Below are 230,686 nucleotides of genomic sequence, written 5' to 3' on the forward strand. Positions count from 1 at the left end.
TTCTACGGAGTTAGGATCTCTCTTTGACTTCCCCATCAAAATCACTCCTTTAGCTTTATATTTATTCTACCAAATAAAAAGACTGTGCAAGTAAGAAACCGTACGCATTTCTTACTTACACAGTTCATATTACACTCCCTACTCCGCAGCAAATTGAATAGCTACCAGTTCAGCTCCATACGTATGTCTTATAACATGAGGACTAAAATCGTCTTGCAAACCTGCTTTTTTAGCTATTATTCCAATTTTCCTTTAAATTCCTCATTTAGATAACCTTCTATAAGGTTTTCTCTATGTACTTACTTGTGTTATCCTTCTTAAATTCAAACGATAACATAATATGAAAAGGTATCTAAAAGGTGATTCCCGTAAGTCATTAATAATGACTTACGGGACAGTCCCCTCCTAAAGGAGTCTTTACTATTTCCATACCATACCTGTTCTTCTTATGTTTATCTCATAATTAACCTGTATGTCCATATCTTTATATATTTCAGACCATTGTTCGTCCGTTTTTACTTTTTCGTCCCAATACTTTGCGTATTTCGCCCTTATTCTTGCCCCCAACCCAAGCACATCAGAACCATCTTCTTTAAGTTTCTTAATAAATTCTTCACCTATGTTTTTTGCTTTTTTAGATAATTCTTCTTCTAGTTTGTTTACAGTTTCTTTGTCTAAATGATTAGCATTAACTTCTTCCACAATATCAGAATCTACCTTGACCTCGATGGTGGCACTTGGTTTTCCATTCTCGACTTTTGTGCGGATCTTGGACTTACGCTCTGTAGCTTTCACAATATAAACACCTTTTTCATTAGAAAGAGATAATGGATTACCATACCCTCCTGGATTTTTCTCTTTTATAGACATATAAACTCCTATTTCGATAGGTGGAAATTTATCTACCATCTTTTCTCCTTTAAAATATGCCATACCATCAAGCAAGATACGGTCATTGTTTTGTACTTTCACCGTCGGGAGGATAGCATCCACTCCTGGGTCGGACAAGTCAATCCAATACTTGCCCAAATACTCTCTTGGTAATTTCCCAAACCTTACCGAATTATCTAATGTTTCTGATAAGTATAGGGACGGGACAGTTTCAACAGGTGGAGATGCTTCTAATACCTTACTTGCATCTTTTTCGTTTACTACCATCCAGGCGGTTCTTCGTACTTCAGGGTTTCGTCTGAAGTAATCATTGATTTCCGTGACACCCCTTTTCGCCAAGTCTTCCGAGATGACAATGATTTGTAAATGTCCCATATAGAGTTTTTCGGCTAGCTGTTGCTGCAAGTTCGCCATGGCATCTTTCACGGTATGACCTACAGTTTCGAGTACCCAAGCATTTTTTTCTGAACCTTCTCCGCCACCCCCTTCAGGACCTAATTTAATTTTTCCCGGTAGAGAGATTTGGGCGGTGACTTTCACATAATCCCCTTTTTCTTCTTCAGGAAACTTTCCCTCTCGATGAGTAACTTCAGGCTCTTCTTTCATGTCCTCTTCTTCTGCTATGTCTATCGCTAATCCTAATATATTGGCTCGCTCTTCTAATTCGTATCGGTCCCAACATCCTGTTATAAAAAGGAGCATCGATAACAATATAGGTATCTTCCTCATACTGCCTCCCCCTTCTTATGTCGAATGGCAGCCAAGATAAGAAGAAGGAAGGGATAGCCCAATAAAGGCAAAAGTCCATACCGAACAACTACTAAAATATAATCGTACATGGTATAGATGTCATTTGGAGCCATAGCAACCAAGAAGACAACTGGTGCCCCACAAATGGAAATCACCCGATAATGATGGAAGCGAAAGAGTTCACAGATTCCTCTCACAACGATAAAATAATAGGATAGCAACGTAGTAAACACCCCATATATCCAAGAAATCAAAAGGACCGCATCAATACGTGAGAATATCTCAGCAGGAATTTGAATCATTCTACCGAGTATAAGGATTGGCCAAAACATTTGAAGAATCTCTTCTTCACCAAATACAGCAACGGTGATAGTGACAATGAAAACAACAATAGCTCCCGTAATCCAATAACCCCAAACAGCCCCTTTCATACTCTTCTTTGGGTCTTTCATAAAAGGAATAACCATTGCAATCACCGTAAAATTACCAACAGCTTGCATTGTGGTCATAGCACCTAACATAAAATCCTTAAATGACGGTTCATGCCCCAGAAATGGAGTTAAATGGTAAATTTCTACATCCTTAAAAACTGGAAAAAAGATTACCACAACCGGAATAAGGATAAGTGGTATATAGAAAAAATGTATGTACGCAAACGTAGAGACATTTTGAAAACTTGTTGTAGCACAAAGCGAAATCATCACTATTATCGCCACCTGTATCGGTGTATTGGGAAGAATTGAACCCTGAATGGCTTCAGCGTAATGCCTTGTTTCTAAACCCATCAAAACTGCAAATATTAAGATAATAAGTAAACTGAAGACCTTTCCGATACCCTTTCCGAGGATAATTTCGTTATAACCAATGATAGTCTTCTTTGGGAATCTCTTTCCAATGAAAACAAGTCCTAATAACCCAATAAACCCCAAAAGTATTCCAACCAAACTTGCTAATGGTGCTCCCAGTCCTGCATATTTGACTACAAAACGAATGAAAGACAAAATGGAAACCCCAAACATCGTGCTTAATATAATAAAAGCCAGTTGTAAATTCGTTACTTGATCTCTTTGTTTATTCATTAGAATCCCCTCTCTTCTCATCCGCAAGCGGGTTTGTCGGTCCTTCTTTCACACCGCTTTCTACTCGTACTGAATCTTTCGGATGAAGTTCCGCTGGTCTTTCTGTTAGCCAACGAAGAGGTGCACGAATCAAGGCATCCTTAAATCCTTGCTTATTCCATGGAGAAACAGGAGTGAAATAAGGAACCCCAAAAGAACGTAAAGAAATCATATGGTTAATAATAAACATCAACCCTGTAGCAAGTCCAAGTAACCCAATGAATCCCGATAGGATAATCAACGGGTACTTTAATAACCGAAAAGCTATTGCTGCATTGTAAGAAGGTGTGGCAAAAGACCCAATCGTGGATAGGGCAATAATCACCACAGTAATTGGACTAACAAATCCTGCTGATACGGCTGCTTCTCCAATCACAAGCACTCCAACAATAGATAATGCCCCACCAACTTGTTGAGGCATTCGAACGGTGGCTTCTCGTAGTATTTCCATCGCAACTTCCATCAATAATACTTCAATCACCACAGGAAAGGGGACACCCGACCTCCCACTTGATGCGGCAACCACGAATTGTGCAGGGATCATTTCTGGGTGAAACGATAAAACCGTAATATAAAGCGATGAAAAAGTAAGAGAAAAGATAAGTGCCATAAAGCGAACTACACGAATAATACTCGTAATCATATATCTCTCAATATAATCTTCACTCGTTTGATAGAACTGATTGAAAATAGCAGGAACAATGAGAGCAAACGGGGAGCCATCGACTAAAATGGCAACTCTTCCCTCTAAAACATTTCCAACTGCTTTATCAGGACGTTCCGTGTTCTGCACTTGTGGAAATGGAGAGCGTGGATTATCTTGTATAAACTGCTCGATATATCCAGCATCCAGAATACGGTCAATCTCTATATCTTGAATTCTCTTTTTGACTTCATCTATCAATTCTTGACTAGCTATATTATCTAAATAGCAGACAGATACTTTTGTCTTTGTTTTCTTACCCACTTCCATCGGATCAACTCGGAATTCAGGCACAGGAAGACGATAGCGAAGAAGCGAAATGTTTGTCTGCATCTGTTCAATAAATCCGTCCCGCGGACCTCGAACCACACGCTCGGTTTCAGGTTGGGAAATCCCTCTTTTTTCTGGTTTAAATGTATCTAGAAATAGGGCTTCTTTTTCACAATCGATAAAAATGACGGTTTTCCCGTGTAACAAAGCATCGATTACCGCCTTCATATCACTTCCCATCTCTCCATCACAGTAGTATAATACTTCATTTAAAATGGAGGACGTGGAAGGGCTTTTGGAAGACTCTTTCTTACTCTTTTCTTCCTTTTGTAGTGGTTTGATAATATCCCGATTGATTTTTTCTTTATCCACTAAACTACTGATAAAAAAGGCGACAGCAGACGTATTTCCAAATAACTGAAACTCTCGGAATGAAAAGTCGCTATCGTTTTGAAATATCTCCTTCAAGTTAGAACTATTCTTTTGTATCCTTTTCTCTAGTTTTTGGTTTTTCATTTGCTCCATTTGTTGACTATAAGGCTTGGGTTTCTCCTTTTTCTTCTTCCCAAACAACCTGAAAAGCATGGTCCACCCTCCTTTGTTGAAAAATTCCCTAATAGCATATTTTACCTTTTCAGTATGCTCGTAATCCCTTAAAACATTCTAAAAACGATCAAATCTAATTTAGATTTGATCATTTTACACCTGATCTGTATTTCTGTTTTTTGATCCCTTAATTTAATACATATTTTCGGTTTAGTTTGTAAATCTACAAATCACACTCACTCATATTTATACGCTATTTATGAACTACTGAAATTTTGATATTGTTTTCACTGTTTCTAAAATCGCGGTTTTAATACACTGAATTTTCTATAGTGTTTTAGGTTTTCAATAATTTCGCTACTTATATATACCTAATTCCTCTGGTCTCTTTAGAGTCTGCCTCCTTTTTTTATCCATTTTTAATACCCCTAATCAAAGAATAGATGATCCTATAAAGGACAACATCAAACATGTTTGCTCTTGTTATTAATTAGCCGTATCTTATTCTGTTGACTAAACGAAAGGATAGACTCCTTAATACTATTAATTCTACCCACTCTACTAAAATGAATTATGATTAAAGGATGAATTGATCCATAACTCAGCCCAAAACATTATTAAAGGCGTACTACCTAATATGGAAATGCACCCGATTGTTGAACATCCTTTTTCTATTGAATAGTATCTTTGAACTACGCAGTTATTTGTTGCGATTCAAAATAAATATCTTTTAGGAAATTAATAGTTGAAATAACCTTGGCAAGGTACTGTATGACTTTAACAGCGTGTCTTGTACTAATTCATCCCCATCCCAAGATAAATGGTGATCATGTTACAGTATTTCCATAAGGTAGCCCTATTAGGCTTAATCAGTTGATCAAATTCTATTTTAGGTCACGCATTTCATCAGATACATAATCAAGTTTTTTCAGTTACAACACTTCCTCCTTAAATACTAATTATTATATAAACACTGTAAATTTCAATACTATAGCGATTAATAATCACTAATATTCCTTGACAGGAATATTCCTATTATGGAATAATTAAATTAGCAACGAGGTACGACATATTCAAAATGTTAAAAATTAGAAGGTGGTAATCTCTAAATAGTTTTAGAAAACACACAAGTGGGAGAGGATTCAACATGAACGTGCAAACCTTCAGTGCCCTGGCTGAACCCAATCGACTTGATATCGTCGAACTTCTTCTAAATGGATCGCTTCCAGTAGGAGAGATTGCGAAGCAGCTAGAGTTAAACCAGCCCCAAACCTCGAAACATCTTCGCGTATTAAGCGAAGCTGGTATAGTCGAAGTTCAGCAAGTAGCTAACCGTCGTATTTATAGACTAAGACCAGAACCGCTTCAAGAGTTAGATAAGTGGCTCGAGTCCTACCGTCGATTGTGGGAGTCCCGGATGGATCAGTTGAACGATTATCTTAACGTATTGCAGGGGAAAAAACCACTCAATTGATGTGTTGGTTTGTTATCGTAACAAAATCAAATATTAGTAAAGTCATGTTACAAATCGCTAATAAAAAAAGTTATTTAATTGAATGGAGGAGTTTAGATGTCAATCAACGAAATAAGCTCAAGAGTAGAGAACGATCGCGTATTAATATTGGAACGCATATTTGATGCACCACGCGATCTCGTATTCAACATGTTTAAAGATCCAGAACACCTCAAGCATTGGTGGGGACCTAATGGTTGGGAACTTCCGGTTTGCCACATTGATTTCCGACCGGGTGGTATATGGCACTTTTGTATGAAGTGCATGGACAAAAATCAAGGTGAATTTTATGGTATGGAATCTTGGGGCAAAGTCGTTTACAAGGACATAATCGAGCCAGAAACGATCGTTTACACCGATTATTTCTCGGATGCTGAAGGCAATATCAACCAGGATATGCCTTCAACCGAGGTCACGTTGGAATTCATTGATACAGATGGGAAAACGAAGCTTGTTAACCGCGCTGAATATGTGTCTGCAGAAGCTCTCAAATCAGTCATGGACATGGGAATGTTACAAGGCATTACCGAAACTTGGAACCGTCTGGAAGACCGTATGAACGAGATCAAATAAAGGAATTTTCTTCTGAAAGCCGTCTTTTCAAAAATAGAAGAAATCATAATCCATAATTAAGAGGGAAGGAATATCAATGATAAATCAAAAAATAGTCCCCCATCTGTGGTTCAATCAGGAAGCAAAAGAAGCTGCTCAATTTTATACATCCATTTTTCCTAATTCTAAAGTCACCAATATCACAACATTTCGCAACACACCATCTGGGGATAGCGATGTCGTATCATTTAATATCGATGGATATTCATTCATGGCCATAAATGGTGGCCCACATTTTCAGTTCAATCCTTCGATTTCTTTTTTTGTCAATTTTGATCCTTCAAGAGATAAGAACGCAAGGGAAAATTTAGATCAGCTGTGGGAACGTCTGTCTCAAGGCGGAACACCACTTATGCCACTTCAAGAATATCCGTTCAGTAAACGCTACGGATGGATACAGGATAAGTATGGACTGACATGGCAACTAATCCTCACGAACCCTGAAGGTAAGGAACGCCCATTTATCTTACCTTCAATGATTTATGTTCAAGATGTGTGCGGTAAGGCAGAAGAAGCAAGTGACTTTTATCTTTCTGTTTTCAATGATTCAAAACGAGGGGAAATCGCTCGCTATCCTGCTGGCATGGAACCAGACCAGGAAGGGACTTTGATGTTTACAGATTTTATGATTGAGAATCAATGGTTTGCCGCAATGGACAGCGCTCATACACACGCCTTCCATTTTAATGAAGCCATTTCACTTTTGGTTCGGTGTGAAAATCAAGAAGAGATAGATTACTATTGGGAAAAGCTTTCCTCAGATCCAAATGCTGAGCAATGTGGTTGGTTGAATGATAAGTACGGTGTCTCTTGGCAAGTCTGGCCAGAGATTATGGGAGAAATGATGGCAAACGGGTCGAACGAACAAATGGATCGATTAACAAAAGCATTTCTTCAAATGAAAAAGTTTGACATAGAAAAATTAACAGAAGCATATCAAGATAATTAACCACTGTGTACTGTGTTGGTTCGGATTAAAAAGTAATTGATATTAAAGCTGGTAAATGCCAGCTTTTTTATTGCGCAGTATGTGTCTACTATGAAGTTGCTCCATAATCTTGCCTGACTTCTTAAGAAAAAATTTTTGCAGCAAAAAAACTGCATACAATTTATGTTTTTTTGGGAAATAATATATTTTTGAGTTCATATTAAATAAGCGCTATTTTTGACTAAAAAAACATATATCACACATCAAAATAAAGCATATCATTTCCTGAAATAAAATAAAGCATAAGCTTTCCAAACGGAAAACTTATGCTTTACGTCACAAAAAAGTCCATAAAAAAACCACCATATTATGTATGGTGGAGACGGTGGGACATGTGATTCCATGCTTTCGACATGGCACTGACTATATCTTGAACCTGATTGACCAGGTCCCCCGGCGTCTTATGCAAAATGTAGATTTACCTTTAAAAGGCATGATTTCGCATCCTAGTACTACCCAAAAAAACTTGGCAGCCTATAAGTCGATACACAGCTGTTGGATTACTCCACATACTGCTCGGTATTGCCTTATCACTATATGAAGTGACTTAGGTTTCACCGATAAAGCCGGATTTTCACTTATGTGTTACCACATAAGGCGACTATTTACTAATCGAACCCACGTCCAGAGATATCGTCACTCGAGTCTCTACGGGCGTAGTCGCTATATTATCTTTCACCAGCTCTTCAGCCTAACGACAGGCTTCCAAGTGGCTAGTCTGATTAAGTTCTTCTGTCAGCCTCAGACGGCGACTAACAGCATAGCCCACTAAGTTTGAGACCCTTCAATCTACCACATGGGCGATGGCAGGAAGGATCCTTTAGAGCTACTTACGCAGCTGCTAAAGAGTAATTGTTTTCTTTGCCAGTTATATTTAACTGAGTAACGTTTTACGAGTCGTAACCTCGGCACGCAACCCGAGCTCGATCTACCCCTGTCGAATCCGTAACGTCCCCGGATTATAAGTGTAAATCGCTCGGTGTCGTCTTCAGCGACATAATTAATTATAACACATCAGCAGTTAATTTCAAGTTGATGCAGCTGTAAAATACTGTTAATACCTATCTTTTAACGCTCTTTCCACATCTCGTTTGGCTTGCTTTCGTTTTAAATCCTCACGCTTATCATATTTCTTTTTCCCTTTACCGAGACCAATCAATACTTTGGCTACACCGTTTTTAATGTACATTTTCAAAGGAACTAAGGAATACCCTTGTTGCTGAGTTAAACCAATAAGCTTATCGATTTCTTTACGGTGCATTAAAAGCTTTCTTGTACGTAATGGGTCGTGGTTAAAACGATTTCCTTGTTCATACGGAGAAATGTGCATATTGTGAACAAATACTTCTCCTTTATCAATACGGGCAAACGCATCCTTTAAATTCACACGTCCTGCTCGGATCGATTTAATTTCAGTACCCTTTAATGCAATACCTGCTTCATATGTTTCTTCTATAAAATAATCATGATTTGCTTTTCTGTTCTGGGCAATGACTTTCCCTTGACCTTTTGGCATAGAACTTCCTCCTATAACTACGTACAAGATATTTTAACAGAATCAACGGCTCTTTAAAAGCAAAACCCGTATCAAAGGGATCTTAATCACTTATGCCGACCGGTTTTGGCTCTTTGGCCATTTTCCGGGCTTCATGAACCCCTCTTGACACCCGTTATTAGCTTCATGACGATTTTTCAAGCATCATGAACCCAAAATAAACATTTATCCATAGACTTTTTTTCTGTCCATGTGAGAATATTAAAATAAGAAATTCAACATAGGAGGTCCTTAACCACATGACAAATAGTTTATTACAAATCCGTAAACTTAATGATGAAGATTTACATACCTTAGCACAAATGGAAACAGGAATTGAAGATGATTATGTGGTGCGTATTTTTCCAAGACTTGTGAATAGTCCAGAGCATGAGTTATATGGTTTGTTTGAACAGAACAGAATGCTTTCAGTTGCTGGCTACTCAATATTCGCCCACCACTATGCAATGCTTGGACGTTTGCGAAGTGATCGCCGTTATTTAGGGAAAGGAAATGCAACAGAGCTGTTAACAAAAATCATCGATGAATTGAAGGCTAATCCACAAATTCATTGGATAGGCGCCAACACTGAGGAACATAACAAACCAGCACTTAAAGTGTTACAAAAGCTTGGTTTTCCGTCTTACACTCCACTTTATCCCGTTAAGCTTTATGAAGGAGAGACTGTAGAAGGGAAATCTGGTGCACTATGGAATAAGCTTACGACAAAAGAAGAGAAACGCAATATTTTAAAATTATTTGGTAAAAGTGAATTTGAAGTTTTCCCATATCAATGCTACTATCCATTTCCATATGCGGATTATTTATTAAGTGATGATGGTTTGGAGCAATCCGTGTTTTACGTGAATGATGACCAGTCAAGATTCTTCATCGTAAAAGAAGATCAAAAGAAGGAAATCTACGCGATGGTGATGTATCCATGGAATGACCATTTTCAACAGCCAGGTTTCTGGAACACCATTATGTACAGTCTGGAGAATCATTTTACTGAACATAGACTATGGATTGATATGACCAAGGAAGGATTAAATAACGCTGAGCAATTAGACAAATTTGAGGTTCTGAAGCCATGGATTTTACACGGAGAATGGGTGAAATCATGAGGAATAATAAATGATACGTCCATTAAATTTACAGGATGACCAGGTTGCTTTAGATATTCTGGATATACAAAAGTTTGCTTATCAGATAGAGGCGAAAAGAATTGGCTATCCAAACCTTCCTCCCCTTTTAGAATGGATAGACGATATCCAACAGGTGCATGAACACTTTTACGGCTTTTATGCGGAAGAGACTTTAGCTGGTTTTATCTCTATTGAATTTGACAGAAACGTCATGACGATTTGCCGATTAGCTGTCCATCCTAACTTTTTCAGACGAGGCATTGCTCAAAAACTTCTTCGATATGTTCTAAAAAACACCTCGGCGAAAACATGTTTAGTTTCAACGGCAGCTAAAAACAAACCTGCAATAAAATTGTACGAAAAGAATGGATTTATTAAACATAGAACAGTATCAAAGGATGAACAGTTGTCGTTGATTGAGCTAGTTAGAAGAACACGTTGATTAGAACACATCCAAACCAAAAAAGGCCTAATACGCAATGTTAGGCCTTTTCTCTTACTTTTTCTTTTTCTTCTTTTTCGGAGCACTTTGATAAAAAGGTTTCTGCTTAGCTTTCTTTCCCGACTTCTTATTACGATTCGGTGCATTTTTGCTCGGAGATTTTTTCTTTTCCTTTTTATCCTTTGCTTTAATCACAGTAGGACGATCCTTAACTGGTCGTTCTTTCCGCGGTTTCATTCCCACAATTTCAAAGTCAATATCCCGCTCATCAAGATTGACATTCACGCATCGTACGGTAATTTCGTCACCAATGCGGAATACATTGCCCGTGCGTTCACCAATCATGGCATAGCTTTGCTGATCAAAATGGTAGTAGTCATCAGTTAGGAAACTGACATGGACAAGCCCCTCAATGGTGTTCGGCAATTCCACAAACATCCCGAAATTCGTAACAGAGCTTATCACCCCATCGAATTCCTCACCAATTTTGCCTTGCATATATTCAGCCTTCTTCAAGTCATCTGTTTCTCGTTCGGCATCAACAGCACGGCGCTCCATTGCGGACGTATGACGCGCGATTTCCGGTAAACTGTCCTTCCAATATTCTCTCGTTTTCGGGTCTAATTTCTTTTCAACTAAATACGTTCGAATTAAACGGTGAACAATTAAATCCGGATAACGTCTAATTGGTGACGTGAAATGGGTATAAAATTCAGTTGATAACCCAAAGTGACCTACACTGTTTGGATCATATTTCGCCTGTTGCATCGAACGAAGCATCAACTTGGAAATAACCATCTCTTCTTGGGTGCCTTTTACCTCTTCTAACACAGCTTGCAGTGCCTTTGGATGGATGTCATTAGCTGTACCACGCACAACATAGCCTAGGTTGGCAATAAATTCAAAGAAATGCTGGAGTTTTTCTTCATTAGGCTCCTCATGTATACGGTGAATAAACGGTACCTGCATCCAGTGAAAATGCTCTGCTATCGTTTCGTTGGCGGCCAGCATAAACTCCTCAATAAGTCTCTCCCCAACGGAACGCTCTCTTAGCACAACGTCTGTCGCTTCCCCGGACTCATTTACTTCAACCTTTGCCTCTTTAAAATCAAAATCAATTGCCCCACGTCCCATACGCTTGGTGCGTAAAATTTGAGCAAGAGTCTCCATATTCTCAAGCATCGGCGTAATGTGTTCATACTTGCTGCGGAGTCCTTCGTCTTCTTCTACTAGAATTTTATTAACATCGGAATAGGTCATCCGTTCCGTCGTTTTGATCACACTTTGGAAGATATCATGATTCACCACTTCTCCCTGGTCTGTGATTTCCATTTCACATCCAAGGGTTAGTCGGTCTACTCGAGGATTTAAAGAGCAGATTCCATTTGATAACCGATGGGGAATCATCGGAATCACTCGGTCTGTTAAATAAACGCTTGTCCCTCTTTCAAACCCCTCTTCATCAATCGGAGAACCCTCTTTGACGTAATAAGATACATCTGCAATATAGACGCCAAGCTTGTAATTCCCATTTTCAAGCCTTTTTACGGTGACGGCATCATCTAAATCCTTTGCATCTGCACCGTCAATGGTAATGATTGTCTCTTCGCGAAGATCACGTCGATTTTCTATTTCTGATGGATCAATGGAATCTGGCACTTGGTTCGCCTGCTCCATCACCTCTGGAGGAAAATCAGACTTAATTCCATGCTTATAAATAATGGACAAAATATCGATTCCGGGATCATTTTTATGACCTAAAATTTCTAATACAGAGCCTTCTGCACTCATTCGGTCTTCTGGATACTTGGTAATTTCCACAATCACTTTATGTCCATCAACTGCGCCATTGGTTTCAGACTTTGGTATAAAAATATCATGAGGTATCCGCTTGTCATCGGCTATCACAAACCCAAATGCACCATTATCCTGGTAGGTTCCCACAATTTTATTATTGTTGCGTTCGAGGATTCGAATAACAGTTCCTTCTGCTCGTTGACCGCCCTCTCCTCCAGACTCAATGCGAACCATGACCCGGTCACCATTCATAGCCGAGTTCAAATCACGGTTGTTGAGAAAAACATCATCTCTTCCCTCTTCATCTGGGATTAGGAACGCAAAACCCTTGGCATGCATTTGAATTGTTCCACGTATGAGATTCATTTTTTCAGGTAATCCGTACCTATTTTTCCGAGTACGAACAAGCTCTCCATCCTGTTCTAAATCATTTAACGTTTTGACTAAGTCTTTAAATTCCTCTGCATCCTCATCTAATTCAAGCACATCCTCAATCTCATGAACCGAAAGAGGTTTGGCGTGTTCATTAAAATAGGTTAAAATTTTCTCCTTTAAACTACTCAACGTTTTTCACCGTCCTTTCTACAGTTGCCCTTTTAAACGACACTATTTCCTTTTAGTATGTCCAATCAAGCGTCTCAAGAAACTCATAAATATCTTCGTGCAATTGATCGCGTTCCTTGTCTAAGGTAATTACATGTCCTGACTCTTCATACCACTTAATATTTTTTTCATCAGCTTCCACATTTTCATAAATATACTCTGCACTATCCGTATTGATCATTTGATCATTTCTTGCTTGTACCACAAAGGTCGGCGTGTAGATGTGGTCAACATGATCGTGAACATCGGTTATAAATTTCCCTAGTTTATTGAATGTATTAGTAGAATTAGCCATTAGCTCCTTGATTTCTTCCTGAATCTGACCCTCATCTTTTTCTTCTAGCTGCTTATATTCCTTGGCGAACTGCTTAAATCCTACTGTCAATTGGCTAGTATTATCAAAGAACATTGGTGCACACATTGGGATGACACCCATCATCGGTTCCGTGTAAGCGAGCTTCAGACTGAGTACTCCTCCTAAAGATAGTCCACAAACAGCAATCTCATCATGGCCTAACACACGCAAATGGTGAAGAGCCTGCTGGACATCCTCCCACCAATCATCGGCCTCATACTTAATCAATTCTTCTGGTGGAGCCCCATGACCTCGATAGATTGGCGCATGTGTTGTGTACCCCTTTTTTTGCAAAAAGCGTCCAAGCATTCTGACATCTGCACTATGGCCTGTAAAACCATGTAGTAATAAAACGGCCCGCTTTCCACCTTCAAACGTAAATGGCTCTGGTGTTTTTATTTTCATGTTCGTCAACTCCTTAAAGATAGCTTATGTATAATTCCTTTTTGGTAAAATGCTATTTCTAGGCAATAAAAAAACAGCAAGTAGATGCTTGCTGTCTAGGCTTGAACAATATATCCGAGCGCAAAGGTAAAAACAAAGAAAAGAATTCCCGTAACAATAGTCGCCCGGTGTAAAACGGCATCAATACCACGAGCTTTCTGTTTCCCAAACAACTGTTCAGCTCCCCCAGAAATGGCTCCTGATAATCCCGCGCTTTTTCCAGATTGCAGTAATACTAATACGATCATAATAAGAGCATCAATCACAAGTAAAGTTATAAATAATCCATACATGTCTGCTGCTACACCTCCTAGTAAAAAGGAAAGTCCTTCGAATTCCTAGCGTTCATTACCTTCATTTAATGTAGCACAAAAATAGTTGTGGGGCAAGATGAAACATTATTTTATCAGACTTTTGAATGAAATATGTAAATGTGAATTTTTTGTGGAATTTGAGCATTTTTGATTGTTTTTGATTGATAATTAGAAAGGGCTTACGATACAATAAATCAGGTATGTTTTTTCGTATAAATATAAGTTAGCGGCTGACACTAAATGTAACCAAATTATATAATTTATTTAAATGCAATACCTATGTTTTGACAACAATCGACACTCATGCTTAACTTATAAATTGAACAGACTAAAACATAACCATTACCATGTTTTTATAGGAGGAAAATTAATATGGCAGAACAAACATTTAAAATAACAGCATCTGAAGGTGTACACGCTCGTCCAGCAACATTGCTTGTACAAAATGCAGGAAAGTTCAATTCAGACATTAATATGGAATACAACGGAAAGTCCGTTAACTTAAAGTCCATCATGGGCATTATGTCTCTTGGAATTCCATCAGGAGCAGAAGTAAAAATTACTGCTGAAGGTAAAGACGAAGACGATGCCATCAAAGCTCTTGCTGATGTAATGAAAAACGAAGGCCTGGGGGAATAGTTTTATGAGTCACATAACAGGTATTGCAGCATCTAATGGTATAGCTATTGCAAAGGCTTACCTGTTAGAAAGTCCAGATCTTACCTTTGAAACGAAAAAAATAGAGAATCCAGAGGAAGAAATTCAACGACTCGAATCTGCAATCGAAAAGTCTAAAGAAGAATTAGAAAAGATTAAAAATCATACAAAAGAAAAATTAGGAGATGAGCATGCAGAAATTTTCTCAGCTCATCTTCTCGTGTTGAGTGACCCTGAGCTCATTCAACCAATGGAAGATAAAATTAAAAATGATTCTGTAAATGCAGAGGCTGCTCTTGATGAAACAGCGAACATGTTTATTACCATGTTCCAAAACATGGACAACGAATACATGCGTGAACGTGCAGCAGACATTCAAGATGTGACCAAGCGTGTGATGGCACATTTATTAGAAGCGCCGTTTCCTAACCCTGCTTTAATTAATGAAGAAGTGATTGTTGTAGCGAAGGATTTAACTCCATCTGATACAGCACAGCTCAACAAGGAATTCGTTAAAGGCTTTACAACTGATATCGGTGGTCGTACATCTCACTCAGCCATTATGGCACGTTCATTAGAAATCCCAGCAATCGTCGGAACTAAAGAGATTACTCAAAGTGTAAAAGACGGAGATATGGTCATTATTGACGGTTTAGAGGGAAAAGTATTAATCAATCCAAGCGATGATGAACGTAAGGAATATGAACAAAAGCAGAGCCAATACGAAGAACAAAAAGCTGAATGGGCTAAATTAAAGGACGAGCCATCTGTAACCTCAGATAATGTTCAAGTCGAACTTGTTGCTAATATTGGTACGCCAGACGATGTAGACGGCGTTCTACGCAATGGAGGCGAGGGTGTCGGCCTATATCGAACAGAGTTTTTATATATGGGCAAAACCAGCCTTCCAACTGAAGAAGAGCAATTTGAGGCTTATAAAGCAGTCCTTGAAGGCCTAGGCAAAGAAAAGCCTGTTGTTGTTCGCACACTTGATATTGGCGGCGACAAGGAACTAGATTACTTAGATCTACCAAAAGAATTAAACCCATTCTTAGGCTTTCGTGCCATTCGTTTTTGCTTAGAGCGTGATGACATTTTCCGTACACAGCTAAGAGCCTTATTACGTGCAAGTGTTTATGGAAATCTTAAAATCATGTTCCCAATGGTCGCAACCGTTGATGAATTTAGACAAGCTAAAGAGTTACTTCTTGAAGAAAAGGATAATTTGAAGCAAGAAGGCGTGGAAGTTTCCGACGATATCGAAGTTGGTATTATGGTCGAAATCCCATCAACAGCAGTCATTGCACGTCAATTTGCTAAGGAAGTAGATTTCTTCAGTATCGGTACAAATGATTTAATTCAGTACACAATGGCAGCAGACCGCATGAACGAAAAAGTATCATACTTATATCAACCATATCACCCAGCCATTTTAAATCTCGTACACAACGTGATTGAAGCTGCACACGCAGAGGGCAAATGGTCCGGTATGTGTGGAGAAATGGCAGGCGACCCAATCGCCATCCCAATCTTACTTGGCTTAGGACTAGACGAATTCAGCATGAGCGCAACATCTATCCTTCCAGCACGCTCACAGCTACGTAAGCTGTCTAAGGAACAAATCGCAGCACGTAAGGATGAATTGTTGAGCAAGTCTACTACTGAGGAAGTTGTGGAATTGGTGAAGGAGATTACTGAATAATAGTTTTGAAGGAGTCGATAGGCATAGGTCTATCGGCTTTTTTTGCTATAAAATATATTGGATTAACTCAGATTAGCCGGACTAAAAAGCTTTCCAAGGAAGTAACTCTTTGGAAAGCTTTTTAATTGAGGAAATTTTAGCTACTTAGTTGATTAAATTTGAAACTTTTACAAATCCACTTTTCTCAAACACTTTTCACACTCGTTAAAAAAAGGTAATCCTCTTTCCTCAATTACTTCTCCACATTCGGTACAGTACTTCTCCTGACCATTCGTTTTCATCATTACACTCTCCTACACATTTTTAATGAATGAGGTTTACGACCCCTGTATTAATACAGTTAATTTATTTATTAATTACTATATAACAGTGTGTAATTCAATACAACACCTTTTCTCATTTTAGTTAAAATTATCTATAAATCAGTCTATTGATGCATGAAAAAACGGCATCCTTTAGGATGCCGTTTCCGCAAATTACTTATTCAAATTATAAAACGCCTCAACACCTGCATAAACTGCTGGAGCTCCTACGATATCCTCGATACGAAGCAATTGGTTATACTTCGCAACGCGGTCAGTACGGGATGGTGCACCAGTCTTGATTTGGCCTGCATTTGTTGCAACAGCGATGTCAGCAATGGTTGCGTCTTCGGTTTCACCAGAACGGTGAGAGATGACTGCAGTGTAGCCAGCTGTTTTCGCCATTTCGATTGCTTCAAAAGTTTCAGTTAGTGTACCGATTTGGTTCACTTTAACAAGGATGGAGTTGCCCACGCCCTGCTCAATTCCACGGCCAAGACGCTCAGTGTTCGTTACAAACAAGTCGTCTCCAACGAGCTGTACGCGGTCACCAATGCGTTCTGTTAGCATTTTGTGGCCATCCCAGTCGTTTTCATCTAGACCGTCTTCAATTGAAATGATTGGGTATTTACTAACTAAGTCTTCATACCATTGAACCATTTCCTCAGAAGTACGAACAACGCCTTCACCTTTTAAGTTGTACTTGCCATCTTCATAAATTTCAGAGGAAGCCACATCCATCGCAAGCTTCACTTCTTCATCAGGCTTATAACCAGCCTCTTTGATTGCTTCTACGATGGTTTCAAGCGCTTCTTCGTTAGACTTCAGGTTAGGAGCGAATCCACCCTCGTCCCCAACACCAGTATTGTAGCCTTTTGACTTTAAAACTTTTTTCAAGCTATGGAAAATCTCTGCACCCATGCGTAGTGCTTCTTTAAAGCTTGGCGCGCCAACAGGCATAACCATAAATTCTTGGATGTCAACGTTATTGTCGGCGTGCTCTCCACCATTTAGAATGTTCATCATTGGTGTAGGTAGCACTTTTGCGTTGAATCCGCCTAAGTATTGATATAGTGGTAGTCCCACAAAGTCAGCTGCAGCATGTGCAACGGCCATGGAAACACCTAGAATTGCATTAGCCCCAAGGTTACCTTTGTTGTCTGTTCCGTCTAACTCAATCATTAACTCATCAATATCTACTTGCCGTGTTGCATCATAGCCGATTAATTCTGGAGCGATAATTTCGTTAACGTTGGCTACCGCATTTTGAACACCTTTTCCTAGGTAACGGTCCTTGTCGCCGTCACGCATTTCAACAGCTTCGTATTCACCTGTGGATGCACCACTTGGTACAAGCGCTGAACCATAAGCACCTGATTCTGTATAAACTTCGACTTCGACTGTAGGGTTACCGCGTGAATCTAGTACTTCGCGTGCATAAACATCAGTAATGTAAGGCATTTTGATTCTCTCCTTTAAATTTAATTTAATAAGTATGTGAACTTCTTAGCTTTTAATTAATGATTTCCCTGTCATTTCGATTGGCTTTTCAACATCTAAAAGATCAAGCAAGGTAGGGGACAAGTCACCCAAAATACCCTCATCATGTAGCTCAACGCCTTCCTTTGTTACAATAACAGGAACAGGGTTGGTCGTATGAGCTGTCATTGGTTTTCCTTCTAAGGTCACGACCTCGTCGGAATTCCCGTGGTCGGCAGTAATAATCGCATGTCCACCCTTTTCGAGAATCTTATCAACCACTCGACCTAGACATTCATCAACAGCCTCAATCGCCTTGATTGTTGGCTCCAATTTTCCTGAGTGGCCAACCATATCAGGGTTAGCAAAATTCAAGAGGATTAAATTATGATTTCCTTCATCTAAGTCCTTCACAAGTGCATCTGTTACTTCGTAGGCACTCATTTCAGGTTTCAAGTCATAAGTTGCAACCTTTGGCGAGTTAATCAAAATACGATCCTCACTTTTAAACTTTTGCTCACGCCCCCCACTCATAAAGTAGGTAACATGCGGGAACTTTTCCGTCTCAGCAATTCGCAGTTGCGTTAGTCCCTGATCAGCAACGACTTCACCAATCGTATTTTTCAAGTGGTTCGGACCAAAGGCAACGTTCGCTTGGATATCATCACTATATTGGGTTAGCATGACAAATTGCACGTTTTTTGGGGCCTTATCACCTAAATCAAAGCCTTCGAAATCAGGATTTGTAAAGGTTTTGGTCATTTGTACAGCACGGTCTGGTCTGAAGTTATAAAAGATAACCGCATCCTCATCCTGAACTGTTGCAACAGGCTCACCCTGGTCATCTACCATAACGGCTGGAATGACAAATTCATCAAATACCTCTTCATCATAGGAATCCTCTAACACTTGGTGAGGGTTATCGAACTTTGGTCCCTCTCCATATACCATGGCACGATAGGCAAGCTTCGTACGTTCCCAACGTTGATCACGGTCCATGGCGTAATAACGCCCAGAGATCGTGGCAAATTGTCCAACACCGTATTCCTTCATTTTTTCTTCAGTTTGATTGATATATGTAGATCCGGATTTCGGTCCTACATCACGTCCATCTAAAAAGGCATGAACATAAACTTTTTCTAGTCCTTTATCAGCAGCCATTTTCAAAATCGCAAATAGATGCTCAATATGGCTGTGGACGCCTCCATCTGATAAAAGGCCGAATATGTGAAGAGCTTTGTCTTTATTCTTCACATGCTCTACAACATCATTAAATTGTTCGTTTTCGAAAAAGCTTTGATTTTCAATAGATAGGTTGATGCGGCTCAGACTTTGATAGACTACACGACCTGCTCCAATATTTAAGTGGCCAACCTCTGAGTTCCCCATTTGTCCTTCTGGAAGTCCTACTGCTTTCCCGCTTGCTTGCAATTGAGTATGGGGAAATTGGTTCCAGTAGCGGTCAAAGTTTGGCGTATTGGCTTGTGCAACCGCATTTCCTTTTTCCTCATCCCTTAACGCAAAACCATCTAATATAATTAAAGCTGCTAATTTATCATTACTCATGTTTACCTGCCTCCACTAGCTTAAGGAAGGATTCAGGCTCAAGGCTTGCCCCTCCTACAAGAGCGCCATCAATATCAGATTGCGCTAATAATTCATCAACGTTGGCAGGCTTCACACTTCCACCATATTGAATACGAACCTCATTGGCTACATCCTCAGAAACAGTCGTTTTCACAACTTCACGGATGTGAGCACAAACTTCATTGGCATCTTCAGAAGACGCTGTTTTTCCAGTACCAATTGCCCAAATTGGCTCATAAGCGATAACTGTTTCTTTTACCTGTTGCTCACTTAGGCCCTCAAGTGCAGCTTTTACTTGTTTTTCAACATGTGGTTTGGTTTCATTTGCATCACGCTGGGTTAAAGTCTCGCCTACACAAACAATTGGCGTGATGTTATGGTCAAATGCTGCCTTCACTTTTTTGTTTACAGATTCATCTGTTTCATTAAACATCTCACGGCGCTCTGAATGTCCTAGTACAACATAGTCGACACCTAAATCTTGTAGCATGACAGGACTTACTTCGCCTGTGAATGCTCCATTTTCTTCATAGTGCATGTTTTGAGCTGCAATTTTAACATCTGTTCCCTTTGCTTGTTCTACAAGTGCAGGAAGAGATAAAAACGGAGCACAAACAACACTATCCACTTGGTCGGATGATGGAATGCTTGTTTTTACTTCGTTTAGAAATTGTTCAGCTTCAGAGATTACTTTATTCATTTTCCAGTTGCCTGCAATAATTTTTTTACGCATATTCTGTCACCTCTTCGCAAAATTACTCTTTATCATTCAACGCTGCAACACCTGGTAGTACTTTACCTTCCATAAATTCGAGCGATGCGCCGCCACCTGTAGAGATATGGTCCATTTTGTCGGCATAGCCAAATTTTTCAACAGCCGCGGCTGAATCTCCGCCACCAATTACAGTGTATCCGTCTGTATTAGCTAAAGAATCAGCAACAGATTTAGTTCCATTGGCAAACAATTCAAGCTCAAATACGCCCATTGGACCGTTCCAAATGACGAGTTTTGAATCTTTGATCACTTTGTTATATTCATCTCTAGTTTTTGGACCAATGTCTAGAGCTTCCCAATCGGCTGGGATTTCTTCAATGGAAACCGCTTCTGTATTGGCCTCATTTGAAAAATCATCTGCCACTACAACATCAAGGGGCATAAGGAAATTAACGCCCTTATCCTCTGCCTTTCGAATGAAGTCATTTGCTAGGTTAATTTTATCTTCCTCTAAAAGGGATTTACCAATTTCGTAGCCTTGAGCCTTTAAGAAGGTGTATGCAAGGCCACCACCGATAATTAAGTTATCTACTTTATCTAATAAATGGTCAATAACGCCAATCTTATCCTTAACCTTTGCTCCACCAATAATGGCTGTAAATGGTCGCTCAGGGTTCTCTAAGGCACTGCCTAACACTTCTAGTTCTTTTTCCATTAAAAAGCCAGCTACTGCTGGAAGATGTTGGGCAATCCCCTCCGTTGAAGCGTGAGCACGATGAGCAGCTCCAAAGGCATCATTTACGTATAAGTCCGCTAAATTAGCAAATTGCTGAGCAAGCTCTGGATCATTCTTCTCTTCTCCAGCCTCAAAACGCACATTTTCAAGTAGAAGAACATCGCCATTATTCATATCAGCAATTGCTCTTTTTACTTCATCACCATATACTTCATCTGTTTTGATCACTGACTGATCTAAGAGGTCACTTAAACGTTGAGCAACGGCATCCAAACGTAAATCCTCAACAACTTCACCCTTTGGTCGGCCTAAATGGCTAGCTAAAATGACTTTAGCACCATTTTTGACTAAATGATGAATTGTAGGTAAAGCAGCCTGAATTCTCGTCTCGTCTGTAATGCTTCCATCACTCATTGGAACGTTAAAATCCACACGGCAAAACACTTTTTTTCCGTTTACATCTACGTCACGAATCGATTTCTTTTTCACGAATGCCCCTCCTTCACATAGTCATTATGTATGAAATTCATTGTAATTTCCACTGTAAACACCATAAGGAGGAGGGTCATTCCCTTCCTCCTTATGAGCAGTATACAATTCGTATTATAAACCTTTGTTAGCAATATATGCAGCTAAGTCTACACAACGGTGAGAATATCCAGACTCGTTGTCATACCAAGAAATAACCTTAGCCATATTTCCTTCTAGTACTTGTGTGGATTGACCATCTACAGTAGATGAATGTGGGTTACCATTATAGTCACGAGACACAAGTGGAAGGTCTGAGTAATCTAAAATTCCTTTTAATTCGCCTTCTGCAGCGTTCTTAAGTGCGCCATTAATGTCATCAACAGAAACATCTTTATCCAATTCAACAACAAGGTCAACTAATGATACGTTTGGTGTTGGAACACGCATAGCCATACCGTTTAGCTTGCCATCAAGCTCTGGAAGAACTAGAGAAACAGCCTTAGCAGCACCAGTAGTTGTTGGAATAATGTTTTCCGCTGCAGCACGAGCACGACGATAGTCCTTATGTGGTAAGTCTAGAATTTGTTGGTCATTTGTGTATGAGTGAACAGTTGTCATTAGGCCACGCTTAATTCCAAATTGATCATTTAATACTTTAGCAAATGGTGCTAGACAGTTTGTTGTACAAGAAGCGTTTGAAATAACGTGGTGGCTTCCTGAATCATACTTATCTTCGTTAACACCCATTACAATGGTAATATCTTCATTCTTCGCTGGTGCAGAGATAATAACCTTCTTCGCTCCTGCATCCAAGTGTTTCTTGGCATCGTCACGTTGAGTGAAACGACCAGTTGATTCAATTACGATCTCAACTCCAAGATCACCCCATCCAAGATTTGCTGGGTCTCTTTCAGATAATACTTGAATGGTTTTCCCGCCTACAACTAGGTTATTCCCATCAACAGAAACCTCTTGATCAAGCGTTCCATGTACAGAATCATACTGCAATAAATGTGCTAGCATTTCTGCATCAGTTAGGTCATTAATTGCAACAACCTCAACCTCGTTATTTTTTAAAGCGGCACGAAATACGTTACGACCAATACGACCAAAACCGTTAATACCTACTTTTACTGCCATTTATAATTCCTCCTTAGATATTGTAGACAATTTATATATAGAAAAGGGTAAGTTACCCCTTTACCAACAAAAGCGAAAGCGCCTTGCTCAGCCCCGACAGGCATAAGACAAGCCCTGACGTGGCGGTCTTGGCCCGTGATCAGGATTGACTTATGACCCCGAGGGGCTAGGCGCTGTAGCTAGCCGTTAACAATCTGGCGGCTGCTTCGTCCGTGATGAGCACATTGCTTTGTCCGTTTTTAAAATAGGATTCCATTGCATCAGCCTTTGATGCTCCCCCGGCAACAGCAATTACGTGCTCCATATTTTTCAAGTCCTCCATTTGTAAGCCAACGGTACGGACCTTGTGAACAATTTGTCCCTGCTTATCAAAGTAATATCCAAACGCTTCTCCCACACCATTAGATTCTTTAATTTTTTGAATCTGTTCATCAGGTGTTTTTCTTCTCTTGGCCATAGTCACGGCATCGCCAATGCCATGGAGGACGATATCTGCATTTTGGATGTAATTGGATATTTCCTGGACAGCAGGCTCTTCAATAATGGATTGATACGCTTTTTCGCTAATAGGATCTGGAACATATAATAACCGATATTCGCCATTAGCCTTCTTCGCTATCTCAGCACAAATGGTGTTTGCTTGATTTTCCACTTGCTCGCCAAGTCCACCACGTGACGGGACAAACAAACAATCTTTTTTGTTCAGTGGTGTCATCGTTTCGGCCACAAGTGACATTGTAGACCCACCTGTTACAGCGATTACCATGTGATCCTGAACCACTTTTTTCAGAAAGGAAACACAAGCTTTTCCTAGTTCTTGTTTTACCCTTCTTTCCTCGTCACTATTACCCGGAACCACGATAACTTTTTGCAAATTGAACTTTTCCTTTAGTTGCTGTTCAATTTTCTCAAGTCCAGTTATTTCCTTCATGTATTGCTCTAGCTGCAACACCACTTCTTGTCCTTCTGTTGTCATGTAAATGCCTTTTGTCGTGATGTCAACAAACTGCTGCTTTTGGAAAAACTCAATTTCACTTCGCACTAAGCGTTCAGGCTGCTTCACCTGTTCCGCTAAAGTCCTTCGACCAATCGGCTGCAAGAGCTGTATGGTTTTAAGTAACTGTGTGCGACGTTCGATTATTTCCATTACTTCTGGAAATACTTTTTGTTGTAAAGCAATAAAGTGTTGCATAAGATAGCCCCTTCGAAAAACTGAATATGGGATTATTTTGTCCCACCATGGACTATTTTGTCCCGATGTATGTAAAAAAATACGTGGTGTATATTTATAGTATCAATCCATATACAAGTATGCAATTATTTTAGATTTTTGTCAAAGAGTTTTTGTAAATGAGGGAGGTCCATTTGCGCCCCATCTAGCTCCTCCCCATTCACCTCAACGACCGGAATGGTCAGATGGTATTTTTCAAGCAACTTTTCATCCTCGTATATATCTAATTCGTTCAATTCAAACTCATATTCTCCTTGTAAAACCATCAATAGACTTTTGGCCTCATCGCATAGTAGGCAATTTTGTTTTGTATAAAAATTGACTTGATTTCTCATGGTCTAGGTCTCCTTTTTCGTTTCGTAGAGGAAGGCAGATGTAAAGCTAACCGATATTTGGTTACAGTTCGTCTTGAAATTCCCATATGATATTCCCGTTGTAGCTTTTCACAAATTTGTTGGTCTGATAACGGTTTTGCTTTATCCTCGTGTTCTATTAATTCGCGAATCAATGTCTTGGTAGTATATGCACTTACCGCTCCTGTTTGTGTTGAAACACCTGATTGGAAAAAGAACTTCACAGGAAAAACCCCATGAGGTGTTTGCAAATACTTCTCTTTAACAGCTCGGCTAACGGTAGATGAATGTAAATTCACGTCCGCTGCGATATCCTTAAGCACCATTGGTTTTAACGTTTCAGGTCCACGGTCAAAAAAAGCAAGCTGCCTTTTGACAATGATGCCAAATATTTTTTCTAAGCTTTCATACCTTTGCTGCAAGGCCTTTTGTAGCCATTTCCCTTGTTGTACATATTTTTTTATAAAATTTTCTTCTTTCTTATCTATTTGTTTAACCTCTAAATAATGATCATGAACGGTAACAGTAGGACGATTCCATTTCGTTAAGGAAATCCTCCACATCCCTTGCTCCTGAAATACCTCCGCATCCGGAACGATGTAGGATGACGTCGCCCCAGCAACTGAGGTTCCTGGCTTAGGATCTAGGGATTGCACTTCCTTGATGGCTTGTATAGCTTCAGATTCCGAAATGTCATACTCAGCCATTATTTCATCCAAACGATAATCTGCTATCCACTCTAAATGCTCACGGACTAGATTCATGGTGACCTCATTCGGTTCAGGGTTCCGCTTTAACTGTAGATAAAGACACTCTTGTAAACGTCTAGCCCCAATACCTGCAGGATCTAAGGATTGAATAAGCTGCAAGGCCTCGGCAACTGTTTGCTCATCAGTCCCTACATTATCCTGCCATTCAGAAAGAGTGACAGTCAAATAGCCATTTTCATCTAAAGAATCAATACCAAATTCCACAGCTTCCTTCATTTTCGGGGTCATATGTTTATCAATCAATTGACCTCTTACATAACTAGCTAGGTCTTCACTTTCAGGACTAAAAATCTTTTCATCAAAGCTTAGGTGGCCCTCTAATGTAGGTTCAAATGGGACATCCTTTTCCGTTTCCACTTCAATAAGCGGATTTTCTTTCATTTGATTTTCTAAAAACTGATTCAGCTGATAGCCATTGTATTGCAAAATTTCGATAGCTTGGCCAAGCTGCTGGGTCAGCTTCCACGATAGTCTTTGCTCCTGGGTAAGTTTTGGCTTCATAACAAATGTCCCCCGATGGAAAGAATGAGTTGTGTTTATTTTAACATATGAAAAATACTTTGTTGGGTTGGGTTGATTCTGATTGATTGTGGGAGACGAGGATTACTTAGGAAATTGAGGAATTGCAATGAAAATGAAGGAGTTGACAGATGTCTTTAATAAGTTGGATGTGTAAAAAGAAAATGATTTATTATGTTTTCAATTCCAACCACAATCAAAAATAAAAACACCACCAAACGCTAACGTTTAAGTGGTGTTTTTATTTCTTTCTTTTTTGACTAGGTAGCGCCCTCGAAGGGAATCGAACCCCTATTACGAGAACCGGAATCTCGCGTGCTATCCGTTACACCACGAGGGCATGAGTTTAAATCTAGTTTGTAAAAAACGGCATGTTCTATTATACGTTCCCTTCGCTAAAAAAGCAAGGGGGCCCACTCTTTATAAATCGATTTGACCGTATATTGATCATCAAAGTAGGAGATGATAGTGAGGTATAAAATACATAAGTAACTTTCCGGAAGAATATACAGGAATATCAGTCGTAAGAAAGAATATAGTGAATGTACATCTATTTAAAGTTTTTTGTTTGACCTTTACTGACCATTTAGGTATCATAAACTTAACAGCAAAGAATCAATACTTAGACGCTGTCATTCAAAAGAATGTTAGGTGACAGAAAACAATTAATCGTAAGGAGGACTTTTTAATGAACTTAATACCAACTGTTATTGAACAAACAAACCGCGGTGAACGTGCTTATGATATTTACTCTAGATTATTAAAAGACCGAATTATCATGATCGGTAGCGGTATTGATGACAATGTAGCGAATTCTGTTGTTGCCCAAATGCTATTTTTAGCAGCCGAGGATCCAGAAAAGGATATTTCTATTTACATTAATTCACCAGGTGGATCGATTACAGCAGGAATGGCTATTTACGACACTATGCAATTCATTAAGCCAGACGTATCCACTATTTGTATTGGTATGGCGGCTTCCATGGGTGCTTTCCTACTTGCAGCTGGGGAAAAAGGCAAACGTTATGCCCTTCCTAACAGTGAAGTCATGATTCACCAACCATTAGGAGGAACCCAAGGTCAAGCAAGTGATATTAAAATTCACGCAGAACGTATTATTGAAATGCGTCAAAAGCTTAACCAAATTCTTTCAGACCGTACTGGGCAACCACTTGAAGTTGTTGAACGCGACACAGATCGTGATAACTTCATGTCTGCTCAAAAAGCATTGGATTATGGCTTGATTGATCAAGTAATGGAAACCAAATAAATTGTGAATCTAAAAAGGAAAGCCGTCAACTTAATTGTTGGCGGCTTCTTCATTATCATTAATTGTTCAATTCATCACAAAATTATGGATAACCTATTCTTCCTGCGAAATAAACATCGTAAGCTCGTTCATTACGTCTTCTTCATCTTTTCCATCCGCAACTAGTAGAATGTCTTCCCCAGAACCTACCGCTAAACTCATAAGACCCATGATGCTTTTGGCGTTTACTCTTTTCCCCTCTTTTTCGATGAAAATATTAGACGAAAAACGATTCGCTTCCTGTACAAATTTCGCTGCTGGTCGTGCTTGTAATCCCGTGGTCAATTGCACGGTCACTTTCCGCTCTACCACTCTCTATTCTCCTCTCCCAAAATCTATTTTCGCTTTGATTCATGCTTTTATCAGCTTACATTTTATTGATTAGGATAAATGATTTTATATACTCCTATTTTAGTATATAGAAAGAAACGCCCTCTTATGAAAGCGTTTTAATTATTGGTATTATACCATGGAAATATAGGAAATGAAAGAATAAAAGAAAGCAGAAACAAATAAAAAATTAAAAACCAGTGCCTATTTTCCTAGACACTGGTCAACCATTTTTCTTACATTTCTCCACGTCTTACTTTATCAGCAAACTCATCAATCTTTTTCAAGCGATGATTAATCCCTGATTTACTAATTTTACCCGTGGAGACGAGCTCACCTAGTTCTTTCAGAGTAACATCCTGATGATCTAAACGGAGCTGTGCGATTTCACGTAGCTTATCCGGTAAAGATTCTAACCCGACCGTTTGCTGGATATATTTAATATTTTCAACCTGACGAAAGGCTGCACCTATCGTTTTATTTAAGTTTGCCGTTTCACAGTTTACGAGACGATTCACCGAATTACGCATATCCCGCATAATACGGACGTCCTCAAACTTTAGCAAGGCTTGATGGGCACCTAAATTAATTAGGAATTCCGTAATTTTTTCTGCTTCTTTTAAGTACGTTATATATCCCTTTCGACGTTCTAGGGTACGAGCATGTAATTCAAAGCTGTTCATCAACTCGCACAATGAGTCATTATGGTCCTCGTAAAGGGAATAGATTTCTAAATGATAGGAGGATGTTTCCGGATTATTGACTGATCCTCCTGCTAAAAAAGCACCTCGTAAATAAGCACGTCTACAGCAGGTTTTTTCGGTATATTTCTTTGATATTTTTCGATTTATAGAAAATGGCTTTTCTAGAATCCCGAGGGCTTCTAAAAACTGCTGTGTGCCTTCTTTCATTCGTACAATATACACATTATTCTTTTTCAGGCGCATTTTCTTACGTACAAGTAGTTCTAATGGGTAGCCATATAAATTTTTTTCTAGTGTATAAATTCGTCTGGCAATTGCTGCATTTTCTGTTTGTACGTCTAATACGTATTTTTGATTGGAAAACGAAAGCGAACCATTCATTCGGATCAAGGCTGAAAGTTCTGCTTCTTGACAGCATGAATCAGATTCAACATTCGTTAACTCTTTTTTTATATCTGATGCAAATGACATTTCCCTCAACCTTCCCCTAAACCTTTAGAAAAACACGACTTAATGCAAATTTTAGCGTAAGTCGATTTCTGTGAGTAACTCTATTCAATCAATGAATATAACAATTTGGCGATTTTGCCTGTATCATGGCGTAGCATGAGCTTGGAATGATCAATAATATCTCCTTCAATAATTTCAAGCCCCATTTGAAGCAATCGTTCCGTATCATAAACAACCGGCTTCGATTTCTCCTCTTCGTACATTTTTTGTACGTCATCTTCAATCGGTGCATTGTGGACGACAATAGAATCTACACAATCTGGGCCAACGTGTTCATGAATAGCCTGAACATGGTCCGCTGCCGTATAGCCCTCTGTCTCTCCATATTGAGTCATCACGTTACACACGTAAACAACCTTCCCCGTTCTTTCCTTTAGTGCCTTACCAATCTCAGGAACAATGATGTTAGGGAGAATGCTGGTATAGAGGCTACCAGGTGCGATTGCGATTAAATCAGCTTCTTTAATCGCATCAATGGCTTCAGGAAGGGGTTCAATATGGTCTGGACTTAAAAATACTCGTTTAATTTTCTTATTGACTAAGGGAATTTTAGACTCACCTGTAATGATGGTCCCATCCTCCATTTCAGCGTGCAAAAACATATTTTGATTGGCGATTGGGTAGATACGCCCTTTTACATTTAACACACGAGAAATTTCCTTTATCCCTTGATAAAAGTCTCCTGTGATGGAGGACATAGCTGCTAAAAGCAGGTTCCCTAAGGAATGTCCTGAAAGGCTATTTCCATTTTCAAACCGGTGCTGAAACATATCTAAAATCATTGGCTCTGCATCTGACATAGCCGCAATGACATTTCTGATGTCACCTGGGGCCGGGATGGCCATTTCATGACGTAAGCGTCCCGAGCTTCCGCCGTCATCAGCCACGGTAACAATTGCTGACATTGAAATCGGATAGCTTTTTAACCCACGAATTAAGACTGGCATCCCAGTTCCCCCACCGATGACAACTACTTTAGGATTACGATCTATCAACATAACAAGCGTTTATCCTTTCTTTTTGTCAATATCTCGGTGTTTGACATATGTGTTGTAATCACTAGCAAAATACGATGCAATTTTTTCAGCAATGGCCACCGAACGATGCTGTCCACCCGTACATCCAATGGCAACGACAAGCTGACTTTTTCCTTCTTTTTTATACTGAGGTAGCATGAAAGCGAGCATGTCTAACAGTTTGTTCATAAATTTTTCTGTTTCGGACCATTTAAAAACATAGGTTGATACCTCTTCATCTTTCCCTGTCAACGGGCGCATCGCCTCAACATAATGCGGGTTAGGTAAAAAGCGCACATCAAACACTAAATCGGCATCAATCGGAATCCCATGCTTAAAGCCAAAGGATACGACATTGACTGTAAAGACCTGCTGGGATTGCTCCTTAAAGGTTTGTATAATCTTTTCTCGTAGCTCACGTGGCTTGCGTCCAGAAGAATTAATGATGAAGTGTGCCCGTCCTCGCAATTCATCAAGCAATTCACGTTCCTTATGGATACCTTCTAAAGGAAGTCCCTCAGGAGCAAGCGGATGGGATCTTCTTGTTTCCTTATAACGCGTAACAAGAACTTCATCCTCGGCGTCTAAGAATAAAATTTGCTCATTAATCCAGTCTTCTCTCCCTAGTTGGCTAAGGGTATCAAACAGCGAGTCAAAAAATTCTCGTCCTCTTAGGTCCATAACGACAGCCACTTTTTGTGTTCGTTGATTGTTTTCTTTCATTAACTCTAAAAACTTGGAAAGTAAGGCTGGTGGAAGATTATCGACACAGAAATACCCTAAGTCCTCAAGGCTTTGTACTGCCACCGTTTTCCCTGCACCTGACATTCCTGTAATGATTACGAGATCAATTTTTTGGCCCTTTTCAACCATAAACGCTACCCCTTTCTCATCACTTACTGTTTAATCAAGCTGCAATGATAGCAGCTGATAGTCTGATGTGTATGTAAACGTTCCGTACAGAACTTCATCACGATTCATGCAATGATCAAAAATCGTTTTGTCTCCTTCTGCCATATCCTTCGTTAAGACGTCCTGGAAGGGAACCCATTCAAGTTCTCCTTCTCTACAGTAATCCGTTAGCTTTCCTTCATACTTTTTACAGGCAAAAGTAAACATCATCCATTCTTTAACAGTTTCGCCATCCTCTTGAATGACAAACGTAAATACACCTTTTAACTCCGGATCTACTAAGGTTAGATCCGTCTCTTCTTTAAACTCTCTTTTAACAGCTTGTTTAATATTCTCACCTGGCTCCATTTTACCACCAGGAGCTGCATACCAATTTCTACGTGGTTTTTTTAGCATTAAAATTTGATTATCGGATTGCAAAACACAGTTCGTTACCCGTTGCAAATCAATCACCTCTGTTATGAAAGCAACCATTTCTTTATCTAAGGTCTTTTGTGATATCTTCATATGTTTACCCTTTTATTATACTACGATTACAGGTGAAAACCAATGAAGGAACTTTTACCAGGTAGCTTGTCGAAATTTAGACAAAAATAAAACACAGGCAAAAGTTACAGCCTGTGCGTCAAATTAAAATATATCTTTTAAAAGGGGGTCAATTTTAATTAATTCTATTGTACCTCATGAATATTTCATGCGTATTACAACAGCATTAAAAGGACATTACGTTTATTTTAATACACCTTTACAATGTTGGGAAAATCTGTGTTACTGTTTCACCTTTAATTCTTCTAACAGATTTTCAATATAAACCTGTGCAGATTGAGCAGCAATACTTCCATCTCCTGTAGCTGTCACAATTTGTCGTAGGTCTTTTTCTCTAATATCCCCGGCAGCAAATACACCCGGGATGTTCGTTTCCATATTCTCATTTGTTTCAATATAACCTTCATTGTTGGTAATACCAAGGTTTTGGAACGGCTTGCTTAATGGTACCAATCCAATGTAAATAAAGACTCCATCGATGTCTTTATCATAGGTTTCATCAGTCTTTTTATTGTGTAGCGTTACACTGCCCACTTTACCATCTTGGTCATTGATGGACTTTACCACAGTGTCCCAAATAAAATCGACCTTCTCATTGTCAAAGGCTCTTTGTTGTAGGATCTTTTGCGCACGTAATTCGTCGCGACGGTGAACAATCGTTACCTTGTTCGCAAAACGAGTTAAATAAACACCTTCCTCGACAGCGGAGTCTCCTCCACCGACGACAACAAGCTCTTTATCTCTAAAGAAAGCACCGTCACAGACAGCACAATAAGAAACGCCACGGCCACCAAGTTCCTCTTCACCAGGTACACCGATTTTTTTGTACTCTGCGCCTGTTGCTATGATTACTGCGCGTGCCTTATATTCTTTGCCCCCAGCAACAACGGTTTTATATTCTTTTCCGTCCTTAATCTCTTTTATATCACCATAGGCATACTCAGCACCAAACTTTTGAGCATGCTCGAACATTTTATTAGAAAGGTCAGGACCTAATATACTTTCAAATCCAGGATAGTTTTCGACATCCTCTGTATTCGCCATTTGTCCTCCTGGCATTCCTCGTTCTAGCATTAATGTGTCTAGGTCAGCACGAGAAGTATATACAGCTGCTGTTAAACCAGCGGGACCTGCACCTGCAATAATTACATCATAAATTTGATCTGTCATAACTGTCATTCCCTTCGTTACTTCTTTCTTTACCCTTTAGTTTTATCGTATTAGACTAGAATGAAAAGAGCAAGCACCTTGCTCAATCCGTGTCAAAACTGGGCTTAGACGGGTTAGAAAGGGATTTATCGACGCTTTATCGATCGTTTTTTGCATGCTCAAATTGCTTAAGAAATGGATGTCTTCTGCATCCTTCCTTCCAAAGCTCTTTTGCTTTTGTTTCCAAACCAATTTGATATGCAGTTCGACTATACCATCTAAAGTACGACATATGATTTTTTAGTTTTGCTTTTGACAATTGCTCAAAGCGTTCATATGCCCATTCAAAATGCTCGGTATGAGCGAGAGCAGATGCAATTTTTAAACTTTGCTGTTCATGAATAGGATACACGTTTTGTAACTGTTCTATGTATCCCTCAGAACGCTCGAATTCACCCATTTCATAATAAAAAGTAGCTAAATTCACAATACTGTGGATGGAATTAGGATTTTGTTTATGCCACTCTATTTCAAGCTCCACGGCTTCTTCTTCATCACCAGAGAAAAAGAGTGCCCACGCATAGTCATGCTTGGCAGCGATATAGTCTGGATAAAGGGTCATCATTTCCTCTAAAACAGGAAGTGCCTTTTCCCACTCCTGGTGTTCAAGATAATAAAAAGCAGATTCCTGGTAGACGAGTAATTCATCCTCCTCGTCAAATAACCATTCATCATCTTCGTCTTCTTCGTCTAGTTCTTCATTGTATAACTTAAGTAATTCCAGTAGTTGATTTGCTTCATTTTTAAAGTCACCTTCAGGTTCTTTTTCTAAATACAATTCAATGTTTTTTTGTGCATCCTGAAATAAACCTAGATGGGCATAATTATTGGCAATTAAATAATAGCAATCCACATAGGAGTCACCAAATTCCTGCAGAACCTTTGTCAGCAGTTGATTTGCTTTATGAAAAGATTTCGTTTCTGTATATAAAATCGATAATTGACATGGATATAGTGGGTCATCTGGGGCTAATTCCATTGCACGAGTTAGCCACCTTTCCGCTTTCTCAAATTCACGTTTCCGAAAGGCTTTCACACCCAATGTAAAATAAAATTCCCCTTCTTCAGCTAAGAACGGGATCACATTGACATGTTCCTCCAAGAACGGGATATCATCAGTATAAGTCATGAAGTGCCTCCTAACAGCGGTAACAATCCATCAAAGTATAACACATCAGCCTAAGGAATAAAACACTTTAACACTGTAAAGGATGTGGGGACTGTCCCCCATTCCTTTACAGTGCTAAAGGAAATCTTCTTTGCTGAAAGGAATGGTTTGATTTGGTAATATATATAATAGTATGGAGTTTAAAAAAGAGGTGTTGTTGCGAATGAAAAAATTCACGATTACTTTGTTCATTATTATAGCCATGTTGCTGTTGAGTAGCTGTAATAATGAGGAAGTGCAGCCTGATGACCGGCTTGAGGAATACATAAAGCTCTGGAATGATCAGAAGTTTGATGCCATGTATGACGATTATTTATCAACCTCCTCAAAGGAAGCCTATTCTAAAGAAGATATGGCCGAACGGTACAAAAAGTTATTTAATGACTTAGAAATCAGTTCAGTCCAAGTAGAGTATGAAAAGCCTTCTGAGGAAGAGGAGCCGTCCTATGAGGATGTAGAAGAGGCTTCATTTCCAATTCATGTCGAAATGGAATCCATAGCCGGAACCATTTCCTTTGACCATGAAGCAACTCTTGTAAAAGAAACACGAAATGAAGAGGAAAATTGGTATGTCAATTGGGACACAACCTATATCTTTAAACAGCTTGAGGATGGGGATGAAGTCGGAATTGACATCACCAGCGGACCAAGAGGAGAAATTTTTGACCGAGATGGAAACGGACTTGCCATCAATGATACGATCACGATGATTGGAATTAAGCCAGAGGATATGGAAGGGCATGAAAAAGAAACGAAGGAATCCTTGTCCGAGCTCCTCCATTTAGACGTTGAGTACATTGATCAACAATTAAACCAAAGTTGGGTGGAGCCTCATTTATTCGTTCCACTCCGAACCATTAATCCAAACGACAAAAAGCTATTTGATCAACTAATGGCTATTCCAGGAGTATGGCCAAAAGACCAAGTTGGCCGATACTATCCTTTAGGCGCAGCGGCAACCCATTTAGTAGGATATACTGGTGAAATTACAGCGGAAGAACTTGAAGAACGTGAAGGAGAAGGATATTCCACACACGATAAGATTGGTAAACGGGGGCTTGAGTTATTATTTGAAGAAGAGTTAAGAGGAGAACCAGGAGCAGAAATTTATATCAACAAATCCGATGGTGAAACGGTGACTCTTGCCTCTAAAAAAGCTAAAAAAGGCCAGGATATTCACGTTACGATTGACGCGAACATCCAGAAGACCATTTATGAAAAAATGAATGGACGAAAAGGAACGGCATCCGCGATCAATCCGAAAACAGGGGAGACATTGGCACTAGTAAGCTCTCCTTCCTTTGATGCGAATGGGCTAACATCTAATTACTACACGAAGCTTATGGAGGATGAAGAAAATCCATTGCTTAATCGATTCTCTGCTTTGTATGCACCGGGATCAGCCTTTAAACCGGTCACAGCATCAATTGGACTTTCAACAGGGGCGATTACACCTGACCAAACCCGAAACATTACTGGTGAAACTTGGAGGAAAGATGAATCATGGGGGAATTATAAAATTACCCGTGTGACAGATCCTGGTCATCCGGTAAATCTGGAGGATGCACTGGTATATTCCGATAACATCTACTTTGCCCAAACAGCTTTAGATATTGGTGCTGAAGATATGATTGCGGGGTTAGAAGGCTTTGGCTTTAATGAGGATATTCCGTTTGCCTATGGAATACCACAATCGACCATTTCTAGTAATGGTGAACTGAGTGAAGAGGTTTTACTCGCCGATACTGGATATGGGCAAGGCCAGTTACAGGTGAGCATCCTACATTTAGCCTCGATGTTCACGCCGATTCTAAACGAAGGAAATTTGTTAGAGCCAAAACTATTGCGCGATGAAGAAGGTGGCGTTTGGAAGGAAAATGTAGTGTCAGCCGAACATGCAGACTTAATTCATCAGGCATTACGTAAGGTCGTTTCAAGTCCAGACGGAACAGCTAGAGCGGCTGATATTGATGAGGTTGCTTTAGCAGGAAAAACCGGAACAGCTGAGTTAAAAAAGAGCCAGGATGAAACAGGCGATGAAAATGGAGTGTTTGTTGGATATACAGCAGAACAGCAGGATTTACTCGTTGCCATGCTGATTGAGGATGTGCAGGACGACGGTGGTAGTGGTTATGTCGTGGAGCGAGTTGCTGAGGTTTTTAAAGAATTGTATTAAAAATATACGGGCGGGCATTTCCTTTTTGGAGATGCCCGCTTTGTTTTTGGGGAGAGCTTTTGGGGTAACGCGTCGTGCTTCTTCATAATCACATCTAGTCTGGATTTTATCGTCACCTCAGTTGTGAATCACGTCAACATGATCACTGTTCACGTCACATTATAAGACTGGCTTTATGCAACAAGACTAGGCACAACGTAATTGCGTCAAATCTACTGTTAATCACGTCTCCATCGATAGTAATCGCGTCTACTCACATATCTTCCAAATCATCTTTACTTGTAATCCAGTCTAAAAGGTAGTATCATGTCAAGTTCTTCAGTTTTCACGTCAAACCTTCCAATAATCGTGTCTCCTCCACAATATATCACGTCAACACATTCACTGGAGCGTCCCAGCCTCAACTGGATGTTGCGCCTCATAAATCAGTTGATTAAGCTCTGCAGTATATTGCTGCAATTGCTCCTCTGACCAGCTCAATACTTTGGCCATATATGAAATGACGGCCTCTTTATGCTGCTCCACCCAATGAATATCAAAAAAGAGTGCTCCAGTGCGGCGAATAAAGAAGTCCACAGGTTTATAAGCTAATTCAAATTTCATCGCATAACGTAGCATCGCGTAAACAACCGGTTCTAGCCGCTCAACATTCGCCATTTCCTTCTTTTTCGCGAAAATTTCAAATATATATTCTACATTTGACCCGTAACGCTTCACGAGTTTTTCAGCTACTCCCTTATCAAGACCTAACCCTTTGCCTTCAAGAACTTTGTTGGATAAAAAACTCTGGAATCCTTCAGAGCCACCTACTTCTCCACCCGATATTGGTAGATGCTCTGTCTGCGATCTAGGATAGGTTTTACCTGCTTCCTTCTTCAGCTGCTTAGCAACTAAATCCACAATGCTCTCAGCCATTTTACGATAACCGGTAAGCTTGCCACCAGCTATAGAAATTAACCCTGAATCGGAAACGAAAATTTCATCCTTACGCGATATTTCGGACGGATCCTTACCCTCCTCATGAATAAGTGGTCGTAAACCTGCCCAGCTGGACTCTACATCCTCAGGCGAAATGTTAACCTTAGGAAACATATAGTCAATAGCTTTTAATACATAGTCACGGTCCTCTACTGTCATTTTGGGATGGGCAATATCGCCTTTATATACGGTATCCGTTGTCCCAACATAGGTTTTTCCTTCTCGGGGAATGGCAAACACCATGCGACCATCAGGGGTATTAAAGTAAATAGCCTGCTTTAATGGAAAACGCGAACGATCGAACACTAAATGAATGCCCTTTGTTAATTGGAGTGTTTTTCCTTTTTTTGAATGATTTTTTTCACGTAACGTATCAACCCATGGTCCTGCTGCATTTACGATTTTCTTTGCTCTTATTTCCTGTGAAGTACCATCAATTTGGTCCTCGACCTCTACTCCGACGATTTGATGATTTTCATACACTAAATTAGTCACCTGCAAGTAGTTAAGAGCCAAAGCACCCTTTTCCACAGCCTGTTTCAACACCTCAATGGTCAAACGCGCATCATCTGTCTTGTATTCCACATAATAGCCCGCGCCTTTTAAGCCTTTTTGATTTAGTAAAGGCTCTCTCTCAATAGCTTCAGCTGGTTTAAACATTTTTCTACGTTCACTCTTCTTCACACCAGCGAGAAAATCATAAACACGTAAGCCAATATTAGTTGTAAATGGGCCAAATGTGCCGCCTTTATAAAACGGTAGCATCATCCACTCAGGTGTGGTGACATGGGGGCCATTTTCGTAAACAATCGCGCGCTCTTTCCCAACCTCAGCCACGACCCCAATTTCAAATTGTTTTAAATACCGCAAGCCCCCATGAACTAATTTCGTTGATCGACTAGACGTTCCAGCTGCAAAATCCTGCATTTCCACTACGGCTACCTTCATTCCCCTCGTAGCCGCGTCTAACGCAATACCTGCTCCTGTTATGCCTCCACCGATAACGAGTAAATCAAGCGATTCTTGATTCATCTTATGTTTGATTTCTGTGCGTTTTTGGCTAGAAAATTCCGTCATCAATAGCACATCCTTTATACACTAATCATGTTCCGTCCGAACGTTGGCGTACAAAAAGACCACAAATCGCCCTGAAGGTATCCTTATGAGAAGATTTGTGGTCCCATGTTTCCAGTCTATTGATTATCTCGTATATTTATTTAAAAACACGTGCTGCCTGGACCGCCTTTTTCCAACCTGCATAAAGTTCATCGCTTATTTCACGATTCAACTCATTAGTAAACGTACGATCCATTTTCCACTGACTAGCAATCTCTTCTTTATCCTTCCAAAAGCCCACTGCAAGACCGGCCAAATAGGCGGCACCTAATGCTGTCGTTTCATTAATGACAGGACGTTCCACAGGCACACCTAAAATATCACTTTGGAATTGCATTAAGAAGTTATTCTTCACAGCTCCACCATCAACTCGTAATGTTTTTAAATGAATCTTAGAATCGGCAATCATGGCATCTAAAACATCTTTTGTCTGATAAGCCAGCGATTCTAATGTAGCCCGGACGAAATGCTCCTTCCTTGTTCCACGCGTTAAACCAAAAACAGCCCCACGCGCATCACTATCCCAGTATGGTGTGCCTAATCCAACGAAGGCTGGCACGACATATACCCCATCAGTTGAATCTACACGAATAGCCAGCTGTTCACTCTCTGGCGCACTGTCAATTAAATTTAATCCATCACGTAGCCACTGAATTGCGGAGCCTGCAACAAAAATGCTTCCTTCTAACGCATATTCCACTTTGCCATCTACACCCCATGCAAGTGTAGTCAATAAACCGTGATTGGACTTGACACCCTCATTCCCTGTATTCATAAGCATAAAACATCCAGTTCCATAGGTGTTTTTAGCCATTCCTTTTTCAAAGCATGCCTGCCCAAAGAGAGCGGCCTGTTGATCACCAGCCATCCCTGCAATCGGTACTTCATGTCCGAAAAAATGATAGTCCACCGTATGGGCATAAACCTCAGAGGATTGACGAACCTCTGGAAGCATAATCTTAGGAACCGTAAGAATCTCGAGTAACTCATCATCCCATTTTAGATCATAAATGTTAAACATAAGCGTGCGGGACGCATTGGAATAGTCCGTGACATGGGCTCTTCCGCCTGATAAACAATAGACAAGCCACGTATCAATCGTACCGAACAGTAAATCTCCATAGTCCGCCTTTTCCCTTGCCCCATCAACATGATCTAATATCCATTTCACCTTTGTTCCTGAAAAGTATGGATCGAGTAATAATCCTGTTTTTTTATTGAATAATTCATTATAGCCTTGTTCACGTAAATCCTTCACAATTTCTTCTGTTTGTCGAGATTGCCAAACTATTGCCTTGTAAATCGGCTTGCCTGTATGTTTATCCCATACAACAGTGGTCTCACGTTGATTGGTAATGCCAATCCCAGCAATCTGTTCTGGTTCCACCTCCGCTTTACGAAGTACCTCGGCAATACAAGCTAGAATTGATGTCCAAATCTCATTGGCATCATGCTCCACCCACCCTGGCTTTGCAAAGAACTGTTCAAATTCCTGCTGAGCAACTTCGACTAGTTCCCCTTGATGATTGAATAAAATAGCTCGTGAACTGGTTGTTCCTTGGTCTAAGGATAAAATAAACTTTTCCATTTCCATCTCCCCCTTACATGTTTATTGGCTAAATTGGACTTGCCTTCCGATATGTCATCTATTCCTATACTAATCTATGTTGTAATCGTTTTCCAATTAACTAGAAAAAAACCACACGAAAAGAGCTCTCCGCGTGGTTCTCTAACTTTCTTTATTTTTCAGCCTCTAGGATTGAAAAAACTCATCCTGTTCATTCCGCTTATCCATTTCTTCCTTCGTATATATAACCTGCATCGGATTTCCTCCGACAAAGCATCCAGCAGGCACATCTTTATGAACGACCGTTCCGGCAGAAACAATTGCCCCGTCACCGATTTCGACCCCAGGGAGAATGGTTGAGTTGGCCCCAATCATCACTTCATCACCAATTTCAACCTTTCCCAGCCGATATTCTTTGATTAAATACTCATGGGCCAAAATAGTCGTATTGTAGCCAATGACCGTATTCCGCCCTACCGATATTTTTTCCGGAAACATGACATCCAGCATTACCATTAAGGCGAAGGAGGTTTGATTCCCAACCTGCATCTTTAGTAATTTTCGGTACATCCAATTTTTCAAGGATAAAAAAGGAGTATATCTGGCTGCTTGGATTACGACAAAATTTTTCACGACCTTAAAAAATGGGACGGTTTTATAGACGTGCCACAGGGAATTACCCCCGTGGACACGATATCTTTTCGTCCGCCTCACATCATCACTTCCCTACAATCTTCAATAAATCCCGCATGTTTTCAAGCATATAGTCAGGCTCTAGTTTCTCTAACGTTTCGCGGCCTTTGATTGTCCATGCGACACCTGCTGTTGTCACGCCTGCATTTTTTCCCGCCAAAATATCGTGGGTATTGTCGCCTACCATAATCGCTTCGCTTGCGTTTGCATTTAGTTCCTTTAAAGCTTTATAAATCGGCTCTGGATGTGGCTTTTCGTGGTCTACATCATCTAAGCCAATCACCACGTCAAAGTAGCCAGTAAGTTCGGTTACCTTTAGACCTCTTTTCGCCGTATCACCAACTTTTGTTGTCACAATCCCAAGCTGGTACCCGTCTTCCTTCAGCTGTTGAATCGTTTCAAGGACTCCCTCATAAGCCTCCACATAAGAATCGTGATGCTTGAGGTTGTGTTCGCGATAGGTTTCGACCATTTCATCTACCTGGTCAGGTGCAACTGTTCCAAAGCTTTCCCAAAGAGAGGGACCAATAAAGGATAGGACATCCTCTCTTTTATATTGACCTGGTGCATACTGTTCCAACGTGTGTAAAAACGAAGATATAATCAATTCATTTGTGTCAATTAATGTTCCATCTAAATCAAAGAGAAGTGTACGAATGCTCATGTGCTGTCGATTCCTTTCGTTTGTTGATTTCTACTCGTTTCCATATAAAACCGATTGTAGCTGTTAAAATAATAGCAGTGACTAGTCGGATGACTAATAGCGGCCATAATGGAATGCCTAATGGTGCAAATACTAAGGTGTCCTCCACGACCGCATGACAGGACACAAGAAAAATAAGCACGAGGGTCATATCCTTTTTCGATATTCCATCCTCTTTAACTGCTTGAATCATCAATCCGGCTCCATAGGCAAGACCAATGGTTAATCCTGTTACAAGAGTCATCGACGCATTACGCTCTACGCCAATTATCTTTGTGAAAGGAGCAAGCCATCTTGACATTCTATCAAAGTGCCCACTTTCACGTAGCCATTGCATAACAATCATTAATGGTATGACAATTAATGCTAGCTGTAAAATGGCGATAAAGGCTGTTTCTAAGCCTAAATACGTAATCTCCCACCATGTTTGAGGGTCTGGCCCGCTACTAGAAATCATGCCATATTGCGCCATTTCGCCTCCACCCTGCCAAAATAAATTAATAATAATGGCAGAGAAGATGGCTAAGCCTGCTCTAACCCCAACAATGATCCACCACTTCACACCCACTTTGGCTGCTATGGAGGATTCTACTAATAGGTTGTGACAAAAAGAAAGCATAATAGCCATAATAAAGACTTCTTTTACTGTAAAATCAAAGGTAATGATGGCTCCAATTCCCGCATATAGGTTTGAAAAATTCCCAAGTACTATAGGAACGGCCGCTTCTCCTGGGAGACCAAGGAGTTTCATAAAGGGCTCAAACCAACCAATGATAACGGGAAAAAACGGTGTATGACTTACGATTGTGATAATGAGCGTAACAGGAAAAATAATTTTCCCTAGTGTCCACGCTAGCATTAATCCACTTTGTAATCCTCTTTTCAAAACTCCTGACATTGGTCAACCTCCTATCATGATATTACTTTTTTACCATTATAGCGTTTATCGGCATAGCCTTTTTTGCGTCGATAAGTCATAATGATAATACTTACTACAATAATCAAAATGGAAATCAATTGAGCAACTCGAACCTCTGTGCCAGGTACATACAGGCTATCGGTACGTAAGCCCTCCACAAAAAATCGCCCAACTGAGTAAGATATTAGATAGCTAAAGAAAATTTCCCCTCGACGTGGGTTTACCCTGCGCAGATAAAGTAGGAATACCAACACAAGAATATTCCAAAGCGATTCATATAGGAATGTCGGATGGTAGTAGGCACCATCAATATACATTTGATTCACAATGAAATCAGGAATCATTAAATTTTCAAGAAACTGGCGGGTTACTTCACCACCGTGGGCTTCCTGGTTCATAAAGTTTCCCCAACGACCTATTGCCTGACCTAAAATCAAACTAGGTGCCGCAATATCAGCAAGCTGCCAAAAGGAAACCTTTTGATATTTTGCGAAAAGGTATGCCGTTAGCACACTCCCAATGAGAGCACCGTGAATGGCGATGCCACCCTCCCAAACGGCAAATACCTTCCACCACGGACCTCCCGCATAACGGTCCCATTCGAAAATGACATAATAAATGCGGGCAAACAAAATCGCAGCCGGAATCGCAAACACAAGTAAATCAACAAAAAGATCCTTTTTTAATCCTAAGCGATTCGACTCCCGAGTCGCTAACCAAAGCGCTAAAGCAGCACCGGTTGCGATGATGACCCCATACCAATAAATCGGCCAGTCACCAATCCAAATAAACACTCTGTCATAAGGCTGAATATTGAACAACAATGTTTTTCCCTCTCCTTATACGTTTACTTTTATATTGAAAATGATTATTCATCAAATCTTTCTTGGTCTGTCTCAATCATTTGTGTTAGGCGATTAGAAAACTCTTTGGCTGCGTTGATTCCCATTCGTTTCAGACGGAAATTCATTGCCGCTACCTCGATAATTACCGCCAAGTTCCGTCCCGGTCTTACCGGAATGGTTGCCTGTGGTAGCTCTACATCCATGATTTTCATCGTATCTTCATCTAATCCTAAGCGATCATACTGTTTATCCTTATCCCACAGTTCAAGGTTAATCACAAGGGTAATTCGCTTATAATTTCGGACCGCCCCCGCTCCAAATAAGGTCATCACATCAATAATGCCAAGCCCACGAATTTCAAGCAGATGCTCAATAAGCGGCGGTGAGTTTCCGATTAAGGTGTCAAAATCCTCCTGGCGAATTTCCACACTATCATCGGCAACAAGTCGGTGTCCCCGTTTAACGAGTTCTAAAGCTGTTTCACTTTTCCCGACTCCACTTTGACCTGTAATCAGGACGCCAACTCCATATATATCAACCAATACTCCGTGAATGGCTGTGAACGGTGCAAATTTGGTTTCCAAAAAGTTGGTCATGCGGCTAATGATGCTTGTCGTTTTCAACGGGGATCGCATAATTGGGACACCCGCGTCATTTCCGGCATTCAATAATTCCTCAGGGACATCCATCCCACGCGAAACCACAATACCTGGTGTAACATCTGTACAAAGCCGTTCCACACGGTCCCTTTTCATATCATCCGAAAGCTCATAAAAAAAAGATAGCTCCGTTTTACCTAATAATTGAATTCGATCAGCTGCATAATGCTTAAAATATCCTGCCAATTCCATACCTGGTCGAGACAAATCACTTTTAATTACTTCTCGGTGAATGCCGTTTTCGCCTGCAAGTAATTCTAAATCGAATCGTTTAATCAAATCCTTAGTGCGTACCTTTGCCATATCTATGTATGCCTCCTAATACGTCTCATTCACTTCTACTTATTTTAGCACGTTTTATGGTTATTTTAACAACTTTGGTGTTGAAATTATTAGGAAATGAGTAGAATGGGGTGGAATTGGTGGGTGCGGGGTGGTGAAATTGCTCCTGTGCTAGTGCGCTAGTGCGCTGACGTCGAATGCTGAAGTTTAACTTGGATTTGCTGAAAATTTATCTGGTAATGCTGAAGTTGGCGTGGTTTGCTGAAGGCAGGAGAACTTTTGCTAATGTTCGCGGTGATTATGCTAATGAACTTGTGTGGTTTGCTAAAGTTGATGGCGCTTTTGCTGAAGTTCGACTCCTCTTCTAGTGCACTAGCGCCTTATGCTGAAGTTTAACCCGGATTTGCTGATGATTGATCTGAAAATGCTGAAGATGGCGTGGTTTGCTGAACAGGACTCCTATAAAACTAAAGAACTTATAAAGTTTACTAAAATACAATTAAATTATGCTAAAGGCGCACCCCCAAATGCTGAAGCACCACACACACGGCATACAAACCTAGCCATTAGACATTAAAAAAAGCAGGCTCATCACCTGCTTTACACTTCTTTATTATTTCTTTTTAAACGTATCCGCCACAAGCTTCTGCAATAGTAAATTCAATACCGAAATCACAATAGCTGCTAGAATGGCAACACCAAATCCATCGATAATGAAGGCATCACCAATAATCGACTGTGTAATCATTAGGGTGATCGCATTAATGACGAATAGGAACAGACCCAATGAGAAAACGGTAATGGGCAACGTAAATAAGACGAGAATAGGTTTGACAATGACATTTAAAATGGACAAAATTAAGCTTGCTAAAACAGCAGTGACAAAGCCATCAATTTCAAAGCCATCAAATAGTTCCGCTACGGCGATTAAAGCAACAGCATTTAAAATAATCGATAGTGCCCAGTTTTTCAGCATACAAATCGTCCTTTCCTAACACCTTTCTGTTTATTTTAAAGGATTTACTCTAACACTACCAGTTTTCGATTCCGCCTCTAAATAAAGGAAAGGGGTGCTCTCGACATTCGATTGGAAGTGTACTTGCTTTTTCAGCACTTCACTTTCACTTTTCATTACTTTGTGGTTTGGTAAATGGCACTTCACATTCCCAATACTGGATTTTAATTCTCCATCGATGGCTAGGTCAGCTGGGACATGTAAATGAATAGAGCCTGTAGTAGTTTTAAAGTAACCACTATGGGTAGCCATGCCACGTAAATACCCTTGTATATTCCCATTCATCAGTTGGGAATCAATTTTCTTAAATTCTCCATCCACTTTAACAGAACCGTTCATCGTCTCGATTTCACACTTCCCACTTTTGACCCGTTCTAAACAGATGTTACTGTTCATGGACTCGATCTCCCAGTCCTCACCTTCAACCTGTTGCAAATGAATCTTCCCATTTGATGTTTTCACCTTTAGAGATGGAATTTGTAAATCCTTTAATGAGACAGGCCCATTAAACATTTTTATGGCCGAAGATTGATAGATATGATTTGGGAGAAAAATTTTAAAATCTGCCTTTATTTTTTTGGTGCCTAGCACGATATTTAGTCGATCATTATCCATCTGTACCTTTAGTCGCTTTAGCAATTCGGCACGAGCTAGATCATAATTTTCAATTTTATATACCTTCGCCTGACATTCGATGCGAATTTCATTTTCATTCCAGGTCTGAACATCGACACTACCGTTATCTATTTCAATTTGAAACGAGGAAATAGGGGTCTCTTGATATTGAAATATGTGTGACACTTCCTTATAAGAGCCAAAATTGAAATCAAAATCAGCGTTTTTGATTTTCTTTACGGTGGAATCAATGAAATCAAATATCTTATCCTTTGTTGAATGTTTATGGGCGTCGTTTTGATCTTTTTGGTGCTGTTCCCCATTTTTCCAATCTACCTTGGTAGAAGGAAGATCACTTTGAATTTTTTTACCATTGGTCTGGGCTTTTTCCGCGTCATCTAAAGCATCAAGTAACTCGCTTGCCTCATCAGCTGAAAGCATTCCTTCCTCAATCATCTTCAATATTCGCTTCCGTTCCTCTTCCATTGCCAGTCTCCTTTCAAACTCTTCTACCCCATATACGATTCACACCAGTACCAGGTTTCACTTTAATGCTTTAAAGCATCTGGGGTCTGTCCCCCGCTCTTTTACAGTGGTAAAGTGTGAAAGTATAAAAAATCAGCGTGGTTAGACGCTGATTAGTTGTTGAATTGCCATTGGTAGAATTCCTCGTGTTTGAATCTTTCCATGACATCCTCATATTGGCCCTTAAAATCGGGGCTTTGTCTCATTTTTTGGAACATGCCTTCAAATTGGGAACGGTGTGCTTGGATGGCGGCTACTTTGACATCAAATTCCGCCTCAACGTTGTTCACAATATCTGGTTTACCTAACGTTTCATAGCGGTCATTGGTAATCGCCTGTGCCCACACCTCTGGTCGGTCTTCCGGGTCCATCTTGCGGACTGCCTCCACTGCAGCTGCTCCCATCGCATCGTGGTCTGGGTGAACGGCATGACCAGGGTAATGTGTAATGACAAGAGTAGGCTTTATGTCCTCTAAATACCCCTTCAAATGCTCGGCTATTTCATCACGGGATTCAAATTCTATCGTTTTATCGCGATAGCCTAGCATCTCCACATTCACATCTAAAATCTTACAAGCATCAAGCAGTTCTTTTTTTCTTATATCTGGAAGGGTTTCCCGATTGGCGAAAAACGGGTTACCCATATTGCGTCCCATTTCACCTAGTGTTCCACATAAATACGTCACAGGGACACCTTGGTTACGAAACTGTGTCATCGTTCCTGAGCTCCCAAATGACTCGTCATCTGGATGTGGGTAAATTACAATAACATGTTTGTGCACTGCTATTCTCCTCTCTTTCCAGCCTTGTTAATAACGAAAAGGATTTTCACTAATTTGTAAAGCAACCATCACTCTGCCTTCAGAATCATGCCCAGCCATCAGGAGCTGTCCGTCTTCGTTTAACTCCCAATCTGTAACCCCTTCCGCATAGATCCATCCCTTATCCATTTTTAAACCGACACGAAATGCATCACCAGCATCAACCAGCTTAGCCCGTGTATAACGCACTTCTGCATTGCGAATAAACGCTCCCACATTGTAGGCATTACGGTCAAAATGCTTGGCATATGCCCCATTTGTCGTTTCCAAATGTATGTAAACATCGCGATTTGAATATTGATCTAAGGCCTTTTGTACCTCATCTAGCTCAATAGCCTTCATTGTAAAATCTCCTCTCAAAAAAGGTCTTCATTCATAGCTTAGCGAACCCGCTCAAAAGATTCAATTCATCAATCTTAAGTGGTTACCTTTTCCTTTAAACGTTCTTCCATTCGCTCACGATCTCGTTCCAATACAGGCTTTAAATATTTACCTGTATAGGATGATGTATGCTCAGCAATTTCCTCTGGTGTTCCTGTAGCGACAATCGTGCCACCACCGTCTCCACCCTCTGGGCCAAGGTCAACAATATAATCGGCCGTTTTAATGACATCTAGGTTATGCTCAATAATTAAAACTGTATCCCCATTATCCACTAATCGTTGAAGGACACTTAGTAGTCTTGCAATATCATCCACATGTAAGCCTGTTGTCGGTTCGTCTAAAATATAAAGAGACTTTCCATTCGAACGTCGGTGAAGCTCACTAGCCAGTTTTACACGCTGTGCTTCCCCACCGGATAAGGTTGTTGCCGGCTGACCAAGCTTGACATACCCAAGTCCTACATCATAAATGGTCTGTAGCTTGCGCTTAATTTTAGGGATGTTCTCAAAAAATTCTAATGCCTCTTCTATGCGCATTTCTAGTACATCAGCAATGTTTTTGCCTTTATACTTCACCTCAAGAGTCTCTCGATTATAGCGCTTGCCATGACAAACCTCACATGGCACATAGACATCAGGCAAGAAGTGCATCTCAATTTTAATGATTCCATCACCACGACAGGCCTCACAACGACCGCCTTTTACGTTAAAACTAAAGCGCCCTTTCTTATATCCTCTAATCTTCGCCTCATTTGTTTGAGCAAATACATCACGAATATTATCAAACACACCCGTATAGGTAGCTGGATTGGATCTTGGTGTACGTCCAATTGGTGATTGGTCAATATCGATAACTTTTTCTAAATGCTCAATCCCCTTTACCTGTTTGTGCTTACCAGGCTTAGCCTTACTTTTGTAAAGCCTTTGTGCGACCGCTTTATATAATATTTCATTAATTAGCGAGCTCTTACCTGAACCGGACACACCTGTTATCACATTCATAACACCTAGTGGAATCTTAGCATCTACATTTTTTAAGTTGTTTTCCTCAGCGCCAATCACCTCTAAAAAGCGCTTCTCCTCCACGCGACGTTCACGAGGTAATGAAATAAACTTTTTACCGGATAAATATTGTCCTGTTAATGACTTTCTATTTTTCATAACCTGCTTAGGGGTTCCACTAGCGACGACTTCACCACCATGAGCACCAGCACCTGGACCAATATCAATTAAATAATCAGCCGCAAGCATCGTATCCTCATCATGTTCCACAACGATTAACGTATTATCTAAATCGCGCATTTGTTGCAGTGTAGAAATTAACCGATCATTATCCCGTTGATGCAGCCCAATAGAAGGCTCATCCAATACGTATAAAACTCCTGTTAAGGCTGCCCCAATTTGTGTAGCCAACCGAATCCGTTGAGCCTCCCCACCGGATAGCGTACCCGCCGAACGGGAAAGGGTTAAATAATCTAAACCTACATTTGTTAAAAAAGCTAAACGAGAAGAAATTTCCTTTAAAATCATATGGGCAATCTGCTTTTCTTTTTCTGTTAAGGTAAGTCCTTGGAAAAATCCACGTGCCTCTGTTACCGAAAAGTCCGTCACATGACTAATATGCTTATCGTTAACCTTTACAGCCAAAGCTTCCTCACTTAATCGATATCCTTCACAGGTTGGACAAGGCTTTTGCGTCATGTACTTTTCCATTTGCTCCCGAATCCAATCAGAAGTGGTTTCCCTGTAGCGGCGAGCCACGTTATTTAACACACCTTCAAAATAAATCTCATTTTCACGGATTTGTCCACGATCATTTTCATACCGAAAATGAATTCGTTCTACCCCGCTTCCATAGAGGACCTTATCAAGCTTTTCTCGAGGAATATCTTTGACTGGCACATCCATGGAAATATCATAATGGAAACACACACTTTTCAATAGCTGCGGATAATATTGTGAGCTTGTCGGTTCCCAGGGAGCAATGGCATGCTCTCGTAATGTTCGATCCCAATCAGGAATCACTAAATCAACATCAACCTCAAGATTTGTCCCTAAACCGTCACAGGTTGGACAGGCACCAAATGGACTGTTAAAGGAAAACATCCGTGGCTCCAACTCATCAATCGAAAAGCCACATACAGGACAGGCATGCTTTTCACTAAATAACAGCTCTTCTTCGCCAATCACATCTACTACAACTTTACCATCACCAAGCTTCAGAGCCGTTTCCATCGAGTCACTTAGTCTTGAAACGACACTATCCTTCACGATGATTCGATCGATGACCACTTCAATCGAATGCTTTTTGTTCTTATCAAGCTTGATTTCATCGGTAACCTCATGCATCTCACCGTCAACACGGATGCGTACATACCCTTCCTTTTTCAGGTCCTCAAACACCTTAACGTGCTCACCCTTACGTCCTGAAATGACTGGAGCCAAAATTTGCAGCTTTGTCCGTTCAGGGTATTCCATAATGCGATCTACCATCTGTTCAACGGTTTGAGAGCTGATTTCAATGCCGTGCTTTGGACAATATGGACGTCCAATACGCGCATACAGTAATCGTAAATAATCATATATCTCCGTTACCGTTCCCACAGTGGAACGTGGATTACGACTTGTCGTCTTTTGGTCAATCGAAATGGCAGGAGATAATCCTTCAATGGCATCGACATCAGGCTTATCCATCTGTCCTAAAAATTGTCTCGCATAGGCTGAAAGTGATTCTACATAACGTCGTTGTCCCTCTGCATAAATCGTGTCAAATGCCAAAGAGGACTTCCCAGAGCCTGAAAGTCCTGTCATCACAACCAGTTTATTTTTCGGAATCTTTACGTCTATATCCTTCAAATTATGGGCTCTTGCCCCTTGCACTGTAATTGATTTCATTTCAATCTATCCTTCCGCCTTGAGCTCCAAAATAATATCTCTTAATTCAGCTGCCCGTTCGAAGTCTAAATCCTTCGCAGCCTGTTTCATTTCGGTTTCCATTTGCTCGATGGTTTTTTCCTTTTCCTTCTTCGTCAGTTTCGCAAACGATTGTGTTTTTTCATATGCCTCGCCTTCTTCAGCTGCTTGAGTAGCACGGATGACATCATGAACTTCTTTACGAATGGTTTGTGGGGTGATTCCGTGCTCTTTATTATAGGCAATTTGTTTTTCACGACGACGATACGTTTCATCAATGGCAATTTGCATGGAATCTGTTATTTTATCAGCATACATAATGACCTTCCCTTTTTCATTACGCGCAGCTCGTCCAGTTGTCTGAATAAGGGAGCGCTGTGAACGCAAAAACCCCTCCTTATCAGCATCTAAAATAGCAACGAGGGACACTTCCGGAATGTCCAAGCCCTCTCTCAACAAGTTAATCCCTACAAGGACATCATATTTTCCAAGTCGTAAATCTCGGATAATTTCAATTCGCTCTAAGGTTTTAATTTCTGAATGTAAATAAGCAACCTTAAAACCGACATCCTTTAAGTAGTCCGTCAAGTCCTCAGCCATTTTAATGGTTAATGTAGTAACGAGAACGCGCTCATTGTTCTCTGCCCGCTCCTTCACCTCACCAATTAAGTTATCAATTTGCCCTTTAATCGGCCGAACTTCAATTTCAGGGTCAAGTAAACCTGTAGGACGAATAATCTGTTCAGTCATTTTTGGTGTATGCTCCAGCTCATATGGACCTGGTGTTGCGGATACATAAACGATTTGGTTGATCTTTTTTTCAAATTCATTAAATTTAAGTGGGCGGTTGTCCAATGCTGATGGAAGTCTAAAACCGTGATCCACCAGCGTCATCTTTCGTGCTCGGTCGCCGTTGTACATCCCTCTAACCTGAGGAAGTGTCACGTGAGATTCATCGACAACCATTAAAAAGTCATCGGGAAAATAATCTAACAATGTATAAGGTGTGGATCCTTCATCACGAAAAGTCAGATGGCGTGAATAGTTTTCAATCCCTGAACAAAAACCCATCTCCCGCATCATTTCTAAATCATAATTCGTCCGTTGTTCAAGTCGCTGTGCTTCTAATAATTTATTATTTGCACGTAATTCTGTTAACCGTTCTTCCAATTCCTTTTCAATATTGGCAATCGCCCGTTTCATTTTCTCTTCACGGGTTACGAAGTGGGAGGCTGGGAAAATCGCAACATGTTCCCGGTCTCCAATAATTTCACCTGTCAGTGCGTCCACCTCTCGAATACGGTCTATTTCATCTCCAAAAAACTCAATCCGTAAACAATGCTCCTCACGCGACGCAGGAATGATTTCCACCGAATCCCCGCGGACACGAAAGGTTCCCCGTTGAAAGTCAATATCATTACGGGCATATTGGATGTCCACCAGGTTGCGCAATAGTTCATCACGATCTTTTTCCATTCCTAGGCGTAGCGAAAGTACCAAATCACGGTATTCCTCTGGTGAACCGAGACCGTAAATACAGGATACACTAGCGACAATAATAACATCGCGTCGTTCAAACAATGATGATGTAGCGGAGTGGCGAAGCTTGTCAATTTCATCATTGATGCTAGCATCCTTTTCGATAAAGGTATCGGTTGATGGTACATAGGCTTCTGGCTGATAATAATCGTAATAACTAACGAAATACTCCACCGCATTATTCGGGAAATATTCCTTAAACTCACTATATAATTGCCCAGCGAGCGTCTTGTTATGAGCAATAACCAATGTCGGTTTATTTACCTCTTTAATAACATTCGATATCGTAAAGGTTTTCCCCGTACCTGTTGCCCCAAGTAATGTTTGATCTTTCTTCCCTTTTTCTATGCCGTCCACAAGCTCGGCAATCGCTTTCGGCTGATCACCTTGAGGACTATATTTTGATTGTAACTTAAACTGATTTTCCAAAGCAGCCCCTCCATTTCTCCGACAATTCCTTTAATCAGTATAACACAAATGCGAACAAACATTCTATCGTAAAGTACTCTCTATAATAAGAATATTGATTTTTGGATTTGAATGCAAAAAAAGTCCCTGGCTGCATGGATCTACCAGAGACTCTAACAACCTATTTGGTGTACTGCATGGGCAATTTCAAAGTGTCCTCTTTTATTCGGGTGAAAACCATCTATTGATATTAATTTACGTTCCATTCCTCTAAAACGATGATATACATCCACTATTTTCACACCTGACTCTATCTCCTCAAGGCGAGTCAACTGTTCATTAAACCTTTGAGCCACTTCATCTGCCAACGGATGTTGTACCGGATTATACACATTTACAATTCGTAGCAAGCAAGTTTTCCCTACCTGATTCTGAGTCCATAAAATATGTTTGACAATATCGGCTATATTTTGAACTGCAATAGATAAGGTATACCACAGTACATGTTCATCTCTCATGCGCAAAAACATTTTCCATGCCAGTCGTAGATCGTTTCCACCCAGGGTTATCGTGATGATATCCGCCTGTTCAATATCTAACATAATGTCATGGCGGTTCATCCACCATTTAAACTCCTCAGATGTTGCCCCATTTTTGGCCAGCTTCTTCGGGAACACAGGACGTGCTACCGTCTGTTCGGTTAAACGGCTATAAAGTTGAGTAAAGTCTATCGAGTACCAAGAGCCTTTTCCAATCGTTATGGAGTCTCCCAATGCAAGATAAAACAAAGGAATCCTATTCATATTGAACACCTCTGAATAGGATATGCATCGTCTAACGATTAGTTCTTAATTCGAATTCTTCACATAATCCAACAACCGACGAATCAGCAAAGCGCGATTTTTTACTTCCATTTTTTTTAATAGATTACTAACATGCTTCTTTACGGTTATTTGACTAACAGACAACGTCGAGGCAATTTCGTCATTGGTATACCCCTCCATAATCAATTCGGCCACCTCAAACTCCCGCGGCGAAAAGGGTAGACTTTTTCTTGGCAACTCAAGCCCACTCCCTTGTTCCAGCTGAGCAGCCAATTGATCCAAATAAGCCACCAGCTTAGGTCCTCTTACATCAAGCATATACGTTGGTGAGGGAACATTTGGACCATAATCAAAATGAGTAGCCCCCTTCACTTGTTCAAAGCCAAATCGTTTCAAAATATCCTGATACATTTTAAGCGGTGTAGACGTAATGATCCGACCACCTGAAAGAAGCAAAGGCATAAGACTATATAATAAATATGACCGTCTTGACGGGTCCTTTGGGTCGACTACATCGATCATGCGAATAAAGTAACCAGCTGTTTCCCTCTCATCAACCATCATTTCTGACATTTCTGCCTTTGCTAACCGATTAAAATAACTTCTGGTAACTGGCATTTCCTTTAAATAAGGAATGGTTTTTCTATTAATCGGAATCACAATCGATAGGCCCGTCATTTGTCCATTGTGATCCTTTGCAATTCGAAAAACATCGTACCCAAGCTGCTTCAAATATGAAACATCAATTAACTGGTTTTCTCGCTGGTTATGTTCCTTGGAAACTTTGAAAGAATACTTTTCCTCACTATTTAACTGATAGTAATCCACCTCATAGTGTAAGGCCTGTTTTTTACGGTCTTCAAAATATTGTTCCACCTCATCAAAATTACTCTCATCAATGGATTGCAGGGAATAATGAACAGGAGACGATTGATCATATAAAGATGCTGTGATCATATTGTCTCCTAAATGATAAATAAACTCTGAAATATAGAGTATGAGGTATTCCTGATCAGGCTTGGAAAAAATCTTATGCCGATAATAGGCTGCACACCGTTTCGAGATATCCTTAAAACGTCGTGGATTTCGGTGCTTAAAATACTGATTTAACAACTGCCGAATAAAGTTATCAACAAACCAACCATTTTTACCTTGCTTAACAAACGAGGTTTCCAGCACCTGATCAAACATTGTCTCTGAAACTGGCTGTTGATATATATAACTTAGGTTATCCTCATTGAAAAAGTGAAGAATGGTGCAAATCTCAATCAAAGCACGTAGGTCCCGGTCATGCTTCACCTCTTCTATGAAAAACTCAACCATATACTGAATTAAATCAAATTGCTCCTGCAAATTGATATTCTTCTCTTCTATTAATCTAGAGGTAAACAGCGAAAGGGCAAGAGGATGACCCTTGGTTGCATTCCATAGCTTATAGGAAACGGAGGTCTCTAAGAATCCTCGTTTATTCACATACTGGTTTACATCTAGGAAGGATAGTTTTTGGAGTTCTATTTTTTTCGTAACCTGTTGCCAGGCAGGGGAATTCAGCCACGGTCCACGGAGTGGCGTTTGACCCGCAACCATGATCATCACTTGTTCAGGTACCTCATGGGCAACACTTTCCCGAATCCACTCCTCAGCCTCATGATGTTCATCGACATGATCAATCACCAGAATGCGTTTTCGATCTGATTTCGTAATAAAATCGATAAATTGATTGACTTTGTCATCCCGATATAATTTTTTCACTACATCTAATACACTTCGGGATGATAGATTAGCAATTCTAGAGGTCTTTCTACAATCAATCGTGAAAAATTCACCGCTACCGAGCTGAAGTCGTTCCTGTAACTTATGAATCAATAGGGTTTTCCCAACACCTGCGATTCCGTGTAATTGGATTAACCGGTATGGAAAGGGCTCTAATGCAAATAGTTCTCCTAATTGATGTAGTTCATCATCCCGTCCCACAAATAATTCAAGCTCAGTACGATGGACTTGCTCCGTTAGTAAGACCTTCTCCTTGTTCCAATTCTCATTCCCCATACCAACGAACCACCTTAATTGAATATTTTGAACATTTTGCTGATTATTATACCATACTATACTCTCTCTTTAATACTATATTCGAAATATTGAAAAACACCACTTCGAATATGAAGTGGTTAATGGGCAATGCAGTTGATCTCGGACGTTTCTAGCTGCTATTTACTATGAAACGGCCATGATGAAGCCACTGTTAGACCTTTCTCTCTTCAAAAAAGGCTGAATTGTCCCTGAGACAAGCTCTGAGGGACATACCATCCCTCCGTTTAAGAAGGAATGGCCTTGATACAATCCCTAACGGACATTACGTTAGCCCAATATTAAATAATGTCCATGAGTCCATTTGCTACTATAAAGGGCAGACCTGTGAGATTAACTTCCTTTATAAACACGTGCCTCATAAGGTTTCATTGTAAAAGATGAGCAGTCCTCTACTCCATCTACATCATAATTACTTATTAACAACCCCTTAGCCTGGAAGCTTTCTTCCTCTGGCAATTTGAATGGTACTGACTCATCGCTAAAGTTGGTCACTACCAATAATTTTTCATCGCTAAGTGTGCGCATATAGGCATATATCTGATCATCCTCAGGGAGAATTAAACGATAATCTCCATAAACAATAATCTCATGTGTTTTCCGTAATTGAATGAGCTGTCGGTAATAATGGTATACGGAATTTTCATCGTTAACCGCCTGCTCGGCATTAATGGTTGGATAATTTGAATTAATCTTCATCCAAGGCTCACCAGTTGTAAAGCCTGCATGCTCTTGGTCATTCCATTGAAATGGTGTCCGAGCATTGTCACGTCCTTTGACATAAATGGACTCCATCACCTTGTCATGGGCCTCACCGCCATCAATGACTTTTTCTTTATACATGTTTAAAATCTCAATATCCTTATACTCTTCAATTGACTCATATTGAACATTGGTCATGCCGATTTCTTCCCCTTGATAAATATAAGGGGTTCCTTGCAGCATGTGCAGAAATGTGGCCAGCATTTTTGCCGACTCTACTCGATATTCTTTATCGTTTCCAAATCGAGATACGACACGAGGCTGATCATGATTATTTAAATATAGACTGTTCCAACCAGTTCCGTGTAGCCCTTCTTGCCAGCGGGAGATGCTATCCTTTAAGTCCTTTAAATCTAACGGCTTATAATCCCATTTATCGGAATCATGGTCGAGATCCATATGTTCAAATTGAAACACCATTTGGAGCTCGTTACGTTCCAAATTGGTATATTTCTTCGCTTCTTCCACATCTACACCAGGCATTTCACCCACTGTCATCACATCATATTTGGATAAGACTTCACGATTCATTTCCTGTAAATATTCATGTACCCGCGGCCCGTTTTTAAAGAAACGACTGCCTGACACATATTTTTGTCCTTTTGGATTCGGCGCGTCTGGCAATTCAGGAACCTTGGAAATAAAGTTAATGACGTCCATCCGAAACCCATCAATCCCTTTATCCAGCCACCATTTCATCATGTCATAAACCTCTTGACGAAGCTTTGGATTTTCCCAGTTTAGATCAGGCTGTTTTTTACTAAAGATGTGAAGGTAATATTCATCCGTCTTTTCGTCGTATTCCCAGGCTGAACCACTAAAGGTTGACTTCCAGTTATTTGGCTCCTTGCCATCCTTGCCTGGACGCCATATGTAGTAGTCTCGATATGGATTGTCCTTTGATTTTTTCGCTTCTTGGAACCACTGGTGTTCATCTGAGGAGTGATTCACAACCAAATCCATGATTAACTTCATGTCTCGAGCGTGCATTTCGTCTAATAGCTCTTCCCAATCCTCCATCGTCCCGAAATCGTCCATAATGCGATAGTAATCCGCAATATCATAGCCATTGTCGTCGTTTGGGGATTCGTATACAGGTGAGAGCCATATCACATCTACTCCTAAATTCTTTATGTAATCAAGCTTCTCAATAATTCCTTGTATATCACCAATACCATCCCCATTGCTATCCTTAAAGCTACGAGGATAAATTTGGTAAACCACACTTTCCTTCCACCAAGTTCGTTTCATGATGTATGCCTCCGTTTTTAAAAAAGCCACCTTGATAAGGTGGCTTTAGTTTTTTACTCTTCTCGCAAAGTCAACGAATCGAAATTTATCAGGGCGGTGTCTGGACTCCGAATACTGAAATAGACTCGTATCCTCTAAATACACATGACTTTTGATGACCACAACATTAGAATGCCCTTCTAAATCTAGGCACTCTCGATCCTCTTGTGTAGGTTCCTCGACTACAATTTCTTTTTCCGCATATGCTATCGTTAGTCCGAGATCATTTTCAATATACTCATATATCGAGTTTTGACATGTTTCCTTAGAAAGAATAGGCACATAATCCGCGTTGAAAAAATCCTTATCCAAAATTATTTTTTCCCCAGAAATCTCTCTTATCCGCACTACTTTCCAGATTTGGCTTTGTTCAGAGGGTTGCAGCTTATCGGTCACAGCCTTATCCTCTATAACACTAATTTCCTCGACAATGGTTTCACTTGTTTGGTTCATCTGCTGGGCCAATTCCTTAAAGCTAACAATTCCTGACACTGGAAAAGAGAACTTGTTTATATCTAGCACAACAGAGCCCTTTCCACGAATTTTATGGATATAACCATTTTGCGCCAGCAGATTAAGAGCCTTTCGAATCGTTTCTCTGGATGTATCATATTCAGTCGTTAACTCATTTTCAGACGGCAGCAAAGTGGATGCTGGCCAAACATCCGATTGAATTTTTTTCACTAAATCATCGTAAATGGTCAGATATTTCTTCTTCATTGTCCTACCCCATTTGTCTTGTCATTCACTTATATAATAAATCAAAGATTCGTATGGACGTAAGCTAAGCTGTTGAGATAAGGGCTCTGAATCTGAATAATTCGAAAGCAAGAGCCGTGATTGGTCTATATTTTCGATTGGTAGATTTACCTTTATTTCTTCATCATAAAAATTACTTACCACGACTAACTTTTCGCCTTGTCCATTTCGTGTATAAGCAAAAACATTTGGGTCATCCTCCAGAAGGATCTGGAAGTCTCCATTTGTAATGATATCATAGTTTTTCCTTAGATTAATGAGCCGTTGATAATGTTTAAAAATGGACTGGTTATCCTGAGTAGCTCGTTCTGCATTGATCTCTGGATAATGACTGGCTACTTCAATCCAGGGTGTTCCTGATGTAAAACCAGCGTGCTGTTCATCTGACCATTGCATCGGCGTTCTAGCATTATCCCGAGACTTTTGCTGTAATATTTCGATGATTTCTTGTTCTGTTTTGCCCTCAGCCTTTAATATGTTAAAGGCATTTATAGACTCCACATCGCGATACTGCTCTAGGGAAGTAAAATGAGGATTCATCATGCCAAACTCTTCCCCCTGATAAATGTAAGGCGTTCCCTGCATCATATGAAGGGTTGTGGCTAACATTTTAGCAGATTCTCGGTGATACTCCCCTTCATCACCAAACCGTGATACTGCACGTGGTTGGTCGTGGTTGCACCAGAATAAAGCATTCCAGCCATTGCCCTCATGCATTCCCTTTTGCCAGCGGGATAAAATCTTTTTCAACTCGATAAAGTCAAATGGAGCCTTCGTCCACTTATCTCCGTTCGGGTAATCGACCTTTAAATGATGGAATTGGAACGTCATATCTAGTTCCTCACGCTCTGGATTCGTGTATAGCACACAGTTTTCTAGATTTGTAGATGACATTTCACCGACCGTCATCATGTTATAAGGCTTGAACACAGCTTGGGTTAGTTCATGTAAAAATTCGTGAATTCGTGGGCCATCGGTATAAAACTTTCGACCATCCCCACTGTCATCACTAGGAAACTGTTGATTTTTCGAAATCAAATTAATGACGTCGAGGCGGAATCCATCGATGCCTTTTTCTGCCCAAAAGCGAATCATCTCATAAAGCTTTTTTCTAACCTGTTTATTTTCCCAGTTTAAATCCGCTTGGGTTTTATCAAATAGGTGTAAATAATACTGGCCTGACTTTTTATCATATTCCCAAGCAGACCCACCAAATTTCGATTGCCAGTTGTTTGGTTCAGCCCCATTAACAGGATTCTTCCAAATGTAGAAGTCTCGGAATTCATTGTCCTTCGAGGAAATCGCCTGCTGGAACCACTCATGCTCTGTGGATGTATGATTAATGACTAAATCCATAATCAGCTTCATGCCACGTTTATGGGTTTCAGCAAGTAATTCCTCAAAGTCTTCCATTGTTCCATAAGTCGGCTCAATCGAATAATAATCGCTAATGTCATAGCCATTATCCTTTTGCGGAGATTGGTAAATAGGTGTCAACCAAATGACGTCGACACCTAATGTATTTAAATAATCTAGCTTTTCGATGATTCCTTGAATATCGCCTATCCCATTTCCTGTAGTATCGTTAAAGCTTTTTGGGTAAATTTGATAGACGGTTGCGTTTTGCCACCATGCTGAACTCACTACGTAAAAACTCCTTCCCTTTCGTCCTACTTAAACTTTCGCTTCCCGATCAAGTACGTAAAAATAAACGGTACAATAATAACAATAATCATTCCGATAATAAAGGATAGCCAGCTGCCGGATACAATAGAAAGTGGCGCTGGAATTCCTCCGACCCCAATGGAACTAGCTTTTACGTGCTGGAACGTAATGAACGCACCGCCGATTGCTGTACCTAAAACAGCAGCATAGAATGGGTATTTATAGCGTAAGTTCACCCCGAACATCGCAGGCTCAGTAATACCTAACCACGCTGAAATCCCTGAAGTACCTGCAAGACCTTTAAGCTTTTCATCTTTAGCAAGTAACATCATCGCAAATACGGCTGAACCTTGCGCGATATTGGATAATGCCAAAATTGGCCATAGGAATGTAGTACCTGTGCTACCAATCAACTGTAAGTCCACTGCCAAGAATGTATGGTGCATACCCGTAATAACTAATGGAGCGTAAAGAGCACCATATAAGAATCCACCAATCATTGGGAAGGCTTCAAATACGGACACAACCGCGTTGGTAATTCCATTTCCGATTGTAAATGTGATTGGTCCAATAATAATAAATGCTAAGAAACCTGTTACTAATAAAGCAATTGGCGCTACGACTAATAGCTGTAATGAATCAATGACACGCTTTTTAAGGAAAATTTCAATTTTAGACATCACCCATGATGCTAAGAGGACAGGTAATACTTGTCCTTGATAACCTACTTTTTCAACCTCAAATCCAAACAAGTTCCAGGTTGGAATTGTTCCTTCTTTTAACGCTGCACCATAGCCCCAAGCATTCATGAGGTCTGGATGTACGAGAATTAAACCTAAAACAACACCTAATAGTTCATTTCCACCAAACCGTTTCACAGCCGACCAACCAATTAATGCTGGTAGGAACGTAAAGGCGGTGTTCGCAATGATATTAATCATGTCGGCAATTCCAGCCCACTGTGGGTATGCCTCAATAATAGATTGATCGCCAAAAATTGGATTAACTAGAATGTTGTTAATCCCCATAAGTAAACCAGCTGTAACAATTGCCGGTAGAATCGGAATAAAAATATCTGCTAGTGTTTTAATTCCGCGCTGTAATGCGTTTTGTTTTTTCCCGCCAAGAGCTTTGACATCATCCTTAGATGCTTCCTGAATGCCTGTTGCATCCACCATTGCTCGATAAACCTTATCCACGGTACCTTGTCCAATTACAACTTGGAATTGACCATTCGTTGAGAATGACCCTTTCACAACATCAAGGTTTTCTAACGCTTCTTGGTCAACCTTTTCATCGTCTGCTAAAGCAAAACGAAGACGTGTAACACAGTGAGTAGCTGCGTCGATATTCTCCACACCACCAACGGCAGCTACTATTTCCTCAGCTTCATTTCCGTATGGGTTATTGTTGTTTTTATTATTCGCTGTTGCTTGAGGATTGTTTCCGTTTACATTTGCTTGGAATAAAGATGAATTTCCAGCTTGTACGCTTGATTCAGATGTCTTCTCAAATGTTGAAAGCACATCACCATTCGTAATAATAATTGGTGTAATTAAACTTTTTGCATTCTTCTTTACATAATCCATATCAAACGTTACAAGCGAATCGCCAACCTTCACCTTATCTCCTTGATTGACATGTGCTTCAAAGCCCTTCCCTTCTAAGGAAACGGTTTCCAAGCCAATATGAATTAAGACCTCCACACCGTCTTGACTGCGTAATCCCACAGCATGCTTGGTTGGGAAAATTTGTACAACCTCTCCATCCACTGGAGATACGACCTTCCCTTCACTTGGCTCAATCGCCAATCCATCGCCCATCATTTTTTGAGCAAATGTCGGATCCGGAACCTGCCCAAGCTGTTTAACCTCTCCACTTAGGGGAGCGAATATATTTCCATTGAAAACTCCTTGTTGTTTATTCACCAGGATGTCCTCCCTTTGTTCACATTTATAAAAAGTTGTATATACAAGTTACGAATTTATTATATCTTGTATATACAAGTTGTGCAAGGGCTTTCAATTATTTTCATAATTTAATATTTTTTGAGTGTATAGGCCGGTTTTACAGCTTATCAATCTAAGTGTGATAGAGGGATCCCATCATTTTTGCACAGGATTAAGCCAGATTCTTCGACTTTCCCGTCAGTTAATAGAGGAATTCGGTCACAGTATGACGGAATCCAGTCTGCTCAAATTGGCACAATTGGCATCCCGTCTACGTGCAGCTTATTCCAGTCAGATGTTCTAAGAATCACTTTAGTTCAAACCTGATTCATGTCAACTAATGCCACATTCCTGCCACTTCTCCGCTAATTCCGTCTACACGTTTTATTCACGTCAACATGGGCAATATTCATGTCACATCACCTCCTATTTCGATCAGAAGTGCACCCATTCACGCCCGAGACCTTTCACCTTATAAACTATGTAAATAATAAAACCCAAGCAAGGTCTAATAACAACCTCACTTGGGTTAAAATACGCCAAATTATTGAGCAACCGGAACGAGTGTCGTGCCCATCAATCCAGATTCTTCCTCATATAAATTCACATTAAATCCACCATTACCATTTTCATCTCCTGCGCTAAGCATATACATTCCATCCATCTTCATTTCACTTGCTATTGTGTAGCCTTTTTCTTCGGCAAAAGATTTATAGGTTTCAAAGGTTGCCTCGATATCGCCTTGGAATTGAAAGGTAACACTATGAGCCTTTTTACCATCCTCTGTCATCGTTTGAATTGATATAATCTTGGCTCCGTCTGGCAGAGGAAAATCGGAAGGAAAATCATCTGGTAATGAAAGATTTTCACCAGTTTGACTATCAAGGGTACTATTGCCATCAGAAGCAGAAAAGTTAGCCGTTTCTCCGTCAGAGCTAATGTTAAAGCTTTCTTGTTCGCCTTGTTCATTCTCCATGGTAATATCTAAGTTCCCATCCTCGACATCCTTGAAATCAATGGTCACATCCTCCCCATTTTCACCACCTGGTAAAGTAATGCTACTACATCCAGCCAAGAACAATCCAAATAACAACAACCCCATGAGTGTGAGTCGAAGTTTCACTTTCTCCATTCCCTTCCTGTAATTTATTGAAATGCAACAGAATTCACATACGATTTCATTCTCGTAATCCACTAGTATGTTTTCTGAAACTTTACCACAGGGAGGAAATATTGGAAATTATACTTTAGTATAAAATTATAGGTAGACAATGGGCATTTAGAATAGAGAGTGAGAGCAAAAGTAAATCCCAAACACGGAAGCCACCATGTTTGGGATTTTGAACACTTTAATTCACTTGTTGTTCTTCCTGGACAACGACTGAGGTTGGGATGTCCTGGTACAATCGAAATCTTGGCTTTTCCTTTACAAAAATCAGCCCAAGCTCATGATGATCTCCTTCAAACATAGGACCCTGCACAAAGCGAAGCTCACCTTCGTGGTTACGAACCTCTAGCTTACAGAAGGTTCTGCTTTCCTGTAACGCATCATAAAATTCCTGTTCGTTTGATACCTGAATTTGATGTACTCTTTCGACATGCTCCCCAGCTTGAAGGCCCATTTTATCAGCTGGTGAATCCTGAATCACAGATAGAATCACCAAGCTGTCGGGTTGTGGTCTGAAAATACTTGGCTTTTCTAAATCAACAAAACGAATGGAAAGTTGAATGAGAACTCGGCCTAATAGAGTAACAGCAGCGCCTATATAAACGAAAATAGGATCATAAAATCCTCCTGCAGCAAAAAGGGCTGTCACAGAGGCTAGTCCTAACATCCATTTGCCAAAAAGCTTGGAGCCATGCTCTGAATAGAGTCCTTGGAAGGATTGCTGAATACCAATGAGCAATGGGACGAGCATGAACCCATAGCCTTGTTCGCCAATTGGAAGCACCGGCCACCATGGCGCTAAACTTGCAATGGCTCCTCCTGGGATTGGGATGAGTAATGGAACGACGCTAAGCCGTTTTACTACATGAAGTCCAATATATTTTCCACGCTTCCCTTTGATCAATTCCGGAAAGGCATATTCCTTTTTAGCGGTAAACCATAATAATGCTTCGATTACCAATAGTACAGCAGCTAAACTTAGAAGTAATGGAAAGCTAATAGAATTTAATTCCACCTGCCATTGGCTCGGAATCTGCTCAATCGGATATTGACGTAGCAACCAAATGATAAAAATGGCACCTGTTATAAAATAACCTGAAGAAAGGAAGAAAAGTCTTCCTGTAATGGACCCTAAAATTGCCAGAATGGATAGAACCAATACTACTGGATAGGTCATAGTACCTCCGATCGTAATCAACCCAGCCGAGATTATGATTCCTGATAGCAGGCTTAACAGCCATGTTCTTCCCCATTCTGCACCAAAAGAGTACACACTGGAGCTAAATTCATGTCGTTCATTTTTTCTCCGATAGTAGGATGTAATTATCGTTAATAATAGAGCCCAGTAGAATAAGGGTTGAAGGAAGAGCCAAAGCATACCCCTTCCGATTTCAACTAGCCAAATATTTATCACATTGTACCCTCCGATACGAAAAGCTTAGTTACTATAAATTCTACAAGACTATTGCATTTCCTGCTAGTATATTACATTAATTCTGTTCAGATGGAATAAATTTCCAAAAAAATCGAGCAAAAAAAGCACCGCAGTGTTACGACCTACACTACGGTGCTTTTGTATTAATATAATTCATTTAAAGCCTCTTGAAGCTGTTTATCATTTTTTTGATTTCTGACCGCATCAATCACTTTTTGTTGCAATTTTTGGCCAGTTTCTTCGTTGATAACTCCAGTAGCATTTAAATCGTTTTCCTGTTGAAAGGCTTGAACAGCCTCTTCGGTTTGCTTACTGAAATAGCCATCGGTACGACCAGGATCATAGCCGATTCCTTCCAGCATTTTTTGCACGTTGGCGATTTTTTCATCGTTCATATTGTATTCAAATGGCTCTTCCACTTCAACCGGACTCGTGTAGAAGAACTCTGGTTGTTCAACTTCCATCGTCGGTTTTACTCCTTTTTCATTAATCCATTTTCCATCCGGAGTTAACCAACGATAAATAGTGATCTTAATGTTACTTCCATCCCCCATTTGAATGGTTTTTTGCACTGTACCTTTGCCATATGTTGTCTGCCCGATAACCGGATAACCTGCTTCCTTCATTGCTGCTGCTAAAATTTCAGATGCAGAAGCACTTCCCTGATTGGTTAAGACAGCAATTGGATATTCCTTCTTCTCTTTTGTTCCGGAATAATAGCGAATCTTTTCACCATTTTTCTCTTGAATCATGACATATGGCTGATCCTCTGGAATAAAGTTCTCCAAAATTTTTTCCACTGATGTAAATAATCCACCAGGGTTTCCACGAACATCAATAATTAATCCTTCAATCCCTTGCTCTTCCAAATCGGCTAAAGCTTCATTAAATTCATCTGCTGTATTTTGAGAGAAGGACGTAATTTGGATAATTCCTGTTTTCTTTCCATCCACCGTCTTCACTTCTGGATAAATGGTTTCTACAGGAATTTCGTCTCGCACAACAGGGACAGTAACAGGATCTGATGAGCCCGCACGTAGAATGGTTAGCTCAACTTCTGTTCCCTTTTCCCCACGTATTTTGGAAACTGCAGTATTAAGGTCTAGTCCCTCAAGACTTTCACCATCAACCTCTAAAATTTTATCTTTAGGTCGTAAGCCAGCATCTTCCGCGGGAGAACCCTTAATTGGGGCAACGATGGTTACCTGGCCATCCTCCATACTGACTTCAGCACCTATTCCTTCAAACGAAGATTCAATGCTTTGGTTAAACTGTTCGACCATTTCTTTGTTCATATACACACTGTGAGGGTCTTCCAATGTATCTAACATACCTTGAATAGCACCCTCGACGAGCTTGGACTGCTCAACATCTTCAAAATAATTTTTCTCAATAATGTTGTAGGCTTGCACAACCTTAGCGAAGCCATTAAACTCATTTTGTTCCTCAAGTACTTTCTGTTTGTCTTCATCCGTACTTATCAGACTTTGTTCTTCGTCGTTGTTACTTGCCTGGCCAATGTTGAAAACCTCCACACCAACGTACGTTAGGATGGAGCCAAACACCATGGCCAAAATCACCATCACAACTAAATACCGCTTCTTTACATCCATTGTTTTCACCTCTTAACATCTCACTGGCTGTCGGTTCTTACAATTTGACGTTCATATGTTTCCCAATACGTAAAAGGCATCACACCGTATGTGCGATGCCTTTTATATTACTATATGAAGGCTGATGAGTAAACATGTCCGTTTTAGAAGTTAACGTAGCTATATGGATTAACAGAATTCGATTTGGCGTAATTCCAAGAACCGACATGAAGTTCAAAATGTAAATGCGGTCCTGTGGAATCACCAGTATTACCCATTAAGCCAATCTGTTGTCCTTTTTTTACAAGTTGGTTATTTGATACATCACGTCTAGACAGATGAGCATACACGGTTGTGTATTTTTGATTATCGATATAGTGCGTAATGAATACCACATTTCCATAGGAAGTTGAATAATAGGAATTCGATACTATACCGCCAGCCGATGCAACAATTGGCACATCACCACTTCGACCATTTTTCCCGATATCTATTCCAGGGTGTAAACTTCCCCATCTTGGCCCATAACCAGATGTAATTCTTCCCGTTGCCGGTCTCATAAAGTTCCCATTAGTGACGGCAGGAGCTCCATGGCTTTGGCTTTGTGGAGGTGGTGACTTTAATTGTTCTAATTCTTTTTCCTTCTGTGAAATCAATTTGTTGAACGCAGCCTTCTCGTTAGCCAGAATCTGCTGTTGTTCTTTAAGTGATAGCTTGTGCTTATGTAGCTCTTTTTCCTCTGCTTCTAGTGAAGCCATTAAGCTTTCTTTATCTGCACGCTGTTGAGCTAACTCCTGTTTCATTGACTCAAGTTTTTCCTTTTGAGCCACAAGTGTTTCCTTTTTCTTTTCCACCTCGGCTTGGTCATTTTGAAGCTGTTCTTTTTCAGACTTTTGCTTGTCCAAAATTTGGCGGTCAGAATCCATAATCTTGGAAACAGCTGTACTACGATCCAAGAAATCACCGAAGCTCTTTGCTCCAAGCAGAACCTCTAAATAGCTAATCGACCCACCATTTTTTTGCAGGTTTTTAAGGCGATTTTTTAAAAGCTTATCCCGCTCTGCAATACGCTCTTTTAATTTTTTGATTTCTTCTTTCAGCTTATTAATCTCTTCTTCCGTTTGACTGATTTCATTTTTCTTTTCACGAATATCATTTTCGGTATTCGTTACCTTCATGTCAATATCGCGGATTTGAGAATTAATTCGGTCTTGCTCAGCCTGATTTTCGGCAATTTTTTGTTCGGTCTCAGATTTCTGTCCTTCTATTTCTACTTGCTCACTATCTACTTCTTCTTTCTTCTTTTCAATTTCATTAATTTCCTGACGCAATTCACTCTCTGAGGTAGCGTATGTTTTGCTACCATCAGAGAATGTAAAAGTCAGGGAAATCAAAGCAAAAACGGATAAAAGTGCAATGATTCGATTTTTCACGCTCTGCCCCTCCCCATAAACTTTCTTTATCGTAACTAAACCTTCAAGAACTTGCGGACACTCATCACGCTTCCCCAAATTCCGATAAATGCTCCAATTCCAAGTAGAATTAATGAGACTTGCCATACAAATGGATTAAATGGAAGTAATTCGATAAATGGGATTAACGGGCGATCTTTCATATTTTCATATAGATAGTAGTAACCCGTCACCACAATGATAATAGGTAATATGGCACCTAAAATCCCCATGAGCAATCCTTCAATAAAGAATGGCCAACGAATAAATCCATTTGTTGCACCCACTAATTTCATAATCCCAATTTCTTTTCGACGAGCCATGATGGTGATTTTGATTGTGTTTGAAATTAAGAATGCGGCTGTTAACACTAATGCTGCAATCAAGGCCAAACCAACATAGCGAGAATACTCATTAAAGGTAAAGAGCTTTTGAATAACTTCATCGCCATAGTCGACACTATCGACATAATCGAAGGACTTGATTCGGCTCGCTACATCCATCGTATCTAACGGATCCTCTGTCTTAACCACAAAAACGTCGTTGAGTGGATTATCCTGGTTAACCATCTTCCACATCTCACCATCGTCACCCATACTTGCCATTAGACGCTCAAGTTCATTTTCTTTAGATGAAAATTGTAAAAACGATACATCTTGGATGGATTTAATCTTGTTTTCTAGTTGATCAATTTCTTTTTGTTCTGTACCCATCTCAATTAAAACTTTTATTTGAACGTCCTCTTCAACGTTTTCAGCAATCTGGTTGAGGTTCAACATGAGGACGAGAAAAACACCCACTAATATTAATGTCGTCGTAACCGAACCGACTGACGCAAAGGTCATCCAGCCGTTACGGAGTATATTTTTACTACCTTCTCGTAGGTGACGCTTAATTGTTCTAAGCTTCATAACCGTAGTCACCTCGCTGTTCATCACGGACTACTCGTCCATATTCAATCGCGATTACGCGTTTTTTTAATGTATTTACAATGTCCTTGCTATGTGTTGCCATCACGACCGTTGTCCCTCTTGCATTAACCTCTTCAAAAATTTTCATAATTTGCCAAGAGGTCTCAGGGTCTAAGTTACCGGTTGGCTCATCGGCAATCATGACTTTCGGATTGTTCACAATCGCTCTTGCAATGGAAACTCGCTGCTGTTCCCCGCCGGATAGCTCGTCCGGTTTAAAGCGTGCTTTATTTTTCAACTGAACTAAATCGAGTACATCCATTACTTTTCGACGAATTTTTTTCGGTGAATCCTCGATTACCTCTAATGCAAAAGCTATGTTTTCATAGACTGTTAGAGACGGTAAAAGCTTAAAGTCCTGGAACACGACTCCTATGCCTCTTCGTAGCTGAGGAATTAATTTTTCTTTCACTTCACTGATATCATGCCCATTGATTAGAACAGAACCTTGAGTTGGTTTCTCCTCTCGGTACATGAGTTTAATGAAAGTTGATTTCCCCGCGCCACTTGGGCCAACTACATAAACAAATTCACCCTGTTCAATATTAATATCTATCCCTTGAAGAGCCGTAACGCCATTACGATACGTTTTTTGTACTCCCTTCATTTCAATCATACGGATACCACCCATGCCTCTCCAGTTGTAATAAATTCAAAGCTGTCTATGTTCAAATGTTTAAGTCATTTGTCATTTTTACTAGAATTCAAGTTTGACTTGTATATTTATAAATGAATTTATCATATTTTGTATAAATTTCGGTACTACTTATTATAACATCAATCTACAAAATTTTTAGTGGTAATTTTATTACAGTTGTATTTCAATTTAGTTAAAGTGTAGTATAAAATTTTAAAGTGGGTTAAATTGTAGTTTTGTGGGGATAAAAGGGCAGTTAAAAACCTGAAATTGGTTGTACCAAATTCAGGTTTGTGGGAAAAGATTATTTTTTTGTAGCTAACCAAGATGCAACTGTGTTTGCATCTTCTTCACTGATGTTGATTGCCTGCATATTCCCTTTACCATTTTGAATGATATTGACAATTTCGTCCTTAGAGTACCTGCTACCAACAGCAGTTAAATCTGGACCAGCGCCACCAGTAAGATCAGCACCGTGGCACATTGAGCAGTTGTTTTGGAAGATTTCCTCCGCTGCTGCTGTATCTACTGCACCGTCGCCTTCTTCACCAGTGTCTTCACCAGCACCACCTTCAGCGTCGCCGGCATCTCCATCGCCTTCATCCGCTTGTTCCTCTGTACCAGCATCATTATTGCCAGTATCTGTGCCTTCGCCGGCATTATCGTCGCCGCCGCCACATGCTGCTAGTACAAGAGCCAATACAAACAGCAAGGACATTAAGAATTTCTTCATCTTAACTAATCCCCCTTAAGATTAATGTTGAAGTGGTAAGTATACACTTCACTGGATATTATAACCTATTCAGTTTTTTTTAAAACCCTCACCGAGAACCTCAGCGGCAGACATTGCGATGACAAAAGCCGTCGAATCAACCTTACTTACCGTTTTTGTCAATTTCGTGAATTCTTTTTGATCAACGACACACATGACAATGTTACGTTCAGCCCCAGTGAAGCCACCTTCCCCTTGGAGAATTGTGACGCCTCTGTCTATCTCTTCAAAAATAGCTTTCCTCATTTCTTCTGTTTTATCCGAAATGATCATAACATTTTTCGAGTTCGTAAAGCCGACTTGAATAATGTCAATGGTTCGGCTAGTCATAAACAAGCCAATTAATGCATACAAGGCCTGCTCCACACTAAAAACAAAAGCAGATGTCGTGACAATGGTTCCATCAATAAGGGCGATGCACAGACCTAAGGAAATCCCCGTATACTTATTTAAAATAGCTGCAGCTACATCAATCCCTCCTGTAGATGCACGCCCCTTAAACACCACACCAAGACCAGCACCAACTCCCATACCACCGAAAATGGAAGCTAATAGAGGATTCATCGTAGCAGGATTGAAATCACGAGTTAAGTACACAAAGAATGGTAGGGCGAGGGTTCCGAGAAAGGACTTTACTCCGAAGTTCGCACCCAAAACAATGACCCCAGCTAAAAAGAGCGGGACATTTAAAAAGCCCTGAACAAAAGCGGGTTCCCAGCCGAATACTTCTTCAGTTAGTGTACTAATCCCCGCGACTCCTCCTGAAGCGACATCATTAGGGAGTAAAAATAAATTAAATGAAAATGCAATAAAAAAAGAACCTAATATAACCAAAAAATAGTCCAATACTGTTTGTTGTTTATCTGTTAACGGTTTCCGTCGTGCCTTAGCCATGTAGTCGCACCTCTTTACTTCATCGATTTATACCGTTATGGACTATATCACACTTGATATGGGGTGTAAACGCCGTCAGAGTAACGCGTTAGTGCGGTAAAGAGGTTGGGTGCAATTGCGGATTTAGAGATTGAATTAAGTTTTATTTTCTAAGTAATTAACGCAGTAATCTACCAATTGCAGCTTTTCACTTAGATTGACCTCCCAAAGACCACAAAAGCCAGAGGACTCTCACCCTCTGGCTCAATCAACTTACTATATAATCTTTACATCTGCGACCGTAAATATGCGTCAATAAATGGACCTAAATCTCCATCCATCACACCTTGTGTATTCCCGACCTCAACATTCGTCCGATGGTCCTTAACCATGGAATACGGATGGAAAACGTAGGAGCGAATTTGGCTTCCCCAGCCGATTTCCTTTTGTTCGCCGCGGATTTCATCTAATTCCTGTTGCTGACGCTCAAGCTCTAGTTGATAGAGCTTAGCTTTTAACATTTTCATTGCTTGCTCACGGTTCTTAATTTGGGACCGCTCAGATTGACACGTCACTACAGTATTTGTAGGTAGGTGGGTAATTCGGACAGCTGAATCAGTCGTGTTAACGTGCTGACCACCAGCTCCACTCGAACGGTAGGTATCAATTTTTAAATCCTCGTTGTTAATCTCAATATCTACATCATGATCAAACTCTGGCATCACTTCACAGGAGACAAAGGAAGTGTGACGGCGACCCGATGAGTCAAATGGAGAAATTCGCACTAATCGATGAACCCCTTTTTCTGCCTTCAAATACCCATAAGCATTATGACCTTTAATAAGTAGTGTCACACTTTTCACCCCTGCTTCATCACCTGGTAGGTAGTCCAATGTTTCCACCTTGAACCCTTTACCTTCTGCCCAACGCGTATACATCCGGAGTAGCATGCTCGCCCAGTCCTGAGATTCCGTACCACCAGCGCCAGGATGTAATTCTAAAATGGCATTGTTTTTATCATAAGGCTCACTTAATAGCATTTGTAGTTCAAATTCATTAAGTGTTTCGGTTAACTGATGCACCTCATCTTCTAACTCTTCACGAAGCTCTGCATCATCCTCTTCCTTCACTAACTCATAAGTTAACTGAAGATTATCCAGAGCTGCTTCGTTTTTTTCAAAGGATTGCACAAGATCTTTTAATCCATTAACCTCACCAATCACCTTTTGGGCGTTATCTTGATCATCCCAAAATTCTGGTGCGGTCATTTCTTGTTCTAATTCGGCAATGCGAGCTCTATTCTCTTCTAAGTCAAAGAGACCCCCTAAAGTCATCGAGTCGCTTGCTAATTTTATCTATTTCTTGTCTAATTTCTGCTAAGTCCACGTCATCACCTCTAAATATAATCTTTATATTAATCAACAGCACGACAATCCAAGAGACACCCCAGAGGAGTGTCCCTTTTTCATTTATTAATTGGCGCCATGACAATTTTTGTATTTCTTCCCGCTGCCACATGGACAAGGGTCATTACGGCCTATATTTTCCCGCTTAACGTATGGCTTGCGCTTTTTCTTTTCTTCGCCGCCACCGCCACTTACGGCTTTCGTTCCTTTAACAACTTCCTGACGTTGAAGATTATCACGGATTTGAGCCTTCATGATATAACGAGAAACTTCTTCCTCGATGTCTGCCACCATTTGCTCAAACATAGCGAAACCTTCCATTTGGTATTCACGAAGCGGATCGGTTTGACCATAAGCACGTAAATGAATACCCTGACGTAGCTGGTCCATTTGGTCGATATGGTCCATCCACTTCGTATCCACCGTACGAAGGAGAATTACCTTTTCAAACTCACGCATTTGTTCAGGTGAGATTTCGCTTTCTTTTTCATCATATTTCGTCTTGATCATTTCCATGATATATTCGGAAATTTCCTCTGGCTCTTTGCCTTTTAGCATGTCTTCTGAAAGTGCATCAGGCTCAAGCAGATTTCCATTCACGTAAGAAACAAGACCTTCTATGTTCCAGTCCTCTTCTACATCCTCTGCTGTATAGGACTGAACAACACGGCTAACGGTTGATGAAATCATGCCTTCAACAATCTCGCGTAAACTTTCAGAATCAATAACCTCAAAGCGTTGCTGATAAATAATTTCACGCTGCTGACGAAGCACATCATCATATGCAAGCAATGTTTTACGAGCGTCAAAGTTGTTACCCTCAACTCGTTTTTGAGCTGATTCTACAGCACGTGAAACCATCTTACTTTCAATCGGCTGGTCATCATCCATACCGAGACGTTCCATCATCGACTTCATGTTGTCAGAGCCAAAACGTCGCATCAATTCATCTTCTAGAGAAAGGTAGAATTGAGTGACACCTGGGTCTCCCTGACGTCCAGAACGTCCACGGAGCTGGTTATCGATACGACGTGATTCGTGTCGCTCTGTACCGATAACGGCTAAACCACCGAGGTCAACCACGCCATCACCAAGTTTAATATCCGTACCACGACCAGCCATGTTGGTTGCAATCGTAACCGCACCTTTTTGACCAGCGTTAAGGATAATTTCCGCCTCACGGAAGTGGTTCTTCGCGTTCAACACGTTATGCTTCACGCCTGCTTTTTTCAGTAGCTTAGAAATAATTTCAGACGTTTCAACCGCAACGGTACCAACTAATACGGGTTGTCCATTTTCATAGCGCTGACGAATTTCCTCTACAACAGCTTGATACTTTCCTTCAATCGTTTTATAAATCAAGTCTGGACGGTCATCACGAGCCAATGGTTTGTTAGTTGGGATAACAACAACATTCATATTGTAAATGTTTCGGAATTCTTCTTCCTCTGTTTTCGCTGTACCCGTCATACCAGAAATCTTCTCATACATACGGAAAAGGTTCTGGAACGTAATGGTCGCCAAGGTCATGCTTTCCTTTTGAATTTGCATGCCTTCCTTCGCCTCAATCGCCTGGTGAAGACCATCACTATAGCGGCGCCCTTTCATTAGACGACCCGTAAATTGGTCAACGATTACCACTTCACCCTCCTGAACCACATAATCCGTATCGCGGTTCATAATGACATGGGCCTTTAAGGCTTGGCTAATATGATGAGTTAGGGATACATTGGATAAATCATAAAGGTTTTCCACTTTGAAAAAGCTCTCTGCTTTATTGATCCCTTCCTCAGTTAATTGAACATTTTTCGTTTTCTCATCATACGTATAGTCTTCCTCATTTTTCAATGTACGTACGAAGGAATTCGCTTGAACATAAGCACTTTCCGACCGAGATGCAGACCCTGAAATAATTAATGGGGTACGGGCCTCATCAATTAAAATAGAGTCCACTTCATCAATGATGGCATAGTGTAGTGGACGCTGAACCATTTGCTCCTTGTAAAGCACCATGTTGTCACGCAAATAGTCAAAGCCAAATTCATTGTTCGTACCATATGTGATATCTGCCGCATAGGCATCTCGTTTTTCTTCTTTGGATAAACCGTTTGAGTTTAAACCAACTGTTAGTCCGAGGAATTGGAAAAGCTCTCCCATTTCTTTCGCGTCACGATCTGCTAAGTAATCGTTAACCGTTACAATGTGGACACCTTTTCCGGTTAAAGCATTTAAGTAGGCAGGCATAGTGGAGGCCAGTGTTTTACCTTCACCGGTTTTCATTTCTGCAATGTCTCCATCATGAAGGGCGATTGCACCTAGCAACTGTACTTTATATGGGCGCATCTTCAGAACACGATTCGCCCCTTCACGAACAACTGCATATGCTTCCACTAAAATATCGTCTAAAGTCTCACCTTTTTCAAGACGCTGTTTAAACTCCTCTGTCTTCGCAGTTAGTTGCTCGTCCGATAGCTTTTGCATGTCAGGCTCTAATGCTTCAATTTGATCTGCTGTTGCTTCCAGTTTTTTGAGCTGACGTGTATTTCCATCACCAAAAACCTTTTTGAATATTCCTCGCATAACCTTAGCACCTCTATTTTGATAGTAACTATATCGTACATTAATCCACACTTTATCATAACACTAAAAGTGAGCAAAATACAACAAAATCGCGGTTATAGGTGGTTTTGAGGCAAAAAATGAGCAGCATTAGAGCTGCAAAATCAGGCAGGAATTCGTATTCACTTTAACACTTCTATTTGGGAGGGATGGGAGCAAGAGTGGAATGGATGGAACTCTTGCTCCTAAAAACGCTTGGACATGGGGGAATCAAACTTTACAATATGCCGATCTTCCAAATCTATGAGTCTCTGATTCATTTTCGCTAGGATGTCTACCAGCTGTGCTATATATTTTTCGTGCTGCTTGATTCGGTCTTCTATACTGCGGCAATGGGGACACGAATGGTGGATCATGAATACGCCTCCTTTACTTTCAATACATTATTTATACCATGAAAACATTTTGGTGGAAAATCGACGAAAATGAAAAATGGAGGAAGCTTGAGCGAGAAAATGCCGAAATTCAAGACGGTTTTCAAACGAATAGTGTCATTTTAAGTCGAAAAGGATGATTTTCGTAAAATAAGATTAAAAAACAGGATTTTTTTCTTTCATTGTGTATAGGAAGGAAAATTTGGTGGAAGGATAAGTTTTGCTCACTTAAAAAATCCCGCCCACAGAATGGGCAGGTTTTATGTTTCATAAGGATGTTCGTTTTTTGAGCGTTTTAGCTAGGTTCAATTAATCCATAGCGTCCATCGTTACGTCGATACACCACATTGGTATCACCAGTTTCAGCGTTGGTGAAGACAAAAAATGTATGACCAAGCATATCCATTTGCAGGATCGCTTCCTCAGACGCCATTGGCTTTAAGTCAAAACTCTTGGTACGTACTATTTCAAAATCGTCTTCATCTTCTTCATAAGCTCGATCTTGGTTAAAGATTTCTCTTTCCATTTGAGCAAAGACATATTTCGGAGCTCCTTGCTGACGGAACTTCCGATTAATCTTCGTCTTATATTTACGAATTTGACGTTCTAATTTATCAATAACTAGGTCTATTGCGGCATATAAGTCTGCGTGATGCTCTTCTGCACGTAATAGGAGGTCTTGCATCGGAATCGTTACTTCAATTCGTTGTTCACCATTATAAACACTTAAGTTTACATGAACCTCAGAAGTGATTGTGTCGTCAAAATACTTCTCCAACTTCCCAATCTTCTTCTCCACGTAATTCTGAATTGCATTTGTAACTTCGAGATTCTCGCCTCTTATGTTAAATTTCATAAGAAGTCCTCCTTTCATCCTTATGTATTCTTTATTCTACGATTCCCATAAAAATTCCTCTATAAACCCAAAAGATGTTTATGAACGTTCTGTGTCATTTCATGTCGAACCCTGTCACAAACGACATAGAACGGGGTCTTACCCTTAAAAAAATTTTTCAAAAGAAAAGCCCTATATCATGAATTTCCCATAACAAGGGCTTCACACAAATCTAGTTAGGGTCTGACCCCACCCTACTACTCCCCCTCTGCCGTCACACACAAAAACTTCACAGCCTTTTCCGTCTTATTCAACCAATAATGCGGTTTAGAAGAATCAAGAAAAATACTATCAAATCTCCTCAAAATATACCCTTCTTGATCAATCTGTACGGTTAAAGTTCCTTCAATCACATAAAGAAATTCCTGTCCTTTATGGGTAATGTTATTGCCTTGATTTTCACCGGGATTTAAGACTACCAAAAATGGTGTAAAGAGTGGATTATCCATGTTCCCACCCAGGTTCGATAAATGAACGTATTCTTTTCTAAACCAGGCACTTCGGACGTATTTCTTTGGATGGTGGACTGTGCCCCTCTATCATCTTCCGAGAAAAAATAACTAGGATTTACCTCAAGCACATCAGAAATCTTTTTCAGAGATTCAAGGGTAACAGACGACTTGGCATTCTCTAATTGAGAAAGAAAACTTATTGATAGATTCGTTGCATCCGAAATCTGTTTGAGTGTACGCTTTTGGCTTTTTCGTAGCTGTTTTATTTTTTGTCCAATTTCATTCGGCATTATGATTACACCTCATTTATCAACGTTCCTACTATAGTCCTAATTGAATTATACCAACTAAAATAAAATTAACAATTCACAGAATATTTTAATATACTTTTACTATAAATTTAAGTACCACTTAAATTTTACCGAAATACAACTAAATAGATTATAAGTTTTTAACTATAATGAAAGCGATTTCTATTTAGTGAAGTATTTCATAAAACTAACATTTATAGGGGTGAGAAACAATGGAAAAGAAACAAATGACACGTGTACTTGTTGCAAGTATTGTGGGCAGCGCCATCGAGTGGTTTGATTACTTTTTATATGGAACGGTCGCTGCACTAGTTTTTAACCAGCTATTCTTTGTAACAGAAGATCCAGCCTTTGGAACCTTGTTTGCTTTCGCCACATTTGCATTAGCCTTTTTGATTCGTCCTTTTGGTGGAATTATATTTAGTCATATCGGTGACAAGATTGGCCGAAAGAAAACATTGGTTCTCACACTTAGTTTAATGGGAACTTCAACTTTCCTGATGGGGGTTCTCCCTACATACCAAGTGATTGGAATTTGGGCACCTATTCTACTCATTACGTTACGTTTAATCCAAGGAATTGGACTTGGCGGTGAATGGGGCGGAGCTGTACTACTTGCGGTAGAATATGCTCCAAAAGAGAAACGCGGATTGTTTGGTAGTGTCCCTCAAATGGGTGTAACGATAGGGATGTTAATGGGTACCATCGCCCTTTCCATTATGACATTGCTTCCAGATGGCGCCTTTATGACATGGGGCTGGAGAGTTCCATTTATTATTAGTGCATTACTAGTTGTATTTGGCTTATGGATTCGGAAAGGAATTGATGAAACACCTTCCTTCAAAAAGAACCAGGAGCAGGGCACAGTGGCTAAACTTCCAATTGCAGACACTCTACGCTACCACTGGAGAGAAGTTTTGATTGCCATTGGAGCCAAAGTAGTTGAGACCGCACCATTTTACATTTTCAGTACATTTATCGTATCTTATGCCACATCCAACTTAGACTTCACAGAAACCAACGCCTTAAATGCTGTTACTATTGGTACCATCATCACAACCATTTTAATGCCAATTATGGGGGCCTTATCCGATAAAATTGGCCGTAAACCACTCTATATTTGGGGAACAGTGCTAATGGGCCTATTTGCTTTCCCATACTTCTGGCTGATCCAACAAAATTCAGTCGCACTCTTAATGGTTGCAACTATCATTGGACTAGGTGTCATTTGGGCACCCATCACAGCAGTACTCGGTACCATGTTTTCCGAAATCTTCAGTGCCAAGGTACGTTACACAGGAATTTCGCTTGGATATCAAATAGGGGCTGCAGCAGCAGGTGGAACCGCTCCACTCGTCGCAACAGCTTTACTCATTCAATTCAATAATTCCTACGTACCAGTAGCCCTATACATCATTTTAACGTCGGTTATTTCACTGATCGCTGTCATGGCTGTAAAAGATCGTAGTAACCAAGGCTTAGATGAAGAAACTGAAAGTCAATACAGAGAAGCCAACTAAACACCCAGAAGAAAGGAAGTCATTATGCTAATTTTGTCAGAAAAGGAAATTCAGCAACATTACAAAATGAAGGATGCTATTGCAGATGTCAAGAAAGGACTCATCTCAAAACAAGATGGGTCCATCACAAGCCCACACCGAACCGTTCTTGATATTCCAAAATATGAGGGATCGGCTTTATATATGCCAAGTGCCGACTTAGCCCAAGAGATGGCGGCTGTAAAAGTAGTGTCCATTTTCCCGCAAAATCCAAAGCAAGGTAAGCCGACCACACAAGGTGTATTAATGCTAACAGATGCCACAACTGGGGAGCATGTTTGTATGATGAATGCGTCATATTTAACGAGACTTAGAACCGGGGCTCTTAGTGGGATTGCTACGGAAAAGCTAGCCAGACCTAATGCGAGTGTTCTCGGTGTAATTGGGACTGGTGGTATGGCCTTTGAGCAGGTTTTGGGGATGCTTGAGGTTCGGTGGATTGAATCTATTAAGCTATTTAACCGTACTTTGGAGAAGGCGGAGCAGTTTAAGGGTCGGTTGAAGGATTTTGGTGTTACACAGAGCATTGAGGTTGTGGAAAGCTCTGAGGAGGTAGTTCCTGGAGCAGATATTATTTGCTGTGCAACCCGTTCTAAAGAGCCAGTTTTTGATGGTGAATTGGTTAAACCTGGGACACATATTAATGGGGTTGGCTCCTTTTTACCGTCAATGCGTGAGGTTGATCAAACCACTATTGAGCGTGCCGCTAAGATAGTAGTCGATGACCTTTCTGGAGTGAAGGATGAAGCAGGTGAGTTAATCCACGCTGACCAAGAAACAGATTGGAGCTTCTCTGATGTGTATGCTGAACTTAGTGAAATAGGCGGGTATGACCTCATGCTTCGAGATTCTGATGAAGAGATTACCTTTTTCAAGTCAGTCGGAGCTGCTTATTTTGATTTGGTGGTTGCGATTGGTGTTTATCAGAAGTTGAAGGATTCTGGTGTTGGGGTGAGTGCTGAGTTGTAGTCCGTTCTCCAAATACTGAAAAAGCCAATTTCCACGTCTTTATGGAAGTTGGCTTTTTATCATTAATGCAAAATATACGGCTCCACTCGCTGATCCATCTTTCCCTTCCACTCCTTAAAGGTCGGGACAACTTCATCAAGTAGAAGACGCGATTTATCCTCCTCAGGCTCAAACCATTTCGACATCGATTGGACTAGGGAGTCAAACTGTTCCAGGTTGTTCACTTCAATCAAAGATGTCAGCTGATGATGACTCTCATGGAGCTGTTGCATAGCTTTTACTAAATCAGCAAACAGCGTTTCCGCTATATCTGACTGATTCACATCAGGCATCTCTTTCAAATAACCCAACGCCTCGTCCATTCCTTCTAGCAATTGATGATACTTCTGTAAAAATACCACTTGGCTGTCACTTAAATTTTCCATCAAACCACCTAATTTCTCTTATCAAAAAACATACCATCAACCGTCGATACGTTTTGATAAGGGTTCATATATTTTGTGTTGTTGCGCTTTTGGTTTTGTACTTGTTTCATGGATCCTTTTAATTGCGTAAGTATATCTTGTAAGGATGCTTGAATTTGTTCATCCATGCTCACAATTTCTTTCCCAAGCCGTGTTTCCTCATCCGTATATGGAGATTTCACTTTTTTAATAAGCTCCTCACGAGTATCAAGATATTTCATAATATCCCCTAACAATTGATCCCGATCATTCTGTTCTGTTCGCTTGGTTGTCAGTTGAAAAAACTCAGTTGTCATCTCATGTAGCTGTTTCACAGCACTCATCAAGCATTCCCACCTTGACCAAACTGCTGCAGACGACTTTGGCGAATGACTTCCTTCCAAGTATCACGGAATTCAGTTACAAGGTCAAATACTTCATCAAGAGCTAAAATATCATTATGCACATTGGCCTCCATCAGTCTTCGGTTCATAAAATCATAGAGCGGCATCATTTGATCAGAAATTTGATTCTCTGGTTTCAGGGTTAACATTAGTTCTTGAATGATACGCTGTGCCTTTTGGATGTTGATGTTTTTTTGTTCATAACTTTTATCTTCTATATCCTTTTTGGCTAGTTTAATAAACTTCAAACAGCCATTATATAGCATTAAAGTCAACTCACCTGGAGATGCTGTATTAACGGTATTATTTTGATATGCTTGTTGCTGTGTTGCATATGGATTTGCCATTGTTTTGAAACACTCCTTTACTTCTATTACATTCCACCGAACTGGTTCATTAAGAATGCAGATTGTTGGTTCATTTGTTGAATTGCTTTTTCCATGGCGGTGAATTGACGCCAGAAGCGGTCCTCCACTGTTACTAGCTTGTCTTGAAAGCGGTCAATACGATCGTTTAAATCATCCAACTGTCTACCCATGGTATACTGTTGGAGGGTATGAGTCGATTTTCCAGCTCGTTCTTCAATACGTTCCCTCGCAGTTTGTATAGCACCCTCGACCCGTTCAATAATTCCCCCGTCAGCATCTACGTCATTACTAAACAACTTTTTCACAGCACCAGAGTTTTCAGCTAACGCTTCTTTTAATTTTGATTCATTAATGACTAACTTCCCGCCATCTAAATAATTCGATGTCGTTTCAATTCCAATTTCAGATAGATGGGTGAATACGTCACCGGTTTCAATTTGGCTATACCAGCCATTTCTCATCTCTGTCAGTGCGGATGAAAGAATGTTATCTCCTCTAAGAAGACCACTTTTCGATTTTTCTTCCCATAATTCGATTTCACGATCAGACATGTCTCTTTTTTGTTCATCTGTTAAAGGTTTATAATCACGGTATCGTTCTTCCACTAATTTACTATTAATATTACCGATAATTTCATTATATTTTTCAACGAATTCTTTAATATTTTCATAGGACGTTTCGGTATCATCTTCAACACTAATGGTTGAAGTTCCCCCTGCCTTTAATGAATAGGTTACGCCACTGATTGTAAAAGTATTAGAAGTTCTTTGTGTACTAAGACCATCAATCGTGAATTCTGCATTTTCACCACCATTTTCAGTAGCATTACCCATCTTTAATACACTCGTTAAAAATGAGCCTGACATCCCAATTTCAATTCCACCTGTATTCAAGTCACCGGTTTCGGTACGTTGGAAGTTTACTTTATCCGAATAAGAATCATAGAAGGCCGAAATCCCTACATCAGAGTTGCTGATTTTGGTCATCATTTGATTTAAAGATAATGTAGCATCAAAGGTGAAATTGTATTCACCGTCGGGATTTTCCGGATCGTCTTCAATGATTTCTCCATTTTGATCATAGGTTGTAAATGCAAAGGATAAAGTATTATGCGTATACTCTGGTCCTGTAATCGTACTACCTTCTGTTAAAGTTTCACCGAATTTCATTTCTCCAGTATCCGTATTAATATATACTTGGTTCGTGTCAGGGGTGGCGGATGAAACTGAATCTGTGCCTGTTATAATATTATATTCTTTAAGCAGGTTGCCATCACTATCGTTAACGGATATGGTGGTTCCACTAATTGTATCTATAGCACCTTTATCCAATTTGAATGTATCGTTTCCGTCTTTCCCAACGGTAATATCCTTATTTACATGTGTAGCTGTCTGCCAATTAATATCTGCAGAATTTGCAAATTTATCTTGTTGAGACCACAGGCTTTGACTTGCATCAATTTTATTATTGGGATCTGCAGATAGTTCTGTGTTACTAGATATATAAGCTGCATTAGCTACTTTCGTCACTTCAATTGTATGTGAACCATTAGCAGCGCTGGAACTTGCTGTTGCCGTTACAAATGATTCGTTTGAAGAACTTACTGTTTTGGATTGATATGTACTAGACATCTTCATATCAAAACTAAGGGAATCTAGTTCGAATAACTTTGAGTTCATTTCACGGTAAGCATCACGTTGCCATGTCATCCATATTTGATCCTGTTGCATTTTTTGTAAAGGCATTCGTTCTACTTTCATCAGGTCATTTATAATTTTATCGGTGTCCATCCCTGAGGCAAGTCCACCAATTCTCATACCAGTCATCTATATCACCACCATTATATTTTTTTATCAACTATAAACCCCATAAATTCAGCCATAGCGGCATATAAATCAAGCATTTTTTTAGGAGGGATTTCTTTTATAACTTCTTTAGTGCTTGGGTTAACAATGGTTATATAATACTCTTCTAATTTCTCATGAAATTCAAATTTAAGCGAGGTTTCAGTAGGTTCTATAAATTCATTTAATCGCTTTGTCATATCCTTGACCTGCTCACTGCTTAATGGTAATCCGTCATGTTCTTCATTTTGAACATAAATTTGTTCCCCATCTGCATCGGTACTCTTTCTATATGTTGGATTGAACTGGTTGTTTTGTGACCTTTGCAGGAGTTGGGACCCAGATAAAGTTTTACCTACATCCATGTTTTGCAACTCCTTAATTGTCTTTATTATTTTTATCGGTTTAAAGTTCAATAGTTTTAGTGTTTTGGAAAACTTATTGGAAATATAAGACGGAGAAACCCCCTATAACTGGTGTTATCAGGATTTCTCCGTTTTGATAAGGGTGTGTACTATACTTTGACATTAATAAAGCTACCTAAATGAGGCTGAACTGACTGTTGCATTGTTTTTACACCTGAGTCTTCAGGCATTTTGATCATGATTTTACTTTTGTATTCAGCTTGGTTCATTGTTTTGTTCAGTAATTCACCCGATTTTAAATACAATAAAACCTTTTCCTTGTTTAAACGTTTTTAGAAATTCCACCATATTCAAGGTACTGTAATAACGTATTACTTTTCGTAGTAAATTCAAATATCTCTTCTTGATAGGGATAAGCTTTCCACTTACCAATCATAGACTCATTTAGATCATAGGATTGCTCTATAATATCTTCTAATTGGTTATTATCCACTCTTTGATTACTATCTCTTAGAGAGTTAAAAATAAAATTCAAAGTTTTCGAAGGAGTTAAAATCAAGTCTTCATACTTAACCTCAATATAATTATGTGGGTGCTTTCTTCCAAAGGACATACCCAGTAAGACTTGATTCATCCACCAGTCAGCTAATACACTAAAGTCTTTAGGACCTATTCTGTCTCTTACAGAAAGAGCTACGTCACGCCCGTCTCTAATAATGTGGATAAACTTCATATTAGGAAACCATTTTAACAATTGCTCAGAGTAATTAACGTAAGCAGGTGTCTTGTTTACCCAACACAATTTATTATCGTTTTTTGAATGTAATGAAAATAATTCATTTAAGTAAGTGATAACAGATTTATCTATATTTGCTAATGTTAATTCACTTAAAAACTTATCCGTGACATCTCTCATTTCTTGTTTTGAAAAATTTATATAATGAGGGCCATGAACGTACCTTTCGTACGTTTGTTTATTATGTGGTCTTTGGGGTAGTAGCTCAGACCACTGTTCAACATATTTCCTATATTTAAGTTTATTTTCATAAAATTTTTCCTTAGATGACCTATAAAACAAATCTATAATATATGAAACAAAGTCTGTTTCATATATTGGGGATAAATCTTTATGCAATCCTAGCATATCAACTAGAAGTGTAGTTCCAGACCTACCTGAACCTCCAATAAAAATTGGAGGAAAAACATTTTCCATAATTATCACCTATCTTAAATAATTTTCATTTAATTAATTTTAGATTTTCTTTGCAATAACCTCCATAGATCCTTTATAAAATGAAGAAACTTGATAGTCTATTACTTTAAACCCAAGTTTTCTCAATACGTTGTGTAATGATTGGAAAGAAAAATAATTAATATGTTCACAGATTCGCCACATTGCGTCCTCATCACCAATAAAATTTGAATAAGCACTTTCAAAGTTGGGAGTAGAAATCCACACCAAACCATCTATTTTTAGTAACTGGTATACTTTTTCTAAAGATTCAATTGGGTTTGTTAGATGTTCTAAAACGTCTCCCATACATATAACATCATATTGGGCTTCTGTATGAAAGTTTTCAAAACTAGTTGCTTCGATTGGTATGTCAAACTTATTTGATACAGCTTCTGCATACGCAGGGCGAATCTCTATACCTTCAACGTTAAATCCCATTTCTTTTGCTACAGCTATTAAGCCCCCAGCACCTACACCAATTTCAAGCAAATCATTTCCTCGGGTATACTGCTTTATATTTGATATTGTTTTTCCAAAGAGCCATAATTTATTTATTACTTCTTCATTTACGTAATAATCCTTAACATCAGTTTGTAAAATCTTCTCTAACTTTTTTGGAAAGTTAAAGGCAAAGATATGATGGCAGGAATCACACTTCATCCAAATACGTATTGGATTAAAACCTATTGAAAAGCCATTACTATTAATCATATTGAAAACCTTATATGCATATCCTTTTTGATGACATATCGGGCAATTTTTTATAAAGATTTCTTCGTCAAATTTGTATATATATTGAAAATTTGCATGGTTTGATGGAAGTATTTTCTTAGCTAGACTATTATTTCGTTTAAATGCTTGTGTGTGATATTGATAAGATTTCTGAGGGTCTCCCAACCGATTATATACTTCACCTAAACGGAAAGAAGTGATGTCAAATATTTCATCTTCTTTGTTCAATTGCAACAGTATATCTCTTGCCCCGGTATCATTTCCTTCAGCTATTAAACTATCTACTTTGCTTAAATCCTCTTGTAACGAACTGATGATTCTCTCCCCCTTAAAAAGTAGCATATAAATAATAGTTTCTTTATTACCAATTCAGTGAATCTTCATAGCCCATTTGTATTAACAATGACCCAGCTATGTTTTTAAACATTTCCTTGTTTTCATCTGTAAACTCACGTTGCCACCTGTTCATTGATTGAGTATATAATTTCTTTGACACCTGTTTAGTACTTGATTCAACAGGTTCTTCATTTCTCTGTACCTTATTGTAATCTAGAACTGATGGATTCCACTGCTCCTCTAAAAAGTTAAGAACTTTCTTCATTATGTTTTTAGGATTACTCACCAACTCTTCATATTTTACAAATTTTATTTTTCCATTTAATAATGGACTCTTTGCATCTTCTATTCCCTTTGTAATAATTTCCGCCCAATATTTAGTTGCATTTTCAAGATTTTCTACATACCATAATGGTTCTCCGTTGAAGTTAGTCCATTCCATTCTTTTCAAGGAGCAAGCTACATCCCTTCCATCTCGAATTACATGAATAAACTTAGCATTGGGGAAAACTTGTACCAATTCTTTCATAACTAATACATTATGTGGTGACTTCTCTACAACTCTTTGTGCCCTTGAATAATTGCGGATTGGTTCTAAAAAGTTATAAATGAAAGTTGCAAAGATACTTTGAATATATTCGCTACTTAATAAATACGATTCTGCTATTGGCTGGTAACTTGAACTATTGACTTGTTTATATAAATCCATAAATTGAGGAAGCAGTTTAAATTCTGGACCTGAACAAAGATTAGGGTGGCTATTTAGCATAACTCTTAATAAAGTTGTTCCAGACCTCCCTGCTCCCCCAATAAAAATAGGTTGATAATCATCTGGAATCTGTTGAGTATAATTCACAAGTTTTTCCTCCAAGATACTATTTTAGTTATGGCTAACAGTAAAAGGTATTATATTTAAATGTATATCTTTTATCTATAAGCAATCATAATTGAGCATGTCGAAATCGTCTATAAGAATATATCAGATAGTTCATTTTTTGCTTCTTCATTTTTTAACCACTCACTATCAGGATAATACTCCTTTGCAAGCTGTATTAACTCCTTCTTTTCATCCTTAAGGTCTTTGTCCTCAACTATCTCTATACCTGCAACTAAAATTCTAAAGTCAGTATGCCCATGTTCCAATGCTTCAATTACAAAGTTTAATGCTTCTTGTTTATAGTCTTTATTTCTAAATTCCTGTATAATATTCACAAAAGTCTCACTATCATATTCTTTTACTGACTCAATTTCTTGGTAAAAGTCCATGGCAAGATCTTGAATATGATAACTATAGAGCATATGACCTATTTCTAGGTTAATTGATTTATCAAAAAGATTTCTTAAAGGTAATAACTGCTCAAATGTTTTAAACTGATGAAGCATTAGACTTCGTAATAGGATATTCATAAAAATTTTTTTAAATTTATGTTCATTTTCCACATTCAACACTTTAGTAGGTTCAGTAATAAATTTATATATATAATCTTGGTCCTGCATAAAGTTTTTCATCTTTTTTATATATTCAGGATCTGTAATTCTAAGAGTAAGTAAATTCAAATCAATAATATCAAAATACGTTTGATTCTTAAGTACATTAGGGTTTACATCAAGTGTACTTAATGCCTTAATGTAATCACTCTTCATTAAATCTACTTTTAATTGTATAGCTTCAATATTCTCCACTTGAGTATGCATACCTAGGATAAATTCTATCAACTTTGGCTTATTTGTATACATTAATACCTCAATAATACCTGTAAACTCTTGCTTCTTCTCAATAAAACGATTTTCATTTATAAATGATATAAATTGATTCTCAGTTACATATTTTGCTAACAAAGATATAAGGTTTTTAAACACTTGTGTGTTTTTATTGAAACTATATGCTTCTGTATAATGTTTCACAGCCAACTCAATTGATAGTTCTTTTTCATAAATCTTCCCTAGTATTTCTTTAGGATAATACTCTAGGTAGTCTATACTTTTTATAAAGAGTTGATAGTTTTCTTGATTTTTTACAACATTATTAAGTACAGTCTTTGCATCCTCAAATCGGTTTTGATTAAAGTAAATTATCCCTTTGATTGTTTGGAATTCAGGTGAATTGCTCCAAATCTGTTCAGCATCATTTATAACCTCAATTGCATCAGCAAATCTGTTCAAATGCAATAAACATTCAACTAAATGCACAACACAAAGTGGAACCCAACTATACCCTAAATCATCTTTGTTTTGATAAGCCTTTTGAAACATTCCGAGTGCTTTTTCTAAGTTCCCTTCCGACATATATTCATTCCCAAAGTTAAAATAGTCAAATGCATTATTTGTCTTTTCCATTTCTTTTTGTAGAAGTTCACCATTTCTTTTATGCTTGTTCTTTTCCAGAATTGTTCCCTTCAAATATCCTGAGTGGTATATTATCAACTCGGAACTTCCTACTACTAATTGCCGATCTTCCCTAAACAATTGTTCATGTATAGCTCTTTTATATTTAATTTTACCGCTGTTTCTAAAAATTCGTAAATTTTTGTGCTGGACAACTTTCTGTGCATTAACTCCAGTAAAATTATTAATAGTGACAGCGAATGAATCTTTTTCATAGTCATTTTCAGTTAAATCTTGTACAACTTTAATTAAGTTGTCTCTATCCACATACTCATCTGCGTCTAAAACTAAAGTCCATTTTGCCGTTGCTTTAGATAATGCAAAATTTCTAGCTTCGGAAAAGCTGCCTGACCATTCAAAGTCATAAATATTTTGAGTATATTTCGAACATATCGCTTTTGTATTGTCAGTTGACCCAGTATCAACTACAATAATTTCATTCACAATACCATTTATAGAATCAAGACATCGTTTAATTACTTTTTCTTCATTTTTTACAATCATACATAATGATATTACAGAATTAGACAAATAAATCACCTTTTCTTGGAGTTGTTTTTGAAAGATACTAGATTTATCAAAGTATCTTTCAAAAACAACTCTCTTTATTAAAAGAGAGTTGTTTAAATGTATATAACTTATCTCAATAGTTGCAGTACGCCTTGTGGCATTTGATTTGCTTGAGCTAGCATTGCTTGAGAAGCTTGTGCTAAGATACTGTTTTTCGTTTGGTTCATCATTTCTTTAGCCATGTCCACATCTCTAATTCTAGACTCAGCTGCAGTCAAGTTTTCTGCGGAGGTACCTAAATTGTTAATAGTATGTTCTAAACGGTTTTGTAGAGCACCGAATTTAGACCTTTGGCTTGATACACTTTCAATTGCTGTATCTAATGAAGCAATTGCTGCATCTGCTTTCGTTTGGCTTGAAATATCAATTGAAGAGAATAAATTGGCTGCATTCATAGTTCCAATAGTAAAGTTTAAAGCTTGACCCTGATTTGCTCCAATTTGTAAAGTTATCCCCGTTCCAGATAGAGTACCGTCTAATAGCGTTTGCGTATTAAATTCTGTGTTATCAGCAATTCTATCAATCTCACTTGATAGCTGATTGATTTCAGCCTGCAACTGACTTCTATCACTATCAGTATTCGTATCGTTGGCAGATTGTACCGCTAACTCACGCATACGTTGTAAAATAGAATGCGTTTCGTTTAAAGCTCCCTCAGCGGTCTGAATTAAAGAAATACCATCCTGAGAGTTTTTCTCTGCCATTTCCAAACCACGGATTTGTCCACGCATTTTTTCAGAAATTGCTAAACCAGCTGCGTCATCTCCAGCTTTGTTAATTCGAAGACCTGAAGACAATTTCTCCATTGAACTTTGTTGTGCATTGTTTGCTGCACCTAACTGACGATACGTATTAAGCGCCGCGATGTTGTGATTAATTCTCATTATAAAATTCCTCCTTGAAAGGTTATTATTCGCCACGTCCTTGTGGGTTTGTTTAGTTTTACAGACTAAAGTCGGCCGCCTTTAGTGCTGTTTATCACTACACTTATTATATCGACAGCATTTTGTAATTCTTTAGGCTAATTTATAATTTTTTATAATAATTTGTTGAACCAATTTTGCTCACAAAAAATGCTTGATACCCTCAAGTGAAAACCTGTGATACCAAGCATCTATCTATTTCTTAGATAATAATTCAATTGCATTCTTTGTCAACTGACTCGCCGCTTTATTCTCTTCCTGTATCAACTGATAAATTTCTTGTCGATGGATATCTACATTCTTAGGAGCAGAAATCCCAAGCTTAATCTGATCACCATCCACGCCAACAACCTTTACTTCAATATCATCACCAATCACAATCGATTCACCTGTTTTTCGTGTTAGCACTAACATGAGCTTTCTCCTCACTTTCTGGCTGAAGTGGGTGTTTCGTTTTATATCGTTGGTCATTTAATACAATTTGTTTCGCTTGATTATTTTTCACATTCACTACCACAGGAGCTTGAAGATTCATAGTTGATTTTTCTAAAGAATCCTGCAACGTCAAAATGGAATAAACAGAAACATCTTCAGGGTCTTTAATCTCTAGCTGATCAATAGTTCCCTCATCTAAATCAATCTCATAATCCTTATAAAATAAATAAGGAATCGTTAATACCAAAGACAATTCCTTTGTGTGGATAGATTGTAAGATTTGAAATGCATTATTATCTGGCAAATTAAAAATCGCAAACTTTTTCTCATCTTTAAACCCTGGAATACCAGATTCAAAAGTCAAAACACTTTCATCACTTACATACATCTCTCCAAAATACAATGTATCTATTTTCATCATTCACCACTTCTTTTCTCAAAATTATATAGTCGTTTCCTTCCAATTTACATTAACAAAGTCAATTTCTAAATTGGCATACTGCTTCTTTCCAACTTCTACATTACCGGGCTGATAATCGGTAATTGGTTTTCGAGGTTGCACGGAAATTCTAGGCTCATTCCTTTGTACATCAATATTCACCTTAGCAGGCTGATAATCAATCTTCACTGCATTATGAGATGGAATCCACCCTATATTAAATTCCCTCATAGGATCATACGCATTATTCACCGCATGACTAACAATAGGGTTTCCTCCGTTTTCAATTCGCATCAAATCATCACCTTCACTAGCCCGCCTCGATGTACCTTCATCCGCAGATCGATGTCCCTTTTGACCAAAGTTCCTTGCAAACTCCACGGAATTGACCATACCCATATCACGCCACGCCTGGGTTTGATCAATTGTTTGCTTACTTGGCTGCTTATCAATTTGAATATCTGCTTTCGGTTGCTCGATGGTTATCTCAGCCTCTGGTTGCTGGATAGATTGCTTAGCCGGGAATATATTTAGTTCTGTTTTTGCCATCTGAGATTGTAATCGAATTTGTGGAAGCTGCATGTCTTTCCCTCACTTTTAGTTTAGACAATCATGCCAATATGTAAAAAGCTATCTGTTCAAGTCAGATAGCTTATCTTAAGAAATCAATTAAGGATGGTTGAATAATTCGTGCACCTGTTGATAATGCGGCACGATGAATGCTTTCTTGCGTTTTCAAATTCATAATTACTTTTTCTATATCGGCATCTTCATTATCAGACATAATCTGAGTCGCCGTGATTTCCTGTGAACTTAGGCGGTCCTCTACCATGTCCAACCGATTCATACGTGCACCTAAATTAGCCCGTTCATCCACAACATCATTAATAAAACCGTCGATATCCTTTATATAATTATCAAGATCTTTACCTGTTTTTCCAGCCTTTAAATCATCTGCAAAACTTTGAATATTATCAAATAGCTCTTCTGTAAACATATTAGAGGGATTGGTATTAGCTTTAAGTACAATTCCATCTGAAACAGCAATATTTACGGCATCATTATTAGCATTACCTGCTATTAACTCTCCATTCTCATTAAAACGCGGATTGGTTGTATCGGTACCGTTAAAAATATATTTGTTATTTACTTTTGTATTTGAAATATCAATTAAATGATCCCGAAGCTGTTCAACTTCCTGAGCTATATTGGCTCGTTGGTCTCCCTCGTAAGTATCGTTACTCGCTTGTGTAGCCAACTCACGTAAACGTTGCAATGTCTTTGTAGCCTTATCCATCGCATCATCCGAGCTACTCATCCAATTGTGAATTTCCCCTAAGTTACGCTGATACTGCTTAATTTCCGTTAGCTCAGTCCGGTAATTCATCCCTTTCATCGCTACAACCGGGTCATCAGAAGGCCGGCTCACCTTTTTCCCTGTATAAAGCTGTTCCTGATATTTGGCCATTCGTTCATAACTACCGGATAAATTTCTCATAAAATTATTCGATAGCATCGATTGAGTTACACGCATTGTTATTCACCTACCTTCCGACTAACCCCATTTGATTAATAATTCGATCTAGCATCTCATCTACCACCGTCATATTTCTAGCCGCTGCATTATAAGCATGCTGGAATTTAATCATGTTTGTCATTTCCTCATCCAGTGAAACTCCACTAATCGATTGACGTCTCGACTCCACCGCACCCTTTAGGGTATCGGCATTTTGAGACATGCGGTTCGCCTCTTGGGCCTGTACACCTAAATCACCAATAATCCCTTCGTAAAAACTGTCTACGGTCGTATTTTCACCTAGTAAGTTTCCTAAAACCTTGTCCTTTATATCGGCTAATGCTTGAGCATTTTCACCATTACCAAGATAGGATTGCCCTTGCTGCGGCCCCATTGGATCACCGTTTTCATCTAATACTAAAGCTGCTGCAATATTGTCTTCATCATTCTTAATTGTATCCGTCAAATCGATTTCGGACGCATATCCAATATAATTGTCCGCTGAAAATGACTCATCAATTTTAAAGAAGGCCTGGCCTTGTTCATTTTTCAATGTGATTCCTTGTTCATGCTGATTATTGAAGGCCTGTGCAAAAGCAAAAGCCATCTGATCAATGTCTTTTAACATCGAAGTGTAAATACCTTTCACTTTACCATTTCCACTATATCCATGAGACTCCATAAGTCCCTTTAACTTTCCGTTAGCCGTGAATTCTTCAGGTGTTATAGTGCTTCCTCCAACAGTAATCCCGTTAACAACTCGTTGTCCATTTACTTCTTCATAACCAACACTCACTTGGTTGACCTTGTTATTCCCGTCAATTAATTTATCAGCACTTAGAGCCTGTCCTTCACGATCCACAAGCTCGATGGATGCAATTCCTTGAGCGATGTCTTTAGAACTTTTACTACTTTCATTAAATGTGACTTTGATATTGACCATTTCCGAAAGCTCATCAATTAACTGATCACGTTTATCATACAAATCATTCGGTAAATAGCCATGGGGTTCAATCGCTTTTACTTGGTCATTAATCTTGCTTATTTGGCTAACCAAAGAGTTTATATCCTTTGTTGTAACATCAATTTCATCCTTTAAATCTGATTGGATAGCCTTTAAGGAGTCCGAAACATAATTAAAGGTATCCGCAACTGCAATCCCTCGCTGCTGAACAACAGAACGCGCCCCTGAATCTTCCGGGTTTACAGACAAATCATTTAACGACTGCCAAAACTGATTGATTGTGGATGATAAGCCTGTATCACTTGGCTCATTTAAAATTTGCTCCATCTGGCTCAATGCACCGGCTCGTGATTCCCAGTAACCTGATTTGTTATTTTCCGCACGAAACTGCATATCTACAAATTGATCACGCACACGCTGAACTGATCCAGCCTGTACCCCTTGTCCAATTTGTCCAGGAATTTCAGGACGGTTTCTCCCTGGTGTTGGATATGGGGTCTCCTGCACAAAATTGACTCGTTGTCGGGAGTACCCTGGTGTATTGGCATTCGCGATGTTGTGTCCAGTTGTATGTAGAGCACTTTGTTGGGTAAATAGTGCTCGTTTTGCTACTTCTAATCCACTAAATGTTGACAAATTTGGTACCCCCTATGCTTTGGAGTCAAAAACAGACCTCTTCGGTGCTGATGACCCTTTTTTTTGATCGCCGTAGTTTAAATTTTTGATTGATGGTTGAAGTAAATCTAACGAAAGCTCGACAAACTGTAAGGATTGTTGGGTTAGCTCTTGATTGAGCTGTTCCTGTTGCTTGAGCTCTGCCATAAGCATGATAAATTTCTCAAAAATATTCGTTAGCTCTTCTTTTTCATTTTCGTCCTTTATATGTTTCAGCATTTCAGATACTGTATTTTCCTGGCTAGTGACTCCCTGCTGCTGAAACCATTTTTCCGTTAACGTGACACGTTTTTGTTCCAGTTGACTGACAGCTTGTACATGCTTGTTTTCATTCACCAACAGGGATTGAAAAGCATCCATGTCACCGCTTTTTAGTAATTCTGTTTTTTCCTTCGATAGCTTTAGTAAGCTCTCATGTAGTTTCATGAGCTTTGACATGGCTTGGATAATTGCCTGAGTTGACAAGCTGTCGTCCTCCTTTAACCTCGATTAGACCAGAAATTCAGCATTTTCTGTGCCGTTTCTTTGTGGTTGATTTGATAATTTCCGCTCTGCACGTCCTGTTTAATTCGTTGTACTTCCTTTTGGCGTTCCTCCTGAATGGCGTTGCCTTTGAGCATTTCCTGAGCCTTGCTTGATATCTCTAGTTTATCTTCGGTTTGATTGGTTTTGCTAATAGCAGACTGCTTTTGTACCTGCTTTTGATATGGATTCATATGGACATTATTTGTACCATTAACTTTCATACCGATCCCCTCTTTCCGTGATTCCGTTCGATTCTCTACTTTTGTTATCGGTTAGAAAATGAAAATGTTTAATGTTTCCGTCTAAATTTTTGGTTAACCGAGAAATAAGTGTTGGCTTTCTCCTGTTTTTTCTGTTCATCGGCTTCTTGTTTGTTAATCTTTTTTAAATCACTCTCAAGCTGTTGACGACAATTATCACAAATTTTTCCACCTTGTATCGGTTCCCCACAACGTTCACAACCGTATGCTAAGTTTGGCAAGTTTGTGGTTCGAATTCGTCGTTCTTTTACAAACTTAATAATGAGGTTTTCATCGACACCCGTTGAGTCTGAGACTTCTGCAATCGTTGCCTGACGATTTTCTTTTTTGCGTACATATGAAAAGACCTTTTCAAATGCACGCTCTTCTTCTTTATAGCAATTCATACAAACAGAATGAATCCCCTTCACAAATAATTCCCCACAGTTTGGACAATTCGCTAATTCACCCATCATTGTTCCTCCTCAAAAGAAATTGACACGTTTTGATATTACTCTTATTATATCTACTTTTGGTCATTTGACAAAGGCATATTTAACTACGGATGAGGGTGAAACTGTCGATTGTAGTCGCGCCGCCTCTTTTTAATAGGTAGGCAGCCCAGTGTAGAGTGGCACCAGTTGTATACAGGTCATCAATCACCAAGATTGGACCTTGGACTTCATTTTTTAGTTGAAAGGGATTGTTGGATTGGAGACGCTGCTGGCGGGACTTTTTGGCTTGTTTTTCATTGGTTACTCGTGTTAAGGCGTCGTCTATTGGTAAATCTAGCAACTGAGCTATAGCTTCAGCCTGGTTAAAGCCTCTTTCCTGCTGACGAGTAGCGCTTAGAGGTATAGGTACGAGTGTAGGATTGAGTTTTCCGAAATCCTCCTTAAACCGTTTTTGGACACCTGCTTTAAAAAGGTTAACTAATACATAATCTCCGCGATATTTCCACTTATTCATTATTTCTTTCATAAAAGGGGAATAAGAAAATACAGATACGTTTTTGGAAAGCACGCCAGCAAATGTTGGGTGGGTTGACCATTGCTTGCAATCTCCACATAACAGCTCATTTTTGGAGGATCTCGAGCAACGTGGGCAGGCAGGGCCAACAATGCAGGTGAGTTTTTGCTTGCATGAATCACAAATCACTATGTTCTCCCCAAATATATTTAGGAAATTCCGCCAAGTTATTTCAGGGATAATTTCGTTATGGCACCAAAGACAATGCATCTTGATCCCTCCTCGCCAAGCTATTCATCATTTCAATTGATCTTCTGGCCCTAATCATCTGCTCTGTCTTGCCCTGATGAAAGAAGACCACATCACCATAGGGATCTGCTGCATTACGACCTGCTCTCCCCGCTATTTGAACTAAAGCCGCCTCATCAAACACCTGATGCCCTACATCAATGACGGCCACATCAATCGAGGGAAAAGTTACCCCTCGTTCCAAAATTGTAGTGGTGATGAGCGCGTTCATTTTGTTATTCCGATATTTTTCCACTTTTTCTACTCGATCCTCATCGCTCGCATCCACACATTCTATATTTGTTAGATTAGCAATTTTTCTACCCATTTCAATTGAAGGGACAAATAATAGAAATCGCCGGTTTTGGGTAACTTTTTCATCAATCCAGGAAATAATTATTTGGGGTAGTTGATTCTTAGCGAGTGACTTTTTTAATCGATAACTTGATACAAACTGAGGGACAGGCAATGGGTGGCCATGGTAACGGGCTGGGACAAACACTGTGGGAATGAGGTTTAGTTTGGCGCGCCATATTAACCATTTTCTAGGAGTCGCGGTTAAGTAGATGAGACTTGAGGTTGTTTTTCGAGCTCTGTTAGCCGCAAAGGATAGTGAGCGATCAGTATAGTATGGAAACGCATCTACTTCATCAATGATCATCACATCAAACGCCTGCTCATATCTAAGGAGCTGATGGGTTGTGGAGATGGTAAATTGGCTCTCCTTCCCTTTGTCTTCAGAACCACCATATAGCGCAGAAATCGACACTTCCGGAAAAACCTGTTTAAATCGGGGGGCCAATTCCCTTACAACATCAGCTCTAGGCGACGCTATACATACACGATCGCCACGTTCAAAGGCAGCTGTTAGTCCTTTGAACAGCATCTCTGTTTTCCCGGCACCACATACAGCCCATACTAGCAGCGGGGCACGGCATGCCATGGCCGAGTTGATTTGATCAGCGGCACGTTGTTGAAAGGGGGTGAGTTTCCCTTGCCACTTACATGGGTCTACTACGAAAGGCGTTTCTAATCGTGGCCCCCTCCATTTATACAAAGGTTCAAAAGTACTGACTCTGCCCATTTCAATACATTTTCGACAATAGACAGCTTGCTTACGTTCACGAGGAATTCTACCAAATAGGTGACTTTTCCTATTTCCACATCGATTGCACAAATATCCTGTGAGGGTTTCTTCAACGCCTGGTAATTCATTTAAATAATTCCTTTTCATAAGGTCTTGAATTTCATCTTCAGAGAAGGGGATTTCTTGTTTGAGAAGTAGTTTAGATTGACAAGAAAACGCATATTGATGGAGGGGGTTATTTTGGGGAATATTCAATTTTTCAACTCTCCTTATCAGACAAAAAAGCAGACTTAAAAGAATTATTTGTGGGCTCCTAAGTCTGCAGTCTCATCATGTATTATTTTTCATACCAAGTTAAGCCAAGCGCACCTTCACCGAGATGAGTCCCAATTACAGGACCAAAGTAGCTAATCGTCACCGAGACATTTTCATATTTCGATTCTAGCTCTTCCTTCCACTTGATCGCTTCCTCTTCACGCTGGGAATGAATAAAGGTCGCCACAATCTCAATCCCTTTGCTAGCAGATTCGTCAAAAAGCTCTCGAATTCGGTTCAATGCTTTTTTACGTGTCCGAATTTTTTCGTAGGGCTCAATTTTACCATCTACAAAGTGAAGGATTGGTTTTACCTGAAGTAGACTTCCAATCATAGCTTGGGCACTATTCAGTCGACCACCCTTATGCAGATTTGTCAAATCATCTACCATAAAATAAGCACGAGTTGTTTTCTTAATTTCGTCCAGGCGTTCAATGATTTTCTCAGGATTAGCGCCCTCGTTTGCAAGTTTCGCAGCTTCTAAAACGTAAAATCCTTGGGCCATCGCACTAATCTCAGAGTCATAGGCATAAACCTCAATGTTTTCAGCCATTTCGCCAGCTGCGATCGTGCCTTGCAGCGTTCCACTAATCCCACTAGAAAGATGGATAGCTACAACAGCATCATATTCTTCACCGAGCTCCTTTAACTTTTCCGTTACATAGCCTACAGATGGCTGGGATGTTTTCGGAAGCTCTTCCGTCTCCCTCATTTTGGCATAAAACTCATCCGCATCTATGTCGACTTCCTCCTGATATGACTCTGAACCAAAAATGACATTAAGCGGAACCATATGGATTTTCCACTCATCGCGGACAGATTTCGGAATATACGCCGTACTATCCGTCAGAACCGCTGTCTTCATAAAAGTCATCCTTTCTCCCTTATCCAAATTATATTGCTCTATGTCTCTTAATTATATGTACGTGCTATCTTTTTAATATTTTACACATTTTTTCAATAAATTGCTATTAGATTAATTGAGTTGTTTAGCCTGGGACGTGGGGACAGGTCCTAGCTCTACCATCCATGACGACCGTTTCTACCGAATCTCTCCGGAAACCAATAGGGCGCAATGCAGGAGCGCGTCTAGCCACTTTATAATTGCGTCTATATTAGCGTTCTGTGCGTCTTGACCCTGTTTAAATGAGTCTAAAACATTATGTATTGCGTCTCATTTATCGATTAGTGCATCATAACACCTTTATCGCGTCCAAACCATCCGCCATTGCGTCTTTTCACCTTAATTGTGTGTCTAATGATTCAAGCATTGCGTCCCCACCAACTCCTCCCAAGACACAACATCATCCCAAAATGAAAAACAGACCCCAGCTCACACCAGGATCTGCTTTCAATATTCTTTGAATCTACTGAACTTCTACCCAGCCACTCTTAATCGCTTGAATAACGGCTTGGGTACGGTCATTCGCATCCATTTTTTGTAGTATATTGGAAACGTGATTTTTAACTGTTTTTTCACTTATATACAATGCTTCTGCTACTCCTCGGTTGCTCTTGCCATCGGCTAAAAGCTGTAGCACTTCACATTCACGTCGAGTTAATAAGTGAAGTGGCTTACGGTACTCGATGCTTTTAATTGCGTTCGCACCGTTTGAACCATTCGCCAGTCGACGATATTCTTGAACTAAATTATGTGTCACTTTTGGATGTAAGTAGGAGCCGCCATTGTGTACCACTTTAATTGCATCAATGAGCTCATTGGTTTCCATTTCTTTTAATAAGTATCCTTGCGCGCCAGTCTTTAACGCGTGTGTTACGTAAGTTTCATCATCGTGAATGGATAAAATAATCACCTTTACATCAGGAAATTGACCAACTAAATTTTTGGTTGCTTCAACTCCATTGATGGATGGCATATTGATGTCCATTAATACTACGTCGGGATGATGTTGTCTAACTAGGTCGATGGCTTGATTTCCATCGTCTCCTTCTGCCACAACTTCGAAATCTTCTTCAAAGTCTAATATACGCTTGATGCCTTCGCGAAATAGTTTGTGGTCATCTATTAAAACTATTCTTGCCCCATGTCCTCGACCTCCTGAATAAAATTCTCACCATCCGGAAATTTTTTGTGTATAACTAGCTTAATTTACCAAATTTCTCTCTCTATTCTCCATTATACATTACTACTACAAAACTAGCGAGTTTTCCTCCCTACTTTTGTAATGGTACTTCAATCATAATTTTTGTACCTTGATTCGGTTGGGTTTTAAAGCGTATGCTTCCTCCTAAAATATCAACTCGTTCTCTCATTCCAATCAAACCAAATGACGATTTTTCTTTTTCTTCAAAATCAAATCCTTTGCCATTATCAACCACAAGAATATTGATTTTGTCTTTCATTAATTCAAAATGGATTTGAATCATACTGGAATTGGCATGCTTGACCGCATTTTGCACAGCCTCCTGCACCAACCTGAATATGGCCGTTTCATACTTTTGCTCCAACCGATCCTCTTTGCCTCTGGAAGTAAACTTTATATGTATTTGACTATAATCTTCAACTGTACTCAAATATTTTTTCAGTGTTGGAATTAATCCTAGATCATCTAGCGCCATTGGTCGTAGGTCATAAATAATACGGCGTACTTCATATAAAGCAGACCGAACCAATTCTTTGACCTGCTTAATTTCCTTCATTGCCTCGTCTATTCCACGTTCTCGAAACGTTCGCTCAACTAAATCAGAACGCAACATAACATTGGCCAATAGCTGCGCAGGACCATCATGAATTTCACGGGATAACCTTCTTCTTTCCTCTTCTTGAGCATCGATGATTTTCAAGCCAAATATTTCTTTGTCTTTTGCATTTTCGAGGGTATCGGAAACTCCTTGTAAGTCCTCGGTTAAATAGGTTAACACGACAGAAAACTTCCCCAATAAACTTTCTGCACGGTCAACCGTCTCCGCAATACTTAGCAGGCGTTGTTCCAGTTCACTACGTCTATTCTTTAGCTGTTCTTCCTTTTCTCTTAGAACCAAGAGTTCGGATTGCAGTTCGTGAGCAGTATCATAAACATCCTTCACTTCTTCCTCTGAGTACCTTTTGAAATTCTTACTTACCTCAGATAAACGAATGCGGTATTGCTTAACCTTTTTTTCAAGCTGGTCTCCTTTATCAATCACCTGGACCACTTGTTCCTTCACGCCTGCCAGCTCCCGTTCAATCCGCTCATACTCCTGTCGTGACTGCTCGCCAATTTCAAAAATCTCGTCTTTACTATTGTTCACGACCTTAACCATTTCATCTAATATGTGATTCAGCATACCATTCTCAACTTTAGAACTAGACATCAGCATTCCTCCAACTATTATATAATACGAATGACCTATCATTTTATAGGGGTATTGTTAAATTTTTCTTTAAATATAATCTATCTTTATTTATATGTTTATAACGCTGTGCTATCCTTTTGATATAGTTAAATTTAACATAAACTTCAACTCACGTTACTAGGAGGCATTAACCTTGTTTAATCAATATTTTACTATAAAACAGGAAGGCTCGCACGAAATCGTCATACAAAAATCACGATTCATCGGATATGTAAAGCGTACAGAGACCGAATCAGAGGCTCAGGAATTTATCCAGCAAATCAAAAAGAAACATCATGATGCGACACATAACTGCTCAGCATATATGATTGGAGAAAACAATCAAATCCAAAAAGCACATGACGATGGTGAACCTAGTGGTACGGCAGGTGTTCCGATGCTAGAGGTGTTAAAAAAGAAAGACTTAAAAGATACGGTCGTCGTCGTGACCCGATATTTTGGCGGAATTAAATTAGGTGCTGGTGGTCTAATTCGTGCATACTCTAAAGCTACATCTGAAGCGATTAATCATGTTGGTGTCGTAAACCGTCAGCTAGTGAGAGAAATGAAAATAACAGCCGATTATACCCTGTTAGGAAAGCTAGAAAATGAACTTCGCGGGTCAAGCTACATACTAAAGCACATTGATTATTTAGAAAACGTAACGTTACATGTGTATGTCGAAACAGAGCAAATAGAAGAGTTTACAGATTGGATCGTAAATTTAACCAGTAATCAGGCGGAAATTACCGAGGGAATTGAAACCTATATTGAATCAGATGTTTCGTGATAATCCAACACTTTCCTAGAAGGACTGACAACATTTCCCGGGAAATGACAATTTATTATTTTACTGAACTGTAATGAACCTCATTACAGTTTTTATTTTGGAATAATATTACATACATTTAACAGAAAATAACATTTTGAAAATAGTGAACAAAAAAATGGCTGCCCAAACTTCTGGGCAGCCTAATACAGTAGCGTCTAGTTATTCCAAAAAAATGATCGAGGATGTTTATATTGTAATATACAAACCTCAACCTCGCAATAGTTTTGAGGTTGAGAAAATTATTGTATTTTTAGCATTTAAATCACTTATTTTCGAGTAATTTTCTCAACTTTTTCTAGTTTTTAGGTAAATAAGCGAAAAAATAGCTCCAAACAGAGCTCCAACAGTATCAATCACCACATCACCCGCATATGGCGTTCGGTTAGGTGTGAACCCTTGATGAAATTCGTCAAAAGCTGCATAGCAAATCGTAAGAACAATTGAAATAATCAGCATCCGTTTTATAGGCAAACTTGTTGTTTTGTAAAATGCCACCACAAACAGTACAAGAAGGACGAAAAATACACCGAAATGGGGGGGCTTTCCGGATGAAAAACTCTACCAATCCATTAATCCCGAGGGTTTCCACGCTTACCTCACTATGATGATAGGTAAATCGAATATGTTTCGCAATGGGTTCTAAGAAAGAAAAATCAATCCATCGATTTAATGTTGGCTTGAGATCCTGTTGCTCATAGGGCTGAGAGGAAGAATAGAAAATTACTCCCATCCATGCAATAGGTAGCGTCCAGTACCACCACTTTTTCATCGTCTAAAACTCCAATTCTTTGATATCTATTATTGATTTTAGCAGACTATGATTCCGGGTCTACTTTTTTAATACAAAAAAGCGCCCGAGAATTTCCTCAGACGCTCTTTCAATTATTGAATTTGATTCGGTTCATCTTTTAACGATATTGATTTTTTTCCTAAGATTAAATAAACGAGCTCATTTTGGGTTAGGTTCATGAATTCTTGTTTTCTAATCACAAAGAATAGTAGACCTAAAATCACCCATACACCTAATGCGATTAGGGATGGGATCCCCATAAACGCCGGTGACCCCGGAACAAGAAGTAATAGGATAAACACAATACTACTCATCATCCCAACAACAGCAAAAGCCTTCTTCATGGGTGCAACGACAGGCTTCACATCATGTAAAGGCTGACTATTCCCATTTTCAGACCATGTAAATAATTTGTATGCCGTGTATGTCGTATAGAAATAGGCAATAGATACGCCAATCGACGACATATCCACAATCCAGAGCAGCACTTCCCGCCCAAACCACGGAGCAATTGCTGCGATAATGGCGGTGAAAATCACCCCTACGTAAGGTGTTTTAAATTTAGAATGAAGCTTTGAGAATCCGTCGGGTAGTACTTTCGCTCTCGACATAGCAAATAAAACACGACTTGATGAAATATAAAAACCGTTTAAGCCAGTGAATACTCCCATACTTAGAGAAGCAACTAAGATTAGCATTCCAGTTGTTCCTAGTAATTCAAACACCACTGTACCTGTTCCCCACATATAATTTGCATTCACCGTCTCTTGCCAAGGAAATGCGACTGCAGTAGTCAAAATCATCAAGGAATACAAAATGGCTGCAAATAATAAGGCCAAAATAATTAATGAAAATGCCTTTTTAGAGGAAAAATGAAATTCCTCTGCCGCCTGAGGCACATTATCAAACCCTACATAGGCCCAAGGCGCAACCGCCACAATCGCTATAATAGCAGAGAAAGTTGTGATACCTGGTTTAAAGCCTGGATTAATGTTTTGTATACTAGCAACAGGATCTGCAAGCGAAATTCCCGTTAAAGCTAATACGCCAAGTACTAAAATAGTACAAAAAACAAATTGAAGACGTCCCGAAATTCCTGTTCCTTTAATATTAAAGAATGCAAACAACCCTAAAATTAACGTTGCAATCATAATTTCTGTTAAATACACATCCCAGCCTGCGATGGTGTATAATTTAACATTTTGGATGACTTCAGGAAGAATAAATTTCAGCATAAGTGTAAACGCAGACGCATTTAAGGCTACGATACAAATATAACCTAGCGTGAGAAACCAGCCACAAATAAACGCATGAACACGTCCAAGGCTGATAAATGTATAAGCAAATTCACCACCTGAAACAGGAAAATGCTTAATTAAAAATCCATAACTAACGGCAATCAGCATCATCAATGCTGCCCCAATGGCTAACCCCATAATAACCCCAATCGGACCAGCTTGCCCCATCCATGTTGTTGGAAGAACAAAGCAGCCCCAGCCAATGGAGGACCCTAATGCAATCGCCCAAACCCAATGAGGTTTTAGCGTTTTCGTTAGCTGTTTTCTTTTTATTGATTTGTCACTCAAGTAAATTAACCCCTTTGTTTTATTCAAATATGATGTCCTTAACATTTTATCATTGAAGAAATGACAGAAAAAATACCGTATAAATGGACAGTATTTCAAATTCCTCCAAATTTCAGCTTGTGAATGATTTTTTCGAATACAGCTAATAAAATAGCTGTAATTTAGGTTGTTTATTCCCTATATGTCGAAATATGCCTTTGCACCATGACAAAATATTACATTTTTATAACAATTCTTATTATTCGTCATGGTAGAGTATATAACCCTTTTTTGCTGTAAATAATGTTGGTAAAATTCAGCAGGACGGTGGTTAGATGAAGAAATTATTTTTAGTTGGCTTTTTATTTATGTGTGGCGTAACTTTTTATTACATAGATCCCATGCAGTTATTTTCCTTAGCAGATGATCAGTTGAAAGAAATCGTGGATTCTGATTTTGAGGTGGAGAGTCCTGCCGAGCAAGAGGGTAAGACTTTAGCGTCTGACCACAACTCGAATACTACTTTAGATGAACAAGCACCAGAGACTAGTCAGGGTTCAGAGCAAACAGCCGAATCAATTATTGAAAAATATAAAGAGCCCCTGAACCAATTAAAGGATCAAGTAAAGGAAAAACTCGATCAGTTGATGGAACAGGCGTATGAAGAATATCAGCAGGGTGAAGAATCCGCTAATTTACCAATGCTCTATATGAAATACAACACCGCTGTTCAAGAGCTGGAGCAAAATACGGATCAATCGTTTGAAGAACTATATGAGGAGTTACAAACGGAATTGAAGGAGAAAGGGTTTGATCCCAAACAAGCCGAAGAAGTGAAAAAGCAATATGAGGAAATGAAAAAGGAAACGAGAGCTGTGATGATGGATGAAGTGATGGAGAAGTTTGAGGTGTAATAAAAGGGTACTAGGTTCAATGCCTAGTATCCACATGTGTTATTGTTTAGAGCTAAAATCGTCTATCATTTGATGGACTTTTTGTATTTCTTCATCAGCAACCATTAAGTACCAAATATCACCAATATATTGACCTTTCCCTGTGATTTGGTAATTATTCTGATTATGTCTTGCACTACGATAATTTTTGAAAATATCCTTCATTTCATCAAAGGTCATGTTGGTAGTCATGTTCTGCCCCAATACATCGAGGATATCATCAATTCGCGTAACTGAACCAACGCTTGCACCTTTTTCAATGATTCCTTGTATGACTAAACGCTGACGTAGGTTTCGGCCCATATCTCCTTCAGGGTCTTGCTTTCGCATTCGCACATAGTTCATAGCCCTTGGACCATCCAAATGTACCTCACCTTTGGGAAACTGGTCCCCATTTTGCGTAAATTCAATAGGGTTATCAACTGTAATGCCATCGATAGCATCCACTAATTCGGTGAGCCCCTCCATATTCATGCGGACGTAATAATCAAGCTCAACATCAAGAAAATTTTCTACCGTTGCCACCGTCATATCGGTTCCCCCCTTGGTTGTACCTGTTTCCAGTACTCCAAAAGGATAGGAGTGATTGATTTTATCCTTTTTCCCGTAGCCAATAATATCGGTATATGTGTCACGCGGAATGCTAATCATTTGCATGCTTTCAGTACTTGGATTAAGGGAAAGCATGATTAAAGTGTCTGCCCGGCCAATATCGTTTTCCCTTTCGTCCACTCCCATTAGTAGGATGTTTAGGGTTTCCTTCCCGCTTTGAACCTTTTTAGGATTGTATTCAATATTCGTAATCGTTTCATGTAGCTCATCTTCTACTGTCTGTTTGACATCGTGATAAATACTAAAAACATAAGCTCCGATTCCTAAACCAATGATTAGCAGAACAAGAAGGATTTTTTTCAATCTTTTTTTCTTACTTTTTACACGTTCTGTTCGTTTCCCCATAATGAATTTAGACCCCCCATTATTTATATGAATGATGAAAGTCTAAGATGTTAAAAGAAGCCGCTGCAAGGCAACGGCTTCTCCACTATTTTTGTGCATTAAATTCTGTGATCATATTGTGGACTTTCTGACGTTCCTCTTCAGAAATCATGTAGTACCAAATAGGGCCAATATACTGTCCTGTTCCTTGAATCTGATAATTTTTTTGGTTATTACGTGTATTTCGATAATGCTTGTAAATATCCTGCATTTCGTCGAATGACATGTTTGTGCTCATGTTATCTCCAAGCACTTCTAGAATGTCATCAATACGCGTAACTGATCCAACACTTGCACCCTTATCAATAATGGCGTCGATTAAAATACGCTGACGTTCATTTCGGCCTGCATCACCTTTAGGGTCTTGCTTACGCATACGCACAAATCCCATAGCCTCAGGTCCATTCAGTGTGATTTCACCTTTTGGATAATGGAAGCCTGCTTTATAGCCATCATCACCGCTGTCCACCCATTCAATTGGGTTATTTACCGTTACGCCACCGATTGCGTCAACTAAGTCACTTAAGCCACCCATGTTAATTTTGACGAAATAATCAAGTTCAACATCAAGGAATTTTTCAACTGTTGCTACCGTCATGTCGGTTCCACCATAAACATAGGAATGGTTGATTTTATCCTGCTTTCCGTATCCGACAATATCAACATAGGAGTCACGAGGAATACTGATCATTTGCATACTATCGGTATTTGGGTTCAAGGAAAGGAGAATTAATGTATCCGCACGTCCCTTATCTCCTTCACGCTCGTCGACACCCATTAACAAAATGTTTAAGGTTTCTTCACCTTTAGACGCTTTTTCCTTTGAAATGTCATTTGCAATGCTCTCGACATCTTCGTTCATATCTTCACTAACAGTATCTTTTACTGAATTATATACATAAAGTGCAAACACACCTACAGCCAAAATAATTGTAGCAAGAACGGTTAAAAATATCTTCAACCCTTTTTTGCTTTTCTTTTTTTCTCGGATGCGATCCGTTCTTTTACCCATTCAAACACCTCATTTAGTATCAAAAAATATTATTCCACATAATTAGACGAATAACACTATAAAATGTTGCCACTTTTTTTCTAATTAAGCAAGTTAAATTTGTGTAACACTTTAGTGCTTTAAAGCACGCGGGGACTGACCCTCACTGCTTTAAATCGCTAAAGCAATATGCCATTTTTTAATAAAAGAAAGGATTTTGTCAATTTTCGTCGTATCAAATATGTAATTAGAAAAGAGGTGATATGAATTTGTCCAGAAAACTTCGCATTTGGCATCGAGGGGAGATTTATCACATTACAGCACGAGGAAATCGCAAAGGGAAAATATATGAGGAGCCTGGAGATTATCGGAAATATTTACAAATACTTAAGGAAACACAGGCACAACATGCTTATACTTTACATGGATATTGTTTAATGCCTAACCATGTCCATCTCTTGATTGAAATGGTTGAGGCATCACCTAGTCAGATTATGAAAACTGCTCATACCCGTTACGCGATGTATTATAACTTTCGTTATGATTTGGTAGGTCATTTGTTTCAAGGGCGCTTTAAATCCCAGGTCGTGTATTCGAAGGACTATCTATTAACCGTTTCCCGTTATATCCACCAAAACCCAGTAAAAGCTGGCCTTGTTGACCATCCAGAAGGTTATCCATGGAGTAGCTACAATCACTTTATCGACATACCTCAACTCCCTCCTACAACTCCTAAATTAACACCACTTGTATCTACGAATAAGATTCTTTCTTTTTTTCCTGATTCACATGAATATCAGATGTTTGTTGAGAGTAATGATTACGAGAATGACATTGAGAACGGGCCGCTGTTGGTGACATAAGGGGTTGCATAAAAAAGGGTGGTGCCCCAAATAAAGAGCGCCACCCTTTATTGCTTTAAAGCGGTGGGGGACAGTCCCCAACTTCGCTAAAGCGTTAAAGTATTATACCCACCACATTTCGCTTACGGATTCTTTTACCATGACGGGTTTTAGGTTTTCGACTGCTTTGGTAAATCCTTCATCAATGGACATGAGGCCATCCTCATGTTCGATACTTACTACATAATCATAGCCATAAAGACGCAAGGCACTTACCATATCTGCCCACACTTTAGAATCATGACCAAAACCAACTGTTCGGAAATACCACGCGCGGTCCCTCATGTCCGAATATGGTGTCATATCCGTTAATCCATTTCGATTCATGTTTGGCTGATCAATAATTGTATCCTTAGCATGGAAATGATGAATGGCATCTTCACGTCCTAAAATTTTTATAGACTCGACAGGATCAATGCCTTGCCACCACATATGACTTGGATCTAAGTTAGCCCCAATTGCTGGCCCACAATGTTTTCTCAAGTAAAGCAAATTAGCAGGCGTATGTACAGAGAATCCGCCATGCAGCTCTAATCCAATTTTTACATTGTATTTTTCAGCAAGCTCAGCTTTTTCCTTCCAATAAGGAATCACCTTCTCCTCCCACTGCCACTTTAATACCTCTTGATAGTCATTCGGCCAAGGAGAGACTGGCCAATTCGGATACTTGGCTTCCTCATGATCCCCAGGACAACCAGAGAATGTATTTACAACTGGAATACCTAGTTGACTCGCCAATTTAACAGTCTTATCAAACAATTCGTCTGCTTCTTTAGCAATTGGTTTCTGAGGGTGCAGCGGATTTCCATGACAGCTTAAAGCGCTTACAATCAATCCCTTTTCAGCAATCTTATTTGTAAATTCCTTTTGTTTCTCTTCATTATCTAACAAATCATCAACTTTACAATGGGCATCTCCAGGATAACCACCAGTACCGATTTCAACGGCTTCAATACCTTTTGCAGCTACATAATCTAACATATCCTCAAATTTTTTATCAGAAAATAATACTGTAAAAACCCCTAACTTCATCCAAGATCCCTCCCGTATTCTGAATAAAATGTAATCCGTTACATTTAAGCTTAAAAGAAAAATGAGGTAAAATCAATCATAAAAATCGTAATTTTAATTAAAATACGGAAATTAAAACGGTTATTGACAAACAATTCCGTTAAATGTAAAATCAAAAATGTAATCGATTACATCATAAGCTTTATTCCTTACATAAAGAATCGATTCAACTAGGTATTTCACAACCCAGCCCTTCTCACATTACATAAAAACACTTTAACACTGTAAAGGATGTGGGGACTGTCCCCCACCTTATTAACGCGGTAAATCATTAAAGCGGAGAAAGAAGGAAACGTCATGGCAAATATTCAGCAGGTAGCCCAGAAGGCTGGTGTTTCCGTTGCAACGGTTTCCAGAGTGTTGAACAATCATGCAACCGTTACACCAAAGACGAGACTAAAAGTAGAGCAAGCGATAAACGAATTGAATTATGAACCGAGTATGCTAGGGAGAAATTTACGCAACTCAGAAAGCCGTTTACTACTCGTGTTAATTCCGAGCATTTCCAACCCATTCTACACGGAAATTATAGATGGGATTGAGGATACGGCGATTAAAAACAACTATAACATCCTACTCTGTGATACCGACTCCAACCCACAACGAGAAAACATTTACTTTAACCTTGTCAAGAACAAACTAGCTGATGGCATTATTTCTATGGATCCCGCGGTAGATATGCAGAAATTAATTGACCTAGCTGAACATCATCCAATCATTCAGTGCAGTGAGTATGATGAAAATAGCTGCATTCCTTATGTAACAATTGATAACGAATTGGCAGCATACCATGCCGTCAAACATTTGATCAAGCTAGGGCATGAAAAGATAGCTTTAATTAACTCGGATGAAAAGTTTTTGTACGCCAGACAACGCAGACAAGGCTATGAACGAGCATTAAGTGAATTCAACCTTCCGATTAACAAAGAGTGGATCTACAATACCACACAACTCGAGTTTGAATTCGGGCAGCAAGCCATGAAAAAGCTCCTACAGTCAGATGAAAAGCCTTCTGCAGTATTTGCCGTTTCAGACACTTTAGCAATCGGTGCCTTAAAGGAAATCAACAGCCACGGTCTTCTCGTTCCAGATGATATCTCTGTCGTTGGCTTTGACAAAATAAGCTTTTCCAGCATGACCAATCCAACTCTAACAACCGTGTCGCAGCCGATGTATAGAATGGGCTGTACAGCTGCGTCCATGTTAATCGACAGTATTCAAGGGAATAAAGTGGAAAGCATCGTCTTAAATCACGAACTGGTTATACGCGAATCAACCATGGGATAGCTCCTCCCTTCAGCACATTAACGCGGTGTCGCAATGAGGGTCTGTCCCCACACGCTTTAAAGGGCTAAAGGGTTTGGGGCTTGCAAACCGGCATTAAATGCGTTTAGTGTCGGTTAGTTAGCCTCAAAAATGTAAACGATTTCTTGGAGGTTAATCGGAGTTCACTACTTTAAAGGGGGAATATTTTGATGAAACGTTTGTTATCATTACTATTTGTCACGATTTTAGCAGTAGGTATTGTGGGTTGCTCCAGCGAAAGTGCTGGTAGTGACGATGAGGTTGTATTAGGTCTTGCATTACCATCAGCTACACACGGTTGGATGGGTGCGCTGATTCAAAATGCTGAGGATCAAGCTGAAGAACTAGTGGAAAGTGGAGCCATCGATAGCTATGAGTTCACGACAGCTGACAACCCAGCTGACCAAGCAAGTAATGTCGATGATTTAATTGCTCAAGGCGTAGATGCAATCGTTATGCTACCAATTGAATCTGAAGCACTATCTCCTGCAGGTCAAAAGATTGCTGACGAAGGAATTCCATTAGTCATCGTAGACCGCGAGCTTACGAATGATGCAGCAACTGTTGTTGTAAAAGGAGATAATAAAGGAATCGGTATAAACGCTGGAAAATACTTCGTTGATCAATTAGGTGGGGAAGGAAAAGTTGTTGAGATTGCAGGTCCTTCCAACTCTGTAACAGCTCAAAGAAGTGAAGGATTCCGCGAATCAATTGAAGGTTCCGACATTGAAATCATCGCATCGCAATCAGGGGAATTTTCAACAGAAACTTCTTTACAGGTAATGGAAAACATTTTAACTGCTCAACCCGAAATTGATGCCGTTTATACACAAGATGATGGAATGGCTCTAGGTGTTGTGCAAGCCATTAAAGAAGCCAACCGTACTGATATTCAATTCGTTACAGGTGCGGCTGGTGCCAAAGAAGTTTATGAAAGCATTCAAGACGACGGTTTAATCAGTGCAACGTTCCTTTACTCTCCACTTATGGTCCGTGACGGGGTACAAATTGGTGCTGATTTAGCGAACGGCGAAGAGCCTGAAAGTGATGAGGTAATCATTGAAGCTACTCCAGTAACAAAAGAAAACGTTGAAGAGCACTATAATCCAGACTCTGTATTCTAGGATATACTTGTAAACCAATAGTGAAATACGATAGATGGTAACGCATTTATCGTATTTCCTATTTTCATCAAGCTAGCAAAACCTACATATAACAAAGGGGGGAAAGGCGTTGGAACAAGAAACCATTTTAGAAATGAATGGAATTAAAAAATCGTTTAATCAGGTAGAGGTTCTACATGGGGTCGATTTTGCATTACATAAAGGTGAAATTCACGCATTACTTGGGGAAAATGGGGCCGGAAAATCTACGCTCATGAATATCCTAGGTGGTGTGCATCAGCCTGATGATGGTCAAATCATTCTAAATGGACAGACAATCAAAATGGAAAACCCCCGTATTTCTCAGAAACAAGGCATAAGTTTTATTCACCAGGAATTGAATGTCGTTACTGACCTCACTATCTATGAAAATATGTTTCTAGGTTCAGAGCTCCGTAACAAATGGGGCATACTGGATGTCAAGGAAATGTGCCGTCAAACAGAGGAAATATTGTCGAAGTTAGGGGTCCATATTAGCCCGAAAACGTACGTGCGAGACCTCGAAACTTCCTATAAACAGATGATTGAAATTGCAAGATCTCTTTTAAGAGATTCCAAGGTCATTATCATGGATGAACCGACCACCTCGTTAACGGACAATGAAGTGGATCGACTTTTTGAACTAATGCGCTCGTTAAAGTCTTCAGGTGTTTCCATTATTTATATTTCTCATAAACTCAAGGAAATTCAAGCTGTATGCGACCGCTACACCGTTTTACGCGATGGCCATTTTGTTGGCAATGGTTGGATGAAGGACACAGACCTTGGTCAAATTACACAGCTAATGGTAGGAAAGTCCGTCTCAACTGAAGCGTTCCATCACGAGAATAAAGCTGGAGACCCTGTATTAACCGTTAAGCAGCTGACAAGTGAAAGTCTTTTTCAAAATATCAACTTTGAAGTAGCTAAGGGTGAGGTTGTTGGCTTTACAGGCCTTGCTGGTGATGGTCGGACTGAGCTCTTTGAAAGTATTTTTGGATTTCGAAAAAAATATGATGGCGTCATTGAGGTAAATGGACGTCCCGTTAAAATAAATCACCCTAAAAAAGCTGTTCAAGCTGGGATTGGATTGGTACCAAAAAACCGGAAAGAAAATGCGATTATTAAGGATTTAAATGTAATTGAAAACATGAGCTTATCCTCCATGGGACACTTTGAAAAAAATGGACTTATCCATGCAAAACATGAACAGAAGACCTTTTACGACTACAAGAATCAATTAAACATAAAAGTGCACGACCCAAAAGTAACGATTGATTCTCTCAGTGGTGGTAACCAACAAAAGGTTGTCATTGCAAAGTGGCTCGAGGTCAACGCTGATATTATTATTTTTGATAATCCGACTCAAGGAATTGATGTTGGAGCGAAAAATGAAATCTATCAACACATTATGAATCTAGCAGACCAAGGGAAAGCCATTATTGTTTTATCCTCTGAAGCCCCTGAGGTGTTACGTATTTGCGACCGCATCAACATTATGTTCCAAGGGGAAATTACAGGCCGTTTTAATCGAGAGGATGTAACAGAAGAATTGATTATGGAATATGCAACCGGTGCCAAAAAGGAGGCGGAGAACGTTGGCTAATATAAAAACTAATGATAATCAAACTACAACAAATAGAGGACTTAATTTTTCTTGGCTTTGGAGTGAATATAGTGTCGTCATTGCGTTCATCATCATATTTATCGTCGCAGCCTTCATGAATGACCGGTTCCTTTATCTTCAAAACCAACTGAACATTTTAATGCAAGTATCCACGATTGGTATCATCGCATTGGGAATGACAGTCGTCATGCTATCTGGCGGGATTGACTTGTCTGTCGGTTCTGTGTTGGCGATGGCTGGTGTGTTTTCTGTTTTAGCGTTAAACGCATCTGAAAGTATTTTTGTCGGAGTGCTGACTGCTCTAGCCGTTGGGGCGATGGCTGGCCTTTTAAACGGAATATTAGTATCCAAGGGACGAATCGCTTCCTTTATTGCTACGCTCGGAATGATGGCTGGTGCCCGATCAATCGCGTTGTATGTATCTGATGGCGGTAGTAAATCAGCAGAAGTCGATGGATTTATGAATATTTCCAATAGCTCACTTGGAATGGTTGATACGCCGATTATTGTCTTTTTAGGTTTAACTATTTTGATATACATTTTGATGCAGAAAACTCGTTTTGGCCGTTATGTTTATGCTTTGGGAAGCAATGAAAAAGCTGCTCTTTTATCAGCCATTCGCGTTGATCGGATCAAGATTGGCGTCTATACATTATGCGGATTCTTAGTCGGAATTGCCGCTTTAATTGAAACATCTCGCTTAAATTCCATTTCATCTTCAAGCTCTGGAAACCTTTATGAGCTTGATGCCATTGCTGCTGTTATCATCGGTGGTACAAGAATGACAGGCGGAAAAGGAAAAGTAATTGGGACATTATTCGGGGTTCTATTATTAGGGGTCTTAAACAATATGATGAACCTATTGAATATCTCCCCCCACCTGCAAGGTCTTGTCAAAGGGTTAATTATTATCGTTGCAGTACTTTTCCAAAAAAGAGACTAAGGAGGACTTCTCATGGAAACGATCAAAGTTGGCATTATCGGGTGTGGCTCAATTACAAGATTTCGACATGCACCTGAATATTATGCAAACCCATATGTGGAAGAAATAGTGTTTTATGACCGGAACCTCGAAAGGTCACAGGCACTGGCAAAAGAATTCAATGGTTGTGTTGCGGAGACAGTTGATGAGCTATTGAAAGATCCATCAATTGTGGCAATCAGTGATTGTTCATCCAATGAAACGCACCACATCATTACATCTAAAGCATTACTAAGCGGCAAACACGTTCTGTGTGAAAAGCCTCTTGCTGTCAGTGTGGAAAAGGCTGAGCGAATGGTTGAGGCACAGCGTAAGTCAGGGAAAAAATTAATGGTCGACCATAATCAGCGTTTTACGAAGGCCCATCAAAAAGCACGGGAGCTGATTGCTTCCAAGGAGCTTGGCGAGGTCTTAACATTTAAAACCTCCTTTGGCCACCAAGGACCTGAACATTGGGGCGTGAATAAATCGAATTCTACTTGGTTTTTCAAAAAAGAACGCTCTCACTCCGGTGTTGCCGGGGATTTGGGGATCCACAAAATCGATTTAATCCATTATTTATTAGATGACGAGGTTGTCGATGCCCATGCATTTACCGGTGCACTTGATAAAGTTGATGAAAACGGGGAACCGATTGAGGTATGTGATAACGTGGTCAGCGCCTTACGTACGAAAAAAGGCCGGATTGGAACGGCATCATTCTCCTGGACCTACTATGGCGAAGAAGACAATTCGACCACCATCTATTGTCAAAAAGGAATCATTAAAATCTATCATCACCCTGAAGATCAGTTAATTGTAGAAACGAAGGATGGCGAGGTTGTGAGATATCAACTTGAGCCGATCCAAACGAATGACAACCAAACCTCAACAGGAGTCATTGACGCCTTTGTTGAATCTATCATCCAAGACAAAGAACCACTCGTCAGCGGAGCCGACGCCTTAAGCTCCCTACGAGTGATCGAAAAAATACTAGGTGAATGATTGGGAAGAGCCAGCACATTTGGGGAGTGCTGGCTCTTTATCATTTTAAAGCATCGGGGGACAGACCCCCGCTCTGGTAAAGCGTTAATGCGGTGAGGGACTGTCCCCCGCTCTAGTAAAGCGTTAAAGTGCTAAGCCGCAACAAAACCCCGCCCACACTATTTGGGCAGGGGTTTTGTATAAGGAAGCTATCAAATTAACGAATACGCTCTTCCGTTTCTTTATCAAAGAAATGCGCTTTGTTCATATCAAAGGCTACATCAATTTGATCTCCACCATTAACGTCCGTTCGGGAGTCAATACGTGCAACAAAGTCTTGACCTTCTACTTTTGAATAAATGATGGTCTCAGAACCCATTAACTCTGCTACATCAATTGATGCTGTTAACTTGGTTTCTGGCGTAGATTCGATAAATACGGGTTCATCATGAATATCCTCAGGACGAATTCCTAACACGATTTCCTTACCTAAATAATTTTGCTCTTTAAGCTGCTTCAATTTTCCTTCAGGCACCTTCACTTGAACCTCTTCTCCAATTTTCACATGACCATCCTCAGTCAATGTACCATTGATGAAGTTCATGGCTGGTGAACCAATAAATCCACCGACAAAAATATTGTTTGGCACATCGTAGACTTCTTTAGGTGTACCAACCTGCTGGATCACACCATCCTTCATGACAACCAATCTTGTCGCCATTGTCATCGCTTCTGTTTGGTCATGGGTAACGTAAATGGTAGTTGTCTGTAAGCGTTGGTGCAGCTTTTGAATTTCCGCACGCATTTGTACACGTAATTTCGCATCAAGGTTGGATAAAGGCTCATCCATTAAGAATACCTTCGCATCACGAACAATCGCACGACCAAGTGCAACACGCTGACGCTGACCGCCGGAAAGAGCTTTCGGCTTACGCTTTAAATAGTCCTCTAATCCAAGAATTTTCGCCGCTTCATTAACACGACGTTCAATTTCCTTTTTATCAAACTTACGAAGCTTTAGACCGAACGCCATGTTATCGTATACATTCATATGCGGGTAAAGGGCATAGTTTTGGAATACCATCGCAATATCACGGTCTTTAGGAGTTACATCATTCATACGTTTTTCATCAATGATGAGATCCCCATCAGAAATCTCTTCCAAACCAGCAATCATCCGTAGAGTTGTTGATTTACCGCAACCAGACGGTCCAACAAACACGATAAACTCTTTATCTTTAATATCTAAATTAAAATCCTTAACAGCGGTTACATTTCCATCATAAACCTTATATACATGATCTAATTTTACATCAGCCATTTTGAGTTCCCCCTTAAAATGTAAGCGTTTTACTTTCTATCTATTAGTCTACCGAAACTGTAGTAAAAAAGGAATAGACAACCTGCACAAAAATATTAGCACCATTTGTGCACTTTACCCCTTTAAAGGAACGGGGGTCTGTCCCCCGCTCTGATAAAGCGTTAAAGGATGATAGGCATATGTATCTATTTAAGCGGTAGGGGATGACGAGCTTTTTTAAAATAATGTCGAAATAAATCAATTTAAATGGTATAATAGAACTGATTAATTAACAAATTATTCCTCAATAGTATTTCGCGGGCCTTGGTTAGCAACGAAACTGAAGGTCACACCAAGAACTACTTGATGATGTAGTTAAATAGATAGAGTGAGGGGTGTTGATTGTGGGTTTTCGAAACCTATCAGACGAACTGCTTATCCAATCCTTTCAAAAAGCAAAAGAACTAGAGTTAGATGAAGAATTTATCAAACTATTAAAAGAAGAAATTGATTTTCGAGGTATTAGCAAACAATCGATCATCAACGTTATAGATTCCACCATTATGACAAACCACCACCTCCACAACAAAGTACTAAGCCGTCTTACCGAAAAACCACTCAATAAGAAAACTAATGAAATCCCATGAAAAGAACATATAAAAATCCCTTTTCTTCAACCAAAATTTATTGAAGAAAAGGGATTTATTCATTTGCTAAATTTTTATCTACCATTGACCACAACGACCTCCATCCTACTTCACCCGCTACTTGCTACTTCATAAGCCAGGCTAAATTCACTTATTAATAACATTATTATCACCTCTTTTTAAATTAAGAGTTACACACGGCGAGTTTCAACTAATTTTTCCATTTCGTAAATATTCATCTCTGATCGGCCTCCTCTCTTTTTTCTTAACAAATACCTTCACCTTACTTAACACGCTTATCTTTTATCATTTGTTCCATTTCGTAAATGTTCATGTATTCTCACCTCTTTTTCTTTGTTGACTTAAGTATATCCACTTCCACCAACTTTCTTAACGGCAACGAGCACGAACTTTCTTCGGTCTAAAGGCTGAAATTCATTTCAGACCGTTAAAAGCCTAGACATCAATTTAGGCATAAAAAAATACTGGAGATTACTCCAGCATTTTTAATACTAAATAGGTTGTAACAGCACCCTCAAATGACTTAATATCAATCCCAGTTATTTCAATAAATTTATCAATTCGATATTGCAGACTATTACGATGCATATACATTTTCTTAGCAGCCTCCGAAGCGTTCGAATTGGATTCTAAAAAGATACGTATCGTCCGTAACAATTCTTCATCGTTTTTGGCACCCTTAAGCAGTATATTCGATAATCTTACCCTCTCCTCATCTTGAAGTTGCCGCACAAGTAATAAAGGAATCGATTCCTTTAAATGGGAAACCCGCTGAACAGAATGAGTAAATACATAATCAGCTGCATCCTTCAGCCATTGAAACTCAGCGCTAGCCTGATTTAAATCATCCCCTTGTTCTCCCACAAAAAGTTGTATTTTAAGGTACAAATCACTCATTAACACATCAATAACCTCATCAAAATCAACTGGTTCCTGATCCTTTGTTGAAAACTCTTCTATCAGAATGCCAGATTGTGAATCAAACCAAAGAAGCGGGACAGGTGCAGAGAAAATGCCCTTCAACCCTTCCTCTAATAAATGTTCGTCTATTTGATTCGATTCAATTTGAAAAAAAACAAATCGAAAGCTGTCCAAACCATGTGGCTGCGAAACAATTTGATTATTTTCTATTAAAATCTGATACCATAGCTCTTCGCGGTCGGTTAGCTGACGCTTCTCAACGTGAACTCTATGCAAGAATGTCGACAGTATTTCAATATCTTTCTCCGATAATTCGGCCTTCTTGATCCCTATCCTTTGACCTGCCTCTGGCTCCAACCATATGTATTGATCGAAATCCAATTCCAAATGTGGCTCCCACACTACAAGGCTAGGAAATAACCTCTTTAATTTACGCAACACCATAAAACGTCCTCACTTTATCCACTTTTTTCTCATTATAACAAGAAACCCCCATACCGCCTAAAACTTTACCGCTTTAAAGCACTTGGGGACTGTCCCCCGATGCTTTAAAGCGGTAAAGAAATTGATTTGAAATTTTATTTTGGGGTGTGGAAGTTTGATTATAATGTTACTTTCCGTAAGTAAAATACCTTTATTGTGTTAGGTTTATAGTCTAATTTCCATTTTTCGTTTCTGTACTCCTAGGCCTAGCAAGTGATAAAATATAGCCAGCACAAAACGGATCACGATAAAATGGCTCGTCCACCTTTTTAGGAGGTAATCATGTTAAATCAAGCGACCCAAATTTTAAATGAGACTTATGGCTTCTCGACTTTTCGTACCGGACAAAAGGAAATCATTGAACATATACTGAACGGCCAAAATACATTAGGCATTATGCCGACTGGTGGCGGAAAATCTCTTTGCTATCAAATTCCAGCTCTCCTGTTACCTGGAACGGCCATTATTATTTCACCTTTAATTTCACTCATGAAGGATCAGGTGGACGCCCTCCAAGCCAATGGAATAACTGCTACCTTTATTAATAGTAGTCTATCAGCAGAAGATATGAACCAACGGCTTGAGGACATACGTAACCAGCAATACAAAATGGTTTTTGTGGCACCAGAGCGATTCGAGTCAAGTAGCTTTATACGGCTTATTGAGTCTATTGAACTCTCTCTCATCGCCTTTGACGAAGCACACTGTATTTCCCAGTGGGGGCACGATTTCCGACCAAGCTACAGATCCATTATCACGATTATCCAGGAACTTAATCAACGTGCAGTCATTGTTGCCCTTACAGCTACTGCAACAACTGAGGTAGCCACTGACATCGAAAAGTTATTATCAATTAAACCTAACAACACTGTACTTACCACTTTTGCGCGTGAAAACCTATCCTTTCACGTGTTAAAAGGGGAAAACAAGCGTGACTTTATTGTCAATTATATTGAACGTCGACCAAATGAATCGGGCATAATCTACACCTCCACCCGCAAGGAAACCGATTTTCTCTATGAGCATTTAAAAAAGAAAAATATATCGGTTGCTAAATATCATGCTGGCTTATCGGAAAGTGAGCGTCAGGAAGCACAGGAGCAATTTATCATTGATAACACCTCCATTATGGTCGCCACTAATGCCTTTGGAATGGGGATTGATAAATCAAACGTACGATTTGTCATTCATCATAACATGCCGAGAAACATTGAATCCTATTATCAGGAGGCTGGCAGAGCCGGGAGAGATGGAGAAGAAAGTGAATGCTACCTACTTTTCTCTCCCCAGGATGTGCAGATTCATAAGTTTCTAATTGAAGAAAGTAATTTACAGGAAAATCAGCGAAAGAATGAATATGCACGCCTTCAACAAATGGTCCAATATTGCCATACCGAACAGTGCCTGCAAACCTATTTTTTACATTATTTTGGCGAAAAGGATACGAATGATTGCGAACGATGCAGTAACTGTACCGATTCTAGAGAACAAACGGACATTACCACAGAAGCACAAATGGTATTTTCATGCATTAAAAGGATGAATGAAAGCTTTGGAGTTACACTTGTAGCACAGGTATTAAAGGGATCCAAAAACAAGCGTATTCGAGAACTCGGATTTGAACAGCTATCCACATACGGACTAATGAGAAAATACCGAGAAAAGGATATTGTAGGCCTAATCAATTATTTGTTAGCCGAAGAGTATCTAAAATTGACGGAGGGTAAATACCCAGTGGTGCAGTTAACCTCAAAGGTTGTTGCAGTCCTAAAGGGTGAGGCTTCGATATACAAAAAAATGACCATTGTGAAGGAGCAAAAATCCGAGGAGAACAATGAGCTGTTTGAAATCCTAAGATCCATTCGTAAAGAAATTGCCGATGAGGAATCTGTCCCTCCGTATGTTGTATTCTCTGATGTCACCTTAAAGGAGATGGCAACTTATTATCCGATGGACGAGCAGAATATGCTCAACATTAAAGGAGTCGGGAATACTAAGTTTGAAAAATATGGACTGTTATTTATAAAGGCCATACAATCCTATGTTGAAAAAAATGAGATTACGCCTCCAGTAAGAAATCAAAGCAATCAGCCAACCGTAACGACGATCAAAGAAAAGAGTACAATAGATGAACAGTTTGGAGATACACCAAGCTATGTCATTTCCTATAAGTTATATCATGAACAGGGCATGGCCATTAAAGAAATTGCCACTGAACGAAACTATTCACCTATGACAATTCAAAAGCATCTAATTCGTTGTATTCAAGAAGGATATACGCTAAACTGGCATGAAATATATTCTGATGAACAAGAAAAGCTAATTATCGAAACATGTGAACGAGTAGGTACAGATCGACTCAAGCCAATAAAAGAGGCACTACCAGAAGAGATTGATTATTTTATGATTCAGGTTGTTTTGAACAAAAATCAAGTACTTTCAAGCTAGCAAGCAAAAGCAAAAGGGGGCTGACTCTTCATGAGTTAGCCCCCTTTTACTGTTACTTTGCAATTGCTTTTTTGACAACCTTCATATCTGTTTCTAAATCAGAAACCCTTGAAGTTAAGGATGTGAGTTTAGCTATGGATTCTGTATTTTCGGCAACTTGTTTTTTTATGAATTCTTGCCCTTCTTTTAATTCACTTACATCTGTTTTCAGACCGCTTACATCCGACTTCAATTCACTTACGTCTGAATGAATCAAATCAAGTTTCGATGTTACTAGTTTAACAAATTCCTCCACTTTGTTCCCTCCCCCCTATTTATTTTTTATATCACATAAACTTCAAATCTTAGTAGATTGCAATCCATTTAAAAACCCTTTTATCTCCTCATCATTATACCCTGCATTTCAGAAAAAGTTAAACGGCCAAAATAGGGAAATCATGGTCACAAACGAGATCAAAAACTTTAAAGCTATCATGTATATTCCAATTATGCGCCTCAAATATTTTTTAAATTGTAATTTTACCAAGTGCATTAAAAAACCAGCATTCCCCATACTTTCAGGAAATGCTGGCTCCCTATTAAAATACTTTTGACCTCGTCAAAAACCGTTTCCCCTCTGGTCCCTCCAAGGAAAACATACCCCCACGACCGTCCACTACATCAATGATGAGCTGTGTATGTTTCCAATACTCGTACTGATCCTTAGACATATAAAAGGGTGCATCGCCAATATGACCTAGTAATACATCTGAATTTCCTACATGAAATTCATCCCGTGGATAACACATCGGAGAGCTTCCATCGCAACAGCCGCCTGATTGGTGAAACATTAAAGGACCGTGCTTTTCCTTTAACAAATCAATAAGCTCTAAGGCTGCGTCTGTTGCTAACACCTTCTCCTTCTCAGTCAATCTTTCACACCCCTTCGACAAAAATTCGCTCACAGTTAAAAGAACCCTTGAGCATCCTTACTATAGCTTACGAGCAAGTTCTTTGTTTGTTGATAGTGAGATAACATCATTTGATGATTTTCTCGCCCAATTCCGGACTTTTTATAGCCACCAAAGGCAGCATGAGCAGGATAAGCGTGGTAGCAATTCGTCCAAACACGGCCTGCCTCAATTTCTCTCCCAAACCGATAAGCATTATGGAAATCACGCGTCCAGACACCCGCACCTAATCCATATAGAGTATCATTGGCAATCTCAAGTGCTTCCTCATCATCCTTAAAGGTTGTTACGGAAAGCACTGGTCCAAAGATTTCCTCTTGGAAAATACGCATGTTGTTGTTCCCTTTGAAAATAGTCGGCTTTACATAAAAGCCTTTCTCTAGTTCACCACCAAGGGAGTTCCGCTCACCACCAATTAAAACGTCAGCCCCCTCTTGCTTGCCAATATCTAAGTATGACGTAATTTTTTCCATTTGCTCAGTTGAAGCTTGTGCACCCATCATCGTTTCCGTATCCAGCGGATGACCAATTTTAATTGCTTCAACTCGCTTCAACGCTCTTTCCATAAATTCATCATATATGGACTCATGAATAAGCGCACGAGAAGGACACGTACAAACTTCCCCCTGATTCAGCGCAAACATCACCATACCTTCAATGGCTTTATCTAAAAATGCATCGTCCTGGTCCATTACATCTTTGAAGAAAATATTTGGAGACTTACCACCAAGCTCCAATGTAACCGGGATAATATTTTCAGACGCATATTGCATAATCAAACGTCCTGTAGTCGTCTCCCCAGTAAAAGCAATCTTAGCAATTCTACTATTGGATGCTAGTGGTTTACCTGCTTCAAGGCCAAAGCCGTTCACTACATTCACAACCCCAGCTGGAATTAAATCCTGAATTAACTCCAATAAAACATGAATCGAGGCTGGTGTTTGCTCAGCTGGCTTCATGACCACACAGTTACCTGCTGCTAATGCTGGTGCAAGCTTCCAAGTCGCCATCAAAATTGGGAAGTTCCACGGGATAATTTGCCCAACAACCCCTAACGGCTCATGAAAATGGTAGGCAACCGTATCATCATCAATTTGGCTGATGCCACCCTCTTGTGAACGAATGGCACTGGCGAAATAACGGAAATGGTCAACAGCCAGTGGAATATCGGCAGCCATGGTTTCACGAACAGCCTTACCATTATCCCACGTTTCCGCAACGGCTAGCTTTTCCAGATTTTCCTCCATTCGATCCGCAATCTTATTCAGCATATTAGCTCGTTCCGTTGGTGAAGTCTTTGCCCAGCTCGGCGCGGCCTCATGGGCTGCATCCAAGGCTAGCTCCACATCATCAGCTGTCGAGCGTGCCACCTCACAAAATACCTCTCCTGTAACAGGTGTGACATTGTCAAAATATTGCCCGTTTACCGGTGGCTTCCACTCCCCCCCAATAAAATTATCATAACGCTTCCGAAACTCTACGACAGCCCCTGAACGATTAGGTGCTTCAAATTTCATCAAATTCCCCCTCTAATATGTAATCGCTTTCAAATATGGTGTAAAATCTTGTACGAAAAATCCTCAATACAATATATTGAAGGGTGTTTTGAATTATGACTTATTTTTGGAAAACAATGTCATATAGAGGGGCAAAACATTTAAAAAGACGCCGACATGGCGCCTTATGATTTCAATATATATCGTAATGCTGCTTTTTCATGATAGTCTTTCTTTTCCATCAATTCCTTTTTCACTTGGTCGTCTAAACAGTCTGGAATTACCACGTTCAATTCATTGTATTTAAACGTATGCCATTTAGTCTTCAACTGAAAAAATAACCTCTTCACACTCCATTCCTCCTCGATGTCGATCACACGATGGAGATCGTATTCGGTAGCTGGCGAGCATAGTTAACACCGTAGCCCCTCTAGCTTTGCGTCATCATTTTTCAATGATTTTGCCTTTTCGAACGCTTGTTAATCTTATTATCTTATAGAAAAGAAGGAAATGTAATAGGCTTATTTTCTTAAATATCACAACAAATTTGTTAAAAATGGTAATTGTGTAAGTCGATATATGTAGATATCAGAGCAAAAAGCCCCTACCATGAAAAATGGTAAAGGCTCCCAAAAGCTTATTTAATTAACTTATCCACCCGACTCATGACAGCATTTTTCACCATATCTAATCGGTCTTCAGCTGATCTACGGTTATCGCCCCTCACACCAAAATAGAACTTAATTTTTGGCTCGGTACCTGATGGACGAAGACAGCACCAGCAATCATCCTCTAGTAAAAATTTCACCACATTCGATTTTGGCAAATCAATCTCATCTGTTGAACCATCTGCTAAATGTGTACGCTCAGATGATGCATAATCCTCAACAGCTACCACCGATATATCTCCCACCTTTTCTAAAGGCCGTTCCCGAAAATCATTCATAATTCCTTCAATTTGCTCTGTACCAGAAATTCCTTTAAGTGTAAGGGATTTAAGATCCTCTAAATAATACCCTTGTCGTTCATAAATCATTTCAAGTGCATCAAATAACGTCTTTCCTTTTGACTTCCAATAAGCAGCCATTTCACTTGCCATGAGTGCCGATTGCACCGCATCCTTATCACGAGCAAAGTCCCGAATTAAATAACCATAGCTCTCCTCATAACCAAATAAGAACTGATGCTTACCAGACTGCTCAAATTCACGGATTTTTTCACCGATAAATTTAAATCCAGTTAAAGTATCTAGTGTCTCCACGCCATAGTGATCTGCAACCGCTCTTCCCAATTCAGAAGTCACGATAGTCTTAATCATAATGCCATTCTCAGGTAGATAAGGCGTATTAGATAAAATATAATCCAGCATCAATCCACCGAGCTGGTTCCCGGTTAACACCGTATATTCACCATCATCACCTTTTACCGCAACACCTAGCCGGTCAGCATCAGGATCAGTTCCAATTAAAATATCTGCATCTACTTTTTTCCCGTACTCAATTGCCATCGTGAACGCTTGATGCTCTTCAGGGTTGGGCGATGCCACTGTAGAAAATTCTGGATCTGGTTTCGCCTGCTCATCTACGACTGTCACCTGTTTAAAGCCTAATTTTTCAAGGCCATTTACAACTGGGTTTAAAGCCGTTCCATGTAATGGGGTAAAGACTATTTTTAATTTATTAGCCTGTTGCTCAATTACCTCAGGATTTAACGAAATGGTTTGAAGCTTTTCCAAATAGGCCTGATCCACTTCTTCATCAATCCACTTTAATAGCTCTTGCTTCTCCAATTCTTCCTTTTCCAAAACATCAATCGCTAACTCATTTTCAACCGCATTCACCAGTTCAACGATTTCCTCAGCCTGGGCGGGTGGAACCTGTCCCCCATCTTCATTGTAGACCTTAAAACCATTATATTCTGGTGGATTATGACTCGCTGTCACTACAACCCCGGCCGCAGTCCCTAAATGACGAACGGCAAAAGATAATTCAGGCGTTGGTCTAAGGGAAGTAAACAAGTATGTTTTAATTCCGTGAGCTCCCATTACTTTAGCCGTTTCTAATGAAAACTCCGGTGACATATGGCGAGAATCATGCGCTACCACAAGACCATTTTGCTTTGCCTCTTCACCTTGATTTTCTATGTATTTAGCCAAACCCTCAGCCGCTTTCCGAACGGTATAAAGGTTCATACGATTGGTCCCTGGACCGAGCTCTCCCCGCATCCCTCCTGTACCAAAGGATAGGGGCTTATGAAAGGCCTCCTCCAAAGCGTTTTCATTTTCAGCTATTTCATCTAATTGCTTACGTAAATGAGGCTCCAAATCCTCAAATTCATTCCAACGTATATAATCATCTTGCCAACTCATGGTATTCCTCCTGTTCAAGTTCCCATCCAAAATGCCCAGTATCAGGCTTTATTTCCTCAATCATTACCATTATTTTAGCATTTGTCGAGATTTGTTGCTAGTCGCTGGCGGGGGGTTGTAATTTTAAAAATGGATTACACGGTTTAAAACTGGTACCATTACATATATATGGAAATATATAAGAAAAACGGAGGTATGTATCTATGGCAAGTCAAACAGGAGATATTGTCCAAAACTCCTTAGATGCTTTATTAGAGGACAAAACATTTTTACCTAATTTACAAGATCAATCACGAGAACGAGCATTCACTTCCTTAGCGTCTATCCTATCCACACCCAATCATATTCACAAGTCCTTTTTACGCGTAGCATTAGAAAACGGCAGAGTAGCACGTATTCCCGCCTTCCGTGTCCAGCATAATAATACACTAGGTCCTTTCAAAGGAGGAATTCGTTTCCACGAATCCGTTAATGAAGAAGAGGTAACCAATCTAGCTGCCCTAATGACATTAAAAAATGCCTTACATGAGGTACCTTTTGGTGGAGGAAAAGGTGGCGTTGTCATCAATCCACGTGATTATGCTGAAAAAGAACTACACCAAATTGCCGTAAAATATGTTCATTATTTTAGCGATATCCTAGGTCCTGATAAAGATATACCTGCACCTGATGTTGGGACTGGGGATCGTGAAATGGATTGGATGATGTCCGAATATAAGAGCATCAAACCAGGTGAGCCTTATCGAGGTAGCTTTACCGGAAAAAGTGTTGTCAACGGTGGATCATTAGGAAGACGAGAAGCTACAGGTAAAGGCGTTTATTTTACGTTTAAATACATGATGTATGACTTCGTAAACAGTCAGACCAACCTCCTGACGAATACCGACAACGTATTTGCAAAGACTGCCCAGGCTCATGCAGGTAAACCATTAAAGCTAGCTGTTCAAGGGTTCGGGAACGTGGGGTCAGTTGCAGCTCTTGAAGCCTATAACTGCACTCATTTACACAATAAAGTAATCTCTGTGAGTGATGCAAATGTAACCCTTTATAACTCAGAAGGACTGAACATCCCAGCGTTAATCGACTTTGCGAATAAAAACAACGGCGATTTACCAACTACTGAAGACCAATTAGAGCAGGCTGAAGTAAAGGCTGACATCCGTAATCGTGACGATCTCTTATATTTAGATGTCGACGTACTCATCCTAGCCGCTTTAGAGGATCAAATTCACAAGGATAATGTCGATAAAATTAAAGCTGAAATTATTGTAGAAGGTGCCAATGCCCCTATAACAGGTGAGGCTGATAAAGTGTTAAGTGACAACGGGGTCATCATCGTACCGGATATTTTAGCAAACGCAGGCGGGGTCATTGTGTCATACTTTGAGTGGCTACAAGGGCGAGAAACTCAATTTTATAGTGAGGAGGAAGTGTTTAAATCACTTACGGATAAGATGAAGCAAACTATGGATACCATCTTACCACAGTTTTTTGGGGATCCTTTTCCTTTAAGACAGAACTGTTATATTCACGCGGTGATGAAGCTGTCGACGATCTTGTATCGTCAGGGGAAATTGTATTAATACTAGAGCACCAGGGCGAACCTGGTGCTTTTTCATTTTTGCTAACTCATCACCTTAATAATCAGTATCGTCGAATAAATGATGTTTTAATTCCTTCCTAATCCCCTCTGGAATCGGATCTGATTTCTGCATCTGCAAATTAAAATTCACATAAGTCACGGTTCCCTTAGCACAAATTCTATCATTTTGTCGAATTTCTTCATATAATTGCAAACTCGTATTCCCTATTTTCTTTACCCAAGTATGTACAGCCACTTCTCTCCCAAAGTAAATTTGACTCACATAATCGACGCTCATATTTAATATAATCATCTTCCAATTATCGAAGTTATCATCTGGTGTGAAAAGCTTGAAAATTTCATTTCGTCCGGCTTCAAACCAGATGGGGACGGTTGTGTTGTTGATATGACCGACGCCGTCAGTTTCGGAGACGCGGGGGTGGATTTTGGTTAGATACATAGGTTACCTCCTTTATTCCAAGTCTTACTTTATAGATTTTCTTTTTCAGTATAAAAAATCCTCCTTACAACCAAGCAAAAAACAAGGAGCGTATAAAGCACACGCCCCTTAGTTACTAATTATTATTCATCTTCACTTCCATACCATTTCCACAATGCAAACCCACTTATGAGTAAAAATCCAATTGTAGAATATAACCATATGGATAACATAGAATTAATCCACACGTTTTTTCCTCCCTTCACCACGTTCATAACATATTATGAAAGAAAGTACGCCTATTATAATTCAACCTTTACGTCTGGGTCTGGTTCAATTGTTTTAGGTCGTTTTAACACAGAGGCTAGAATCCACATAACACCAATACCAACTAGTGTAGCCCAACCGCCTGCCGCAAGTGGACTTGATTCAAATCCGCCAAAAAAGATGACTAAATAAGATAATAAACCAATGACCATTGATGATTCTGCTGCGCGAGGGGATGCTTTTTTACGACTAAATACCGCATATAGAACTGGTCCCAATGTTCCTGCTGATACTCCTGAAATACCAATCCACATAAAATCTCCTAAAAATTGTGGAGGATTCAACACAATGGTAACAGCGGCAATCCCAACTACTATAACTGCAAAACGACTGATATTAAGCGACACTTTGTTTACTTTATCTTCATCCGCTTTTACAATCCCTCTTTTAACTAACACCTTTCGATAAATATCATTAGCAAATACAGTGGACATAACAACAAATAAACCATCTGTTGTGGATAAGGCTGCTGCTAATATAACAACCCCGACAAAAGCTGCCAGTGCAGCAGGCATGCCCCATGTAACATATTCAAGTAAGGATTGATCGGCTGCTTCTAAGCCTGGTACAGCAACTCTTGCGTATAATCCGCCAAAAAGAACTAGTAAACATAACGTAGCTGCTGTGATATATGTTGCAATCATTTTGCGAAGATCTTTAGGGTTCTTCAAAGATAAGACTTTATTAAATAGTTGAGGCTGAGATGAAAATGCAAATTGAATGATAAATAAACCTAAAACAGCAGTAGCTGCGTAATAATTTGATTCAGGATTAAAGATACTTAAAAGCTTTTCATCTTGAGAGGCTAAATTTTCTGAGATGTTGGTAAAAGCAGTATTGATGTTCCCATCTCCGAAGAAGATAATTCCTGATATAAAAACGACTACACCTGTAATAACCATAAGTACAGCTTGGACAGCATCCGTATATACGTCAGCATAGGAACCACCGACAAACACGTATGCAATAACAATTACTGCAATAATAATGAGACCGGTCATATATTTTAGGCCAAGCATATTCTGAAAAATTTGTGCTCCTGCTGAAAATTGTGCTGCAATATAAAAAATATTAAAGAGCATAATTATTCCAGATCCTAATCGTAAAAAATCACTATTATAATAATCGCCGAGCCAATCAGGTAAGGATAGCGATTTCTGTTTAGTGTTTAACTTTCGGACCATTTTACCTACTGCAATAATACCTAACGGTGCAGCCCCAATTAAAGATAAAAATAACCATAGATTACTAAATCCCCAAGCATAAGAATAACCTGGATACCCCATAAATGTAGCTGCACTGAAAAATGTTGCTGCGAATGACAACCCTAATACATATGGACCTAAATTCGCACCACTAATAGCAAAATCTTGAATCGTTTTCGTTCTTTTTGCTGCATAAATACTTACAAAAACCATGACAAGCATAAATACGCTAAATTCAATCCAAAGTAAAGTACTAACCATGCGGCTACCTCCTCCATTATCAAAATTTGCGGAATTATTAGTCTATTTTATTTGTAAACATAATAGTCTGTCAATTTAACTATGAAAAATAGTTATAAAATACTAGCCTAAGCTGTTTAGATAGGTTATTCGATTTCTACTCTATTCAAATTTAATGACAACTCTTGTTCTATGGCATATCCAAATTGATAAAGCTTAGCTTCTTCAAACTCCATACCAATTAGCTGGACACCAATTGGTAAACCCTCCTTAGAGAAACCACTAGGCAAAGTTAAGCTAGGGAATCCATTTAAGTCAGTTGGTGCAGTTAGCTTAAGAATCTGCCAACGAATGTGCTGACTATCATCATAATCATCTGATAAAAATCTAGCATTAACATCAGGTGGAAGAATTGACATTGTCGGCGTTAATAATACATCCACCGAATCTAGCACATTAGCAAATTCCTGCTTAGCTATTTTTTGGACTCTAAGTGCTTTTGCGAAATCTGAACCACTTACGTTAAGTCCTGTTAGCAGTCGTTCCTTAACTTCTTCATCCCATAATTCTGGGAATTCTTTTAGATTATTCTCATGAACGGCATATGCCTCACTTTTCAAAATAACCTTTTGTGCCTCTGAAATCTCTTCCATACTAGGTATATCCACTTCGACAATACTCGCACCTAACCTTTTGAAGCAATCAATAGCTTGATATATAGACTGTTCAATTTCAGGGTCTAAATTTTCATAGTAATAACTCTTAGGTATACCAATTACCTTCCCTTCTATTCCTAGTCCAATATACCTGCTAAAATCTTCTTGATCAGTTTCTTTCGAATCAGGATCTAATGGGTCATATCCAGAAATAGCATTTAAAACTAAAGCATTGTCCATAATGCTTCTCGTTAAGGGGCCAGCATGGTCTAGCGTCCACGATAATGGATAAATTCCCCTCTTACTTACTCTTCCATAGGTAGGTTTCATCCCAACCACCCCACAAAATGAAGCAGGAATACGTACAGAACCTCCTGTATCTGTTCCTATTGTTCCATAATTTAAACAGGCTGCTACTGATGCAGCTGACCCACTACTCGACCCTCCTGTCATTTTCTTGATATTATATGGATTTCTAACAGGACCAACATGCGACCTATCGCCAGTTGGACCATAAGCAAATTGATGTGTGTTATTTTTGCCAATTATAATAGCTCCCGCTTCTTCTAATCTATTAACCAACTCTGCATTTTCATCCGGAATGTGATTTTCGAAAATAGAAGAGCCACAAGTTGTTTTCAGTCCTTTTGTATTTATAAGATCTTTCAAGCCAATTGGAATTCCATGTAAAGGCCCTCTGTATTTCCCCTCTAAAACTTCTTTTTCTCTCTCTTTTGCAGTTGCAAGAGCTCCTTCTCTATTAACGGTTATATAGGAGTTTAATTTGGAATCAACAGTATCAATTCTGTTTATAAGAGCAGTTACAATGTCCACTGGAGATATCTCTCCCTGTTTAATTTTAGTAGACACTTCTGTAAGGTTTAAGCTTAGAAAAGAATCTAATGCATACATGTTTACACCCCTCATAAATTAGATGATCCAGGGTGAGGTAACTCACCCTGGTTACAGAGTCCATGTTATTTACTCAGCCACTGACCGCAACACCTTAATTAAATTCTCCTTCGCCTCAAAACCAACTCCCGGCACATCAGGCAAACCGACATACCCATCTTCAATTGGAGTATTACCTGCAAAACCACCAAATGGTTCAAACACACCTGGGTAGGATTCATTGCCTCCCATTCCGAGTCCTGCTGCGATATTTAATGACATTTGGTGACCACCATGTGGAATTACATTACGAGCAGACCACCCATTCTCCTTCAGCATGTCAAGAGTTCGTAAATATTCAACAAGACCATAGCTTAAGGCACAATCGAATTGTAGTGTATCCTGCTTTGGATTCATTCCACCGTAGCGGATTAAGTTACGTGCATCCTGCATGGAAAAGAGATTTTCCCCAGTTGCCATTGGATTTTTATAGTTTTTGGACAGCTCAGCTTGAAGTTGGAAATCTAGTGGGTCTCCCGCTTCCTCGTACCAGAATAAGTTATAAGGCTCCATGGCCTCACCGTATGCAAGAGCGGTTTCGAGATCAAAGCGACCATTTGCATCGACAGCAAGATTTCGGCCACTAGGTACAACTTCCAATACTGCTTCTATCCTTTTTAAATCTTCCTCAAGAGAAGCTCCACCAATTTTCATTTTCACAACAGAATAACCTAAATCTAAGTATCCCTTCATTTCTTCTTGCAGCTCTTTCAGCCCCTTATCTGGGCTATAATAGCCTCCAGCAGCATAAACAAAAACCTTATCATCGACTTTACCACTACGATAACGTTCAGCAAGAACTTGATAGAGTGGCTTCTCCTCAATCTTAGCCACGGCATCCCAAACCGCCATATCAATCGTTCCCACTGCAACGGAACGCTCACCATGGCCACCTGGCTTTTCATTAGTCATCAGTACATCCCAGATTTTATGTGGGTCAAAATTGGTTCCCTCTTCATTTAAAATTGCATTTGAATCTGCTTCTAATAATCTTGGAATAAAGCGTTCGTGTAATAATCCACTAGGCGCATAGCGGCCATTTGAGTGAAAGCCATATCCTACCACTCTTCTGCCATTTTTATATACGTCTGTTACAATCGCGACAACGGAACAATTCATTTTGCTGAAATCAATGTACGCGTTAGAAATTTCTGATTTGATCGGTACTGCTTTTTCTTTGATATCTACTATTTTCATAGAAAATCCTCTCCCTTTTACTAAAATGTTTATTTGTAAAATTATTGCTAACTTATTAATACAGGCCAATCCAACGCCACCATGTAAGGGCAACGACTACGGTTACTAAGATCATAATTAGTGTCATATAGATGCCAGGCATCAAGAAATTCCGCTGTAAAATCCTTCCTGTGCTATGAACAAGTACATTCGGCATGGTTTCTACGACTAAAATATATCCGTGCAGGCAAGCAATGGATGCAGTGAAACAGATGAGTAAAGGATCAGCTCCAGCTTCTACAGATAAGCCAATAAAAATTGGAATCAAAGTTACCACTGCTGTCGCTACGTTAGATATAGCAAGGTGAAACAGATGGGTGATTATTAAAATAAAGATAATGGAGACAATCGGTTTTTCCATTAAAGAAATCACCCAAGGCGTACTTAAGCTCTCCCCTAACAGTTCGGTTGCACCTGATTCATTTAGGGAATATCCAACAGAAAGTGTGGCTCCTATCAACAAAACAGTGTCATAATTGATTTTTACGACAGTCGACCATGATGAACATCCAATCCCAGGAAGCGTCATTAAGGCTACCCCAATTAATGCAGGAACACTAGGATGAAAACCGTGTAATGGTTCAAGCACCCATAGTAAAACTGTTAAAATTAAAACAAACAGACAGCGTTTTTCTGCCATACTCATCGGCCCAAATTCTTTTACTCTTTCACTCATTTCCTCTTTCACATGTGGAAACAAGGCTTCCTCTTCCTTCATCGGGAAAATTTTTATCAGTAAAAGATACAGCAACGGAATTAGTAAAATCCATATGGGTAGCGCATAAAGAAACCATTGGAAATAAGTGATTTTAAGATCTAAGAAACTATTCAGTAACTCTACTGTTAGAATATTTCCGATAGCTGCTGTCATCACGGCCGTGCCACTAATGGTTCCGCCATAAGACACGCCAAGTAATATCATTTTATTTAATTTACTCTCTGGCTTAGCCCCAATCATGTCGAGCACATTTTGTACGACAGGTAAAAGAAGAGCTGTGCGGACGGCGGTCGCCGGTATAAAAAAGGCTTGAATTTGCGGAATGATTAAAAAGCTCCCTAATAAGCCATTCGCACTTCCTCCCCATCTCGACAAAATATAATATGTCACTCTTTTGGCTAAAGGAGTTTCATTTACTGCTCTGGCTAGCATCATTCCTCCAATAATAAGGAAGACGGCAGGGGATGCAAAGCCGCTAAACACGACATCAGTTGTGGCTACATTAAATATCATCATTAAGAGTAAAACGATAACAGCCGTTAATCCGAGTGGAATTGGCTCTAATGCCCATAACGCAATGGCCGTAGATACAATCGCAACCATTATTCTTGCTGAGTGATCGAATGTTGCTGGAAGTCCGAAATACATCACCATAAAAAGGATGATTGCGACAGCAAAACCTATTATTTTTTTGTGGTTTTCGGTTAATACCGCACCTTTAGCTAGTTTTTGATTGGTCTGTTGTTCATTTACTTTAGGAATACCCAAATCATTCACCCTTCTCATATGTTTCAATTTCAAAAAGACTTCCTATCCCTCATAGTTTTCCGTTAGTGTACGAGCTTCCTTTGTGTCACTAACCATCATACGAAAAAATATCATCCCTGAAATAAGGGGCAAGATGGCACAAATCACTACGACACCTAGCCACCCGTAATTTGACCAAATGACACCAAGCGTAGTTCCACCTAGTGTCACCCCCATATAGTAGCTAAAAAGATATAAACTCGTCGCACCACTTTTATGGTGAGTAGCTGTATTTCCTACCCATGTGGATGTTAAGGAGTGCATAATAAAGAACCCAAGACAGATAAGAGATAAACCAGAAATCACATAAAACAAATGATTTCCTAATGTCACTAAAGTTCCAGCTGTCATAACGAGTAATCCCATACTCATGATTCTCATCAGCCCAAAGCGATCCGCTAATCTACCCGCAATTGGTGAGCCAACCACACCAAATAAATATGTAAGAAACAATAGTGAAATCGCTTGTACCGATAAAGAAAAAGGCTCCTTTTCAACATGAAATGGAATATAGACCCACACCCCAGAAAACCCCACCTGGATCAATAAACCAAATATAAAGGCAAACAAAAGCTTAGTTTTTTTCAAATGTATAGCCATCCCTAAAATATCCTGCTTGTATGAGCGATGATTTTGTTGGAAAAACTGGGATTTGGGGATGACTAGAAAACATAGCACACTGATCACTAATCCTATAGCACCCAATGTTAAAAAACCTTGTTGCCAACTCAGATGTTCAGCAAAAGCGCCTCCAAGAACTCTTCCTCCCATACCTCCTAACGCATTACTGGCAATGTATAAAGATACAGCAAGACCTCGGCTATTTGGCGCAATTTCTTCACTTATATAAGCAACAGCCACCGCAGGAAGCCCAGCAATCAAAATTCCAGAAATAAGACGTCCAATCAGAAGCCATATATAGGATTCGGTAATGGGTATAAGAAACAAAGGTATTACTGATAGAAATAAGGTCCAATGTATAATTCCAATTCGACCAATTCGATCCGATAAAAAACCAAATATTAGCAGGCTAATGATGAGAGAAAATGTCGTTAGTGAAAGAGCTAAACTAGATGTTGTTGGCGATATGCCAAACTCCCTCGTATAAAGAGGTAATAAGGGCTGAACCATATATAAATTAGCGAAGTTATACAGTGATGCTAAGGTCAGCCCTAATGTAATTTTCCAAAATTGTGGTTCTCTATGGTGGTATTGATGTAATTCCCGATTATTTCCCATCAAATGTAAACTCAACTCTTTCACCATACCTTTAAATCTGTCTGTACTTTTCGACACCTTCACGATACAAGTCATTTCCATGGGCATCATTAATGACTACGACAGGAAAATTTTCAATCTCAAGCTTTCGAATCGCTTCAGTTCCTAAATCATCATAAGCAATTACTTCAACTGACTTGATGGAACGAGAGATTAAGGCCGCTGAGCCTCCAATCGCGCCAAAATAGATAGCTTGATTTTTTACGATTGATTTTTTTACTTCTTCACTTCGATATCCTTTTCCAATCATGCCCCTAAGCCCCATATCTAATAGAGCTGGTGTGAACTTATCCATTCGACTACTCGTTGTTGGCCCGGCTGAACCAATCACTTGCCCAGGCTTAGCCGGGGTTGGTCCGACATAATAAATCACTTGATTTTCTACATCAAATGGTAAAGGGGCTCCTTTTTCAATTTGCTCAGCCATTCGTTTATGTGCAGCATCACGAGCTGTGTAAACCGTACCTGTTAATAGAACGCGATCTCCTGACCTTAAGGCTAAAATGTCTTCTTTTTTGAATGGAACTTGAATGTGTTTTGACATGTGGTATCCCCCTTACAATGTCGCTTCTTTGTGACGACTAGCATGGCAATTTAAATTAACAGCAACTGGAAGAGCAGCAATATGACAGGCCTCAACCTCTATTTTGATATCAAGTGCAGTGGTGGTTCCGCCCATTCCTTGAGGACCAATGCCGAGTCTATTAATCTCCTCCATTAACTCTACCTCAAGATCCGCTACCTCAAGATCTTTATGCCTTTCCCCAATTGGACGGAACAATGACTTTTTGGCTAAATAGGCACACCGTTCAAAATTTCCTCCAATCCCCACTCCTACAACAAGCGGTGGACAAGCATTTGGTCCGGCAACCCGCACAACATCTAAAATATAATCCTTAATTCCTTGAATACCATCCGATGGCTTAAGCATCTTTAAGTCACTCATATTTTCAGCACCTCCGCCTTTCGCGGTCATATGAATGCTTAATTGATCTCCTTCTACCATTTCAATATGGATGATACCTGGCGTGTTATCATCCGTATTTTTACGTTCCAACGGATCCTTGACTATAGAATTTCGTAAATATCCATCCCCATAGCCTTTTCGTATTCCATCATTAATGGCATCGTAAAGACTACCGCCCGTAATATGGCAATCCTGTCCTAGCTCTACAATACAGACAACAGTGCCAGTATCCTGACACATAGGAACACGTTGCTTCGTTGCGATGTCCGCGTTTTCAATTAATTGGCTCAGTACTTCTTTTCCCGTCTCAGATTGTTCCGTTTTTAGAGCAGCTTGAAAGGCATTCATGACATCTTCACCTAGGTCATAATTAGCCTCAATACACATCTCTGCTACTTTTTCTACAATATCCTCATAATGGATTACTTTCATTTATAGTCCTCCCCACTCTCTTGGTTGCGGATTTTTTTCACATAAAATGTTCCAAGTGCCTGGGCTACGACTTCATTGTCCTCGTTGTAAACACTACATTCTGAAACGACAATTCGGCCTCCCCATTGCACAATTTTGGGCTTTGCTATTAGCTTTTCACCCTCGCCCTTTTTAAGGAAATTGACCTTTAATTCTAGGGTATACACCTGTTTATTTTCCGGGAGCCTCTCCTTTATATGAAATCCAATTGCAACATCCGCAAGTGTATACACCGCTCCACCTTGAGCCACTCCATAGATATTTTCATTTTGTGGTCCAAGCTTCATAATCATTTGATTATCAACTTGCTTAATACCTAGGAATCTACCAATCAAGTGCATGGATGATGTTTGCTCTAGAGCGTTAATCGTATGCTCTAAAATGGAGAGTTCCTGTTCTGAACAATGATGAAGCCTTTGCTCTATTTGTTTAATGGATTGTTGGCGGGTTTCACATGTTCTTGTTTGATTGACTCCCATGATGGACCTCCTTAGTTTGTCGTTGCCTGTTCAAATGCCAATAATTCAGCTACGTTGTCCAATGATTCTAGGTTTAATAGACTGTCAGACAATGATCGTCGTGTAGCTTCTGGTAAATCCTTGGCTAGGTCCATAAACTTAGCCACTAAATCCTCAGACGTCACAGGGTTTTCTGGGTCGCCTTTTGGAAAATCGGACAGCTTTTCAATGGTTTGCCCGTTCTTCAAGTGAACCTCAACTTTAGCACCCCACTTTTCTGGGTATGCCGCGTCAATATCAGGATCCACGGCTACATCAACTTTTTTCATGAGACTCCTTATTTCTTCATCCCAAAGGGTGTCATCATTAAAACTATCTAAACCACCGGTACCTTTTAACAAGGCGAGTGCTGTACAAAACTGTAGACTGAACTTGGAAGCATATTGTGTTGTTGGATGATCGTTGTCTGTTATGTTAAGAGCTACTTGATAGGTTTTGACTGAAATTTTATCGATGTCGGTTAACTGAAGTGGTTGTTCTTTTGATAGATCGACCATTAAATCCATGGCATGATGTGTGTGACGACATGAGGCGTGAATTTTAAATGAGTTTTCAACAATTTTAAAGGTGTCACCTAGGCCTTCCGTGATTTTAGATGAATCGTAATCCTCACTCATCGCTTCAAAAAAGCCTCTGTTTCCTTCTAAGATTTTGCTAGCAGCTGTAAATCCCTTTTGTGCTAACAATGCACTAATAACACCATTCATCGCTGCCTTGCCTGGGTGTAATTGTTTCGTATTGGCTCCATCTTCAATAAATTCCCATAGTCCTGCGGCTTGTGTGCCTGCGCTTCCTATGGAGTGAGCGATTTCCTCTTCACTTAGATCTAGTAATTTAGCAACTGCCGCAGCTGAACCAAACGTTCCACAGGTTGCCGTGTTATGCCAATAATAGTAATGAGATGGAGAGACAGCTTCCCCAACTCGATAGCAAACTTCATAACCAACTACAACAGCTGTAATGAAGTCCTTTCCGCTAACTTCCTTCCACTCCGCTATCGCTAGAGCTGCAGGAATGACTACGGTTGCAGCATGAATAATAGAGGCTTTATGGATATCATCAAGTTCTACGATATGACTAGCTGCTCCATTAACAAATGCCGCATTAGCGACTGAGTTTTTGCCACCAGTGACTAGGGTTGCTTGCTCCTCTCCGCCCATTTCCTTAATAAATTCATTAATCATTTGGACAGGTGGTTTTTTCGCACCAGCAAACGCTGAACTAAAGTAATCTAAAATACAAAGCTTCGTAAACGAAACCACATCTTCCGGCAAATCTTCATAGGACGTGCGTTTGACATAGCGAGCTAACTCTTCACTTAACCCCATCAAAATTTCCTCCCCTTTATTTTCGGTGGGACGGAGGGACAGGTACCGTGTCCCTTCCGTCTCTTTAACTAAACTTAGTATACCATTTATTTATGATTATGAATATTCAGACATAGGTTGTAGTCCTTGATGGTGTTTCAAGGACTACATAATTTCTTTAGAAAGAGCGTGGCAAGCCGAGCACATGCTGTCCAACGTAGCTGACAACTAAATTGTTTGTAATTGGTGCAACGATAAATAGACGGGCCTCACGGAATTTACGTTCAATATTATATTCCGTTGCAAATCCATACCCTCCATATGTAGTCATCGCTGCATTAGCTGCTTTCCAGGTTGCTTCAGAAGCTAAATACTTTGCCATATTCGCTTCCGCCCCGCAATTTTCCCCTTCATCAAACATTTCTGCCGCCTTATTACGCATGAGTTTAGCTGCTTCTATATCCATATAAGATTCCGCAATTGGGAATTGTACTCCTTGGTTTTGACCAATAGGACGGTTAAATACTTCACGTTCATTAGCGTACTGAACAGATTTATCCACGAAGTATAGTCCATCTCCAATGCTTTCAGAGGAAATCAAAATACGCTCTGCATTCATCCCACTCAATACTTGCTTAAATCCTTTCCCTTCAACACCCACAAGATTTTCAACTGGGATTTCCACATTCTCAAAAAACACTTCAGTCGTAGCATGATTGATCATTGTATCGATAGGTCGAATGGTGATGTTGTCTTTTTGGTCTTGCATATCGAGAATAAAGAGACTTAGCCCATCAGTTTTCTTTTTCACTTGATCCTTTGGCGTAGTACGAGCCAATAAGAGCATAAGATCAGAGTATTCGGCACGAGAAGTCCAAATCTTTTGCCCATTAACTATGTAACGGTCCCCTTTCAACTCCGCTGTTGTTTCAATACTAGTCGTGTCACTACCTGCTGTAGGCTCGGTGATTCCAAAAGCTTGAAGACGAAGCTCACCACTAGCAATTTTCGGTAAGTAACGTTGCTTTTGATTCTCACTCCCATGACGAAGGATTGCCCCCATCGTATACATTTGAGCGTGACCAGCACCAGCGTTTCCACCAGAACGGTTAATTTCTTCTAAAATGGCACCAGCTTCTACCATGCCTAAGCCTGCCCCACCATATTCTTCAGGAATGAGTACAGATAACCAGCCTTCATCTGTTAGCGCTTGAATAAATTCTTCTGGATACGCCTTATTTTCATCTGTTTCTCTCCAATAACTCTCAGGGAATTTCTCACATAGAGAGCGAACACTGCTTCGGATTAAATCTAATTCTTCACTTGTACTTTTGGCCATTGTAAATTCCTCCCGTTAGTCGATTGAGTTTATCATATAAAAATGACATGTCTGGAAATGGGACAAGGGACCTGTCCCTCCGTCCCTACTTCCCTTGCCACTCAGGCTGACGCTTTTCGTTAAAGGCGCGAATTCCTTCTAAGCGGTCTTCTGAATTTGCACATTTATAATATTGATCTAGCTCGATATTCAGTGCTGTGTTAATGTCGGTTTGTAATCCATTATTAATGGAGTGCTTCAAAGCCTTTAAGGAAAGGGGTGCATTCTTCCCAATATCTCTTGCTACTTCAAGCACTTTTGCTGTTAATTGTTCAGATGGGACGACATAGTTGGCGAGACCAATTTCCTGGGCCCGTTCTGCTGGTACCTGATTACCTCTAAACAATATTTCCTTTGCTAAACCAACAGGTATACTACGTGGTAAAAGTTGGGTTCCTCCAACACCTGGAATAATTCCAATTTTCACCTCCGGAACTCCGACCTTGGCATGCTCAGCAAAAATACGAAGGTCGCAGCTTAACACCATTTCCATACCTCCGCCGAGAGCATATCCATTTACAGCTGCAATAACCGGAAATGGAAAATCTCTTAATAATCCATAAGCTTCTTCAAAAATGTCATGTTGACGGCGCCAATCCTCATTGGTCATCCCGTTACGTTCCTTTAAATCTGCTCCTACACAAAAACTTTTCTCCCCGGATCCTGTCACCACTAAAACTCGTAAATCCTTTTGTTCCTTCAAATCTTTTAAACACGCAACTAATTCCTCTGCCATTCTTGTATTCAACGCATTCATAGATTTAGGACGATTTAAAGTCAGTGTGTAAACCCCTTTGGTTTCCTCATCTTGTTCGAGCTTAAGTGTTTCCCAATTTGCCATGACTTCTCCCCCTTATTTAGCTTACAGGTACTTCATATTTACGATTTGATTTCCCAGCCTTCAACACACTGCTAGGTAATTCATGGCCAACTAAGTCCTGTAATAAAGCTGATGTTTTCAGTAATTGATCTAAATCTATCCCTGTATCAATGCCCATGTTATGTAACATGTGAACCACATCTTCTGTACACACATTACCCGTAGCTCCCGGGGCAAATGGGCAGCCACCCAATCCACCAAGGGCTGCATCAAAGCTACTAACTCCCGCTTGAATTCCTGCTAATATATTGGGTAGTCCCATGTCTCTAGTATTATGAAAGTGAAGATTAAACTTTTGGTCAGGAAATTGAGCCACAACCCCATTGACAAGCTCGTATACTTGCTTCGGGTTGGCCATACCTGTTGTATCAGCTAATGTAATGGTGTCTACCCCAATTTGTGTAATTTGACCGATAATAGAGTGAATTCTTGATTCAGAAATCTCACCTTCAAATGGACAACCAAAGGAAGTTGCGAGTGATACATCTAATTTCATATGGTGTTCATCACAAAATTCTTTAATCTGTTTGTAGTTTTCTATGGAGGTTTGAGTTGTCTGTTTTATATTCTGGAGGTTGTGTGTGTTGCTTGCTGAAAACACGGTGTTGACTTGTTTAATTCCTTTGGATGCTGCATTTTGCGCTCCCTTTAAATTGGGAATTAATGCTATTAGTTTTACATCACCCTGATTCTTAAGTAACTCAAATACTTCCCCACTGTTTGCCATTTGTGGAACTAGCTTTGGATGTACAAAGGAACCAAATTCTATCGTTTTGACATTAGCTTTTATCAATCCATCCGCGATGAGCTTTTTTTGCTCCGCCGTCAGTATTGTAGATTCCAACTGTAAGCCATCTCTTAGTCCCACATCATTAATGGTTACTGTTTCTGGCCAGTACATGTGTCTCCCCCCACTTACTTTTGATTGGCTGTATCTTCAATCCCTAATTCTTTGAGAATCTTATCTGTATGCTCGCCTAATTCTGGTACTGGATCCATACGCGTTTCCAAGCCATCCATTGTAACAGGTGGCTTCAGCGCTTTAATATTCCCCACCGGCGTTTGAACCTCATCCCAGCGGTTGCGAGCTTGTAATTGAGGATGTTCAAAAAAGTCCTTCATGTTATTTAAACGAGCATTCGCGATTTTGGCTTGTTCCAACCTTTCAATAACTTCACTCGAGGTTAAGCTCACAAAGCTCTTTTCAATAATTTCTTTTAGCACTTCACGATTTTCTGACCTTTTGGCGTTTGCATCAAACCGCTCATCTGTGGCAATCTCAGGGTTTAAGAGTACCTTTTCACAAAAAATGACCCATTCCCTTTCATTTTGCAAACCACAAAATACGGTTTTCCCATCTCCACATGCAAAAGGGCCATATGGATAAATGGTGGAGTGACTAGCTCCAGTACGCTTTGGCTCTTGACCGCCGTATGCACTGTAATACATCGGATAGCCCATCCATTCACCGAGTGCTTCAAGCATTGAGATTTCAATAATGTCTCCCCTACCTGTCTTCATACGGTTTAGAATCGCAGTAAGAATTCCGGTATACGCATACATTCCTGCTGCAATATCGGCACTTGAAATACCTGTTTTAGAAGGGGTATCTTCTGTTCCAGTTAGGGATACGAGACCAGCTTCACACTGTACAAGTAAGTCATAGGCCTTCTTATTGGCATATGGACCCGCTTCTCCATATCCACTCAAACTACAAACAATCAATTCAGGATGCTTTTCTAGTAATTTTTGGGGATCAAAACCCATTCTCCTTAAAGCACCCGGCGCAAGGTTTTGAATCAAGACATCAGCCTTTTCTAGTAATCGACTGAGGACCTGCTTCCCCTCTTCTGATTTCAGATCAAGCGTAATGGATTCTTTGGATCGATTACACCACACAAAGTGACTAGACATCCCTCTAACGGTTGTGTCATAATTCCGAGCAAAGTCGCCCACCTCTGGTCGCTCTACCTTGATCACACGAGCTCCTAAGTCAGCTAGTTGCCGTGTTGCAAATGGCACTGCAATTGCCTGCTCGATTGCTACAACTGTAACACCCTCTAAAGGCAACATATATTCCTCTCCTCCTTATCTCTGAATACGTGCAGTATTGAATAAAGACTGATAATCCTCAGTTGCTAGAATCTACATAAGATAGAATCCTCTTTGCACGCTCAGCTACTGGTATATCCACCATTTTGCCATCTACCTCAATTGACCCTAGCCCATGCTGTCTAGCTTGCTCATAGCTAGTAACTATACGTTTGGCTTCATCTAACTCTTCTGGTGTTGGAGCATAAATTTCAGTTACCACTGGAATTTGCTTAGGATGTATCAATAACTTCCCTTGAAATCCTAGTTGTTTTCCCATTTCAACATCTAGCTTGAAGCCTTCTTCATTTTTAAAATCAGGATAAATAGCATCAATTGGTGGTTCAATGTTGGCCGCTCTAGAGTCGGCTACTAGCTTGGACCGAACGTATGTCATACCATTTTTTCTTTCCTCTGTACTTACATTCAAATCGAGCATAAAATCTTCTGCTCCAAACGCCAACTGTTTCACCCGTTCACTTGAAGTGGCAATTTCGAATGCATTTCTAAGCCCTAAAGCGTTTTCAATTATTGGTACAACAGAGATAGTACCTTCCTTTAGTCCTATTTTCCGCTCCACAGCACTTAATAGATAATCTACTATAACAATGTCATTTTTTGCATTTACTTTCGGAAGTACAATTCCTGATAATCCTTCTGTAACGGTTTCGTAAAGATCATCTAAAAAATATTCGGTAGAGATCGCATTAACCCTAATGTAGTTTCTGTTTTGTTTAAAGCTTTGAACCATACGAGAAACTTTTATTCTAGCCATTTTCTTATCCTGATTTGAAACGGAATCCTCTAAATCAAATATGAAAGCGTCGGCATTTACATCCTTGACCTTATTCAAAAACTTATCTTGGCTCCCTGGAATAAACAACCACGATATGATCAATAGCATCATTCCTTTTTCACACATTTAAGCGGGGTTTATACAATCGGATGGGTGGATATTGTAAGATTGGATACAATTTAAGCTTAATACAATCACCCGCTTTTGTAAACTGATATTATAGAATACTTTAAAAATTCATTCTTATTCCTTGTTTACAAAAGGGGCTTACGATTGATTTTTCTTATTTATCTAAAGAGGTGATAAGCTCCTCTCCTGTCCTACTAATATGATGGGCTAGATGATTCCCTGCTTGCTCAATATTTTGATTTAAAATAGATTGTAAGATTTGCTCGTGTTCTTGATTGGATTTTTTAATTTGCCCCGTAATAATTAACGGAGTATCTTGGGCGAACCCCAGGGAAATGGTCTCAATAAATCCTAATAGCCTTGGACTTTGCGTTCGACTAAATAACAGCTTGTGAAACTTAGCATTAAGCTCCGTATAGACTTCATCCGAATCTGTTTCAACCATTTGTTGGTGGTATTTTTTCAGATTTTCGAGGTCCTCTTCTGTAAAGTTTGGGATACCTTTTTTTAACGCCATCGGCTCTAAGATAGCCCGCAATTCATAAATTTCTACAATATCCTCTTTACTAATCGTGCGAACAATCGCACCTTTATGTGGCTCCATCGTTACGAGACCTTCAATTTCTAACGTTCGTAAAGCTTCTCTAACTGGCATGCGACTCACACCAATTTGTTCAGCTAATTCAGTTTGAACGAGACGTTCTCCTGGTTTAAGATCTCCTTTTAAAATCGCTTTTCTTAGTACCGTACACACTTTGTTGTGTAACATTTCTCGGTTACCGATGCGAAGATCTACCGTTTTCGACATAAGAATTTCTCCTATCACACAAAATTAATTTTATATCAATATATTGTAACCGAAATAAAATGCAATAGATAGACAAAACCCTGGTTAAGCAGAGTATAGACTAGAATCATCTAGCTATACTCCTTAGTACTTAACTATTGTGAAAGATCTGCTTTCTGTTCGGAATGTGGAGGATTTGAATTCTTGGCAGCCTTCTGAATGACAATTGCAATGACAACGAGAGCAATGGCAATAATATCTGTCTGGAATCCAGTCCAAATAAACATTAGTGAAGCACCGAGTAAAATAAGTCTACTTAACCAACCAGCCTTATTACCAAAGAACCATGCTTGCACAGCGGCTGCTAGAAGATAGACCCCTATGATAGCGGTAACAGTAGCTAGGATCGTACCCATAATATTTTCACTTTGTAATAATAATTCTGGACTATACACAAATACAAATGGCACGATAAATGCTGCTAAACCAATTTGGAAGGCTTTTACCCCCGTTTTCATCGGATTGGTTCCCGATATACCGGCTGCTGCAAATGCTGCTAGGGCAACTGGTGGAGTAATAGCAGAGATTACAGCATAATAAAAGACAAACATATGAGCGAATAATGGTTCCATACCGATATTAATTAGCCCGGGGGCAACCGTAGATGCTGCGACCGCGTAGGCTGCTGTTGTCGGCATCCCCATTCCTAAAAGTACAGCAAGTGCCATTGCAAATAGTAGAGCTAGGAATATATTGGTATCCGCTATGGATAACAACATCGTACTAAAGCGTTGGCCTACACCAGTTAAGGAAATTACTCCAACGATAATACCTGCACAAGCTACAATAGCTATTAATTGTAAGGAATCTCTCATACCCAATTCAAAAGCACCGATTAAATCTTTTATGCTCATTCGAGTTTCTTTACTTAATAGGCTTAAAATGAAACAAGAAATAATACCAGCTGTTCCAGCGAAAATAACAGAAAAACCACTGACAAGCATCACAATCAGCAATAATACGGGAATAAATAAATAAACCTTTTTAATGATGTATTTAAAACTTGGTAATTGCTTTCGCGGCAGTCCTCTTAGCCCTTCTTTAATGGCTTGAAAATCAACCATAAAGTAGACTGAAATAAAATATAGGACAGCTGGAATAATCGCTGCAATAATGATTTCTGAGTATGGAATACCCGTTACCTCTGCCATCAAGAATGCGCCGGCACCCATAATAGGTGGTAGCAACTGGCCACCAGCTGATGCCGTTGCTTCCGTAGCAGCTGCGAACCGAGAAGGATAACCCGTTTTTTTCATTAAAGGTATCGTTAAGGACCCCGTTGCCACTACGTTTCCAGCTGAGGTTCCATTAATCATCCCCATTAAACCTGAGGAAAATATCGCTACCTTCGCTGGACCTCCTCTTAAACCTCCTGCAATGGAAAACGCTACGTTTATAAAATACTGTCCTACTCCTGATTTTTGTAAGAAAGCACCGAAGATAATAAACAAGATAATGTATTTAGACGATACCGCTAAAGTTACACCAAAAACCCCATTCAAACTGTAAATATAGGTAACAAAACGTTCAACTGAATAGCCTGTATGGTGCAGAATTCCTGGCAAATATGGTCCCGCAAATACATAAACCACAAATACAGATGCAATGATTGGGAGAACCCAACCACTTGTACGTCGAGTAATCTCAAAAACTAACAACAAACCAGCTAATGCAACGTACACATCCATATCAGTTGGTGCCACCCCAACTCTAAAAATCAACTGTTCTAAATTTGCAAAAATATAATACCCAACATAAATGGAAATAATGATCAGAATCCAATCTATGATTGGGACTTTATTCGACTTTGTCCTCCAACCGGGATAGAGCATCAGACCCAAGACCAAACCAAACACAAGGTGGGTGCTTCGAAAAACCCAGGGGTCAATCGGATGAAGGTTTAGTATATATAAGTGGAAAATTGCGCCAATAACAGCGATTATTGTAAAAGTCTTTTTTACCCAACCAGTTAATGTCCTGGTATTAGAGGATTCTAGTTCTTCCTCATTAACTGTTGTGTCAATTTTACCAGTTGTTTCATCAGTTGGGGGGGAAGACATGAACGACTCTTGGCCTTTTTCATTGTCCAATGATTGATGTTTGTTTTGTTCTTTTTCTGACATAAACTCTCCTCCTGGCAAGTAATAAAAGTATGATAGATTCCCTGCTAACCAGCAGGGAATCATCACTGATTCAACCTAGAGAACAAAGCTTCTCTTATTTCTCATATTCTTCTGGATAAACTGCATCAGGTAAGTCAATTCCAACTTCTTCATAGTACTTAATGGCACCTGGGTGCATAGGGAATTCTTTGTTATTTAAAATGGCTTCTTCTGTTGCATTTTTAGCAGATGCATGAGTCTGAACCATTTGATCATTGTTTTCATGGAATGCTTTTACAAGGTCATATACAAAGTCTTCATTTGCATTTTTATTGATAATACCAAAGTTGTATTGCCCGATGGTTTCAATTGGTCCTTCCTGTTGTTCGTAAGTACCTTCAGGGATTGTAAACTCTTGGAAGAATGGTAATTCTTCAATAACCTTTGAACGGTCCTCACCATCAATACCATAAATGTTGATTTCTGCTTGTGTTTCAGCTTCAGTTACAGCTGCGATTGGAATACCAGCTGCGAATCCAACGTGATCTAATTGACCATCCAACAATTGTGTAGTCATGTCACTAGCACCAGCTTGTACTTGTTCACCCGTTTCGATGCCTAATGCTTCGTAAATTTGCGGGTTATAAGTACCTGGTGTTCCTCCTGCTGGACCAACACCTACTCTTTCACCTTCATGATCTCTAATATTCGTTACACCTGTACTAGCATTCGAGTACCAATGGAATGGTGTCACATACATTGGGAAAATAACACGCAAGTCTTTGTATGTGTTGCCTGCAGTCCATTCACCTTCTCCGTTATAACCTTCATAAAACGGACCAACAGTGGCCATACCTAGTTGGATATCCCCTGAATCTAGGAGTTGAATGTTATGAACTGGACCACCAGTAACCTCAACGTTAGCTGTTACATCAAGGTCGCCTAACAAACTAGCTAAACCGCCACCCCAAATGTAATAGGTTCCACCCTGTGAACCTGTTCCAATTGTGACAGAGCTTGGATATTCTTGCTCTTGAACTTCGCCCCCTGAACCTTCAGAATCACCTGAACCTTCTGCGTCACCTGCTTCTTCACTATCACTACAAGCTGCAAGAGCAACTACCAAGAATAGTGTCATCAGAAAAAATAAAAGTGACTTGGTCTTTTTCATCGCTATTCCTCCTTAAGATATATGATTTTGGAAGTTCTATATTTTAGTCCTGACCCTTTAGTTAAACAGTCAAAGAGTAGAACTTCTTCCCGACTAATTTCTTGTGAGTTTATCTAGGTAAGTGTTGTTTAGAGAATGCTAGAAGTATTTTTTGTAGAGTAATAGGTTGGTATATTATTGAATTGGTTGTATCATTTTAGATGGGTCAACAATTTGATCGAATTCTTCTTCTGTTAAAATTGCAAGGTCGATAGCCGACTCTTTTAAAGTTAAGCCTTTCTCATGAGCATTTTTGGCAATCTTAGCAGCATTTTCATATCCGATGTGTGGATTTAATGCAGTAACTAGCATTAAAGAGTTGTTCAGGTTTTCTTCAATAACTTTATGATTAGGCTCAATACCCTTTGCGCAATTCTTATTAAAGGATCTCATTCCGTCCGCTAGCAACCTAGCAGATTGTATGAAATTATATGCAATGACTGGTTTATACACATTGACCTCAAAATTCCCTTGGCTGGCTGCAACTCCAATGGTAGTATCATTCCCCATTACTTGGGCAGATACCATCGTGAGTGCCTCACATTGTGTAGGGTTTACTTTCCCTGGCATCATGGAACTTCCCGGTTCATTAGCCGGTATCGTAATTTCTCCAATTCCACTTCTTGGTCCACTTGCTAACCAACGAATATCATTCGCAATCTTCATTAAATCCGCTGCCAACGCTTTAAAGGCTCCGTGTGTATAGACAACCTCATCATAGCTCGTTAAGGCATGGAATTTATTTTTGGCTGGAACAAAGGATTTTCCTGTAAATGAACTAATCATCTTCACTGCTATTCCCGGGAACTCTTTATAGGTATTTAAACCTGTCCCAACAGCCGTTCCCGCAAAGGCTAATTCTGCCATTTTTTTATAGCTTTCCTGAATCATCTCTTCAGACTTTTCAAGCATACGATGCCACCCACTAATTTCTTGCCCCAATGTAAGGGGAACCGCATCCTGTAAGTGGGTACGTCCAACTTTAATAATGTCTTTATATTCTTGTGATTTCTGATATAAGGTTTCCTTAAATTCAGCTAATGCAGGTAACACTTGATCCTCAACAGCAGTAACAGCAGCTATGTACATGGCTGTCGGATAATTACAATTTGAGCTTTGCGATAAATTCACATCGTCATTCGGATGAATTCGAGTAGAGCTACCGGCTTCCTCTAGCAGCTGGTTTCCTCTATTCGCAATAACCTCATTGATATTCATATGAGATTGGGTTCCGCTACCTGTTTGCCAGACGACCAACGGAAAATGATCTTTTAGCTTATCTTCAATAATTTCATCTGCCACTTTCGCAATGGCTTCAGCTTTTTCTTTATTTAAGTGTCCAATTTCTTGGTTCGCTAAGGCAGCACTTTTTTTCAAAATGGCAAAGGCTTTAATAACTTCCTCCGGCATGCGCTCTGTTCCAATTTTAAAATTTTCACTGCTGCGTTGGGTTTGTGCCCCCCATAGCTTGTCTGACGGAACCCTCATCTCTCCAATAGTATCCCGCTCAATTCTGTACTCCACAGCTTCACCCCTTGTTTCTCTTTTTTGTGGTTGTGTTGTGAGATCTTTAGAGTCGATCGAACTCACCTTTTTCACCCCTTATTATTTACGCCACCTGTAAAGCGCTTACAAATAAATGTTTATGTAATAATTCTTTGATGAAAAATAAGGGTGGCCTCATGTATTGTATTTTGTATCCAAAATATCTTCTTCATTATATTGGCTATTTTCTAAATTGTCAATATATTTTAAATGATTGTTCATTTTAGTGACTTGGGTTTAAGGAGACGCATGTGATTTACCTGAAATCCCTTGATACGTCTCCTTTTTTGAAGTATAAAGATTAATGTGAAGTAGATTTTTCCTTTGTATCTTGATTCGCTTGAATTTTACCTAAATTATCGATGATGGCGTCGGTGATTTCCTCTGTATTATGTGTCCCACCTAAATCTCTTGTCAGATAACCTTGTCGAGTCGTTTCTCGGATTGCTTGATTCAATTGCTCGGCTTCTTCCTGTAACCCTAAATGATCTAACATAAGCGCTGCACTTCCAATAGTTCCAATTGGATTGGCTATTCCTTTTCCTGCGATATCAGGCGCGGAACCATGAACAGATTCAAACATACTTGGCGTCCGACGTTCTGGATTCAAATTTGCACTAGCAGCAATTCCTAAACTTCCAGATAGAGCACTACCTAAGTCAGATAATATGTCTGCAAATAAATTAGAAGCCACGACTACTTCAAGTTCTTCAGGACGTAAAACAAACTGAGCTGCCATAGCATCAACCAGCCACTGATCGGTTTCAACATCTGGATATTCTTTACTGACATGTTCAAACACTTCATCCCATAGGACCATTCCAAATTGCTGTGCGTTACTCTTCGTTACACTTGTAACCTTTTTACGCTTACGTGTGCGAGCAAGGTCAAAGGCATAACGGATGATGCGTTCACATCCATGCTCAGTAAAAAGAGAGGATTGAACTGCAACTTCTTTTCCAGGTCCGCGGCCTGTGAAGTTACGTCCACCTACACCTGAATATTCCCCTTCTGAGTTTTCACGAATTAAAACCCAATTTAGCTTATCAGCCTCAGGATGGTTAAGCCTTCTTGGTACCCCAGGTAAAAATTCAACAGGACGAATGTTTGCCCACTGATCCAGCCCTTGGCAAATCGCAATACGTAGCCCCCATAGACTCACATGGTCTGGAACTCCTGGGAATCCAACAGCTCCAAAATAAATAGCATCATAGTCTCTTAGTTTATCGACACCATCTTCATCCATCATTTTTCCGTGCTCTAAATAATATTCACAACCCCAAGGGAAGAAATCGCTTTCAAAAGAGTATTTACCACCAGAGTTTTGCTCAAAGAAATCAAGCACCCGTAATCCTTCCCGCACGACCTCTTTTCCAATACCGTCTCCTGGAATTACGGCTAAACGAAATTTTTTAGATTCACTCATTTTCAGCACTCTCCCAACTAGTTTAGTAATCTTCTAGTTTAACTATAATTAATGTATACATTAAAGTCAATGATTATTTTAATTATTCTGTAATTTTGTGTATTTACCTGTTGTATATCATTTAATGTATACGTTGATTGGGCTGATTGCATAAAAAACCAGCTACTTCCTCATAAAGCAGCTGGTTTTGATTAATTCTCTTCTTCAGTTCCATTACTCTGATCAATAACTTTCAATATTTCCTTCAATGTACGCTTACGATGAGATTGCATAAGGAGTCTAGAGGCTTTCGGGTCTTTCGCTCTTATACAAGAAATAATAGCCTTGTGCTCCTCAATGGACTGAAAAGGCAGAGGTCGATACCTAATCGTGAATAATCGAGCCCTATAGATTTGATCTGCATGAATATCAATCACGGATCGAAGTCTTTTACTCTGTGAAAAGTCAATAAGCGAGGAGTGAAATCGATCATCCAATTGGGCCCATTTATGTAGATCCTTCTGTTCAAGGGCTTGTTCCTGTTCGGCTACAATTTCATCAAGTATTTTTATTTCTTCCTGCCCCACATTAGAAGTCGCAAGATCCACAGCTAACCCTTCCAAAGATCCAGCAATATCATAAATTTCCACCAAATCCTGCTTCTCAATCGGTTCAACCACAAAACCACGCCTAGGCACAAGTCTAAGTACCCCTTCCGTTTCAAGACGTACTAAAGCCTCTCGAACCGGGGTTCGACTCATCTCGAGTGCCTCGCTCATTTCACGCTCTAGAATCATACTCCCAGGCGGTAGAATCAGGTCCCGAATGGCTAACCTGATAATATGATAGGCGCGTTGGGGTAAGCGGTATTGTTCGAAGTCTTTTAATCCCTCTAAATAAAGTAGGAAGTCTCCTTTAATTTTCTCTTCTCTTTCATCTTCTGAAGTTTTTTTCATACGAACACCCAATCTACTTAACTGTTTTTTCGTTATATATCATAAACTATAATTCCTCAAGATTTTTAACACACACTAGAAAAGGTTATTTTTAAATCTGTTACAAGTTGTTTAGCAGGTTATACTTTTAATGTGTTTCTACTTTAAAAATTAATGTTATTTTAAAGGTAATGTAAAAAGCATATTAAATCAATAGTCATTACTAAATATTACATCAAGACAAACACGGAAGTAGTGAAAAGGTTAATTTTTTCACTACTTCAATAAAAGCAAAACTATATAACCGACTCTTTTCTTAGGGCTTCAATTATATCTGAATCTAAATTTAACAGTTCTCCTAATACTTCATCATTATGCTCACCCATGGCAGGTCCTGCCTGGTATTCAGGTTTATAATTTTTCACTTTTATAGGTGTGCCTAACATCTTTAACAAGCCAAAAGTTGGGTGTTGATATTCAACAATCATATCTCTTTCTTTGATAAATGGGTCCTCTAATGCTTCTTTTACCGTATTAACAGGAGCAATCGGTACTTTCCCCTTTAATTTTTCTAGCCAGTAGTCCGATTCCTTTTCCTCAAATAAGGAAATAAGCTTTGGAATTAAAGTACCCTTATTATCAAAGCGTTGTTTAAAATCTTTATAACGATCATCTTCCGCCAACTCCGGTGCTCCTAAACATTCGCAAAGAATCGGGAAAAACTTTTCCTTATTACACATTACAATGACATTGCCATCTTTAGTTGGAAATAGTTGAGAAGGTACTAATGTTGGATGTGCTGAATAACTAGTTCTTTCAGGTTCAAATCCTTTGTTTAAATGCCAAGCACCTAAATAGTTTAAAACAGATGCCGCCGTATCATATAAACTCACATCAATGTCACTACCAACACCTGTTGATCTCGCTTTAAAAATCCCAACCATCAGACCTAAGGCCGCCATCATTCCAGTTGAAAAATCGATAATGGATAATCCGAATTTAGAGGGAACACCATCTGGTTCACCTGTTAAGGACATGTGCCCTAGTTTAGCCTGAAGTAGATAGTCATATGCCGGTTCTTTTTTCATCGAACCTGTTGTCCCGAATCCAGATAAGGAACAAGTTACTATTTGTGGATTGATGTGCTTGAGTTGATCATAGGTAATGCCTAATTTCTCTGGGACATCCCCCCTAAAATTGTTAAAAACAGCATCGGACTTTTCAACTAAATTATTAAATATTTGTCTACCTTTTTCATTCTTAATATCCAATGTAATACTTTTCTTGTTGCGATTAAATGATTGAAAAAATAAACTATCTCCATTTTCTGCATAAGGAATGACCTGCCTGGATACATCCCCATTTGTACTTTTTTGTTCTATTTTGATTACCTCAGCTCCAAGATCAGCTAACTGTAAAGTTGCAAATGGCCCCGCACCATATTGACCCATGGAGATAATCCTTAACCCTTCTAAAGGTTTTTTCATTTTTTAACCTCCCTGTATCACAGAATCATTTCCTTTTATGTGTAAATGGGCGCGCAGCATATTCACTTTTTGGGATGAGCAATTTCCTTCTATAGCTCATTACATCTTCTTCCCTTTGGTTTGTGATAACAGTTTCAACATAGACAATTCCTCTATCATTCTTACTCTTAGATTCACGTTTATCTAAAATTTTTGTGTGTCCATATAATGTATCTCCGTGAAAAGTAGGTGCTAAATGCTTTACATTTTCATATTCAAGCATTGCAATGGCTGCTCCACTAATATCATTTACAGTCATACCAACTGCAATAGAAAAAACTAGAGTACCATTAACTAAGTTTTCTCCAAATTGTGATTGAGAGGCGTAATGGGCATCTATATGAAGTGGATGCTGATTCAATGCTAATAGACTAAAGATTGTATCATCTGCAGCTGTTATAGTTCTGCCCGGCCAATGTTTAATAACGTCTCCTACTTCAAAATCCTCATAAACTCTTCCAAAAGGTGTGTGTATTTCTGCCATAATAAATTCCTCCCTATTTTTAGTTAAATACTATATTTTTTAACTAAGCCTTTACTGATAATAATTCTTTGCATTTCGTTTGTTCCTTCTCCTATCAGCATTAATGGAGCATCACGGTAGTACCGTTCAATATCAAATTCTTTTGTGTATCCATAACCTCCGTGTATCCTCATCGCTTCAGCAGAAAGCTCAAATCCTGCCTCTGTAGCAAAAAGTTTTGCCATTCCTGCTTCCAAATCACTTCTTTCACCTTTTTGCAATTTAACCGCAGCATTTAATGTCATTAATCTAGCAGCTTCTAACTGGGTCCCCATTTCTCCTAACTTTAATTGTATAGCTTGATGATCACTAATAGGTACACCGAATGTTTTTCTCTCTTGTGCATAACGAATAGAATCTTCAAAAGCTGCTCTAGCAATTCCTAAACCGCGAGCGGCCACATTTACACGACCAAGTTCTAAGCCTCCAAGTACTTGTTTGAACCCTTTTCCCTCTTCACCGCCTATGAGCTGATTGGCAGGTACTTCGAAGTCTTCAAATACCAGCTCACAAGTTTTAACCCCTTTATAGCCCAACTTATCAATATCTCTTTGAACTTGGAAACCTTCATGGCCCTTCTGTATAATAAATAAACTAATTCCTTTATATCTTGGTGTAACTTCCGTGTCCGTTTTAGCTGCCAAAATGAATGTATTCCCATGACGTGCATTGGTAATCCACATTTTACTACCGTTCACAATATACTGATCTCCAGACTTTTTAGCTTTGGTTGACATATTTTGTACATCAGTACCTGCATCTGCTTCAGAAAGTGCTAAACCGCCTCTGAACTCACCTGAAGCTAATTTGGGTAGAAACTTATCTTTTTGTTCATCTGTACCAAATTTTTCAATAATATAACACATAATTAAATGACTATTAATAATTCCTGAAACACTCATCCAATGTCTAGTAATCTCTTCTACAACAAGAGAATAAGTAACATAATCGAGACCAATCCCACCATATTCTTCAGGAACAGTAAACCCGAAAAAGCCCAATTCTTTCATTTTCTCAACAATTTCTGTTGGATACTCATCGCTATGGTCTAACTCCCTCGCTACGGGTTTAATCTCCTTTTCACAAAAATCCCGAACCATATCTAAGACCTGTTGTTGTTCTTCATTAAGCTCGTATAAACTCATCGAAATTCCTCCCTTATGATATCTTTATAGTAGTTTTGTAAACTCATTGATATTGTCAAATCGGTCTAAATTTCTAACTGCATCGATTATGTTTTCTTGTTCAATTACTGAATAAACTGGTTCCGTTACATATTTAAATTTATCGATTAGCTCCTGCCAAGAAAGTTGATTTTCTGGATCGCCCTTCGGATATTCAAGATATTCAGTAAATGTTCCTTTAGATGTTTCAATGACAACCCTTGATGGCCACTTCTTAGGGAATTCTTTGTCTAAATCTGGATCATGGTAGCAATGCACTTTTTTCATCATATTTTTCACATCTGGATTATTAATATTTTTCTGACTGTATTCTTCTAATAGTGTTTTTCGATATAGTGCCGCTACTGCTGCACCAAATGGCATACTAAATTGAATATCCACTGTATTTTTAGGATTTCTTTTTTCTTCTTCTGGCCAACTTACAATCGGCATCCCTGTCTCAACCATATAAACATTAATATTATCAATTTCCTCAGGGCTAATATCATTTTCCGTTACCAGTTTCAATATAATGTCAAGCGGCCCTTGCTTATAACGGCAACAAGCATGTGGTTTAATACTCGTTCTACTCATCTGACTATTTTCAAATATAAAAGGGTCACCTAAAATGGATAAATCAGTGTCAAAAGAATAAGAATGTGCTAATCCCTTATTCCCCTCAATAACAGTATTTGGGCCTACAAAGCCATCTTTAGCAAGTTCTGTTGCAATGATTCCACTATGCGCTGCCCACCCTGGATGTATTCGTTTCGTCCATGCACCACTTTCCAAAAACTCCATAGAGGCAGCAGCTTGGCTCCCTGCTATTCCGAATGCGTTAGAAGTTTGCTCTTCCGATAGATTCATAACTTTGCTAGCCGTAGCAATAGCACCAAATATCCCAAATACCCCTGTCGGATGAAAACCTCTTGTATAAACATTTGAAGGATTTAGAGCTTTACCCAGTCTCCCCATTACTTCATAACCAACAACAGCAGATTCAAGAAAGTTTTTACCTGACCCATCATAATATTCGCTTGTTGATAAAGCAGCTGGAAATACTGCAACTGCCGGATGCAATGATGCTTCGTTAATGACATCATCAAGTTCTAGACTATGAGATGCTGTACCATTTGCCAACGCTGAGTACTGTGGTTGCGCTTTCAAATCTTTTGAACCAATTACAGTTCCTCTTCCATCTCCACCAAACTTTTTTATATAGTTATGAATAGGTTTGGTTGTTGTAAAATGACTTCCACGTGCCGCTAAGCCAACAAAATCCAATGTCAAAAATTTAGCAAGATCAATTAAACTACTCGATAAATTTTCATATTTGGTTTCTTTGGTTAACTTCGAAAGACTATCTGCAGCCTTTAATTGCTGTCCTTGTATCTGCATAATACGCCTCCTTAAGATTATTTAAAAATGAATTTTCACTTTAGATTAGTTGCAATTTCCATGCCAAAAGTCAAAGCTTATTTTAAGAGGCTTTTGACCGAATGTGTTTCGTCATGTTACACACCTTATGAAACGTGTTTGAAACAAAAGAAAAAGCAAGACTTAATTTCATAAAAATTAAGTCTTGCTTTCAAATAAGGTACTTTATTCTAAATTAAACTTATTCATTTTTCTCCATAATGTAGTACGAGAAATGCCTAGTAAATCAGCAGCCTCTGCCTTATTACCTCCAGTTTTATTCAGGGCATTTACAATGTCATTTCTTTCTGAAGTAGATTGTTCCAATTTACGACTTATATTTAACTCTTGGGATAGCATGGTATCTTTATTTCTCTGTTTAGATTTTAAGAACTCCATAAATAGGTCCTTAAAAGAGTTTACTAAATCATAGGTAGTTGTAGATATAGATGTTAAAGCTGTCAATCTAACGACAAAATTTTCAATTTCCCTTATATTTCCTGGCCAATCATAGGATAAAAGACTATCTTTTCCAAATTCCGAAAGATAACTTGCTTGATCTTCAGAAAGTCCATTTTTATGCAATAAATGCTTAAAAATCAATGGAATATCTTCATTTCTTTCTCTTAAAGATGGAATATCAAGTTGCAAAACATTTATTCTGTAGTATAAATCTTCTCTAAAATTTCCCTGTTCAACCTGTCGAACTAATGATTTGTTTGTTGCTGTAATGATACGAACATCCAAAGGTATTATTTTCTTTCCGCCTAATCTTATGACTTCTTTTTCCTGTAAAACTCTGAGTAATTTTGTTTGAATATCAATAGGTATCTCGCTTATTTCATCTAGAAAAATAGTACCCTTTTGTGCCATTTCAAACATTCCAGGCTTTCCACCTTTTTTTGCCCCGGTAAACGCACCTTCATCATAACCAAATAGTTCACTTTCCAAAATGGATTGAGGTATCGCCGCGCAATTAACAGGAAAAAAAGGTTTTTCTGATCTGGTACTATATTTGTGGATACTATGAGCTAACAACTCTTTACCTGTCCCTGATTCACCATAAATTAGTATTGGCGCATTTGACTTTGAGTATTGTTTAGATCTGGTTATTAATTTCTTCATGTTAGTTGACTGATGAATTATACTGTCAAAAGTATATTTAGATTGATTTTTAGAATGCTCACTCACACTATCAATCTCATTCAATTGATTTGGATTTAAATGAGTACTAATCATTAATAAATAGTTATTAAAACTAGAATTAATATACATAGGTAACAATATCTCGTTTTCATTAGGTTCATTTTTAAAAGCTTCTAAAGATTTACCCAAGGCTAATTCAATATTCTTCCCTATTAATTCATGCCTAAATGATTTACTGGAATAGCGGATTGCAGACTCATTAACATCCATCACCATACCGTTTATATCAATCAAAAATACTGGTTCTGACATTTTTTTGAAAATGGTTTCCTTTAATTCTGCATTTTTCACCATTTTATTGTAAGTAGTAGCCAATTGATATGCCTTCATCAATTCTATCCTTATTAACTCAGTTGAATAGATTAAAATATTATTCATACCAATATCTTCGGCTATTTCACAAATGGAACTAGTACCAATCAAAACATCAAACCCTCGTTTTTTGTACTCTTTAATCTGCTCTTTTGCTTGATTTAGATTTTCAAAGGTTAAGTTAACCAATTCAATATTTAATAACTTTTCGTATTCTGTTAGTTCATATTTATTTTCACCATAGTACATCAAAATTATTTTGTTACCATACTTTTTAGCTTTTGCAATAGATTTGACTAAATCAGATTCAGAAAATTGAAATGGATATATGGGTATGGTATAGGTTAATTCGGTAAAATCCCTTTTAATGACTTCTAAATGGGCGCCGCTTGTAATGACTAAATCGTAATTTAACAGATTGTCACTATCAATATGCTGACTGATTTCCCCAAAACCTACTTCTTTTACATCTAGTACTATAGGCAAATTCATAATATCCATAACTTCATAAAACAGGTGGGAAAAATTACGATGAGTTAAAACAAGGATTTTTGTAGGCAAAAAAATAACCCCTTTCAGAAAATTTTCATCTTTTGAAAAATTCTCCAAAAAGAGTTGAAAGTCCTTTTTTATTTAAACACTATTTTACTTGAGCGAATTATTACGATAGTCTGCAGTTGCTACCTCGTCAATAGTTAAATCACTTTTTAGTATAACCCCATAGACATCCTTTACCGTTCTTTTTGCAATAAGACCGTCTTTGAAATCTTCCAACACCTGTTCTGGGTCTCTTTCTAGTGGATTCCCATATCCCCCTGCACTCGGTGTTTTTATAAGTAGAGTATCCCCAGCGTTAATCTTAAAGTTGGTCAATTTAGCATGAAGGTTCTTTTCTTTCTGAGAATTGGAATTAAGGATTAACGAACCAGTTTGTCCATCAGCTCCTCCTAGAACTCCTTTTGGTGCATCGAAATGCCGATCACCTTCACCAGAAAACAATGTATCTGTGAAAAATTCCCATTCCCTAGCGATTCCGATTCCGCCTCTCCATTGTCCAGCAGCAGGTTCTTCCTCTCTTAACTCATATCTATGACATCTCATTGGTGTGCGCATCTCTAATTCTTCTATAGGATTATTCCTCGTATTAGCAACTAAATTATCAACACTATCCATGGCATCTTTCCCGAATCTACCACCATAAGATCCTTCATTTATTTCAATATAAATCCAATAAGCTCCTGTATCAGGGGATACCCCTGCATAGGAATTTGCACTTACATGCGCAGAGTTTCCTGCTGTTGTTTTTTCAGGAAGTACTTCTGCTAATGCTAGGTTGATTTGATCTGCTAGTCGGTTGATTTGATTAAATCTAGCAAAACATGATGCTGGAAACTTAGGGTTAAAAATAGTTCCTAATGGAGCGACTACCTCAATGGGCTTGAATATTCCACTGTTTTGTGGAACAAACACTTCCGAATTGGCTTCATCTAACAAAATTGACCTTACAATTGTATATGTTGCCGGTAAAGTTGAACCTGAATAGGGTACATTATATCCCGTTTCTACCTGTGGTGAACTTCCCGTTAAATCCACTATAATATCGCTTCCTCTAACTTCCACACTTGTTTCTATTTTTAATGGTTCTCCGTAGTTCCTACCATCATCATCCAACCAGCCTGTTGGTGCCTTATATATCCCATCTGGAATTTTCTCTATTTCCTTTCTCAACATTTCTTCCGAATAATCCATCCATCTTTTTTCTGTTGCCTGAACAGTATCTAAACCATATCTATCAATAAGTTCCAAATATCTTCTTTGACCAAGTTTTGCGGAAGCAATCATTGCTTCAATATCACCTTTGTTTTCGTTAGGAGTTCGCACATTCTCCAAAACATGTCGCCACATTGCTTCATCTTTTTTACCCTTATCATATAATTTAACAGCATTGTAATGCTTACCTTCTGCAAAAACATCAACCACATCAACCATTAATCCTGGTGACATACCTCCAACATCTAAAACGTGACCTGTGTTAGCAGCAAAACCTACTAATTTTCCGCCATAAAATATAGGAATTATTATAGCTAAATCTGGGGTATGTGAAGCACCATGATAGGGGTTATTATGTAAAATAATATCCCCCTCATTAATATCATTTCCTAAGAAGTGCTTTACTCCCTTTATATACCCAGGAAGTGAACCTATATGCATTGGGGTTGAATCACTCTCACACAATTCATTTCCATCGGAATCAAACAAACCTGCACCCAAATCTTCTGATTCCCGAATAATACTTGAATAGGCCATTCGATATAACACAAGGGCCATTTCTTTAGCGATAGAATTAAATGAACCAGCTATAACACCTAAAGTAACGGGGTCTATGTTTTCATAGCTCTTCTTATTAGACATATTATTTTACCTCCTTTTCTTTACTAGCCGCTATAAATTTTTCTGTTTTCAAGCTAATCTTTTCTTTCATATCAATTACAATGTTTCCGAACTTATCTAATGTTGATTTACAATACGGAGGGATAACGGTCGTACTATCTTTTTGTTGGATAATTGCAGGACCATTTAACTCAGTATCAACTGGCAAGCTATTTTTTTCATAAATTGGTGTCTTTACTTTTTGAAGTTCATCATTTAACCAGAAATAAACTTCATGGCTTTTCTTAGCACCTTTAAAGACACTTTGCATATTACCATAATTAGATTCAGTATCTTCACTATTTATAATACCGACCCCTATTACTCTAATATTAATAGCCAGTACCTCTTGATCAGGGAATTGACTAGCATATTCTCTTTCATGGGCTTCGTGGAACCGATTGATAACTTCATTCATCCAATTATCATCTATTTCTCCTTCTGGTGCATCTACACGTAATTCATAGCCCTGTCCTTCATAACGACAATCACAAACTCGCTTTAAGACAATATCTTCTAAATCAAACCCATCATTTTTAAGCGTAGTAATCGCTTCATCCTCAAGTCCCTTAAATTTACTTTTAATTTCAGCTGTATCAGGACTACTTAAACTTCCCCATAAAGTAGTAACTTTTTCATAAGTAATGTCAGTTGATAACAGCCCCATTGCAGCAGTGATACCTGGGTATGGAGGTATTACAACATAAGGTATATTTAATTCTTCGGCAATATCGCACGCAAATAATGGTCCTGCCCCACCGGTTGCTACTAATGTGAATTCCCTTGGATCATATCCCTTCCTAACACTATTCATCTCAATAGCATTAACCATATTATGGGTCATGATCTTAAGTGCACCTGCAGCAGCATCACGAACATCCATATTTAATTCTTCAGCTATATGTTTTTTATAAGCCCATTCCGATAACTCAGGCTTAAGTGGCATACTTCCTGCTAGTTTACTATCAGGGTGGAGTCTACCTAATAAAACATTTGCATCAGTTGATGTTGGTAATTCCCCACCACGATCATAGCAGGCAGGACCTGGATCTGCACCTGCACTTTGTGGGCCAACTCTAAATATCCCACCTTTGTCCACATATGCAATTGATCCGCCACCTGCTCCAATAGTATCGATATCAACCATCGGAATCATTGCGTTATATTGACCAATTTGTGTATCTAGTAAATGGCGCATTCTCATTTCCCCACTTGGAGCTACTCCAATATCCGCAGATGTTCCACCAATATCTAATGTAATAACATTCTCAAATCCAGAATTTTTTGCGGCCTTAATGCCACCTATTAAACCAGCTACAGGTCCGGATAATAATAGATTTATGGGTTTCTCAGCAGCCATTTCAGATGTTGCAATCCCTCCATTAGATTGCATTAAATGTAGATTTGATTTTACACCAGCATCTTTTAAATTAGTCTTCAGCTTTTTTATATAATTACTTGTTTTAGGTCCAACAAAAGCATTTAACGCAACAGTACTGAACCTTTCATATTCGCGATACTGTGGTAAAATTTCATTACTTATTGATAGAAATACATCAGGATATTCTTCTTCAATAATTTCTTTTACTCGGTTTTCATGAGTTGAATTTTTAAAGGAGAACAAAAAACAAACAGCAATAGCATCAACTTTTGCTTCTTTCAATTTTTTTATTTGTTCTCTGGTTTTGACCTCGTCTAGAGGCGTAAGAACATCACCATCTGATGTAATTCTTTCTGATACTGTTAATCTATTCCTTCTTTTAACTAATGGATAACTTTGCCAAGGTAAATCCTGATATAATGAGAAGTTATACGGTCTTTTATGCCTAGCGATATGTAAAATATCACGAAAACCATCAGTTGTAATCATTCCCACGTTTGCACCATTGTGCTCAAGAACTATATTAGTAGCTACTGTTGTGCCGTGAAAAAATTGGTCAATTTCGTTTAATTTTGTACTAGCTATTTTAGAAATCTCATAAACCCCTTTGATCACTCCTTCAGATGGGTCTTGTGGGGTTGAAGGAACTTTATGAACATACGAATTACCTTCATCTTCATTAATTAAAATTAAATCAGTAAAGGTGCCACCAACATCTACTCCTAATCTTTTCATTTAATAACCTCCAATATCAAAATATATTTATTGTTAATTCTTAATTATCAGTAAATTTAAGGTATAGATATTCACTTTATTAATTAGTTTAATAGGGCGATAACATCTTCACTTGATAAAACATCACAATAACGGTTTTCAATATCAAATAAATTAGCTTCATGTGGTTTAATATCTTGATCGCCCACACAATCTTTAACAACAATTGTACGGAATCCATATGAAAAAGCATCAATAGTCGTCGCTCTTATACACCCACTAGTTGTACATCCCGTAACAATGACAGTATCTACTCCTTGACTTATTAAGATATTAGTCAAATCAGTATTAAAAAAAGCTGACGGCATTTTTTTCGTTAGAATAACTTCATCTTCTTGTACCTCTAATTCATCATCAACTTCTGCCCAAACAGACCCAAGTTTTACTTCTGAAAGTGCTTTTACCTTTTGCGGCCATAATCCCATATCCTGTTTATCTTCTCTATAAGCTACAACCGTATGAATTATAGGTAAATTCTGTTTACGCACCTTTTGTATTAGTGACTTCGTTTTAATAACAGCATCTGTTATTAATTTGCTACCACCGAGTTGTGATTCTTTACTTGTAAATGCCTTTTGAAAATCAACTACAAGAATGGCGGCTTTTTTTCCAAACCCAATATTACCTGAGCGATATCCTACAGATTGATAAATATTTGAACTACTCATTTTAACACCCCCTTTTAACTTCTATAAATTACAAAATAGGCTGATTCTATTTGTTAAAATATGCCAAAGTTCTCATCGCCTGAGTATAAATAGGGTAATCTACTAACTTACCATCTAACTCTACAGCTCCTGAGTTTTCTCCATTCTCATATAAGTTAACCACTTTCTTACTCCATTCAATCTGTTCTTCTGTGGGTTTATAAACATCATTTACCCATTCTATATGTTTCGGATGTATAACCATTTTGCCATAGAAACCTATTTCTCTTCCTAATCTGGTATCTCGCTGAAAATCTTCTTTATCATTTATAATCGGGAATACTGCATCAATTGGAGGGTCTATCCCTACAGATCTAGAGGCTAAAACTAAATGTTGCATTGCCAATTTTCTTTCTTCTCCAAGCGGCGTCCAATCAACTCCAATATCATATGCAAAATCTACAGATCCAAACGCGACTTTTTGGATCTGCTTACTTGACTTGATAATAGACTTCACATTATCAACACCTCTTGCAGATTCAATCAATGGAATGATTTCTAAGTTTTCATCTACTGATTCTAGCGTTAGTTTTATATCAGATTCTTCCTCACTTTTTGGTAACATAACTCCACTTAAATCTAAATCTTTTACTAACCTTAAATCATCTTTAAACCATGGTGTTTGGCTTGAATTAATTCGTATAAAAACATTTTGATCTTCGGAAACCTTGTTCTTTAAGCTATTATATACAATCTGTCTAACCTCTTCTTTTTTTGCAACTGTTACTGCATCCTCTAAATCAATAATGATTACATCCGCACTACTTTCAATCGACTTTTCAATTTTTTTCTTACTAATACCTGGAACGAATAAGTACGTAAGATTCATGTCCTACCCTCCTACCTTAATTTTTAGTTCTTTAGAGTAGCCAAAGAGACAGAGTTGGAATAAAAGTTATTAATAATAATCCTGCTAACCTAACGAAATAAAATGGTATGACACCCTTAACAACATCTGAAACTTTTAGTTTACTCACGCCACTTACAACATATAGATTTAACCCTACTGGAGGAGTTATCGTTGCAATCTCAATATTCGCAACCATTATAACTGCAAAATGTATAGGATTGATTCCCATCCCTGATGCTACTGGGAATAATAATGGGGCTAGAATAACAATCAATGAAATTCCATCTAAAAACATTCCTAATGCCAATAAAACCACATTAATTAGAAGTAAAAATCCCCATACAGGTAAATCCATGCCCTGAATAAAGGATAAAATTGTATTAGCCACACCTAAACGAGTTAAGATGAAACTAAGCAAAGTCCCACCAATTAGAACTAAATAAATCATTGATGTTGAATAAATAGTATCCTTAATAATCTTGGGGAGTTTAACTAACTTAATGGATTTATAGATAAATACACAAACAAATAAAGCATAAATGGCAGCAACTACAGAAACTTCAGTGGGAGTGAAAATACCTAAATAAATACCACCAAGTATAATGATTGGAAGTAATATTGCCGCACTACTCTTACCGAATGAGGATGAAACTTCTCGCATCTTAACTTTTCTTTTATACCCATATTTATATTTTCTAGATATAAAATACGTCATAAATATTAATAATAATCCCTCTAGAATACCAGGAGTAATACCGGCAACAAATAAATCTCTTACAGGTATACCAATCATGGTCCCTATTAAGATAAACGTAAGACTAGGTGGAATCATTAAGCCCAAAGTTCCTCCAACTGCAACAATTCCAGCAGTAAAATTCTTTGCGTAATTTTCTTTTTGTAATGACTCTGTTATCGTTTTACTTAAAGCCGCAGCAGATGCTACACTCGAACCACTAATTGCTGCAAAAAATACAGAAGCGAGCATGGCACCTACACCTAATCCTCCCCTAATGAACCGCATAAAAGAACCAAAAAAATCCATTAATCGATCTGCTAATCTACCTTCCATCATTAAATTTCCAGCTAGAATAAAAAAGGGAATTGCTAGTAATGTGTAACTATCAACTGCATTTAAAACCTCATGTGATATTACGGATATTGGAATATTGACATGAAATAGCAATAGTAAAATACCTGCAAGACCCATTGCTATTCCTATTTCCATGCCTGAAGCTAATAATAATAAAACGATTACTACTGAAATTCCTATAATCATAACGTCCCCCCTTTTGATAATGTTGTTTATTTACTTATACAGGCACCTTTCTAGTATTCTTGATATGTGTTTAATAATTCACCATTTTTAAGAGAATAGATTAAGGATTCTAAATAATACACAAACAATAAAACCCCCAAAATAATTAAGACACTTGAAAGTATCCATACAGGTATTTGTAAAGTAGATTGAGACATCTGTTGTGTTTTGTAAGCATGAGTAACAGTTAAATAACTAGAATAGGTTAGAATTAAAGAGAATATTAAACTAATTAAATTAACAACCGTAAATAATATACGTTTAAGAGATTTATTTAATTTTGTGTATACCAGTTCAATTCTTATATGTTGACCTTTTTTACCAGCGTGTGCGGTCATCAATAATATGGACCAAATCATGCAATAAATACTTATTTCACTTGCCCATTCAAACGATCTATTTAATATAGACCTTTGCACGGCTTCCACAAACATAAGAAGCCCCGAAACAGAGAAAAGTATTATGGATATTGGAAATAAGACTTTTTGCTCAAATAATCTCGTGATCTTAAACATGGAAACACCCTCTGCAAAGGTTTTATTTATTTAATTCCTGGAATTGACTATATATATCCGGAAACTCACTTTCAAAAGCATCATAAACTGGTTGCATTTCCTCTTTTAAAATTTCGATATTATCTTTAGCTTCAGTATGGATGGTGGCTCCATCTTCCTCTAACTTTTCCATTAAGGCTTTATCCGTATCTATCGACTCTTGCCATTGATTTGCAGAAAGTTCATCTATTAATTTATAAATTTCCTCTTGATAGTCTTGTGGGAGTGATGCCATCCATTCTTTATCAAGTACGATTGAATAAGTTAAAATATTTAACCCTGGTACATAATATCCATAAGGAACAGATGTGCCTAAGATGGTATCCCATCCTGATGGCGACGAATAAACAGCATCAATGGTTCCTTGTGATAATGCTGTTGACATTTCAGATGCAGGTAAGCCAATGGCAGACGCATCAATTTGCTTAGCCATTTCTAACAACCACTTGCCACCTGTCATACGAATTTTCATACCTTTTAAATCTTCTAAGGATTTCATTTCTTCGTTTTGTGAAATAAATAGTGCATCCGTGGTACGTAAAAGTCCAGCTACCTCCATACCATTTGGTTCAACTAGGGGTGTTAATATATTCATTAAATTGGATCTGTATTCGGGATCAAGCATGTTTTCATCTGTTAACCCGAAAGGTAATGATGTGAGGCCATATGCAGAGTTAAAGGATTCTAATTGTACAGATACTGGCCATACACTATGAACAGCTCCGGTTCCGATTGATTGTAAGGCATCGATATCAGAATATAATTGTCCTGCTGGAAAAAATTCAGTTTTTATGCCTCCATCTGTTCTTTTTTCTATTTTTTCAGCGAACTCCTTCATCAATTTACTTTTAAAGTGTGATTCAGGAACTTCACTTGATAGTATCATTTCAAATGTTTCTCCTGAATCATCGCCACCATTATCATTACCAGAACTATTGGATGTTGTTTCATTTTCGCCACACGCCGCTATCATTGTAAGCGTTAACAATAATGCGAATAATATAATATTTTTTTTCATTTGAATTCCTCCTTCTATAAATAAATGTTTTATTAGATTTTATCTCCCTTGTAATTGTTGTATTTTATATTGAAAAGCAAATCCCCCCTTCTTTCTCAATACTTTTTCACCTGTATAGTACGAATTTTCGCACTAATCTAGATTCGAAACTATATAGTTATTACATTGCAACTTCCATGCCAAAATTAAGTACCTTAAAATAAAGTAATTATAATTATTAGTGTTTCAAATAGCGTTTCAAATAACGTTTCGTGTTTCATAAGTTTATATTTAATATTTATTTTATATAACGATGAATTAGAAATAAGAAGAATAATGCTGAGTAACAGGGGAATGAGGTGGTTTTTAAATATAAAATGTGTAGAGAGGAGACGACCCTTGTTACTCTACACATTTTCTTCCACTAAAAGATTGCCACGCTTATAATTGATTTTTTTGTTTTCTACGTTCTCTTATAATTGGAATAAAAAAAGTTAAGACAGCCAAAATAAAAAATAATATTGCTATTGGTCTTGTGAAAAGAAAACTAAAAAAATTTAAAAATCCTTCACCACCAGTTATTAGTAAAGTTCGATTCATTTCCCCTTCTATTTGAGGACCCAGAATTAATGCTAAAATAAATGGAACTGGAGAAAATCCAAACTTCCCTAAAATATAGGCTATTAAACCCGAGAAAAACATTACAAAAACCCCAAATAGGTTATTATTAATAGCAAATGAACCTACAGTACTTAATACAATGATGCTTGCTCCTAAATAAAAACTAGGCACCTTGATTACATATTTACTAACATTTACTACAATAATACCGACAATAAACATAACTATTTGTAGTAACAAAAAAACAACAAATATAAATGATATTAGCTTGGGATCATTATTAAATAAAGATGGCCCGGGTCGTACACCCTGTATGATTAATCCCCCCATAATAACTGCTGCTGCTGCCGAACCAGGTATACCTAGAGTTAGTGTAGGTACAAGAGAAGACCCTGTTACAGCATTATTTGCACTTTCTGAGGCTACTATTCCTTCTGGTATACCAGTACCAAATTTCTCTTTATGTTTAGATACTCTCTTTGCCTCATTATAACCAATAAAAGTTGCTACCTCTGGACCAACAGCAGGTGTTATCCCTAAAATGCTACCAATCATTCCTGATTTAAAAATAGTTGGTAGTACATTACTAATTTCTATCCATTTTAATAGGAATCTCTTTTTGATAGTTTGGACTTTCTTACTAACATGACTATTTAACATTAGTGTAATTGCTTCAGGTATTGAAAATACCCCTATTAAAACAGGTATTAATGGTATACCTTGATAAACATTCATATTACCGAATGTAAACCTAGGTGCTCCAAACTGTGGGTCAAGTCCTATTGTAGCAACAAATAAACCTAAAGTACCCATTAATAGCCCTTTTAACATATTACCAGCTGCTAAAGAAGCCACAATACTCAATCCAAATAAACTAAGGGCTAACATTTCTGGAGGCCCGAAATTCAAAGCGAGTAAGGCTAATAAGGGAGCCGCTATCATTAAAATCACTCCACTAATAAAACCACCTATTGATGAACTATAAACAATAAATAATAATGCTTCTGAAACCTTACCTTTTTTCGCCATTGGGTATCCATCAAAAATAGTAGCGGCCGACGCAGGTGTCCCAGGAATTTTTAGTAAAATAGCTGGTATACTTCCACCAAAAATTCCACCACAATATACTGCAAGTAATAAAGTTATTGCAGTATAAGTATCAAGATTAAATGAAATAGGAAGCATTAAAGTTAATGCCATAGTAGCGGTAGCTCCAGGTAGAGCCCCAATGATAATGCCTAAAGTTGTGCCGAGGAAAGCTGTTATCAATATAACAGGGTGGAAAAACTGGGTGATGCCGTCTAATATAAAGTTAATATCCATATAATACACCTCTTAGAAATTGCTTAAGGTAATGGGACATAAAATATTTGCCCAAATACAAAATAGATTAAAATGGCTGTTAACAGACTACTTGTTAAAATCCAATACCATTTCCAATAACTATTCGAAATCATCATTAGTACAATCATTAAAAGTGTTGAAGCAGTGACAAACCCGATTAAATCGATAGTTGTTAAATATATATATATAACAGCAAATAACAGTATTGTTTTAAAAATATTTATCCAATAAAATTGTTTAACAGATTTATCCTTTTTCCTTATCTCTTTAATAATTAAACAACTAGATAGAATTCCTAATATAACTAATACAATTTGTGGGTAACGTACGATTCTCGGATCTAATTGTAGTGTTATTAATCCGAAAACAATAGACAGTAAAAGAAGAAATAAACCAGTTATCGCATCTCCATATAACAATTTCCTTTCTTTCATTTACTAACCACCTTTAAACAAATTCTTTTTACTATATAATTATATATTCGGCCCCCAATTAGGAGCCGAATTTTTTCATTTTTATTATGGGGTTGCACCAGGTTCTAATCCCAGTGTATCTATTAATTCCTTATATTTTTCATATTCCTCTTGAACCTTTGTTTTTGATTCCTCTGTGTTTAAAGGAGAAAGCGCTAAACCCGAACTCTCAAAATCATCTATAGTAGCCTGGTCCTGTAATGTTTTCATAAACGCCTCTTCTAAAATTTTTATACGATCTTCCGGTGTACCGGCTGGAACAGATATCATTCTCCAAATATTAAATTCAATATCATAACCCTGTTCTTTAAATGTTGGAATATCAGAAAATGTATCAGTACGCTTTGAAGTTGAAATTGCTAAACCTTTTAGTTCTCCTGAGTCATAATAATCTTTTATTTCAGCAGGATATTGCGTGCCAACATTTAAATCACCTGCTAAAAGTGCTTGAGTAACAGGCGCTCCTCCTTGATAAGGTACTCTTGTCATTTCTATTCCGGCTTCTTCCTCTAATGCCAATTTCACAAAATCATTCGTTGTCCAAACAGCCCCAATACCTATAGAAACATCTTCATTTTTAGATTTGTTCACTAAATCCTCAAGAGATTCTATACCACTGTCATTATGTGTTGCAATGATTGATGGATCAGAGTTTATTTGAACAATTGGGGTAAAGGATTCTGCATTGTATGAAACATTAGGTAGTAAAAATTCATCTGTTATTGTATTTGGAATCATAACTCCCATAGTATATCCATCTGCATTAGCCTGAGCTACTTCCGTTACGCCTACAGCCCCTGATCCTCCCTCGATATTTTCTACTATAATTTTTTGTCCTAGGTATTTTTCAGCATGTTTAGCGAATAACCTGGCAGTTACATCAACACCACCACCAGCAGGATACTGGACAACTAAACGTAGGGGTTTACTCGGAAATTCCCCCGCTGTTTCTGAACTATTTTCACTTTGATTATTATTGTTACTTTCATTTTCAGACTCTTGATTATTCGAAGAGGTAGAGCTGCATGCGACAAAAATACCTGTCACTAAAATAAAACTTATTGCAATCAAAAGCTTTTTTATCATAAGAGTTCCTCCCATTTTTTGGATTATATACTTCTCGCTAATCGATGAGCCTCATGAATAGCAGCTAGCACTTTCCGAGGTGCATAACTATCACCGATATTGTAGGACCTATATTTCTTAGATATTTTTTTAAATAAAGCATGGTTTGATTTGTTTTTAGTAATATAGATAACATGATTATAAGCAATATCTTTTTTAGAACCACCAAAAGTATGTTCAATTTCTATATCATTTTTATTTAACTTATTAATTTTATAACCAGTAATATAATCAATATTTTCATATTTTCTTAGTCTACGATTTACCCCTAACCAACTAACGTAATTAACATTGTGGGCGATTTTAGCCTTTTTAGTAAGAATGGTAACTTCGCTCGCTGACTTGGCAATTTTTTCGGTAAGCGAGTATGGTGGAATATCTCCATCATCCTCAAAAATAAGTACTGATCCATTCCAAATATTTTTTGCTACTGCCTCTTCATAGGAGTAGATGCTGTAATTTTTATTCTCATGATCGGGAATTTCTTGATTTGAACCAGCCGCATAAAGAACAACGTCAGGGGTAATTTCATCTACTAAGGTTTCATCTACAATAGTATCTAAGTATACATTAACATCGTTTGATTTAACCTTATAAGTTAAATAATTAAGAGTTTTAATTAGCTCTTCTCTCCCTGGTATTTCAATGGCCCTTCTTAGTTGTCCACCTAAATTAGATTCCTTTTCAAACAAATGAACGTTATGGCCTCTTTCCGCTGCTATAGAAGCTGCTTCTAGTCCAGCAGGTCCCCCACCAATAACCATTACTTTTTTGGGTGTTTTCGTTTTTATCAATGTACCAATACCATAATCCTTTTCATTACCAACAGAAGGATTATGGATACAAACCATTGGTTTACCAGAGTGAATTTCTCCCCAACATACGTTACAGGAGTTACATTCTCTTATCCCTTTAACATCTCCGGTTTTTGCTTTATTAGGTAATTCAGCATCACTTATAAGAGCTCTCCCCATTCCTACTAGATCAAGTTTACCTTCATGAAGCAAATGTTCAGCAATATTAGGATTTGTTATTTTTCCCAAACCTAAAACAGGTGTATCACCAGCAACTTTTTTAATTTCTTCTGTTAGATGGATAAATGGGGTTTCTCCTAAGTGCATATCCGGTACATGATACTCTAAACTATGACTGAAATTACCTTGGCTTACGCCATAATAATCCAAAGCACATTTTTCATTTAAATATTGGACTATATTTTTAGATTCTGTTAAATCTAAGCCACCTTCCACATATTCATGAACTGTTAGTTTAATTCCGACAATAAAATCTTTTCCACAATTTTCTTTTATTTTGTTGACTATATTAACAATAAATCTTGTTCTATTTTCCAATGATCCACCATACTCATCTTTTCTCTTATTTGTCCATTTGGAAAGAAATTGAGTAATCAGATATCCATGCGCTCCGTGTAATGAAACTCCGTCAAATCCGGCCTTACTTAAGTTAATTGCAGAAGACACAAAACTGTCCTCAATTTCTTTTATTTCCTCAACTGTCATAGCATGTGGAACAGCATCACTTAATGGACAGGGTAATTCACTAACCCCCCAAGAAGACATGGTCGGACTCCATAATTGCTGCCTGCCTACATGCCAAAGTTGTCCGAGCAATACTGTATCGTACTTATGAACTTCATCTGCAATCATTTTAAACTTATCAATATTTTCTTCTGTATAGGCTATTGGCACCTGTGGTTGAGGCAAAGAAGTAGGATGAACAGAAAAACCCTCTGTTACTATCATGGCTACTCCGCCCTTTGCTCTTTCTCCATAAAATTTCGCCTGGCGCATTGTTGGTTCGTGTTTTTCTCCATAATTATTTAAAACTTCAGCCATGGTAATCCTATTGCTTAAAGTTTTGCTACCAACGTTAATAGGAGAAAATAACTTTTCAAAATTTCTTGACATATTAACACCCTTTCTTTCTTAAACAGACCAGTATATTTCTGCGACTGAATAAAATTTAAATTTTCTGATTTTTATCGGCAGTAAACACAGTCCTACGAATTATCCCCCCTTTAAAAAGATTATTATTTCTTCATCTTTATAATAAGCAATTTTCATGCCACTTTTTTACCATCTATTTTCGATACATCATTATGATAAGCTTGGTTTTTTTCACTATTCTTAATTTAGACTCTTCTTAATGTTGCAAAATATGTTTCAAATATTTAACGATGAAACTTTATTTTGAAATCACACTACATGCAAAAGGTAAACAACCATGAAAAAAAAGTTCGTGTTTCTACTCTAACAAGAACACGAACTTTTACTTCATTTATTAGCTACCCGCGGGGTATTTGCATAAAATAGAATTAATGTTACGACTACCATAAGAAACGCTAAAAATAACCAAGCATATGTGTAAGAACCCGATCTATCTACAATTCCACCAAATATTGGTGGTCCAAAAACAACTCCCAGAGAACCTAGCATTAAACTAAAACCTGTTGCAGTTCCAGCTTTATCTTTAGAAACCGTTTCCGAGGCTGAATTCATCCACATTCCATTGAATCCCGTAATACAAAATCCAAAAAGTGCAACAAACGGAAATATTAATAACAAAGATATATTTTCAGGTAATAAAATGATAATAATACTATTAACAGCAGTTATGATTGATATAATTATTAAAACAATAATACGTTTTCCCGAAAATATTTTATCACTTATAACTCCCCAAGCTATACGTCCAATAGACCCAAAAACCTCAGTAACGACAAACAAAAGCCCGGCTAAATACAAACTTAATTTCAACTCCTCATCTAGGTAAAAGACAATATACGTTAAAAAAGACAGCTGTGCGGCAGTTAGTCCAATAGCAGCTATACTAATCGCCAATAGAGACTTGTTTTTGGCTAATTCTGAAAAAGATGATAAAAATCCTTTAACACTTGTTTTGTTCTTTAAATCATGTGTCTCTAATGGTGGATCTTGGTAAAATATAAATGAAAACATACCAATGCAAATTAATAAGATAGCAGCGCTAAAAGATGCAGCTCTCCAACCCCACTCAACTGCAATTGGTAGTAAAATTAATGCGGATAAGGCTGAACCGGCTGTTACCCCCATTTGTTTAATTCCCATTGCAGTACCTCTTTTATTTACCGGAAACCAATAAATAATTCCTCTATTTGACGTAGGGTGCATAGCACCATAACCAAATCCACCAATAACAACAAGAATTAGCATAATAATAAAACTACTTAGGAAACTAAATAGCATAAACGATAATCCCAAACAGAGGCTAAGCATGAGTAATAAACCTCGCGAACCTAGACGATCAACTAGCATTCCAGAAGGGAGACTAATTATAGATTGACCTAGAAATAATGCTGCTGGTAACATCCCTATTTGTGCTTTTGTTAATAATAAATTTTCTTCAATTAAAGGACCTAACGGGGCTATACTTCTACCTACAAAGGCTACTGCAATTTGGGTGCTGAGTAGAATAGTTAGCATAATCCACGGGGTGAAATTTGGTACTTGAGTGTTTTGTGTTTTTATAGCTAATCTCATAAAAAAGTGCTCCTTTATTATAAAATCACTTTTTTCTTATAATCTGGCACCTTAATATTATGCAAGAAATATACCAAGATATTGTTTTCTTTATATCCTGAGTTTAATTAATTATCCGTTCCAAAAAGCGTTTCATTGAAAGTTTCATGTTTCAGATAATAAAAAACCCCGAGAAACGGATCGTTTTTTTATAATCCATTATTCGAGGATAATATTTTCAAAAAGTCCTTATTTATTTAAATAATACAATAATTAATAATTATAAATAAATCTTTAATAAATATTATTAAAGACAACTCATAAAGAATATATATTTGTAACCCGGTGATATTACATAGAGATTAAACACATAAAATTATTACTGCAATCCATATGTTTTTAATCCTTTCTTCTTGATTTTAATACGCCATACTTCATTTTTTTCTGATTCCGTTACGTATAGGTATCCATTATGAAAAGCTAGGTTCGTACTGTATGTCCCAGCTTCCTTTGGTAAACGTATCTTACCATATTTAAAACCTTTAGAATCAAGCACGATAACTTCACCTGCTTTGTAATGTGCTACATATAAATTCCCCTCATTATCAACGGCTAGTCCATCTGGTCCTATACCACCTTCAAAACGCGCAAAGACATAGGGGGTGTCATATATGTCATCTGTATGAACTGAAGGAGCTGCGATTATTTGATTTTTGTCATACTCAGCAATATAAACATGTTGACCATCCGGAGAAATCGCAACACCATTAGGATAGGCTATGTTATCCTGAAAAAGCTGTAATTTGGTATCCTTTCCAGGTGGTAGGTAGAAAACACGACCATTGGGTTTTGTTGCGCTTGATCCATGTGGTTCTGTAAAATAGATTCCACCTTTGTCATCAAACACAAGGTCATTAAGGCCTCTTAAGTGCTCAGTCTTGTACTTTTCAAGAATTGTTGTGCGCTTACCGGTAGGAGGGTCTAATGTATAGAGCTCTCCATTTAAATCTGCTATAAAAAGACGTCCATCCTTGTGAAACTTTGCTCCATTTGGATTTCCATATGTCTCAACAACTTCAACCTCATTTCCATTAACTTTCATAATCTCCCCAGAAAAAATTGCTGTCATCCACATTTGACCATCACGGTCAAAATTAAGTCCCTCTATAAAACCATCTGCAGTGACAACTTTTTCCCACTGGCTACTAGAAGGGAGAATTTCTGATAGAGTATGTCTTTCATTTGAAGGGGGTTTCCCAGCCTTTTCATATACAGAATCTGCGACAGCAACCGATATAGTTACTAGAGAAATAATTATTATTATCGCAAATGGTAATACTTTATTTCTCATATTTTTATTCCTCCCTTAATAAAGTTTAAACTGTAAATCTATGTTATTGTCACCGGAATCCAAATGTCGATAATCATTTGTTCAAATGCTCTCAATTTCAAAGAAGATGCAAATAATTTAATTAGTGATACAAACTGTATAAAAATTAGTAATTCTCTTAAATTAACTAAAATCAGGTTTCCTCTTTTCAATAATAGCTTTAACACCTTCTTGATAATCTTCATGCTCAGTTACAATTCCCATAGCCGAAGAAACCATATCAAGAGAAGTACACAAATCTATGTTCAACCCTTGATACACAGCTCTTTTTGTAAACCGAATAGCTACTTGTGGTCCATTGCTTAAACTTTCAACATATTGATCTACGAATTCTTGCAATTGATTATCTTCCACTACTTTCGTTACAAGACCCATTTCTTCTGCTTCTTCTGCGGATAAAACTCTTCTTGTCCAAAGCAAGTCTAACGCTTTGTCAATTCCAACAAATCTTGGCAAAAACCAAGCTCCTCCATCTCCAGGTACAATTCCTACATTCAAATAACTTTCTGATATTTTCGTTGATTTTCCCGCAATCCGAATGTCACAAGCTAATGACATATCAAACCCTGCACCAAAGGCAGCCCCATGTAATACAGCAATAACCGGCTTATCAATTTCTTGAAGTAAAAGAGGGATACGCTGTACTTTTTTCCATAAAGAGTTTTTTCTGTTTAATGCTGTAGATACGAGATCATCACTACCGTCATTTTTAATGAATCCTTCTCCCTTTACCATTGATTTCACATCGCCACCAGAACAGAAAGCACGACCATTGCCCTTTAATACAAGAACACGTATATTATTTGAATCACGAACCGTTTCCAATGCGTTAATCCACAATTCAATCATTTCGCTGCTGAATGCATTTAAACTATCTGGACGATTTAAGGTGATTTTTGCTACATTATCTTCTACCGTAAAAAGTAAATCTTTCATTTCACATCCACCTTTTGAGAAGAATTTTCAACATTCGTAATCAACGACCATAACTCATTTTGGTTTAAATTCATTAAGTCTTTTGCGATGATTTGCTCCCAATCGCTTTCTTTACCAAATTCTTCACGCCAAGACCAAAGCCTCCGTGTACTATGGTGCAGTGTATGTTCAAACGTAAAACCAATCGCTGCCAAAATTTGATGTGCAATAGGATTTACCTTTTCTATTGCTTCATTCACACGAAGCTTTGCAAATGCTATTTCTTTTGATACTGGATTTTTTTCATATGAAGAAATAGCGTTTTTTACCGCAACATTTGTAGCAGCAAATTCACCTGCTAATTGTGCCATATGTTGTTGTACAGCTTGGAAACGATAAAGTGGTCGACCAAACTGGGATCTCTCTGATATATGTTCTTTTGTTAACGCTAGTAAATTTTCTAATGCTCCAACCATCATCACACTTCTAGTAAGTCCACCAGTATATAGAATTTTTTCTACTTGTTCTTCTATATCCACCGATTTTGTTTTGATTTCTTCTACGTAAACGTTATCAAAAAACACCTCATCTCTTGCTTCACCTGCTAGATTTTTCCCTTCTTTAATCTTTGCATTATCCAATGGAAGTAAAGCAAGTTTTGTATCTTCTTCCGTTTCACCTAATACTAGAATCTTTTGTGCAAATCTAGCCCAAGGTACATATTTTGCTTTACCAGATACTATCCATCCATCATCCTTTTCCCTAATCTGAAATAAGTTTTTATGTTCTGTAGCCGATATTGTAATAAATTCATCTTGTACAGATTCCCCTAAATCCATTAACAACTTATTCACAATATAATTTTCAGCTAACGGGATAGGTGCTGAATACTTCCCGATCAAGTATAAAATACTAAAAGCATCATACTGATCTCCACCGTTACCCATTAATTCTTCTGGAACAGCAACTTTTAACATACCATAGGCTTCTAAGTTATCCCAAAGTTCCTTTGCCCATATACCATTCTCTGCTTCATTCACTATTTCTTTTTTCGAGTATTCCTTCAGTATTTTTTCGGTAGATTCCATAATCATTTCTTGCATTTCACTCATGCCTTTACTACCCCCTTAGCTACGATTCCACGTAAGATTTCCGTAGTTCCTCCTCTTAATGTAAAGCCAGGTGATTGAAGCATTGCTTGGGCCATTAATTTTTCCAATTTTGATTCTGAATTTATAGATGGAATAGCAGAAACTAGTAATCTTGTAATTTCAGCCATTCTTTGCTCAAATTGAGTTCCTAAATCTTTAACTAGAGATGCAATAAGACTAGAAGGGATACCTTCTTCTAACAATTTAGCAATACCAAGAGACATATTTCTTAATGTCCAAAGTCTCGTTACAACCTTGCTTACTTCATTTAATCCTTTTTCATCTTTATTTTCGATTAGCGTATTGGTAAGTTCATTAAGAAGTGGATATGTGCTGAGTATACGCTCAGGACCACTTCTTTCATATGCTAGCTCCGTCATTCCTTGGGCCCAACCATTTCCGATCTTACCTACAACCATGTTATCAGGAATAAATACATCTTCAAAAAACACCTCATTAAAGTGATGCTCTCCTGTCATTAAATGTATGGGACGAATGGTTACTCCTGGTGCAGATAAATCGACAACTAATTGACTCATTCCTGCATGACGATTATTTATATCTTGAGGGGAAGTACGACACAAAGTAATCATATAGTGAGCAAGGTGTGCTCCGCTGGTCCAAATTTTACTTCCATTAAGAAGCCAACCCCCTTCTACCTTCTCTGCTTTCGTTTTAATAGCTGCCAAGTCAGATCCAGCATTCGGTTCACTTAATCCGATAGAAAAGTAACATTCACCTCTCGCAATTTTAGGAAGAAAAAAATGCTTTTGTTTTTCCGTTCCGAATTTGAGAAAGAGGGGGCCAGATTGCCGATCAGCAATCCAATGAGCGGCTACTGGTGCGCCAGCTGCAAGTAACTCCTCTGTTACAACATACCTTTCTATTGACGTACGTTCCTTACCACCATACTCCGCTGGCCAAGTCATCCCAATCCATCCCTTTTCCCCTATCTTTTTGGAAAGCTCAGGTGAAAAACCGCATAACCAACTATCACAACTTGGCGCAATTGAACCGCTTTCTAATTCTTCTTTGATAAAAGCTCTAATTTCATTTCGTAAAGCCTCTGTTTCTTTAGGAAGTTCTACAACTGGGATTCGTAATGCTTTCACATTATCACACCTTTCTAATCTTTTTGGCTAATGAATTAATCCTTAATAAGATCAGTATCTAGTTTTTTCAATAGTTCATTTGTATGTTCTCCGTGCTTTGGTGGAGGTGTAGAATTTTTTATAATAGATTCATCCTTGTAAAATGTAGAAACATACCGCATTCCCCATTTTTCTTCACTTAAATTCCTTTCCTTATAATATGAATGTTGAGATACTTCACTTATTTCTAGAACAGGCGCCATACAACAGTCTACTTCTTCGGCAAATTTGATCCATTTTTCTAGAGTATGAGATTTAAATAACTCTTTTAAAGCTAAATACACAGGATTCTCATCATTTGGAACTGTAAGTTGAGCAGAAATCCATTCTTGTTTTTTTACTGCTTGACAGAAATTCTCCCAAAATTTTGGCTCTAAGGCCGCTAAACTAATAAAACGATTATCCTTTGTTTTGTAAAGGGAGTAACAAATTACTTCCTTATTAAGTTTTGAAATACCATTTTCTTCTCCTGTTGTCGATTCTAGTGCTACATGATTTGTCATGAGAGTAAACATTGTATCCGCAATAGATAAATCAATATATGCACCTTTCCCTGTTCGTTCTCGCTGAAAGAGTGCTGCAGAAATAGACTCACTTGCAGCCATGCCACCTATAAAGTCTGCTAATGTAATACTTGGATGAACAGGTTCTCCTTTATGATCCTTAAATTGAGACAATACACCACTTAATGACATATAGTTTAAATCATGACTTCCTAAGTGACTAAATTCTCCATTTTGCCCATAACCTGTTAAGGAACAGTAGATAATGTCTGGTTTATCTTTAGACACTTCTTCATAACCGATTCCTAATCTTTTTGCTACACCTGGGCGAAAACCTTCTACTACAACATCTGATTGTTTGATTAATTCTCTAGCAATACGCTTTCCATTTGATTCCTTAAGGTTTATCGTAATACTTTTTTTATCTCTATTTTGAGCTCGAAATATATACTTGTCGCCATTATCTTTTTCAGGAGGGAAACGTGAAGGATCACCACTAGGTGATTCCACTTTAATAACTTCTGCCCCCCTGTCAGCCAATCTAAGGGAAGCATACGGACCAGGAAGATATTGAGAAAAGTCTACAATACGAATATCTTTTAACATATAAGTCCACACCTTTAAAAAATGGATTATTCTAACCAACTTACTAATCCTAATATACTAGAAGATAAACACTCACATTTGTTGGGATATTTTTTCTTTTTTAAATTCCACCCTAATCATTATTACTCCAATTAACTTTGGTACAAGCGTAATAAATAGGAACATTCGAAATATTTGGAATGAAATAACAATTGGAACATTTGCTCCAACAACAGCAGCCGTTAAGCTCATTTCGGCAATACCACCTGGTGCTATGGATAATATTGCAGTCGGATAGTCTAAATTAGCCCAGAATATTAATATCATAGCGGCTAAAAAGCACATTGCTAATAAGGTAACCCCACCTATTAGGGCATAAATAAAATACTTTCGATTATCTCGTATTGTACTTCTATTAAAGTAAGTGCCTATGCTTATGCCGATGAAAACTTGTGCAATATTTAGGAATATTGGTGGAAAGGATGCAAATGGTACACCTAGTAAGGAGAAAGTGGATATCATAATTAAAGGACCTGTTAAGGTTGGTAGTGGTATTTTTAAAAACCTTGCTACAATCCATCCAAACACACCTAGAAATAACAGTATAACTATTCCATAAATATTAAAATTAGTACTTGTTGAACTAGGTAAAGTGGAAGCGATAGAAGGTTCAAAGAAAAAAGTGATAAGAGTTGGAATGACCATTACTACTAGTACAAGTCTAGTAAATTGTTGAATAGCAATAGCCTCCCTATCTCCTCCAAGATCCCCTCCAACTTCAATCATTTGTGCTGTTCCACCTGGTATATTACCAAAAATCGTCGTTTGCCAATTTAGTTTCGATAATTTTTTATGAATAGCACCATTTATAACACCAAATAGTAATATAAGGATGGACATAAGAACGACAAACACAAATTGTTTATAAATAACACCTCCCGTTTCAGGTTCAAAGTATAATCCCATTGAAATACCTAACAAAAAAAAACCAGTTAATTTAAAATTTGTTGGTAAGTACACTTCCTTGAACGTAATATTTGTTATGATTGTAAAAACCATAGGTCCTAAAATCCAAGATAGAGGAAGACTAAGTATTGAAAACAAATAACCACCAATAAGACCTACTATTAATGTATATATTATTTTGTGAATCTTTTCTTTGCTTAAGCTTATTCTGCTAAACATATTTTTTCGCCATCCTACCAGTTTTCTCAAAATAACCTACTTAAACCAAATAGCACTAACTTTACGTTACAATGTATTCATGTAGCCAATCTTCCAACTGAGTACGATAATCAGGATGGGCAATAGAAATAAGTTTTTTTGCTCTTTCTAGAATTGATTCGTGGCGAAGTTGAACACTCCCATATTCTGTAACAACAATATCAACTTCACTTCTTGGTATAGAAATAGGAACAGATGCACTCAATTGCGGAACAATATTTGACTTACCCTTACTAGTTGAAGGCAAAGCAAGAATCGCTTTCCCTTCTTTAGATAACCTTGCCATTCTTGTAAAATCAAGCTGACCACCTACTGCAGAAATTTGATCACCATCTAAACTTTCTGCGTTTACTTGACCAGTTAAATCAACTTCCATTGCTGAATTAATTGAAATAAAGTGATCAAGATCACGTGCCAACCAGATATTATGTGTATGTGTTACTGGATGAAGTTCAATGGCTGAGTTCTGATGAGAAAAATGATACAATTCTTCGGTTCCTAACATGGCAGTGCCAACCATTTTATATTGATTGATTTTTTTGTACTTACCAGTAATAACACCACTTTTTAATAGCTCAATCATTTTTTCTGAAATTAGTCCTGAATGTAACCCTAAATCATTTTTATCTTTTAATTTTCCTAGTATGGCGTTAGGAATTCTACCTATCCCAATTTGAATTGTAGCACCATCGGGAATTAATTTAGCCACTTGTTCTGCTATGATATCATCCTTTTCCCTTGGATCTGGAGGTGAAAATTCTATTATTGGACTATATTCTTCGATAAAATAATCAATTTCAGAAACATGAATTTCCGATTGACCACAAACCCTTGCCATTCTCGGATTAAATTGTGCCACAACCATTTTCGCATTCTTAATGACTATGGGTAAGGTATCAACTGACACACCCAAGTTACAAAAACCCCTTGAATCAGGAGGACTAACTTGTATAATAGCAATATCTGGAATTAGCGTTTTTCTTAGTATGTTTGGGATTTCCGAGGTACTTACCGGGACATACTTCACTCTTCCGCTACGAATTTGATGTTTCGTTTCAGGAGTTCCAAATAAAGAATAAATATTCCAATGGTCACAATTTTCATCATATGAAAATTGCATTTTATTAATATGTGGAACTGGTGTAACAAGAACATTTATACTTGGAATTTTATCAGCATTATTAATTAATTCCTGAATAATATATCTTGGTTCCGCAGCACCTTGTTCAAGATAAACCAACATATTCTGTTTTAGTAAATGAAGAAGATCTTCTATGCCAATTTTTTTATGATAGATTTTATCCGAAGTGTTCATTCTGTCACACCTACTCAATTTATTCTTTAAGATCAACTTGTTAAGCAAAGAAATATTAAAAGTAACACAACCAACAATAGAATTTACGTCCATTGTTGGTATGTGCCTTTTCTTCCTTATTTATTTCTTACCACTGTCCATTATTTCATTTCAGGTGGTATAAGATTATCCGGAACCTCTAATCCTAATTCTTCTTGGTAAAACAACACCGCTCCCTCATGTAAAGGTACCGAACTGTTTTCATCAAGAGAAATTTCAGCAAGATCAAATTTTCCAACTGTTGGATAAGCTTCGGCAAGTTCGTCTTGATAATCAAATACTAACTTCATCATTCCGTATACGACTTCGACAGGTATGTCTTTGTGTACTCCTTCTCCAGGTTTAGTTGAGAGTGATTTTGCTTCACCTACTCCTTCATATGCGCCTGCAGGTATGGTTATTTCCCCCAAATGCGGAGTTACTTCTTGCATTATATCAATTTGTTCGTCTGATAAACTTATAATATCTACTGGCAATGTTGAATGCACATCTAAGATAGCAGCATCAGGCATTCCTCCTGCCTTAATAAATCCAATACTCTTTCTATTTTTAACAGCAGATACTTGGTCATCTAGTGAACCTTCGTACCAATTAACATTAATATCTAATACTTCCATCCATTGTTTAGCCCTTTTAGCAAAAGAACTCCCCCGTTGTCCAGGGCCGTAAGTTTTTCCTTCTAAATCCTCCAATGTTTTTACTCCGCTCTCTTTAGTAACATAAAATGGAATAGAAAGTACAGACCAGGCATACATCATACGTAAATCTTCAAAAGGGTCCCCTTCAAATTCCTCAAGTCCGTGGTAGGCTGAGTTTGCTGTGTCATTATTAGCTAGTGAAAAATCTGCCTGACCTTGACTTAGTAGTTTCATACTATCCGTTCCACCACTCGTTTCCATTACGGTAATATCCATGTTTGTATGCTCCTCTGCTAGAGCAGCAATCTGTGCGTAGAATGCAAATGCGCCCGAACTAGGAGAAGTAGCTGCATAATTAAATGAACCGCTAACATCTGACAATTCAAATGTAGATGGATCAAATGGTTCAATACTATTAGACTGATTATCAGTCCCTGCATTCTCTTCTCCACAAGCAGCTAAAATTACCGCTAAAAACGTGATAAAAATAAACAACTGTATTTTTTTCCTTGGAAATCTCATATATGTCCCCCTCGACTTTTTCTTGCTTCACCTGTTATACATGCTAATTTTACATTCATAGAAAATCGTTAATATGAAGTCTTTGAACTACTGTGGTTAAACACCCACTTCAATTGTGTCAGGAAGTTTAAAGAGTTTCTTAGCGTTATGGTAACGAATTTTATTTCTTGTATCTTTTGACAAACCTTTCAATGCACCAATTGGTGAATCAAATTCCCAATGAGGATAATCAGAAGCAAATAACAATTTGTCAGAACCAACCATTTCAATTAATTCATCTAAATGCTTTGCATCTCCATGCTCCGGCTCTATCATTGGTTGTGTACCAAACCAAATATGGTCCTTGATATACTCACTAGGCGGTCTTTTTACCCAAGGAACTTCTCTACGAACTGCACGCCATTGAGTATCCATCATATAGGACAAGCCTGGAACCCATGCAAAACCAGCTTCTATAAAGGCCATGCGAATTTCAGGATGTTTTTCAAACAAGCCTGAAAAAATCATGTTTGCCGTTTGTGCTTGGTAAGCAATGGCGTTTGTTGATTGTAGCTCGACAAAGTATCTTGGGGGACCAATTGGACCAGAATTATATAATCCTGTAGGGCCAGAGCCAGTAACATGGAAACAAACCACTAAATCGTTTCGAACTGCTGCCTCCCAAATTGGATCATATCGAGGATCTCCCCAGCCTCCGTATGGGGAATGCATACCAAGACCCACCTGTACCATTTGTGGATGACTACCTACCCGATCAATTTCACGGGCTGCAGCTTCAGGGTCTTGTGCTGCCACCAAAACTGTTCCAAATAGTCTAGAATCTTTAGACAACCAGTGATCGATTAGCCAATCATTATAGGCTGGTGCAATCGCTGTCGCCATCTCTCTTTGAGGTGCGCCAGATAAAAAGAAAGTACCATCCGTAAAAAGGATTGCGTGAGAATAATTGAATTCATCCATTACCTGCTCTTTAAAAAAATCAACGGATGAACAAGCAGGTCCTCCACCAGGCGTTTTACTATCTGCTCGCAGCCCTCCATTCACAGGAATTGTTAAATCTACGGTAGGTAAATGTCCTCGGAACTTACTTGCAATCATGTAGTCTCGCCAATAATCATCCAAGTACGGTAATAAGTCTCGTTTTCTCACAGGGTTTGGATGAATATCACAATCAATTACAGGAAGAGATCCAGACCTATTTTTCACTTTATTTGACATAAGAGAAAACCTCCTTACATGATATGGTTTTAATCATTTGACTTTTTCACTTATACAGAACAACACTCTCTTCCTCAACTGATACTTTATAAGTTTTGACCTTAACTGATTCAGGATTTCGAATGGAACAACCATTTTTGACATCAAAATCCCAATGGTGCCACGGACAATAGAGAACATCCCTCTTTTTGTCATAACAATATTCTCCTACATCAGAAGGTAAGGCAGCACCTTGCAAAGCTCCTTTTCCAAGTGGTCCACCTTGATGAGGACAAACATTTCTCATTGCGTGAAACCCATCTTCCGTTCGAATTAATACAATCGATATTCTACCAACTTGAAATATTTCTTTATCCCCAATTTCTAACTTTTCTTTATCACATAAAACATGTTTTTCCATGAGTTTACCTCCCATTTCGTTCATTAGTTAAAATACTTTGATTCATAATGTGTTATTTACTTTTATTTACATGGAGTTTATAAGTGGAGTTATTCAAGAAAGATATATACAAATGATGGTTTATCCCTTCCCCCCCCTTTAATGTCCACCATATAGTTATAATGCTTCCACAAACATAAAGTGAGTTCACTTTTATTTTATTTTAAACAATCCCCTCACTATTGTAAATGTTATTTTTTAATTTTTCTAAAAATTTTGTATTTTTTTCTTGTTAACGTGTGGAAACTAATCCACCATCAACCGGAATAATCTGTCCTGTAATAAAACGGGAATCGTCACTAGCAAAAAAAATCATTACTGGGGCAAAGTCTTTATCTGGTTCACCTAATTTACCCCCTATTGGAATCATCTTTTTATATCCATTGTCATGGTCTTCTAGTTCTTCTGGATTCATTTGGGATCGTCTTTCTTCATACATTGGTGTCCACAAAGCCGGGGCCATCGCATTAACGGTAATATGATACTTCCCCCATTCATGTGCAACAGACCTAGTCCATGAAGCTACAGCACCTTTTGTTGCAGAATAATGAGCCCCTGCAGGATAAGGATTTAGACCTGCGACGGAAGAAAAATTAATAATTCTTCCTCCTTTTTCTTTTAAATACTTAAATGCAGCTTTGTTTGTATAGATGGTTCCATACACATTCACATGAAAAATTAAATCAATGTCTTGTTCGGTTAGTTCTTCTGGTCTACGAATTTGGTTCACTCCAGCAGCATTCACTAAAATATCTAGCCCGCCTATTTTACGAGTAGCCATTTCAAACGTATTCTCTACATTTTCTTTTCTTGAAATATCACAGTGGTAATAGTCTACCTTCCCTGGTCCCATTTTCGTTGCTTCATCAGCTACTTGTTGTCCTTCTATATCTAGAATATCAATAGATGCAATTTGCGCACCTTCCTGAGCATAAGCACGTACTATACTGGCTGCCATTCCACGTGCTCCTCCTGTAACAATAATTCTTTTTCCTTTTAACTTCATTTATCCACATCCCTTCTATTTAGATATGAAAAGATGAATATTTTTAAGATTTTCCCGAATTTTCTTCTTTTAAAATTTCGGGTGGCCATGATCTATCAAATTGTTCTGCAATTCTGTTCCCATTAAGTTCACCCGCTGCTAATAATCGTAAAGTCTGAATACGCCATTCTTCATCTTCTTCTCTAACATAAGAAACTTCATATCGTCCCCACCGATGTAAATCCTTTTTAGAAGAATCCTTAAAATGTAGCCACGAATACATGTATAAATATCCTATTACTTTGTCAGTTGTTTCGAAAAAAAACTGTTCATTAGTAATATGATGACTCCCGCTAATCATTTGCTTTAAAATTTTTTCATAGTAATCGTAGGTATCCTTTTTTGTAAATAGTTTCTCCTCTGTATTTCCTTCTTCATCTGTAACTATGAAACTTGTTATGCTGTCATTTGTGAAACAGGACATCATCCCTTTTGGATCACGTAAATCTGCAAGACGTGTATATTGATACATCACTTCTTTAATGGATTGAATATCCTCTAAACGTTGGATCCTTTCATCCAGTGTTTTTGGTTTATGACCTACCATTGTAACCATTTTATCATTTAAAATTTCCTTCAAATGGTATCACTCCCCATTATTGGGTTGTAGCTATCATTAACAACAAGCTTCTTTCTTATCTGACTTGGGGTTTGAAAAACTTTTTGTTGAAAGTAGTGGGTTATTGTTAAGCACTAAAGCCTCCATCTACTCCAATGATTTGCCCACTAACATAAGTAGAAGCATCTGATATTAAGAATGCTGCGACATCAGCAACCTCCCTCGTTTTTCCTTTGCGTCCCATTGGTGTCTGAGAAATAACGTTAGCTGCTGCAGGTGATAATTCGCCTGTTTTTTTATGTGCTTTGTGTTTACTAATCGAATCAATTACTCCGGGGGCAATCCCATTTATTCTTATATGGCTTGATCCATATTCGCGTGCAGCACTACGAATCAAGCCCTCAACAGCCATTTTAGGAGCAGATGACATCGCATCATTTTCCAAAGATCTTAATACAGCTGTGGTTAAAAGATGAACAATAGAGCCTCCCCCTTCCTGTTTAAGAAAGGGGATCCCTTGTTTTAAAATATTGAAACTTCCAATCACATCAATATCTATTACATTTTGAAACTCAGAGTCTGTTATCTCTGTTAATGGGCAAATACGAAATGGAGTTCCCGTAGCAGAAATGATGGCATCAATCCCACCCCAAGAACCCTGTGTCTTTTCAAAAAATCGATGAACCGATTGGGGGTCTCGCATATCTACCTTCCCAATATCAGCGGTTCCTCCATCATTGGTTATTTCTTTAGCAATTATTTCTGCATCTTCTTGATTTGCATGATAACCAATTGTTACAAGGGCTTCCTTACCTATACGTTTTGCGATAGATTTACCAATACCACCGCTACCGCCAATAATAGCAACCCGTTTTGGGGAATCATTATATTCCATAAGAATACCTCACCACCTTTAATTACTCTTGTCATTACCTACTCACATTTTATTCATTCAAATCTACCATAACTGTTTTCACTTGGGTGAATTCTTTCATGGCTTCGGTTCCATTTTCTCTTCCCCATCCACTTGCCTTGTATCCCCCATAAGGAGCAACCCACCGGACATATCTGAACGTATTCAGCCAAACTGTTCCAGCGCGAAGCTCTTTAGCCATTCGATGACCACGTGCCAAATTCTTCGTCCAAACACCAGCACTTAATCCATAGGAAACATTATTAGCAATATCAATTGCTTCCTGTTCTGTGGAAAATGGGATTACAGTTACAACTGGACCAAATATCTCTTCCTGTGCAATTCTCATTTCCGGATTTACATCAGCAAAAACAGTAGGATTGACGTAATATCCTTTGTCAACCGAAGGGCGATTACCACCAGCAACTAATCTTGCTCCTTCTTTTTGACCAATTTTAATATAATTTAGTGTTTTTTCTAATTGCTGTTTATTTGCCTGTGGTCCAATATCCACTTTTTCTAAAGGATTTCCAACTTTAATTTGCTCTGCTCTTTCCTTAAATCGTTCAAGGAACTTATCATATAAATCTTCATGAACTAATACTCTAGAACCTAAGGTACATGCTTGGCCAGTATAATCAAAACCATGACTTACTGCTGACTCAAAAGCAGAATCAAAATTTGCATCCGGGAAAATAATTTGTGGTGATTTACCACCTAATTCAAAATTTAATTTCTTTAAATTACCTGTTGCAGCACGCATGATTTTTCTAGCAGTAGCACTATCTCCAGTAAATGAAATTTTATCTACATCTGGATGTGAAGTTAATCGCTGACCTGCAGATTCTCCATAGCCAGGTACAACATTTATAACACCTGGTGGAAAGCCAACTTTTTCTACTAATTTTGCAATCTCAAATGCATTTACTGGCGTTGTTTCCGCAGGTTTAAGTACAACTGTATTCCCTGCTGCTAAAGCCATAGATAGTTTCATAGTAATCAATTGCAGAGGAGCATTCCATGCAGTAATAGCACCCACAACACCCAGTGGTTCACGAACAGTAAAGATATGTTTATCATCTTCAAATGGTATTGTTTCACCTTGAATTTTATCTGCCATTCCTGCATAATAATGCCACCATTGGTGAAGACCAGTTGCATCTTGCTTCGTACGATGAACCGGTTTTCCTGTTTCTCTTGATTCTATCTCACCTAAAAATTCAGCGTTTGATTTAAGTAAACTAGCCATTTCTCGCATTAATTCAGCCCGTTCATAGGTGCTCATCCTTCTCCATGGGCCTTTGTCAAAGGCTTGGCGGGCTGCTTTTACCGCTCGATCAATATCTTCCCCATTTCCTTCTGGGACTCTGGCCCATACCTCTTCTGTAGCAGGGTCGACAACTTCGATCATTCTTCCTGAAGCACTTTCAACCCATTCTCCACCAATAAAAAGTTTATTAATTTCCTTCATTTTGAAAAACTCACCCTTTACTTTTAAGTTAAGTATTTTTCTACTTTATAACCCTTAATGAGCTGTATACCCTCCATCAACTGGGAGATTAATTCCTGTTACAAATGACGCCTCGTCTGAAGCTAGAAACGTTGCCGAATTTGCAATATCCGTAGGTTGTGCTGGTCTATTAAGAGGAATGTTCTTCAGAAAAGCCTTTTTATTTTCTTCAAAATCATCATCTTCCGTTCTAGATAGAAATTGTTTCAACATTGGTGTATCTGTTAAACCAGGGCAAATGGCATTTACACGAATTTTATTTTCCCCTAATCTAACTGCTAACGATTTTACTAAACTAACAACAGCTCCTTTACTTGCCGCATATACAGGGCTAAAAGGAGATGCTACATATCCTGAAATAGAAGCTGTAAAGATAATAGATCCGCCTTGCTCTTTCATATAAGGTACAGCATATTTAGTCATGAAAACGCCACTTTTCAAATTTAAATCCATAGTGAAATCAAATTCTTCCTCTTCAACAGTTTCTAAACCTGATGGCCCTGGTGTACCTACATGGTTCCAGAGAACGTCGATTCGCCCATATCTATTATGAATTTCTTCTACTGTATCCCTCATTTCTGCTAAATTAGACATATCCGTTTTAAAAAAGTTTGCCTCTCCACCATTGTCCTGAATCTCTTTTACAATTTCTTCACCGTTTTCTTGGTTAAGATCTAAAATATTGACAATGGATCCTTCCTTCGCAAACTTCAATGCTCCAGCTTTTCCCATTCCAGATGCTCCTGCACTAATAATAGATACTTTGTTTTTTAACCTCATTTTCTATCATCCTTTCAAAAATATTTATATCTAGCATTATTGGAAGTTTTCTAATTCCTCAAGAAGCTCTGCTCCACCCTCTACTTCATTCTTGAATTTTTCTAATGATGGCTTGGTAACTTCTCTCCATTCTTCTATCTCTTGATCCGTTGGATAGTAGAATTCCACATTCATTTCGTTTTCTAATTTTTCAAATGCTGCTAATTCTCCTTCTGTTACCACTTCATTTACGTATTTTTCTAAATCTTGACCAGTTTCCACAAGGACATCTTGAAGGTCTGATGGTAAGGACTCAAATTTTTCTAAAGATATCACAACAGGTGTAAGTGGATTAAACAAAGGTGCCACTGTAAAAGTTTTAATCGGTAGCTTAGCATCTGCCGCATATTGTGCAGATGTTAAAAGACCATCCACCAAATTTTGTTGTAAGCCTGTAACAACTTCAGTACCAGCTAAAGTAACACTATTAGCTCCCATTCCCTTAATAGTTTCAGGTGTAATAATTCCGCCTGGGGATCTGATGTTTAAATCTTCAGCACTAGCCGGATCTGTAATTAATTTATCTTTTTCATTTGTAAATACAGAACCGAAAGTACCCGTATAAGCATATGCTAAAATCTTAATGCCTTTTTCTTCCATCTTCTGTGCAATCTTTTGTCCGCCATTTTCACTGTCATTAAACTCATCTCTAAGATCAAGATAGTAACTAGGGTCTTCAGGATCATAATCAAAAATAAAAGGTAATTCATATACATTCCATATTGGGTCAAAACTTGTCAGTTGTGGTGATGTAGAATGGCTCATATCTATTTGACCTTGTAAAATTGCTGGTACTTCCTGATCAGCTGGCATTAATTGGGCATTTGGGAAAATATCAATGGTTAATCTACCATCACTTCGCTTTTTAACTTCCTCTGCAAACCATTCCATATGAGTATGGTGAAATGCTTCTGTTGGGTAACCATGAGCCAATTTCAAAACGTATTCTTCTTCTTCCTCTGAATTTGTTTGTTCTGAAGTTTCTGTAGTTTGACCATTTTCAATTGAATTTTCTGTAGTTTTAGACTCACTGTTACATGCTCCCAAAAAAACGATTAATACAAATAAAATAAACCAATACTTTTTCACCAAAATTCCCCCTTATTAATAAGCATTATGTGAATAATATAGAAACTTAGATAAAGTGAACTCACTTTTACTTTTATGTTTTACTGAGCAAAAATATTATTCGAATATGAAAGTACTAAGCCATGGCACATACAAGATAACTAACGTAGCTATAATTAGTCCAATCAAATATGGATAAGAACCTTTAACTACAACTCCCATGTTCTCTTTAAAGTGGCCACTTAAAGCATATAAACTTGAACCAATAGGTGGTGTAATTTGACCTATCATTAAGCTAGCAACTGTAATAACAGCGAAATGTATAGGATCATAATTTAATGAAAGAACTGTAGGATATAAAATTGGTATTGTAATATACATAATAGGAATGGCTTCTAAAAACATTCCAAAAAATAGAAAGGTTGCAATAATCATTAACATAATGGTCCAATCAGGTACATTTAAATTCACAGCAAATTCCGTTATAAACTGAGGAACTTGTAAAAATGTAATAGCTGTTGAGAATAGTTGAGCCCCGCCTAATAAAATGAAGATAATAGAAGTAGTAACCATTGTGCTAATTAGGCTTTTCTTAAAATTAGCTAATGTAAATTCTTTTCTACTAAATACTAAACTAATGATTAAAACATAAAAAACGGCAATTGCGGCGGCTTCGGTTGGAGTAAATACTCCACCATATATCCCCCCCAATATAACTACCGGCATGATCAAAGCGGGTAATGCACTTATAAATGACGAAATCATATCTGATAAACTAGCCCGTTTAGGACGCTCTGTTTTATCTCGAAAGCTTATAATTATCGCTACTATTACTAAAACAAAAGCTATAAAAATACCAGGTACTATTCCTGCTATAAAAAGTTGCCCTGGGTCTAACTGAGTAGATGCAGCAAATAAAATCATAAATATACTCGGCGGAATCATTTGGCCTAAAGTTCCTGAAGCTGCGATGACCCCATAGCTATTTTCCTTTGAGTAGCCCAACTTTACCATTTGAGAAATAGCCATTGATCCAACTGCAATTACTGTAGCCACTGAAGACCCTGATAACGCCCCAAATATAGCTGCTGTGACAACAGCTGCAGATGGTAACCCTCCTGGCAAATGACCAACAAGGTTATTGATGAATTTAAACATCTTATCAGCGGGCCCCATATATGTCATTAAATTACCTGCAAGGAGGAAATAGGGTACAGCTAACAATATCCATGAGTTTGTTGCGATAAAAAATTGTGAGGAAATACTCTCTGTTGGTAATCCCATTTGGATAAATGCCCAGAAACCCCCACTCATGCCTAACGCTAGCCAAATAGGTGCTCCAATTACTAGTAGAATTAAAAAGATGAAAAAACCTATTATTAACACGTTTATACCCCCTTTACGTTTTTAGCCAAAGCTTACAATCTATTATTTTTGCAAAATATATTATTTTAATTTAATCCTGAATCAATGGAAGTAGTTTCTTCTAATTTTTGTGATTGCTTAAATGATAAAAAATCAATAACAATTTGTAGCATTGAATATAAACATCCTAAAAACATCCCCATTGGTATGGCAAGTGCTGGTATAAACATTAACATTGTCCCTGCTACAGTCGTGATTTGCATATCAAATAAAGATTTTGTCCAAATGATGCTGGACCAAAGTAGAAAAATAAAGGAGGCAAATAAAATTACACTGATTACAAGATTGTTAAGATACTTCATCTTTCCTTTAAGTAGATTCTTTAAAAGATCCATTTTCAAATGGGCGTTCCGCTTAATTAATGGTCCTATATAAGCAAATACTCCATAAATAATTGTATATCGACATATTTCTTCGACTATTTGAAGTGATATACCAAATACATAGCGTAAAAAAACACTAATAATGGCGCCAAAAACACTTATTAATAAGCAGAATAATGCTATCATTTCTAGGCCGTTATCTAAATGTCGGGAAGAAGCTTTAACTTTTTGTAGCTTGCTCAATATTTCCACACCCTTTTTTGGGTATTTACCATTGGTAATTAATTCGTAACCAATGGTAAATACCTAGTTAAATACTATTTTATAGATTCAAGTGTTTCTAACAATTCACTTCCACCTTCTACTTCTTTCTTAAAGAGTTCTCTTGCCGGTTGAGTAGCCTCATTCCATGCCTGTATCTCTTCCTCTGATGGGTAGTATACCTCTACGCCTTCCTCTTCCATGCTAGAATAAACTTCTAAGGCTCGTTTATTCACTTTTTCTTTTGCATATTGCTCTAAAGCTGTACCTGATTTAACAAGTACATCCTGAAGTTCTTTAGGTAAGGATTCAAATTTTTCTAGAGACATTATTACTGGAGTTACGCTATTAAAAAGTGGAACAACTGAAAATGATTTTATCGGTAGCTTTGCATCATAAGCATACAAAGGGGTTGTTAGCAAACCATCGACAACATTTTGTTGTAAGGCAGTGACAACTTCTGACCCAGCAATCGTGGTACTACTTGCTCCAATTGCTTTTGCTGTTTCTGGACCAATCATTCCACCTGGAGTTCTTAGCTTTAATCCTTCTGCACTTTCTGGACCCGTAACTAAATTATCAACACTCGTGGTAAATACGGATCCAAACATATCAGTAAAGCCTAATGATATAACTTTTAAACCCTCTTCTTCCATTAATTCTGCAATTTTTTGTCCGCCATTTTCAGTGTTGTTAAATTTAATTCTATTTTCTAGAAATACACCTGGATCTTTAGGATCATAATCAAAAATAAATGGTAACTCATACACATTCCAAATCGGATCAAAACCAGCTAACACCGGAGAGCTTGAGTGACTCATATCAATTTGTCCTTGTAGAATAGCTGGAACTTCTTGATCAGGCGGCATTAATTGTCCACTTGGGAAAATATCAATTGTTAACCTTCCATCGCTTCGGTTATGTACATCCTCAGCGAACCATTCCATAAATGTATGATGAAATGCACCAGTCGGAAAGCCATGGGCTAATTTAAGTACATATTCCTCATTACTTGTTGAGGTTGAAGAATCTGTTTTACTATTTTCATTGACTTTCTCTTGTTCATCTTGTTGTTGAGAGCCATTAGATTTGGATGAGTCACCATTACTACATGCAACCAGAAACATTAATAAAAACAAAAAACAACTAAAAAAATAGATTTTTTTCAATAGCCTTACCTCCCATAAAATTCCATTAAAACATTTAAATATTTTTAAAAGCGCTTGCAATTGGACTGTTAATTAATCTTTAGATGATTGGGCAAAATCACCTGTCGTATTGTTTGACATATTGTTCTGAAGGAACTGGAATATGAGAACCATTAAAACTAATGCAAAACCTATAGTACTCATATACCAGACTGGGACGATTAACATTGTGGCAGCTATACCAAGAAGAATTCTTTCAAAGTAATTATTAGTACGAATTAAGTATCCAGAAGACATTGCACAAAAACTAACTACACCAATAATTGCTGAAGTAATATGCAATAAGATATCGGCATTTATACCGTCGATTAACATTAGATTGCTATTATAGGCAAATATGAATGGGACAATGAATGCTGCAAAGCATAGTCGCAATCCTGTTATTGCAGACTTTAGCCAGCTGGATCCCGCTATACCTGAAGCGATAAAAATTCCTGTGCAAATTGGAGGAGTAATTGCGGAAATCACAGCAAAATATAAAACAAAGAAATGAGCGGCTATAGGAACAATTCCTAATTCAATTAAGGCAGGTGCAGCCATCGAAGCGCCTAAAACATATGCACCAGTTGTAGGAACACCCATACCAAGTATTAATGAAAATAACATTGCTGCGAATAATGAGAGGAGCAAACTATCTGCACCTATACTTACAATTAAGTTGCCAAGTTTCACTCCTAACCCTGTTTTACCTAGCAAAGAAACAATAATTTGTGCACAAACTATTAAGGGAACAATGGTTGCAAGTGATCTAGCACCTAATGTAAAAAGTTTAATAGACGCTGATAGACGTGTCATTAGACCATTCAGACGGAAATCTTTTATCAAAAAAAGTCCAATAGATGTAACAATAGCATAGAAACATGATAAGGCAATTGTGTACCCATCTCCTATTAAATACAATAGAATAACAATTGGTAATACGAGTATTCCAATACTGTTTAAACTCAATAATTCTCGCCAACTTGGGATGTATAATTTCTTACCATCACCTACTTCTTTATTGGACAGAGTTTCTACAGATTGTAAATTTCTTTTTTTAGCATCAAAATGTATGGTCATAAAAATACCTAATGTAAATAAAAGCGCTGGAATTATAGCTGCTACTATAATGGTTATATAAGAAACGCCTAAAAACTGTGCCATAATAAAGGCTGATGCTCCCATAATTGGTGGCATAATTTGCCCTAATGTTGAAGCAGATGCTTCTACACCTGCTGCATAGTGACTTGGATAATGTAATCTTTTCATCATGGGAATAGTGAAATTTCCCGTTACGGCAACATTAGCCGCTGCGTTTCCTGATATTGTCCCAAACAACGCACTAGATACAACAGAGACTTTAGCAGGACCTCCAGTTGAACGACCAGTAAGTTTTAATGCAATCCCAATAAAATTGTCCGTAGCTCCTGTAGCTTCCAAAGCAGCTCCGAATATTAGGAATATTGCGACAACAGTTGCTGTAATTAGCACAATTTGTCCATAAATTCCTGTGTTTGTCATAAACAATCCTGAAACAATATATTCCCAATTTAATCCCCCATGCCCCCACTGTCCCGGAATTAAATGTCCAACTGTTGTGTACGTTATCATAATTAATGCAAGAATAGGTACAGACCAACCAACTGTGCGCCTTGCTGCTTCTAGTATAGTAATGATTAGAAGAGTTCCTATCAATATATCTAATGAACTATAGCCAAAAGGATCAGCAATGAACCGTTCATAATTTAAAACAACATATACACTTGCATAAATTGCTATTAGTATAAAAATATAATCAATAACCTTCATTAAAATATGCTTTTTAGAAATTGGGAACAATAAAAAAACCAATAGCAAACCAAACCCAACATGAATGCTAGTCTGAATTAAGGATGTTAAGGAAAAGATTCCGGCAGTTATCAAATGAAAGGACGTATACATAACTGCTACTATAAAAATAATCAGTTTCCGTGTCTTTCCAGCCTCAACTCCCGCTAAATATTCATCGATTCTAGACAATTCATCACCCTCAATCCATTACTTTCTAATTGGTATCGCTTTCATTTCTTCAGATTAAATTACATTCTCGTCTTTCAATTTACTTAATTCATCTTTATCAATACCACATAACTTTGAATACACTTCCAAATTGTGTTCCCCTAATTTCGGTCCTGTATGCTTTACTTTACCGGCTGTTCTTGAAAACTTCGGAACAACACCTTGCATTTTTAGCTCGTCAAAATCATCATCTTCCACAGATACAATACCTTCTCTTGCCCTTATATGATCTGATTCAAACAAATCTTGCATGTTCATCACCTTAGAATAAAAAGCAGCATCATTTTCATGAAGCAATTTTTCAATTTCGGAAAAAGTTCTATTGAGCATCCATTTTTTTATAATCCTATCTAACACCTCAATGTTTTCTACACGTTTTTCATTCGTAATAAACCTAGGATCATTTGCTAATTCATCACCTCCAATAGCTTTCAAAAATCGTTTTGCAGTCTGATCAGTTGCTGCTGAAATCGTAATCCATTGATTATCTTTTGTTTTATATGTGTTAATTGGTTGACTTCCAGGGTGCTGATTTCCTTTTCGTTCTTGAATTTTATTTAATTGATCATACATGGCTACTGGAAATTCAACAAGGCGGAAAAGGCTTTCAAAAAGAGCCAGATCAATCACCTGTCCCCCTTTGTTATTAAACTGACGCTCATATAGTGCTAGTGAAACACCGTAAGCACCCATTAATGCTGTTACAGAATCAGCCATTGAGAAACCAGCGTGTACTGGAGGCCCATCAGGAAAACCAGTAATATACTGAACACCACTATAGGCCTCAGCAGCACGACCAAAAGAAGGAAGACTTGCTTTTGGTCCCGTTTGGCCATACCCACTTATACGTAGCAATATTAAATTTGGATTAATGGCTTGTAATTGTTCCCAAGAGAGACCAAGTTTTTCTAAAACACCGGGTCGAAAGTTTTCAATTAGAACATCACTTTGTTCCACTAACTTTCTCATAAGTTCGTTGCCTTTTTTACTTTTAAGATTCAGAGTAATAGATTTTTTGTTTCTGTTCATTACCTTCCACCATAGGCTAGCTCCATCTTTCATGGGAGCTAGCCTTCTTGCAGGGTCACCATTTTTCGGACGTTCGACTTTTATAACTTCTGCTCCAAAGTCACCTAGAAGTCCAGCACATTGAGGACCAGCAATGACAGTACCTAAATCAATTATTCGAATGTTTTCTAGTATTTCTTTATTAAGCATGATTAATCTCCTTGTGATGAAACTAAATTAACTGAATCAGGCAATTTAAATAGCTTTTTTGAATTATAATATTTGATTTTATCCCTTGTATCTTTTCTTAGTCCTTTTAATGCACCAATTGGAGAATCAAACTCCCAATGTGGATAATCAGAAGCGAATAACAGTCTGTCAGATCCAACCATATCAATTAATTGTTCTAAATGTTTAGAGTCCTTTGTCTCCGGTTCAATCATTGGTTGGGTTCCAAACCAGAAGTGTTCCTTAATATATTCACTAGGTGGTCTTTTCACCCAAGGAACTTCCCTTCTAACAGCACGCCATTGAGTATCTAACATGTACATTAATCCTGGAACCCATGCAAATCCTGCTTCGATAAAGGCTACTTTCAGATCTGGGTACTTTTCAAATACACCCGCAAAAACCATATTTGCCATTTGAGCTTGGTAAGTTAGAGAATGGGTTGATTGCGTTTCTACAAAGTAACGTGGAGGTCCTATTGGTCCTGATTTAAATAACCCTGTTGGGCCTACTGTTACATGGAACGTAACGACCAAATCATTTCGAACTGCCGCTTCCCAGATAGGGTGATAACGAGGGTCTCCCCATCCTCCATATGGTGCGTGAATACCGAGTCCCACTTGAACCATTTGTGGATGACTACCTAATCGGTCTATTTCTCTAGCAGCAGCTTCAGGGTCCTGTGCAGCTATCAGAACAGTTCCAAAGAGTCTTGGATCCTTTTCTAACCAATGTTCAATCAGCCAATCATTATAAGCAGGAGCCAAAGCTGTCGCCATTTCACGTTGAGGCGCACCAGATATAAAGAAGGTACCATCGGTGAACAAAATTGCGTGGGAATAGTTAAATTCATCCATTACCTGTTCTTTAAAGAAGTCCACTGACGAACAAGCCGGACCTCCTCCAGGAGTTTTACTATCTGCTCGCAGCCCTCCATTTACTGGGATCGTGAAATCTACTGTAGGTAAATGACCCCGAAACTTACTTGCAATCATATAATCACGCCAATAATCATCGAGGTATGGCAATAAATCCCGTTTGCGTACAGGGTTTGGGTGAATATCACAATCAATTACAGGTAAAGTCCTTGACCCATTTTTCACTTCATCAGACATAAAATGAAAACCTCCCTTAAATTAAAGTGAGCTCACTTTTAATTTATATTATAAATCACTTCACAATTGTTGTAAATTGATTTTTGCTAATCATTAGATAATTTTATTTTTTCTGACAATTTTAAACGTACATGTCATCTATATCTAGTAATTTACAAACTTGTATTATAAATTTAACTTTTTAGAAATTATAACCTTCATAATTTCCGTTGTACCAGCTGCAATCGTGTCCATTCGTGCGTTACGAAAACGACGAGCAAGTGGGTATTCTTCCATATATCCGATCCCACCATGAAGTTGTAAACAGTGATATGCTACACGATTTGCCATTTCTGTAATCCACCATTTGGCCATAGCTATTTGTTTTTCATCTTCATGACCCTCTAAGTAATCGATAAGAATTTTATCTACAAAGGTTCGACCAAGTTCAATTTCGGTTGCTAACTCAACTAATTTAAATTGATTATGTTGAAAACTACTAATATTTTTCCCAAAAGCTCTACGATTTCGGGTATAATCTAAGGTCAAATTTAAGATTTCTTCAGACTCTGCTTGTGATCGTATTGTTTGAACTAATCTTTCTTGTTTTAAGTTCTCCATCAAATAAGTAAACCCTTCTCCTTCATTTCCTAGTAGATTATGAACTGGTACCCGACAATCGTTAAAAAATAACTCACAAACTTCTGATGCCTTTCTGCCTAGTTTTTTCATACTTTTACCTTTTGTAAAACCATCTATTCCTTCCTCGACTATAATTAAACTAATTCCCTTATGTGGTTTTTCTTCGTTAAGGGAAGTTTTACATGCTAAGACGGTAGCACCACTATTAAGCCCATTGGAAATATATACCTTTTGCCCATTTATAATATAAGTATCTCCATCTTTTTTTGCATATGTGGTTATACTAGAAACGTCTGAGCCTGTATTCGGTTCAGTAATTCCAATAGAAAGAGTTACTTCTCCACTCACACATTTTGGTAACCACTTTTGCTTTTGTTCTTCAGTACCATATTTTGAAATATACGGTGTGACAACATCGCTGTGTAATGGAATAGCGATATCCACAGCAGCTTTACCTAATTCCTCTATAATTATTGCGGAGTACTCAAAACCTGTACTAAACCCACCGTATTTTTCTTCGACCCACGGACAAAGGAAACCATATCTCCCTAATTTATGCCAAATTTCCTTAGGTACAGCTCCAATTTCCTCCCACTTATCGTGAAAAGGTACAATCTCTTCTTGTAAAAATTTACGGAAAGACTTCCTAAATAAATTATGTTCATGTTTGTAAATATCCATAGGAACTATTTCCCTCCAAAATTAGTTCCACTTTTATTTTTAATCGTTTGCAACCATATGTCAGATACTGAATCACTTAGTTCCTCTAAATTAAATGAATCATCTCCACTTAATACACACCAATTATATGCTGTTTGTTGAATCATGCTTGCAATCGCACTTGTTAGATAGTCTAAATTAACTTCCTTGCTCACACCTTCTTTTTCAAAAGTTCTGCGTACATTGTGTATAAAACGTTGGCGAAGTTCTTTGTGTTTTTCACGATAAAAATGATCAAAACTTGAAACCTGAATTAAGACATTGTATAATTTCGCATGTTTTTTTATTGCTTTAAAGAATGCTCTAGTTGATAGTCTTATTTTCTGCTTCGAATCTAGACTTCCATGTATTTTACTTTCTTCGTAAATATCATCAATCATATCGTTAATAATATCTACTAGTATTTCATCTTTATTTGAATAGTATCTATAAAAATTCCCCTCCGATATTTCTGCTTCAGTCGTGATATCGATTATTCTCGTATTTATATAGCCCTTTTCACCATAGACTACAGTTGCAGCCTTTTTTAGTTTATCTTTCATCATCTTCCCTTTTTGCGTTTTGGGTTCAATCAATTTATTGGAAATATTAACCATACCAATCACCTTTCATCCCTTTTTAAACTTTTGTAAATTAATTATATAATACTCTTTTCCTATTTTAAATGCACTCTGTTTTCTGCATCCCATGCTTGGTCGTTTGTCATTTCTTTTAACTTAAATTTTTGAATTTTTTCAGTAGGTGTTTTCGGTAACTCTTGTATAAATTCAATATATCTAGGGAGCATAAATTCTGACATGTGTTTTTTACAATAATTATAAACATCCTGTGCAGAAATGGCCTCTCCTGGCTTTGGTATTACAAAAACTTTAACTTCTTCTTCACTTAATTCATTCGGAACTCCTATAGCAGCAGATTCATAAACTCTGGGGTGATTATTAATGATTTTTTCAACCATATATGAGGAAATATTTTCACCCTTTCTACGAATCACATCTTTGGTCCGATCCATGAAAAAGTAAAAACCATCCTCATCCCGATAAACACGGTCACCAGTGTGAAACCAACCATCCCTAAATGCTTCCTTTGTTTTTTGCTCCATTTTATAATAGCCTTCCATAAACACATGATTTTTTAGAGGTTTTAAGCATAATTCACCAGGCTGATTTGCTGAAAGTGGGTGATTGTTGTCATCTCGAATGCTTGCTTCATAGCTTGTTAATGGCTTTCCACAAGATCCAATCCTAAAGTTACTAGGGGTATTGGCAATACAGGCTGTTGATGTTTCAGTCGTCCCATACCCTTCTAACAATTGTAACCCAAAACGTTCTTGAAAAGGTTCCCATAAATCTTTAGGCACTGGTGCACCAAGTCCTAGTCTTACTGGATTATCATATTTAACATCTTTTGAAGTTTTATAAAGTATGGTAATCATTGCTCCAATAAACTTAAAGATTGTAACATTATATTTCTTCATTTCACTCCAAAATTGAGAAGCGCTAAACTTTTTTCCAATAGCCATTGGAATTTTGGATAAAAGTGCTGGCATTGTCGTACCCATTTGTGCATTAACATGAAAAAATGGCAAACAAGTATAAATAATGTCATTAGGACGAAATTGAAAAATCTTATTAGCAGAGATATTCCCAGCTTCCATATAAGCATTTTGACTTAACATGACACCTTTAGGTACACCTGTTGTCCCAGATGTATAAAGAATGCACATAAGGTTTTCAAGTGAAACAGTATCTCGATTTCTAAAAAAGGTGCTCTGGGCATTTAAAGCCCTTTCGAAAAGGTGGAAGTTAGGTTTATTTTCTACTGTGGAATGATGATCGGATAGGACTATTGTGTTTTGAACCTTTTCTAATGTTGGATAAATAGATTGATATTCCATGAAAAACTGATCTTCTACAATTGCCAAAACAGCATCAGAGTGATTTATTATATAACTGAGCATTTCGCCTTTAGTTGACGTGTTGATTGGTACCATTACGGCACCAATTTTTGCAAGTCCGAACCAAGCAAAAATATATTCTGGTGAATTAGAGAGCAGTAAAGCCACTTTATCACCTTTTTTTACTCCAAGAGATAAAAACAAATTAGCTGCTTTTGTTGCTTTTATGGAAATCTCACTTAATGTATAAATATCATCTTGGTAGTAGAGCCATTTTAAATCTGGTGATTCGTGAGCTAACTGTTCTAATTCCGTCCCGATATTTCTCATTATTTCTACCTCCTTCAATTAAATTGGTCATTTGGTGAAGCATTAAGGTACTTCAACCTCTAGTCTCAAAATTAAATTTGACCAAGATTTCCCATGTGTATCAAGGTTGAGTGATCGAGATACACCACCGGACAAAGCATTCTCCATTACAAAATTTATTGCTTTTATTCCTTCAAATTCATACCTTGTGATACTTCCCTTTACTAGTTCGCCAAACAATTCACGTACTTTTTCAATAGTTACTTGCTCTTTAATTAATTCATAATCGGTTTCGTCAAATGGAACGACACCAATATTAGCTGTATCACCTTTATCTCCAGAACGAGAATATGCGATTTCACGTAATGGTATTTTTTTCATATTACCCCTCCTATATCATATCTACTTTTAATTGAACATCATCATAATCTATAAATGTACTATACATTGCTAATACTTGTTTCACATTCCTACGGTTACCACCTGCTCCTGCTCCTCCTAATAAATATAATAATTCCACCTCATGAGCCCATTCTTCGGCAATTTCCTTTGATTCAGTTCTCATGGCCGAGCGTAACCTTACATCATATGGTGGTTCTGAGGGTTCAGGTGCAGCAGATCCATGAATAGAATTCACACCAATAATATCGTAACGTATTTCTAACGAATTATTTTTATATAATCGCTCAAAACGCTTTTCTAATGTTTCTTGACTTAATTTAGCTCGTTCATAAGCTCCTGGTCCAGCAAACGACATTTCTCCTTCACCAATGTATCCTTCTAGCACACCTACTAGAACCTTTAATTGTTCAGGGCGACCTTTGCCAGAACCGTTTTCCACTAGTACTTCATCTTCGCCAACTTGTTTTACAGTAACATTCCGAAGATCAGCTATCCCATCTGGAGTTATATAATTAGCAGGATCATGTACTTCATAAACCAATTGCCCTTTGCATGTTTCGGTAGTCATCAGTCCTCCAGCATCCTCTAATATCTTTACAACTCCATCGCCACTTTCATCAACAACTGCATATGGTAAGCCTAACCGGTGTAAATTAGGTACTACGCGATATGGAGGATCAGCAAAGTTTCCACCTGTAACATGTGTTCCGCATTCCAAAACATGCCCCATAATGATTCCTTTTCCCTTTCGATCCCAGTCATCTTCTGCCCATTCAAATTCATGAATCATCGGACCTAAGAATAAGGAAGGATCCGCTAAACGGCCTCCAATAATAAAGTTAGCTCCATTATCTAACGCTTCGACAATGGCATCTGCCCCAACATAGGCATTAGCCGATACAATGGTACCTGGAAGTTGACTAAGAGGTTCACCGGTTTCTAATATTGTAGGATCCGTTTCTTTAATATTTTCCATTACATCATCACCAGTAATAGCTGCTAATCGAATATTTGTTAAATTAAGCTCTTCCGCAATCTCCTTAACCCTTTTAATAGCTGCTTTAGGATTAGCTGCTCCCATATTACCTATTATCTTCAAACCTTTATCCACGTAAGGCAAAAAAGTGTACGCAAGCTCATCTAATCGCACATCGTATCCTGTATTAGGATCATTTAATTTTCTCATTTGTGCCATGGATAATGTACGTTCTGCTAAGGAATCAAAACAAAGGTAGTCTAAATCCCCTTTTTCCGCTAATTCAACAGCGGGTTCAATTCTGTCTTCCGCATAACCAGATCCACAGCCGATACGAATTGATTTTTTTTCCATTATTAATTCCTACCTTTCTTTCTACAGAATTTTACTTGTTATCTATGAAAAATGTTTAAAACTACTTAAATAATATTTTCTTTTTCTAAAGCTTTGATATCTGCTTCTGCAAAATCTAAATACTTTCTTAACACTTCTCCTGTATGCTCTCCTAACTTTGGTGGTCGCCGTACTTGTTGTCCTTCTTCTGATAACTCAGACATCTTAATTGGATTCCCTACAGCTTTTAACGTTTTTCCTTCTCCCATTGGAAATTCCACTAACATCTTTCTTGCTTGGATATGAGGATCTTCTTCTAAATCTTCGGGGTCCAATACAGGTGCAGCGGCAATTCCAGCCTCACGAAACATTGATGCTACTTGGTGCTTAGAATACTTACTTGCCCAATCTTCTAGTACAGGTCTGAAAAAAGACTCTACTTGACTACCTCGTTTTTCTGGAGTATCAAATTCTGGATTAGATAACAAGTCCTCTCTCTCGATAATCTTACAAAAACTTTGCCAATGGCTTTCCACAAATACACTTACCGTAAAGTACCCGTCATTAGCCTTAAAATCACCCACAATAAAGGAGAGAAAATTCGTTTCTGGGGAAGGTTTTACCCCTGTTAGAAAATAATTCATCATCGGCCTTTCATTCAATAGAAATAAACTATCCATCATAGCAATGTCCACATATCGACCTTTACCTGTTTCCTTTGCATCATGTAATGCTACAAGTAATCCAATTACTCCATTAAGGCCTGTAAATATATCTCCCAAAGAAAGCCCATGAAACCCACCAGCCTCATCTGACTTGGTACGGCTATTTAAATTATAAGTAATACCAGCCAGAGATTCAGCTATGTTTCCATATGCTGCCCAGTCTTTATAGGGACTAGCTAAAATGTCTTTATGACCATATCCACTAAGGGATACATAAACTAACTTTTCATTAATTTTTGATAAATCACGATAACCTAATCCTAATTTTTCCATAACACCTGCTCGAAAGTTTTCGACAACTACATCAGCATTTTCTGCTAATTGCTTGAATACTTCTTTCCCCTTATCCGATGATAAGTCAAGGGTTATACTCTTTTTATTTCGATTCACACGATACATCGTGGAGGCTGTTTTACTACCATCATAATCGTCTAAATACGGTCCACCTCTGCGACCTGACTCTCCTACTTTAGGTCGTTCTATCTTTATAACCTCTGCACCCATGTCAGCTAATAATTGTGTAGCCATAGGACCTGCAACCATATGTTCTGCAGCTAAAATAACAAGTCCGTCAAGAGGGAGTTTTCGTTTTTGCTCATGTATATTCACCTTTACAACACCTTCCTTCTATTTTTAAAGCCTTTCAATGATTGTTGCTGTCGCCATCCCACCTCCGCAACACATGACCTGCAAACCAAACCGTTTATCCATATCCTCCAATTCATGAAGTAATGTTGTCATTATACGGGCACCGCTTGCACCAGTTGGGTGTCCTAAAGCAATCGCCCCACCTCGTGGATTTACTTTTTCTATGTTAGGTTTATATTCTTTCATCCATGCCAGAACAACAGAAGCAAAGGCTTCATTACATTCGAATACGTCGATATCTTCTACTTTTAAACCAGCTTTATCTAAAATTTGTTTTGTTAAAGGAATTGGTCCTTCTAGCATTAAAGTGGGATCCGAACCTATTACCCCTCTTGCAATAATACGAGCACGTGGTTTTAAATTTAATTCTTCTGCTTTTTCTCTAGACATAATAATTACTCCAGCAGCACCATCACTAATTTGACTAGAATTTCCTGCTGTTATTAATCCATCATTAGAAAAAGCAGACTTCAAAGAGCCTAGTTTCTCTAAGCTAGTGTTAGGGCGAATTCCTTCGTCATCAGATACTGATTCTCCTTCTAATTCTATTGGTAAAGTTTCTCGTTTAAAATCTCCATTTTCCCTTGCTCGACTAGCAAGTTGATGACTCCTAAGAGCTAACTCATCCATTTCTTGTCTAGATATCTCCCATTTCGTTGCAATTCTTTCAGCAGAAATACCTTGAGAAATGATTTCATACCTATCTGTTAATTCAGATGGAGATTCTACTCTGTCTTCCCCTATTGGTACCCTTGTCATATTTTCAATACCCGCAGCAATTACAACATCATAGTCTCCCGCAATGACACCCTGTGCAGCTTGGTTAATTGCTTCTTGCGATGAGCCGCATTTTCGATTTAACGTCATTGCAGCAACTTCTTTTGGAAGACCTGCCATTAGAGCAGAAATTCTTGCAATATTGTTTCCTTGTTCAGCCGTTTGGGTTACACACCCCACTAGGAGATCTTTTATTTCCATCGGGTCAAAATCTACATTTTCTACTAATCCTTTAAGTAGAGAACTAAGCATATGTTCAGGGCGAGTATTTACATACATACCTTTTCTCTTTCCAGTAGGAAGACGTTTTGCTTCCACAATAACAGCCTCTCTTCCCATGACTATCTCCCCTTTTTAAGTCTTAATATTCTGAATTTATTATTTATAATTAATAATTATAAAATCCTTTTCCATTCTTTTTACCGTAATAACCTAATGCCACCATCTGTTTTAAATATGTTGGAGCTTTAAACCGGTCACCAAATGTATCTTCCATAGCAGATAATGCCTTTAACCCGGTATCTAAGCCGGCCAAATCTGCTAATTGAAAAGGGCCTAATGGGTGTTTAAATGCTAATCTCATGGCCTTATCAACATCTTCAATTGTAGCCACTCCTTCTTCGACTAATCGAAAGGCTTCTGATCGTTGAGCCAATAATAATCTAGTTGTAATAAATCCTTGTGTATCTTTTTGACATACGACAGTATCTTTACCAATAGATTGGCAGAATGATTCTACTTTTTGCAATGTATCTTCTGATGTTTCAAGCCCTTTTATAATTTCTACTAGTTTCATTACAACTGCTGGATTAAAGAAGTGTGTACCTATCATTTTATCTCTGCGACTCACCTTAGCCCCAATCAACGTTACACTTAATTGTGATGTATTTGTGGCTAAAATCGTTTCCGAGGAACAGAATTCATCTAGTTGTTCAAACAAATCCTGTTTTAATGATAGTTCTTCGGGAATCGCTTCAATTACTAAATCCGCATATTTAACACTTTCTTTTAAATCTGTTTCCAACTGAATCCTGTATAATGCTTCTCTTTTCTGACTTTCAGTAATTTTTTCTGATTTAATCATGCGATCTAAACTAATTTCAATGCTATTTTTCCCTTTTTCTAGTAGTTCATTATTCATGTCCCTAAGAACTACATTATACCCGGCTAGTGCTGCTAATTGTGCAATACCATGTCCCATTATTCCAGCACCAATGACAGAAATATTTTTCATTTTCAATCGCCCCTAACTATTAATGGTGAGTTAAATAAGTAGTTTTTAAATTTTGCTTTTGAATTTTCCCGGTAGTGTTACGGGGTAATTCATTCACTTTAATTATCTCTTTGGGAAGCTTAAATTTAGCAAGACGATTAGCTAACCAACTTTTCAGTTCTTCAGTGGATACCGATTGGTCAGACACAATAAATGCGACCGGAACTTCTCCCCATTTTTCATCTGCCATTCCAGTTACAGCTACTTCTTTTATTCCTTCGAAGTCCTCAATAACTTTTTCAATTTCCCTTGGATATATATTAATGCCACCAGAAATTAACATATCTTTTTTTCTATCTACTATATAAATGTATCCTTCGTCATCCTTCATACCTATATCACCTGTGTACAACCAACCATTTATTATGGTTTCCTCCGTTGCCTTTGGATTTTTCCAATACCCTTTCATAATATTTTGCCCTTTAGCAATTATTTCTCCTGATTCACCTGGTTTTACTTCTTCGCCATCCTCATTCACTATTTTTATATCAATACCTAATAATTGCTTCCCAACAGAGTATAAGGTGTTTTCATATTTTGGATTCGTTAATGCTAAACGATGATCGCTGGGTTTCAGTCCTGTTAACATTGGACTTGCTTCTGTTAGTCCATAGCCATTCCAAAAGTTGCATTGAAATAAATCCATCGCTTCTTGTAGAAGAGGAAGTGGCATTGGGGATGCTCCATATGTAATCATATCTAAATGTTCCATCATATTCTTATTAAATTTATTGTTTTCAATTAGTTTAGAAATCATGGTTGGTACAAGTAAAGCATGGGTCACTTTATGTTTATCCATTACTTGAAGTACTTGCTCTGGATTAAACTTTTTTAATATGATATGAGTAGCGCCAGCAAATGAAAGACTAAATACCCTAGAACCCGCTGACATATGGCACATTGGTGCTACATTTAAAAATCGATCAAAATGACGAATATTCCCCTCCGCTACCGAGGTCCAAGAATTCGCCATAATGTTGCCGTTGGATATCATAACACCTTTAGGACGACCTGTTGTACCGGAAGTATAAAATTGTAATACAATATCATCTTTAGTTAATGGTTTTTCTATAAAATCAGCTGACGATTCATTCATAGCTTCTTTATATGAAATAGCACCTTGAGTACCATCAGTATCTAACACAACTCCAAAGTTAATTCTTGTTTTTTGTGTTATTTCCTCCAAATATCCCTTATAGTCAGAATCAATAAATATTAATTTTGCTTCTGCATCTTCAAGTAAGTCACATATTTCTGTCAGAGTTAAACGATAATTGATGGGAACACCTACAATGCCTGTATAGGCTGTAGCATAATATAACTCTGGAATATAGCCACTATTCTTTGAAAGAACGGCGAAGCGATCACCTCTTGTTAAATGGAATTTATCCGTTAAAAGATTTGCAGTTCGTTTTACCCTCGAATACAATTCCTGATATGAAAGGTTTTGTTCATCGGAAATAATTGCAGTTTTATGCGGGTTAACTTTCACATGGTGAGTCAATATATCTTTTACAATCATGCTTGCACCTCCTATTTATCAAAGTAAAACTATTAAACTTCTATTCACCTTTGAAATTGGGAGGTCGCTTTTCTAAAAAAGCATGAACTCCCTCGTTTTTATCTTTTGTAGCACATAATTTTGAAAATAGCTCAGCTTCTTTATCAAAACCTTGTTCTTTATTAGCACTTAATCCTTCATTGATGGCAATTTTACTGTACTGTATGGCTAAAGGTGCCTTTTGCGTTACCTTTACCGCCATTTTCTCCGCTTCATTTATTAAATCCTCTTGCTCAACCACTTTTTGAACTATTCCTAACTGGAGTGCCTCATCAGCTTTAATCACTTTACCTGTATATATCAACAGTTTGGCCATTCCTGGAGAAATAATATTCGTTAACCTTTGGGTCCCTCCACCACCAGGAATAACCCCAATCCCAACCTCTGGTAAACCGAATCTAGCCTCTTTTACCGCTATACAAATATCACAACACATGACAACTTCAAAACCCCCACCTAAAGCAGGTGCATTAACCGCAGCTATAATAGGGATTGGGTAATTCTCTATATACGAAAATAGTTTTTTACTTCGGAATACTCGTTTTCTTCCGCTATTTTCATCAAGCTTTCCTAACTCCTTTATATCAGCACCAGCAACAAATGTTTTATTACCTGTACCGGTTAAAATAATTGCCTTATTATTCTTTTTTAATGATTCTAATACAGTCAGCAACTCTTCTTTGACTTCATCACTTAATGCATTGACTGGAGGATTATCTATTTGAACAATTGCAAAATCCTTCTTTTGCTGTACTCGATGATACGAGAATTTCATTCCTCTTCCCTCCTATTAAAAAGCGAAAACTAAATTTGTTATTAAAATTAATATCAGAGAGTTGATTTTTAAATTAATTCAAATTTGGGGATCAACATTCCTTCTTGATCTTTAAAGACAACTCTAACATCCATGTCACAATCAACTTCCTCAACATCACAGTTGATAATATTAGACATTATTCGAACTCCTTCTTTTAATTCAATTAAAGCTACTACGTAAGGTACATCCGCTTTAAATGAAGGATGAGCAGCACGCCTTGCGATTGTATATGAATAAACTTTACCTTTTCCACATGCTTCCACCCACTGCAGGTCATCAGACATACAATTTGGACAAACATATCTTGGGTAAAAGATGTGGTTATCACATTCTTTACACTTTTGAATAACTAGTTTTTCCTCCTGGCATCCTTCCCAAAAAGGTCCTGAGTCACCATCTGCTATTGGGGTTGGTTTCGTTATTTGATCCATTTTTATTCCCTCCCTAATATACATACAGATGCAGTTGATAATGTTCCACCTGTACCATTTACTAACGCTAGTTTGGCATCTTCCACTTGTCTATCTCCACATTCTCCACGAAGCTGGCGTACGGCTTCAATTAACAAATGTATCCCATACATTCCAGGATGGGCATGGGAAAGTCCACCTCCATTGGTATTTAGCGGAAAACCCCCACCTGGTGCTGTCCGTTGATTCGCAACGAAATCGCCTCCCTCACCAGGACGACAAAATCCTAAAGCTTCAATCGTTAGTAATGCTGTGATAGTAAATGAATCATAAACTTCCACTACATCAATATCATCATGAGTAACACCCGCCATTTCAAAGGCAACCTTTGCTGCATTCTTTGCGGCTGTAAGGCTTGTTAAATCAGGCATTCCTTGAATGGACCAGTGTGAGTGTGACTCTCCTTGACCTAGCAACCATATTGGTTGTGTCTTACAATCTTTTGCTCGTTCTGGGGATACGAGGACAATTGCACCAGCTCCATCTGTCACAAGGCAACAATCTAAAAGATGTAGCGGATCACTTATCATTTGCGAATTTAACACGTCATCAATTGTCAATGGATCACGTTTTGTAGCCTGAGGATTTAACTGTGCCCATTTTCTCGTCGCCACAGCAATTTCCGCTAAATGTTCAGAGGTAGTTCCATACTGATGCATGTGCCTTCTAGCAGCCATAGCATAACCTCCAACTGGGTTAGGTAATCCAAAAGGGGTTTCAAATTGACCAGTTAGTTCAGGTGGCTTTACTGGTAGCCGTTTTTCATCAGAACGTTGCGTGCTCCCATAAACTACTAAGGCTACTTCACACAAACCAGATTGAATAGCCGCTGCTGCATGACCGACATGAGCTTCAAAAGATGAGCCACCAATCTGAGTAGAGTCAGAATACTTAGGCTGTATACCTAAATATTCCCCCATTACCGCAGACGGAAATTGTCCTACACCTGGTAATCCCCACAAACCTGCGGTAAATAGGCCGTCTACTTCCTGTTTACTGATACCGGCCTCATCTAGTGCCTTTTTTGCCGATTCAGCCTGTATTTGAAATACCGATTTTCCTCCTATTACTTTTCCTCTTTCCAATTCAACATCACCAATACCAACAATTGCGGCAGCATGTTTAATCGACATCTTTTTGTTCCTCCTCTTACTATAAACTGTTAGAAACTTAGAATCTCTTCAATTTTTTTAGCAATGGAAACATATTAAATGAACATTCTAGTTTAATTTAGTAGATTTACTTTTTTACTTTTTCCTTATTCAACAGTTTTACCCCCATCTACAAATAAGGTTTGACCCGTAATATAATTTGAGGCATCTGCTGCTAGATATAACGCCATTGAAGCAATGTCCTTCGGGTGTCCCAAACGCCTTTGCGGAATCATTTTTATCATTCTATCTAATACTTCTGGATCTGCTATATCATCTTTATTTATATCTGTAGAAATCAATCCTGGTGCAATAGAATTAACATGAATATTATACCTTGCCCACTCATTGGAAAGGGATCTAGTAAGATGGATAACAGCTGCTTTACTAGCAGCATATGGTGCAATATTTCGGTATGCACGGGATCCACCGGCTGACGAAATATTTATTATTTTTCCGCTCTTTTGTGAAATCATAATTTTTGCTGCTTGTTGACTAGAGAAGAACAATCCTTTTAAATTTACATCAAAAATATAATCCCATTCTGCTTCCGTTACATTGATAGCTTTATTTGTAGAATTAGTACCTGCATTATTAACCAAAATATCTACCTTTCCACACACATCTGTACATAAATTAAAAATAGATTCAATATCTTCTTGTTTTGCTACATCCGCACTAATAGGAACACCCTTTTGTCCCATTTGATTAACTTCTTGGGCTACCTCATCACATTTTGTTTTATTTCGTCCAACAATTACTACATCGGCCCCATGCTCGGCAAAATCTAAAACAATTTGTCGTCCTATTCCTCTGCTACCACCAGTAACTACAGCAACCTTCCCGCTCAAATCTAATAATCTATCCATAATGAATACCCCTTTACTTTAGAAATGAAAATTATAATCCTAATTTATGTGTTTTAGACTCATATCGATGTCAATAATCAGGAATATTTTTTTAGTTCTAGCTTGGCAACCGTTTTTTTATGCACCTCATCTGGTCCATCTGATATTCTTGTCGTTCTAGCCTTTGCCCAAAGCTTTGCAAGTGGAAATGTATCACTTACACCACCGCCACCATGTACTTGGATTGCTCGATCAATTACTTTTACTGCCATGGAAGGTGCAACCACTTTAATCATCGCAATTTCAGCACGAGCTTCTTTATTTCCAACTGTATCCATCATATAGGCAGTTTTATGAGTTAGTAATCTTGCTTGATCAATTTCCACCCTAGATTGGGCAATCCAATTTCTTATAACCCCTTGATCAATGAGCGATTTCCCAAAAGTTTCTCGCACTTTTGCTCGTTTGATTAAATATTCCAAGGATCGTTCTGCCATTCCAATTAACCGCATGCAATGGTGGATACGTCCAGGGCCAAGTCTACCTTGAGCTATCGCAAACCCTTTTCCTTCTTCCCACAAAATATTTGACGCAGGTACACGTACATTATCAAAGATTACCTCACTGTGACCATGTGGGGCATCATCATAACCAAAAACCGACAAATTTTGTACTACTTTAATTCCTGGTGTGTCTTTCGGAACAAGTATCATTGACTGTTGCTCATGTTTAGGGGCAGTAGTATCCGTCTTTCCCATTACAATTAAAATTTCGCAATTTTCATAAGCTATTCCCGATGACCACCATTTACGACCATTAATAACATAAGAATCTCCATCCCTTTTAATACTCGTTTGAATATTAGTAGCATCAGAAGAAGCAACGTCTGGTTCTGTCATACAAAAGGTTGAACGAATTTCACCCTCTAATAATGGCTTCAACCACTTTTCTTTTTGTTCTTTAGTTCCAAATTTATCCAATATTTCCATATTTCCTGTATCGGGAGCAGCACAGTTAAACACTTCAGGAGCCATTAACGATCGACCCATAATTTCACACAAAGGCGCAAACTCAAAATTTGTTAGTCCAGCACCATGTTCACTATCTGGCAAAAACAAGTTCCAAAGTCCCTTTGCTTTCGCTATCGTTTTTAATTCCTTCAAGATAGGAGTTTCTTGCCAACGGTTATCATTGCTATTTAACTGTTCCTCAAATAATTTTTCATATGGATAAATATATTCTTCCATGAATTCCGTGATTTCTTTTTCTAATTGTTTGACTTTATTTGTTTTTTCATAGATCAACATGTTCATTCCCCCTGCTCAAATTCTTTTATTTTGAATTAAACGATCAGAATATATAATTAAATTTCGTACACTTTGCTTAAATCTAGCAAAGCGTGGATCATTTGTTGTACCACTTTTATAACGATAATAAATTTGTTGTTGCGTTACTGCGATTTTGAAATAAGCTAACACAAGATAAAACAGGAAAGATGATATGTCTCTTCCAGTTTTACTTACGTACATTTGTAAAAATTCCTCGCGGGTAATAAATCCGGGTTGTGCGGTTGTAATTTCTAAGCTCTCTTTTAATAACTCTGAATCATCTTCTTCCACCCAGTAACTTAATGTAGAACCTAAATCAAATAAGGGGTCTCCTATTGTGGTCATTTCCCAATCAACAATTCCATTTAAATGCTTTAAACTATCATCTACTAGTGCATTATTAAGCTTAAAATCATTATGAATTAATGTCGCTTTCTGTTCCTTTGGAATATTATTTTTCAACCACTTTGTTACATTGTCTAAAACACCAATATCTTCTGTTTTGTATTTATTAAATCTACTAATCCAATTATTTAACCGTCTTTCTAAAAAACCTTTTGGGAACCCGAGCTTTTCCAGTCCTACCTGTTTGTAATCTACATTATGTAGTTCTACAATCGCATCTACCATTAAAGTGGAAATATGACGTTTTTGTTCTTTAGTCATATTCTTTTGAATGATTAATTCATCATCGATTGTATGACCTTTAATTCGCTCCATTATATAAAAAGGACAATTTAAAACGCTTTTATCATTACATAAAATATATGGTTTAGGTGCTAGAGGGAACACAGTGTGTAGCTTCTTTAATAAATCATGCTCACGATTCATATCATGCGCTTTAGGTGGTAAAGGTCCATTAGGAGGCCGTCTTAAAACACCTTCCCATTCTCCCATTTTTATGAAGTAGGTTAAATTAGATTTACCTGAGGGAAATTGTTTCACTTCAAACTTGTCATCCTTAACATTTTCAAAATTCGATAAAATAAATGCTTTAATGATTTCTCGGTCTAATTCTTCCCCATCCCTTACCTGTATATATTTATTCATTGAATTCCTCCCTCCTTTTCTCTACAGAAGAAAAATAAATATGAGCTTATCTTCACTTTTATTTTATACGAATTTTTAGAATTTTACAACACTATTTTTCTAAAGGGGTTAAGTTTTTATGGATAGTCATAAAAACCCTTTCCGGTTTTCTGACCAAAGTTACCTGCGCGAACCATTTTTTTCAATAGTTTAGGTACTCGATACTTTGAGTCACCTGTTTCCTGAAATAACATTTTTTGTACATATAACAATGTGTCTAGCCCGATAATATCCGCTAGCTTAAGAGGACCCATTGGATGACCAGCACCTAGCTTCATTCCCTTATCAATATCATCTGCTGTTGCGATCCCTTCCTCAAAAACAAATATGGCTTCACAGATCATCGGAACAAGAATACGGTTTACTACAAATAAAGGGGTATCTTTGACCTGTATAGATTCCTTATTTACCGACTCTATAACTTTTGATATTCTATCAACTATTTCATTAGATGTTTGTTCTGCACTAATAATCTCCACTAATTTCATTAAAGGAACTGGATTAAAAAAGTGTATACCACATACTTTTTCTGGACGATTTGTTGCTGCAGCAATCTCTGTGATAGCTAGACTGGATGTGTTAGATGCAAGGATTGTTTTTGAATCACAAATTTCATCTAATTCGCGAAATACACTTGTTTTTGCTTTCATATTTTCAATAATGGCTTCAATTACAATATCCGAATCCGCAAGCTGTTCTTTATCTGTTGTAAATACAACACTTTGTAATACATCACTTGGTTTTATATTATTTTCCTTTTTCTTAGATATTTTAGTTAGGCTTTGCTCCATATCTATTCTTGCTTGATGTAAAGCCTCTTTTTTTAAATCAGTTAAGACTACATTATAACCACTCATTGCAAAAACTTGAGCAATTCCATTACCCATTATTCCAGATCCCAAAACTCCTATTTTCATTTATTTTTTTCCTCCTTCTCTACATTAAAGAAATCAGGTAAATCACTGCCTTTCAAAGGGAATTTTACTGGCCTCTTATCTAGAAAAGATTGAACTCCCTCTTTTGCATCTTCACTATTACCAGCCCAATAAAAATATTTTGATTCTATGAGGTGGGATGTATAAGGGTGATGTTCTCCTAACATTTTCCACAGCAATTGCCTTGAAAAACTATTAGAAGTAGCAGCCGTGTTGGTAACGATATCTCTTGCAATTTCATATGCCTTTTCAAGAGGATCATCTTCTTCGTAGTTAACCAACCCATGTTGTAGTGCTTCACTAGTAGGAATAAATCTTCCGGTATATACCCACTCTAACGCTTTTCCTATTCCCACAATTTGGGGCAAAAACCAACCTGATGCTGCCTCTGGGCCCAATCCAAGTTTAGCAAAATTGAACCCAATTTTTGTATTTCTTTTGACAACCCGAATATCCATTGGTAGTGTCATTGTTAAACCAATCCCAACCGCAGGACCATTAATAGCAGCAATAATAGGTTTCTTCAAAAGATACACAACCATGCTTAACTCACCTCCACTAAGACGATAACTGTCTAGATCATCGTCAGTAGCAAAGGTCGAACTCCCCTCATGTAAATCTTTTCCCGCACAAAACGCTTTTCCCATCCCCGTTACAATGACAACCCTAACTTCATCATCTTTGTCAGCCTTTTGATATATGTCCACTAACTCATTTTTCATTTGAGAATTATAGGCATTTAACATGCCGGGCCGATTTAAAAATACCGTTAAAATTCCTTGTTTTAACTCCGTTCGTATTGTTTCAGGCAAGATCATTCACTCCCTAAATATATCCCCTCTGGTCAATATATATTACAATAGCAACCCTATCCTCTTCAAAATTTATAATAGTATCTGATTACCTTTTATGGAACAAACTCAATCAAGTGACATCAACGATTTTTCACACCAGCAACCAATAAGCAGTTCCATGGTGTTATTACCAAATGGAATAGGGACCACACTCTAAGCGATGGGACAGGAATCCCCATACCATATTTATGTTCTAAGTGTATATAATTTATCTAATCTTTACTCTAAGCGTTCAATAATAGTTGCATTTGCCATTCCGTGACCTTCACACATCGTTTGTAAACCAAATCGTCCACCTATACGTTCAAGTTCGTTTAGCAATGTAATCATTAAGCGACCACCACTCGCTCCTAATGGATGCCCAAGCGCAATTGCGCCACCATTCACATTTAATTTTTTAGGATCTGCTCCTGTTTCTTGCAACCAAGCTAATGGTATAGGAGCAAAAGCTTCATTAACTTCAAAAAGATCAATATCATCAATTGTGAGCCCAGCCTTTTTTAGTACTTTTTCTGTAGCAGGAATAGGCCCTGTTAGCATTAATGTCGGATCAGAGCCTACAACGGAACGTGCAAGGACACGGAATCTTGGTTTTACTCCCAGTTCTTCTGCTTTTCCCCTAGACATTAATAGAATTGCATTTGCTCCATCGCTGATTTGACTAGAATTTCCTGCTGTTATTTTGCCATCTTCTTGAAAAGACGGTTTAAGATTTGCCAATTTCTCAAGACTCGTATTTTCCCTTGGCCCTTCATCATCTTTAACTACCGCTTTTTTACCATCAGGAAGTATGACTTCTAAGGGCATAATTTCTTTTTCAAATCTACCCATTTTTCGTGCTTGAATAGCCTTTTGATGACTTTCTAATGAAAATTCATCTAATTCTTTACGATGGAACCCCCATTTATCAGCAATTCGATTTGCTGAAAATCCTTGATGTATCATTTCATGTTTCGATGTTAATTCTTCGCTAAACTTTACGTTATTTCTAGTGGATCCCATCGGAATACGAGTCATATTTTCAACTCCTCCTGCAACAACTACATCCATGTCGCCACTAATAATGGCTTGAGCAGCGAAGTGAATAGCTTGTTGGCTAGATCCACACTGACGATCAATTGTTGTTCCTGGAACTGTAATTGGATAACCAGCCATTAGTGATGCTATCCTTGCTATATCTAAAGCTTGCTCACCAACTTGAGAAACACAGCCAAAGATAACGTCTTCTATTAAATCAGCAGTAATACCAGAACGTGCTACAACCTCCATTAGTGGTTTAGCTGCTAACTCATCTGCTCGAACGCTACTTAGAGTCCCATTTTGTTTGCCTACTGCTGTTCTGACAGCCTCTACAATTACTGCTTCACGCATAAAATATCCCCCCTTATCCATTCTAATCGTTTTCTAAGTTTACATTGAATTATCTATAATACATTTTGCTAATATATAATTAAGAACAAATTAGTTTATTGTATATTGAACACATACCAATCCCCCCTCCACTTTAAAATTTTGGATGGGGGGGTAACTGAAGATAATATGTCACTTCCCGTTGCAGACTTTAAGATATATTACTTTTAGGCCTACTCTTTCTATTTATTTCTGAAAAGGAAAAATCATAGCCGACTTTTTCACAACATGAATAGCCTTTTCTCAGCTTTTTGCTTTATTTCCAATTAGGTAAAAAAACACTTTCCTTCTCTCTGAAATAAACTTTGAAAAATATTTTATTATAGTTTATTCCTACTTTTTTGGCACATCGCACGCTCGCTCACATTGGCTCATAACAAAGAATTTTTATAACTATCATGAACTTCAATCGCCTCTTCCATATCAGGCGCTAAAACCCCCGTCGACTCCAATAATCTGACCGGAAATATAACTCGCGGCATCTGATAACAGGAACGCTGCCAATTCAGCTACCTCGCTAGGCTTGCCCTTTCGCCCTAAAGGGGTTTGCGACGCTACCCTAGATCGCTTTCTACCAACTTGAAAGTGAATACTGTGGCGATCAATAGAACCTGGTGCAACACCATTGAGTCGGATACCGTCTTCTCCGTATTCCAGTGCAGCAGTCTTAATCAGTCCCTCAACCGCCTTTTTGGGCACCATCGACAACGCATCCTCTTCTAGAGTCCTCAATACGGCGGTAGTCAATAAGAGTACGATTGAACCTCCACCAGATTTCTTAAGAAAAGGAATCCCTCGCTTTAAGATATTGAATGAACCAATTACATCCGCCTCAATAACATTACGGAATTCATCATCGTTAATTTCTGTTATGGGAGTTAACAAAAATGCGGGTCCTGTCGCGGAAACAATTCCGTCAATACCTCCCCAATGTTCTTGAACAGTGCTGTAAAAGTGGCTTACCGATTCACCGTCGCAAATATCAACTTCAGAGATTTGAGCATCACCTCTGGAATCACGAATCTCCTTGGCTGTGGCCTCTGCCCTTTCTTTATTACTTCTATACCCGATCGTAACTTTAGCATCCTTACTAGCTAACTTGGCAATAGCTGAGCCGTTACCACCACTTCCACCGAAAACAGCAATTCTCTTTGTCATAGTTTACCTCTCCTTGTTAAAAAATATGAATTTTCAGATATATTTATATACAGCAACACTTTATTTCATTGTATATATCTGGTTCTGTAGCTTTCAGTTATCCTGCTTGCACCCTAATTAACAAAAAAACCATTAATTCATAATTGCTCTTGATAAAAGTATGAGTATGAAACTATGAGCTAAAAACGAAGATAGACTTCTTTATTATGTAGATTTGGATAGAATTCCTCAACCAAAAGGATTTATATTATAAAAAAATAGCCCCTTTTATTATAACTATTACTTTTTACCTTTTTAAAATAGTTAATCAGGTTTATACTTTTTCTTTCCTAAACTAAGGACATACAGTATCCTCCATTTTTAAAAGTGAGGCCTCACTTTACTTTAATTATAATATTAAAGTTTACAATTGTAAATGCTGTTATTTGAAATTTTAGATAATTTTATTTATTCAGTAAATTAAACCCACAAAACAATTTTACTATTATTCTATAAACAAAGAATAAGTAGTTAGCTTAATAAATTTTATTTCACATAACATAACTTCGTTTTCTGTAAAATAAGACCGTGTATCTACCAAATATTTTGTTATGCGTAATCATCTGTACGTAGAAATAATGGACTCGATTTGTAACTTGTCTACAACAAGACATTGGTGGGATGCGCGCTGATAGTACCCGTCTTTATCGAATGATTGGTAATGATAAACTCTTTTAATCCTAGTAACGACATGTTAGAAGGGTATATACACGCTCTCCTTTTCTTTTTGTGCTTGTATTTTGGTATAAATAAAGTCTAACAAGTTATCAGAAATATATTAACATCCCAACATATATTATAGAACCATCATTTTTAACTATAATGAAAGGGTCAATCCGCTAAAGCAGATTGACCCTTTATAATTCTCATTATTAACATTTCACAGAGACAAAACTACCAATTACTTCCTACCAAACCCCAGCTTCCTCATAATACTTCTTAGCCCCATCATGGAATGGAATATCCTCTGGAATACCTTTCTTCACATCCTCAATCTTCCACTGCTTAAAGATCTCATGGGAACCTTCCAACTCAGCTTTGCTTTCCCACATTGCTTTTGTAATTTCATAAACCACTTCCTCTGGAACGGACGCATCTACTACCATTACGTTTGCAATCGCAGCAGTTGTTACATCGTTATCCTGTCCGTCATAAGTCCCGGCTGGGATGTCTGATTGGAACCAGTATGGATAGTTTTCGGTTAAGTAGTCTAGTTGTTCTTGATCAATACTTGTTAATACACCATTAGCTGTACTGATCATTTCACCAATTGCAGCACCTGGGATACCTACAACAATATTGGCCATGTCAATTTGGTTGTTTCTCATCATATCAGTTGTTTCAGGGAAACCACCATGGTGGATGTTCATATCTTCATATGTGAGATCATACGCTTCGAGTACTTCCTGGGAAGCAATGTCTGTTCCACTACCTGTAGCCCCTGGACCAAATTCTCCACCAGCAATATCACCAATAGACTCAAGACCAGATCCCTCTCGAATGACCCATTGTGTATAGTTTGGATACATGTGACCAATTACTCTCAAATCCTCGTAAGGCATACCTTCAAATCCACGCTCACCATTCCAAGCTTCCAGTACGGCATTCCCCATTGCTAGTGCCATCTCAACCTCTCCTTCTTGCATAAAGATCAGATTCTGGACACTACCATTTGAAGCCTGTGAAGATGCAGAAAGTCCATCAATTTTGTTTTGCCAGAAATCAGTTATGACTGCACCAATGGGATAGTACAATCCTGTCTCTGTACCTGTTGAGAAGCGAAGTGTGAAGTCGTCAACCGAAGCTGATGCATCGCCCTCAGATTCTCCGCTATCCTCCGCTTCACTATCTTCACTTCCTTCGCTCTCCTCTCTTGATTGTTCGGATGATTCCGTATCGTTACTATCACCACTACCTGAAGCGTCATCTTCTCCTCCACTACAAGCCATCAAAAAACCTACCATAAACAATAAAATCATGAATAGATAAGTAAGTTTGAGTTTTTTGTTCAACAGAATGACCTCCTTATTTTTACTTTTTCGCCCCTTTTTCCAGAGAAAATACCCGTTTATAAAATAAATTCGTTCCCCCCTTTAATAGAATAAAAGTTTATATGACTGATCCAACATCTTGATCAGTCTTATTATTTACTGGCTTTACTTTTTGCCAGAAATAAACCACAATTATGGCCCCAATGCCGATAAAGTCTAGTAATAATCCAGGTGTAATGAGTGCTAAACCAGCGGCAGTCATCAAGATACGCTGGATGAAAGTAGACTTATTATATAACCATCCTTGCAAGCCCGATGCCAAGGCAATGACCCCAATGATGGCTGTGATCATGGCAATAAGACTATCCATATAATGCACTCCATCAAACAATAGGACTGGATTGAAAAGGAAAAAGTAAGGAATGATAAACCCTGTAATACCTAAACGTACTGCGGTAAGTGATACTTTGTTGGGAGATGCCCCCGCGAGTCCAGCGGCCGCATAGGAGGCGAGTGCAACTGGTGGTGTGATGTTAGATAGTGCTGCGTAGAAAAATGCAAACATGTGGGCTACGATTAAAGATGCGCCGAGTTCAACTAATAGTGGTGCTGAAACGGTTGCGACTATAATGTAGGATGCAGTTGCCGGAATTCCCATTCCCATAATGATACTGATAATCATGGTAAAGAAACCAGCTATTAAAAGACTTTCGCCTGCGAAATCTAAAATGTTTTGTCCTATAACAAGGCCTAAACTTGTGAGAGTTACGGCTCCGACAATAATACCAACAATGGCTGTAGCTACACCTACTGCTATGGAAGCTTTCACCCCTTCTTCAATGGAAAGAAGAATTTTCCTCCAACCCATTCTTGTCGATTTGCGAAACCAACTTACAATAACTGTAGCGAACAAGGAAAACACAGCTGCATAGGTCGGTGTGGTTCCATCAACAAGTAAATAAACGAGTACAGCAATCGGAATGAGTAAGTGTCCGCCCTCTTTTAAGACTTTTAATCCATTTGGAATATTTTCTTTTGAGATCCCCTTTAGTCCCGTTCTTTTCGCTTCAAAGTGTACCGCCATGAAGACGGTTAGGAAATAAAGCAGAGCAGGAATTAAAGCCGCGAGCATAACAGTCGAATATGGGACTCCGATAAACTCTGCCATAACAAACCCTGCAGCACCCATTACTGGAGGAGCAAATTGACCACCTGTGGAAGCCGTTGCTTCAACTGCTCCCGCAAAATGTGACTTGTATCCAGTCTTTTTCATTAAAGGAATGGTTACTGCACCAGTTGTTACGGTATTACCTACTGCACTACCGTTTACCATCCCCATAAATCCGCTCCCAATTACGGAGACCTTCGCTGGTCCTCCTGCGGTTCTACCCGCAACAGTGAGTGCCAAATCATTTATAAAATCGGTAAATCCACTATTTTTCAAAAATGCACCAAATAGCACAAACATAAACACAAACGTTGTAAATACACCAAGTGCAATTCCATAAACACCAGCTGAGCCCCAAAACATTTGGTCTATAATTCTTTCAACCTCAAAGCCACCATGACCAAATATTCCTGGAATATAAGATCCATAGTAGACGTATAAAAGAAAGATTGCTGATAAGATGGTCAAAGCATATCCAACTACTCTTCTACTTGCCTCAAATAACAAGGCAATTGCAATACCTCCAAATATAAAATTCCAATTCGATCTATGCCTTCCACCCCAATCTCTTGCAAAGGTTTCATAAATATCTATGAAGTAGTAAATGGAAACAAGGGACAAAATGATACATATAAAGTCCCACAAAGTAGGTAGCTTACGTTCGCCCCTGCTTCGTTTGGATGCAGGAAATAGCAAAAATGAAAGGATCAATAAGAAACCTAATGTCCAAGCCCTCAGTATGATCGATTCCATAGTTCCAATACTGTTATAATACATAAGAAATAGAGCCATGAAGATAGACAGACCGATAATGACGTATTTCATCGGACCGTTGTAACTCCTCATTTTTGCCTCTGTTGAATATTTATTGGCTTCATCAAGATTAACTTTTTCGTTCTCTACAGACCCTTGGTTGCTGGTCATAATTCCCCTCCTTATTAATCTAGTGAACTGGTATTCATATTTGAGGCTATTTTGTTGTGACAATATGTGTATCTTACTAACGAGAAAAGCCAGAATATGAAGGTACTAAAAGAACTGCAATCATTCCTCTAGCCCTTTCATATCCTTTAATCTTTACGAGGATGATAACGCTTTCAATAGTGGAGTGATTAATTCATTTTTTGTATCCAAATCGCCAGTTTTTTATATAGTAACAAAGGGTTGCCTAAATATCAATGACTTTTCAGAAAATTTATTATTTTCCGTTTATTGTTGGGTTTAGGATGAATTTTTAGGAATAAAACATTAGGATCACTCCGGATGAAAATGTATCCAATTTATATTTTTTTGTGTCAGTCGAGCGTGATCAAAGGTTCAAAATCACCGTTTTAAGCTCTGTTAATACCTCTACAGCATAGCGAGGACCTTCTCTTCCAATCCCACTATTTTTAATTCCTCCATAAGGCATTGCATCTGCTCTAAACGTAGAAGCATCGTTAACAATAACCCCTCCAGTTTTGAACCCTTTAACGGCTTTCATGGCAATATTTAAATCGGTTGTAAAGATTCCAGATTGAAGGCCATAATCTGTGTTATTAGCGGCTTCTATCGCCTCATTAATGTCCTCATAGGTAGAGACGGTAAGAACCGGACCGAAAACCTCCTCACAAACTACCTTCATATCATTCTCAACCTTCTTCAAAATAGTAGGAGTCACGATTGCCCCATCTCGTTTTCCACCGGTAACAATTTCAGCACCCTGGGAAACGGCTTCATCAATCCAATTGATAACTCTCTCAGCTTCTCCCTCACTAATTAAGGGACCAATATCCGTTTCTTCCTCTAATGGATTCCCAACTTTTAGATTTTCTGTAATAGATTTCAGCTTGCTTAAAAACGCTTCCTCTGCTTGTTTATGAACATAAATGCGTTGAACCGAAATACAGGCCTGCCCTGAGGTATTAAAGCCTTTGAGTGCACAAAGCTTAGCAGCTAAATCAAGGTCGGCATCATGATGGACAATATTTGGTGAGTTATTTCCCAATTCTAATGACACTTTTCGAAGGCCACTGTTTTCTTTAATATAACGGCCAACCTCGGCACTTCCAGTAAACGTATACTTCCCGACTCTTTCATCCTGCAATAGCCAGTCGCCTACCTGCGCCCCTGAACCGCAAACGAGATTCACGTAGCCTGAAGGTAAACCAGCATCTTGCAATATTTCGATTAAGTGATAGGCTGAAGCTGCTGTTGTAGTGGCAGGCTTCCAAACTACTGTATTTCCTGCCGCCAATGCGGGAGCAATTTTATGACAGGCTAGATTAAATGGGAAATTGAACGGCGTAATCGCTCCTATAACTCCAATCGGCATTCTCATCGTAAAGCCCACTCGATTTTCAGCTCCTGGGCTTGCCGCTATCGGAAGCTCCTCCCCAGCAATTCGTTTAGCCTCCTCAGAGGAAAGAATTAACGTTTGGATGGCTCGGTCTACCTCTCCTCTTGCATCCTTGATGGTTTTCCCTACCTCTCTTGCAATTGTGAATGCAACCTGTTCTTTTCTTTCCTTTAAAAGCTCTCCCGCTTTCTTTAGGATTTCATAGCGTTGATACGGGGTCAGTTCGTCATTGTGGAAGGTGTTTAATGCCTCTGTCACCGCGTTTTCTACATCCTTTTTTCCAGCCTTTGTAATGGTTGCGATCACTTCTCCTGAAAATTTGTCCTTTACGGTAAATTCACTCTCACCAAATATCTCTTGATCACCTATAATTAATCCCCTGTGAGATCCTAATTGACTTTTTGAAATACTCATCTATTTCTCCCCTTCCTACTTTTCAAATTGATTAATAGCCTTTTATCAACTTTTGAGTAATCATATTCTAAAAATCAATATTTTATTAATATTTTATAGAATATTCTTATAATTTAAGTTATGATAAAACATAAGGAGGCTGATGAAATGGAAATTAAATATTTAGAGGTCTTTAATAAAATCTGTGAGCACCAAAACTTTTCCAGCGCAGCACGAGAGTTGACGGTGTCTCAGCCTACTGTGAGTGCTCAAATGAAAACCCTAGAAGAAACGCTTGGTTTGCAATTATTTAAACGAAAACATAAAACGATGGGTAATCTAACTGACGCCGGGAAAATTTTATATAGCTACTCAAACCAAATTCTTTCTCTTGTTGAGGAAGCCGAGGAAGCGTTAAAGCATTATAAATATGGAAATACAGGCTCCTTGTCCTTGGTTACTTCCCATACCTTCTGCCTTTGGTACCTACCCCCGTTACTTGAAAAATTTAAACAAAACTATCCATCACTTGAAATCGTTCTACATACAGAATTCACGCCAAAAATGATTGATATGGTCGATCAGCGCGAGGTTCATTTTGCCTTTATTCGAACAGGATCACCGAACTTTACGGATGATCGGTTCCATAACATCTACATTGGAGAAGACCCGTCCGTATTTGTTGTGTCAGCAAATCATTGGTTAGCACAAAAAGAGACAGTATCCATTGATGATGTGAGAAATGAGCCCTTTATTGTTTTTGGTAAAAAATCTACCTACTGGACTCAAATCGAAAATATTTTTACAAGTGAGGGAATGGAACCGAGAATAAGTATGGAGCTGAACAACATTCAGACTGTCAAGAAAATGCTCGAAATTAATATGGGTATATCGGTACTGCCATTGATATCTATCCAAGAAGAATTAAACAAGGGAACACTAAAAGTATTAGACGTTGAGCCGTTTCCGGACATGATTAGATACTCTCATTTGATTTATCAAAAGGATTTAATTATGCTTGGACCTGTTTTGAACTTCCTGAACTATATCAAGGAAGAACAGCCTTTCACCTTAAAGCAGTAATGAGCTTAGCGGGCTTTGCTGTTAGGTCAGAGCCTGCTCCTAAACTGTTATTTTTTCAGTTAGCTCACCTGTCTTTGTAAAATCAAGCTGCTGTGTCCCTTTGACTTCAAATTCTTTAGTTTCCTTCTCTAACTCTTTTAATACGGTTTTTGAGATAAATGCCCGATTTAAATGTAGCGTGTTGGGTATTTGGACAATCTTTAAGGTTTCTAGATCTGTAGTTGGACCTAAGCTTTGAATCGCTGTTTCAATCGCTTCCTTCTCTGTTGGGTATATCATAGGTAGCATGGCCCGTTTCAGATATGTTGCTGTAAGTGCATTGGTATAAGTAGACTTTCTATCTATTTTGTCTACTAAACGATCAGTCGTAAAATCAGCAAGCCCGATCCCCTGTGCATTTCCAAAGGATTTTTCTGCTAAATCTAAAACTACTAATCTAGTTATATTAGGCCGTTTTGGCTCTGGAACTCCGTCTATTCTCCAGCGCCCAATGATATTTGGGTCCATCCCAGTTCCACTAAAGCATTTTCCCATTTCTTCTACGATCAAAATATCTATTTCATCAATTGGTAAGCTCGGCATCATAGCTTTAGATTTTTTCAGTAAATCGGCCTCCCTTTCATGCCATTCGTCTTTCCTTACACCTACAATATCAGCAGTTTCGTCATAGCCATTCTCCACAATCGCGAGGCCCATTAGGATTGGACTGTGCTCAATGGCATACTTGGACACATTTATGATATTTTCAGCCATTTTTAGTGCCCCATTACTATGAACGAATGTCGCTCCCTTTATCTTGCCAAGACCAATCGTGACCATTTTGCTTAGGCCACTTTCTACACTTCCTCGAAACGCTGTATGGGCTTTTACTCGGTTAACGACAACAATTCCATCCGCATGAAAGGCATGCTTATCCATATAAACCGCATTCCCTTGTGGTGTATGGCCGACTAACTCAACCTCCATGCTTGATCTGATTTCAGCACCAACCGTATCCTCTGTGATGTCGAGGTGTTTCAGTACTTCCATTTGCCCTTCTGCTGTAGCACCACCGTGACTACCCATTGCAGGTATTAAAAATGGTGAGTAGCCAAGGTCCTTTAATACAGAAACGGTTTCTCTCAAAATCTCTACAATATTGGAAATCCCTCTGCTCCCAGCCGTAACAGCAATTTCTGCGTTTTGGGGCAAAGAAGATGTTGGCAAACAAGCCTTAATTTCAGCATGAACACGACTTCTGATATCGTGAGTTTTTTCATTAGCAAAGGTCTGTTCAATCTCATACATCTCGATCATGAGTATTCCCCCTTTTAGAGTGCCGCACCCCTTCCACCGTCTACATTTATAGCAGTACCGGTTACATAGGATGCTGCATCAGAAGCTAAATAAGTGATAACATTTGCTGCTTCCTCTGTTTCGCCAATTCTTCCTAAGGGGATCGCGTGTTTTGGGTCTTTTGAATATTCCTCCCATGTTAAATGTCCTGCTGTTCGTTGCCAGCGTTTTTGAATTTGATCGCTTTTAATTAAACCAATACATACAGCATTAACTCGAATTGAATATTTGCCTAAGTCTTTGCTCATTGCCTTTGTTAATCCTAGACCAGCTGCACGAGAAACGGAGGTAGGTAGTGATGAACCAGGGGGTGTTTTCCCAATGACTGCTGTAATGTTAATAATGGACCCCTTCCCAACCTCCTTCATATATGGGACTGCGCTTTTGGAAAAGTTGATAGCTCCGTAAAGCTTTAAGTCCATATCTTCCGCCCAAGTGTCTAAGTCTACTTCTTCAAAGGACTTTGCACTTGATGTTCCGGCATTATTAATTAAAATATCTAATCGTCCAAATTGCTTAATGGTCTCCTCAACTACCATTTGGCAATCTTCTGCCTTCCTCACGTCCGCTTGAATGGGGATTACACTACCGCCTGTTTCTTCCTTTATTTTAGCTGCAGCTGTTTCTAGGTTTTCTTGACCTCGAGCGCAAATGGTCATCTTTGCACCCTCTCTCACTAAATGAAGGGCCGTTTGAAAGCCAATCCCCTTGCTTCCACCGGTTACAATGGCGACCTTGTCTGTCAAACTTAAATCCATAGCAATCTCTCCTTACCCTTAAATAATGCCTTCTTCTCTTAGTTTTTCAATTTCTTCTTTACTAAGGCCTAATGTTTCTTCGTAAAAATCATTTGCGTTTTCTCCCAATAATGGAGGATGCTTTTTTGTGGTAATGCCAAGATTTGAAAACCGCATAGGGCTTTTTACCACCTTAATCTTTCCTAATGTTGGATGGGGGATCTCTTCTACTGATCCTCTTGCCTTCACTTGTGGATGTTCAAATACTTGATCAATGTTATTCACAGGACCTGCTGGCACTTTGGCATCAGACAAAATGTTGAACCATTCGTCAGCTGTTTTTTCATAAAACACAGCTTGGATTTTCTCTGTCAGTTCATCGCGATGTTCAATTCGTTTATCGTTTGTACTGAACCTTTCATCCTCTGCCCATTCTGGATGCCCAAGGAGGTCACATAGTTTTTGATACAATCGATCATTGCCCGCGCACACCATAAGGGGGCGATCCTTACATTGGAAAACTTGATAAGGCACAATATAGCTGTGGTTATTTCCTAACCGTTGTTGAACACTTCCGGAATTTAAATAGCTGCTCGCCGCATTTGCTAATGTACTAATTTGAACATCAAGGAGTGATAGATCAAGGTGTTGCCCATCACCTGTCTGGTCTCGCAAACGGATAGCTGAGAGTATACTAATGGCCACGTATTGACTTGTCATAATGTCTACTACGGGTAGCCCAACTCTGAGCGGGTCGCCATCTGGTTCACCAGTAAGGCTCATCAGCCCACCTATTGCTTGAATAACCGGATCAAATCCAGGCTCATCCTTAAAGGGCCCTGTTTGACCATAACCTGTAACGGAGCATAAAATAATACCTGGATTGACCTTTTTGAGCTCATCATATCCTAGTCCCATTCGATTTAAAGTTCCGGTCTTAAAGTTTTCTAATACTACATCAGCGTTCTTCACTAATTTCAAGAAAATCTCTTTACCTTTTTCGTGTTTCAAATTTAGTGTAATGGATTGCTTGTTACGATTGGCGCACATATAATAGGTGCTTTCCCCATCTATTATAGGCGTCCAGTCTCTCATACTATCCGTGCCACCAGGCGACTCAATACGGACTACATCGGCACCTAAGTCACCTAAAATCATTGAACCTCCTGGGCCTGCATATACACGTGATAAATCAAGTACTTTTATATCCTCTAAAGGTTGTAACATGTAACTTCCTCCTGAGAAATAGTGTGAAATCTATAATAAATCTATCAATCTATGATTATCGTCCGCCACTAACCGTAAAAGTCTCTCCCATAATATAATTGGCTGCATCCGATGCTAGAAATGAAACCATTTCCGCAATATCCTTAGCGGTACCAGCACGTTTAAGTGGGATGGTTGGAATAATCCGGTCAATTCGCTCCTGCGTAGAGTACTTTTCTTGAAAAGGCGACATGATAAAGCCCGGGGCAATACCGTTCACTAAAATACCATGAGGAGCAAATTCCTTTGCGAGTCCTACTGTAAGTGTATTGACAGCTCCTTTTGTGGATGCATAATGAATGCTTTCTCCTGCTCCTCCACGTCTAGCGGCCACTGATGAAATGTTAATGACCTTTCCACTTTTACGTTGGACCATATGCTTTAAGACCGCTTGTGAAACGAGAAACATACTTTTGACATTCACGTCATAGGTCTTATCCCAAAGTTCTTCATCAATATCGAGAAAGGAGCTTCGCTTAATAGCGGCACCAGCGTTATTGACTAATATATCAATTTGGCCAAAGGTTTCGATTGCCTTTTCTACCATCATATCGACTTTTTCTTTGTTGGAAACGTCTGCTTGAACCATGATACATCTACCACCCTGACTTTCCACAATAGCCTTTGTCTCTTCAGCCCCATGTTCATTCCGGTTATAATTAACGATTACTCCAACTCCATCCTTGCCAAGTATCCTGGCTGTTTCCTGACCAATCCCGGAGCTTCCTCCCGTTATGAGAACAACTTTATTGACAGTGTCCATAGCTTTATCCCCCAATTTCTTTTATTCTATGATTTTTTCATTTGCTCTAATAGCTCTATATATTCATTCGTATCCGTCACAACAGCCATATGGGAAGAGACCATGTCTAGGTGTGTGCGCAAATCTACCTTATGATGGCTTTTGACAAGTCTTTTCATCATTCTTACTGTTTGTTGTGGTTTCGAATTCAACACGTTGGCAAAATCCATCGTGCGGTCAAAGATCTCTTCTGCTGGGTAAACATAATCCACTAACCCAATTCGGAGGGCTTCCTCCGTTTTGATACGATCCCCCGTCCAAAGCATTTCCAACGCTTTTGGGATCCCGACAAGCTTTGGTAGAAAATAACCCCCACCGTCTCCCGGAACTAATCCTAGATTGATATAACCTTCACCTAATTTGGCATGCTCCGCGCAAAAGCGTATGTCACACATTAGCGCCATGTCTAACCCTGCACCAATTGCGGCCCCATTGATACAGGAAAGAACCGGTTTATCGATTTCCTCCATTTTCAAGGCAATCTTCTGGATGTTCCCCCAAAGTGCTTCCTTTCTTTTGAAAGCGTTGCTCCATAAATCCTCCTTAGGCTCGCCAATGAATCCCTCTCCCTTAGCTAAAGCCTTAATATCACCGCCTGCGGAAAAGGCTCTCCCTTTAGCTGTTACAATTAATACATTTAAATCTGGGTTTTCATCAAACTCTATTAAGTATCTATGCCAATCAGAAATCATTTCATGACTAAAAGAGTTTAAAAAGTCTGGTCTATTTAATGTCAGTACGGCAATCCCATCGTCTCTTGTTTCAAACAGAATATGTCGATCTGTCATGATTCCTCCTCCTATCTTTCATTAGTCGTTATGTTGAAACAGCATCTGTATCTTCCTTTATCTCAACCCCTAAGTATTGAAGACATTCTACTGCTACTCTTTTGCCAGCTCTACTTAGGGCATCCTCTGTTAATCCGGCAATGTGCGGGGTTGCGATAAAATTATCAAGTGAAAAAAGAGGAGATTCATAGCAAGGCTCCTGCTCTTGTACGTCAAGACCTGCAAACCGGAGATGGCGATTTGACAACACTTGATATAGTGCGTCCTCATCCACGATTCCTCCTCGTGCTGAATTCAATAAAATCGCACCCTTTTTCATGCTTTTTAATTCGCCTTCTCCAATCATATGATAGGTTTCATCTGTCAGCGGAGCATGTATAGACACCACATCAGAGGAAGACAGGAGCTCTTCCAACGATACTAATGTTCCCCTATTTGATGACGCCTCTTGTTTATTTATATAAGGGTCATAGGCCAAAACATTCATCCCAAAACCACTTCGTACAATTTGACTTACAGCTTTGCCGGTATTCCCAAAACCGATAATCCCAATGGTTTTTCCGTTTAGCTCGAGAGCTTCATTGAACCCATGCTTATTCCATATTCCTTTTTTCATTTGTTCATAGGCTAGTAGAATGTATCTCATCCCACAAAGAAGTAACGTAACCGTATGCTCCGCAACCGAAATTGAATTGACACCTGGCAGATTAATCAACTTAATGCCTTTTGATTCTATATATTCTTGGTCGAATTGGTCTAAACCAACAGATGCAATACCAATCACCTTAAGTTTCCCACTGTCTTCAAGCGTAGGCTTCTCAATGACTCCTGTTGCCGGAGCCGCCCGCCCAATCAGCATGTCGTAATCTCCAACAATTGCTGCTAACTCTTTTCTAGAAATATTGTGATGGATATCTACCGTTTCAAAATATTGGTTTAAAACGTCAATTCCATCCTCATGTATTCGGTCAATAACTAGGGCCTTCATCTACTTTTCCCCCTCTATAAAACTGGAGAATTTATAAGCCAAAACGGCAGGATCGTCATTGATAAAAGTGGCCTTATGATTTTCTTGATTAATTTTGGCATGAATGACAAATGGCCCCTCTGCCTCCAAGCCGGTTACAACTGCTTTTTCAAAGTCTTCGAGATTATCGACAGCAAGGGTTTCAAGCTGAAAGCCTCTTGCTACACCTGCAATATCGATTTTACTAGCAAAAGATGTCTGACCACCTGTAGAACCAAAGCATCCATTATCAAAAACAATCAAGAGCCATTTTTCCGGTTGTAAATAACTTGCAGAAGCTAGCGAGTTAGGATTCATAAGAACACCACCATCGCCTTCAATCCCTATACACTTCTTAAATCCCGAATCCTCTATGGCTAAACTGACACCTATGGCAACAGAGGGGGTTAACCCCATCGTATCTACCATATACAAATGATTATCTCGTCTTCCAAGACTGGCCCATTCACGCGATGTATTACCGCAAGAAGAAATGACTGGTATATTTTCGGTATACGTATACAAAACCTTTAAAGCATCCATTCTTGACATCATTGTTCAGCACCACCCTTAATATTAAACATGACAATAATTGGCCGGTGGGTATCCTGTGCATACTTGGCTGCCTGACTGATGGCAACGTTCCATTCCTTAAGGGGTACTTTATAATCTAGCTTAAACGTTTTAACTGCCGCATCATCTAAAATTCGTGGTAAAGGCTCTGAAAATAGATTCACAGCAGAGTTGATTTCTCCAAATCCTCCTCGTCGTGTAACTAAAATCAGCATGGGAACATGATAGGCTTGCGCAAAGGTAGTAATCGCTAAAATAGAATTACCAATCCCCGTATCCTGTATCAGCATTACAGGTAATTTTCCGCCTAAACTAATGCCAGCTGCAATGCCCACTCCATCCTCTTCTCTACTGACAGGAAAGGATTTTATTTCGTTGTGTTCTTCGAAATGTTTAATCACCGGTCCAACCGTACTACAGGGAATCGATAGAAAATAATCAGGATGAATATCCTCAATCCCTTTTATGATTTCTTTACAGGCTACTT

At 38.5% G+C, this 230,686-nt stretch carries 205 protein-coding genes, 1 tRNA gene, 1 other RNA gene, 1 pseudogene and 1 riboswitch (1 of these 209 cut by a window edge); of the genes and pseudogenes, 23 read left to right on the plus strand and 185 right to left on the minus strand.

What is annotated here, in order from left to right:
* Positions 1 to 420: 420 nt before the first annotated feature.
* From GH754_RS00005 to GH754_RS00015, 3 genes are read right to left on the minus strand one after another with little or no spacing between them, the layout of a single operon-like run.
* The gene (locus tag GH754_RS00005; protein WP_153726691.1) at positions 421 to 1,620 is read right to left on the minus strand and encodes a Ger(x)C family spore germination protein; all 1,200 of its coding nucleotides are present in this window, start codon (positions 1,618 to 1,620) and stop codon (positions 421 to 423) included.
* On the minus strand, positions 1,617 to 2,720 hold the full coding sequence (locus tag GH754_RS00010) for a GerAB/ArcD/ProY family transporter (protein WP_153726692.1): 1,104 nt from the start codon (positions 2,718 to 2,720) through the stop codon (positions 1,617 to 1,619). Before GH754_RS00010 ends, GH754_RS00005 begins: the two co-directional genes overlap by 4 nt.
* Entirely contained in the window at positions 2,713 to 4,317 is a 1,605-nt protein-coding gene (locus tag GH754_RS00015) for a spore germination protein (protein WP_153726693.1), read from the minus strand. Before GH754_RS00015 ends, GH754_RS00010 begins: the two co-directional genes overlap by 8 nt.
* Positions 4,318 to 5,425: 1,108 nt before the next feature.
* Here GH754_RS00015 and GH754_RS00020 point away from each other — a divergent pair.
* The 3 genes from GH754_RS00020 (at position 5,426) to GH754_RS00030 (ending at position 7,352) form a co-directional block, all read left to right on the plus strand.
* Complete coding sequence (locus GH754_RS00020; RefSeq protein WP_153726694.1) at positions 5,426 to 5,752, plus strand: ArsR/SmtB family transcription factor; 327 nt, start codon at positions 5,426 to 5,428, stop codon at positions 5,750 to 5,752.
* Positions 5,753 to 5,848: 96 nt separating this feature from the next.
* The gene (locus GH754_RS00025) at positions 5,849 to 6,364 is read left to right on the plus strand and encodes an SRPBCC family protein (protein ID WP_153726695.1); all 516 of its coding nucleotides are present in this window, start codon (positions 5,849 to 5,851) and stop codon (positions 6,362 to 6,364) included.
* Positions 6,365 to 6,440: 76 nt separating this feature from the next.
* Positions 6,441 to 7,352 carry a VOC family protein gene (locus tag GH754_RS00030; RefSeq protein ID WP_153726696.1) on the plus strand — a complete coding sequence of 304 codons (912 nt, stop codon included), beginning with the start codon at positions 6,441 to 6,443 and terminating at the stop codon, positions 7,350 to 7,352.
* Between the two features lie 648 nt (positions 7,353 to 8,000).
* On the opposite strand, the gene ssrA is transcribed toward GH754_RS00030, so the two are convergent.
* Positions 8,001 to 8,339: a transfer-messenger RNA gene (ssrA, locus tag GH754_RS00035) on the minus strand.
* Positions 8,340 to 8,445: 106 nt separating this feature from the next.
* Positions 8,446 to 8,907, minus strand: a complete 462-nt coding sequence (gene smpB, locus GH754_RS00040; protein WP_153726697.1) for an SsrA-binding protein SmpB — start codon at positions 8,905 to 8,907, stop codon at positions 8,446 to 8,448.
* A 278-nt stretch (positions 8,908 to 9,185) separates the two neighbouring features.
* On the opposite strand from smpB, the gene GH754_RS00045 reads away from it, so the two are divergent.
* Positions 9,186 to 10,049, plus strand: coding sequence for a GNAT family N-acetyltransferase (locus tag GH754_RS00045; RefSeq protein WP_153726698.1), 864 nt, complete (start codon positions 9,186 to 9,188; stop codon positions 10,047 to 10,049).
* A 10-nt stretch (positions 10,050 to 10,059) separates the two neighbouring features.
* Positions 10,060 to 10,512, plus strand: coding sequence for a GNAT family N-acetyltransferase (locus GH754_RS00050; RefSeq protein WP_153726699.1), 453 nt, complete (start codon positions 10,060 to 10,062; stop codon positions 10,510 to 10,512).
* Between the two features lie 54 nt (positions 10,513 to 10,566).
* Here the strand turns inward: GH754_RS00050 and rnr are convergent, their stop codons facing one another.
* The 3 genes from rnr to secG all read right to left on the minus strand — a co-directional run bounded on the left by rnr (position 10,567) and on the right by secG (position 14,004).
* Complete coding sequence (rnr, locus tag GH754_RS00055; protein WP_153726700.1) at positions 10,567 to 12,873, minus strand: ribonuclease R; 2,307 nt, start codon at positions 12,871 to 12,873, stop codon at positions 10,567 to 10,569.
* Between the two features lie 52 nt (positions 12,874 to 12,925).
* Positions 12,926 to 13,672 carry an alpha/beta hydrolase gene (locus GH754_RS00060; protein WP_153726701.1) on the minus strand — a complete coding sequence of 249 codons (747 nt, stop codon included), beginning with the start codon at positions 13,670 to 13,672 and terminating at the stop codon, positions 12,926 to 12,928.
* Positions 13,673 to 13,767: 95 nt separating this feature from the next.
* A complete protein-coding gene (secG, locus tag GH754_RS00065) occupies positions 13,768 to 14,004 on the minus strand; it encodes a preprotein translocase subunit SecG (protein WP_153726702.1) in 237 nt (78 codons plus the stop codon).
* Between the two features lie 393 nt (positions 14,005 to 14,397).
* Here secG and GH754_RS00070 point away from each other — a divergent pair, with 393 nt between their 5' ends.
* Both GH754_RS00070 and ptsP read left to right on the plus strand, forming a co-directional pair.
* Positions 14,398 to 14,664, plus strand: a complete 267-nt coding sequence (locus tag GH754_RS00070) for a phosphocarrier protein HPr (protein WP_153726703.1) — start codon at positions 14,398 to 14,400, stop codon at positions 14,662 to 14,664.
* Between the two features lie 4 nt (positions 14,665 to 14,668).
* Positions 14,669 to 16,384 (plus strand): phosphoenolpyruvate--protein phosphotransferase, encoded by a 1,716-nt coding sequence (gene ptsP / locus GH754_RS00075; protein WP_153726704.1) that lies wholly within the window; start codon positions 14,669 to 14,671, stop codon positions 16,382 to 16,384.
* A gap of 167 nt (positions 16,385 to 16,551) precedes the next feature.
* On the opposite strand, the gene yhfH is transcribed toward ptsP, so the two are convergent.
* The 10 genes from yhfH to GH754_RS00125 all read right to left on the minus strand — a co-directional run bounded on the left by yhfH (position 16,552) and on the right by GH754_RS00125 (position 26,027).
* A complete protein-coding gene (yhfH, locus tag GH754_RS00080; RefSeq protein ID WP_153726705.1) occupies positions 16,552 to 16,668 on the minus strand; it encodes a protein YhfH in 117 nt (38 codons plus the stop codon).
* Between the two features lie 192 nt (positions 16,669 to 16,860).
* Complete coding sequence (eno, locus tag GH754_RS00085; RefSeq protein WP_153726706.1) at positions 16,861 to 18,147, minus strand: phosphopyruvate hydratase; 1,287 nt, start codon at positions 18,145 to 18,147, stop codon at positions 16,861 to 16,863.
* A 45-nt stretch (positions 18,148 to 18,192) separates the two neighbouring features.
* Positions 18,193 to 19,731, minus strand: a complete 1,539-nt coding sequence (gene gpmI / locus GH754_RS00090) for a 2,3-bisphosphoglycerate-independent phosphoglycerate mutase (protein WP_153726707.1) — start codon at positions 19,729 to 19,731, stop codon at positions 18,193 to 18,195.
* The gene (gene tpiA / locus GH754_RS00095; RefSeq protein ID WP_153726708.1) at positions 19,724 to 20,485 is read right to left on the minus strand and encodes a triose-phosphate isomerase; all 762 of its coding nucleotides are present in this window, start codon (positions 20,483 to 20,485) and stop codon (positions 19,724 to 19,726) included. Before tpiA ends, gpmI begins: the two co-directional genes overlap by 8 nt.
* Before the next feature lie 22 nt (positions 20,486 to 20,507).
* Positions 20,508 to 21,692, minus strand: coding sequence for a phosphoglycerate kinase (locus GH754_RS00100; RefSeq protein WP_323741782.1), 1,185 nt, complete (start codon positions 21,690 to 21,692; stop codon positions 20,508 to 20,510).
* 114 nt (positions 21,693 to 21,806) lie between these two features.
* Positions 21,807 to 22,814 (minus strand): type I glyceraldehyde-3-phosphate dehydrogenase, encoded by a 1,008-nt coding sequence (gene gap, locus GH754_RS00105; protein ID WP_153726709.1) that lies wholly within the window; start codon positions 22,812 to 22,814, stop codon positions 21,807 to 21,809.
* A 166-nt stretch (positions 22,815 to 22,980) separates the two neighbouring features.
* Positions 22,981 to 24,006, minus strand: coding sequence for a sugar-binding transcriptional regulator (locus GH754_RS00110; RefSeq protein ID WP_153726710.1), 1,026 nt, complete (start codon positions 24,004 to 24,006; stop codon positions 22,981 to 22,983).
* A 125-nt stretch (positions 24,007 to 24,131) separates the two neighbouring features.
* Positions 24,132 to 24,380 (minus strand): glutaredoxin family protein, encoded by a 249-nt coding sequence (locus tag GH754_RS00115; RefSeq protein ID WP_153726711.1) that lies wholly within the window; start codon positions 24,378 to 24,380, stop codon positions 24,132 to 24,134.
* Positions 24,377 to 25,669: an RNA polymerase factor sigma-54 gene (gene rpoN / locus GH754_RS00120; protein ID WP_153726712.1), complete on the minus strand. Its 1,293-nt coding sequence runs from the start codon at positions 25,667 to 25,669 to the stop codon at positions 24,377 to 24,379. Before rpoN ends, GH754_RS00115 begins: the two co-directional genes overlap by 4 nt.
* A gap of 286 nt (positions 25,670 to 25,955) precedes the next feature.
* Positions 25,956 to 26,027 (minus strand) — tRNA-Arg (locus GH754_RS00125).
* 348 nt (positions 26,028 to 26,375) lie between these two features.
* Between GH754_RS00125 and clpP the strand changes: the two genes are divergently transcribed.
* A complete protein-coding gene (gene clpP, locus GH754_RS00130; protein WP_153726713.1) occupies positions 26,376 to 26,957 on the plus strand; it encodes an ATP-dependent Clp endopeptidase proteolytic subunit ClpP in 582 nt (193 codons plus the stop codon).
* A 93-nt stretch (positions 26,958 to 27,050) separates the two neighbouring features.
* Here clpP and GH754_RS00135 read toward each other — a convergent pair whose 3' ends face one another.
* The 7 genes from GH754_RS00135 to GH754_RS00165 form a co-directional block, all read right to left on the minus strand.
* Complete coding sequence (locus GH754_RS00135; protein ID WP_323741783.1) at positions 27,051 to 27,308, minus strand: HPr family phosphocarrier protein; 258 nt, start codon at positions 27,306 to 27,308, stop codon at positions 27,051 to 27,053.
* 254 nt (positions 27,309 to 27,562) lie between these two features.
* Positions 27,563 to 28,501 (minus strand): DNA-binding protein WhiA, encoded by a 939-nt coding sequence (whiA, locus tag GH754_RS00140; protein ID WP_153726714.1) that lies wholly within the window; start codon positions 28,499 to 28,501, stop codon positions 27,563 to 27,565.
* 80 nt (positions 28,502 to 28,581) lie between these two features.
* Entirely contained in the window at positions 28,582 to 29,538 is a 957-nt protein-coding gene (locus GH754_RS00145) for a gluconeogenesis factor YvcK family protein (protein WP_153726715.1), read from the minus strand.
* Between the two features lie 9 nt (positions 29,539 to 29,547).
* Positions 29,548 to 30,429 (minus strand): RNase adapter RapZ, encoded by an 882-nt coding sequence (gene rapZ / locus GH754_RS00150; protein ID WP_153726716.1) that lies wholly within the window; start codon positions 30,427 to 30,429, stop codon positions 29,548 to 29,550.
* A 30-nt stretch (positions 30,430 to 30,459) separates the two neighbouring features.
* Positions 30,460 to 30,912, minus strand: coding sequence for an NUDIX hydrolase (locus GH754_RS00155; protein WP_153727168.1), 453 nt, complete (start codon positions 30,910 to 30,912; stop codon positions 30,460 to 30,462).
* Positions 30,913 to 31,236: 324 nt separating this feature from the next.
* Complete coding sequence (trxB, locus tag GH754_RS00160; protein ID WP_153726717.1) at positions 31,237 to 32,184, minus strand: thioredoxin-disulfide reductase; 948 nt, start codon at positions 32,182 to 32,184, stop codon at positions 31,237 to 31,239.
* Positions 32,185 to 32,320: 136 nt separating this feature from the next.
* Positions 32,321 to 33,352 carry a tetratricopeptide repeat protein gene (locus GH754_RS00165; protein WP_153726718.1) on the minus strand — a complete coding sequence of 344 codons (1,032 nt, stop codon included), beginning with the start codon at positions 33,350 to 33,352 and terminating at the stop codon, positions 32,321 to 32,323.
* A 202-nt stretch (positions 33,353 to 33,554) separates the two neighbouring features.
* Between GH754_RS00165 and GH754_RS00170 the strand changes: the two genes are divergently transcribed.
* On the plus strand, positions 33,555 to 35,567 hold the full coding sequence (locus tag GH754_RS00170) for a penicillin-binding transpeptidase domain-containing protein (RefSeq protein WP_153726719.1): 2,013 nt from the start codon (positions 33,555 to 33,557) through the stop codon (positions 35,565 to 35,567).
* 381 nt (positions 35,568 to 35,948) lie between these two features.
* Here GH754_RS00170 and GH754_RS00175 read toward each other — a convergent pair whose 3' ends face one another.
* The 33 genes from GH754_RS00175 to GH754_RS19520 all read right to left on the minus strand — a co-directional run bounded on the left by GH754_RS00175 (position 35,949) and on the right by GH754_RS19520 (position 75,820).
* Positions 35,949 to 37,622 carry a glycerol-3-phosphate dehydrogenase/oxidase gene (locus GH754_RS00175; protein ID WP_153726720.1) on the minus strand — a complete coding sequence of 558 codons (1,674 nt, stop codon included), beginning with the start codon at positions 37,620 to 37,622 and terminating at the stop codon, positions 35,949 to 35,951.
* A gap of 136 nt (positions 37,623 to 37,758) precedes the next feature.
* On the minus strand, positions 37,759 to 39,249 hold the full coding sequence (glpK, locus tag GH754_RS00180) for a glycerol kinase GlpK (protein WP_153726721.1): 1,491 nt from the start codon (positions 39,247 to 39,249) through the stop codon (positions 37,759 to 37,761).
* A 165-nt stretch (positions 39,250 to 39,414) separates the two neighbouring features.
* The gene (locus GH754_RS00185) at positions 39,415 to 39,942 is read right to left on the minus strand and encodes an acyltransferase (RefSeq protein WP_323741784.1); all 528 of its coding nucleotides are present in this window, start codon (positions 39,940 to 39,942) and stop codon (positions 39,415 to 39,417) included.
* Positions 39,943 to 39,946: 4 nt separating this feature from the next.
* A complete protein-coding gene (gene ppaX / locus GH754_RS00190) occupies positions 39,947 to 40,585 on the minus strand; it encodes a pyrophosphatase PpaX (protein WP_153726722.1) in 639 nt (212 codons plus the stop codon).
* Positions 40,560 to 41,522, minus strand: a complete 963-nt coding sequence (locus GH754_RS00195) for a nucleoside recognition domain-containing protein (protein WP_153726723.1) — start codon at positions 41,520 to 41,522, stop codon at positions 40,560 to 40,562. Before GH754_RS00195 ends, ppaX begins: the two co-directional genes overlap by 26 nt.
* Positions 41,523 to 41,536: 14 nt before the next feature.
* On the minus strand, positions 41,537 to 42,367 hold the full coding sequence (lgt, locus tag GH754_RS00200; protein WP_153726724.1) for a prolipoprotein diacylglyceryl transferase: 831 nt from the start codon (positions 42,365 to 42,367) through the stop codon (positions 41,537 to 41,539).
* 44 nt (positions 42,368 to 42,411) lie between these two features.
* On the minus strand, positions 42,412 to 43,350 hold the full coding sequence (hprK, locus tag GH754_RS00205) for an HPr(Ser) kinase/phosphatase (RefSeq protein WP_153726725.1): 939 nt from the start codon (positions 43,348 to 43,350) through the stop codon (positions 42,412 to 42,414).
* Between the two features lie 592 nt (positions 43,351 to 43,942).
* Positions 43,943 to 44,305 (minus strand): phage holin family protein, encoded by a 363-nt coding sequence (locus tag GH754_RS00210; protein WP_153726726.1) that lies wholly within the window; start codon positions 44,303 to 44,305, stop codon positions 43,943 to 43,945.
* Between the two features lie 30 nt (positions 44,306 to 44,335).
* Positions 44,336 to 45,445: a DUF4097 family beta strand repeat-containing protein gene (locus tag GH754_RS00215; protein ID WP_153726727.1), complete on the minus strand. Its 1,110-nt coding sequence runs from the start codon at positions 45,443 to 45,445 to the stop codon at positions 44,336 to 44,338.
* 152 nt (positions 45,446 to 45,597) lie between these two features.
* Positions 45,598 to 46,266, minus strand: coding sequence for a bacillithiol biosynthesis deacetylase BshB2 (gene bshB2 / locus GH754_RS00220; RefSeq protein WP_323741785.1), 669 nt, complete (start codon positions 46,264 to 46,266; stop codon positions 45,598 to 45,600).
* A gap of 27 nt (positions 46,267 to 46,293) precedes the next feature.
* Positions 46,294 to 46,647 carry a YojF family protein gene (locus GH754_RS00225; RefSeq protein ID WP_153726728.1) on the minus strand — a complete coding sequence of 118 codons (354 nt, stop codon included), beginning with the start codon at positions 46,645 to 46,647 and terminating at the stop codon, positions 46,294 to 46,296.
* Between the two features lie 74 nt (positions 46,648 to 46,721).
* On the minus strand, positions 46,722 to 49,583 hold the full coding sequence (gene uvrA, locus GH754_RS00230) for an excinuclease ABC subunit UvrA (protein ID WP_153726729.1): 2,862 nt from the start codon (positions 49,581 to 49,583) through the stop codon (positions 46,722 to 46,724).
* A gap of 6 nt (positions 49,584 to 49,589) precedes the next feature.
* Complete coding sequence (gene uvrB / locus GH754_RS00235; protein WP_153726730.1) at positions 49,590 to 51,569, minus strand: excinuclease ABC subunit UvrB; 1,980 nt, start codon at positions 51,567 to 51,569, stop codon at positions 49,590 to 49,592.
* 152 nt (positions 51,570 to 51,721) lie between these two features.
* Positions 51,722 to 52,351 (minus strand): SGNH/GDSL hydrolase family protein, encoded by a 630-nt coding sequence (locus GH754_RS00240; RefSeq protein WP_153726731.1) that lies wholly within the window; start codon positions 52,349 to 52,351, stop codon positions 51,722 to 51,724.
* A 45-nt stretch (positions 52,352 to 52,396) separates the two neighbouring features.
* Positions 52,397 to 54,421, minus strand: a complete 2,025-nt coding sequence (locus GH754_RS00245) for a LuxR family transcriptional regulator (protein ID WP_153726732.1) — start codon at positions 54,419 to 54,421, stop codon at positions 52,397 to 52,399.
* A gap of 372 nt (positions 54,422 to 54,793) precedes the next feature.
* Positions 54,794 to 56,473 carry a glycoside hydrolase family 13 protein gene (locus GH754_RS00250; RefSeq protein ID WP_153726733.1) on the minus strand — a complete coding sequence of 560 codons (1,680 nt, stop codon included), beginning with the start codon at positions 56,471 to 56,473 and terminating at the stop codon, positions 54,794 to 54,796.
* 45 nt (positions 56,474 to 56,518) lie between these two features.
* Entirely contained in the window at positions 56,519 to 57,232 is a 714-nt protein-coding gene (treR, locus tag GH754_RS00255) for a trehalose operon repressor (protein WP_153726734.1), read from the minus strand.
* Positions 57,233 to 57,253: 21 nt separating this feature from the next.
* Positions 57,254 to 58,915, minus strand: coding sequence for an alpha,alpha-phosphotrehalase (treC, locus tag GH754_RS00260; protein ID WP_323741786.1), 1,662 nt, complete (start codon positions 58,913 to 58,915; stop codon positions 57,254 to 57,256).
* A gap of 26 nt (positions 58,916 to 58,941) precedes the next feature.
* Positions 58,942 to 60,864 (minus strand): PTS system trehalose-specific EIIBC component, encoded by a 1,923-nt coding sequence (treP, locus tag GH754_RS00265; protein ID WP_323741787.1) that lies wholly within the window; start codon positions 60,862 to 60,864, stop codon positions 58,942 to 58,944.
* A 565-nt stretch (positions 60,865 to 61,429) separates the two neighbouring features.
* Complete coding sequence (locus GH754_RS00270) at positions 61,430 to 62,008, minus strand: hypothetical protein (protein ID WP_153726736.1); 579 nt, start codon at positions 62,006 to 62,008, stop codon at positions 61,430 to 61,432.
* Positions 62,009 to 62,234: 226 nt separating this feature from the next.
* Positions 62,235 to 63,467, minus strand: a complete 1,233-nt coding sequence (locus GH754_RS00275; RefSeq protein ID WP_153726737.1) for a PDZ domain-containing protein — start codon at positions 63,465 to 63,467, stop codon at positions 62,235 to 62,237.
* A gap of 164 nt (positions 63,468 to 63,631) precedes the next feature.
* Positions 63,632 to 65,101: a S41 family peptidase gene (locus GH754_RS00280; RefSeq protein WP_153726738.1), complete on the minus strand. Its 1,470-nt coding sequence runs from the start codon at positions 65,099 to 65,101 to the stop codon at positions 63,632 to 63,634.
* A 143-nt stretch (positions 65,102 to 65,244) separates the two neighbouring features.
* The gene (locus GH754_RS00285; protein WP_323741788.1) at positions 65,245 to 66,513 is read right to left on the minus strand and encodes a murein hydrolase activator EnvC family protein; all 1,269 of its coding nucleotides are present in this window, start codon (positions 66,511 to 66,513) and stop codon (positions 65,245 to 65,247) included.
* A 35-nt stretch (positions 66,514 to 66,548) separates the two neighbouring features.
* Entirely contained in the window at positions 66,549 to 67,442 is an 894-nt protein-coding gene (gene ftsX, locus GH754_RS00290; protein WP_153726740.1) for a permease-like cell division protein FtsX, read from the minus strand.
* Positions 67,432 to 68,118 carry a cell division ATP-binding protein FtsE gene (ftsE, locus tag GH754_RS00295; protein ID WP_153726741.1) on the minus strand — a complete coding sequence of 229 codons (687 nt, stop codon included), beginning with the start codon at positions 68,116 to 68,118 and terminating at the stop codon, positions 67,432 to 67,434. Before ftsE ends, ftsX begins: the two co-directional genes overlap by 11 nt.
* Before the next feature lie 325 nt (positions 68,119 to 68,443).
* Positions 68,444 to 68,872, minus strand: coding sequence for a cytochrome c551 (cccB, locus tag GH754_RS00300; protein ID WP_153726742.1), 429 nt, complete (start codon positions 68,870 to 68,872; stop codon positions 68,444 to 68,446).
* 69 nt (positions 68,873 to 68,941) lie between these two features.
* Positions 68,942 to 69,805: a YitT family protein gene (locus GH754_RS00305; protein WP_153726743.1), complete on the minus strand. Its 864-nt coding sequence runs from the start codon at positions 69,803 to 69,805 to the stop codon at positions 68,942 to 68,944.
* Positions 69,806 to 70,071: 266 nt separating this feature from the next.
* Positions 70,072 to 71,170, minus strand: a protein-coding gene (gene prfB / locus GH754_RS00310) for a peptide chain release factor 2 (RefSeq protein ID WP_323741817.1) whose coding sequence is annotated in 2 segments (ribosomal slippage) — positions 70,072 to 71,106 and positions 71,108 to 71,170 — 1,098 coding nt in all. Because the reading frame shifts where the segments join, the coding sequence is not laid out codon by codon here.
* An 86-nt stretch (positions 71,171 to 71,256) separates the two neighbouring features.
* Positions 71,257 to 73,770 carry a preprotein translocase subunit SecA gene (secA, locus tag GH754_RS00315; protein WP_153726744.1) on the minus strand — a complete coding sequence of 838 codons (2,514 nt, stop codon included), beginning with the start codon at positions 73,768 to 73,770 and terminating at the stop codon, positions 71,257 to 71,259.
* Between the two features lie 224 nt (positions 73,771 to 73,994).
* On the minus strand, positions 73,995 to 74,165 hold the full coding sequence (locus tag GH754_RS00320; RefSeq protein WP_153726745.1) for a prefoldin domain-containing protein: 171 nt from the start codon (positions 74,163 to 74,165) through the stop codon (positions 73,995 to 73,997).
* 313 nt (positions 74,166 to 74,478) lie between these two features.
* Complete coding sequence (hpf, locus tag GH754_RS00325; protein WP_153726746.1) at positions 74,479 to 75,039, minus strand: ribosome hibernation-promoting factor, HPF/YfiA family; 561 nt, start codon at positions 75,037 to 75,039, stop codon at positions 74,479 to 74,481.
* A 236-nt stretch (positions 75,040 to 75,275) separates the two neighbouring features.
* The gene (locus GH754_RS19515; protein ID WP_228550078.1) at positions 75,276 to 75,527 is read right to left on the minus strand and encodes a cupin domain-containing protein; all 252 of its coding nucleotides are present in this window, start codon (positions 75,525 to 75,527) and stop codon (positions 75,276 to 75,278) included.
* Entirely contained in the window at positions 75,494 to 75,820 is a 327-nt protein-coding gene (locus GH754_RS19520; RefSeq protein ID WP_228550079.1) for a helix-turn-helix domain-containing protein, read from the minus strand. Before GH754_RS19520 ends, GH754_RS19515 begins: the two co-directional genes overlap by 34 nt.
* Before the next feature lie 233 nt (positions 75,821 to 76,053).
* Here GH754_RS19520 and GH754_RS00335 point away from each other — a divergent pair, with 233 nt between their 5' ends.
* Both GH754_RS00335 and GH754_RS00340 read left to right on the plus strand, forming a co-directional pair.
* Positions 76,054 to 77,361 (plus strand): MFS transporter, encoded by a 1,308-nt coding sequence (locus GH754_RS00335; protein WP_153726747.1) that lies wholly within the window; start codon positions 76,054 to 76,056, stop codon positions 77,359 to 77,361.
* A 24-nt stretch (positions 77,362 to 77,385) separates the two neighbouring features.
* Entirely contained in the window at positions 77,386 to 78,369 is a 984-nt protein-coding gene (locus GH754_RS00340) for an ornithine cyclodeaminase family protein (protein ID WP_153726748.1), read from the plus strand.
* Positions 78,370 to 78,431: 62 nt separating this feature from the next.
* Here the strand turns inward: GH754_RS00340 and GH754_RS00345 are convergent, their stop codons facing one another.
* From GH754_RS00345 to GH754_RS00460, 24 genes are all read right to left on the minus strand, one after another.
* Positions 78,432 to 78,794 carry a hypothetical protein gene (locus GH754_RS00345; RefSeq protein ID WP_153726749.1) on the minus strand — a complete coding sequence of 121 codons (363 nt, stop codon included), beginning with the start codon at positions 78,792 to 78,794 and terminating at the stop codon, positions 78,432 to 78,434.
* A gap of 8 nt (positions 78,795 to 78,802) precedes the next feature.
* Positions 78,803 to 79,156: a hypothetical protein gene (locus tag GH754_RS00350; protein WP_153726750.1), complete on the minus strand. Its 354-nt coding sequence runs from the start codon at positions 79,154 to 79,156 to the stop codon at positions 78,803 to 78,805.
* On the minus strand, positions 79,156 to 79,563 hold the full coding sequence (gene fliS, locus GH754_RS00355) for a flagellar export chaperone FliS (protein WP_153726751.1): 408 nt from the start codon (positions 79,561 to 79,563) through the stop codon (positions 79,156 to 79,158). Before fliS ends, GH754_RS00350 begins: the two co-directional genes overlap by 1 nt.
* Before the next feature lie 26 nt (positions 79,564 to 79,589).
* Positions 79,590 to 81,410 (minus strand): flagellar filament capping protein FliD, encoded by a 1,821-nt coding sequence (gene fliD, locus GH754_RS00360; RefSeq protein ID WP_153726752.1) that lies wholly within the window; start codon positions 81,408 to 81,410, stop codon positions 79,590 to 79,592.
* Between the two features lie 14 nt (positions 81,411 to 81,424).
* Positions 81,425 to 81,793, minus strand: a complete 369-nt coding sequence (gene flaG / locus GH754_RS00365) for a flagellar protein FlaG (protein ID WP_153726753.1) — start codon at positions 81,791 to 81,793, stop codon at positions 81,425 to 81,427.
* A gap of 149 nt (positions 81,794 to 81,942) precedes the next feature.
* Entirely contained in the window at positions 81,943 to 82,098 is a 156-nt protein-coding gene (locus GH754_RS00370) for a putative motility protein (RefSeq protein WP_153726754.1), read from the minus strand.
* Positions 82,099 to 82,115: 17 nt separating this feature from the next.
* Positions 82,116 to 83,006, minus strand: coding sequence for a sulfotransferase family protein (locus GH754_RS00375; RefSeq protein WP_153726755.1), 891 nt, complete (start codon positions 83,004 to 83,006; stop codon positions 82,116 to 82,118).
* 39 nt (positions 83,007 to 83,045) lie between these two features.
* Positions 83,046 to 84,101 carry a class I SAM-dependent methyltransferase gene (locus GH754_RS00380; protein WP_153726756.1) on the minus strand — a complete coding sequence of 352 codons (1,056 nt, stop codon included), beginning with the start codon at positions 84,099 to 84,101 and terminating at the stop codon, positions 83,046 to 83,048.
* Between the two features lie 19 nt (positions 84,102 to 84,120).
* Positions 84,121 to 84,951, minus strand: coding sequence for a sulfotransferase family protein (locus tag GH754_RS00385; RefSeq protein ID WP_194841237.1), 831 nt, complete (start codon positions 84,949 to 84,951; stop codon positions 84,121 to 84,123).
* 110 nt (positions 84,952 to 85,061) lie between these two features.
* A complete protein-coding gene (locus GH754_RS00390) occupies positions 85,062 to 87,011 on the minus strand; it encodes a glycosyltransferase family 2 protein (RefSeq protein ID WP_153726758.1) in 1,950 nt (649 codons plus the stop codon).
* A gap of 107 nt (positions 87,012 to 87,118) precedes the next feature.
* A complete protein-coding gene (locus GH754_RS00395) occupies positions 87,119 to 87,934 on the minus strand; it encodes a flagellin N-terminal helical domain-containing protein (RefSeq protein WP_153726759.1) in 816 nt (271 codons plus the stop codon).
* A 234-nt stretch (positions 87,935 to 88,168) separates the two neighbouring features.
* Positions 88,169 to 88,387, minus strand: coding sequence for a carbon storage regulator CsrA (csrA, locus tag GH754_RS00400; RefSeq protein ID WP_153726760.1), 219 nt, complete (start codon positions 88,385 to 88,387; stop codon positions 88,169 to 88,171).
* Positions 88,359 to 88,826 carry a flagellar assembly protein FliW gene (fliW, locus tag GH754_RS00405; RefSeq protein ID WP_153726761.1) on the minus strand — a complete coding sequence of 156 codons (468 nt, stop codon included), beginning with the start codon at positions 88,824 to 88,826 and terminating at the stop codon, positions 88,359 to 88,361. The genes csrA and fliW overlap by 29 nt, the downstream gene beginning before the upstream one ends.
* Positions 88,827 to 88,850: 24 nt before the next feature.
* Positions 88,851 to 89,429, minus strand: coding sequence for a DUF6470 family protein (locus tag GH754_RS00410; RefSeq protein WP_153726762.1), 579 nt, complete (start codon positions 89,427 to 89,429; stop codon positions 88,851 to 88,853).
* A 70-nt stretch (positions 89,430 to 89,499) separates the two neighbouring features.
* Positions 89,500 to 90,381 carry a flagellar hook-associated protein FlgL gene (gene flgL, locus GH754_RS00415; RefSeq protein ID WP_153726763.1) on the minus strand — a complete coding sequence of 294 codons (882 nt, stop codon included), beginning with the start codon at positions 90,379 to 90,381 and terminating at the stop codon, positions 89,500 to 89,502.
* A 10-nt stretch (positions 90,382 to 90,391) separates the two neighbouring features.
* Positions 90,392 to 91,963 (minus strand): flagellar hook-associated protein FlgK, encoded by a 1,572-nt coding sequence (gene flgK, locus GH754_RS00420; RefSeq protein ID WP_153726764.1) that lies wholly within the window; start codon positions 91,961 to 91,963, stop codon positions 90,392 to 90,394.
* A 12-nt stretch (positions 91,964 to 91,975) separates the two neighbouring features.
* A complete protein-coding gene (locus GH754_RS00425; protein WP_153726765.1) occupies positions 91,976 to 92,467 on the minus strand; it encodes a flagellar protein FlgN in 492 nt (163 codons plus the stop codon).
* A 14-nt stretch (positions 92,468 to 92,481) separates the two neighbouring features.
* On the minus strand, positions 92,482 to 92,748 hold the full coding sequence (flgM, locus tag GH754_RS00430; RefSeq protein WP_153726766.1) for a flagellar biosynthesis anti-sigma factor FlgM: 267 nt from the start codon (positions 92,746 to 92,748) through the stop codon (positions 92,482 to 92,484).
* 68 nt (positions 92,749 to 92,816) lie between these two features.
* Positions 92,817 to 93,239, minus strand: coding sequence for a TIGR03826 family flagellar region protein (locus tag GH754_RS00435; protein WP_153726767.1), 423 nt, complete (start codon positions 93,237 to 93,239; stop codon positions 92,817 to 92,819).
* An 82-nt stretch (positions 93,240 to 93,321) separates the two neighbouring features.
* Positions 93,322 to 93,735 (minus strand): ComF family protein, encoded by a 414-nt coding sequence (locus GH754_RS00440; protein WP_153726768.1) that lies wholly within the window; start codon positions 93,733 to 93,735, stop codon positions 93,322 to 93,324.
* Positions 93,736 to 93,982: 247 nt separating this feature from the next.
* A complete protein-coding gene (locus GH754_RS00445; RefSeq protein WP_228550080.1) occupies positions 93,983 to 95,365 on the minus strand; it encodes a DEAD/DEAH box helicase in 1,383 nt (460 codons plus the stop codon).
* Between the two features lie 82 nt (positions 95,366 to 95,447).
* Positions 95,448 to 96,290, minus strand: coding sequence for a DegV family protein (locus GH754_RS00450; RefSeq protein WP_153726769.1), 843 nt, complete (start codon positions 96,288 to 96,290; stop codon positions 95,448 to 95,450).
* A 502-nt stretch (positions 96,291 to 96,792) separates the two neighbouring features.
* Entirely contained in the window at positions 96,793 to 97,461 is a 669-nt protein-coding gene (locus tag GH754_RS00455) for a response regulator transcription factor (protein ID WP_323741818.1), read from the minus strand.
* 139 nt (positions 97,462 to 97,600) lie between these two features.
* Positions 97,601 to 98,740 carry a sensor histidine kinase gene (locus GH754_RS00460; RefSeq protein WP_153726770.1) on the minus strand — a complete coding sequence of 380 codons (1,140 nt, stop codon included), beginning with the start codon at positions 98,738 to 98,740 and terminating at the stop codon, positions 97,601 to 97,603.
* A 175-nt stretch (positions 98,741 to 98,915) separates the two neighbouring features.
* Here GH754_RS00460 and GH754_RS00465 point away from each other — a divergent pair, with 175 nt between their 5' ends.
* The gene (locus tag GH754_RS00465; protein ID WP_153726771.1) at positions 98,916 to 99,551 is read left to right on the plus strand and encodes a YigZ family protein; all 636 of its coding nucleotides are present in this window, start codon (positions 98,916 to 98,918) and stop codon (positions 99,549 to 99,551) included.
* Positions 99,552 to 99,878: 327 nt separating this feature from the next.
* Here GH754_RS00465 and GH754_RS19525 read toward each other — a convergent pair whose 3' ends face one another.
* The 3 genes from GH754_RS19525 to GH754_RS00475 form a co-directional block, all read right to left on the minus strand.
* Positions 99,879 to 100,091 (minus strand): VanZ family protein, encoded by a 213-nt coding sequence (locus GH754_RS19525; protein WP_323741789.1) that lies wholly within the window; start codon positions 100,089 to 100,091, stop codon positions 99,879 to 99,881.
* Positions 100,003 to 100,362 (minus strand): VanZ family protein, encoded by a 360-nt coding sequence (locus tag GH754_RS00470; RefSeq protein WP_228550081.1) that lies wholly within the window; start codon positions 100,360 to 100,362, stop codon positions 100,003 to 100,005. Before GH754_RS00470 ends, GH754_RS19525 begins: the two co-directional genes overlap by 89 nt.
* A 113-nt stretch (positions 100,363 to 100,475) precedes the next feature.
* On the minus strand, positions 100,476 to 101,969 hold the full coding sequence (locus GH754_RS00475; RefSeq protein ID WP_228550082.1) for an APC family permease: 1,494 nt from the start codon (positions 101,967 to 101,969) through the stop codon (positions 100,476 to 100,478).
* 314 nt (positions 101,970 to 102,283) lie between these two features.
* Here GH754_RS00475 and GH754_RS00480 point away from each other — a divergent pair, with 314 nt between their 5' ends.
* Positions 102,284 to 102,862 (plus strand): hypothetical protein, encoded by a 579-nt coding sequence (locus GH754_RS00480; RefSeq protein ID WP_153726773.1) that lies wholly within the window; start codon positions 102,284 to 102,286, stop codon positions 102,860 to 102,862.
* A gap of 39 nt (positions 102,863 to 102,901) precedes the next feature.
* On the opposite strand, the gene GH754_RS00485 is transcribed toward GH754_RS00480, so the two are convergent.
* Together GH754_RS00485 and GH754_RS00490 are read right to left on the minus strand one after the other, a co-directional pair.
* Positions 102,902 to 103,858: an LCP family glycopolymer transferase gene (locus tag GH754_RS00485; RefSeq protein WP_153726774.1), complete on the minus strand. Its 957-nt coding sequence runs from the start codon at positions 103,856 to 103,858 to the stop codon at positions 102,902 to 102,904.
* An 85-nt stretch (positions 103,859 to 103,943) separates the two neighbouring features.
* Positions 103,944 to 104,909 (minus strand): LCP family glycopolymer transferase, encoded by a 966-nt coding sequence (locus tag GH754_RS00490; protein WP_153726775.1) that lies wholly within the window; start codon positions 104,907 to 104,909, stop codon positions 103,944 to 103,946.
* A gap of 248 nt (positions 104,910 to 105,157) precedes the next feature.
* Here GH754_RS00490 and GH754_RS00495 point away from each other — a divergent pair, with 248 nt between their 5' ends.
* Entirely contained in the window at positions 105,158 to 105,751 is a 594-nt protein-coding gene (locus GH754_RS00495; RefSeq protein ID WP_194841238.1) for an REP-associated tyrosine transposase, read from the plus strand.
* A gap of 102 nt (positions 105,752 to 105,853) precedes the next feature.
* Here the strand turns inward: GH754_RS00495 and GH754_RS00500 are convergent, their stop codons facing one another.
* Positions 105,854 to 106,822, minus strand: a complete 969-nt coding sequence (locus GH754_RS00500; protein ID WP_153726777.1) for a sugar phosphate isomerase/epimerase family protein — start codon at positions 106,820 to 106,822, stop codon at positions 105,854 to 105,856.
* Between the two features lie 336 nt (positions 106,823 to 107,158).
* Between GH754_RS00500 and GH754_RS00505 the strand changes: the two genes are divergently transcribed.
* The 5 genes from GH754_RS00505 to GH754_RS00525 all read left to right on the plus strand — a co-directional run bounded on the left by GH754_RS00505 (position 107,159) and on the right by GH754_RS00525 (position 112,901).
* Positions 107,159 to 108,148, plus strand: coding sequence for a LacI family DNA-binding transcriptional regulator (locus GH754_RS00505; RefSeq protein WP_153726778.1), 990 nt, complete (start codon positions 107,159 to 107,161; stop codon positions 108,146 to 108,148).
* 188 nt (positions 108,149 to 108,336) lie between these two features.
* Positions 108,337 to 109,290 carry a substrate-binding domain-containing protein gene (locus GH754_RS00510; protein ID WP_153726779.1) on the plus strand — a complete coding sequence of 318 codons (954 nt, stop codon included), beginning with the start codon at positions 108,337 to 108,339 and terminating at the stop codon, positions 109,288 to 109,290.
* A gap of 109 nt (positions 109,291 to 109,399) precedes the next feature.
* Complete coding sequence (locus GH754_RS00515; protein WP_228550083.1) at positions 109,400 to 110,914, plus strand: sugar ABC transporter ATP-binding protein; 1,515 nt, start codon at positions 109,400 to 109,402, stop codon at positions 110,912 to 110,914.
* Positions 110,907 to 111,878 carry an ABC transporter permease gene (locus GH754_RS00520; RefSeq protein WP_153726780.1) on the plus strand — a complete coding sequence of 324 codons (972 nt, stop codon included), beginning with the start codon at positions 110,907 to 110,909 and terminating at the stop codon, positions 111,876 to 111,878. Before GH754_RS00515 ends, GH754_RS00520 begins: the two co-directional genes overlap by 8 nt.
* A gap of 12 nt (positions 111,879 to 111,890) precedes the next feature.
* Positions 111,891 to 112,901, plus strand: coding sequence for a Gfo/Idh/MocA family protein (locus GH754_RS00525; RefSeq protein WP_153726781.1), 1,011 nt, complete (start codon positions 111,891 to 111,893; stop codon positions 112,899 to 112,901).
* 196 nt (positions 112,902 to 113,097) lie between these two features.
* On the opposite strand, the gene GH754_RS00530 is transcribed toward GH754_RS00525, so the two are convergent.
* Positions 113,098 to 114,201 (minus strand): ABC transporter ATP-binding protein, encoded by a 1,104-nt coding sequence (locus GH754_RS00530; protein ID WP_153726782.1) that lies wholly within the window; start codon positions 114,199 to 114,201, stop codon positions 113,098 to 113,100.
* A gap of 383 nt (positions 114,202 to 114,584) precedes the next feature.
* Between GH754_RS00530 and sda the strand changes: the two are divergent.
* Positions 114,585 to 114,707: pseudogene (sda, locus tag GH754_RS19530) on the plus strand (sporulation histidine kinase inhibitor Sda); the annotation flags it as partial.
* A gap of 612 nt (positions 114,708 to 115,319) precedes the next feature.
* Here sda and GH754_RS00540 read toward each other — a convergent pair.
* Complete coding sequence (locus GH754_RS00540) at positions 115,320 to 116,213, minus strand: PucR family transcriptional regulator (RefSeq protein WP_153726784.1); 894 nt, start codon at positions 116,211 to 116,213, stop codon at positions 115,320 to 115,322.
* Positions 116,214 to 116,534: 321 nt separating this feature from the next.
* On the opposite strand from GH754_RS00540, the gene recQ reads away from it, so the two are divergent.
* Positions 116,535 to 118,700 carry a DNA helicase RecQ gene (recQ, locus tag GH754_RS00545; protein WP_153726785.1) on the plus strand — a complete coding sequence of 722 codons (2,166 nt, stop codon included), beginning with the start codon at positions 116,535 to 116,537 and terminating at the stop codon, positions 118,698 to 118,700.
* Between the two features lie 52 nt (positions 118,701 to 118,752).
* Here recQ and GH754_RS00550 read toward each other — a convergent pair whose 3' ends face one another.
* The 5 genes from GH754_RS00550 to GH754_RS00570 all read right to left on the minus strand — a co-directional run bounded on the left by GH754_RS00550 (position 118,753) and on the right by GH754_RS00570 (position 123,514).
* Entirely contained in the window at positions 118,753 to 118,995 is a 243-nt protein-coding gene (locus GH754_RS00550; RefSeq protein ID WP_153726786.1) for a hypothetical protein, read from the minus strand.
* A 283-nt stretch (positions 118,996 to 119,278) separates the two neighbouring features.
* The gene (locus GH754_RS00555) at positions 119,279 to 119,611 is read right to left on the minus strand and encodes a DUF779 domain-containing protein (RefSeq protein WP_153726787.1); all 333 of its coding nucleotides are present in this window, start codon (positions 119,609 to 119,611) and stop codon (positions 119,279 to 119,281) included.
* 35 nt (positions 119,612 to 119,646) lie between these two features.
* Positions 119,647 to 121,167, minus strand: a complete 1,521-nt coding sequence (gene adh, locus GH754_RS00560) for an aldehyde dehydrogenase (protein ID WP_153726788.1) — start codon at positions 121,165 to 121,167, stop codon at positions 119,647 to 119,649.
* Positions 121,168 to 121,331: 164 nt separating this feature from the next.
* Positions 121,332 to 121,496: a hypothetical protein gene (locus GH754_RS00565; RefSeq protein WP_153726789.1), complete on the minus strand. Its 165-nt coding sequence runs from the start codon at positions 121,494 to 121,496 to the stop codon at positions 121,332 to 121,334.
* Between the two features lie 42 nt (positions 121,497 to 121,538).
* Positions 121,539 to 121,621, minus strand: a riboswitch (cyclic di-GMP riboswitch).
* Positions 121,622 to 121,783: 162 nt separating this feature from the next.
* Positions 121,784 to 123,514: a phospho-sugar mutase gene (locus GH754_RS00570; protein ID WP_153726790.1), complete on the minus strand. Its 1,731-nt coding sequence runs from the start codon at positions 123,512 to 123,514 to the stop codon at positions 121,784 to 121,786.
* Between the two features lie 203 nt (positions 123,515 to 123,717).
* Between GH754_RS00570 and GH754_RS00575 the strand changes: the two genes are divergently transcribed.
* Positions 123,718 to 125,097 (plus strand): Glu/Leu/Phe/Val family dehydrogenase, encoded by a 1,380-nt coding sequence (locus GH754_RS00575; RefSeq protein ID WP_153726791.1) that lies wholly within the window; start codon positions 123,718 to 123,720, stop codon positions 125,095 to 125,097.
* Between the two features lie 54 nt (positions 125,098 to 125,151).
* Here the strand turns inward: GH754_RS00575 and GH754_RS00580 are convergent, their stop codons facing one another.
* The 82 genes from GH754_RS00580 to GH754_RS00985 all read right to left on the minus strand — a co-directional run bounded on the left by GH754_RS00580 (position 125,152) and on the right by GH754_RS00985 (position 222,630).
* Entirely contained in the window at positions 125,152 to 125,556 is a 405-nt protein-coding gene (locus GH754_RS00580; protein WP_153726792.1) for an acyl-CoA thioesterase, read from the minus strand.
* A 281-nt stretch (positions 125,557 to 125,837) separates the two neighbouring features.
* Positions 125,838 to 127,328 carry a sodium:solute symporter family protein gene (locus GH754_RS00585; protein ID WP_153726793.1) on the minus strand — a complete coding sequence of 497 codons (1,491 nt, stop codon included), beginning with the start codon at positions 127,326 to 127,328 and terminating at the stop codon, positions 125,838 to 125,840.
* 125 nt (positions 127,329 to 127,453) lie between these two features.
* Positions 127,454 to 128,875 (minus strand): amidase, encoded by a 1,422-nt coding sequence (locus GH754_RS00590; protein ID WP_194841239.1) that lies wholly within the window; start codon positions 128,873 to 128,875, stop codon positions 127,454 to 127,456.
* Between the two features lie 69 nt (positions 128,876 to 128,944).
* On the minus strand, positions 128,945 to 130,111 hold the full coding sequence (locus GH754_RS00595) for a mandelate racemase/muconate lactonizing enzyme family protein (RefSeq protein WP_153726795.1): 1,167 nt from the start codon (positions 130,109 to 130,111) through the stop codon (positions 128,945 to 128,947).
* Positions 130,112 to 130,166: 55 nt separating this feature from the next.
* Positions 130,167 to 131,669 carry an SLC13 family permease gene (locus GH754_RS00600; protein WP_228550084.1) on the minus strand — a complete coding sequence of 501 codons (1,503 nt, stop codon included), beginning with the start codon at positions 131,667 to 131,669 and terminating at the stop codon, positions 130,167 to 130,169.
* A 9-nt stretch (positions 131,670 to 131,678) separates the two neighbouring features.
* Positions 131,679 to 132,989 (minus strand): MFS transporter, encoded by a 1,311-nt coding sequence (locus tag GH754_RS00605; protein WP_194841240.1) that lies wholly within the window; start codon positions 132,987 to 132,989, stop codon positions 131,679 to 131,681.
* Positions 132,946 to 133,497, minus strand: a complete 552-nt coding sequence (locus GH754_RS00610) for a Fe-S-containing hydro-lyase (RefSeq protein ID WP_153726797.1) — start codon at positions 133,495 to 133,497, stop codon at positions 132,946 to 132,948. The genes GH754_RS00605 and GH754_RS00610 overlap by 44 nt, the downstream gene beginning before the upstream one ends.
* A 12-nt stretch (positions 133,498 to 133,509) precedes the next feature.
* Positions 133,510 to 134,352, minus strand: coding sequence for a fumarate hydratase (locus tag GH754_RS00615; RefSeq protein WP_153726798.1), 843 nt, complete (start codon positions 134,350 to 134,352; stop codon positions 133,510 to 133,512).
* The gene (locus GH754_RS00620; RefSeq protein ID WP_153726799.1) at positions 134,349 to 134,870 is read right to left on the minus strand and encodes a PaaI family thioesterase; all 522 of its coding nucleotides are present in this window, start codon (positions 134,868 to 134,870) and stop codon (positions 134,349 to 134,351) included. The genes GH754_RS00615 and GH754_RS00620 overlap by 4 nt, the downstream gene beginning before the upstream one ends.
* A gap of 11 nt (positions 134,871 to 134,881) precedes the next feature.
* Positions 134,882 to 136,237 carry an MmgE/PrpD family protein gene (locus GH754_RS00625; RefSeq protein ID WP_153726800.1) on the minus strand — a complete coding sequence of 452 codons (1,356 nt, stop codon included), beginning with the start codon at positions 136,235 to 136,237 and terminating at the stop codon, positions 134,882 to 134,884.
* Between the two features lie 157 nt (positions 136,238 to 136,394).
* Complete coding sequence (locus GH754_RS00630) at positions 136,395 to 137,555, minus strand: acyl-CoA dehydrogenase family protein (RefSeq protein ID WP_153726801.1); 1,161 nt, start codon at positions 137,553 to 137,555, stop codon at positions 136,395 to 136,397.
* An 85-nt stretch (positions 137,556 to 137,640) separates the two neighbouring features.
* Entirely contained in the window at positions 137,641 to 138,435 is a 795-nt protein-coding gene (locus GH754_RS00635) for an enoyl-CoA hydratase/isomerase family protein (RefSeq protein ID WP_153726802.1), read from the minus strand.
* A gap of 16 nt (positions 138,436 to 138,451) precedes the next feature.
* Positions 138,452 to 139,375 (minus strand): hydroxymethylglutaryl-CoA lyase, encoded by a 924-nt coding sequence (locus GH754_RS00640; protein ID WP_153726803.1) that lies wholly within the window; start codon positions 139,373 to 139,375, stop codon positions 138,452 to 138,454.
* A 14-nt stretch (positions 139,376 to 139,389) separates the two neighbouring features.
* Positions 139,390 to 140,547, minus strand: a complete 1,158-nt coding sequence (locus tag GH754_RS00645; protein ID WP_153726804.1) for a CaiB/BaiF CoA transferase family protein — start codon at positions 140,545 to 140,547, stop codon at positions 139,390 to 139,392.
* 58 nt (positions 140,548 to 140,605) lie between these two features.
* Positions 140,606 to 141,487: an HpcH/HpaI aldolase/citrate lyase family protein gene (locus GH754_RS00650; RefSeq protein ID WP_153726805.1), complete on the minus strand. Its 882-nt coding sequence runs from the start codon at positions 141,485 to 141,487 to the stop codon at positions 140,606 to 140,608.
* A gap of 157 nt (positions 141,488 to 141,644) precedes the next feature.
* Positions 141,645 to 142,298, minus strand: a complete 654-nt coding sequence (locus tag GH754_RS00655) for a GntR family transcriptional regulator (RefSeq protein WP_153726806.1) — start codon at positions 142,296 to 142,298, stop codon at positions 141,645 to 141,647.
* Positions 142,299 to 142,432: 134 nt separating this feature from the next.
* Entirely contained in the window at positions 142,433 to 144,460 is a 2,028-nt protein-coding gene (locus GH754_RS00660; protein WP_228550085.1) for a TRAP transporter permease, read from the minus strand.
* 94 nt (positions 144,461 to 144,554) lie between these two features.
* The gene (locus GH754_RS00665) at positions 144,555 to 145,610 is read right to left on the minus strand and encodes a TAXI family TRAP transporter solute-binding subunit (protein WP_153726807.1); all 1,056 of its coding nucleotides are present in this window, start codon (positions 145,608 to 145,610) and stop codon (positions 144,555 to 144,557) included.
* Between the two features lie 174 nt (positions 145,611 to 145,784).
* Complete coding sequence (gene fumC / locus GH754_RS00670) at positions 145,785 to 147,173, minus strand: class II fumarate hydratase (protein ID WP_323741819.1); 1,389 nt, start codon at positions 147,171 to 147,173, stop codon at positions 145,785 to 145,787.
* 322 nt (positions 147,174 to 147,495) lie between these two features.
* Positions 147,496 to 148,620 (minus strand): tartrate dehydrogenase, encoded by a 1,125-nt coding sequence (locus GH754_RS00675; protein ID WP_153726808.1) that lies wholly within the window; start codon positions 148,618 to 148,620, stop codon positions 147,496 to 147,498.
* A 191-nt stretch (positions 148,621 to 148,811) separates the two neighbouring features.
* Positions 148,812 to 149,555 carry a GntR family transcriptional regulator gene (locus GH754_RS00680; protein WP_153726809.1) on the minus strand — a complete coding sequence of 248 codons (744 nt, stop codon included), beginning with the start codon at positions 149,553 to 149,555 and terminating at the stop codon, positions 148,812 to 148,814.
* Positions 149,556 to 149,830: 275 nt separating this feature from the next.
* Entirely contained in the window at positions 149,831 to 151,021 is a 1,191-nt protein-coding gene (locus GH754_RS00685; RefSeq protein ID WP_153726810.1) for a CaiB/BaiF CoA transferase family protein, read from the minus strand.
* A gap of 25 nt (positions 151,022 to 151,046) precedes the next feature.
* Positions 151,047 to 151,544, minus strand: coding sequence for a MaoC family dehydratase (locus tag GH754_RS00690; RefSeq protein ID WP_153726811.1), 498 nt, complete (start codon positions 151,542 to 151,544; stop codon positions 151,047 to 151,049).
* A 23-nt stretch (positions 151,545 to 151,567) separates the two neighbouring features.
* Positions 151,568 to 152,728, minus strand: coding sequence for an acyl-CoA dehydrogenase family protein (locus GH754_RS00695; RefSeq protein ID WP_153726812.1), 1,161 nt, complete (start codon positions 152,726 to 152,728; stop codon positions 151,568 to 151,570).
* Positions 152,729 to 152,752: 24 nt separating this feature from the next.
* Positions 152,753 to 154,144, minus strand: a complete 1,392-nt coding sequence (locus GH754_RS00700) for an MmgE/PrpD family protein (protein WP_153726813.1) — start codon at positions 154,142 to 154,144, stop codon at positions 152,753 to 152,755.
* A gap of 204 nt (positions 154,145 to 154,348) precedes the next feature.
* Positions 154,349 to 156,241, minus strand: a complete 1,893-nt coding sequence (locus tag GH754_RS00705) for a sigma 54-interacting transcriptional regulator (RefSeq protein WP_153726814.1) — start codon at positions 156,239 to 156,241, stop codon at positions 154,349 to 154,351.
* 84 nt (positions 156,242 to 156,325) lie between these two features.
* Positions 156,326 to 158,092, minus strand: coding sequence for a hydantoinase B/oxoprolinase family protein (locus GH754_RS00710; protein ID WP_153726815.1), 1,767 nt, complete (start codon positions 158,090 to 158,092; stop codon positions 156,326 to 156,328).
* Between the two features lies 1 nt (position 158,093).
* The gene (locus GH754_RS00715; RefSeq protein ID WP_153726816.1) at positions 158,094 to 160,226 is read right to left on the minus strand and encodes a hydantoinase/oxoprolinase family protein; all 2,133 of its coding nucleotides are present in this window, start codon (positions 160,224 to 160,226) and stop codon (positions 158,094 to 158,096) included.
* Between the two features lie 83 nt (positions 160,227 to 160,309).
* Positions 160,310 to 160,933 (minus strand): isochorismatase family protein, encoded by a 624-nt coding sequence (locus GH754_RS00720; RefSeq protein ID WP_153726817.1) that lies wholly within the window; start codon positions 160,931 to 160,933, stop codon positions 160,310 to 160,312.
* 46 nt (positions 160,934 to 160,979) lie between these two features.
* Positions 160,980 to 161,801, minus strand: coding sequence for an HpcH/HpaI aldolase/citrate lyase family protein (locus GH754_RS00725; RefSeq protein WP_153726818.1), 822 nt, complete (start codon positions 161,799 to 161,801; stop codon positions 160,980 to 160,982).
* A gap of 31 nt (positions 161,802 to 161,832) precedes the next feature.
* Entirely contained in the window at positions 161,833 to 163,098 is a 1,266-nt protein-coding gene (locus tag GH754_RS00730) for a TRAP transporter large permease (RefSeq protein ID WP_153726819.1), read from the minus strand.
* A gap of 50 nt (positions 163,099 to 163,148) precedes the next feature.
* Positions 163,149 to 163,652: a TRAP transporter small permease gene (locus GH754_RS20035; protein WP_153726820.1), complete on the minus strand. Its 504-nt coding sequence runs from the start codon at positions 163,650 to 163,652 to the stop codon at positions 163,149 to 163,151.
* Positions 163,653 to 163,674: 22 nt separating this feature from the next.
* Positions 163,675 to 164,709: a TRAP transporter substrate-binding protein gene (locus GH754_RS00740; protein WP_153726821.1), complete on the minus strand. Its 1,035-nt coding sequence runs from the start codon at positions 164,707 to 164,709 to the stop codon at positions 163,675 to 163,677.
* 420 nt (positions 164,710 to 165,129) lie between these two features.
* Positions 165,130 to 166,632, minus strand: coding sequence for a tripartite tricarboxylate transporter permease (locus tag GH754_RS00745; protein ID WP_153726822.1), 1,503 nt, complete (start codon positions 166,630 to 166,632; stop codon positions 165,130 to 165,132).
* A gap of 23 nt (positions 166,633 to 166,655) precedes the next feature.
* Positions 166,656 to 167,087 (minus strand): tripartite tricarboxylate transporter TctB family protein, encoded by a 432-nt coding sequence (locus GH754_RS00750; protein WP_153726823.1) that lies wholly within the window; start codon positions 167,085 to 167,087, stop codon positions 166,656 to 166,658.
* An 84-nt stretch (positions 167,088 to 167,171) separates the two neighbouring features.
* On the minus strand, positions 167,172 to 168,212 hold the full coding sequence (locus GH754_RS00755; RefSeq protein WP_194841242.1) for a Bug family tripartite tricarboxylate transporter substrate binding protein: 1,041 nt from the start codon (positions 168,210 to 168,212) through the stop codon (positions 167,172 to 167,174).
* A gap of 23 nt (positions 168,213 to 168,235) precedes the next feature.
* Positions 168,236 to 170,179, minus strand: coding sequence for an oxidoreductase (locus tag GH754_RS00760; protein ID WP_153726825.1), 1,944 nt, complete (start codon positions 170,177 to 170,179; stop codon positions 168,236 to 168,238).
* Between the two features lie 366 nt (positions 170,180 to 170,545).
* On the minus strand, positions 170,546 to 171,790 hold the full coding sequence (locus tag GH754_RS00765) for an MFS transporter (RefSeq protein WP_153726826.1): 1,245 nt from the start codon (positions 171,788 to 171,790) through the stop codon (positions 170,546 to 170,548).
* Between the two features lie 358 nt (positions 171,791 to 172,148).
* The gene (locus GH754_RS00770; RefSeq protein WP_153726827.1) at positions 172,149 to 173,120 is read right to left on the minus strand and encodes an SMP-30/gluconolactonase/LRE family protein; all 972 of its coding nucleotides are present in this window, start codon (positions 173,118 to 173,120) and stop codon (positions 172,149 to 172,151) included.
* Between the two features lie 162 nt (positions 173,121 to 173,282).
* On the minus strand, positions 173,283 to 174,095 hold the full coding sequence (locus GH754_RS00775; RefSeq protein WP_153726828.1) for an enoyl-CoA hydratase/isomerase family protein: 813 nt from the start codon (positions 174,093 to 174,095) through the stop codon (positions 173,283 to 173,285).
* Entirely contained in the window at positions 174,092 to 175,186 is a 1,095-nt protein-coding gene (locus GH754_RS00780; protein ID WP_153726829.1) for an acyl-CoA dehydrogenase family protein, read from the minus strand. Before GH754_RS00780 ends, GH754_RS00775 begins: the two co-directional genes overlap by 4 nt.
* Positions 175,183 to 176,337, minus strand: a complete 1,155-nt coding sequence (locus GH754_RS00785) for an acyl-CoA dehydrogenase family protein (RefSeq protein ID WP_323741790.1) — start codon at positions 176,335 to 176,337, stop codon at positions 175,183 to 175,185. The genes GH754_RS00780 and GH754_RS00785 overlap by 4 nt, the downstream gene beginning before the upstream one ends.
* 35 nt (positions 176,338 to 176,372) lie before the next feature.
* Complete coding sequence (locus GH754_RS00790; protein ID WP_153726830.1) at positions 176,373 to 177,485, minus strand: CaiB/BaiF CoA transferase family protein; 1,113 nt, start codon at positions 177,483 to 177,485, stop codon at positions 176,373 to 176,375.
* A gap of 72 nt (positions 177,486 to 177,557) precedes the next feature.
* The gene (locus GH754_RS00795) at positions 177,558 to 178,649 is read right to left on the minus strand and encodes an AbrB family transcriptional regulator (protein WP_194841243.1); all 1,092 of its coding nucleotides are present in this window, start codon (positions 178,647 to 178,649) and stop codon (positions 177,558 to 177,560) included.
* A gap of 61 nt (positions 178,650 to 178,710) precedes the next feature.
* Positions 178,711 to 180,003 (minus strand): acetyl-CoA hydrolase/transferase family protein, encoded by a 1,293-nt coding sequence (locus tag GH754_RS00800; protein WP_194841244.1) that lies wholly within the window; start codon positions 180,001 to 180,003, stop codon positions 178,711 to 178,713.
* A gap of 140 nt (positions 180,004 to 180,143) precedes the next feature.
* Complete coding sequence (locus GH754_RS00805) at positions 180,144 to 181,202, minus strand: TAXI family TRAP transporter solute-binding subunit (RefSeq protein ID WP_153726833.1); 1,059 nt, start codon at positions 181,200 to 181,202, stop codon at positions 180,144 to 180,146.
* 96 nt (positions 181,203 to 181,298) lie between these two features.
* Positions 181,299 to 182,420 carry an amidohydrolase family protein gene (locus GH754_RS00810; protein ID WP_153726834.1) on the minus strand — a complete coding sequence of 374 codons (1,122 nt, stop codon included), beginning with the start codon at positions 182,418 to 182,420 and terminating at the stop codon, positions 181,299 to 181,301.
* Between the two features lie 46 nt (positions 182,421 to 182,466).
* Entirely contained in the window at positions 182,467 to 182,820 is a 354-nt protein-coding gene (locus GH754_RS00815) for a Rieske (2Fe-2S) protein (protein ID WP_194841245.1), read from the minus strand.
* Between the two features lie 271 nt (positions 182,821 to 183,091).
* Positions 183,092 to 183,865, minus strand: a complete 774-nt coding sequence (locus GH754_RS00820; RefSeq protein ID WP_153726836.1) for an SDR family NAD(P)-dependent oxidoreductase — start codon at positions 183,863 to 183,865, stop codon at positions 183,092 to 183,094.
* Positions 183,866 to 183,908: 43 nt separating this feature from the next.
* Positions 183,909 to 184,484: a nuclear transport factor 2 family protein gene (locus GH754_RS00825; RefSeq protein ID WP_153726837.1), complete on the minus strand. Its 576-nt coding sequence runs from the start codon at positions 184,482 to 184,484 to the stop codon at positions 183,909 to 183,911.
* Between the two features lie 106 nt (positions 184,485 to 184,590).
* On the minus strand, positions 184,591 to 185,358 hold the full coding sequence (locus GH754_RS00830; RefSeq protein ID WP_153726838.1) for an SDR family NAD(P)-dependent oxidoreductase: 768 nt from the start codon (positions 185,356 to 185,358) through the stop codon (positions 184,591 to 184,593).
* A 49-nt stretch (positions 185,359 to 185,407) separates the two neighbouring features.
* Positions 185,408 to 186,847, minus strand: a complete 1,440-nt coding sequence (locus GH754_RS00835) for an aldehyde dehydrogenase (protein ID WP_153726839.1) — start codon at positions 186,845 to 186,847, stop codon at positions 185,408 to 185,410.
* Positions 186,848 to 186,901: 54 nt separating this feature from the next.
* Positions 186,902 to 187,666 (minus strand): SDR family NAD(P)-dependent oxidoreductase, encoded by a 765-nt coding sequence (locus tag GH754_RS00840; RefSeq protein ID WP_153726840.1) that lies wholly within the window; start codon positions 187,664 to 187,666, stop codon positions 186,902 to 186,904.
* Between the two features lie 36 nt (positions 187,667 to 187,702).
* Positions 187,703 to 188,794 (minus strand): TRAP transporter substrate-binding protein, encoded by a 1,092-nt coding sequence (locus GH754_RS00845; protein WP_153726841.1) that lies wholly within the window; start codon positions 188,792 to 188,794, stop codon positions 187,703 to 187,705.
* Between the two features lie 96 nt (positions 188,795 to 188,890).
* Positions 188,891 to 190,159: a TRAP transporter large permease gene (locus tag GH754_RS00850; protein ID WP_153726842.1), complete on the minus strand. Its 1,269-nt coding sequence runs from the start codon at positions 190,157 to 190,159 to the stop codon at positions 188,891 to 188,893.
* 65 nt (positions 190,160 to 190,224) lie between these two features.
* Complete coding sequence (locus GH754_RS00855) at positions 190,225 to 190,764, minus strand: TRAP transporter small permease (RefSeq protein ID WP_153726843.1); 540 nt, start codon at positions 190,762 to 190,764, stop codon at positions 190,225 to 190,227.
* A 74-nt stretch (positions 190,765 to 190,838) separates the two neighbouring features.
* Positions 190,839 to 191,951, minus strand: coding sequence for a TRAP transporter substrate-binding protein (locus tag GH754_RS00860; protein WP_153726844.1), 1,113 nt, complete (start codon positions 191,949 to 191,951; stop codon positions 190,839 to 190,841).
* 72 nt (positions 191,952 to 192,023) lie between these two features.
* A complete protein-coding gene (locus tag GH754_RS00865; protein ID WP_153726845.1) occupies positions 192,024 to 193,988 on the minus strand; it encodes a TRAP transporter permease in 1,965 nt (654 codons plus the stop codon).
* Positions 193,989 to 194,042: 54 nt separating this feature from the next.
* Positions 194,043 to 195,245 (minus strand): CaiB/BaiF CoA transferase family protein, encoded by a 1,203-nt coding sequence (locus GH754_RS00870; protein ID WP_153726846.1) that lies wholly within the window; start codon positions 195,243 to 195,245, stop codon positions 194,043 to 194,045.
* 2 nt (positions 195,246 to 195,247) lie between these two features.
* Complete coding sequence (locus GH754_RS00875; protein WP_153726847.1) at positions 195,248 to 196,378, minus strand: amidohydrolase family protein; 1,131 nt, start codon at positions 196,376 to 196,378, stop codon at positions 195,248 to 195,250.
* Between the two features lie 165 nt (positions 196,379 to 196,543).
* Entirely contained in the window at positions 196,544 to 197,680 is a 1,137-nt protein-coding gene (locus tag GH754_RS00880; protein ID WP_153726848.1) for an acyl-CoA dehydrogenase family protein, read from the minus strand.
* 5 nt (positions 197,681 to 197,685) lie between these two features.
* On the minus strand, positions 197,686 to 198,315 hold the full coding sequence (locus GH754_RS00885; RefSeq protein ID WP_228550109.1) for a TetR/AcrR family transcriptional regulator: 630 nt from the start codon (positions 198,313 to 198,315) through the stop codon (positions 197,686 to 197,688).
* Between the two features lie 59 nt (positions 198,316 to 198,374).
* On the minus strand, positions 198,375 to 199,946 hold the full coding sequence (locus GH754_RS00890; RefSeq protein WP_153726850.1) for an ATP-dependent acyl-CoA ligase: 1,572 nt from the start codon (positions 199,944 to 199,946) through the stop codon (positions 198,375 to 198,377).
* A 42-nt stretch (positions 199,947 to 199,988) separates the two neighbouring features.
* Entirely contained in the window at positions 199,989 to 200,306 is a 318-nt protein-coding gene (locus GH754_RS00895) for an AtuA-related protein (RefSeq protein WP_153726851.1), read from the minus strand.
* Positions 200,307 to 200,316: 10 nt separating this feature from the next.
* Positions 200,317 to 201,657 (minus strand): acyclic terpene utilization AtuA family protein, encoded by a 1,341-nt coding sequence (locus tag GH754_RS00900; RefSeq protein ID WP_153726852.1) that lies wholly within the window; start codon positions 201,655 to 201,657, stop codon positions 200,317 to 200,319.
* A 65-nt stretch (positions 201,658 to 201,722) separates the two neighbouring features.
* Positions 201,723 to 202,970 (minus strand): CaiB/BaiF CoA transferase family protein, encoded by a 1,248-nt coding sequence (locus tag GH754_RS00905; protein ID WP_153726853.1) that lies wholly within the window; start codon positions 202,968 to 202,970, stop codon positions 201,723 to 201,725.
* 24 nt (positions 202,971 to 202,994) lie between these two features.
* Positions 202,995 to 204,125 carry a thiolase family protein gene (locus GH754_RS00910; RefSeq protein ID WP_153726854.1) on the minus strand — a complete coding sequence of 377 codons (1,131 nt, stop codon included), beginning with the start codon at positions 204,123 to 204,125 and terminating at the stop codon, positions 202,995 to 202,997.
* Positions 204,126 to 204,174: 49 nt separating this feature from the next.
* Complete coding sequence (locus tag GH754_RS00915; protein WP_153726855.1) at positions 204,175 to 205,020, minus strand: 3-hydroxyacyl-CoA dehydrogenase family protein; 846 nt, start codon at positions 205,018 to 205,020, stop codon at positions 204,175 to 204,177.
* 19 nt (positions 205,021 to 205,039) lie between these two features.
* Positions 205,040 to 206,581: a class I adenylate-forming enzyme family protein gene (locus GH754_RS00920; RefSeq protein WP_153726856.1), complete on the minus strand. Its 1,542-nt coding sequence runs from the start codon at positions 206,579 to 206,581 to the stop codon at positions 205,040 to 205,042.
* Positions 206,582 to 206,621: 40 nt separating this feature from the next.
* On the minus strand, positions 206,622 to 207,395 hold the full coding sequence (locus GH754_RS00925; RefSeq protein ID WP_153726857.1) for an enoyl-CoA hydratase/isomerase family protein: 774 nt from the start codon (positions 207,393 to 207,395) through the stop codon (positions 206,622 to 206,624).
* Between the two features lie 68 nt (positions 207,396 to 207,463).
* Positions 207,464 to 207,868, minus strand: a complete 405-nt coding sequence (locus GH754_RS00930) for a Zn-ribbon domain-containing OB-fold protein (RefSeq protein WP_194841246.1) — start codon at positions 207,866 to 207,868, stop codon at positions 207,464 to 207,466.
* 2 nt (positions 207,869 to 207,870) lie between these two features.
* Positions 207,871 to 209,040, minus strand: a complete 1,170-nt coding sequence (locus tag GH754_RS00935) for an acetyl-CoA acetyltransferase (RefSeq protein ID WP_153726859.1) — start codon at positions 209,038 to 209,040, stop codon at positions 207,871 to 207,873.
* A 125-nt stretch (positions 209,041 to 209,165) separates the two neighbouring features.
* A complete protein-coding gene (locus GH754_RS00940) occupies positions 209,166 to 209,927 on the minus strand; it encodes an SDR family NAD(P)-dependent oxidoreductase (protein ID WP_153726860.1) in 762 nt (253 codons plus the stop codon).
* 77 nt (positions 209,928 to 210,004) lie between these two features.
* Positions 210,005 to 211,210, minus strand: coding sequence for an acyl-CoA dehydrogenase family protein (locus GH754_RS00945; protein ID WP_153727175.1), 1,206 nt, complete (start codon positions 211,208 to 211,210; stop codon positions 210,005 to 210,007).
* Between the two features lie 18 nt (positions 211,211 to 211,228).
* Positions 211,229 to 212,284: a phosphotransferase family protein gene (locus GH754_RS00950; RefSeq protein ID WP_153726861.1), complete on the minus strand. Its 1,056-nt coding sequence runs from the start codon at positions 212,282 to 212,284 to the stop codon at positions 211,229 to 211,231.
* Positions 212,285 to 212,400: 116 nt separating this feature from the next.
* Entirely contained in the window at positions 212,401 to 213,240 is an 840-nt protein-coding gene (locus tag GH754_RS00955; RefSeq protein ID WP_153726862.1) for a 3-hydroxyacyl-CoA dehydrogenase family protein, read from the minus strand.
* Positions 213,237 to 214,070, minus strand: a complete 834-nt coding sequence (locus GH754_RS00960) for an enoyl-CoA hydratase-related protein (protein ID WP_228550086.1) — start codon at positions 214,068 to 214,070, stop codon at positions 213,237 to 213,239. Before GH754_RS00960 ends, GH754_RS00955 begins: the two co-directional genes overlap by 4 nt.
* A gap of 261 nt (positions 214,071 to 214,331) precedes the next feature.
* On the minus strand, positions 214,332 to 215,483 hold the full coding sequence (locus tag GH754_RS00965; protein ID WP_153726864.1) for a thiolase family protein: 1,152 nt from the start codon (positions 215,481 to 215,483) through the stop codon (positions 214,332 to 214,334).
* 462 nt (positions 215,484 to 215,945) lie between these two features.
* Positions 215,946 to 216,680 carry an SDR family NAD(P)-dependent oxidoreductase gene (locus tag GH754_RS00970; protein WP_153726865.1) on the minus strand — a complete coding sequence of 245 codons (735 nt, stop codon included), beginning with the start codon at positions 216,678 to 216,680 and terminating at the stop codon, positions 215,946 to 215,948.
* 947 nt (positions 216,681 to 217,627) lie between these two features.
* Positions 217,628 to 218,731 carry a TAXI family TRAP transporter solute-binding subunit gene (locus GH754_RS00975; protein WP_153726866.1) on the minus strand — a complete coding sequence of 368 codons (1,104 nt, stop codon included), beginning with the start codon at positions 218,729 to 218,731 and terminating at the stop codon, positions 217,628 to 217,630.
* A 97-nt stretch (positions 218,732 to 218,828) separates the two neighbouring features.
* The gene (locus tag GH754_RS00980) at positions 218,829 to 220,802 is read right to left on the minus strand and encodes a TRAP transporter permease (RefSeq protein ID WP_153726867.1); all 1,974 of its coding nucleotides are present in this window, start codon (positions 220,800 to 220,802) and stop codon (positions 218,829 to 218,831) included.
* A 385-nt stretch (positions 220,803 to 221,187) separates the two neighbouring features.
* Entirely contained in the window at positions 221,188 to 222,630 is a 1,443-nt protein-coding gene (locus GH754_RS00985) for an aldehyde dehydrogenase family protein (protein WP_153726868.1), read from the minus strand.
* Between the two features lie 147 nt (positions 222,631 to 222,777).
* Between GH754_RS00985 and GH754_RS00990 the strand changes: the two genes are divergently transcribed.
* Positions 222,778 to 223,692 (plus strand): LysR family transcriptional regulator, encoded by a 915-nt coding sequence (locus GH754_RS00990; protein ID WP_194841247.1) that lies wholly within the window; start codon positions 222,778 to 222,780, stop codon positions 223,690 to 223,692.
* A 39-nt stretch (positions 223,693 to 223,731) separates the two neighbouring features.
* Here the strand turns inward: GH754_RS00990 and GH754_RS00995 are convergent, their stop codons facing one another.
* The 8 genes in view from GH754_RS00995 to GH754_RS01030 are tightly spaced (at most 55 nt apart) and all read right to left on the minus strand, a layout consistent with a single transcriptional unit that may run on beyond the window.
* Complete coding sequence (locus GH754_RS00995) at positions 223,732 to 224,988, minus strand: nickel pincer cofactor-dependent isomerase, group 22 (RefSeq protein WP_153726870.1); 1,257 nt, start codon at positions 224,986 to 224,988, stop codon at positions 223,732 to 223,734.
* Positions 224,989 to 225,002: 14 nt separating this feature from the next.
* Entirely contained in the window at positions 225,003 to 225,785 is a 783-nt protein-coding gene (locus GH754_RS01000) for an SDR family NAD(P)-dependent oxidoreductase (protein WP_153726871.1), read from the minus strand.
* Positions 225,786 to 225,803: 18 nt separating this feature from the next.
* Complete coding sequence (locus GH754_RS01005; protein WP_153726872.1) at positions 225,804 to 226,991, minus strand: CaiB/BaiF CoA transferase family protein; 1,188 nt, start codon at positions 226,989 to 226,991, stop codon at positions 225,804 to 225,806.
* Positions 226,992 to 227,046: 55 nt separating this feature from the next.
* Positions 227,047 to 227,793, minus strand: a complete 747-nt coding sequence (locus GH754_RS01010) for an SDR family NAD(P)-dependent oxidoreductase (protein WP_153726873.1) — start codon at positions 227,791 to 227,793, stop codon at positions 227,047 to 227,049.
* Between the two features lie 26 nt (positions 227,794 to 227,819).
* The gene (locus tag GH754_RS01015; protein ID WP_153726874.1) at positions 227,820 to 228,620 is read right to left on the minus strand and encodes an enoyl-CoA hydratase/isomerase family protein; all 801 of its coding nucleotides are present in this window, start codon (positions 228,618 to 228,620) and stop codon (positions 227,820 to 227,822) included.
* A gap of 28 nt (positions 228,621 to 228,648) precedes the next feature.
* Positions 228,649 to 229,608: a hydroxyacid dehydrogenase gene (locus tag GH754_RS01020; RefSeq protein WP_153726875.1), complete on the minus strand. Its 960-nt coding sequence runs from the start codon at positions 229,606 to 229,608 to the stop codon at positions 228,649 to 228,651.
* Entirely contained in the window at positions 229,609 to 230,181 is a 573-nt protein-coding gene (locus GH754_RS01025) for a thiamine pyrophosphate-dependent enzyme (protein WP_153726876.1), read from the minus strand. It abuts the gene before it with no gap.
* Positions 230,178 to 230,686, minus strand: partial view of a thiamine pyrophosphate-binding protein gene (locus tag GH754_RS01030; RefSeq protein ID WP_153726877.1) — the 3' portion only. Its footprint extends 16 nt past the window's final position; only the last 509 of its 525 coding nucleotides appear in the window; the start codon falls outside the window, past its right edge; its stop codon occupies positions 230,178 to 230,180. Before GH754_RS01030 ends, GH754_RS01025 begins: the two co-directional genes overlap by 4 nt.

It is taken from the genome of Salinibacillus xinjiangensis, from assembly GCF_009649735.1.
Taxonomy (GTDB): domain Bacteria; phylum Bacillota; class Bacilli; order Bacillales; family Alkalibacillaceae; genus Salinibacillus; species Salinibacillus xinjiangensis.

Excerpts from the sequence above, each read along its gene's own strand:
- GH754_RS00770 (WP_153726827.1), bottom strand. The coding sequence starts at position 173,120 with ATGAGAAATAAAGTATTACCATTTGCGATAATAATAATTATTTCTCTA.
- GH754_RS00435 (WP_153726767.1), bottom strand. The coding sequence starts at position 93,239 with ATGGGTGAATTAGCGAATTGTCCAAACTGTGGGGAATTATTTGTGAAG.
- GH754_RS00810 (WP_153726834.1), bottom strand. The coding sequence starts at position 182,420 with ATGTCAAATAAAGTGAAAAATAGGTCTGGATCTCTTCCTGTAATTGAT.
- GH754_RS00375 (WP_153726755.1), bottom strand. The coding sequence starts at position 83,006 with ATGGAAAATGTTTTTCCTCCAATTTTTATTGGAGGTTCAGGTAGGTCT.
- GH754_RS20035 (WP_153726820.1), bottom strand. The coding sequence starts at position 163,652 with ATGTTTAAGATCACGAGATTATTTGAGCAAAAAGTCTTATTTCCAATA.
- GH754_RS00050 (WP_153726699.1), top strand. The coding sequence starts at position 10,060 with ATGATACGTCCATTAAATTTACAGGATGACCAGGTTGCTTTAGATATT.
- GH754_RS00645 (WP_153726804.1), bottom strand. The coding sequence starts at position 140,547 with ATGTTGCCTTTAGAGGGTGTTACAGTTGTAGCAATCGAGCAGGCAATT.
- glpK (WP_153726721.1), bottom strand. The coding sequence starts at position 39,249 with ATGGAAAAGTTTATTTTATCCTTAGACCAAGGAACAACCAGTTCACGA.
- flgL (WP_153726763.1), bottom strand. The coding sequence starts at position 90,381 with ATGCGTGTAACTCAATCGATGCTATCGAATAATTTTATGAGAAATTTA.
- GH754_RS00615 (WP_153726798.1), bottom strand. The coding sequence starts at position 134,352 with ATGAAAGTAATCCATTATGAGGATATTGTAGAAAAAGTAGCAGAGATG.
- hpf (WP_153726746.1), bottom strand. The coding sequence starts at position 75,039 with ATGAAATTTAACATAAGAGGCGAGAATCTCGAAGTTACAAATGCAATT.
- GH754_RS00830 (WP_153726838.1), bottom strand. The coding sequence starts at position 185,358 with ATGGAATATAATGATTCCCCAAAACGGGTTGCTATTATTGGCGGTAGC.
- GH754_RS00790 (WP_153726830.1), bottom strand. The coding sequence starts at position 177,485 with ATGTTAAAAGATATTCGTATTGTAGACTTTTCTCAATATCTTCCTGGT.
- ptsP (WP_153726704.1), top strand. The coding sequence starts at position 14,669 with ATGAGTCACATAACAGGTATTGCAGCATCTAATGGTATAGCTATTGCA.
- GH754_RS00920 (WP_153726856.1), bottom strand. The coding sequence starts at position 206,581 with ATGATTGTAAAAGATATATTGACTCACCATGTGAAAGTTAACCCGCAT.
- secG (WP_153726702.1), bottom strand. The coding sequence starts at position 14,004 with ATGTATGGATTATTTATAACTTTACTTGTGATTGATGCTCTTATTATG.
- GH754_RS00570 (WP_153726790.1), bottom strand. The coding sequence starts at position 123,514 with ATGAGTTGGCAAGATGATTATATACGTTGGAATGAATTTGAGGATTTG.
- fliD (WP_153726752.1), bottom strand. The coding sequence starts at position 81,410 with ATGACTGGTATGAGAATTGGTGGACTTGCCTCAGGGATGGACACCGAT.
- GH754_RS00840 (WP_153726840.1), bottom strand. The coding sequence starts at position 187,666 with ATGAGGTTAAAAAACAAAGTATCTATTATTAGTGCAGGAGCATCTGGA.
- GH754_RS01020 (WP_153726875.1), bottom strand. The coding sequence starts at position 229,608 with ATGAAGGCCCTAGTTATTGACCGAATACATGAGGATGGAATTGACGTT.
- GH754_RS00005 (WP_153726691.1), bottom strand. The coding sequence starts at position 1,620 with ATGAGGAAGATACCTATATTGTTATCGATGCTCCTTTTTATAACAGGA.
- GH754_RS01005 (WP_153726872.1), bottom strand. The coding sequence starts at position 226,991 with ATGTTACAACCTTTAGAGGATATAAAAGTACTTGATTTATCACGTGTA.
- GH754_RS00800 (WP_194841244.1), bottom strand. The coding sequence starts at position 180,003 with ATGAACACTTCGGATAAAATCTATCATAAAAAAATTGGCATAGAAGAT.
- GH754_RS00340 (WP_153726748.1), top strand. The coding sequence starts at position 77,386 with ATGCTAATTTTGTCAGAAAAGGAAATTCAGCAACATTACAAAATGAAG.
- gap (WP_153726709.1), bottom strand. The coding sequence starts at position 22,814 with ATGGCAGTAAAAGTAGGTATTAACGGTTTTGGTCGTATTGGTCGTAAC.
- GH754_RS00490 (WP_153726775.1), bottom strand. The coding sequence starts at position 104,909 with ATGGGTAAAAGAACGGATCGCATCCGAGAAAAAAAGAAAAGCAAAAAA.
- GH754_RS00640 (WP_153726803.1), bottom strand. The coding sequence starts at position 139,375 with ATGTACTGGCCAGAAACAGTAACCATTAATGATGTGGGACTAAGAGAT.
- GH754_RS00775 (WP_153726828.1), bottom strand. The coding sequence starts at position 174,095 with ATGAAAGATTTACTTTTTACGGTAGAAGATAATGTAGCAAAAATCACC.
- hprK (WP_153726725.1), bottom strand. The coding sequence starts at position 43,350 with ATGGCAAAGGTACGCACTAAGGATTTGATTAAACGATTCGATTTAGAA.
- GH754_RS00030 (WP_153726696.1), top strand. The coding sequence starts at position 6,441 with ATGATAAATCAAAAAATAGTCCCCCATCTGTGGTTCAATCAGGAAGCA.
- GH754_RS00750 (WP_153726823.1), bottom strand. The coding sequence starts at position 167,087 with ATGAAAGAAAGGAAATTGTTATATGGAGATGCGATAACTGGTTTATTT.
- GH754_RS00780 (WP_153726829.1), bottom strand. The coding sequence starts at position 175,186 with ATGAGTGAAATGCAAGAAATGATTATGGAATCTACCGAAAAAATACTG.
- GH754_RS00450 (WP_153726769.1), bottom strand. The coding sequence starts at position 96,290 with ATGAAGACAGCGGTTCTGACGGATAGTACGGCGTATATTCCGAAATCT.
- GH754_RS00595 (WP_153726795.1), bottom strand. The coding sequence starts at position 130,111 with ATGAAAATAGTAGATATCAAAGAAAAAGCAGTACCGATCAAATCAGAA.
- csrA (WP_153726760.1), bottom strand. The coding sequence starts at position 88,387 with ATGTTAGTGCTAACACGAAAAACAGGTGAATCGATTGTGATTGGTGAT.
- GH754_RS00965 (WP_153726864.1), bottom strand. The coding sequence starts at position 215,483 with ATGCGTGAAGCAGTAATTGTAGAGGCTGTCAGAACAGCAGTAGGCAAA.
- ppaX (WP_153726722.1), bottom strand. The coding sequence starts at position 40,585 with ATGAGCATTCGTACACTTCTCTTTGATTTAGATGGAACATTAATTGAC.
- GH754_RS00835 (WP_153726839.1), bottom strand. The coding sequence starts at position 186,847 with ATGAAGGAAATTAATAAACTTTTTATTGGTGGAGAATGGGTTGAAAGT.
- GH754_RS00020 (WP_153726694.1), top strand. The coding sequence starts at position 5,426 with ATGAACGTGCAAACCTTCAGTGCCCTGGCTGAACCCAATCGACTTGAT.
- GH754_RS00660 (WP_228550085.1), bottom strand. The coding sequence starts at position 144,460 with ATGTCAGAAAAAGAACAAAACAAACATCAATCATTGGACAATGAAAAA.
- GH754_RS00695 (WP_153726812.1), bottom strand. The coding sequence starts at position 152,728 with ATGAGTTTATACGAGCTTAATGAAGAACAACAACAGGTCTTAGATATG.
- GH754_RS00525 (WP_153726781.1), top strand. The coding sequence starts at position 111,891 with ATGGAAACGATCAAAGTTGGCATTATCGGGTGTGGCTCAATTACAAGA.
- GH754_RS19515 (WP_228550078.1), bottom strand. The coding sequence starts at position 75,527 with ATGGATAATCCACTCTTTACACCATTTTTGGTAGTCTTAAATCCCGGT.
- tpiA (WP_153726708.1), bottom strand. The coding sequence starts at position 20,485 with ATGCGTAAAAAAATTATTGCAGGCAACTGGAAAATGAATAAAGTAATC.
- GH754_RS00675 (WP_153726808.1), bottom strand. The coding sequence starts at position 148,620 with ATGAGTGAATCTAAAAAATTTCGTTTAGCCGTAATTCCAGGAGACGGT.
- GH754_RS00970 (WP_153726865.1), bottom strand. The coding sequence starts at position 216,680 with ATGACAAAGAGAATTGCTGTTTTCGGTGGAAGTGGTGGTAACGGCTCA.
- GH754_RS00665 (WP_153726807.1), bottom strand. The coding sequence starts at position 145,610 with ATGAAAAAGACCAAGTCACTTTTATTTTTTCTGATGACACTATTCTTG.
- GH754_RS00755 (WP_194841242.1), bottom strand. The coding sequence starts at position 168,212 with ATGATAAAAAAGCTTTTGATTGCAATAAGTTTTATTTTAGTGACAGGT.
- GH754_RS00530 (WP_153726782.1), bottom strand. The coding sequence starts at position 114,201 with ATGGCTGATGTAAAATTAGATCATGTATATAAGGTTTATGATGGAAAT.
- GH754_RS00590 (WP_194841239.1), bottom strand. The coding sequence starts at position 128,875 with ATGTATGCATTAGATTCTTTTCTAAGCTTAAACCTTACAGAAGTGTCT.
- GH754_RS00505 (WP_153726778.1), top strand. The coding sequence starts at position 107,159 with ATGGCAAATATTCAGCAGGTAGCCCAGAAGGCTGGTGTTTCCGTTGCA.
- GH754_RS00225 (WP_153726728.1), bottom strand. The coding sequence starts at position 46,647 with ATGAAGGCTATTGAGCTAGATGAGGTACAAAAGGCCTTAGATCAATAT.
- GH754_RS00060 (WP_153726701.1), bottom strand. The coding sequence starts at position 13,672 with ATGAAAATAAAAACACCAGAGCCATTTACGTTTGAAGGTGGAAAGCGG.
- GH754_RS00885 (WP_228550109.1), bottom strand. The coding sequence starts at position 198,315 with ATGGTTAATATTTCCAATAAATTGATTGAACCCAAAACGCAAAAAGGG.
- GH754_RS01025 (WP_153726876.1), bottom strand. The coding sequence starts at position 230,181 with ATGATGTCAAGAATGGATGCTTTAAAGGTTTTGTATACGTATACCGAA.
- GH754_RS00195 (WP_153726723.1), bottom strand. The coding sequence starts at position 41,522 with ATGTCAGGAGTTTTGAAAAGAGGATTACAAAGTGGATTAATGCTAGCG.
- GH754_RS00460 (WP_153726770.1), bottom strand. The coding sequence starts at position 98,740 with ATGTCTAGTTCTAAAGTTGAGAATGGTATGCTGAATCACATATTAGAT.
- GH754_RS00250 (WP_153726733.1), bottom strand. The coding sequence starts at position 56,473 with ATGAAACGAACTTGGTGGAAGGAAAGTGTGGTTTACCAAATTTATCCT.
- GH754_RS00725 (WP_153726818.1), bottom strand. The coding sequence starts at position 161,801 with ATGAATCTTACGTACTTATTCGTTCCAGGTATTAGTAAGAAAAAAATT.
- GH754_RS00175 (WP_153726720.1), bottom strand. The coding sequence starts at position 37,622 with ATGACGGAATTTTCTAGCCAAAAACGCACAGAAATCAAACATAAGATG.
- eno (WP_153726706.1), bottom strand. The coding sequence starts at position 18,147 with ATGCCTTACATTACTGATGTTTATGCACGCGAAGTACTAGATTCACGC.
- GH754_RS00610 (WP_153726797.1), bottom strand. The coding sequence starts at position 133,497 with ATGTCAAAACACATTCAAGTTCCATTCAAAAAAGAAGACATTTTAGCC.
- GH754_RS00240 (WP_153726731.1), bottom strand. The coding sequence starts at position 52,351 with ATGAATAGGATTCCTTTGTTTTATCTTGCATTGGGAGACTCCATAACG.
- GH754_RS00985 (WP_153726868.1), bottom strand. The coding sequence starts at position 222,630 with ATGAGTATTTCAAAAAGTCAATTAGGATCTCACAGGGGATTAATTATA.
- GH754_RS00730 (WP_153726819.1), bottom strand. The coding sequence starts at position 163,098 with ATGATTATAGGAATTTCAGTAGTAATCGTTTTATTATTATTAGCTTCA.
- GH754_RS00685 (WP_153726810.1), bottom strand. The coding sequence starts at position 151,021 with ATGAAAAAACCTTTAGAAGGGTTAAGGATTATCTCCATGGGTCAATAT.
- trxB (WP_153726717.1), bottom strand. The coding sequence starts at position 32,184 with ATGACAGATCAAATTTATGATGTAATTATTGCAGGTGCAGGTCCCGCT.
- GH754_RS00480 (WP_153726773.1), top strand. The coding sequence starts at position 102,284 with ATGAAGAAATTATTTTTAGTTGGCTTTTTATTTATGTGTGGCGTAACT.
- GH754_RS00740 (WP_153726821.1), bottom strand. The coding sequence starts at position 164,709 with ATGAAAAAAAATATTATATTATTCGCATTATTGTTAACGCTTACAATG.
- GH754_RS00815 (WP_194841245.1), bottom strand. The coding sequence starts at position 182,820 with ATGGAAAAACATGTTTTATGTGATAAAGAAAAGTTAGAAATTGGGGAT.
- GH754_RS00635 (WP_153726802.1), bottom strand. The coding sequence starts at position 138,435 with ATGGCAAATTGGGAAACACTTAAGCTCGAACAAGATGAGGAAACCAAA.
- smpB (WP_153726697.1), bottom strand. The coding sequence starts at position 8,907 with ATGCCAAAAGGTCAAGGGAAAGTCATTGCCCAGAACAGAAAAGCAAAT.
- GH754_RS00485 (WP_153726774.1), bottom strand. The coding sequence starts at position 103,858 with ATGGGGAAACGAACAGAACGTGTAAAAAGTAAGAAAAAAAGATTGAAA.
- GH754_RS00900 (WP_153726852.1), bottom strand. The coding sequence starts at position 201,657 with ATGGAAAAAAAATCAATTCGTATCGGCTGTGGATCTGGTTATGCGGAA.
- adh (WP_153726788.1), bottom strand. The coding sequence starts at position 121,167 with ATGAAATTTGAAGCACCTAATCGTTCAGGGGCTGTCGTAGAGTTTCGG.
- cccB (WP_153726742.1), bottom strand. The coding sequence starts at position 68,872 with ATGAAGAAATTCTTAATGTCCTTGCTGTTTGTATTGGCTCTTGTACTA.
- GH754_RS00170 (WP_153726719.1), top strand. The coding sequence starts at position 33,555 with ATGAAAAAATTCACGATTACTTTGTTCATTATTATAGCCATGTTGCTG.
- GH754_RS00305 (WP_153726743.1), bottom strand. The coding sequence starts at position 69,805 with ATGGCTAAGGCACGACGGAAACCGTTAACAGATAAACAACAAACAGTA.
- GH754_RS00580 (WP_153726792.1), bottom strand. The coding sequence starts at position 125,556 with ATGTATCTAACCAAAATCCACCCCCGCGTCTCCGAAACTGACGGCGTC.
- GH754_RS00950 (WP_153726861.1), bottom strand. The coding sequence starts at position 212,284 with ATGAATAAATATATACAGGTAAGGGATGGGGAAGAATTAGACCGAGAA.
- GH754_RS00910 (WP_153726854.1), bottom strand. The coding sequence starts at position 204,125 with ATGGGAAGAGAGGCTGTTATTGTGGAAGCAAAACGTCTTCCTACTGGA.
- fliW (WP_153726761.1), bottom strand. The coding sequence starts at position 88,826 with ATGAAAATAGATACATTGTATTTTGGAGAGATGTATGTAAGTGATGAA.
- GH754_RS00655 (WP_153726806.1), bottom strand. The coding sequence starts at position 142,298 with ATGTCGAAAACGGTAGATCTTCGCATCGGTAACCGAGAAATGTTACAC.
- GH754_RS00335 (WP_153726747.1), top strand. The coding sequence starts at position 76,054 with ATGGAAAAGAAACAAATGACACGTGTACTTGTTGCAAGTATTGTGGGC.
- GH754_RS00575 (WP_153726791.1), top strand. The coding sequence starts at position 123,718 with ATGGCAAGTCAAACAGGAGATATTGTCCAAAACTCCTTAGATGCTTTA.
- GH754_RS00925 (WP_153726857.1), bottom strand. The coding sequence starts at position 207,395 with ATGAAATTCTCGTATCATCGAGTACAGCAAAAGAAGGATTTTGCAATT.
- ftsE (WP_153726741.1), bottom strand. The coding sequence starts at position 68,118 with ATGATTGAAATGAAGGGAGTACAAAAAACGTATCGTAATGGCGTTACG.
- GH754_RS00935 (WP_153726859.1), bottom strand. The coding sequence starts at position 209,040 with ATGTCGATTAAACATGCTGCCGCAATTGTTGGTATTGGTGATGTTGAA.
- GH754_RS00700 (WP_153726813.1), bottom strand. The coding sequence starts at position 154,144 with ATGCAGATACAAGGACAGCAATTAAAGGCTGCAGATAGTCTTTCGAAG.
- GH754_RS00500 (WP_153726777.1), bottom strand. The coding sequence starts at position 106,822 with ATGAAGTTAGGGGTTTTTACAGTATTATTTTCTGATAAAAAATTTGAG.
- GH754_RS00890 (WP_153726850.1), bottom strand. The coding sequence starts at position 199,946 with ATGAGAAATATCGGGACGGAATTAGAACAGTTAGCTCACGAATCACCA.
- GH754_RS00995 (WP_153726870.1), bottom strand. The coding sequence starts at position 224,988 with ATGATCGAGATGTATGAGATTGAACAGACCTTTGCTAATGAAAAAACT.
- GH754_RS00620 (WP_153726799.1), bottom strand. The coding sequence starts at position 134,870 with ATGGGAGTCAATCAAACAAGAACATGTGAAACCCGCCAACAATCCATT.
- GH754_RS00895 (WP_153726851.1), bottom strand. The coding sequence starts at position 200,306 with ATGAAAAAAATACCATTACGTGAAATCGCATATTCTCGTTCTGGAGAT.
- treR (WP_153726734.1), bottom strand. The coding sequence starts at position 57,232 with ATGAAGAAGAAATATCTGACCATTTACGATGATTTAGTGAAAAAAATT.
- recQ (WP_153726785.1), top strand. The coding sequence starts at position 116,535 with ATGTTAAATCAAGCGACCCAAATTTTAAATGAGACTTATGGCTTCTCG.
- GH754_RS00765 (WP_153726826.1), bottom strand. The coding sequence starts at position 171,790 with ATGAGATTAGCTATAAAAACACAAAACACTCAAGTACCAAATTTCACC.
- GH754_RS00745 (WP_153726822.1), bottom strand. The coding sequence starts at position 166,632 with ATGGATATTAACTTTATATTAGACGGCATCACCCAGTTTTTCCACCCT.
- GH754_RS00955 (WP_153726862.1), bottom strand. The coding sequence starts at position 213,240 with ATGAAAATAGGAGTTTTGGGATCTGGAATAATGGGTAATGGAATTGCT.
- GH754_RS00605 (WP_194841240.1), bottom strand. The coding sequence starts at position 132,989 with ATGACTTGTATCGTGAAGGTGTCGAAAAGTACAGACAGATTTAAAGGT.
- GH754_RS00165 (WP_153726718.1), bottom strand. The coding sequence starts at position 33,352 with ATGACTTATACTGATGATATCCCGTTCTTGGAGGAACATGTCAATGTG.
- GH754_RS00630 (WP_153726801.1), bottom strand. The coding sequence starts at position 137,555 with ATGGCCAAAAGTACAAGTGAAGAATTAGATTTAATCCGAAGCAGTGTT.
- GH754_RS00795 (WP_194841243.1), bottom strand. The coding sequence starts at position 178,649 with ATGTTTAGCAGAATAAGCTTAAGCAAAGAAAAGATTCACAAAATAATA.
- GH754_RS00245 (WP_153726732.1), bottom strand. The coding sequence starts at position 54,421 with ATGGGGAATGAGAATTGGAACAAGGAGAAGGTCTTACTAACGGAGCAA.
- GH754_RS00210 (WP_153726726.1), bottom strand. The coding sequence starts at position 44,305 with ATGCTGAAAAACTGGGCACTATCGATTATTTTAAATGCTGTTGCTTTA.
- flaG (WP_153726753.1), bottom strand. The coding sequence starts at position 81,793 with ATGGATGTAGGTAAAACTTTATCTGGGTCCCAACTCCTGCAAAGGTCA.
- secA (WP_153726744.1), bottom strand. The coding sequence starts at position 73,770 with ATGCGAGGAATATTCAAAAAGGTTTTTGGTGATGGAAATACACGTCAG.
- yhfH (WP_153726705.1), bottom strand. The coding sequence starts at position 16,668 with ATGATGAAAACGAATGGTCAGGAGAAGTACTGTACCGAATGTGGAGAA.
- GH754_RS00115 (WP_153726711.1), bottom strand. The coding sequence starts at position 24,380 with ATGAGAAATCAAGTCAATTTTTATACAAAACAAAATTGCCTACTATGC.
- GH754_RS00680 (WP_153726809.1), bottom strand. The coding sequence starts at position 149,555 with ATGAAAAAAACTTCAGAAGATGAAAGAGAAGAGAAAATTAAAGGAGAC.
- GH754_RS00940 (WP_153726860.1), bottom strand. The coding sequence starts at position 209,927 with ATGGATAGATTATTAGATTTGAGCGGGAAGGTTGCTGTAGTTACTGGT.
- GH754_RS00410 (WP_153726762.1), bottom strand. The coding sequence starts at position 89,429 with ATGCAGCTTCCACAAATTCGATTACAATCTCAGATGGCAAAAACAGAA.
- GH754_RS00585 (WP_153726793.1), bottom strand. The coding sequence starts at position 127,328 with ATGGTTAGTACTTTACTTTGGATTGAATTTAGCGTATTTATGCTTGTC.
- GH754_RS00760 (WP_153726825.1), bottom strand. The coding sequence starts at position 170,179 with ATGTCAAGAAATTTTGAAAAGTTATTTTCTCCTATTAACGTTGGTAGC.
- GH754_RS00715 (WP_153726816.1), bottom strand. The coding sequence starts at position 160,226 with ATGAAAAGATTAGGAGTAGATGTTGGTGGCACCTTTACTGATTTAATT.
- GH754_RS00690 (WP_153726811.1), bottom strand. The coding sequence starts at position 151,544 with ATGGCAGAAATACACACACCTTTTGGAAGAGTTTATGAGGATTTTGAA.
- GH754_RS00395 (WP_153726759.1), bottom strand. The coding sequence starts at position 87,934 with ATGAGAATTAATCACAACATCGCGGCGCTTAATACGTATCGTCAGTTA.
- GH754_RS00510 (WP_153726779.1), top strand. The coding sequence starts at position 108,337 with ATGAAACGTTTGTTATCATTACTATTTGTCACGATTTTAGCAGTAGGT.
- GH754_RS01010 (WP_153726873.1), bottom strand. The coding sequence starts at position 227,793 with ATGGACACTGTCAATAAAGTTGTTCTCATAACGGGAGGAAGCTCCGGG.
- GH754_RS00930 (WP_194841246.1), bottom strand. The coding sequence starts at position 207,868 with ATGGATCAAATAACGAAACCAACCCCAATAGCAGATGGTGACTCAGGA.
- GH754_RS00650 (WP_153726805.1), bottom strand. The coding sequence starts at position 141,487 with ATGTGTGAAAAAGGAATGATGCTATTGATCATATCGTGGTTGTTTATT.
- GH754_RS00625 (WP_153726800.1), bottom strand. The coding sequence starts at position 136,237 with ATGGGGTTAAGTGAAGAGTTAGCTCGCTATGTCAAACGCACGTCCTAT.
- GH754_RS00045 (WP_153726698.1), top strand. The coding sequence starts at position 9,186 with ATGACAAATAGTTTATTACAAATCCGTAAACTTAATGATGAAGATTTA.
- GH754_RS00710 (WP_153726815.1), bottom strand. The coding sequence starts at position 158,092 with ATGTCTAATAAGAAGAGCTATGAAAACATAGACCCCGTTACTTTAGGT.
- fliS (WP_153726751.1), bottom strand. The coding sequence starts at position 79,563 with ATGGCAAATCCATATGCAACACAGCAACAAGCATATCAAAATAATACC.
- GH754_RS00010 (WP_153726692.1), bottom strand. The coding sequence starts at position 2,720 with ATGAATAAACAAAGAGATCAAGTAACGAATTTACAACTGGCTTTTATT.
- gpmI (WP_153726707.1), bottom strand. The coding sequence starts at position 19,731 with ATGAGTAATGATAAATTAGCAGCTTTAATTATATTAGATGGTTTTGCG.
- whiA (WP_153726714.1), bottom strand. The coding sequence starts at position 28,501 with ATGTCATTTGCATCAGATATAAAAAAAGAGTTAACGAATGTTGAATCT.
- GH754_RS00470 (WP_228550081.1), bottom strand. The coding sequence starts at position 100,362 with ATGAAAAAGTGGTGGTACTGGACGCTACCTATTGCATGGATGGGAGTA.
- flgM (WP_153726766.1), bottom strand. The coding sequence starts at position 92,748 with ATGAAAGTTAATGGTACAAATAATGTCCATATGAATCCATATCAAAAG.
- GH754_RS00025 (WP_153726695.1), top strand. The coding sequence starts at position 5,849 with ATGTCAATCAACGAAATAAGCTCAAGAGTAGAGAACGATCGCGTATTA.
- ftsX (WP_153726740.1), bottom strand. The coding sequence starts at position 67,442 with ATGAAGCTTAGAACAATTAAGCGTCACCTACGAGAAGGTAGTAAAAAT.
- GH754_RS00880 (WP_153726848.1), bottom strand. The coding sequence starts at position 197,680 with ATGGATATTTACAAACATGAACATAATTTATTTAGGAAGTCTTTCCGT.
- GH754_RS00990 (WP_194841247.1), top strand. The coding sequence starts at position 222,778 with ATGGAAATTAAATATTTAGAGGTCTTTAATAAAATCTGTGAGCACCAA.
- GH754_RS01015 (WP_153726874.1), bottom strand. The coding sequence starts at position 228,620 with ATGACAGATCGACATATTCTGTTTGAAACAAGAGACGATGGGATTGCC.
- GH754_RS00070 (WP_153726703.1), top strand. The coding sequence starts at position 14,398 with ATGGCAGAACAAACATTTAAAATAACAGCATCTGAAGGTGTACACGCT.
- GH754_RS00440 (WP_153726768.1), bottom strand. The coding sequence starts at position 93,735 with ATGAATAAGTGGAAATATCGCGGAGATTATGTATTAGTTAACCTTTTT.
- GH754_RS00820 (WP_153726836.1), bottom strand. The coding sequence starts at position 183,865 with ATGAAGTTAAAAGGAAAAAGAATTATTGTTACAGGAGGAGCACGTGGA.
- GH754_RS00280 (WP_153726738.1), bottom strand. The coding sequence starts at position 65,101 with ATGGATGTAAAGAAGCGGTATTTAGTTGTGATGGTGATTTTGGCCATG.
- GH754_RS19520 (WP_228550079.1), bottom strand. The coding sequence starts at position 75,820 with ATGCCGAATGAAATTGGACAAAAAATAAAACAGCTACGAAAAAGCCAA.
- GH754_RS00380 (WP_153726756.1), bottom strand. The coding sequence starts at position 84,101 with ATGCTACTTTTTAAGGGGGAGAGAATCATCAGTTCGTTACAAGAGGAT.
- GH754_RS00720 (WP_153726817.1), bottom strand. The coding sequence starts at position 160,933 with ATGAGTAGTTCAAATATTTATCAATCTGTAGGATATCGCTCAGGTAAT.
- GH754_RS00145 (WP_153726715.1), bottom strand. The coding sequence starts at position 29,538 with ATGTTGATAGATCGTAATCCTAAAGTAGTTGTCATCGGTGGGGGAACT.
- GH754_RS00215 (WP_153726727.1), bottom strand. The coding sequence starts at position 45,445 with ATGGAAGAGGAACGGAAGCGAATATTGAAGATGATTGAGGAAGGAATG.
- GH754_RS00915 (WP_153726855.1), bottom strand. The coding sequence starts at position 205,020 with ATGAAAAATATTTCTGTCATTGGTGCTGGAATAATGGGACATGGTATT.
- rapZ (WP_153726716.1), bottom strand. The coding sequence starts at position 30,429 with ATGGTTGAAAAGGGCCAAAAAATTGATCTCGTAATCATTACAGGAATG.
- GH754_RS00345 (WP_153726749.1), bottom strand. The coding sequence starts at position 78,794 with ATGGAAAATTTAAGTGACAGCCAAGTGGTATTTTTACAGAAGTATCAT.
- GH754_RS00015 (WP_153726693.1), bottom strand. The coding sequence starts at position 4,317 with ATGCTTTTCAGGTTGTTTGGGAAGAAGAAAAAGGAGAAACCCAAGCCT.
- GH754_RS00870 (WP_153726846.1), bottom strand. The coding sequence starts at position 195,245 with ATGCTTAATAAAGAAATACTAGAAAACATTCGAATAATTGATTTAGGT.
- GH754_RS00350 (WP_153726750.1), bottom strand. The coding sequence starts at position 79,156 with ATGAGTGCTGTGAAACAGCTACATGAGATGACAACTGAGTTTTTTCAA.
- GH754_RS00540 (WP_153726784.1), bottom strand. The coding sequence starts at position 116,213 with ATGGTGTTGCGTAAATTAAAGAGGTTATTTCCTAGCCTTGTAGTGTGG.
- uvrA (WP_153726729.1), bottom strand. The coding sequence starts at position 49,583 with ATGAAATCAATTACAGTGCAAGGGGCAAGAGCCCATAATTTGAAGGAT.
- GH754_RS00875 (WP_153726847.1), bottom strand. The coding sequence starts at position 196,378 with ATGTCTGATGAAGTGAAAAATGGGTCAAGGACTTTACCTGTAATTGAT.
- GH754_RS00805 (WP_153726833.1), bottom strand. The coding sequence starts at position 181,202 with ATGAGATTTCCAAGGAAAAAAATACAGTTGTTTATTTTTATCACGTTT.
- GH754_RS00980 (WP_153726867.1), bottom strand. The coding sequence starts at position 220,802 with ATGACCAGCAACCAAGGGTCTGTAGAGAACGAAAAAGTTAATCTTGAT.
- GH754_RS00110 (WP_153726710.1), bottom strand. The coding sequence starts at position 24,006 with ATGCAACACTTTATTGCTTTACAACAAAAAGTATTTCCAGAAGTAATG.
- clpP (WP_153726713.1), top strand. The coding sequence starts at position 26,376 with ATGAACTTAATACCAACTGTTATTGAACAAACAAACCGCGGTGAACGT.
- rpoN (WP_153726712.1), bottom strand. The coding sequence starts at position 25,669 with ATGAAGCCAAAACTTACCCAGGAGCAAAGACTATCGTGGAAGCTGACC.
- GH754_RS00320 (WP_153726745.1), bottom strand. The coding sequence starts at position 74,165 with ATGATCCACCATTCGTGTCCCCATTGCCGCAGTATAGAAGACCGAATC.
- GH754_RS01000 (WP_153726871.1), bottom strand. The coding sequence starts at position 225,785 with ATGGATTTAAGTTTGACAGACAAGGTCGCCATTGTAACCGGTGGAAGC.